The sequence below is a fragment of the Roseivirga sp. genome (genome assembly GCF_034669765.1).
Lineage (GTDB): Bacteria > Bacteroidota > Bacteroidia > Cytophagales > Cyclobacteriaceae > Roseivirga.
The window spans coordinates 1-230686 of sequence record NZ_JAXMOQ010000005.1 but is presented as its reverse complement, the minus strand read 5'-3'; the positions used below and the strand labels follow the sequence as shown (position 1 = coordinate 230686).

Here is a 230686-nt window from a genome sequence, read left to right as displayed (position 1 = left end):
CGGGCGGTATTAGAGGAAATAAGAATCATGCGGGCACTTTTCACCCGAGAAGTTTCAATATGGGGATTTCTAGAGAAGTGTTTGAAAAAACAAAAGGTTACAAGATCACTCGAATGGGGGAAGATATTGAGTTCAGTATTCGAGTAATTGAAGCTGGCTTTAAAACAGGATTAATACCCGATGCATTTGTTTACCATAAACGGAGAACTAGCTTCTCTCACTTTTACAAGCAACTCCACTTTTTTGGGAGAGCGCGAATTAACGTGAACCGTTTTTTTCCTGGCGAACTAAAAGCGATTCATGCTTTACCTGCTGTATTTGTGGTTGGCTTGTTCGTATGGCTTACCACAATTTTCTATTCCACCATTCTATTTGCACTTGGAGGAGCGCTGCTCACATTATTTACATTCGCAATCTTCGTTCATTCTTCCATCCTAAATAAAAGTATGGATGTAGGGATACTGAGCATTTCAGCTGCTTTTACCCAGCTCACGGGTTATGGAATGGGCATGATCTCTGAAGTTTTGAAGCCTAGAGGCAATCAACCTTTTTCGCAGAAGTAAATAATTTCATTGGCCGGAAGTGCATATTTTCGCACTGTTTCCGCTGGTAATTCCATTACATAACGATCTTCTGTTACTTTAAAACCAGCCTTTTCCAATCGTTTACCATAATCTAAACCAAACAAACGCACGTGGTCATTCTGCCAATAAACACGCTCTCTTTCTTTAGGGTCGGTAATGGTCGGGTCTTCTAGGGTTTCGGCTCTGCTATAATCTTGTGGAGATTGAATAATGGCCCAGCCACCAGGCTTTAATACCCTATGAATTTCACTCATGGCCCTGATGTCATCATCTACATGTTCCATTACATGATTACAAAAAACGACATCAAATGTATTGTCTTCGAAGGGAATGTCATGAACATCCATTTTGACATCGGCCAATGGTGATTCCAAATCGGCTGATGTGTAATCAATATTGGGCATGGCCTTGAACTTGTCTATAAAACATAGTTCTGGGGCAATGTGTAAAAGTTTATGAGGGGAGGTGAAAAAAGTTGTCTTCTCTTTCATGTACAACCACATCAAACGATGTCTTTCCAATGAGAGAGAATCGGGGCAAAGTGCATTTTCTCTAGGGTTCAATCTTCCATAAGGGAGGAATTTACGGTAGCTGATCTCGCAAATAGGACAGGTTACATTCTTGCCTCGCATAAAGAGGCTGACAACCTTAAGGAGATGGTGACTAAATAGTTGAAGGTATTTTCTAGGTACCTTCCTGATAACAAAACTGATGAACCTTTTCATTCTTAGGATTTGCGCAAAGATAGAAGATAAGATTAAAACCCACCCTTGCCATTGAAAGGAACATGATGTTGTCTGAACAGAATATCTACCGTTTTTATAAATGAGCGATAGTTCAGTTAAACTAAACGTGTGTAAGGATCATCTAAGACCAGAAGAAGGAATTCGAGAAACCGCATGGGTTTCACTGTTTAAAAATGATCGTAATTCAGTGATTTTTAAACATTTCGGGTCTTTTTGGCTTTTACGTTAGTGGCTGCATATTTCTATATATGGAATTGCAGAGACAGTTATTAGCCCTAGTTTTGCACATATTTTAAAACAATTATAAAAAGAGTCATGAGAAAAAAACTCATTATTATCGGTTTGGTTGTAGTTACAGCTATCGTTGTTGCCCTCACCGTATTTAAAACGGACGCCATTGAGGACACTGCGGCATTATTTGCTACAGCTGAAAAAGGAGAATTTACAGTAGAGGTGACCACAACGGGTGAACTTTCTGCAGAAAAGTCTACAAAAATCATGGGGCCAACTGCCGCCAGAGATTACAATATTCGAAACATGACCATTATTAAGTTAGTGGAAGAAGGTACTATAGTAAAACAAGGTGATTACGTTGCAGATTTAGATAAGGCTGAGCTTTTTGAAAAAATTCAATCTGAAAAGGAACAGCTTGATGGTCAAATAGCAGAATATGAGAACGCTAAGATTGACACGGCTTTAACATTGGGTGGAGAGAGAGATAAGCTATTAAATCTTGACTATTCAATCGAAGAGAAGCAACTACAAATCGAGCAATCGCAGTATGAGCCACCAGCAACGGTGAAGAAATATCAAAATGAGTTAGACAAGCTTCTCAGAGACAAAGAGCGTGCTGTGGATAACTACCGTCTTAAGGTTTCTCAAGCGAAGGCCAATATGATCGAAGAAACAGCTGATCTGAATAGAAGAAAAAACAGATACAACAGTGGTTTAGAATTGTTAGAAAGCTTTACTATTTATGCTCCGCAAGATGGTATGGTAATTTATACAAAAGGGTTTGGAGGAGAGCGTATTGTTGAAGGATCGTCACTTAGTGGTTGGAGTCCTGAAGTAGCGGAATTGCCAGACTTGTCATCTATGATCTCTACTACTTTTATCAATGAAGTAGATATCAGAAAAGTTAAAATTGGGCAGCCTGTTCAGATTGGTTTGGATGCATTTCCTGATAAAAGACTTTCTGGGAAAGTAACTAGAGTAGCTCGCGTTGGACAGCAAAACCCAAATTCAGATGCGAAAGTATTTGAGGTGATTGTAAGAGTAAATGAAAGCGACAGTGAATTGAGACCGTCAATGACCACCAGTAATGTAATTGTTACTCAGAAGTTAGTAGATGTAGTGCACGTTCCTTTAGAATGTTTACATGTGTACAATGATTCTATCAACTATGTAATCAAGAAAAATGGCTCACTACAAGAAGTAAAAGTAGGGATGACCAACAGTAATGAAGCCGTTATTGAAATGGGTGTTGAAGAAGGAGATGTTTTGTACCTAAGTAAGCCTGATGCAGCTGATGGAAAAGAGCCTGTTTTGATTCCTGAGTTGAATGGAACTAGAATGCAAAAATACGAGGTGAACCCTAATGAAAACACTTTAGAAGACAATAGTAAGTGGGTAATGCCTGATGGCACACCAATGAGTCCTGAAGTAATTCAGAGATTGAAAGACCAAGGAATTACAGATCCATCTGAAATGACAAGAGGTGGTAGATCAGGTCAGCGACCAGCTGGAGGAGCTACTGGCGGTGCTGCTAGAGGCGGACGTTCAGGTCAACCAAATCAGTAAATTCAATTATGAATAAGCAGAGTTTATTATCTAATTTCTATATCGCACTGGAAGCAGTGCTTGCCAATCAGTTGCGCTCTTTGCTTACTGCTTTGGGAATCATTTTCGGGGTGGCAGCGGTAATCGCTATGCTTGCCATTGGTAATGGTGCTCAAAAGGAGATCTTAGAGCAGATTGAGTTGGTTGGGGTGAATAACATTATTATTCAACCGGTAGTAGAGCAAACGGAGCAACGAATAGGAGATTCTGACGAGAATGACAAAAAGAAGTTCTCTCCAGGTTTGAAGTTGCTTGATGTTGAAAGTATTCGTAATAGTGTGCCAGGAGTGGCAAGGTTGAGTCCTGAAATTCTATTGGAGACTTACATCATTAAGAATGGAATCAGAAGATCTTCAAAGTTAGTAGGTGTTGAGCCTAGCTATTTTCAAGTGGCCAATTTCGAATTGGATGGAGGCGAGGTCTTTAATGAAACTCAATTGAGAGTCGGAGCACCTGTCTGTATTATTGGAAAAGGGATTCAAAGTAAATTCTTTCCTCAAGAGAACCCTATTGGTCAAAAGATTAAGGTGGGCTCTCAGTGGTTGGAGGTAATTGGTGTATTGAAAGAAAGGTTTATTTCTGAAAAAGCCATAACCAACTTAGGTATTCGTGATTACAACATGGATGTATATACGCCAATCCAAACAGTTTTGGTAAGGTACATTAACCGTGATTTAGTAACAGGTTCTGGCCTAAAAAAGAGTTTTGGAGGCATGAGTATGATGAGTTTTGGAAGAGGAGGGAGTATTTCTATATCAAGCTCTTCATCTGACACTGAAGATCCAGCACCTTCAAACTATCATCAAATTGACCGTTTGGTGGTTCAGGTGAGCGAATCTGCTAAATTGAGTTCTACTGCCGAAGTGCTTTCTAGAATGTTAGAAAGAAGGCATTATGGAGTGATTGATTATGAAATCACGATTCCAGAATTACTATTGAAACAACAACAACGTACGCAAAATATTTTTAATATCGTGTTAGCCGCCATTGCCGCCATCTCACTTTTAGTAGGAGGTATTGGAATTATGAATATCATGTTGGCTTCGGTAATGGAAAGAATCAAAGAAATTGGTTTGAGACTTTCAATTGGTGCAAAATCTACTGATATTGTATCACAATTTTTATTTGAAGCTGTGTTAATTTCAGTAACGGGTGGTATTATTGGTGTGATTTTAGGTATTGCATTAGCTTTTGCTGTCTCTTCTTTAGCAGACTTCCCAACAGAGATTAGCTTTGCTTCAATCGCAATATCATTTGGTGTGGCTGCTACTGTAGGTCTTATTTTTGGGATTACTCCCGCTAGAAGGGCTGCAAGTCAAGATCCTATTACATCATTAAGACACGAATAAGATTCAAAAACATTATGAAAAAGGTCATTTTATTATCATTACTACTTATTGGTCTGGCTCAAGTATCCTTTTCCCAAGAAAAAAGAGTGTTAACTCTGGAAGAGGTGATTCAGTTGGCCAAACAAAACTCTAGAAGCGCGAAAACGGCTGAAACCCGAAGAACTTTGGGCTATTGGAGTTACGATGTATATAAGTCTCAATTGAAACCACAGTTGAGGTTACAGGGTACTTTGCCAAACTATACGAATCGTTCAACACCAGTAACTCAGAATGATGGCTCGGTTGCCTTTCGTACAGTTAATCAGAATAATTCAAATTTGAGTTTAGGCTTAGAGCAGGTGTTGCCATGGACAAATACTACGGTTTCATTTAATACTAACCTTGCGCGATTTGATGATTACGATGGAGATAGGAGATACTATCAAGGTGATCCTTTTGGTGTTTCTATTTCGCAGCCACTTTTTGCAGTGAATCCTTTTAAATGGGATAAGAAAACAGAACCATTGGCATACGAACAATCAAAAAGATCTTATGTGCAATCAATGGAGCAGACCTCTAAAACCGCAGCGAACTTATTTTTCAGGCTCTTAGTACAACAAAAAAACTTACAGATAGCAGAGCAAAATGCACAAGCGAATGATACTGTATTTAAGGTTGAGCAAGGGAGGTACAATATTGGGACCTCAACTGAAGACCAATTGCTGCAAACCGAGCTTGAGCTATTGACATCTCAAAGTGATGCCCAGCAGGCCCAATTGGATGTACAATCACTTTCTTTAGAGTTGAGAAACTATATTGGTCTGACTGAAAACGTTGACTTAGAGCTTATAGCTCCAATGGATGTGGCTGTTTTTGATATTGACTATGAAACTGCTTTACAATATGCTAAAGACAACAGGGCTGAATACTTAGATTTTCAATTGCAAAGACTGAATGCCGAAAGAACAGTGGCTGATGCCAGGGCAAGACGATTCAATGTTTCTGTATCAGCGTCTTATGGCTTTAACAGTGCGCAAACGAATGACTTAAGTGGAGTTTATGAATCAAATAATACTGCTGCGGGTTCTCAATTCAGATTGAATTTTAACGTGCCAATCCTTGATGGTGGAAGGAATAAAGCACGTGTGAATGTGGCCATGGAGCAGCAGAAATTAACTGAATTTACTGTGGATCAAAGTATGATCACGTTCGAGCAGGAGATTTCTAATGCGGTAAGAAACTTTAAGCAAATTATTGAGCAAATCACCTTGGCAAAGAAGAGTGAGGAAATTGCATTAAAGCGTTTTGAAATCACCAATGGAAGGTACTTGGCAGGTAAAGTAGATATTCTTACTTTGGCCAATGCTAGAACAAGTAAGGATGGAGCAATTAGAAGTTATGTTTTAGCTTTGCAGCAGTATTGGGATGCATACTATGAGTTAAGAACATTAACCTTGTATGACTTCAAAAATGATGTACTTTTATATAATGAACTTTTGGAATACAATCCAAAAACGGATTCAGTAATAGAGAAAGCTAAGAACTAAAAAAAAAAGCCCCGTAAGGGGCTTTTTACTTATAGACCAGTATAATTAAATGGACTGATTTGCATCAGTTCATTTTTTATTTCTGCTGAAATCTCCAGGGTTTGAATAAACTCCTTCATCACTTCAGCAGTGATTTTTTGATTCGTTCTCGTTAACCCTTTTAATGCTTCATAAGGTTTTGGATAACCTTCTCTACGAAGTATGGTTTGAATAGCCTCAGCCACTACGGCCCAGTTGTCTTCTAAGTCCGCATCAATCGCACTTTGGTTCAACTCCAGTTTCTTAATGCCTTTTTCAAGTGATTTTAAAGCGATTAGCGTATGCCCTAATGGCACTCCGATGTTACGTAATACCGTAGAGTCAGTTAAGTCCCTCTGTAGTCTTGAAATCGGTAGTTTAGCAGAAAGGTGCTCAAAGATCGCATTGGCGATTCCCAAGTTTCCTTCGGCATTCTCAAAGTCAATTGGATTCACCTTGTGTGGCATGGCCGAAGAGCCCACTTCACCTGCTTTAATTCTTTGTTTGAAGTAGTTCATGGACACATACTGCCAAACGTCACGAGAGAAATCGATGAGGATGGTATTGATCCTTTTCAAGTTATCGAAAATGGCAGCAATGTGGTCATAATGCTCAATTTGCGTGGTTGGGTGGCTACGTTGTAAGCCAAGCGATTCTTTTACAAACTCATTCCCAAAATCAATCCAGTCAATTGCGGGGTAGGCCACATGATGTGCATTAAAATTACCCGTAGCACCACCAAACTTAGCGGCAAATGGGATATCGCCTAACAGAATCATTTGTTCTTCAATCCTACTGCTGAACACTTGCATTTCTTTACCCAATCTGGTTGGAGAAGCTGGCTGGCCATGTGTTTTAGCCAGCATAGAAATGTTTTTCCACGCCTCGGCCATTTCATTAATCGTGTTCTTCACCTCCAAGATTGAAGGCTCAATCACCTCGTGCATTGCCCTTTTCAATGACAAAGGAATGGCAGTGTTGTTAATGTCCTGAGAGGTTAAACCGAAATGAATGAACTCTATATGGTCAGTAAGACCTAATGCAGTGAATTTATCTTTCAGGAAGTACTCCACCGCCTTTACATCATGGTTGGTTGTTTTTTCAATTTCCTTGATGCTAAGCGCATCCGCCTCAGTGAAATTGGTGTAGATGGCCCTCAGTGAATCAAATATTTTGTGATCGACACCAGATAATTGAGGAAGAGGAATTTCGCACAAAGCAATAAAATACTCCACTTCTACTTCAACGCGGTATTTAATCAAGGCAAATTCAGAAAAATATTCTGTCAGTGCATTAGTAACCCTTCTGTAGCGTCCGTCAATTGGTGAAATTGCTGTGAGTGTATTCAAATCCATGTTTTCGGTTTAAAAAGAAAGGGCAAAGATACAAAAATGTACGGGCTTGAGCCTTCATTTTTGTAACTCTTCCCTCATTTCTGTATCTAATTTGGCAGAACAATTCATAGTTCAACAGATGATGATTACTTTTGCATTCTTTTAAACTACTTTCTACGCATTGGTGTTGTTACACTGACAATTTCTATAAACAGAATTTAAAGCATGGCATTCGGATTATTCAAAAAAAAGCAGACAGAGAAAAGTGAAATCCCTTCGGTGAAAGCCGGACATTTGAACGTAACAGTAAAGGAAGTAGTAAACGAAACGGCTGATGCCATTAGCATTTATTTTGAACAACCTGATTCTGGAACTATTCAGTATAAAGCAGGTCAGTTTTTTACGCTTATTGCTAACATTAATGGAAAGCAAGAGCGCAGAGCATATTCGCTTTGTACTTCCCCCTTTGTTGATCAATACCCTGCCGTAACAGTTAAAAGAGTAGAAGGCGGTTTAATGTCAAATCACCTCGGTGATAATTTGAAAGCCGGAGATGTAATGGAGGTGTTGGAACCGATCGGTAATTTCGTCACTACTTTTGATTCAAACAACGAAAGACACATTGTGCTTTTTGGTGGAGGAAGTGGAATTACGCCATTGATGTCAATTGCCAAGTCAGCATTAAGCCAAGAGCCTAAATCTATGGTTTCCCTTATTTATGCCAACAGAGATACTGATTCCATTATCTTCAAATCAGCTTTAGAAAAATTAGAGTTAGACAATTCTGATCGATTTAAAGTGATTCATGTATTAGGTGAAGCGCCTTCAGAATGGAAAGGATTTACAGGCTTCCTTACTCAGGAAATAATAAAGCAAACGCTTGAAAGCTTACCTCAAATGGCTTCTGATCAAACGGAGTTCTTTATGTGCGGTCCAGGTCCAATGATGGATATTGTAGAGGCATCATTATCGAACCTGAATATTCCAAAAGCTCAGGTGCATAAGGAAAGTTTCACCTCGGATGCAGGTAAGAAGAAGGAGAAAGCTGCCGTAAGTAATGAAATAATAGCACGAGAAGTCACCGTAATCTATGACGGTGAGGAATTCAAATACACTGTTGAGCCTGGGGAAACCATTTTAGAAAAAGGCTTGGAAGAAGATATTGATTTGCCTTTCTCTTGCCAGAGTGGGCTATGTACCGCTTGTCGTGGGAAATGTGTTTCTGGAAAGGTGAAAATGGACGAAGATGAAGGCCTTTCTGAAGCGGAATTGAATGAGGGTTATGTACTTCCTTGTGTGAGCCATCCGCTTACTGAGGATGTAGTCATCGAGATTGGCTAAGAAAAAATCTCATTTTTTCAGAACTTTTGGTAGAGATGTAGGTCTTATATAATGTAGCTTTAGATTGATTGTCTAATCTGCATTTCCGACATTCATAAAAACTAATATTGTAGCCTAGCTACTATGATATGAGCATTTCTACGAAGCAGACTATATCTCAAACTTCATTTCTGGAGAACTACTTGAAAGTTAGGGCTTTGACTAATGAACTTTGCGAGCCCCTACAGCCAGAAGATTTTGTAGTTCAGCCAGTGGTCGATGTAAGTCCACCAAAATGGCATTTGGCACACACCACATGGTTTTTCGAAAACTTTATACTCAAGCCTAATATGGCCGACTATCAAGTATTCGATAAGGATTACCATTTCCTGTTTAACAGCTATTATGAAACTGAAGGTGATCGCTGGATTCGCTCTGAGAGAGGTGTTTTGTCGCGTCCTTGGGTTAAAGAGATTATGGCTTATCGTGCTTATGTAGATGAGCACATGAAGCAGTACCTCGCTGACGGACAGGTGATTTCAGATCATATATTGGAAGTGCTTACCATGGGGCTCAATCACGAGCAACAACATCAGGAACTACTTGTCTACGACCTTAAGCATATCCTCGGAATCAATCCGCTTTTCCCCGCCTATAAATCTTTTCAGTCTCAAGAAATTCAGCCTAATCTTGAAGAGAAATTTCTCGAAGTAGAAGAAGGAGTTTATACCATTGGTTACCAAGGAAAGGATTTCTCTTTTGATAATGAGAAAGGCGTTCACAAGGTTTTTCTACATCGCTACCGAATTCAAGACCGATTGATTACCAATGGTGAGTTTATGGAGTTTATTGAAGCTGGTGGTTATCGAGACTTCAACCATTGGCTAATGGAAGGTTTTGAATGGGTGAAGAAGGAGAACATACGAGCTCCTTTTTACTGGCTAAAGCAAGATGGTGCTTGGAAACATTATACGCTTGCAGGCTTGGAAGATATCAACCCAAATGATCCCGTAAGCCACGTGAGCTTTTATGAGGCAGATGCCTTTGCCAAATGGAAAGGCAAGCGTTTGCCCACTGAATTTGAATGGGAAGTAGCCTGCAAAATGCACGAGCCTGAAATTCCTGAGACAGCCAATTTTGTGGATGAACGAAATTTTAGACCCATGCCAAGGCAGGGAAGGAACACCCAATTTTACGGAGATGTCTGGGAGTGGACAAATAGTGCTTATTTAGCTTATCCCTTTTATGAAAAGCCAGAAGGCGCACTAGGAGAGTACAATGGTAAATTTATGATCAATACCATGGTGCTCAAGGGTGGTTCTTATGCCACCAGCCGCAATCATATACGCCCCACTTACCGAAACTTTTTTCACCCACATTTACGTTGGCAGTTCACGGGAATCCGACTAGCAGAAAATTTTTAACCAATGAGCGAGACAACCGCTATACTTTCAACTTTTGCAAAAGATATTCATTCAGGGCTTAGCTCAAATCCTAAATGCCTTTCGTCTAAATATTTTTATGATGAAACGGGCGATCAGCTTTTTCAAACCATTATGGGCTTGGAGGAGTATTACCTTACTCGTAGTGAATTCGAAATTTTTGATCAACAGAAGAAAGAAATTCTTAAGAGCTTTTTAGGAGAAGATACAAGCTTTAACCTTGTTGAATTAGGTGCTGGAGATGGTACTAAAACCAAAGTGTTGCTAAAGTATTTTGTAAGCCAAGGAGTTGACTTTTCATATTCACCAATCGATATTTCGCAGCATGTATTAGATGTACTTTCTGAAGATTTAGGGGAGTCAATCCCAAAGCTACAGGTGAATGCAATTCAAGGTGATTATTTTGATGCATTGGCCAAACTCAATGAAAACCATTTTCAGAAAGAAGTAGTCTTATTCCTTGGTTCAAATATTGGTAATTTCTCGAACGGGTCTGCACCAAAGTTTCTAACAAGGCTGGGAGATAATTTGAGTACCGGAGATCTTCTCTTTATCGGTTTTGATTTAATGAAAGACCCAAATGTGATCTTGAGTGCCTATAATGATAAGTTGGGAGTGACTAAAGAGTTCAATATTAACTTGCTCAGAAGAATCAATAAGGAGCTTGGTGCTAATTTTGATTTAGAAGGCTATGAGCATTTCCCAACCTACAACCCGATTACAGGTGAAACCAAAAGCCATTTGGTAAGCAATAAGGCACAAGAGGTTTTTATCAAAGCCACAGGTGAAACCTACTCATTTGATGCTTGGGAGGCCATTCATACAGAAGTTTCTCAAAAATATTCTCTTAAAATGATCCATCAATTTGCCGAGCAAGCAGGTTTTAAAGTGATCAAGAATTTCACAGACAAGAATAATTTTTATGTAGACGCGCTTTGGGAGAAAATCTAAAGGGGTTTAAACTGCTCAAAAGCCTGATTGCAGTTATGGCAGAAATGCAGTGATCGGCAAAGGGCTGGGCCAAAAGGCGTTTTCATTTCTGTATTTGTACTGTCGCAGTTAGGGCATTTTGAATGCTCCAATAAATCAATATCAACAATAAGATTATGTTTCGGTGGCGGGGCCAGACCAAACTTCTTTAGTGCAGCCCTGCCTTTATCGGAAATCATATTAGAATTCCATTGAGTTTTGAAAGAAAGGTGAACATCGAAATCGTCAATTCCATTTTTTTGAAGCGTTTCTTCAACGTCCCTTTTCATGTAATCCATTGCAGGGCAACCCGAAAAGGTAGGGGTCATGTTTACTTTAACCTTCCCAGAATCTTCAATTTCAATTCCGGTAATTACCCCCAAATCGTTTAACGAAAGCACAGGGATTTCAGGGTCCATGACTTCATCGAGCCATGACCTAATTTCTTCCACTGATATGTCTTTCGTTTTACTCATTTTATTTCCACAACCCTCTTTACAGGTTTAAGTTTTTCCCAAATGACAAATGACAAATGACAAATGACAAATGACAAATGACAAATGACAAATGACAAATGACCTCTTTACCAGTCAGCGGTAGGGTCTAAATTAAACACTTCCGACATTTCATCTAGTAAAGGCTGAAGGTTGTCAGTGTGCTGCCCGTAGCGACCACCATAAATAGGTTGGATGCCTTTCAAATCTGGCATTTTTAGACTCGTTTCTTTTAGAATGGCCGTGATTTGTTCGATCCACTCTTCTTTAATTGCTGCCTCGCCACTGAAGATATCCTCCTTGATTAATTCAGCTTCGAACTTAGAAGGCTCGAAAATACCCAAGGCATAAGGCATGGCTTCCTCTAGCGAATTCTGGAGTCTAGAGACGCTTTCTTCGGTAGCAGAACCCAATTGTTTCATCCAAATTTTAGCATGCATGGTGTGATACTTGATTTCACCTTTTATCTTTTTGGCCAATAGTGCCAAAGGCTCATAAGATGAATTTGCCAAATGTGTAAACCTGATTTGTTCCGCCATATCGAACAAGAAATGCCTGATTAAGCTGAAATCATATTCACCGTTCGGTAATTCCACTAACTGACAATTATGGAACTGGTCTGCATTTCGCATAAAAGCCACCATATCTGGTTCAGATTCGCCAAGCTCATGGAGCAGCTTGTATATCTGCCAACTTTGGCCCACTTTGTCTTGTGCCATTGATGAAAAGGCTATGTCTTCTTCTAGTAACGGCCCAAAACCCGTCCATTCTGAGTTACGATGGCCTAAAATTAGCTGATCATCAGCCATTTTATAAAGTAAATCTTTGAGTGCTTCGGTGTTCATATTTAGGCTTGTTGTTCCTTAAATGCTTTAATCTTATCGCCCGCTTTATAGTCAATAGCGTCTCGATATTTTTTTTCTTTCAATGTGTCCCAAATGTCCCGGTCGTCTTCATCAGAAGCTAAAATATGTTCTGACTTCACAATCCAAACATTGAATACAGGCTTATCTGATTGGAAATCTGCTTTTGCTTTTGCCAGCGCATCTTCATAATCTTTGGCCATTACACTGCCTTCGTATTTGTGGTGCTTGCCTCTCTTTGCTAAATGGAAAACCTCGAAGCTGTCGCGATCTACTCCACTGGGTTTCACGCATACCAAATTGTATACATCTTCACCATTATCGGTATAATCCGAAACCTTTATGTTTTCGGTTTTCACCACACACAAAGCGTTGCAAAACATACCTCTACGGCTGTATTGTTCTTTGGCAAAAAGGAAAGCCATTTCTTCATTGGGGGCGTGAATGGACCCTGCGTGTTCAAAAGGTTTTCCTTCTTTTGTTTCTATAAATGCCTCGTAGGTTTCGAATTGATCAAGTTCACTTTTTTCAATGATTTCTTGATCAGTCGATTCGCTAATGCCCAATCGTGTTACCCGTGGGTCTAAAGATTTTAAGTTCATGCTAATGGTTTACGCAAGTGGGGCTACATATTTTGCTTTTGGCGCTAATAAGGCTTGTCGAACCCATGCGCCTCTTTCTTCGGCTACACGCCTAACAGCCAAGCGCTCTTTGTTACAAGGCCCATCTCCATTGATTACTCTTTTGAATTCTTCCCAATCTGGTTCCGTGAATTGCCACTCACCTGTTTCTGGGTCTTTTCTTAATTTTTCGTCAGGAAGGGTTAAACCTAGCTCCCAAATTTTTGGCACATACATGTCCAAGAATTGCTGGCGACATTCATCGTTAGACGACATCTTCACTTTCCAACGCATCAAAATTTCGGAGTGAACAGAAATCTTATCAGAAGGACCAAAGAAGTGCATCATTGGCGTCCACCATCTGTTGAACGCTTCTTGCATCATTTCGCGCTGCACTTTTGTGCCCGTGGCCAAATGAATTACACAGTGGTGACCGTATTTTAAATGGAAAGATTCTTCGGCACAAATTCTTTCTAAGGCGCGGCAATAAGGGCCGTAACTTCCTTTAGAATTGGCAATTTGATTTACGATTGCTCCGGCATCAACCAGCCATGAGATAAAGCATGAATCGGCCCATGTAAAGGCAGGGTAGTTAAATATGTTCGAGTACTTCGATTTGCCATTGATCAAATCAGTGATCATCTCTTCTCTCGGTTTACCCAAAGTTTCGGCAGCGGAGTAAAGCAACTGGGCGTGCCCAACTTCATCCTGCACCTTCGCCATAAGGGCAAGTTTTCTTTTAAAACCAGGGGCACGGGTAATCCAAGTACCTTCTGGTAAAGCCCCGATAATTTCCGAATGGGCATGTTGCTCAATCATTCGGGTCAGTTGCTTTCTATACAATTGAGGCATCCAATCTGAAGGCTCAATTTTCTCGCCTCTGTCGATTCTTGCTTCAAATTCTGCCAGTTTTATTGGATCCTCGTCAGTGAGGGCCGTAGCTTTCATGGCTTCGAATGAGTTTCCACCTCCGTACATATTAATTATTATTTAGTCCGTTCAACAATAGGCCCGATAGTCTTTTCCCAACTTCTTCTGGACTCAAACTACCATCAGGCTTATACCAATTGTGAGTCCAGTTTAACGAAGAAAGAATGGTCAGCATCATGAATTTATCATCTACTAGCTTAAATTCGCCAGTGGCCATTCCATCCTTTAATATCTTTTTGAATCTCCCTTCATAGTCATCGCGCATGGCTAAAAACTCACTTAGGAAGGGTTCACTCAAATGCCTCCATTCATTAAAGAAAACCGCAGAGGCATTCGTGTCTTTCGTAATTACTTTTATATGAGCGATCATGGCTTTTTCCATTTTCGCAGCATTGCCACCAGTTTCTTGGTCTACTTCCTGCCATGCACTATAGAATTCTTCCGCCATGCGAAAGCAAATACGCTGCAGAATTTCTTCTTTTGACTTGATATGTGAATAAAGACTTGCGGCTTCAATTCCCAAATCTTGCGCTAAATTGCGCATTGAAGTTGCAGCATAGCCCCTAGTCTGAAAAAGAGTGGTTGCTTTTTCTTCTATTTGTTGCTTTCTGCTTTTCTTTACGACAGTTTTCATTTGCTGCGAATATAAACATACTAACGTTCGTTAGCAAGAGATTGTTATTACCCACAATTTACACAAACCATGCAATTGAACGACCCTAATTTTGATAAAAGTGCATTCATCAAAAAGCTTGAGACCACTATCTATTTAATGTTTGTGTTACCTCTTGCTTTTTTTGGTTATGCCTTTTTGGAACGTGAAGCGAGCGGAGAACTACGATCTGTATTTTATGAGAACCCGGATATCATGTTTCATGCTGTAATGGCTGCTGGTATTGGTTACGTATTGATGAGAACCTTGACGACTTGGAAAAAGGATGCGCTTAAAGTTTTAAAGCAAATACCAGAGTTGGATATGAAGTTAATAAAGCTGCGGAAATCTATTCTTTATAGAAATCTAATGTGGTCTTTTGGTGCTATTATTGGCGCTTTTGGTTTGTACGAGAAAGGGGATATGGTTTATGCACTTGTGTTCAGTTTGTTCTTGGTTTTAATCACCGCTAATCGTCCGAGCCCAAAATATTTCGCAAACTTCTTTGGCTTGAAGGGAGAAGAGAAAAAGTGGATGGAAGGGTGAGCTGAGAGAGCGTCTATTGCATGTGCATGGAAAAATTACAGGCAAAAAAAGGCCGAATAGATTGCTCCATTCGGCCTGATGTTCATTAAGATTTTCTTTTAGAAAGTTACGCCAATTGTAATTGGGTTGAGTTCTGGGCCTTTTCCGTTTTCGAAAAGTTCGTTAAAATCATAAGTCATAAACATATCGAAACCGTTGATGCCTACTTGAAGCCTAGCGCCATACCTAAAGTCATTTACAAAGAAACCACCTTTGCTTTTTATTTTATCTCGGTCGCCATTGGTGCGGTCTATGTATTTGGCTTTGTTGCCTAATCGCAGGCCAGCATAGGGGCCAACTCCAATTCTGAAGCCTGTTCTGTGGCTAAACGAAACACGCACATCGTCTTCCTCATACTTTCTTACAATTCTCTTCCCTCGGCTAAAGTCGAACATAGGCACCGCTTTTACATTGAGGTATGATACTTTGAGTTTGCTTTTTAGGGCGCTTCCAATATTGGTTTCTTCTACAAAGTTGAGCTGACCACCGTTCGGGTCTAAACGCGTTGCTGAGTTTTCGAACTTGTAATTATACCAGCTAAAACCTCCGCCCCAATCTAAGTATAATGGGCCACTTACATAGGTAGTGTGGTTCCAGTTTAGGCCTATATAAACAGAACCTAAGGGCTTTACTTGATAAAGATCGCTGGAAGATGGGAAGCTTCCGTTGTTCAAATAGTTGTTGAAGCCAATTTCGAAATCAAGACTTTTTAATGTGCCGTGATCGTGTTGTTCAATGTATTCGAAATTTCTAGGTCTATTGCGTCTCGATCTCCAATCTGAATCCCAATCATCTTCAATTTCAAGGTTGATTCCTAAGAAACCCATGCGTAAGTAAAAGTCATTGTCGTTGATGAAGATACTGTTCGAGTTCTTTTTTGGGATACTAACTACTGTATCTAAGCGTTCGAGATCATCGTGTCTACCCCACATCCATTGGGCGCTGAGGCTCTGATTTACCAAAAGGAATCCTATGGCAATCAATAATATGTTGAATTGCTTTTTCATTTTTGTTGTATTTTATTCTGAGTTGTTGTTTTAAAAAATCACCCCAAAAGTTACAGGGTTAAGCCTTGGTGCGTTTGCTTCTTCTTCAAATAGTTCTGAGATGTCATAGTTGAAAAATAGATCAAAGGAACTCCATCCCATTTGGGCACGCAAACCATATTTGAATGGATTAATGTAAAGGCTGTCTTTGAATTTATCTTTCTGACCATCGCCATTCAAATCGTCATACTTGTATTTGGTGTGGCTACTGATTCTGTAGCCAGCATATACTCCGGCACCTATTCTGAATGAGTTGTATTTACCGAATGAGAAGGTTGGAACAAGGTGAACATTTAGGTGCATCATATTAATTTTACTTTTCTTACCTACTCGATCCATCCGTTCAACAAAATCAACTGATTTGTTGGCGCGATCAACTATCATTTCAACTCTCGTGTTTTCAAAGCTTAAATCTTGAATACTAGCACCAATGCCCCAATCTAGATAAAGTGGGCCTAGAATTCTTGTTGCATGATCAAAGTTAAGTGCAGCATACCACGAAGTGAGCGGGTTAAGTGTGAAAAGCGCGTCACTGCTTGGTAAGTCTCCGTCTTGTAAATAGTTGTTTAAACCAACGTAGATGTTCACAAAACTCTGAGTTCCTTTTCTTGGATAATATCTGTCGGAATCATACCTCCCGTTATTTTCCTCTAATGAGTTGTTTAAAACCTTTGGATTGTACTTGGCTTCAGGAACAGATTTAGAAAAATCCCATTCTGAGTTTTCCGTACCTCCTAGGTTGAAAGTTGAGGTTTTCGGCCCAACTTTCAAGTCTTGATTCAGGTACGCTTCGTTTTGAGCTTTGGCTAGGCTGCTGCTCAATACGACCAATAAGAGCATACCTATGACTTTTGTTGTAGTAATTGTTTTCATATTTCGAGTTGTTATTTTTCTTGTTTGTTATCTGGAGATTTTGTGTCGCCTTCACCTTCAGGGTCTACTCCATATTTGAGCTCATTGGCTACAAATTCATTCTTTGTGGTTCTCAAATCAGATAAGGTTTCTTTGGTTTTGCTCACGCCTTTGGCAATGCTGATCAATCCATCCATCATGCTGAATTTCTTCTTGCGTTGCATGTCAATCTCAAAGGATTCATCAGTGTAATCTTTTAATGTTAGTGGCATTAATTTTAAGTAATTGAAATCAACTGAAGTATTGACGGACAGGGTTTGAGTAATATCAATTTTATCTATGTTGATGATCACATGCGATTGATCAACCGATTCAATAATATCAATAGTTGGTTTAGTATCGACCTGTGCGGTAAGCTTTGTTGGTGCAGTGATTTGCTGCGGCTGAATGATTTGAATACTTGGGTCAGTCTCTTTTTCATGAGATTGATCTTCAGTATTTTCTTTCTCTTTTTCAGAAGGGTCAATGCTTTTTTGGTCAGGTGTTTTTACACCTTCATTCTCCACTTCTTTCTTGGCTTGAAGTTGTTCAATGTCGGCACCTGATTTATCAGCTTGATTGATATATAAAACACCAGCAGTAAGTATGATTACAACACTTGCTGCTATACTTAACCAGAAGAAAGCACCTTTTTTCTTTTTGGCAAGATTGCCTTCTATTTGACTCCAAGCATTTGCTGGGGGTGCTATTTTATGGCTGCCTAGTTTTTCTCTAAAGAGATCATCTATTGGGTTACCCTTCATTGCTCATTAATTTAACTTCCATACTATCTTCTGCTTGAGCTAACATCTTTTGAAGATGTGCTCTTGCTCTGCTCAATTGGGATTTCGAGGTGTTCTCGCTGATGCCCAACTTCTCTGCTATTTCCTTGTGAGAAAAGCCTTCAATGGCGTAAAGGTTGAAAACGGTTTTGTAGCCGGTGGGCAGTAAGTCGATCATTTTGTGCAAATCTTCCACTTCTAGGTGGTTGTGTAATTGCTGGTAATCGGGTTCTCTTTCTGCTTTTTCAATCTCTACTTCCAAAAACATGCTTTTGTTTCTTCGAATGTAGGTCAGCGATTCGTTGACCATTATTCTTCGAATCCAGCCTTCGAAACTTCCTTCGCCAGTAAACTGGTCGATTTTTCGAAAAACTTTAGTGAAACCACAAACCAAAACGTCCTCTGCTTCTTGTAGCTCGATCACATACCGTCTGCAAACAGAGTACATCAACGGAGCGTACTTTTCGTACAGTTCGCATTGCGCCTTTCTGTCGCCCTTACGGCAAGCTTCTACAAGCTTTTCTTCAGATTTTGACTTTTTGATTTGAAGCATTTTTTGGTTGATTCACAAGGTAGATGTATGAATGTTAAATTTGGTTGCATGGCCCTGATAAAAAATTCTACTTAGAGGGCTTTTCTTACTTTATTGAAGCGTAAAGTTCTTGATTTATAAAGAATTAACCCAACACGCTTTCGGTGTGTTGGGTTAAAATTGTATGGTTTGAAATGAATTTAAAATTTAGTGACTGTTGCTGATCTGCCTTTGTCTCGAATGTTTAACTGTCCTTTTCCTTTGTAGCTGATTGAGGAAAAACCTTCGGCTGTAACGTTCAAGTCTTGATTTACATTAATCCGAACTCGACTCTCATTGTCGGTTTCTATTTCTGCTATTTCTACATTGGCGTCATAACCATAGAGTCTGGCGTCTTTTTGTAAAAGGGCTTCTAGTTTATTTATGTTGTTAGACAAATTTACCCTCGCTTCATCGGTAAGAAAAAGCTCCAATTCATCAAATTGGCTATTTAGGTTCACAATGGCATTATCGAAAACCCTGATGTTAATGAGCTCTGTACGGAAGTCTTCAATGTTTAAATCTACATTATTAGAAACCCGAATTCTATCCAATTCAGGAACAGTAATGGTGATTTCCATATTTGAAGTTTCTTCTTCGTCCAATTTGAAGTCTACCCTAGATAAACTCAGTTCGTTGTTAAAAATACGTAAATCAGGAGTGCTGAATTTTGTCTTGCTTGACACTTCCATTTCATACTTATCTCCCTTCACTAAATTTACTTTAAAGCTGCTGCTTAGTTTCAAGCTTGAGAAATCATCAAGGTCGAATTTCTGTGTATTCGATTGAGCACTACCGTTACTCAGCGCTTCTTCTGATTCGCAGGTTAGGCATACTAAATCACCATCCTGAAAAACCCAAGTGTTATTATAGGCTTGTCTCCAGCTGTAGCCATACCTGAAGTATTGCAGAATCGAACGCATTCCTTCACTTATTTTGAATGGTCTACCTTCAGGAATAAAGAATGTAATATCTGCTTCCTGGGCTCTGAACTCTACCTTTTCAGGGAAGGTCATTTCCGAATCAAAAGTGATTGTATTGCCTTCAACTTTGTATCCGTAACTAAGCTCTTGAGCTCTTTTTTCAGCATCATCCAAACTTCTGCCTCTTGCCCTAAAACGCTTTTCTACCCTAAACTGATCAGAATCACTCATTCGAATGTCTAGGTCAGTAAAGTCAGAAGTGTAAGTATCATTGTAAGAATAGTAAGAATTATTATCCCATCTGTAGCCCCTTCTCGTGAAATGGCCATATCGAACTTCATTCATGCTAAGTGTTACCGTGTCGGCCGCTATTTCAAAATCTTCAGCAACTCTATAAATACCTTCATCTCTGAAGTCGCGCACTACATTCGGTAGCGTGGCAAAGGTGCCTAGAATGGCGATGAACCAAATTCCCAAAATACTCCAACCCACTGCTGGGCTCATGACTCTTCGCTTTGCTATAATTGTTATGCCAGCGATAAACAAATAGAGCATTGGAATAAATGCGGTGACGAATAAGAATATTAACCCCATTTCGGGAACCGTATTTCTAAACATTTCTATTGGGAAATAGGCCAAATCACTATCCCAAAAAAACCAGTCTCCATTGTAAAGCCCCATAAATACGCCTGTGGCTACTAATAGTGAAATCATTACAGATAATGCTGTGGTTGAGATTATTGCGCCTGTGATAATACGTATTACGGCAACTAGGAAAAGCATAAGTGGAGCGAAAGCACGTCCCAGCCCAACGAATATTTTACCGATTAACCGGAAAGGAAAAAGTAAAACTTTGGTAAATGTACCTTCCCCTTTTGGTTCAAAGTCTGTTGTTTTGCTCTTCTTATAGTTGGTGTCTATGTTCGACAAAGTAACTGGCTCACCTTTCATTTGCATTTTGTCGGTAAGTGAGTTTGCCTCTGGCGTTATAATCCATAAAATAATATAGAGTATCAAGCCTGTTCCAAAACCAAAAAGCAAGACTAGAAATATGATTCTAACAACCATGGTGTCAATATTAAGGTAGTTGGCCAAACCAGACGAAACCCCCCCAATTACTTTTTGATCAGGGTCGCGATAGAGTTTTTTCAAATTCTTGTTTTCGACTAAGTTGGTACTCCCAGGAGTAACGGCCCACATGATGAAGTAAGCAATGAAAACAATGCCACTCAATGGCCCTGCGAATACTAAACCAAAGGTGACTGCAAGTATTCCAACCCTCATCCATAAGGGATCGAAATTATAATAATGAGCAATTCCAGAAGCTACACCGCCTAAAATTTTGCGTTGCAAATCACGATAAAGCCTCTCCGTTTTTTCATAACCGGAAGTACTTCTACCTGATGAAGCGCTTTGACGATCTTCTTTGGTTTTCTTTTTCTTTTCTTCTTTTTTAGGAGCAGGCTCAAAATCATCCTCTTCCTCAATGGCCTCGAAATCTGAGATGTTTCCCATTGTTTTGATCAATGCGTTTACATCTTCAGCAGAAACAACTTGGTTGCCGTCCTGAAGCTTCTCTAGAAATATTTCAGCTACTCGGCCTTCTATGTCGGCTATGATTTCTTCACTGTCTTCGTAAGAAGAGAAATATTTATTGATGGAATCGAGGTAGTGTTTGAGGCTTTCGTAACCATCTTCCTCAATATGAAATATGATGCCACCTATATTTATGCTTATGTTCTTTTTCATGACGGCAGTATTATGAGTTGTTTTTTGTTATGATTTGAGATGCTGATTCGACCAATTGAAGCCAAGTACTACTTAAGCTATTTTTAAATTCTTTGCCCTCTTCGGTAATGGTGTAATATTTTCGGGGTGGGCCAGAGCTGGATTCTACCCATTTGTACTCCAGTAATCCCGCTTTTCTAAGGCGGGTGAGTAGTGGGTATAGTGTGCCTTCAACTACTATGATTTTCGCTGAAGTGAGTTCTTCGAGCATATCAGAAGCGTAAACTTCTCCTCTCGAAATAATATGCAGAATACAGAATTCGAGAATTCCTTTTCGCATTTGGACCTGAGTGTTTTCTAAATTCATCTCTTAACCTTTAAGATGTTCGACCTTTTCATATACAAACATACGTAAAAAGGTACTATGTGTTACATAGTACTATATAAAAAATATTTCCTCGTTTAATAAATTGTTAAAAACAGCTGTTTTGAGGTAGTCTGAATGTTTTTTGCTTACTTTGTGAAAGGGCATTAAAATATTTATGATACAGTTGAGTTCTATGTGTAACCTCAACTCCTATTATTAAATATGTTGAATTTTGATCATTGGAGGGATACGATTTACTCGTGAGAAGAAACCTTAAAAAGCTACAATGGGGGATGCTGTTAATTCCTCTATTTTTATATTCACCTAGACTACAAAGTCAAAATACGCCTAAATACAGCAATGAATTTTTGGCTATTGGCGTTGGTGCGCGAGCTTTGGCAATGTCCAATGCTATGACTTCCGTGGCGGATGATGCAACAGCGGCTTATTGGAATCCTGCTGCCCTTACCGATATTGAATACGCTCATCAGTTTACAGCACAACACGCAGCTTATTTTGCTGGAACAGCCAATTACGACTACATTTCTTACGCTGGAGCTATAGACTCCTATAGCCATTTTGCCTTGTCTATTATTCGGTTGGGAATTGATGACATTCCTGATACACGTTTTTTGTTCGATGACAACGGAAGGCTCAATTATGACAATATTGACTTTTTCAGTGCTCAGGATTACGCTTTTATTTTATCCTATGCCAGTTCTGTGGGGTTGATTTTTGGAAATGAATTTGGTCGAGGTTTGACTTTTGGGGTGAACTTTAAAGTAATTCGTAGAAAAGTTGGTGATTTTGCAGACGCTTGGGGTTTCGGGATTGATGCCGCCATGAAATACCGTCATTACGATTGGGACTTTGGGATAATGATCAGGGATGTGTCTACAACTTTTAATTCTTGGACAATTAACCAAGCTAACCTAGCAGCTATTTTCTCTCAAACGAATAATGATTTACCTGGAAACTCTCTAGAAATCACACTGCCTAAGCTTATTGCGGGTGCCTCACGAACTTTTCGTATTAATGAAAAAATAGGTGTACTAACTTCAGCCGATTTGGTGTTTAGTTTTGATGGTCGTAGAAATACTTTGGTCAAAACTGGTTTTGCCTCTTTCGAACCTCAACTTGGTTTTGAATTGGATTATGAAGATAGGTTTTTTGTGAGAATGGGTATTGGAAACTTCCAGAGAATAAAGGAATTCACGCGAGTGGATGGAGGTTCAGGACAAACCTATTGGGCTTTTCAGCCTAATATGGGACTGGGAATTAAACTCGATGATTTGGTGATTGATTATGCATTAACCGATATTGGAAATGTGGCTGAGTCACCATATTCTCATGTGTTTAGCCTGAAATACTCATTAGATGCCTTATCTGGCATGTATGCTAAGGATAAAAGAAAGGAGAGAGATGGGGAGGGTAAGTAAAGTCGCGTTTCTCTTCATTGCTAGTTTGATGATCATTTCTCAGGTGAGCTATGCTCAGTTGATTGGTAACGAGTGGATTAACTATGACCAATCTTATTTCAAAATAAAAACAGGTTCGGACGATATTTATAGGTTAACGTACGAGTCGCTTTTGAAATCAGGGTATAACTTTTCAGAAGCAGGTACGAATAATTTTAAACTATTCCACAGAGGTAAAGAAGTAGCAATTTCTGTGAATGATGGGGGAGATAGTGTGTTTGGTGCTGGCGACTTTATCGAGTTTTTCGGCAAGAAAAATGATGGTACTCAAGACACCGAACTTTTTAATTTTCCCGCCAATCAAATTCATAAATTTTATAACCTATTTTCAGATACAACCGCTTTTTTCCTTACCTCGTCTTCGGGCGCTGCGGGTAAAAGGATGGAGGTTTTGAATGAATCTAATGCTGGGCTTTCTCGAGTGCCCTCTCATTCAAATGAAGTCCTTCAGGTGTATACCTCTCAGTTTTCCTTTGGGCAATATTATCAAATAGGTAATCCAAGCGGTGAGGTGAAACTATCTCACTATGATCGAGGGCAAATGTTTGTTAGCGATACAATCATGAGAAATGAGTTTACTCTAAGAAGTGGGAAAACTTTTAGAGACTTCGTTATCAATAATGTGACTTTGGGTGTGAGTAGTCAGGGCACTCCGAGATTAACGGTACAAATTGTTGGCTTTAACAATCGGCTGCACAACACCTCAATCCATATTGGACCAGATACAGAACACTTAAGGACGATTTCACAAGATATACACCTGAATTATAGCAATTTTGGGACAGACACTAAGCAGATTGAATGGACAGATATTTCGTCAACAGGTCGGCTCGTTGTTAGGGTGGAGGCTGTAGGTTTTCCTGAAATACCCGATGATAGAGTAGCGGTTGGCTATATAAAACTTTCCTTTCCACAAGAGGTGGATGCCCAAGCACGTGATAAGCTCACTTTCAATTTGCCTGCAAAAGCAGGAAATAGCCTTTTGGAGGTGGAAAATGTAGTGGGTGAATCAGACTTATATGACATTACTGACTACCTGAATATTAGAAAGATAACCACTACTTTAACGGGTAGCAATTTGAGCGGTGTAGTCAGGTCTAATAATGAAATAAGGAAAATTTTTATGAAGAGGAGAAGTGCCTTCGTGACTCCAAAAATAGAAAAGGTGACCTTTAATTATGATGACGTTACCGATAATAATTATCTCATCATTTCACATCCGGAACTTAGGAAACCAGTGGCAGGACGCTATGATGACCCAGTTCAGGCTTACATAGATTATAGAAGCTCAATCGAAGGGGGGAATTTCAATGTGCTGTATGCCGATGTAACCAAACTTTATGATGAATTCAGTTATGGCGAGTACACTCCATTGGCCATTCGCAGGTTTGTACGTCATGTATATAACAATAGCAACCCTGAGTATTTGTTCATCATAGGTAGAGGTAGAAGGGTAGATAATCAGGTGCAAAGGTTACCTAATCCATTGGCCGTTTCTAGAAGGGATTTAGTGCCAACAATGGGGGCGCCAGGATCGGATATTCTGTATACTCAGGCTTTAGATGGTGTAGCCAATATTCCTACTATTCCAGTTGGAAGGTTATCTGTAAATATTTCTACCAGCGTAGCCAACTATTTGGATAAGGTCAAAGAAAAGGAAGCGACTATAAAAGATTCTCCATGGACCAAAAATATTGTTCATTTAAGTGGAGGGTTAACAAGTGACGAGTTAGTTCGATTTAAAGAATTTATCAAAGGCTTTGGTGATCAGGTAAGTGCCGATTATTTGGGTGCGAGCGTTAATAATGTTTCTAAAAACACGAATAACGCAGTTCAGAAATTCAATATTTCAGAGGAGGTAAATAAAGGTGTAGGGTTAATTACTTTTTTTGGGCATTCCTCTTCGAGTTTTACGGATATTGATATTGGAACGGTTTCCGACCCAAGTAATGGATATAATAATCAGGGTCGTTACACCGCATTTATAGTGAACGGGTGTCGCGGTGGAGAAATATTCGACCGAAGTTCTTTTGGAGAAGACTGGTTAGCTGCCGAAGGAAAAGGAGCTGTCAACTTCATTGCCCATACCGATGTAGGTATTCCCAATTCATTGCGAGATTATACGACTGAATTTTATAATCTATTGGCAGATACCTTATGGATGACCCAATCCATAGGTAATCTTCAGAAAGAAACCATTAAAAATTATTTGGCGAATAATTTTCAATTAGATCAAACTGATATTGCGGCAGTAGAACAGATTCTTTTACAAGGAGACCCCGCTATCCCTTTGTTTGGTCATGATAAGGTAGATTATATAATAAGAACTGAGGATATCTTTTTAAGATCCAAAGATGGAAGAGAGATCACTGCAGCTTCACCATTTTTCGAATTAGGCGTAATCGTCAACAATGGCGGTAGAACAAGTACCGATTCGCTGTCTGTTTCTGTAAATAGAAAACTCGATGACGGAACCGTGGTGAATTTGCCTTCTGTAAAAGTGAAGCCAGTTCGTTATCAAGACACTGTTTTCTATGAAATCGCAAATCAGGGATTAGATTTCTTTGGGGAAAATCGGTTCGAAGTAATTTTAGATGCCGAAGGCAGTGTGACCGAAGGTAGCGAGCTGAATAATAGTGCTGAAGCTTCATTTTTCTTTCCAGCAAAAGGAACATTTAATACCGCCCCTTTTAACTTCCAAACGATTAATACCACTTCGGTGGATTTGGTGGTACAATCTGCTGATCTTAAATTGAATGATAGGTCATATGTAGTGCAAATTGACACAGTCAATACCTTTGATAGCCCTTGGAGAAAGAATCAGATTTTGACAGGAAAAGGAATCAGCACTTGGAGTTTGGACTTAATAGCTCCAACCGTCAATGACTCTATTCAATACTATTGGAGAAGTGTTTTTCAAGATGAACAAATTATTGACCCTATTCCTTGGTCAAACTCTACCTTTACATATATAGAAAATAGTGATAGAGGTTGGGCGCAAACAGAATTTGATCAGCTAGAGAGTCTAAGGTTAAGTTCTGTGGCTAAAAGTGAGGATAATGAGGTTTGGGTGTTTGCTGGAACGAGTACCAGCATCGAAATTGAAACTTATGGTTCGGAGCACGCGAGTGGTCAGCGTGCTTCTGATGTAGTCGTAAATATAAATGGGCAAGCCATTATTCCCGCTAACCCGTGTAACCTAAGTACTTTCAATGCGATTGCTTTTAATAAAGACAGTGGTCAACCTTACTTTGTGCTTCAAACCGATGGCGTTTTTGACGAAAATGATCCGCTCAAGTGCGGCAGATCTCCAAGCTATATCAACTCATTTACCAATCAGGCATTGTCGGATGTGAATGTTTTGCCTGCGCAAAGTTTGATGCGCCAATATGTTGACGGTGTTGACGATCAGGACTTTGTGCTTTTCTTTTCCGTAGGTCAATTGACTTATAACACTTGGCGAACCGATGTACGTGACGATATGGAACGAGTAGGAGCAAGCCGGTTTACAATCAATGGATTGCAAACGGGGGAACCTTATATTATGTATGGTAGAAAAGGTCAAGTGGCAGGTCAGGCGCAAGAAGTGGTTGGCGAACCGATTGGGGCAGATGATAATGCTCGAAAAGCAAGAATTACTTTTGATGCTGCCATTGTAGCCAGTATTGATAGTGGAAGTGTTCAGTCACCAACAATTGGCCCAGCTACTGCTTGGGGTAGATTTACCAAGGATATTCAATTGGGCTCTACTGACGAAATAATATTCAATATAGTGGGGGTGGCACCAAATGGCACGGAAACTATACTGTTTCCAAATATTGCTTTTGACGATGCTGACTTAAGTGCTGTTGATCCCGTAAAGTATCCATACCTCAGGTTTTATGTAGTAATGAAAGATAAGGCGTTGGCCACTCCTCCACAGCTTAAAAGCTGGTCGATTTCATTTGCGGGTGTTCCGGAAGGTATAGTGTCATTACAGAATAATAAGAATACTAACATTGAACTGGACGAAGGAGAACCATTTAATGCCCTGTTTAGGTTCACTAATATTTCTGAATATGATTTTCAAGGGCCACTGGAAGTACGTTATATTTTGCGAAATCAAATTACGGGAGAAGAAGTAACTGCTACCATTGAGATCCCTGCTGTAGCCGCAGGCCAGTTTGTAGATTTCTCTTTGCCTGTTGACACCAAAGGAAAAGTGGGGCTGAATGACCTGCAAGTGTTTGTCAACAATGGAGGAGAACTAGAGCAGTACTTTAATAATAATGTAATAAGGCTCGAAAGTTTTTTCAATGTGCTAAGAGACGAGACCAACCCCGCCATTGATGTTACTTTTGATGGGGTCAATATTTTAGATGGAGATATTGTTTCACCAAGGCCCTTGGTGGCCTTAGAATTAAGAGATAATAACCAGTTCCTATTAAAAACCGACACCCTTGGAGTTGAAATTAAGTTGGGTTCCGCTTGTGACGGATGCCAACTAAACCGAATCAACTTTTCAGACCCGAATGTGACCTTTACCCCGGCTAGCGAAAACTCTAATTATAGAGTCCAGTTTCAACCAGCAGGACTTGAGGATGGTGTTTACTCATTGCAAGTAGAAGCGACCGATGCTTCAGGAAACCAATCAGGAATTGGGCCTTATACTATTACTTTCGAAGTAATCAATGAGGCTACCGTTACCAATTTCTATCCATATCCAAATCCTTTTTCAAGTAGTACAAGGTTTGTGTTTACACTGACAGGATCAGAAATTCCTGATCAGGTAACCATTCAGATTTTTACGGTTTCAGGGAAAGTGGTGAGAGAAATTACCCAAGATGAACTCGGGCCAATCCGCATTGGAAATAATATTACCGATTACGCATGGGATGGCAAAGATGAGTTTGGCGATCAGCTTGCCAATGGTACTTATTTGTATCGTGTAAAGCTTAAAGCCAATGGTCAAGATTTGGGTGCTCGCGTTACCAAAGGCGACAGAGGCTTTAATAAACTGGGTTTTGGTAAGTTGGTTATTTTGAGATAAAAGCCTGTTGATAAACATAAACTTCCTGAATGTTCGATAGCAGAGAATATCCTAAACCTTTAGAAGAAACTACCTTCGAACGATGGCTTGAAGAAGGCCGCGAAAGTAAAATGCGCTATGAATATATGCTAGTGGTTTGGGACGATCTGGAAAGTGATTATCATCCCGAATATGTCGAAACTAGAACGTTAATTAACAAACACCCTTTTTGGGGAAACGCTACTGGGCACAGTACAACTGTTGCAGTTTACGACTTATACTCTGAGGCACGGATTACAGTGCAGTAATCCATGAATAAACTTGAAACCTGGACAAGAGGGTTCTACATACGATAGCTCAAAGCACCAGAAGGGCATTTAGCGATTTGGTCTTTTAAGGCTTGTGTCGAAGCATTTTCAGCTTTGATCCACGGTTTTTCTTTGGGGTTATAAACTTCCGGTAATGCTTTTACACATTCGCCAGCATGAATACATTTTTGTGGTTTCCAAACCACGGTGAGCTCACCGTTTGAATATTCCTTTACAATCTCATTTTCCATAGTTCAAGATAAAATATTTTCTGAAAAAATGGGAATGTTTTGAAATTCTGGACGGATTAGTTAATCCCAAATACCATTGCACTCAGTAAGAATTATGGGCTGATCGTCTGTAATCAAAATGGTGTGTTCGTGTTGGGTAATGTAGCCTCCTTTATTGCCTATCAATGTCCAACCATCTCCTAGCTCCACTGCTTGGGTTGAGTGGGTTGAAATAAAGGTTTCAATGGCCACGGTGGTGTTTTTCTTGAATCTTTGATGATTGCTTTTTACTCTGTAATTCAAAATACTATCAGGCGACTCATGTAGACTTCTACCTACCCCATGACCGGCTAAGTTTTTAATTACCCTAAACCCTGATTTCTTTGCTTCGGTCTCGATGATCTGACCAATGTCTGCTATTTTCACTCCCCCTTTAATGCTGTGAATGGCTTTGTGGAGAATGCTTTTAGAAGCATCCACTAAAGGCTGATGATTATGAATGTCTTTCCCTAAAACAAAAGAGCCTCCATTGTCTGACCAAAACCCATTGAGTTCGGCAGAAACATCAATATTAATGAGGTCACCTTCTTTTAAGATTTTTGTTTCGGAAGGAATTCCGTGCGCACCTTCTTCATTGATACTAATGCATGAATAGCCCGGAAAACCATAAGTTTCAAAGGGGGCTGACTTGGCACCATGGCTTGTTAAAATCTGTCCTCCGTAATCGTCTAATTCTTTGGTGGACATGCCAATTTGGGCATATTCGCGCATTAGCTTTAATGTAGTGCCGACTACTTCGCTAATTTTTTTCATTCCAATTAATTCAGACTCTTTTGAAATAGACATATTTATTTAAACCGTTTTAGGTAAGAAGACTAGCCGCAATTTACGGAGAATTCAAGAGTAGGCTAGCGGATTGTGATCAATAAAAAAACCTCCCGTAAATCGAGAGGTTTTGTACCCAGGGCCGGAATCGAACCGGCACGATCGTGAAATCATTGGTGTTTGAGACCAACGCGTCTACCAGTTCCGCCACCTGGGCAGGTGTTGTAATTGGGGATGCAAAAATGAGTAAAGATTTTTTATGAAACAATAGCTTCAGCCAGTAAATTTCACTCTACTTGAATAAAACCTTTGAGCGAAAAAGCAACGGGTTTATCGACAAATTTAGCCTTGGTGGCTTTCCATACTTCGCCAAATAATTCCGAATGGCGGTAGCGGTTCAGTGCTTCTTCGTTTTCCCAGTGACTATAAGTAGCGAAAACGCACTCATCATTATAATCTCGCATCAATTCTAGGTATTGGCAACCTTCAAAGTGACGAATGCGGTCTTTGGTTTCGTTAAATAGTTCGATAAAGGCCTCTACTTCTTCGGCCTTAAAAGTCATTCTTACAATTCTTGTTAACATTATTCTTCAAATTGAATGAGAATAGGGCTGTCGTAGCTCAAGCCCAAAAGCGTAGAGGCATTTCCCTGATTGATTCCTATTTCCAGCACATTCAAACTATTGAATACGAAAAACACATCTCCTTGCTCTACATCATAGTAATTCGAATGGATACTAGGGGCCGATTCTCTGCCAAACACCAATTTATAATTTCTGTTCTTACTCAGAATATCGAAATCCACTTTACTGATATTGGTGATTAAGTTGCCATAATGATCCACTCGAATAACATGACCAGAAATTTCTTTTTTGGTAGCGCGAGGCTTTCTTAACATTAGTTGCGTGTATTCTGTAACTGCCTCACCCAAAGCTGAAACATCTTCATTAGCGGCCAAGCGCAAAACAAAATCTGCCAAAATTCCCCGCTGAGGAAAAGTAGAATTATCGTCAGCGGGTAACTTTACAATGCTTTCTGGAGTTTTATCACTGATCAAACTTAATATTCCGTTATCAGGGGCAACAAAAAAATGATCTTCAATTTTAGCCGCTAAATAAGAATCTTGATTAGCTTGTGCTACGTTAGTGCTTAGCAGGTGTAGGGTGCCTTTGGGGAAATCCCTGAATACGGAACTTACCACAAATGCCATATGGGCAATATCGAAAGGTTCGATATCGTGACTAATGTCGATAAGTTTTAAAGTACTGTCCTTAGAAATCAAAGAGGCCTTTAACGCGGCCACGTAATGGTCGGTGTGTCCAAAATCAGAAGTTAAAGTGACAATGGCCATAAAAGACTATTCGGTTAAAATTTCTAAGTTTGTGAATAGCAAAAGTATCGAAAATTTTGAGGCTTAATAAATCAAATAAAACATAGTTAAGCGTTTGGTAGAAAAATTAATTATACTCGAAAACATAGCCATGGTCGATTTTTTGGGCATGGCAAATGAGAACATCAAAGAAGTAGCCTCTGCTTTTCCTAAAAGCAAGATTGTATCGAGAGGTAACGAGATTCTCATTCAAGGAAATGCCTCAGAGATTATCCAGATTAATGATATTCTGAACTCTTTGGTGCAGCATTACCATAAGTTTGGCAAGGTGACACAAGACAATGTGAAATCTTATATCAAGAGTGAAGCGGAATATGTCAATGGGCAAAGCGATGAAGGTGTTTTGGTGTATGGCAACAGAGGCAATACGATAAAGCCGAAAACGGCAAATCAACGAGCATTGGTGAAAGCCGTTGAAGAAAATGATATAGTTTTTGCTGTAGGGCCAGCTGGAACGGGTAAAACCTACATTTCAGTAGCCATGGCCGTACAAGCCTTAAAAAATAAAGAAGTAAAGAAAATAATCATTACGCGTCCGGCTGTTGAGGCAGGAGAGAATTTAGGTTTCCTTCCGGGAGATCTTAAAGAGAAGATTGACCCTTATTTAAGGCCGATTTATGATGCACTAGATGAAATGATTCCTTCGGAAAAGCTGAAATTTTATCAGGAGAATAGAGTTATAGAAATAGCGCCATTGGCCTATATGAGAGGCAGAACGCTTAACCATGCGTTTATTCTTTTGGATGAAGCCCAGAATACCACGGCCATGCAAATGAAAATGTTCCTGACGCGTATGGGGCCTAGCTCTAAGGTAATTGTTACAGGAGATATATCTCAGATTGATTTGCCGCGAAACCAAAAATCAGGTTTGGCTGAGTCGCTCAGGATTTTGAGTGGCGTTAAAGGAATTGCAAGAGTAGATTTAGATGCCAAGGATGTGGTACGCCACAGATTGGTGAAAGAAATAATTTCGGCTTACGATAAACACCAAGAAGAAAATGATAAGAGTAAAAAAAGTGGAGAATCAGGAAGAGCTTAATCAAGCTTTTGCCATCCGTGAAAAAGTATTTATTGAAGAGCAGCTTTGCGACCGTGAGGAGGAATTCGATGAATTCGATGCGGAGTCCACTCACTTTATCGCTTATTATCAGGGTGAACCAGCTGGAACTTCTCGGTACCGAACCACAAAAAAAGGCGTGAAGCTAGAGCGTTTTGCTGTGTATGAAGAATACAGGGGGAAAGGTGTAGGTAAGCATTTGGTTCAGGTGGTTTTGGCCGATGTTCAAAGTCATGTGGCCAAACCTGGTACTTTAATTTACCTGCATGCCCAACTCACCGCAATGCCATTATATACTAAATATGGCTTTAAAAAAGTAGGTGAAAAATTCGTAGAAGCGGCCATTGAGCACTTCGAAATGCGAAAAACAGTTTAGTGTTTTGTTTCCCCAGTATTAAGAAAATGTAATGCTAGCCTGCGGGCTGGTTAGGGTATTGTTACCCTTTTTGCAGATGTTAAAATCTAACATTTTCCTGTGAATGGTAGCCATAGTTTTGTGCAAAAAACAACACTATGAGACTAAAATTCTACCAAATCAAAATCAATAGTAGGCAACTGGGGATGACCCTGCTATTGTTGACCTGTATGGTCTTCCAATCCCTAGCACAAGCAACAGATGCTACAATTCAAGGGGTAATCACCGCAACAGACGGTAGCACTTTACCAGGCGCAACCATCCTTGTAAAAAACACGGCTACTGGTTTCCAAACAGGGACAGTAACCAATTCAAATGGAGAATATCGCTTTATTCAAGTACCATTAGGTGGCCCTTACGAGATCACCGCTTCTTTCGTGGGCTACGGTTCCAAAAAGAAAGAAGGTTTTATGGTAAACCAAGGTGACCAGTTAAAACTCAATTTTGAATTATCTGAGGCGGTTACGGAAATGGAAACCATTGTAGTCACTGGAGATCAAATCCGTTCTTCAATTGACAGACAAGGTGAGGCCACTATAGTAAGTACTCAGCAAATTCAAAACTTGCCTTCTGAAGGAAGAAACTTTACTCGTTTGGTGAGTTTGTCTCCATTGCAAGGCGGAGGGAGCTTGAATTTGGGTGGGCAAAGGAGAACTTCAACCGGAGTTACTATTGATGGTTTGAACGCTAGAAATACATTGACCGCTGGTGAAATCGGACAAGGTCCATATACCATTTCACAGGAAGCGATTAGAACTTTCGAAATTTCAACAAATGATTACGATGTAACGCAAGGCCGTCAAGGCGGTGGTGCTATTAAGGCAGTGACCAAGTCTGGAACTAATGATTTGCAAGGAAGCGCTTTTGTTTACCATAGAAACGACAAGCTTCAAAATGACCTTGACATTAGAGAAAATGAAAGAACTGCTGACTTTAACAACACACAATATGGTGTGAGTTTAGGTGGGCCAATCATTAAAGATAAAGTTCACTTTTTTGCAGTGTTCGAAAGACAAGAGGCAACTGATCCACTTTTCATTGCTGACATTCAAACCGCTGATGATGAAAATAGATCAGGGTTAACCAAAGCTAATTTGGATAGATACCTGCAAATTGCAAGAGCAAAATATGGTTTGAGTGCAGATCAGCAAGTAGGTCAATTTGAGCGTTCGTCTGAGGCAAGTACCTTCTTTGCAAGAGTTGACTGGCAGTTGAATGACATTCACAGATTGACCATCAAAAATAACTACAACAAATACACAAACCCATTCAGTACTAGCGATAACTCTAGCTTTGAATTGGCAGAAAGTTATTCTGACTTCAACTCTCAAGAAAACACTTTGGGAATTTCATTGCGATCGGCTTTCAATGCCAATTTTACGAATGAATTCAAACTCCAATATCAGCATGCTGAAAGAGCTTACAACCCAAGCTCACAATTGCCTTCTTCAAACATTCCTAGAGCAATTGTAAACGTTCAGTCTACACTTCCAAATGGTTCTTCGGCCAGTAGAACTGTTCAGTTGGGTGGTCAGCGTTATTCTCCTGAAACCAACTTGGAGAACATGATCCAGTTCACTAATACGGCTTATTTATCAAGAGGAAATGTGAATTTCACTTTCGGAACAGATAACATGATTACCTATTTGGAGACCCTACTTTCAAATGAGCAAAATGGTCGTTTCTTCTTCGATTCACTTGATGATTTCGAAAACCTAATGCCTAGCCGTTATGCTAGAGAAGTGCCATTGCAAGGCTTGCCAATTGTTAAGCAAACTGTTTTGGACTTATCTCTTTTCGCCCAGGCAGAGTTTACATTACACCCAGATTTTGAAGTGATTGCTGGTGTAAGGTGGGATGGAACAATCTTTACTGAAGCAGCTGAGTTTAACCAAACGGTATTCAATGAATTGGGAATTAGAACGGATAACCGTCCTCAAGATTTGGATAACATTCAGCCAAGGTTACAAGGGATATGGAATATTGGAGGGAAAGATTCAGACATCATCAAATTAGGTGGTGGTATCTTCAACTCTCAGCCGCATTACTATGCTCAGGTAAACAATATCCAAAACTCTGGAACTTTGCTAGGTGCTATTGATGTAACTGGTGCCGATGTTCCAACTCCTGATTTTAATGCATACAGAAACGACCCAAGCACAGTTCCGGGCGTACCAGCTGGTCAAATTCCTTTCAGTACAATTAACGCAGTAGGGGATAATTTTGAAGTGCCAACTACGGCTAAATTCAATATTGATTACACCCACTACTTTGGTGATAAGTATTCAGTTTCTGTAAACTATTTGGCGAGTAAAACCACCAATAACTACGTTTATCAGGAAGCAAACTTGGTAAAAGATCCATTCTTTGTAACCAATGAAGGTAGAGAAGTATTTGTACCAGCAAACACTATCACAGCAGGCGGTATTACCGATTGGACCAACAGTAGAATTTCGAGCCAAGTAGGTAGAGCTTTGGTGTTAGAATCTGACGGAGAAGTAAAGCAGCATGCGATTATCATTTCTGGTTCTGCGCAAGTAGGAAAAGACGGTTACTTTAATATTTCATACACAAGAAATAGCTCAAAAGATAACTCTTCTTACAACTGCTGTGTAGCCAATACTTCTACTTTCTTGCCTGTTACGGGTGATCCAAGAGATTTGAATTACGGTTATTCTGACAACAACTTCCGTTCGAAATTTGTAATAAACACCGCTTCGCCTTCTTTCCACGGTTTTGTATTAGGAGCTACGGTTACAGGTTCAGGAGGGAGCCCTTTCAACTTTGTAGTGGATAATAACAACAGAAGTGCCAACGGTGATTTCAACTTGTCAAACGATCAGGCTTACATCTTCGATCCGAACGATGCGAACACTCCTCAAGCGATTAAGGATGGTTACAATGATATTTTGAATAACCCAGAGGTGTCTCAGAATTTCAAAGATTATCTAAAAGATAACTTCGGTCGTTTTGCAGAAAGAAACGCAGGTGTGAACGGTTTCTATGCCAACATCGACCTTCGTTTATTGAAGAAGATTAAGCTAACAAATGGTCATGGTTTAGAGCTTTCTGCCGACCTATTCAACTTTGCCAACTTCTTAAATAGCTCAAAAGGTAATAGCCATGAATACAGCAGAAATTTAGAGTTAATGAGAATCACAGGCTTTGATCAAGTAGCTAAGTCTTATGATTATTCAGTGCAAACTGGAGCTGGTAACGAACCAATTAACGGAACACCATGGAGAGTTCAGGTTGGTTTACGCTACACTTTCGGTCAATAATAGTTTTTCAAGATAGATAGATTAGAGTGCTAGGAGTGGGGGCGAAAGCACCTGCTCCTTATTTTTAAATAGACATAACATGAAAAAATATACAGCAATAATTTTAGTGATGTTTTTGGGCTTGGGCCTAAATGCTCAGCAGTCAGAACATGTGGTTTTGATCTCAATTGATGGTTTCCGTCCAGATTTTTACATGGAGGCCAAATGGCCTGCGCCAAACATGAAATGGATGGCCGAAAACGGAACAAAAGCAGAAGGAGTTCGTGGAGTATACCCTTCGGTAACTTATCCATCGCACACTACCTTGATTACAGGTGCTAAGCCTGCTCGTCATGGCATTTATTACAATTCTCCATTCGAAGAAAAAGGGCAGACGGGTGCTTGGTATTGGTACGAAAACGAGATTAAAGTACCAACCCTTTGGGATGCAGTTCGAGCGAAAGGAATGAAATCAGCCGCTTTTATTTGGCCCGTTTCCGTAGATGCGCCTATCGATTATAATATTCCTGAGTATTGGTATTTGAAAGAAGGAACTGATCGTATCGAGCCAATGCGTGATAAGGACATTCCGAATGGATTTTTCGAAGAGCTTGAAAGAGAGGTTTTAGGAAAAATGAACAACAACACTTTTAATGGTGAGTTTTTCAACAGAGAAGATAGAACAGGCGAAATGGCCGCTTATGTGTTAGAAAAGCACAAACCTAATTTCATTGCATTACACTTAATCGGTACAGATCATTTTCAGCACCAAGGAGGTAGAGATGGTGAAATGGTGCCTTTTGCTGTAGCTGCAGCCGACAGAGCGATCGGCAAAATAAAGGAAGCTGCTGAAAGAGCTGGAATTCTGGATAAAACCACTTTTATCATTTCAGGAGATCATGGTTTTGTGGATGTACATTCACTTTTGAGCCCGAATGTTTGGTTGGCAAATGCAGGCTTAATGTCTACTGCTCAAGATCGTGGAAATTGGAAAGCTGCTTTTCACACTTCTGGCGCAGCTGCTTTTTTAATGTTGAAAGACCCTAAGGATACCAAAACTTTGAATCAGGTAAAGCAGATTTTAAATGACCTTCCTGAGAAAACTAAAAAGCTTTTTAGAGTAGTATCGAAAGAAGAATTGGCTCAAGTAGGTGCCGATCCAAATGCATTTTTGGCCATCGCACCGATACCAGGTGTGGCAATGTCTGGTTCAGCTTCTGGTAATGATTTGAAAAGAGGCTCAGGAGGAACACACGGATATTTTCCTGATTTCAAACAAATTGAAACTGGTTTTGTGGCTTGGGGAGCTGGTGTTACTAAAGGTAAGCTTGTTCACAAAATGGGCTTGGAAGATGTAGCTCCTGTAATTGCAGCTTTACTAGGTTTGGATTTTACGGCACCTGATGGAGTCTTGTTTCCAGGTATTATAGAGAAAAAATAAGTATTATTTATGGTTGGTTTGCTTTGCGAACTGGAAATGTTGCAGAAAAAAAGGGATCGTATTGATCCCTTTTTTGTGGTTAAAAAGTGGTGGTGATTTATCTGACTTATGCTGTTCTTTGTCGTCTTGCTGGAGTTATTTTCTTAATCACTTGACTCACGGTTTGGCGTGTCATGCCTGTTAGGTCACCGATCTCCTGTTTGGTAAGCAATGAGAATAGGTGATGTTTGCGGTTTTCTGAATCCACAATTTCTCGGTCAAAGTCATTGTAAATTACTTGCAGGCGTTCTATGCTGTTTGCCGATCTTATACTGAATAAGCGAGCTTCAGCAATGCTCCATCGCCTTACTGCATTTTTGTTGAACCACTCTGAAACGGCAGAGTCTTCGACAATGATTTTTTTAAAGAAATCGAGAGGGTACACACGTAAATGGCAAGGAATAATGGTTTTGGCGAATTCGAAAAACTGCCCATTTAAGTATTTTAAGTTACCAAAGGTATCTGGAGCACTAAGAATGTCGTAGGTGATGTCTTGCCCTTGACTTCCATAACTGCCCAATTTTACGGCACCAGATACAATTTCATAAATAGAATTGGTCTGCTGGCCAGGTTGGTAAATCTGTTGATCCTTAGCAACATAGATTTCTTTTATCAGTCGATCTAATGGGTAAGCATTAGACGAACGAAGAAGTTCGATCAGGTTCATTGTTTAGGCTGTTGAGTTGGGCCAAATTTAGAAACTGGAAAAGAACAGAAGTGAATTTTAGTATTATGCTTTCTTTACTTTGGACAACTGGCTTCAGTATTTTTAGTATTCTCTTCATTATAATAAAGCAAATAATTATTTTGATTGTGTGAATTTTAGTGCATTTCCATTTATTCGATTCTCTGCTGCATTTATCCTTGGGGTGGTTGTTTATCATTACTGTCATGAGTGGATTGATATTAACTTTTGGTTACCTAGTACACTTTTTGTCCTCTATGTTTTTCTAGCCATTCGTAACTCTTTGCGCTTCCAATATTTGCTCTCTGTTTTGGCCTTGACTATTCTTTTTTGTTGTGGTTTCCTTAGGTTGAAGGAGCATAGGATTGATAATTCACCCGATCATTTACTGTACATCAACCAACAAATTGAAACTTACCGAGCGGTGATATATGAAGAGCCAGCCATGAAGGCCAATTCGATCAATGTTCGACTTCAAGTTACTGATGTGCTTGCTGAGCAATGGCAAGCAGCCTCGGGTTATGTCAATGCTTATGTCAGTAAAGAAGCTGGCGCAAAGCTTCAGTATGGTGATGTTTTATTGGTCAAAGGTGCGCCAAACCTGACCGAAGCACCTGCCAATCCGGGCGAATTCCACTTCAAGAATTATTTGGTCTATAATAATATCTTCCATCAGCAATTTATCGGAGAGGATTTTCAATTGCTTGGATCTGATCTACCTTGGTGGAAATGGCCTATAGCCGCTTCTATCCGCATCAGAAACCAGTGTGCCGAATTGCTAAAAGCCAGAATTTCAGATCCAGATGCCAGGGGTGTTTTGTTGGCCATTACTTTAGGGGTGAAAGATGAATTAGATACCGAACTTCAAACATCATTTTCGGCAGCAGGCGCCATGCACGTGTTGGCCGTTTCTGGTTTGCACGTGGGGATTATCTACGGAATTATCGTCCTGGTTTTTAAACGAATAAAACTCAATACTTGGAAAAGACGCTGGTGGATGGCGGTCATCAGTATTGCGCTTCTATGGTGTTATGCCTTCATTACGGGGCTCTCACCTTCTGTACTTCGGGCCGTGACGATGTTTTCGTTTGTGGCCATTGCCAAAGCCAAAAACACCAATAGTAGTATTTATAATACGCTGGCCGCTTCAGCTTTTGTGCTACTTTGTTGGAATCCCTACCTCATTATGAGTGTAGGTTTTCAATTGTCATATTTGGCAGTTTTTGGTATTGTTTACCTTCAACCTAAATTTTACGGCTTATTCGATATTCATAACCTTTGGTTGGACAAGGTTTGGGCAATAAGCTGTGTTTCTCTAGCGGCTCAAATTGCGACCGCACCTTTGAGTATGCTTTACTTTCATCAGTTTCCGAGCTATTTTCTGTTTTCCAACTTGTTCGTAATTCCAGCCGCTTTTGCCATGCTTGTTATGGGTTTGTCGGTCTTAGCCCTAGGCGCAATTCCATACATGGGTGAAGCTGTAGGCTGGCTCACCGAAACCTTTGTTCGAATGGTAAATGCGCTGGTGCATTGGGTAAGATGGCTTCCGGGTAGCACTATGGATGGCATTCATCTAACCACGGGCGAAACATGGTTGATTTATGGTGTTATTCTAATGCTCATCATTTTAATGGCCGAAAGACAATTTAAATATATGATCTGGTCGGTTGCATTTTGTGCATTGTTCGCATTAAGTCAGATCAATCATTGGAAGAGTTATGAAAATGCAGAGTTCAGTGTGTTGAATGTATCGGGGGAATCCGTATTGGATTTTAGGGTGGGAAATAAAAGCAAGCTGGTGGCCGATACTTCATTCTCTCTAAATTTAGATCGAATTCAATTCCATTTAGAACCCAAAAGGCAATTGGCAGGCAGCAGCCTACTTCCGTCCGAAGATCAGTTAGAATTGGTGATTGAAGATTTGAATGGGCATCAGTTGATTGTTTTTGAAGGCCAGCGAATTTTTAAACTTAATCAAAAAATCAAGGTTGAATTTGAAAGACCTGTGGAGGTGGATTACCTCATTCTTTCTAATGAAAGTGTTTACGACTTAGCTGATTTAGATGGCAAATTTGAGTTTCAAGAATTGATCATAGATAAATCAAATCGGAAGTTCTTGTCCGACAAGCTGACAAATCAGGCAGAAACGCTAAATTTGAAAGTGCACTCCATCTATCGCGATGGCTATTATTCAAGAATATGGAAGAAATGACTTTAGTGAAATACGAAGTGGCCAACCGGATTGCTACTATTACCCTCAACCGACCAGAAAAAAGAAATGCCCTAAATGCGGAAATGGTAACCCAACTTAAACAGGCATTTACTCAGGCAAAACAGGATGAGAGGGCAAAAGTGATTGTGTTACAGGCCGCTGGCGATTCCTTTTGCGCTGGTGCTGATTTGGCTTATTTACAACAACTTCAGAATAATACTTTCGAAGAAAATTTAGCCGATTCAAATCATTTGAAAGAGCTTTTTTTGCAAATCTATCAGCATCCTAAAGTGGTGATTGCTAAAATTCAAGGCCATGCCATTGCGGGTGGTTGCGGTTTGGCTACAGTTTGTGATTTCTCATTCACCGTTCCCGAAGCCAAATTTGGTTATACCGAAGTCCGTATTGGTTTCATTCCGGCCATTGTTAAGGTTTTCTTGCTACGAAAAATAGGCGAAGGAAAAGCGAAGTCACTTTTGCTTACCGGTGAATTAATTCCAGCTGAACTGGCCGAATCTATGGGACTCGTAAACACGGTAGTAGCGCCTGAGAATTTGGATATGGAAGTAGCCAATTTTGCGCAAATGTTAGTAGAGAAAAATTCAGGTCAATCCATGGCTTATACCAAACAAATGATTGCGGCCGTGCAAAGCATGGATGTGGAAGAAGGCTTAAACTACGCTGCCGAAATGAACGCGAAAGCCCGTGCCTCGGAAGATTGCCAAAAGGGGATTGCCGCTTTTCTGAATAAGGAAAAGATTGTTTGGTGAGTTTTTGGCGATCTCTGGAAATCAATTGAGTACAGAATCATAACCGTTGAGTGTAACCATAAAACAGTTGGTGTTGTCCAACTTTTAGAAGCATAGGTTATTGCTTACATTTCTATTGGTTTAAACTCAAAAGGTCATGTTAAAAAATTATGCAAAGGTTGCCATGAGAAATCTCATGCACCACAAAGGTTACTCATTCATCAATATTTTCGGTTTATCAGTTGGCATTACTGCTGCCATTCTCATTTTGCTTTATGCCCAAGGCGAATTGAGTTATGATAAAATGCATATGCAAGCCGATCAAACTTATTTGCTCTATAAACAGCGCATTACCCCCACTGGAACACAAGATACTTATGACACTTGGGTGCCTACTTTGGATGCCCTCAAAGATGAATATCCAGAAGTTATTGGAGGTGTTAGAGTGGCTGAAAACTCTCTTTGGCTACAAGTAGGGAAAAAGCGTTTCAACGAACCCGCAATTTTAACCGATGACACTTTTCTTTCCATTTTCAATTTTGAACTCAAGGCTGGAAATAGAGATAAAGTATTTGAAAATTTAAACTCTATTGTGATTTCAGATGAAGTGGGTCAGCGGCTTTTTCCTAATGAAAATCCAATGGGCAAAACGGTTTCAATTGCCAGTTTAGGACAGGATTATATCGTTTCAGGGGTATTAGAAAAGCCACCTTACAATAGCAGACTACAACCCAACGTGTTACTTCCAATCCAAAGCGACCCTGAATATGAAGGTGTGGCGGGGAATTGGGGCTCCTCATTTTTAGAAACCTACCTTTTGCTACAAAAAGACACTGATATTCAAAGTTTGGAACAACGCTTTGAGCCTTTCATTGCCAAAATATGGGACGAACAAACTGCCGAAACTACTGACTTCAAACTGGTCAACCTTTTGGATTTATATGATCAACTTAATGGTAACCGTAGGTATGCTTATATTTTGTTGGTAGTCGCTTTGGTGATCGTGGTGATCGCCTCCATTAACTTTATGAATTTGGCCACTGCCCGTTCGATGGATAGGGCCAGAGAAGCTGGTGTAAGAAAGGTGCTCGGAGCTTTAAGGCGAGAAATGGTCATGCAGTACATGGTCGAATCTTTAAGCATTTCATTTCTTTCTCTAATTATTGGTTTGGGTTTAGCACTTCTGCTGTTCCCTCAATTCAATAGCATTTATAATGTGGAGTTAAGCCTCGGTTTTGCTAAGAATACTGAACTCCTTTTGGGGCTGGTTGGCTTAGGTTTATTTATCGGGATTGCTTCCGGGCTTTACCCTGCTTTGTACATTTCTTCTCTCAAAAGTGTAGATTCTTTAAAAGGGAAAGTGCTCAAATCGAGTAAAATGAGCCAAGCCGTTCGGAACACCTTGGTGGTGCTACAGTTCATGTTTTCGATTTTATTAATCGTAGGTACTTTGGTGTTAAATAAGCAAGTCAAGTTCATGAAAAACCAAGACATGGCCTTTGATAAAGTCGATTTGCTGGTACTGCCCATCAACCAAAGAGACTTTCCTGGTGAGGAAGAAGGTCAAAATGGATTGGCTTCCATGCGGAATAACTTAAGTCAGAATTCAGCCATTGTTTCGTTAAGCGCTTCTGCTTCTGTGCCGGGTAATTTTCCAGGCCGTTTCACTTTTGTGGTACCCGATGGCTTTACGCCAGAGCAGCGTTTACGCATGCGCTATACTTATGTAGACCATGATTTCTTCCCGAATATGAAGATGGAATTTACGGAAGGGAGAAATTTTTTAACCAATAGCGAAGACGATCAATCGAATGCTGCCATTGTAAATCAGTCTGCTTTTGATGCTTTTGGTTGGGAAGAAATTGATGGGAAATACTTGAATTTCGGAAGCAGGAAGATGAAGGTGATTGGTGTGGTGAAGGATTATAACTTTCAATCATTGGCCAATGAAGTGGCTCCGGTCATTCATTTTTATCGTAAACCAGAAAATGCAATTCACGGTTTTACGGTGGCTAGAGTTCAGTCGGGCAGGGCGCAAGATGCGCTGAAGTTAGCAGAAGCCGAATGGGCAAGGGTATTGCCTTCTGTTCCTTTCAACTACTATTTTCTAGATGATCAATTTGCACAGCTTTATGAAAATGAAGATCGATTAACTGACGCGATCGGTGCCTTTTCTATCGTTGCGATTATCATTGCATCGTTGGGCATGTTGGGCCTTTCTTCACTAATCACCACTCAGCGTACCAAGGAAATTGGTATTCGAAAAGTATTGGGCGCTTCGGTAGCAAGTATTGTAAAAGAGCTCACAAGGAGTTTCGCTTTATTAGTACTCATTTCCTTTGTGGTTTCAGTTCCTTTGGCTTTTTGGGTACTGGAAGGTTGGTTAAGTGATTTTGCTTACCGAACCGACATTGGTGTTTTGGTTTTCGCACTGGCACTTTTATGTACATTTTTGGTAGCCATACTAACCATTGGTATTCAAACCGTCAATGCAGCTACCAAAAACCCAGTGACTGCTTTACGTTCCGAATAAGCAGCCATAAGCTTAATGTTTAGCCCTTAAAATGCTTTTTTCGAAGTTTTGATGAACTCCAATGTAAAACTGCTGTTCTTTGCAGTTGACAGTTTGAATTAATCTTTATCTTCACTCTTAATGAATCAAGGGCTAAACATTTTAAAGAAATACTGGGGCTACAATGCCTTTAGGCCTTTGCAGGAAGACATTATTAATGCTTCGCTGGAAGGCAATGATGTGCTTGCATTGCTACCAACGGGTGGTGGAAAATCCATTTGCTTTCAGATTCCAGCACTGGTAAATGATGGGCTTTGTGTGGTGATATCGCCTCTCATCGCTCTGATGAAAGATCAAGTGTATCAGTTGAAAAAGCGTGGTATTTCTGCCGAATCGCTTCATGCAGGAATGTCGAAACGAGAGATCGATTTTGCGCTAGACAACTGCGTGAATTCGGATATCAAGTTCCTCTATGTTTCGCCTGAAAGGTTAAGGATGGAGCTTTTTCAAGCACGGATCAAGATTGTTCGTGATACACGCGGTGTTAATTTAATCGCTGTAGACGAAGCACATTGTATTTCACAATGGGGTTATGATTTCCGACCTGCCTATTTAGAAATAGCCGCCATAAGAGAGTTGTTGCCAGAAACACCTATTATGGCCCTGACAGCAACCGCCACGGAAAAAGTGAAAGTGGATATTCAAGAAAAACTTGAATTCCGAAACAAAAAGGTATTCACCAAGAGTTTTGCGAGGGCAAACCTTTCTTATTCAGTTCGGTTTGAAGAGCACAAGGAAAGAAAGCTATTAGAAGTACTGAATCGAGTGCGGGGATCTGCGGTGGTGTATGTAAGCACCCGAAGGCACGCCAAAGAATTGGCTTTAATGCTTCAAAGAAGCCACATCAGTGCAGATTTTTACCATGCGGGTTTGACGCATGAGGAAAGAAGTTTAAAACAAGAAAACTGGATACATAATCGTACACAAGTCATTGTTTCCACCAATGCATTTGGAATGGGAATTGATAAACCCGATGTGAGGCTTGTGGTACATATGGATTTACCCGGAAATCTTGAGGCGTATTACCAGGAAGCAGGCAGGGCAGGACGTGATGAGAAAAAGGCCTTTGCGGTAATTATTTGTCACCAAAAAGACATAGAAGAGTTACGAAAGAAGACCAAAAATTCGTTGCCCGAAGTGAAATTGATTAGGGAAGTGTATCAAATGCTAGGTAACTATTACCAGTTGGCCAATGGTAGCCATCCGCAAGAAAGTTTTGATTTCGATTTCCAAACCTTTTCTAAGAACTTCGATCGACACCCGATGGAAATTTTTAATGGGATTAAAGTATTAGAATCTCAAGGAGTGATTCTTTTAAGCGAATCCTTTTATCAGCCTTCGCGATTAATGTTTGGGTTGAACCAAAAGCTCATGTATGAGTTTCAGATTGCAAATGCTCAGTTTGATCCATTGATCAAGGCAATTCTTAGGCTTTATGGTGGAGATGTTTACAATAACCTGATCATTATTCAAGAGAATAATTTGGCGGCAAACTTGGGGCTTACCGTGGATGCTTGTAGAAAAATGTTAAAGCACCTGCACGAACGGGAAGTGCTGGAGTATATTCCTCAGAAGGATCAACCCCAGCTATCGTTTTTGATGCCGAAATATCCAGCCGATAAATTACCGATAGATAACCACCAGATTGAAAGCAGACGCAAGTTGATTACGGCCAAAATGGAATCGGTCATTGCTTACTTACACAATGAAGAGCGCTGTCGAACGCAACAGTTGCTTGAGTATTTTGGGGAGATAAATTATGATCCGTGTTTGGTCTGCGACAATTGCGTTCAGAATAAGAGGAAGGCTCAAGAACTAAAGTTGAGAGCGAAATATGAAACACAAATATTCTCCTTATTAGGCCAGTCGACCGACTTCGATGTCAATGGTTTGGTGAATGCCATTGCGCCAGAAAACAAAAACGTGTTGACAACCCTTGTAGCTGAACTGGTTGATCATGGTGTGTTGAAATTTGATGAATTTGGTAAGCTGGAAAAAGGGAAGAAGGATAATCCGTAAAAGCACTAAAGTAAATTATGAGTTTTTTTGACGATATATATAACAAGATATTTAAAGGAAAGGACGAAGGTCCAGCTGAGCTAATCCATGAAACATTGGAAAGAACCAGTCGAGAATCTGAGAGCTTTCAATCCTGGTTGGATAGCAGTAAAAGGGCTGAATTAATGACTGAAATCTATAATGCCTACCATCTGAAAAAGAAAGGTATTGTAACCAAACTCAATGTTCACTTGCTGGAAACCAAGTATTCTAATGGTTTTGCGGTTACTTATGACAATGATATGTCAAGTGATGAGTTTAGAAATCTGTTCGATTATTTGAAAGAGAAAACCCTTGATTTCGAATATAGGCTGGCGCAAAACGACCGTAGAATCATTGATCGAGCATCTTTTGAGGAGGTGATTGAGAAATGGTACTTGAAACCTCAGGGTTTAGAATTGGAAGAAAAAAAAACCAACCAACTTTACGGCAATATTCTGATTGAATACGTTATGATCGATCGAAAGCCCAGTTATATAAAATTGATGGCCAATATCTATCAAGACCGTTTATATTCCGAGGCCTTGCCTTTCGAGGAGTTTATTGAAAAATTGTTTGACCGAAACCTATAATTAAGAATTATGAAATCTGTATTGATTACTCTAACATTGATTTTTGGAACCTTCTTTACACCTTCAGAAGAACCAGATCAAATTTTCAACACCAAACTTAAGATCACAATCTTAGATGAACTTGGTAACATAGTGGAAGGAGCTAAAGTGACAATCTATAAGTCTGAAGCAGATTATAATGCTGAAATAAATGCAGTTCAAGAAGCCCAGCTAACCAATAATAAGGGCCAAGTAACTTTCAAAAAACTGGATGCCATTCCTTACTATGTAATAGCGAGAAAGGGAGACATGGATAATTCTGGCGGAGGCGAAGTGGTGAGTAAGCTGGAGAAAAAGAAGTTGAATAAAGCCAATGTTGTAATTTCGGATGGAGTATAATTTTAGAGAAAAACTCCTGGCAGAAATTAAGGAATACCAATCTGAATACAAAGAAGAGCAGGCTTTCAAACCTAGGTTTGAAAGCCTGCTTAGAAATTATAAAAATTGCTTTGAAAGGTCTTTGTTAATGGGGCATATAACGGCCTCCGCTTGGATTTTAAACTATAAAAGAGATTCCTTATTGTTGCTGCATCACGCCAAGCTAAACAAATGGCTTCAGCCAGGAGGACATGCCGATGGTGATGAAGACGTGAGGGCTGTAGCAGTAAAAGAAGCCGAAGAAGAGACTGGAATTTTGGGTTTCGTCTTTGCCTCAACTAAGATTTTTGACTTGGACATCCACACCATTCCAGAAAGGAAGGAAGTGCCTGAACATGAACATTATGATGTTCGTTTTTTACTTGTTGCTCCAGAAAGAGCGGTTCCACAATTGAATCACGAATCAAATGATCTCAAGTGGGTTCATTTCAGTAATCTGAAGGAAAAGATAAGTCATGAAGGTTCCTTACTCCGTATGTACGCCAAAACAAAGCAATTTATTTAGCTGAAAGTATTGCTCAGGTGCAATAAAATTGCTTTAGTACCCTATATTTATCTTTGATGAAGTTTAACCAAAAAATCACTTTATTTCTGAGTCTTTTAGTGCTCTGGTCCTTTGTGGCCTTGGCATTTTTATATAGTCCTAAGTCGACAGATAAAGAGACAGTCGTTGAGCCTCCTACTGCTAGGGCAGAGTTCTTTTCTAGAGAAAATGTACAGCAGAGAAGTGAATATATTCATCAAATGTTGGCCAACCCCTTAACGGATGAAATTCCAGTTAATATTCGTGAAATGGAAAGCGAGTTCGTTCAAGAATTGAAACTTAAAGCCAACCAGAACCGATTGAAAATGAGTGCCGCTGGGGCCAACTCACAAAAAGCCCCCAGTTTACTGACATGGAATTCTTTAGGCCCAAACAATGTAGGTGGAAGAACAAGGGCGGTGGCCATAGATGTCACTAATGAAAATATAATTCTTGCAGCTGGCGTGTCTGGAGGTGTTTGGCGTTCTACGAACGGGGGGCAAAGCTGGACAAAAACTACGAAGCCCGTAGAGCTTCATAGTGTAACTTGTATCGTTCAGGATACACGCCCAGGAAAAGGGAATGTTTGGTATTATGGTACTGGCGAACTGGTCGGGAATTCAACGCGTTCACCAGGAGCTCCATTTCGAGGAGATGGGATTTATAAATCTACCGATGGGGGACTCACTTGGCAACCTTTACCTTCAACCCAAGTAAATAATCCTGAAAAATTTAACTCGCCTTTTATGTACGTTTGGGACATCACCTTGAACCCAAATAGTGACAATGATGAAATTATTGCGGCCATTTATGGTGGGGTAGTACGCTCAGCTGATGGCGGCCAAACTTGGGCGACCGTTCTTGGCAACTCCTTATACGAAGTGGGTAATAATGTTGACTTGAATAATGTTCCAGCTATATTCTATACCGAAGTGTATAGAGCAAATAATGGTGTTTTCTATGCTACACTGAGTCGCTCTACTAATACGGCTAATGCTTTTTCTCAACTTGCCGGAATCTACAAGTCTGACGATGGTTTGAATTGGACAAGGTTTATCGTTCACACGGGGTTACCGTATAGACGAACCGAAGTGGGGGCTTCATTGAGCAATCCAAATATTGTTTATTTTCTTTCTGATACCGGTCAGGGACATAAGTTGATTAAATATAACAACGCTACAAGTGCCATTGAGGACAGGTCGGTTAATTTACCCGATGGAACGAATGAAGAAATTGAATCATTTGACTCCCAAAGCTCATACGATTTGTTTGTACGAGTTCACCCAGCTGATGAAAATACTGTTTTTGTTGGAGGAACCAATATATACAGATCGACAGATGGCTTTGCTACTAAAGGAAATGTGAAATGGATAGGAGGCTATAACCCAGAAGTAGAAGGAAATAGCAGTTACCCTAATCATCATCCTGATCAACATGACTTGATCTTTTTGCCATCAAACCCTAATGTGATGATCTCGGCCAACGATGGAGGGATTTTTAAGACCTCTAATAACTTGGCCAGTCCTGTGGTTTATGAACCTCTGAATAATGGCTATATCACGACCCAATACTATACAATAAACATGAGTCAGTCACCAGCAGATAACTTTGCTTTTGGTGGCTTACAAGACAACGGTAGTATTCTATCAACAATTGGCTCTAATAATAATGGTGTGAGTTTGATTGGTGGAGATGGTGGCTTTGCCGCTTCCACAAGATTTGGGATTAACTATTACACCTCCTTTCAAAATGGGCAGGTGTACCGACTTACATTAAATAGAAACTTCACACTTTCTTCTTTTGCTCGTGTAGACCCTTCAGGTGCTGGAGCAGACCCTTCTCAACCTATTCTTTTTATCAACCCCTATGTGTTGGACCATAATAATGGGAATAGGATGTTCTTTGCTGGAGGAGATTTTTTATGGAGAAATAGAAATTTGAGCCAAATTCCTTCGGGCGAACAAACGAAAACAGATGTAAATTGGGAAAAACTGGAAAGAACTGAAATTGCTTCGGGATCTATTTCTGCCCTCGAAACCTCATCCGACCAAGAGAATATTCTTTATTATGGAACCTCAGTAGGTCAGGTGTTTAGAATGGATTTCGCACATTCCGATGACTATACTGTAACCGAAATCACTTCTGATGTTTTCCCTTTTGGGGCTTATGTAAATTCCATTGCAGTTAACCCTACCAATGTTGATGAAATTATGGTTGTCTTCTCTAACTATCAAGTGAAAAGTGTTTTCAGATCTGTTGATGGTGGAACAACATTTGAAGGAATATCGGGGAATTTAGAGGAGGGATCCTCAGGCTTCGGAGGGGGGCCATCAGTGCGCTGGGCTGAAATTGTACCTAAGACGGATGGGTTTACAGAGTATTATTTAGCCACCAGTGTTGGCCTTTTTAGTGCAGCTGCCATTAATGGTGAAAGCACTATTTGGCTGCAAGAAGGTGGACAGTCTATTGGCAACGTTCCAGTAAACATGCTTGATTATCGTAGGTCAGATGGGAAAATAGTAGTGGCAACTCATGGGAATGGGTTATATGAGAGTCAAATTACGGGTGTAGTTCCAGAGCCTGTTACACAAAGAGGTACTGGTTTAGTGGTAGAGAATGCCTTTCCTAATCCATTTACAGACAATATAGCCATCAATTATACATTGCCCGAAACCGATGTGGTTAGAGCTAGAGTGTATAACTCTGATGGTAAATTAGTGAAAACAATTGCCTTGGGGCTGGGTTTTCAGGGCGAAAACGAAATTTTTTGGGATGGAACGGATGTTAAAAATAGCCCTATACCGCCAGGAATCTATATTGTTAGAATCGAATACCGAGGCGAAATTAAAGTTCAAAAGATAATTTATACTAGGGAGTAATTTCTTTTAGAAACAATTGTGGCTCGTATCTTTGCAGCCTAAATCACAGATATGAAATCTATACTTAAGGGAGTTCTTTGTTTGTCTTTTTTATTAGTGTTATCCTCTTGCGGAAAAAGCGAAGAGCAGCTGGTTGAAGAAGGAAGAAATCTAATGGGGCAAGAATCTTATGCCGAAGCCATCAAGTCATTTAACAAAGCACTTGATAAAAACAGCAATAATTATATAGCATTAAATGCTAAAGGAGTAGCCCTGCTAAGGATTGGTCAGTTAGATGAATCAGTTACTACCTTTAATCAAGCTATAAGAATAGATAGCACTGATTACAGAGCTTACTATAATAGGTCAAATACAAGGCGCTTACTTTCTGATGACCAAGGAGCAATGCTCGATTTGGACAAAGCAATTTTACTTCAGCCAAATGTCGCTGACTTATACCTAAACCGAGGCGCCATATTGTTTAAATACGGAGAATTTGACAGAGCCCTTTTCGATTTTGAATTCGCCTTAAGGTTCGAAGCAGATAACCCACTGATTTATTTGAATAAAGGAAAGGCTGAATTAAGAATTAACAATTCAGACGATGCAATTTTTGACTTCAAAAAAGCAATCGAAATGAACCCACAATATGGTGAAGCTTATTATTGGCTAGGCCTTGCCGAATTAGCCCTTGAGAATAGAACAGATGGTTGTAGTTATTTATCGACTGCTGAATCCTTAAATTTTGAAGGAGCATCAGAAGCCATCAGCCAAAACTGTATGCAATAGTGGCAACCATTGGGGTCGATATTGATGTTGCAAAGGCCATTCTAGAACAAGGAGGCCTAGTGGCAATTCCCACTGAAACCGTTTATGGTTTGGCTGGGAATGCCTTTGATATAGATGCCGTTGCAAAAATTTTTAAGACCAAAGATAGACCCACTTTCGATCCACTGATTGTTCATGTGGACAGTTTTGAAAGATTGAGCGAGTTCACTGAAGAACTGCCTGATAAAGCTGTTCAGTTGACCAAAGTCTTTTGGCCTGGGCCATTGACAATTCTGTTGAAAAGGAAAGCGGTAATTTCTGATTTGGTAACCGCTGGACTTGAAACAGTCGCGGTTCGTATGCCTCGTCATGAGCTCACTAGAGAATTATTGAAAAGCCTTAATTTCCCTTTGGCAGCTCCTAGCGCAAACCCCTTTGGCTATATCAGCCCTACTACTGCCCAGCATGTGCAACAGCAACTGGGAGATAAAATTGAGTATATTTTAGACGGAGGTGATTGCAGGGTAGGCGTGGAATCTACCATTGTTAGTTTTGAAGATGAAGTACCGAAAGTACTTCGCTTGGGCGGTATTTCAGTTGAAGAAATTGAACAAGTGATCGGTAAGGTGGAAGTAAATTCACATTCTTCTTCTCAACCTCAGGCGCCAGGAATGCTGAAAAGCCATTATGCTCCTAAAAAGAAAATAATATCAATAGAAGATTTTGATGAAGGAATGAACGATCTATCGGCTTGTGGGTTCTTAAGGTTCAATAAACCAGATCATCGTTTCTTACTTGAGAATCAAATAATATTGTCTGAAAGTGAAAACTTGAATGAGGCGGCTAAGAACTTATTCGGAAGCTTACGTGCATTGGACCAAAACCCAAATATCAATATTATTGTGGTAAGTTTTGTTCCCGAATTAGGACTGGGAAGAGCCATTAATGACCGATTGAGAAGGGCAACAGCAAAATAAACAAGCATAGAAAATATGAAGAACATTACCGACTTTGATTTTAAAGGAAAACGAGCACTTATTCGAGTTGACTTTAACGTTCCCCTGAACGATAAATTCGAAATCACAGACGATACCCGTATCAGGGCGGCCATTCCAACCATACAGTATGTATTGGACAATGGAGGTGCAGTCGTTTTAATGTCACATTTGGGTAGACCTAAAACAGGGCCTGAAGACAGATTTTCATTACAGCACTTGGTGCCTCATTTAAGCGAAGTATTTGACAGAAAGGTCTTGTTTGGTGATGATTGCATTGGAGAACATGCCAAATCACTATCTGCCAATTTAAAGAGTGGTGAGATTCTTTTACTTGAAAACTTAAGGTTCTACCCAGAGGAAACTAAAGGTGATGCGGACTTCGCTAAAATATTGGCTGAACATGGAGATGTGTATATTAATGACGCATTCGGAACAGCTCACAGAGCGCATGCTTCGACTTCTATTATTGCTCAATTCTTTAATGAAAAGGGCTGTGGGTATGTAATGCAAGCAGAGCTTGAGAATGCACAGAAAGTATTAGATAAATCAGAAAAGCCATACACTGCCATCATGGGCGGAGCAAAAATTTCTGATAAAATCATGATCATTGAAAAGCTGTTAGAAAAGGTAGATCACCTTATTATTGGTGGTGGAATGTCTTACACATTTTTCAAGGCAATGGGTGGGAATATCGGTAACTCTTTGGTAGAGGAAGATAAGTTACCACTTGCTTTAGAGCTGATTCAAAAGGCAAAATCACTGGGGGTTGATCTTATGTTACCTATTGATTCTGTAATTGCTGATGCTTTTAACAACGATGCCAACACCGATATTTGTATGAACAATTCCATTCCTTCTGGTTGGATGGGCTTAGATATAGGGCCGCAAGCGGCTGAAGTTTTCTCTCGTACAGTAAAAGATTCTAAAACCATACTTTGGAATGGGCCAATGGGTGTTTTTGAAATGGAGAATTTTGCCAACGGTACCAAAGCGGTGGCCGAGGCTATTGTTGAAGCAACTAAGAATGGGGCTTTTTCATTGATTGGTGGTGGCGACTCTGCAGCAGCGGTAAACCTCTTAGGTTATGGAGACGATGTCTCTTATGTTTCTACTGGTGGAGGAGCTTTATTGGAATACATGGAAGGCAAAGAACTTCCAGGTGTTGTGGCATTGGGCTAGTCTATCACCACATTGAATTAAATGAAAGGAGCCGTTTTAGAATTTCTAAAACGGCTCTTTTATTATCGTTAATACCGAGATATATATATATATATATATATTACTGTTTCACCAAGTTGAAAACATAAGTACCATTGGTGCTGGCTGTTCCTGCGGCTACTCCTCCGCTGGCTACAAAATTAACAGTTAAAGTAAACGTACCAGCAGTGGCATTAAATGAAGATATAGCAAATGTGTTACTAGAGTTTCCATCAATTAAAATTTGATTGATGTTAGTGCCATTGAATGCCCATAATCCTGTTGCCTTGAAAACAGGGTCTCCATCGGTAGTAGAATAAGTTTTGCTTGACGCTGTTCCTCTTAAGGTTAGGGAGAAGTCATCAAAGCCAGTGGCCGCTGCTCCATTAAATGTGATGGAACTAGCCACATAAGTAACACCAGTTGTACCTACCAAGTCTAAAAGTCTTTGTTCCTCAGCAGTAAGTGCTGGAGTGTCGTCTCCGCCTCCACCACTTCCTCCACCACATGAAGATAGGGTAATTGCGCAGATTGCGATCATTAGAAATGAGAGGTGTTTGATTCTGATCATAGTTCTTTGATTGTAAAACCAATAATAATTATAAAATAGGTGAATTCAATTCTTTCTCAAGTTTATTTAAAATCAGGAATGCTAACGACTTTGTCACAGAAATCATATTCGTATTTCTGGTTTGAGCTGATAATAACCAGTTTTTTGTCCAAAGCTTTTTTTACATGGGTCAAATACCAAGCAATACCTTGCGCATCTAAATTAGAGGTGGGCTCATCTAAAAAGCAGATCGGACTTTGTGAATAAAATGCCAATCCAAGTTTCAACCTTTGTTTCATGCCAGATGAAAAGTTTTGAAGCTGCTTATCTCTGTCTTTTTCTAAATAGACATGTTGAATAAAATCATCTATTGAAACACCCTCTGATAATTGTTTAAACTGGAAGTGAAATTTCAAAAACTCATCTAGAGTAAATTCTTCGATCAACTCTAAATAGGGAGTAACAATGTCTAAATGTTTATAGAAGTCTTCTTCCAGTATGGTTTCATCTCTTTTAAAATAGGAAATAATGCCTTCAGTGGGTAAGAATACGCCAGTAAGAATTTGAAGTAAGGTTGATTTTCCGCTACCGTTTGGACCGGTAATGGCATAAGAAAACTGAGAATCGAATTCCATATCCAGCTTCCTGAATATCCATTCCCTCGCATATTTTTTCCCTAGGTTTTCAACCTCAATCCTCATTTTATCTGGCCGTATAGCCTTTCATAATTCCTCGATCTGAATTTCTAAAGAAATTGATAATCTCATCTCTTTCTCTTGAAGGTGGCATTTCAAGTTCCAAAAGGTCTAATGCTTTAGAGTTGTTCAGCCCTTTAAGGAAAATGTAACGATACAATTCTTGAATTTCGGCTATTTTTTCGTTGGCAAAACCCCTTCTTCTCAGGCCAACAGAATTGATACCCGCATAGCTAAGCGGCTCACGTCCTGCTTTTGTGTACGGAGGGACATCTTTTCTAACTAAAGAACCACCTGAAACCATTGTGTGTGCTCCAATTTTCACAAACTGATGTACGGCAGCGGCACCTCCAATAATAGCCCAGTCTTCAATAGTCACGTGACCAGCGAGTTGAACAGCATTAACAAGAATGCAATTATCACCAATATGGCAATCGTGGGCTACATGGGTGTAAGCCATCACTAAGCAATCTTTACCTATCGATGTTTTATTGGTGGCGTGCGTGCCTCTGTTCAGTGTAACACACTCTCTAATGACCGTGTTATCACCTATTTCAAGGGTGGTTTCTTCTCCCCCAAACTTTAAGTCTTGAGGAACTGCTGAAATAACGGCTCCAGGAAAAATCTTGACATTCTTGCCAATTCTTGCCCCTTCCATAATGGTGACATTGGGGCCTATCCAACTGCCTTCACCAATGGTTACATTTTTACTTATGGTCACAAAAGGCTCGATCACCACATTTCGAGCAATTTTGGCTTCTGGGTGAATATATGCTAAAGGCTGGTTCATTGATTCTTAACAATTCTAGCGGTCATAGCGGCTTCGCAAACCAAGGTGTTACCTACGTAAGCTGTACCGTTCATTTGAGCAATCCCTCTTTTGATAGGGGCCGTTAGCTCACATTTAAATTTAAGTGTATCTCCTGGGACTACCATCTTTCTGAATTTACATTTGTCGATTCCAAGGAAGTAAGGAGTGTAATTTTCTGGATCGGGTACCGTGTTGAGTACCAAAATCCCACCGATTTGCGCCATGGCTTCAATTTGCAATACACCAGGCATTACAGGGTTACCAGGGAAATGCCCCAAGAAGAAATGTTCATTCATGGTTACGTTTTTAATTCCTGCCACCATCGTATCATCCAAATGAATGATTTTATCAATCAAAAGGAATGGGTAACGGTGCGGTAGAATCTGCATGATCTGGTTAATATCCATTACCGGATCTACTTTAGGGTCGTATTGTGGAGCTGAATTTTTCGCTAATTGCATCTCTTTTTTCACTTTCTTAGCAAAAGCTACATTAGCTGCATGACCTGGCCTGGCAGCTAAAATTTGAGCTTTCAATGGCCTTCCAATTAAGGCTAAATCACCCACAACATCTAATAGTTTATGTCTGGCAGGTTCGTTCTTATGTCTAAGCTCAACATTGTTTAGAATACCTTCTTGTCTAACTTCAACTTTTGGTTTGTTAAAAAGCGCAGCCAAATAATCAAGTTCATCTTCTTTAACAACACGGTCTACCACCACAATGGCATTATTCAAATCGCCACCTTTGATAAGGTTGTTTTTGTGGAGCATTTCTAACTCATGTAGAAAGCAGAATGTTCTACTTGAAGAGATTTCTTTTTTGAAATCACTGATGTGGTTTAGTGACGCGTGTTGACTGCCCAATACGGGAGAATTGTAATCCACCATTACTGTTACACGGAAATCATCTAGCGGTAATGCTGCAATTTCTACATCTCTATCTGGGTCTTTATAACGAATGCTTTCTGTTACTTCATAGAAGTTTCTGAGGGCATTTTGTTCTTCAAAGCCTACCGTTTCAAGCGCATCGATAAACATTCTAGAACTACCATCCATGATTGGAGGTTCAGGGCCGTCCAACTGAATAAGCACATTGTCTATTTCTAGACCAACCAATGCAGCCAATGTGTGTTCAACCGTATTTATTCTAGCGCCATTATGTTCAATGGTAGTTCCTCTTGAAAGGTCAACGACATAGTCTACATCTGCATCAACAATTGGACGAGTTTCTAGGTCTATCCTTTGAAACTTGATTCCGTGATTTGCAGGGGCGGGGTTAAAGGTCATGTTTGAAATCACCCCAGTATGTAAACCTACGCCTGATACCGTTACCGGTTCTTTGATCGTATGCTGCTTGTTCTTCATTTTCTCCTCAAAAATTCGACAAATTTAACCCTTTTTTTCGAGTTGGCTGACTCTTCTTAATAACTCTGGAAGTTTTCTTAAAGCGATACTTGCCTTAAGGAATTCTCGATGGTCCATAATCGGAGTTCCAGTATAAATTCCTTGATTTTCAATAGATTTCGGAACACCAGATTGTGGTCCAATAATTACTTTGTCGGCAATTGTTAAATGGCCTGTAATACCTGCTTGTCCTCCAATCATTACGTTTTCACCAATTTTTGCACTGCCTGAAATTCCAGCTTGGGATGCTATGGCGGTATTCTTTCCTATTTCTACGTTGTGTGCAATTTGCACCAGATTGTCTATTTTGGCTCCTTCTTTAATAATAGTAGAACCCATCGTTGCACAATCTACAACGGTATTTGCACCAATATCTACATGATCGTGAATGACCACATTTCCAGTCTGAGGGATGGCTTTGAATGTACCATCTGGTTGTGGTGCATAACCAAAACCTTCACTGCCAATCACTACGCCAGAATGTATTTTACAGTGGTTGCCAATTTTACAATCAGCATATACCTTTACTCCAGCATATAAAATGGTGTTTTCTCCAATCGTTACGTTGTCGCCAATCACACAATTAGGATATATTTTTGAGCCCTTTCCGATTTTTACATTTTCACCCAAATAAGAGAAAGCTCCAAGGTATACATCGTCTTGAATTTCGCTTGATATGCTTTGAAAAGAGGGTTGTTCGATTCCTGATTTCTGTATTTGGGTCAGCTTCTGGTATTCTTCCAATAGTTTAGAAAAACTTGAATATGGATCGGTAACTCGTATCAGTGCTGGGCTGATTTCTTGCTTTAACTCTAAATCTTCTTTTACGATTATTGCACTTGCCTTGGTCGTATAGATGTAATCTGTATACTTTGGGTTGGCAAGAAAAGCAATACTTCCAGCGGTAGCTTCTTCAATTTTCTCTAGTCGACTGACCATCAGACTTCCGTCTCCATCTACCTTTCCTTCAAGAAGTTGCGCAACTTGCTGTACTGATATTTCCATTCATAAAATTTTGAGTGTCACAAAGATATGTCTTTTGGCCAGCATCGATAATATTTACGTACGATTTTACTCATGGCTTTGATGTTTGGTAAATCAGCTGCTTCAGTTACCCCTCGTACTTGACCTGATTTGGAAAGAATTAGGATTTCTTTGTCGGAGGCCATATAAGCGCTATTCGACAATTGGCCATGAGAGAAATAATACTTGACATCTTTGGCGTCTAGCTGATAAGCTTCAGCAATTTTAGCTTCGTCTGCTTTAATTTCTTCTTTTGTAGGCGGCTCATTCGAAATAACAATCCGGAAGAGGCTTCTATCGAGCAGCATCCTACATAGTTTTGATAGTATGGGGTCTTCATGATTTACCCAGACTTTAATGGCTCCCCAAACATCATAATCGTCCAGTTGCAGAAAAGCTTCCAAAATGGCTGGTTCGTTGGCAAAACGATCAATCCCAACTTGTTCTTTCAGAAAAACGCCTAAGGCTGGTGTGTAGAAGAGTTGCTTTTCCTTTTTTGCTAATTTTCTTGCTCGTTTAATGATCGCAATGAGCATTTTTTCAGCACTTACACTGGTCTTATGCAAATAAACTTGCCAATACATTAGCCTTCTAGCACTCAAGAAATTCTCTATACTATAAATTCCTTTTTCTTCTACCACGAGTCTGCCTTCATGCACATCGAGCATCTTGATAATTCTGTCTGCTCCAATAGTTCCTTCTGAAACGCCTGTAAAGAAACTGTCTCTCTTGAGGTAATCTAGCCTGTCGATGTCGAGCTGACTAGAAACCAATTCGGAAAGAAATTTCTTAGGGTAGGTGCCATTGAAGATTTCAAGCGCGAGATCTAGCTGACCATTGAATTCTTTATTCAATTTAGAAATGATCATTTTAGAGATTTGCTCATGAGGCACACCTTCTAGTAGACTAAACTCCAAGGCATGAGAAAAAGGGCCATGGCCTATGTCGTGCAGGAGAATGGCAATTAGTGCACCTTCAAATTCTTCATCGGAAATCTCGACTCCTTTGTTTCTAAGGTTTTCTAAAGTGGCACCCATCAGGTGTTTAGCGCCTAAAGCATGATGGAATCGGGTATGGTGGGCACCTGGGTAAATCAGATCTGTTAGGCCGAGTTGTTTGATTCGTCTAAGCCGCTGAAAATAGGGGTGATCGATGATGTCGAAAATCAGCTCACTTCTAATTGTGATAAATCCGTAAACCGGATCATTGATTATCTTTTTTTTGTTCAATGTTTGTGCGTTAATTCCTTTAAATTCGGGCTTGTTGCTAAAGCTAAGCTATGCAAAGATATAATATTTTATGGGCAGACGATGAGATAGACCTGCTTAAACCACACATCTTGTTCCTTACAGATAGAGGTTACGACATCACTCCAGTGGCGAGTGGTGCAGATGCCATTGATGCAGTTGAAAATCAGCAGTTTGATGTAGTTTTTTTAGATGAAAACATGCCAGGAATGACGGGGCTTGAAACCCTCAAATACATCAAGAGTAAGCGACCTTCTTTGCCTGTGGTAATGATTACCAAAAGCGAAGAGGAGAGCATTATGGAAGAAGCCATAGGTTCTCATATTGCCGATTATTTGATCAAGCCGTTGAATCCAAGCCAGATTTTACTTTCTGTGAAAAAGATTCTTGACAATAAAAGGTTGGTAACCGAGCGCACTAATATTGAATATCAGCAGGAATTCAGAAACATCAGTATGGCCTATAATGAATATATGGACCATAAGGAGTGGGTGGAAATTCATAAAAAACTGGTGTATTGGGAGCTGGAAATTGATAAAACAGAAAATAAAAGCATGGCCGAAATTCTAGACATGCAGAAGATTGAAGCCAATAGCAACTTTGCTCAGTTTGTAATCGACAATTATGAGGATTGGTTGAATGATCCGAATATCGATCGTCCGCTGCTTTCAAATAACTTGCTCAAAACGAAGGTATTTCCTGAAGTAAAGGATAAGCCTTTGTTTCTAATTGTGATAGACAATCTTCGGTATGACCAGTGGAAAACCATTGAAGGCGAGTTGACGGACTACTTTAATATACTAGAAGAATCTGCTTACTATTCAATTTTACCAACTACTACCGCCTATGCTAGAAATTCGATTTTTTCAGGACAAATGCCGCTGGAGATGTCCAAAAAAGAGAGCGACTTATGGGTCAGCGATAATGATGAGGATGACGAAGGAAAGAACAATAATGAAGAGGAGTTCTTAAAGCGACAAATTCAAAGACTAAGACTCAATATCAAAACGAGTTACAATAAAATCATTCACGCTTCCCAAGGGAAACAACTGAACGATCAATTTAATAACCTGCTTCAGAACGATTTGAATGTGGTGGTCTACAATTTTGTAGATATGCTATCTCATGCCCGAACGGATATGCGCATGATCCGCGAATTGGCAGCTGATGAGTCTGCCTATCGGTCATTGACCAAATCATGGTTCCAGCATTCTCCCTTGTTCGATCTCCTGAAAATGATTAGCGATAAAGGGTTGAGGGTAATGATTACCACCGACCACGGCACATACCGTGTGAAAAAGGCTTTTAAAATTGCTGGTGATAAAACTGTGAATACCAACTTAAGGTATAAGCACGGGAAAAATTTAGGCTATAAAGACCATCAGGCCATTTATACAGTGCGTGATCCGGAGAAAATACACTTACCACGTCCGAATGTTTCTACTTCTTACGCTTTTGCTACGGAAGACCTGTTTTTCGCTTACCCGAATAACTATAACCATTACGTAAAGTACTATAAAGACACGTTTCAACATGGGGGCATTTCCATGGACGAAATGATAATTCCTTTTATTTCGCTAAATTCGAAGAGGGCATAATGACTACTGAATTGCGCATGGAATCAAAAGGGCTAAACGATTTGGAAATCGTTGCCCAACAAATCACCGCCTTTGGTAGGGGGCACAAGATTTGGTTGCTTATGGGGCAAATGGGAGCGGGTAAAACCACGCTGTCAAAAGCAATTTGTAGTGACTTAGGAGTGATTGATTTAGTGCAGAGCCCAACCTTTTCCTTGGTGAATGAGTATCTGACTGATAAAGGAAGCACCATTTACCATTTTGATTTTTATAGAATTGAAGACATTGAAGAACTCGCTAATATTGGAATTGAAGAATACTTCGATTCCGGAAATTTGTGTTTGATTGAATGGCCTGAAAAAATAAGTGAATTGATTCCCGATGAATATATGAAGATATTTATTGAGGTTTTTGACGATAAATCGAGAGTAATTAAACTGACTAAACATGACTGAGGGTAAGAAATCGGGGTTTGCTGCATTGGCCAAAGAGAGTAGTCTTTACCCCCAGGAAAAGTTGATGAAAGTGAAGTCTGGGAGTAAGTCACTTAATATCTCTATTCCCAGCGAAGTTTCTTATCAGGAAAGCCGAATTGCCCTTACGCCAGCGGCCACGGGTATTTTGGTGAATAACGGTCAAGAGGTTTTGGTGGAACAAGGTGCAGGAAAAAAGACCTTTTTTTTAGATAACGACTTTAGCGAACAAGGCTCAAAAATAGTGTACTCTAGCAAGGAAGCTTTTGAAGCCAATATTATTGTAAAAGTTGAGCCACCTACTTTAAAGGAAATCGCTTTGATGAAACCCGGTTCAACCATTTTTTCTGCCTTGCAGCTGGGAAGTTCTTCAGTAGAGTACTTTGAAGCGCTGAACAGAAAGAAAATTACGGCCATTGGTTTCGAAATGTTGGAAGACAAAGTAGGCGGACTTCCAATTGTTAATGCGATGAGTGAATTAGCAGGCAGTATGGCTATCCCTATTGCGTCTGAATTAATGAGCACTGTAAGTGGTGGTAAAGGCGTTGTTTTGGGAGGGATTACTGGTGTTCCGCCCAGCAGAGTTATTATTCTTGGAGCAGGCACTGTTGGTGAATATTCAGCCCGAGCGGCCCTGGGTTTAGGGGCCGAGGTTCGTATTTTTGATAATGAACTCTATAAGCTCCGTAGAATAAAGCATAAACTCGGTAGTCAAGTATTTACCTCTACCATCGATTCAGCAACATTGGCGCAATCTTTAAAATCAGCAGATGTAGTAATTGGGGCGCTACGTGCAGAAAAAGGTAGGGCTCGCTGCGTAGTGACAGAAGAAATGGTGGCCCAAATGAAATCTGGTGCTGTAATCATCGATGTGTCTATTGACCAAGGTGGTTGCATAGAAACCTCTGAATGCACAAGTCATGATAAACCTACCTTCACGAAATATGATGTGATTCATTACTGTGTTCCAAATATCGCTTCAAGAGCAGCGCGTTCAGCCACCACGGCTTTGAGTAATATTCTAACCCCCGTGTTATTGAAAATTGCCGAAGTAGGCGGGGTAGATGATATGATGTACCAATATGGATGGTTCAATAAGGGTGTTTATGCCTATAAAGGTAGCACCACTAATTTGGGGATTGCCAGAAGGTTCAATCTTCCTTTTAAAGATTTGAGTCTCTTGCTCGCAGCTCGTTTTTAGTTTGATTCTAGAATAGCTTTACTCATTATTGAAAAAATGTCTTGGGAGGTTTGTCCAAAGTCGTTCCTCTCTATTATTTTATTAAAACCATCAATCCCTAGTGTGCTTTTTATGGAGTCATTTGTGAATTTCTGATAAGCCATACTCCAATTTCTAAAAGACAAGGTACTGATTTCCTGTATGTGGAGTGTAACTACACTACGGTGTCGCTGGTCTCTTCGAATACTCTTGTATAGTTCGCTTACTTGATCGAAGTCGCCTTCTAGTACTTGTAAAAACTGATTGTTATGAAAAAGTAAACAGCCTGTGATGTGGTGCTTAGCATTGAACTCACGTGATATTTTGAGAATACTTTCTATTTCGTAATCTTCAATATTGAGCACGGCTTTGCTGTGGTAAATCAGTTCTAAAAGCATTTGAGTCTCGGTTTGATAAGAAAGTTAATAATACTTTTGAAGTTTCTTAGTGATATTTGAATAGGTTCGTGGAGAAAGAATTTAGCTGTCTTGATTTGTAAGCAAGGTTTTCTTGAACCAATTTGCGTAAATGTTGGAAACTAAAGCCAAACTTTATAATTCGTGTTTGAAACTCGTTGACGAGCGCGTCACTCATATAGAAGATGCCATGCGTAATGCACAGGCTTCGGCCAACGAAGAAACCAAGAGCAGTGCTGGCGATAAGTATGAAACAGGTCGTGCTATGATGCACTTGGAAAAGGAAAAATTAGCAACCCAGCTTTCTGAAGTTTCTAAAATGAAAATGGGCTTATCTCAAATCAATATTGAAAAGAAGAATTCACAAGTAGCGCTTGGCGCTTTGGCCATTACCGCAAGTGCTAAATATTTCATTTCAGTGTCTTTGGGGCAAATTAAGGTGGAAGGGGAAGCCTATTTCGCAATTTCTCCAGCTTCACCAATTGGTAGGGCCATGTTAGGAAAAAATAGAGGAGATTCATTTGAGTTCGGGGGAAAACATATCAATCTCATTGATGTATTGTGAAAATTAGGATTAAGCCTTCTTCAAAAACATTGTTTTTAAAACAATTTGGCTTTTACCCACTCGGCATTCCACTTCATCAGGGCTACCTGTTAGTCGAATGCCTTTGATTAAATTACCTCTTTTCAAGGTATTGTTCATTCCTTTTACCTTTAAATCTTTGGTTACGTGAACTGAATCACCGTCTTCAAGAATGTTGCCGTTGCTGTCTTTCGTTTCCATGTGTTATTGAATAAGTCGCAAAGATAATGTTTTTAATGAGTAGCGCTTTTTCAATTTCTTAAACTCTACTTTTCTTTGAGTTTAGCTTCAAACAAGAGCCATGCGTCTGGATCAAGAATTATTCTGACAGGTTTGCTATCTAACTTGGGTGTCCATTTTTGATTTTTTGAGTTGACGAGTATGGTCTTTCGTTCCGTTTTTCCATCTGCATAAACCAACTCAATTTCTAAATCGAAAGTAAAGTTCTCTTTTTGGGTTTGATTGAGTTCCAGATTCAATTGGCCTTTGGAATAACTCCATGTGACATCAATTTCTGGTTGTCCGGCCTGATATACCCATTGTTGGAAAAAGACATCGAAGTCTTTGCCAGACACAGATTCAAATACATCTTTCAAGTCGTCTGATAAGGCATTGGAGAGGGTGTATTTGTTGTAGTATTGGCGAGTTGCTTCCCAGAATATTTCATCACCCACTTCTTTTCTAAGCATATGCAACACCCAACCACCTTTCTGATAAGTGTTGGCATTTAGAATCTTCATATAATTTTCTACAGAAGTATCTACAATGGGCACGCGGTTCTTTTTGCTGAAGGCGATTACCTGATCTCGGTTTCCTAAAACGGTTTCCCAGGCTTTGGCTCTGCCGTATTTTTGTTCCATATATACAATGGTAAAATAGGTGGCAAAACCTTCGCTTAGCCAGGCGTGGTGCCAGTTGCCTTCCGAGGCGGAGTTACCAAACCATTGGTGTGCAATTTCATGTGCGAGTAAACCTTCTACATTGCGAGTACCCGTAACAGAGTTTTCCGAGTAGAAAATATTACCCGCATTCTCCATGCCTCCAAACTGGGTTTTAGACTGAACGTTGGCCAATTTGGCAAAGGGGTAATCACCCACATGGTTGATAAACCAATCCAAAATTGGGGCCGCTGGAGCATAATCGTAAAAGCCTTTTTCTCTGTCTTGAGGGTAAATCCAACTAGATACGGTGGCGCCATAAACATTGGCTACGTTCTGAATGGCAAAACGCGCCACTCCAATCACCATTACTTTGGTCGGAAGCTCAACTTCTGTTTTCCAGCGCGTAAGCGTGGTTTTATCATTAATATTGGTGCTTTCCACCAAAAGCCCATTGCCCACTACTTGATAGTGGCTCGGTGCGGTTACTACCCATTCCACAGTGGCTTTGTCCGAAGGATGGTCTACGATGGGTAACCAATGTTGACCACGGTCGGGATAATTATCTCCGAAGAAAGTACGGTCGCCATATTTGTTTTTTGAAATGATAAGACCAGTCTCCGGGATTCCTTCATAAGCAATTGTGAAAGTTTGGCTTTGCCCCGCTTTGCCTGCATAATTGATGTTCAATTTATTTCCAGAATGCTCAAAGGGTACTTTTTTGTCGTTGGCCATTAAGGCAATTACGGTCATGCCTTTGCCGCTTGGTTTTGTTTTAACCAGGTCTAAATCAAACTGTTGAAGATCTTTCTTGAACTTCACTGTCACCAAAGCAACTCCATTGATTTTATCAGATTCATCCGTCAATTGAATTTCAAACCTGTAATGCTGGATGTCGATGGAATTGAAACGCTCATAATGTTTTTGCGCAAAGGCAAGGTTGCCAAAAAGTACAAAGACCAATAAAAAAAGGAACTTTTTCATAGTGTCAAATTTGATTGAATCTAGTGAAAAGAGCGTTGAAGTAAAACTAGAAGGGAAAATACTTACTCACTAGGGTTAATTATTACAATATGATTACTTATAAAACAGGGGCGCTAGCTTTCCTGCTTTTCTACTGTATTGTTGGTGATTCTTTCCACAATTTCATCTAATTGCTGTGCCGATTGTGAGAGAAATTCCAAGTACTCATCCTTTCTTTCTTGATCAGCTTCCTTGTCCGACTTTAACAGATCTAGAAAAATTAAAATATTGGCCAATGGCCGCCTTGTTTCATGCGACTGCTCCCATGCAATCTGTTTTAGCTTTCTGTTCTGTTCGGCCAAACGCTCATTTTGTGCTTTGATTTTCTTCTCTGCTTCTTTGCGTCTGTCGATATTGGTGGAACTAAACGTAACTCCAATAAGCTCATCACTTTTTCCGTAGGCAGGTAAATAACTGACTTCAAACCACTGAGTGGTTTTATTAAAATTGGTTTCTATTTGATGAGATGCGCTTTGGCCTGAAAGCGCCATGGTTGCATTTTTTTTAAATACCTCCTTTTCTATATCAATGAGGTATTCCCAAATTTCATTACCTTCTTTTAACTCTTTATGGAGAAGTAATTTGCTATTCTTCTGGGCTTTTTTGTTAAAGGAAAGGATCTGGAAATCAGTGCCGATAAGGATGTGGCTATTATTTGTACTGTCCATAATCGCCCTCAATTTATTTTCTGAAGTGGAAAGTCGCTCAACTGTTTTCGAGAATTTTTTTTCAATGGGGAGATAAATATAGATGACTTCTAGGGAAAGGATAATGATGGACAAAACGGCCAAGATGATTTCTACAAGTACAATAAACCTAAGTTTTCTGTCAGATGATAACTCTAGGCTCTTTACTGCTAAATCCATTCTATTGAGAAATGTTTCTTGGTTTTTATCGATGGTATTAATGTCTATATCGCTGGGGTAAGAGGCTTTATCAAGCAGGATTGAAATGTACTCTACATTCTCATTGAGCTGGGCTAAAAGGTTTCTGGCCACCTCATCATCTACCGCATTAATTTCGATTGCTGCATCACCATTTAACAATGCATAATGAATTTGACGCCATTCGTCATTGTATTTTTTTACTTGATCAAGAGTACTTTGTCCTTCTTTAAATTGATGGAACTCTATACTGACCTTTTGACTCAACATCCTTTGACGTCCTGAAAGGTTGATGATTCGAGAGTCTTGGTTCTTTTTATGTAACCAGTATTGAATGAAACTTTGATTTACTGCAATGACAGCAACTGCCAATAGAATTCCGAAGATGTATTTTTTTCTTTGCATTTAAATTTATGAATACCCCAATTAGGATAACAGGAGGTAGCTGCGTTGGGCGGTTCGTATTAATGAACCCATAAAAATATTCAAATCCAGTCAATAAGTTACTATTGAAAATAAATTAGTATAATAATGTTACATGGTTAGATAGGTCTTGTACAAAATAGCCCCAAAGTAAAGAGGGGCTAAGTTAAGTTTGTCGGTGGGGTATAGAAAACCAATGACTGGTGAATAGATCAGACGCCAAATTGTGTCAAATGATGGTCTAAATGTTTATAAAACATATTGTTCCATTCGCTGATGCTTAGGCGTCCAAAAGAGAGTGATTCCTTATTGTCGAAATGAGTTTCTCCAAGTTCTTGTGTCTTTGTGAGGTAGTCAATCAGCCTTCTTTTCTCTGTTTCGAAGTCTTTGTCTGTCGTCATTAAAAAAGCGGGGGCGGTTCTTAAATTCTTCTTGTAAGGTTTTTCGCCAGTTACCATTCCCTTTACAAAAAGCTTCAACATTAACTTCATAAGGCCTTTAGGCTTTTCATGTGTGCCATCATAAACCATTTCGTAGGTAACACTACAATGTGCTAGCATTTGCCCCACATTCATTTTACCCCAAAGCGGTTGGCTATCCAGTGTCAGTTTATTGATTCGGTCAATGACCTCTTGAGTTACCTCTGGCTTAAAAATATTCTTCATGGTTGTCTATATAAAAATTGAAATCTAATACATGCCTACTTTGCCGTTCATTGATTTGAAAATGGCAGGGGAGTTAAATCCTACACCATCTTTAAAAACAATTTCCATTTTTCGGATATTACTTATGTCTGCTTCTAAGTCACCATTGATGATGACGATGTCTGCTTGTTTTCCTACCTCTAATGAACCCACTTTATCAGCACGTTCTAAGAATTTGGCGCCATCCAAAGTCGATATTTTTATAGCTTCCGTCAGAGAAAAACCCGCCTCAATAAAAAGCTCGATCATGCGCTGATTGGCGTAACCAGCAATGGTTCTACCGGCTCCAGTAGGATCGGTTCCTGCCAAAAGTTTTCCGCCCATTTCATAAAACATTTTCTCCCAAGCCATTTGCTTTTGAAAATCAAGAACGGCCGTTTCATCTCTTCCTTGCTGACGCTTATGGCTAGTCTCTAGGCTTTCACGAATTTCAGGACTCATGGCTTCTAAACCACCACCTAAAACTACTTCTCTATCGGTATAAGGTTCAAAAACGGTAAGTGTAGATGTTACGGCCACATCTTTCTCGATCAGAAATTCCATTAGCTCTTTCATCTCCGGAGCGTCTACTGGCAAGGCGCGTAAAGCTTGGCCGCGTTTAAAAGCAGGGCAGAAGTCATCTACTTTGTCGCCCACAAAATCGGAGCTTTGGAAGAAACCATGCTCAAGGTTGTCGATGCCAATTTCTGCTGCTTCGCGGTAAGTGACAGAGCAGATATGGCCCGTTACTTTTTTGCCTTTGGCGTGGGCAGCGTTCACTACGCTTTTGAGGTCTTCTTTGGTAATGTTCTGGTAAACCTTAAAGGAGTTGATGCCTCGGTCTGACCAATAGTTCACCATTTCAGCAGCTTCGTCTGAACTTTCAATCACACCCACTTCAGGTACTGATGTGCCTTCTCTTTCAATAAATGGACTTGTTAAGTCCATTTTCGGCCCTAACATTCTGCCTTGTTCAATCCATTTTCTAATGTTTAAATCGGTCTGTGGCTCAATGCTTCCTGCCGTGCGAATGGTAGTTACTCCTCCGGCCAAATACAGACGCGGAAACGTAAACGTCATTTGCGAAACGCTAAAAATTCCATCGAAAGGTTTCGGGTAAAAAATGTGTTCGTGCAACATGACCATTCCGGGCATTATCGTTTTGCCAGTGCAGTCAATCATCTTCGCGCCAGCAGGAACGGTTACTTCACCCGTATTTCCCATGGCGGTGATAATTCCATTTTGGAAAATCAAAGTTTGATTCGTTTTGATGTCTGCTCCAGTGCCGTCAATGGTTTTAGCATGGGTAAGGGCAACAATATCTTCCTGCACAGCCACATAAGGGCGAACGGCCCTTGAGAATTCTTGGGCAAATGATAATTTTATAGCAAGAAAGAAAAGCGTGGAGGCAAGGAGGTTTCTTAAGTTCATAGTCGCTGGTTAATATTTGAAAGTTAAAGAATTATGCTTTCTAAATTAAGCTCGAACGTTGCATATATTAGGCAAGCAGAATAAATTGTAAGATGGAAAGTTTGGTAAATTTCTTTGATAATATCCCCACAGAGTTTCGGGCGGGGATTTTAATTGGTGGAGTGGTGGTTTTTTGGATTGTCGAAGGCACGCTTCCGCTCTTTGCTTTCCAGTATAAAAAAGTGCGACACGCAGGGCTCAACCTATTTTTCACCTTAACCACAGCCATTATTGGTTTTGGTTTGGCGGGGGTACTTTTAGCCGCTTCAGATCTGGTCGCCAATAATCAATTTGGACTTCTTTATATTATAGATCTACCACTTTGGGGGCAATTGATTGTGGGGGTATTGCTGCTCGATTTTATTGGCGCTTACCTGGTGCATTATACCGAACATAAGGTAAAATGGATGTGGAAATTTCATTTGGTACATCATAGCGATACCACAGTGGATGTGACTACGGGTTTGCGCCATCATCCAGGAGAAACCATTTTCAGAATTGTATTTACTATTCTTGCCGTAATTATTGTGGGTGCGCCCATGTGGCTTATTATGGTATACCAAAGTCTTTCAGTGCTTTTTGCTCATATCACGCACGCAAATATCAGCATACCAAAATCAGTAGATAGAGCGCTTTCTTGGCTATTTGTTACGCCATTAATGCATAAGGTACATCATCATTATACGCAACCCTTAACGGATACCAATTATGGAAATATCTTTTCAATTTGGGATCGAATTTTTGGCACTTTTGCTCAAGTGGAAGACACTAAATCATTGGTGTATGGCATCGACACCCACATGGATCCCAAAGAAAATGACAATATGGTGAATCTGCTCAAAATTCCTTTTCAGCCTTATCGGGTTCCTGAAGAAGCACAAGCTCAAAACCTTGTTCCGAAGAAATAGATGAAGCTTTCACTAGAACAAAAAACAATTCCTTATTTAACCACTCAGTTTGCACAGGCTGGCAAGGTGGTTTTTATTTCCATTCGACCAGAAAGAGGAGAACTGCCTCAAGCTGTGCAAGAAGTTAATGCTATTGAAGGAATAGGTTTAGCAGGAGATCATTATGCCTCGAAAGGAGGGAAGCGGCAAGTGACGCTGATTCAAGCTGAACATATTAAGGCTGTGGCTTCTATGATTGGCCAAACTGAAATTGATCCTTTATTATTGAGAAGGAATATTGTTGTGGAGGGGATTAATCTTCAATCCTTAAAAGGGAAGAAGTTCCGAATTGGTAATGCGGTATTGGAACACACAGGCGATTGTCACCCTTGTTCCAGAATGGAAGAAAACTTGGGGAATGGCGGCTATAACGCCATGCGAGGGCACGGAGGAATAACCGCCAGAATCTTAATCAGTGGTCTGATTTCTTTGGGTGATGCGCTTAGTCCAATGGAGCAGCCTCAGGAATCTCCCTCACCAACTCCACATTCTGCGACTGATCAGGCCCTCCAGCCATAATTAAGGTGCCTCTTGTGCCATCATTGGCTTCAATCACAAAAATTTCTTCCTCATCACCTGGGTTGGTCATGCCATCAAAACGATAAGTATTAACAATTTTGAGTTGGTAAGGGGTATATTCTTTCTTGCTGGCTGTCGCCACAATATTTTTCTCATTGGCAACAAATTGCTCCTTAAAGCCTTTTTCACTCAATTCTGCCAATACCTGCGAAAGTGTTCTATCGTTAGTTTCCATAATTCATTTTTTAAATTTGTTCTTACATAACCTTTTAAGGGGCGTAGGGTTTTAAAGAATAGAGATAAGTGCGGTTTTGAAACTTTCTAGCAACATTCTTTTGTTGAAGATGTTTAGAAGCTGTAGAAAAGACCGTACTTTCGCAGACTAAACAGGAAGGCAAACGGCCTTTCTTTATTATATGGGGCCGACTGGAATTGACAGTAGGTGTAATTCAAGTGTAAGCATGCAGGGAGTTGTGAGTATTTCCCTTAAATAAAACTTTCACATTTATAATTGGCGAAAGACAATTTGCCCTTGCTGCCTAATTAAGAATTAGTAGCAATGTGTCTCTCTCACCCTCTGTTCTGCCGGGTGGGAAATCGAGGCATCACACGCAGAACTGGCCGTTTCTAGGTGTCGTGATAGAAGCGGTAAGATCAATTGCGAATAAGGTGTAGATTAGGTTGGTTGCTGACCTTGCTACACTCGAAAAATAATCAGCGAATAAGCATGTAGAAGGCGCTTCGTGTTCCTTATCTGGACGAGGGTTCGAACCCCTCCGGCTCCACCTTCGCCCGCTGAAGCCTTGTGCGTAAGCGGGCTTTTTTTTATCCACCGAAGCCTTGGCGTAGGTGGATTACCTCAGTACTTGCGGGCGTAGGTGGAGAAACTCCACCACTGAGTCCACCGTAGCTTTAGCGAAGGTGGACTGTTGATTATAGCTCTTGCTTGGCGTAGGTGGGCTGTTCTTCGTCCACCATAGCTCTTTAGAGTGAAGGTGGGCTCCTTCCAATATCTAAATTCACTTTTTCAGTGTAAATAATCTACGAAATTTTTATCTTGAACGATAAGAATTTCATTTATGCACACCGTTTACATCCTCAAGTGTTCTGATGGGTCACATTATGTAGGCTGTACTGGTAACCTTGAAGAAAGATTAAAAAGGCACAATAATGGAGAAGTGAGTTACACGAAATCAAGATTACCTTTTGAGGTGGTGCTCACCATCAATTTTCCTGAGAAATATAAGGCCTTTGCTTTCGAGAAGTATTTGAAGTCTGGCAGCGGCAGAGCTTTTATGTACAAAAGGTTTATTGGAAATAATGTTCAAAGCCTCTCCCCAAATGAATAATTAATCGCCTTCAGCCTGTCTTGATAAAAAGCATAGTAGCGGCTTTTGTTTTTGTCCAAAAGAAAACTACAATCTACTACTTAATAGTGCGATATAATACACTATTCAGTAGTAAAGCATAGTGTGAGATGTGATTGTCATGCGATAAGTGCATTTTAATGCACTATTGAATAATGAGGATTTAGCCATTGCCGATTACTTTAAACCTGGTTTATGCAATAGAGATCGTTATGAGGGCGTAAATCGCAAAGAATCAGGAAGTTTGGCTTTGAAAGCATAGCATCGCTATGGTGAAAAGACAAATGAAGGGTAGCGACTGATTCAAAGTGAGTTACGTCCGTAATAGATAGTCTATTGCATTATCCGGGTTAAACCAATTCCTCTTCAGTATCTTTGCCTTATGCGTTGCTCCTCAGGTAAAATTCAATACGATTCTCAGCACTTGGCCGAAGATGCCCTGATCGATCAGCATATTTATAAGGGCTTTGCGGAGCATCAAGGGCCACAGAATGTGTATGAATGTCGTGACTGCGGTTACTGGCATATGACCTCCAAAAATGCGGAACGCTTACCTCGCCTTCAAGAAATGATCGACTCTGGCGAACTCAAAAGAAAGCAGAACGCTAGCCAGTGGGAGCGGAGGTTCTAATTCCTTTCTTCAATTTTGGATTTTACAAGGCTGAAAATTGTTGCACAAATTTGGAGAGTTATCTCTGTTCTTCTCACTTAACCTTCCTAATTTCGTTGCATGGAAATGTCTCAAAAACCCCTTGCCGAACGCATTCGTCCCCAAACCTTAGATGATCTGATTGGTCAAGAACATTTGGTTGGGAAAAACGGGGTTTTGCGTAGGGCCATTGAGTCGGGCGGAATTCCATCCATGATTCTTTGGGGGCCTCCGGGCGTGGGTAAAACCACCATTGCCAATATTATTGCGAATACCGTAAGGGCCCCGTTTATATCCCTGAGTGCGATAAGTGCAGGTGTAAAAGAAATAAGAGAGGTAATTCAACGAGCAAAATTTCAATCGAATACCATTCTTTTTATTGATGAAATTCATCGTTTTAATAAGTCGCAGCAAGATGCCCTTTTGGGTGCAGTGGAAAAGGGAGATGTTACCTTAATCGGTGCTACCACAGAAAACCCTTCTTTCGAAGTCAATTCGGCACTTTTGTCGCGATCGCAGGTGTACACGCTCAAAGGTCTTTCTACAGAAGACTTACTTCGTTTGGTGGAAAGTGCCATTCTGAAGGATAAAATTTTAAGTCAGAAAACCATCCATTTAAAGGAAACCCAAGCGCTGTTTAGTATTTCGGGGGGAGATGCCAGAAAGCTGCTGAATTTACTCGATTTGGTGGTGGAGAACCTTGGTGGCCAAGAAGTAGAAATCACGGACGATAAAGTGATTGACATTGCGCAACAGCGGGTGGCCATTTATGATAAGTCGGGCGAACAGCATTACGATATCATTTCCGCTTTCATCAAATCTATTCGCGGCAGCGACCCCAATGCAGCGGTGTATTATTTAGCAAGAATGATTGAGGGAGGTGAAGACATCAAGTTCATTGCCCGCAGGTTGGTCATATTGGCTTCCGAAGATATTGGGAACGCAAACCCCACTGCTTTGGTCATAGCTACTACAGCATTTCAGGCCGTGAGTATGATCGGTTATCCTGAAGGAAGAATCGTTTTGTCGCAGTGCGTTACTTATTTGGCGGCTTCCGCTAAAAGTAATGCCGCCTACATGGCCATTAACCAAGCCCAGGCTTTGGTGCGTCAAACAGGCGATTTACAAGTGCCATTGCCCATCCGGAATGCGCCAACTAAATTGATGAAGGAAGAGGGTTATGGCAAAGGCTACAAATACTCGCATGACTTCCCCGGTAACTTTGTCAACCAAGAATTTTTACCTGCGGAAATCAAAGGAACCAAACTCTACGATCCGGGTAAAAACCCACGCGAAGAAGAAATGCGCAAGCGTCTGCAAGCCATGTGGAAAGAAAAGTATGGGTATTAAAATAGTATTGAGAACCTAGATATCAGACCTAAGTATCCTCCATTTATGAACATTAACTTTGGGGGGTATTCAGAGTATTAAGAAGAACCTAATCCTTGATTAGCGAGTGCTGAACCACATAATTAGCGGTTTCCTTTGCCCAAACTTGATAGGTCAGTTTGGAAGGGTGAACACCATCACTAAAGAAATCTGAGCTGTTCGTAGAAGGATCTATTTTATCGATCCAATTTTCAAAACTGATTTTTTGGGCATCGTAAAAAACATTTTCATGTTTGGCGATGGTTTGCTCAAGCCTTTCTCCCAGCATTTCAACCAAGTTTCCCATAGAAAACTTAATCAGGCTGGTAAAAGCAGGGAAGAGCTTAATCGGGGGCATGTTGGTGAAAAGAATCGGAGTGTTTCCAAACTTTTTCCTCAAAGCGATAATCAAAGCATCAATATCTTTCCCCCATTGTTTGGGGCTGTTGAAAGTAAATGAATCGTTTGCGCCAAGCCCTATCACCAAAAGATCGGCTTCAGGTTCTTTGATGCGAGGGATCAGCTTTTTGGTTACATGTTTGGCGGTATAACCGCTTTTTGCATAGACTTTCCAGCTGATATTTGTGCCGAGTTTGTCAGCTAGGCTATTGGCCAAAGTTCCTGTAAAACCTTCCTGATGTGTGGACACGCCAACACCGGCAATGGTGCTTTCGCCTAGGGTGATAATCTTAAGTGCTTTGGAAGATGGGAAAGATGATGTAGTCCCTTCGGTACCTTTGGCTTCGGGCAAAGAAGGTACGCTGGCGCGAATTCTTTTGCCTTGAAAGTACATAATTGGTAACAGAGGAATGGTAATCATTGCACCAAAAATGTACTTGCTGTTCATGTTTTACCCTCTACATTCTGAAATGGCCTTCTCTAAAATACCGAGTACTTTGTCTTTATTCATGCCAATCATAGAGGCAGGAAAACCCACTTCGAGATTAGAAATGCTCAGACTTTCTTCGGCTTCAGAATAATCGAAGTCGAGTGATATTCCGTTTTTAGACAGGTAACCACTGATGCCTTGAAGCTCAATGCCCTGACTTTTCAACTTAGCCCTTAGGCACTCGAATGCAGCGGAATTTACTTGATCAAATTTCTTCATCTTCTTCGTCTTCATCTTCTGCTGTGCCTTGAACTTCAGCAATAGGCTTAAAACCTTCTGGTACTTTCTGTTCTGCCGAATGATGGAAAATTTCTAAAACTGGCGATTCCTTCACTTCAGGAATAGTGAAAGTAACCAACATATTATTTAAGCTTTCGCGAATACGTTCGTAAGCCTGCTTTACATCGCTGGCGGTCACCATCATGAGGTTTGCAATCTTCTTTTCCTTACCAGAATCTGCATCGGCTGCCATGTATACCACTTTGCAATTAAAGAAAGTGTCGGCATCTGGGTATTCAAAAACATCGGTAACTCTGCTTTTTGCAATACCAGTTACTTGAAATTCACCCATTACACGCTGGCCAATCTCTTCGTAGATTTTGGCTTCGGCTTCGGTAAAAGAAAGGGCATCGGCCAAATACGTTTCGCTCACACTTTTGGTGCGACCTTGTTCGTCTTCCTTCATATATTTCACCTTACAGGTAAACCAAGTTTTCATAGTTCCATTCTTTAAATGAGGGGTCAAAAATACAATTGATATTGATGAAAACAGTAGAGATTTGAAATTTCTATCGAAGAAACTTACCTGAGGTTTACCGTTGATTTATAAGTTTTATATCAGCTATCTTCTCGAAGTCGGATATTTTGTTAAAAATTTCGGTACTTCACGCCAATATGAGTTTAGTATTCCCTTACCCCAGTCAAATTGTTGTCACTTGTTTTCCAAGACAAAGTCCTTGGCTTGCTCAAGAAATTGAAGCCTTAGGCTTTAAAGTGGAAAGTCAGGGCCTTACGGAAGTAGAAGTCAACGGCTTTATGGACGATTGTTTAAAGCTCAATATGTTTTTGCGAACTGCGGGACGGGTGCTTTTTCAAATTAAAAGATTCAGGGCCGTCAATGCGGATGAATTGTATAAAGAGTTATCCAAGATTCCGTGGGAAGACTATTTCGATATAGATGATTATTTTTCGATCACCTCTTACGTGCGTAACGATACCATTACCGATGATCGTTTTGCCAACCTAAGAGCAAAGGATGCAATTGCCGACCGATTCGTAAAGAAAACAGGCAAACGCCCCGATTCAGGTTCAGATAGAGATGGCACTGTCATTCATTTATACTGGAGGGACGAAAAAGTACGAGTTTACTTTGATACTTCTGGCGAAACCATTGCGAAACATGGCTACAGAAAAATACCAGGTAAAGCCCCAATGATTGAATCTTTGGCGGCCTCGGCCATCATTGCCAGTAATTGGAACAAAAAAAGCACATTCGTAAATCCAATGTGCGGAAGTGGTACGTTGGCCATTGAAGCAGCCTTGATAGCGACCAACACTGCTCCAGGTTTGTTTCGTGAAAACTTCGGTTTTATGCACATTAATGGATATAGTGAAGAATCATGGCAAGGCTATATACGCCTAGCACAGCTGCAGCGAAAAAGCAAGCTCGATTTTAGAATTATCGCATCGGACATCAACGGTGGAGCGATTACTTCTGCAAAAATGAATGCTAGAACCGCAGGTGTTTATCACTTGATCGATTTCCAGGTTTGTGATTTTAGAGAAACGGAAATTCCTGAGGAAACTGGTGTGGTCATGTTCAATCCAGAATACGGTGAACGACTAGGGGCCGATAAAGACTTGGAAGAAATCTATTCTGCTATTGGCGATTTTTTTAAACAGCAGTGCAAAGGATATATGGGCTATGTGTTTACTGGGAATTTGGACTTGGCCAAAACAATTGGTTTACGTGCCAAAAGAAGGGTTGAATTTTATAACGCGAAAATCGATTCTCGCTTGTTGGAGTATGAGTTATATTCAGGAACCCGTAGAGAGAAGTAATTGAAAATATTAAAGAAAATATGGTCCAGTTTTCCTGTGCAACTCCTTGTTGTACATGTCAAATACAACCAATTTTTATTGGTGTACTGGTTTATTTTGTTTTCGGTAGTAGGAGGAAGTTTTGGGGAGAATTTAGGGATCCCGTACTTGTTTTTAGACCCTGTTTATTTGGATGAAGTTTCTATTTGGGGCTTTATCATCATGGGGATTGCCGTAGCCGGTTTTGGCATGGCCTTTAATATTACCAGCTATATTCTAGATGGCTTTAGGTTTCCTTTTTTGGGCACTTTGCCCAAGCCATTGGCCCATTTTTGCATCAATAACTCGTTAATTCCTTTTAGCTTTTTGGTGTTCTATGTGATCAAAATCATTCAATTTCAACAAGACGCAGGAGAAGGAGCTAGCCAAGAAACTGCTATTAAGGTAGCAGGAGTGTTGTTGGGCTGTATTGCCTTCTTATTCTTTTTGTTTGCCTATTTCTTTAAAACCAATAGAGATATTTTTAAAGTGTTGGGCATTAACCAACAGCTCAAACTAAAACGCACCAACAGCCAAAAGCTAAAGGCTTTTAGAAAACTTCAGTCTTTAAAAAGGAGTAGGGTGAAGGTGGATTATTACTTGAGTCTTACTTTCAAAGTTTACTCTACCAGACGTTTCGAAGAGTACTATGACCGAATGGCGATTTTGAGGGTTTTTCTTCAGAATCAGCGAAACGCGATTATTATCGAGTCATTGGTGCTCGTGATTATTTTTAGCTTAGGGCTTTTTCAAGACGTAGCCATCTTTCAAATTCCTGCAGCTGCCTCTGGTACTTTATTACTCACCATGATTGTAATGCTGACAGGTGCTTTAAGCTTCTGGTTTAGGTCATGGATTATCAGTGGAATAGTGGGCGTGTTCATTCTACTGAATATGGTTTTTGCTACAGATTTTCTTACTTATCAATATCCAGCTTATGGACTGAATTACGAAAGTACTCCGGCTGAATATAAGTTAGAAAACCTTCAAGAATATACCTCAGAAGAAAATGTGGAGGCCTCTAAAGAATATATGCTAGCGGTGCTTGAAAACTGGAAGGCGAAGTTCATGGAAGATAAGCCCAAAATGGTTTTGATTACCGTAAGTGGCGGGGGGCAACGTTCTGCGTTATGGACGACCAATGTCATGCAGAAGGCAGATTCTGTTTTTAAAGGTGATTTAATGAACAGCACCTTTATGATTACAGGCGCATCTGGAGGCTTATTTGGAGCAGCTTTTTATCGTGAGTTGGCTTGGAAGAATTTAGAACCACAAGCCCATGAGCATTTAGCTGATATTAGTAAGGACGTACTCAATCCAGTTATTTTCACCCTGCTTGTAAACGATCTGTTTGTGAAATTTAGGAGCTTTGAATATGGTGGGTTTAGGTATAAAAAAGAAAGAGGCTATGAGTTTGAACAAAGGCTAAAGTCTAACCTTCATGGCTTATTGGATAACCCTATTTCGACCTATAGGGCGCCAGAGTTCAATGCGGAAATCCCACTATTAATTGTGGGTTCAACCATTACCAACGATGGAAGAAAACTCTATATTTCTCCTCATCCTACAGCCTTTTTTAATACCGGTGCAGACAGAGACCATTCAAAAATTCAAGGAGTAGATTTTAATTTGCTTTTAGCACAGCATCAGCCTGATAGCTTAAGGTTCTTAACGGCCTTACGAATGAGTGCTACTTTTCCGTATTTCTCACCTTCCATTTCATTACCTACTAAACCTAGAATGAGTATTGCTGATGCAGGAATTTCAGACAATTATGGAATTTCAGATGCCACCACATTTCTACATGTTTTTAAAGACTGGATCAAGGAGAATACTTCGGAAGTGGTGATGATTACCATTCGGGATTCGAGCAAAGAGCCACCAGTGGAGGCTGATCATTCTAAGAACTTAATTCAGAAGTTTATTTCACCTATTCAAGGTGCGGTTAAAAGCTGGGACCAAATTCAGACGATTAAAAACGAGCAGCGCTATGATATGATTTCATCTGATTATGGAAGCCATTTAAGGCGCGTTGAATTTGAATATCAAAATCAGAAATCGAACCGAGCTTCTTTGAGTTGGCGATTAACAGACCGTGAAATTCAGAATATTCTCGATGGCATTAAAGACGACATCAACCAAAAGGCATTGAAGGAATTAGGGAAGTAAGGCTATTTGGTAAGTTGATAATCCTTGACCAAAATATTTGCGGATAGGTTTAATCTACTCGTAAGGTTGCGAATCATTTCAACCGTTAACTTCCTTTTCTTATTCAGAATTTCTGAGACACGATTTTTTCCACCAATCTCAGAGATCAGGTCTTTTTGTTTGAGTTGCATTTCCTCCATTCTTATCTTAATGGCCTCAATAGGGTCTGGCGTTTCGATAGGATAATGCTTTTGTTCATAATCATCGATGAGTAAAACAAGCAAATCTGCTTCGTCACTTTCTGCACTGCCTATTGGAGCGTCAAAAATTGCTTCCAATTGGTTTAAGGCTTTCTGATACTGCTCCTCGGTTTTTATAATTCCTGTCATAACTTAAATCGTATTGGCATCTATTTTATCGTATTCAGAATGCGTTCCTATAAAACGAATGAATGCCCATTCTTTCTCAAAGTTGAATTTCACCACTAACCGAAAAGCATTTCCTTTAATATTAAAAACCACTCTGCTTTCCTTCAGAATACTAGCATTGGCATAAGTAGATTTTATGTCACTTGGAGATTTCCATTGACTGCTCATGGCTGTGTCATACCAAGTTTTGAGGTATTGTTCTGCCTCATTATGCTTTTCCCAGAACGATCTAAGGGTGCTTTTAGCTATAATTCGTTTCATGAATACATTCAAAGATATGCAATAGTTCCATATATGGGAACTTTTAGATTGAGTTTTTTATTTATACCGTTGGTTTTTCTGACCGCTACTTCCTCCTAACAACTGTTAGGAAACTCACTGCTTTTGCTTAAATTCGCAATCCAATAGCTTAGAACACCATTTTATGCAAGAAGTAGCACCATACAAACCCAAAAATAAAGTAAGATTAGTCACAGCCGCCTCGCTTTTCGATGGTCACGATGCTGCCATAAACATTATGCGGAGAATCATCCAGGCTACTGGCTGTGAAGTGATTCATTTGGGACATGATAGAAGTGTAGAAGAAGTGGTGAATACCGCCATTCAAGAAGATGCGCAAGCCATTGCAATGACCTCTTACCAAGGTGGACACGTGGAGTATTTCAAATACATGCGTGACTTGCTGATGGAAAAAGGCGCTGGTCACATCAAGATTTTTGGAGGTGGGGGCGGTGTAATTCTGCCAGAAGAAATTAAAGAATTAATGGATTATGGCATTACCCGAATTTATGCACCAGATGATGGGCGTAAAATGGGTTTGCAAGGCATGATCAACGACATGGTGCAGCAGTGCGATTTTCCTACGGGAGAAAACTTGACTGATGAAATAGATCACATTGTTGAGAAAAACACAAAGGCGATTGCGCGATTGATTTCTGCTGCGGAAAACTTCCCTGAAGAGTCAAAAGGTGAAATGGACAAGGTGCATGCCATGGCCGATAAGGTAGAGACTCCAATTCTTGGAATTACTGGAACTGGTGGCTCTGGAAAATCATCATTGGTGGATGAGTTGGTGCGCAGGTTCTTGATGGACTTTGAAGATAAAACTATCGCCATTGTATCGGTTGACCCTTCGAAAAGAAAAACGGGTGGAGCACTTTTGGGAGATAGAATTCGAATGAATTCGATTAACAATTCTCGCGTTTACATGCGCTCATTGGCTACTCGTCAATCGAATTTGGCGCTTTCAAAGCACGTTCGCGAAGCGGTTCAAATCTTAAAAGCCGCTCAATATGACCTCATTATTTTAGAAACTTCTGGTATTGGTCAATCCGATACTGAAATATTAGACCACTCAGATGTATCGCTTTATGTGATGACGCCAGAGTATGGTGCGGCAACACAATTAGAGAAAATCGACATGCTCGATTTTGCCGATGTAATTGCCCTCAATAAATTCGATAAGCGCGGAGCACTAGATGCGCTGCGTGATGTTAAAAAACAATTCCAACGTAACCACGGATTATGGTCGGCCAAGGTAGATGACATGCCTGTGCATGGAACCATCGCCTCACAGTTCAACGATCCAGGAATGAACTCACTTTACCGTGTAATTATGGATAAAGTGGTAGAGAAAACGGGTGCTAAATTGGAATCCGTTTTTGAGATTACCAATGAGATGTCTGAGAAGATCTTCGTGATTCCTCCAAGCAGAACTCGTTACCTTTCTGAGATTTCTGAATCAAATCGTTCATACGATGACTGGGCTTTAAATCAAGCCGATGTAGCGGATAAACTTTACGGTTTACACACCTCAATGGCTACGCTCAAGAATTCAACGATTGCCGATCGTGACCGATTGATTAAAGGTTTACAGGAAACCTACGAGCAAGTAAAGCTTGATTTGGATCCAAGAAACTGGATCTTAATTGAAGAGTGGGAAGCCAAAAAGAAAACCTATACTGATCCAGTTTACTCTTTCAAGGTTCGTGATAAAGAGATAAAAATACAGACACATACTGAGTCGCTTTCTCACACGCAAGTGCCGAAAGTATCTTTACCAAAATTCAGAAGTTGGGGCGATATTTTAAGATGGTCATTGCAAGAAAATGTGCCAGGTGAATTCCCTTATACTGCTGGAATCTATCCTTTTAAAAGAGAGGGCGAAGACCCAACCCGTATGTTTGCAGGTGAAGGCGGGCCAGAAAGAACCAACAGACGTTTCCATTATGTGAGCTTAGGAATGCCAGCCGCTCGTCTGTCTACGGCTTTCGATTCGGTAACACTTTACGGAAACGACCCGGGTTACAGACCCGATATTCATGGTAAAATTGGTAACTCTGGCGTAAGTATTTGCTGTCTAGACGATGCGAAGAAATTATATTCTGGCTTCAATTTGTCATCGCCAACTACTTCGGTTTCAATGACCATCAACGGCCCTGCGCCAATGTTGCTTGGTTTCTTTATGAATGCCGCCATCGATCAGCAGTGTGAAGTGTACATCAAAGAGAATGGCTTAGAAGCTGAAATTGAAGAGAAAATCAAAGCGATTTACAAGAAGAAAGGTGTAACGCGTCCACAATACCAAGGTGAGCTTCCAGAAGGAAATGACGGCTTGGGACTGATGCTTCTGGGTGTTACCGGTGATCAGGTTTTACCAGCGGATGTCTACCAAGAAATTAAGGCTAGGACGCTTTCAGTAGTGCGTGGCACGGTTCAGGCCGATATTCTAAAAGAAGACCAAGCACAAAACACTTGTATTTTCTCTACTGAATTTGCCCTTCGCTTGATGGGTGATGTGCAGCAATATTTCATCGACAAGAATGTCAGGAACTTCTATTCTGTATCTATTTCAGGTTATCATATTGCCGAGGCAGGCGCCAACCCAATTTCACAATTGGCCTTTACTTTGGCGAATGGCTTTACTTACGTAGAATACTACTTAAGCCGAGGAATGGACATTGATAAGTTCGGGCCGAACCTTTCTTTCTTTTTCTCGAATGGGATTGATCCTGAATATGCGGTGATTGGCCGTGTAGCCAGAAGAATTTGGGCGAAGGCCATGAAGCAGAAGTATGGAGCAAATGCCAGAGCGCAAATGCTGAAATACCATATTCAAACTTCGGGTCGTTCGTTGCACGCGCAAGAGATTGACTTCAACGATATCAGAACTACGTTACAAGCTTTGTATGCTATTTACGACAACTGTAACTCTTTGCATACCAATGCTTATGACGAGGCCATTACTACTCCAACAGAAGAGTCGGTACGTAGGGCCATGGCCATTCAGTTGATCATCAATAAAGAATTAGGTTTAGCGACTAACGAAAATCCGCTGCAAGGTTCCTTCATTATTGAAGAACTGACCGAGTTGGTGGAAGAAGCTGTATTGCTTGAATTCGATAGAATTACGGAACGTGGTGGAGTGCTTGGTGCCATGGAAACCATGTATCAACGAAGTAAAATTCAAGAAGAATCACTTTACTATGAGACCTTGAAGCATACGGGTGAATTTCCGATTATTGGAGTAAATACCTTCTTAAGCTCAAAAGGCTCACCAACTGTTTTACCGAAAGAGGTGATACGTGCAACCCCTGAAGAGAAAGAATACCAGATTAAAATGCTGGAACAACTTCAAAAAGGAAATGCAGAGAAAGCTGAAGAGTTGATCAAGAAAATTCAGGCTGCTGCGGTTCAGAATCAGAATATTTTCGAAGAATTGATGGAAGCCAGCAAGTATTGTTCACTCGGTCAAATCACTTCTGCATTGTTCGAAGTAGGCGGGCAGTACCGAAGGAATATGTAATTTTGGTCGTATTATTAGACACCTGTCAGGTTTTTAAAACCCGACAGGTGTCTATTTATTTAATATGTGAATATTGAAAAAGCTCATCGGTCTCTTTTTTGTTGTTGTTGGGCTTCAAACTTCCCAGGTGGGCCATTTGGCTGCACAAAATCCTTCGAATGAACAGTCCATTTACCTTCAACTCAATAAATCGGTTTTCGAATTGGGGGAAGACCTGTGGTTCAGTGCCACGGTTTTAAATTCGCAAAGCCTACTACCTTCTAGTCGCGACACTTCCTTATTTGTAGAGCTGAGAAGTAAGGCCGAAAACGAAATTGTTTTCAAGGAGATATTTGAAATCAGCAATGGTTTTTCAGAAGGTCATATTTTCCTTGCCGACACGCTGAAACAAGGAGAGTATAGCCTTTTTGCCTTTACTAGGAACTCCTTTTCTGATGAGGTGAAAAAGACCAAAAGCATACTACTTAAATCAAGAATAACGCCTTCCATATTGGTAGATGTGAATTTTGATAATGCATTAACGGCCGAGCTAAATACATTGTCACCAAAAATCAAGGTGGTGAGGAAATCTGGCGAATTGGTAGCGAAGGCCAAAATTAATGCCGAAATATGGAGTGAAAACAAACGCCTAGCTCGAGTTAAAACCACTACTGATAGTTTGGGGGTTGCTATACCAAGCTTCAATAAACTAAAGACATTCGAAAACCTAATTTTAAAGATTGATGTGGATTCCAATTTGGGCGAGGAACAATTTGAACTTCCTGTGGCCCTGCCTACAAATACACAACGGATCCAATTCAATCTAATGCCAGAAGGAGGGAGTCTTGTTCAAGGAATTTCTACTCAAATTGCCTTTAAGGCGGTTCAAAAGAACGGAACGCCCATAGAGATTGATTCTGCCGTTGTCATTGATGAAAAGGGAAAGGTGATTACTTCTTTTAAATCTCGCCATAATGGAATGGGGAGTTTTTACGTTCTACCGCTGCCCTCAAAGCAATACTCAGTTTCCATCATTTCTCCCAAAATCGACTCTCTTTATAGTTTTCCTAAAGTATTTGATGCCGGATTCGTATTGAACCTGTCCAAACAAACGGAAGATGATCTTCTTTTTGCAGTTAAGAAAAGCGAGGGCTTTGAAGGAGACTCACTGACATTCGCTATAGAACAACGAGGGATACTCTATTATGAATCGAAGATGATTATTTCGGGTGAGGGGATGCCTTTAAAAGTACCGACTGCGTCCTTACCTAGGGGGATTATCAAAGTGAGCCTTTCCAATAGCAGTGGGCAAAAGCTGGCGGAGCGGTTGGTTTTCGTGAACAATCAAAAAAGACTGAACATCGTCTACGAACTGAATAAGACCAATTATACTACAAAGGAAAGGATTGATCTTAAACTAAAAGTGACTGATGGTCAGGGAGATCCTGTTCAAACGGTAATTGGGATGTCGGTGGTGGATGAGGTTTTTAAATCCGTTTTTGATGAAGATAATATCGTTTCCCATTTCTTTTTATCGAATGAAATCAAAGGTCGGGTTCATCATCCGAAAAGCTATTTTTCTGGTGAATCAAAAACTGATAGAGATAACTTGGATCTATTAATGCTCACGCAAGGCTGGCGTTCTTATAGATGGCCGAGAATCCTGGTAGAAAGTTTAACCGATTCAGACTTAAAAGTGTCGGTGAAAATTAACCCAAACTCGGTTTCTAAAAAAGTACTCAAAGCGCTCGATCAACAAAAGATACAAGTGGTTTCTATGTTTGGCGCTTCAGTTTTGAGTACCGACAAAAATGGAGAATTGCTAATAACGGACAATATGTTGTATTGGTCCAGAGGAGGGAAGATGTTCTTTAAGACGGATGAGGTTGAAGGAGCACTTTTGAATTTCCATACACCCTTTGATGCCACCGTTAAATGGAGTTGGGATAAGCTTGACCAACAAAAGAGAATCTTTGCCTCAACGAAAAACTGGAATATTCTTCCTCAAGTAGAGAATGATGTAAGAAGGTTAGACGATTTTGTAGTCGAATCACATCAAGACGAATATGGTGTTGCTCATGGGAATGCTCGGAATATTATTGAAGGCAGGAACACAGACTATGTTTGCACATTCGACATTCTCAACTGCCGTAACCATTCGTTTGGTAGAGAGCCGAGGGACGGTGAAAGACTCTATATAAACGGGGTTCTCAAAACCTATAGAGCACCTAAAGAAGCCAACACTACCACTTATTTTAATGGTTATTACGAAGTGCCCGAAGTCTACGAACCCGATTATGATAAAGTACCAGAAGACAGGGTTTTTACCGATTTCCGAAATTCATTGATTTGGAGGCCGAGTATTCTGACCAATGAAAATGGCGAAGCCGAGGTCTCATTTTTTACTTCAGATATTCGATCTATTTTTAATGTTCATATAGACGCTTATGGCGACAATGGTCAAATGGGAGCGCTCAAGTTCGATATTAAAGTGTTGAAGTGAGCATGCAAAACTGTCGCAGGCTCTCCGATTTATCTGCCTTTGGCAGAACCTGTAACTTACTATGATCAGTAGGACTCCGTCAGTAATCTGAGTGCTACAGATTTATCGAATTGAATGAGCACAGCATAGATTTATTTCTATGGTTATGTTTTTGACAGGTGAATGTTTATTTTTCTAGCCATGTCAAGCCTCCGAATCAGACCACGGTTTAAAACCACAGTAAAAGGAACTACCAATGATTGCGTCAATGAGATCAAAGAAGCCATTGATCAAAATCAAGAATTCATAGGGCTTGTCTCTGAGCAATATTGTGTGATAAAGATTTGCCTTGAAGAAAGGCACTATTGGTCACCACAGCTTACGCTCACGTTTGAAGTGCAGGCAGAGGGAGGTCTTGAAATTCGAGGACTATACGGGCCAAAGCCAAGCGTTTGGGCTGTTTTCTTTATGTCCTATGCTGCGCTTGGTGTACTTTCTTTATTCGTTGGGGTCTTTGGGCTATCTCAGCTTATGCTTGAAAAGGAAGCACCTATTTTATGGGCTATTCCGATTATGGCTGCCATTGGAATAGGCTTATATCTAGTGGCCCAAGCGGGCCAAAAGGTAGGTGCCGAGCAGATGTTTCGGATTCATCATTTTTATGAGCAAGTCATAAAACACAGAGTAACTTTGGAATAAAGAAACTTCTGTCGCAGGTTCTCCGATTTATCTGCCTTTGGCAGAACCTGTGACTCGCTATGATCAGTAGGACTCTGTCCGTTTAATATTAAAGTAGAATCTAAATATACTGGACCTTAATAGGCGATGTTCCTTCCACCATTTGATTGATTTTAGGCTGAATGAACCAAACACCAACCGGGTAAAACCAGATCATAAAAAACTCTCCTGCAAAATCACTGAAGCTGACTTCTCTTTGCAATTCAATAGTTTTATAAGTTTTCGCTACAAAGTATAGTGAGTAGAAAATGCCAAAAATGGAAAGGAAATGAAGTGGTAGCAAGACCGCAAGTAAGCCAAAAGGAAAGATGGAGTAAAAGTCAGTGTTGGCCTCAAGATCAGTGAATCCAAAGAAGGCCATAAAAACCAACAGGGAAAGAATATAGATGAAAGGAATGAAGAAAAACACCTTGAATTTCTTAACCTTCATTTTAACGGTAGCAGGAACTTTTGACTGTAAACCGATAGCAATGGACCAGAACCAACCAAAGAGCATACACATCACTAGAAATACAACACCAGGAAGTATAACCATAAAACTTTTCAACGTAGTATCATCTAAGTCATTCGTTGTAGTAGCATAACTAAATAAGAGGGCGAACATGATTATGTAGCCTGAGATCGGAAGCCCAATAAGGATTGAGAATAATTGCCAATGCTTTGCTTTGAGAAAAAGGTTAGTCATTTTCTTGAAGTTTAGTGCTTTAATTAAAACAATATAGTTAATATTATAATTAAAATAAACATATTGTAGAAATGTGTGATTACACAAATTGTCGCAGGTTCTCCGATTTATCTGCCTTTGCTACTGTCGCAGGTTCTCCGAACCTGTGACTTACTATGAGCTTTAGGACTCTGTCCGCATAACACCAGCAAAAAACGATAAGTATGCCAAGCCTTAATTAGTATATTTAATTATGAGTACGGCCTATCGGTTTTCTGAAAATGACATCCCTCACTTCGTAACTATGACTGTTGTGGAATGGGTAGACTTATTCAATCGCCAGCGCTACAAGGATATTATAGTCGAAAACCTGAATTTTTGCATCAAGAATAAAGGTTTGATTGTCCATGCATATGTCATTATGTCGAACCATGTTCACTTGATTGTTAGAACAGGAAATGGCGAGAACCTTTCTTCAGTAATAAGAGACTTTAAGAGATATTCTGCCAAAGTGATTTATGAGATGTTGAAGCAAGATCAGCGGGAAAGCAGAAAAGACTGGCTGCTATGGATCATAGAAAGTCAGGGAGAAATGAGTAGTTCGAACACTCATTCCAAAATTTGGAGGCATGAGAACCATCCAATTCCGTTGGATAGAAATAACATGTTTGAAGAAAGGCTAAATTATATTCACCTCAATCCAATTAGAGCGGGAATCTGCTTCACACCAGAAGACTATGTTTATTCGAGTGCGGGAGCTTATGCTGGAGAAATAGGTTTGGCGAATGTAGAGTTAGTTTGACCGGGACAGAGTCCCTTTTTAATAAGTCGTCACTGGTCCTGCCAAAGGCAGATAAATCGGAGAACCTGCGATAGGAGCGTTACCGCCAAAGACTTTTGCTTTTAATCAGTGAGTCAAGTTTTATATCATCTCCAGTTTGACCTTTCAAAATGTTGTAGACATTATTCAAGTTTACAGAGTCATTCCAGTATTGATAGTATAGGTACTTTAAATAGAGGCTTTGGTCATGCTCAAATTCAGTTTCTAATACTTCCCCATAAGTACTGTCGGAAACCCCTAAAGCAAGATTCAGCTTCATTAAACTTAGCCCATTTCCAACCCAATGGGTTTCAGGTATTTCATAGAGGTAATATAGCGCGCTTAATGTGTCTCTTTTTCTAAGTTCATCGTTTGAACTCCTCATGGCCAAATTTGCCATCCTTCTTTCTTCTGAAAACATATCGTATCGAGAATTGAGATTGATAATGTTTTTAACAGTCTGACTGTACCATATGCCACTTTTAAGATCAAAAAGATCGCATAAGTAAGGCTTGTCATTAATTATCTCAACTTGGTATTTGATGAAGTTATAGCTGTCATCAAAAATGGAAAGGAAGGTAATTTCAGAGTGAACGTCAAAATGTTCAATCTTAGAAACATATATCTTACCGTTCTTTAAATTCACATGATTCACCAGTGAAATATTGTTGAATTTGATCTCGTCCTTTATCTCCTTGTCAAAAATATAATTGAATACATTTCTCTGAACATTGTTGAGGTTTTTCACTCTTTTTGCAAAAGCCTCGTTACTCCATGAGCTTCTGATTAGTACGTGATCATAATCGTTAATACTCTTAGTCAACTGTTGAGCATATTGCTCTATAGTCTTTTTATTTTCAAGCGTCAACTCAGTGTGACTTGCTGGCTTATTCGTTGAGCAGCCAATTAATAATAAAATGGTAACTAAATAGAGACCTCTGAACATTAATATTCTCATTTCTGAATTTCAATTTGAGAAATGGTTTTTATAAATGATACGATTTGATACGAAAATATACGGTTATGATACGATTTTCTGTTGTCTTGAATCTCAACTGTCGCAGGTTCTCCGATTTATCTGCCTTTGGCAGGACCTGTGACTTACTATGATTTCTAGGACTCTGTCCGTATTACACTGTAAAAGCTATGCTCAGAACCGTGCTTTTTAAACCACACCTATAAGGTTTCCAAAACCTTGTAGGTCTCATTAACCCTCCAGCTTCTTCAATACTTCTTCGCGGTAGGCTTGGCCAATGGGGATTTTGTGTAGAGCAAGCTGAATCTGATTTCCTTCTAAGTATTCAATTTTACTTTTGGCAATGATGAATGACTTATGCGTGCGCATAAAGGCGGAAGCAGGTAATTCTTCCATAAGCTTTTTTAAGGTGGTGGTGACAATCAGCACTTTGTCTTGCAAATGCGCTTTCACATAATCACCAAGGGCTTCGAAAAAGAGAATTTCTGAGAAATCAACCTTGTAGACTTTTCGGTCGGCTTTGAGTAAGATGTACTTTTCGTCTTTTTCAGTTTGGTTGATGCTTTTCTCTTTTACCTTGTTCACTGCTTTTACAAAGCGTTCGAAAGAGAAGGGTTTTAGTAAATAATCTGTGGCGTCAAGTTCGAAGCCTTCTACCGCAAACTCAGGATAGGCCGTAGTAAATACCACCATCGGTTTCTGGTTCAGCGACTTGTAAAAGTTGATGCCTGATAACTTGGGCATGTTTACATCCAGAAAAATCAGATCAACACTTGACTTGCCGAGTGCGTTCATGGCCTCAAAAGCATCTTTACAGATGGCGGTGATTTCTAAATCAGGATGATCTGTGCAATAAGCTTTCAGTACATCACGTGAAAGCGGCTCATCGTCTACTATCAGGCATTTAATCATAGCTTAATTGTTAAATGGACAGAGAATTTATCTTGCTCATCTTCTACTTTAAACTCGTGCTTTTTCGGGTAAATCAAAGCCAAGCGAGAAGAAACATTCTGCAAACCAATTCCGCCATATTGCCCTGCTTCCATATCGTCAATTTCGCCTTTATTGTTCACAATACTAAAATCGATTTGGCCATTGCTGCACTTTAAATGCATATGTACAAAAGCCGAATCGGAAACGCCTTTTACGCCATGTTTAAAACTGTTTTCAATCAGCGGAAAGAACAAAAGCGGTGCAATCATGATTCCCGATAGGTCACCTTCTATTTTGAAATCCACCTCGGTACTGGCATCGGAGCGAAGGCGCTGCAAATCAAGGTAACCCTGAATAATTTCTACTTCCTTTTCTAGACTCACGCGTTTGTCGCCCACCTCATAAATCATGTAGCGCAAAAGGTTTGAGAGTTCCAGAACTGAAGCCGCAGTTTTATCACTTTTCACCAAAGCCATGGCGTAAATGCTATTCAGGCTATTGAAGAGAAAGTGTGGATTGATCTGCATTTTCAACGATTTCAATTCCAGTTCTACCTTCTCTTTTTCTACTTGTTGTAAAGTGTACCAGGATTTGGACAGTTTGAGCAAAGTGGTGAACACAAGGTAAATGACAAAAATATTCACCAAAACCTGCCATTCGGTAAAGGAAACCATGTAATACTCGGTGGGCAGAAGGGGCAATAGGAACTCAAAAGTGAGTTCATGTAATAGATATGCGGCAAAAATATTCGCAACGACTAAGACCGTGTATGGAATATACTTCCCTTTCTGCAAGAACTTTGGCACTAGGAACCTCAGGTTTACATAGACCAAGAAGAAAAGCGGGATATGAAAGAGAAGTGCATAGAAATAATCGATAAAGGCGAAGATGCTAGCAATGGAAAAGTAAGAACCAATCGCATAAATGGACAGCACCCAAAAGACGGTGTGCTGTAACCATTTTAGCCGTATAAGTTTGTTTAGCGCTTTCATTGGATTATGCGGGTATAGCTCTCAGAATCATCAAATACACTTTCGTCTTCCGAATATTTGGCTAGAAATTTCTGAAGTTCTTTGGGCTGGGCCGTTATCAAAATAGTGCCATCTACATTTTCATGTCGTAAACGAATCAGGTTGCTTTTGAATAATTTATTGAGCTTGTTTAAATCAAATTGAGTAAGGTCGAGTTTGTTGCCGTTCAGCTTTAATTTCATAAAGGTGTGAACTGGAAACATGTTTTCTCCAAAGGCAGCATCAGAATACTCAGGAAGTGGGTATAAATCCAAAAACATATCATGCCCTATTTGGACTAAGTGCGCCTGATATACTAGTCGTTCATCATCATCGACTACAACCATTTTATAGCTTTCGTTACGTACAATTTGATAACTACCATCATATGAGGCTGTATTTTTCGCTTGTTTCGGAGAACCTTCTAAAAGCTTATTCGAGTCGCCTAGTTTTGCTTTCCCAAAAGTTTGAATCTTGGTCTTTCTTCCAGTCGAATCACCTCGTCCAAACATTAATTCTGTTTCCTTCTTTATTTTAGGGCTCATGATCCCTTGCATTATCGCATCATAATGCCGCTGAATAGAATCACGGTCTGTTACAAGTTCACCATTGACTCTCATCTCAATTGGCCCGTTTACTTTTATCTTCCACCCGTCTCCAAAAATGGAATCGGTGTAGACAGAAGCTTCTTCGTATTCATCATTGACTTCGATATCCTCTTCTTCATTTTGTTGAATTCGCTCGAAGAGGATATAATCATCTGGATCTTCTCCTGTTTTCCATTTTCCTATTAGCTCAGGTAAGTAAACTAATGACTCCTCTGTATAAATCGGGAACAATGAATAAACGCAAGAGCTTAAAAAGAAGCACAGCAGCAGGAGTGTGGCGAATACTTTGGTTTTCTTTTTCATGTATAAGATATTTTGAGTTTTTGATTGATTCAAAAATGGTATTTGAACCAAACCCGGCCAAAAAATATCGGTGAACACGTAATTTCTCGGGATGAAACCCGAAAAATTTAGCCCTCATCAAGAATGGCATCCACTACTTCCGTAAAAGTATGGGCCACCACTTCGGCCAATTCACTTTTTTCTACCATGGCCATCAACTGAATTCTTCTGATGCCCAATTTCTTTGCTGGAATTAAATCACGTTCTTTATCGCCCACCATCCACGATTGCGCAGGATCTACATCGAATTTGGCCATTCCCTTTTCTAGCATAAGCGAGTCTGGTTTGCGCATTAAAGATTTACTCACGCTATCCACCAAGGGCGCATAGTAAAATTGATCTATTATGCCTCCACAAGCTTCTTGAAGCAAATCATGGCAGTCGTCTACCAGTTTATCATCATAGTATTTTCTAGCAATTCCACTTTGATTGGTGACCACAACTAGTTTATAGCCAGCATCTTTCAGTCGTTTTAAGCCATTCGGAACATCTTCTGGAATTATAAATTCTTCGATTTTCAGAATGTGTCGACCTAACTCTTTATTTAACACGCCATCCCTATCCATGAAAATACATTTACTCATTTTATTCACTTGCTTTTCTTTTGTGATTAACATTTAATTAACTTCCCCGTTCTTAACTTTACGGGCCTCAACTCCCAGACGGATAAAACTAATGAATTTAACTGCTATGGAGGAATTATTCTTTCAGAGTAGGTTTTTTGAATCATGTAATGAAAGATAGCCTAGTCATCATTCCTACTTACAACGAAAAAGAGAACATCTCGGAAATCATCCATGCTGTTCTTTCCCAACCTACTGGTTTTGAGTTGCTTATTGTGGATGATAATTCACCAGATGGCACGGCAGATATCGTTAAAAGCTTAATGCTTGAATTTCCTGAGCGCTTGCATATTGAAGAAAGGGCTGGGAAATTAGGTTTGGGCACCGCTTATATTCATGGTTTTCGTTGGGCTTTGGCCCGTCATTATGAGTTTATTTTTGAAATGGATGCTGATTTTTCGCATCCCCCAGAAGATTTAAATAACCTCTATAATGCTTGTAAAACCGATAGGCACGATGTTGCCATTGGGTCGCGCTATGTAACGGGTGTGAATGTAGTGAACTGGCCCATGAGCCGGGTAATGCTTTCTTTTTTCGCCAGTTATTACGTCCGCACAGTAACTGGAATGCCTTTTAGAGATACCACTGCAGGTTTTAAATGCTACAGACGTTCGGTACTAGAAACCATAGACTTAGATAAAGTCCGCTTTATGGGCTATGCGTTTCAAATTGAAATGAAATTCTTGGCATGGAAATACGGCTTTAACATTACGGAAGTGCCTATCATTTTCACCGACCGCACCAAAGGCAAGTCTAAAATGACGAGTGGCATTATTAAAGAGGCCGTTTTAGGCGTAATGCAAATCAAGGTTGGAAGTCTTTTCAGAACTTATAGAAGAGAAACTGAGGCGGATTTGGAACAGTCGCTTAGCTACGTAGAAAAGGAAGCTTAAACTTCTTAAAAATTCACTCAATCAAACCTTATGGCCGTTACTGGTTTTATTCTGGCAATAATGGCCGTAGGAATAATCAGTACTAAGGACACCAAGATCAATGTCAGCAAATTGAGGCCGATGGTCACCGACCAGTCCCAATCAATAGGTACATACTCCATATAGTAATTGGCGGCATCTAGGGGGATGATATGAAAGAAATCTTGAAGGAAAGCAAAACCGATGGCCAACGCATTCCCAACCAACAAACCTTTGAGTACCAATCTGAAACCATTGTAGGAGAATATTTTTCTGATCAGGCTATTTGAAGCCCCCAATGCCTTGAAAGTACCAATCATTTGGGTACGTTCCATAATCAGAATAAACAAAACGGAGACCATGTTAAACGAGGCCACCAATAGAATAAGCCAGATGAAAATACTCACGTTTTTACTGAGCAAATTGAGCCAGTCAAAAATCTGCACGAATTTATCGTCCGCTCTTTCTGTATAATGCTCTATGCTTAATTTGCCAGTGATGGTATCATCCGCAGCGGCAATATCATCTATGTTTTTGAGGTAAACTTCATAGCCTCCCACCTGATCATCCTTCCAGCCATTTAGACTTCTAACCACATTGATGTCTCCAATCATCATTTGGTCGTCAAAAGTATCGAGGCCAGTGCTATAAATTCCTTTTACGGTTACCCTGCGGGTTTTAGGTGGGTCCATAATAAAGTAGTTGATCACTTTGTCGCCAATCTTCAATCCCAAGTTTTTGGCCATTTTGGAACTTACCATCACATCGGTGGAAGTGCTATCATTAAAACTGATGAACTCCCCTTCCACCATGTATTTATCAAACAATGCTTTGTTAAAGCTCGGTGCTACTCCCTTAAAGAGTACCCCGTACACTTCACCATCTTTCGAAATTAGGCCCGGTTTGTGGGCGTATTCCTGCACATGAAGAACATATGGGTCTGTTGCGACTGCCTCCAAACGATTGGGATCCACAACAATCGGTTCTTCCTCATATGAATTGTTTAGTGAGAATTTTTTGATTTGAATGTGACCGGAAAAGCTGAAAATCTTGTCTTTGATGTTTTCTTGAAAACCACCAAGCACGAAAAAAGCAATCATCATAATGGCCAAACCCAGGGCAACGCTGGCAATGGCAATCTTATGGATCACGGCCGAGAAGCTGTTATCGCCCGGATCGCTGATTCTTTTTGCTATGAAATAAGGGAGGTTCAAGAATATGGTTAATTTTGATGCTACCGTTAAATTTCAAAGATAACGAACCGAATGAATAGACTGCTATCCGCCCTTTTTATTTTAATGACATGTTTTGGCTGTCAATCGCAAACCGAGCAAAAGGAAACCCTCCAAGTAGGAGCCGAAAGAATGCAAGAATACCTCCCATTGCTGGAAGGTAAACGAGTGGCTTTGGTGGTCAATCAAACTTCTATGGTGGACCAAACGCATTTGGTAGATACGCTGCATAACTTGGGCGTTGACATTAAAAAAGTGATGGCACCTGAGCACGGTTTTAGGGGCGAAGCGCCAGATGGTGAAAAAGTCAACGATTCCAAAGACGAAAAAACAGGAATTCCAATCGTTTCTATTTACGGCAGCAATAAAAAGCCAACGCCAGAAATGTTGGAAGATGTGGATGTGCTTATTTTCGATATTCAAGATGTGGGGGTTCGCTTTTACACCTTCATCAGCACCATGCATTATATTATGGAAGCCGCAGCTGAAAATAATAAAGAGGTCATTGTGTTCGATAGGCCGAACCCGAACGGCATGTACATTGACGGCCCCGTAAAAGAGGATAGCGTCAATGGTTTTATTGCCATGCATCCAATTCCGGTCGTTCATGGCCTCACGGTGGGCGAACTGGCGCAAATGATTAATGGAGAAGGATGGTTAGAAAATGGGGTGAAAGCTGATTTGACCGTCATTAAAATGAAAGGCTGGGACCATAATGCTACTTATTTATTGCCTGTAAAACCTTCGCCCAATTTACCCACCGATAATGCTATTGCGCTTTATCCTTCCCTCGGTTTTTTTGAGGGCACGGTAGTGAGCGTAGGTCGTGGTACCGATTTTCCTTTCGAAGTGATTGGCCACCCTGATTTTAGTTTAGGTTCGTATACTTTCACTCCGCAACCCAATGAAGGCTCTAAATATCCGCCACTGGAAGGCAAAGAATGCTTTGGGCAAAGCTTTTCGGGTGTAGACCAACCGCATGAGTTAACCCTGCGCTATCTGATTACTTATTACCAAGCCTTAAAAGACAAAACGGAATTCTTCAAAGATTACCTTACTCTTTTGGCTGGAACTACCGAACTGCGAAAACAGATTGTAGCCGGAATGACCGAGGAAGAAATTAAAGCGACCTGGCAAGAAGATTTGAACGCTTACAAGGCGAAAAGAAAACAATATTTGCTCTATACCGATTTTGAATAAATGCAGGAATTAAGAATTATATATATGGGCACGCCTGAGTTTGCGGTGCCTAGCTTACAAATTTTGGTAGAGAATGGCGTCAATGTGGTGGCCGTGGTGACCGCGCCTGACCGTCCGAAGGGCAGGGGGCAAAAATTAACCACTACGCCTGTGAAGGATTATGCCGTTTCGCAGGGTATTCCCGTGTTGCAGCCTACCAATTTAAAGTCACCAGAATTTTTAGAAGAACTGAAAAGCTACAATGCCAACCTGCAAATTGTGGTGGCTTTTAGAATGCTGCCCGTAGCCGTTTGGGACATGCCCGAAATTGGTACTTTCAACCTACATGGTTCATTGCTACCGCAATACCGAGGCGCTGCTCCCATCAACTGGGCAATTATCAATGGTGAAAAGGAAACGGGTGTGACCACCTTCTTCCTGAAACATGAGATTGATACGGGGAATGTTATTTTTCAGGAAAAAGAACCCATTGGCGAAGAAGACAATGTAGGCGATGTATATGAAAGATTAATGCAGCGTGGTGCCAAATTGGTACTCAAAACGGTTCGTGCCATTGAAGCAGGTGATTATCCGCAACTGCCACAAGACGAGTCGGTGGAGATTAAGCATGCGCCTAAAATATTTAAAGAAACCTGCGAGATCGACTGGAAGAAACCGACCGAAGAAGTCTATAATTTCATTCGAGGTTTATCGCCTTATCCTGCGGCATGGACATGCATCAACGATAAGAATTTCAAAATCTTCGCCACCAAGAAAATGGACTCAGGTAAAAAAACTGAGCCAGGCGAATACAAAACCGACAACAAAACTTTCCTTCATATTCAAACAGGAACGGGCGCCTTGGCCATTACCGAATTGCAAATGGAAGGAAAGAAACGAATGGATATCGAGTCGTTTTTAAGAGGAACACAATTATGATCAGGACCATTGTAGTAGCGATTTCAGAAAACTATGCCATTGGCAAAGACAACGATTTGCTTTGGCGATTACCCGATGATTTCAAATTCTTCAAGACGGTGACCTCCGGAAATCACATTCTGATGGGGCGAAAGACTTATGAGTCGCTTGGCAAGCCCTTGCCCAACCGTACTTCAGTAGTGATCACCCGCAATAAGGATTTTGAAATGCCCGAAGGCCATGTGGTAACACATAGTTTAGAAGAGGCGTTGGCCCATTGCGAAAAACAAGGATTGAGCGAATGCATGATTATTGGCGGAGGAAAAATTTATACCGAAGCCATCGAGAAGGGATTGGTCGATAGAATGCTGATTACTGAGGTAGAAGCGGTAATCGAAGGAGCAGATACTTTCTTCCCTAAATTCGATAAAAGTGAATGGAAGGAAGAAGGAAGAGAACATCATGAAGCGGATGAAAAGCACAAATATGCTTTCGACTTTGTAACTTATGTTCGGAAGTAGGGCTTTTTCAAAGTACTGCTTTCTAGAAGTTCTTCAGAGCTACTTTTATAGGTTTCGATGGATTATAGGATAAGGGTTGTTTTGTAGATTTCTATCCTGAGCACAGCGAAGGAACTATAATTAAGATCTAGACCCCTTCGTAATCTCAGGGAAAAAAGCCCCGAAGCTTTGGGGATGGATACTTTGAACTTTTGGAAAGTTGATCGTTGCTTCTAAAATGAATAATGTATGTCTTTAACAAACAAAACCATCTGGATCACAGGCGCCTCTTCAGGAATTGGAGAAGCTTTGGCCATGCAACTTTCTGCGGAAGGGGCTCAACTCATTCTCTCTGCCCGTAGACAGGCGGAATTAGAAAGGGTGAAATCCAATTGTTCCAATCAAGGCAACATAAAAATCCTCACCCTCGATTTAGCCGAAGCCGATAGCTTGGCCACCAAGACCAATCAAGCCATTGCACTTTTCGGTCAGGTGGATATTCTAATCAATAATGGAGGCATCAGTCAGCGCTCTTTGGTGAAGGACACTAAACTTGAGGTTGACCGAAATTTGATGGAAGTCAACTACTTCGGGAATATTGCTCTGGCCAAAAACCTGCTTCCGCATATGCTCAATAAGGGCAGTGGTCATTTTGTGGTGGTGACGAGCTTGACTGGAATTTTCGGAACGCCTTATCGTTCTGGCTATGCAGCCACTAAACATGCGCTCCATGGTTTTTACGATAGTCTTCGTGCCGAACTGGAAGATGATGGAATAAAGGTGACGATAGCCGCACCCGGATTCGTGAAAACCAATGTGTCGGTAAATGCCTTGGTGGGTGATGGCTCAAAAGCCAATGTGATGGACGATGCTCAAGCCAAAGGAATTTCTGCTGAAGATTGCGCCAAAGCCATCATTAAGGCGATCAAAAAAGAAAAGCGTGAAATTTACATTGGCAAAGAATCTTACGGAGCCTATGCCAAAAGATTTGTTCCTGGTTTATTCGCCAGAATGATTAAAAAGGCGAAAGTGAGGTAGCTTTCAATTAAAAAAGAAGTCGCTCTGATTGTTCAAAAGCGACTTCTCTTAAAATCTTACATATCAGCAATTTCCCTTACTTCGATATTGCCATCTTTTGCATTTAATATGGGGCAACCTTTCGACAGCTCAATTGCTTGGTTCATATCAGTAGCGTTTACCATCAAGTAACCGCCAACAATTTCAGCACCTTCGGCAAAAGGGCCATCGGTAATTAACTGTCCACCTTTTGATACTTGCATGCCTTCCGCTTTCAGCGGTAATCCATCAATTAGTTGACCTTTTTCGGCCAACCCTTGCATCCATTCACCCCATTTGGCCATTTCAGCTTGCACTTCTTCTGGAGACATTTCGGCCATTCTTGCATCGCCACCTCTAAACAGGTATAAAAACTTTTTCATCGTGTTAAAAAATTATGGTTTAAAAATCGAGTTCTCATTTGAGATTCACCCTATTGACGAAAGCCATGTTGAGCAGGGGACAATTTCGCTAAATTAATTTTGACTTTCTTTTTTCATGACTGATTTCAGGATGAGAATGGCCTTGGTTTGTTCTTCAAAATTTAAAGAAGCAAAGCCCAAACGGATACCATTATGGCCTGAACCGTTGATGTCGTAATTTTGCCAGTCGGGAATTACCAATTCATTTTCCAAACAAGTTTTAGCAATCGCTCCCCAGTTCAAATCTTTACGAAGTTTAACCCAAAAGGCCATTCCGCCTTCGGGAACCTGAAAACTGATAAACTCTGAAAGATGATCAGTGAGTAATTGATTGAAATGATCTCTGCGCTCGTGATAAAGTTTGAGTGCCTTTCTACTGTGTCGCTGAAGGTCACCTTGCTCAATCATTTGCCCAATTGCTTTTTCCAATATGGTATCTCCTTGGCGATCTATAGTTCGTCTTAAATGTGCGGCTGCGGCTATAAAATCGCTTGGTCCCACCATATAACCCACACGAATGGCTGGCGCAATAATTTTACAAATCGCCCCCATGTAAATCACATGATTTCCTGCATCGGCACTGGCCAAAGGTAAGAGCGGAGCACGCTGGTAATGGAAGTCGTAGTCATAATCATCTTCCAAAATGGCAAAGCCATATTGATGTGCCAGCTCGATTAAGTGCAGCCTTCTTTCGGGGCTAAGCGTTACCGTAGTGGGGTGATGATGATGGGAAGTAACATATACCGATTTGATTTTATGCTTTTCGCAGAAGGCTTGAATGTCATTGGTGTTCAAACCGTTTTCATCCATGCGTACGCGAAGCAGTGAAGCGCCAGCATCGGTCAAGGTAAGGCTTGCGGCAATGTAATTGGTTTCACCCACAATGCTAAAGCCTCCTTTTTGGTGAATTAATTGCGAAGCCAAGTACATTCCCATTTGGCTTCCTCTTGTGATCAGGATATTCTCTTTTGAGCAGGCAATCCCTCGGGTTTCTTGGAGGTAATTGGCTAAAATTTCCCGAAGAGAATCGTCTCCGAAAAACGAGCCATAACTCAAATATTTGGCGTTATAACTGCGCGAGATAATGCTACGGTAATGACGCAAAATTTCAACTATGGGCGCAATTCGAACATCTGGAATTCCCTCATCAATCGTTAGCATTGAAGGTAGTTGGGCATAAGGTCGTTGAAGGTGCTTTCTTGCTTCAAAAGAAAAGCCAGCCGCTGATTCTGGCCCCTTCTCAACTCCTTTTCCTCGTGGCTTTATTTCTGGTAGTTTGTCACTTACAAAAGTACCTTTGGCGGGAATGGTGGTAATCCAGCCTTGCCCCATCAATTCGTCATAGGCGGCAATCACGGTTTTTCTATGCAAACCAATTTGAATAGAAAGACTTCGGGTACCCGGTAGTTTTGCACCACTTTGGATCACTCCCGATTTGATCATGCCAATGATAGCGTTGTGCAACTGAAGATAGATAGGCGTTTCAGCGCTGCGATCGATGTGGATTAAATTCTTAAATGAAATCATAGTGGACTACTGAGTAGCGCTAAAGTGGATTGCACTAATAGTCCGATCAATTTAGATATTTGGAGCATATAACAACAACATTATGGCTGAATTTTCTAAATCTACTTACAACAAAGTAACCCGAGGAAGCAAGAGAGCACACTACGATAAGGCTTTGGTCTACGAAATTCTCGATTCACATTTTCTATGTCATGTGCCCTATGTGCATGAAAATGCTGCCATTGTAATTCCAACAGCTTATGGCCGAAAAGGAGATCGACTGTTGATTCATGGTTCAATGAAGAACAGAATGATGCTTTCGCTTTTGGAGCAAGAGAAAGTGAGTTTGTCAGTCACTCATTTGGATGGGCTTGTGCTGGCGCGTTCGGTATTTCATCATTCGGTGAATTATAGGTCGGTGGTAGTTTTTGGTTCGCCTGTATTGATTGAAGATCCTGCTGAGAAAATGGAGGCATTAGAGATTATCACTGAAAACATTATCGCTGGTCGCTGGGCAGAAGCTCGCGAACCCAATGAAAAGGAATTGAACAGTACCCTGGTCATCGGGATTGACATCACAGAAGCTTCTGCAAAAGTACGTGACGAAGGGGCGGTTGACGAAGCTTTTGATCATGATTTGGACGTTTGGGCAGGAGTGTTGGAAATTGAAACCCATCCTGGCAGAGCGGTAAAGAATGAAGACTGCAAAGCAGGTTTAGATACTCCAGTTTCGGTATTGAATTTTAAGTTTCAGAATAAAGGGGTGAAGCGTTAAATTTCCTCTCTCATCAGAAAGTCATATGATCGAAATTGTTCCATACGAATCAAAGTATCAGGCTGGTATTGACCTTATGATGCAAGAAATTGCAGAAGAGTTTACCGAGCCTATTATGGGTGGACAAAAAAGCAATTCGGTTGCTTTTCCAGATAAGTATTGGGTGGCCGTCTACGAAGGTCAAGTTATTGGGACTATCGCCTTGATGATCATTAAACATGAGTATGGAATTTTGAAGAAGATGATGCTCAAAAATGAATTTAGGGGCACGGTTCACAATGTTGCAAAACTGCTACTTCAAACTGCCATCGATGAATCCGAGAAAAATCAGCTTGAGTGTATCTATTTAGGTACGATGGCTCAATTTAAAGCCGCGCAAAGCTTCTATCAAAAACATGGATTTCAGCAAATTGATGAAAAGAAACTTCCAACGGACTTTTTGAGAAACCCAATCGATACACTGTTTTATAGACTGAGTTTGAAGGGGATATCAAAAGGATAAGGAAAGCCAAGAGGAATCTACCAACTCTTCAATTCGTCCATTCTCTAGATACTAAATACTATATACTAACTACTCCCACACTGCCATTCAAAAAATAGCCATTTCAGAGCTGCTTAATAATGAATAGGTTAGGGTATTAATCGGAAGCCTGACCATGAAAAAACTCTCTCTATTACTCCTTACTGTCTTTCTCTTTTCTTGTTCCACTTCAGAGAAAACGAAGCTCGATATACTGATTGATCACGCCAATGTGGTGGATGTAAAAACGGGGCAATTGATTTCTGATCAGCAGATTGGGATTAGAAATGACAGTATCATTTTTGTTCGCGAAGCTGGAACCCAAAATGATTACACAGCCGCAAAAACAATTGACGCTACAGGCAAATTTGTTATTCCTGGGCTATGGGACATGCATGTGCATTTTAGAGGCGGGGAAGAATTGATCCAAGAGAATAAGAATCTGCTTCCTTTATTTATTGCCAATGGTGTTACGGGTGTTCGCGAAGCTGGAGGTGATATGACTGCTGAGATTTTTAAGTGGAGAGAAGAAATTAAGTCAGGTACACTTAATGGTCCAGTGATTTTTACTTCGGGGCCAAAGCTAGATGGCCCACGCGGAACATGGGCAGGTTCAATTCCTGTAACGACTAAGGAAGAGGTAATTCAAGGCGTGGATTCACTCGAAAACATGGGCGTGGACTTTATTAAGATTTATGATAGTACCATTTCTAAAGAAGCTTACATCTGGATTATTGAAGAAGCCAAAAAACGAGGAATCACCACTTCGGGGCATATGCCTTTTACCGTAATGTTGGAAGATGCGGTAAATGCGGGATTGGGTTCTGTAGAGCACCTTTATTATATCCTCAAAGGGGCTTCGACCCAAGAAAAGGAAATAACACAAGACGTAATTGATGGTAAGGCAGGCTTCTGGGGTTCTATGGATAAACTGATTGCCACTTTTGATGAGGCTCAGGCCAATACCGTTTTTGACATGCTGAAATCCCACAATACTTATGTGGTACCCACAAAACATATTGGGAATACGCTTTCCTACTTAGATAGGGATAATCATGAAAATGACGAGTACCTTAACTATGTAGGAGACGGAATTATCAAAACTTATCAAGGCAGAATTAGAAGTGCGATGCGGGCGAATGAAAAAGCCGTTGCAGAAAGACATGAGCTGAACAGTACTTTTGAAAAGCTGATTCCTAAAATGCAGGCCGCTGGTGTTTCGCTGTTAGCGGGTTCCGATTCTGGGGCGTCTAACTCCTATGTATACCAAGGGCTTTCGCTTCACCAAGAATTAGCGGCTTTGGTGGCGGCTGGTTTAACGCCTGCCGAAGCACTTCGTACTGCGACTATCAATGGGGCAAAATTTCTAAAGGTTGAAAATTTTTATGGATCGGTGGAGGCTGGTAAATCTTCCGATTTACTCATTCTTAATGCCAATCCTTTGGAAGATATCGCCAATACTCAAGCCATTAACACGTTAGTTTTAGGTACGAAGACTTTCTCTGCACAGGATTTAAAGGGTATGTTGGAGCAATTGAGGAAGTAATTGATCTATTCAATAATTTCAAAAATACATCTGAAACCAAGCCAAGCCTGAGGGGCAGTGTATTCTGACGTTTTCGTGAAGTCTGCTTCAGTGCTTTTGTTGTTCCAGCTTCCACCCATGGCTACTCCTTTTTCAGAAGTCATTTCTGCTACATTATCATGTAAACCGAACAGGCCCAATTTTTCATCCATGGTTGAGAAAACATCGTGAACGGTGGTGCTACTATTCAGGAAGTCATTTTTATCGATTTTAAATTCTTTTTTGTAGGCATCGGTGATTTTGCTCACTTGTTTGAGCAGTCCTTTATCTTGGTTCATAAACCTCATCCTAGACCATTCGTTAGGCGTAGGTAATCTAAATTCAAACTTTTTAGGGAAGGCCTCTCTGTCTTTTTCCTTCATGCCGTCAAGCTCTTTTTTGAAAGCTTTAGTACGCCATTTTGTAAACATAACCGCCTGATCATAACTAATACCTACCATAGGTGCTAAAGCAAAAGTGGTGGTTCCAAAGAATAACTGCGAAATCTCTGAGGCTGTTTTGTCAGGGTATAGTTCTTCCCAAATTTCCCAGTTGGGCATGTTGGAAGCATATTCTGCTGACCCTTCTCCGTTTTGAGCTTTTAGGTCTAATAAAAAGGTTTTATACATCTGCCCAGAGACTTCTGACATGTCCATGCACAAACGAGCATTCAAGGCCAATGTGTTAGAAGCACATAGGTAACCTCGGTCTTGATCACAGGTAATGCAGGCTGGTTCTGAGGTGGTGGGTTTAAAACCAAAAAAGAGAAATATAAGTGGGAAAAGAACTTTCATAGGATATCTTTAGAAGATAAATTTACGAAGAAATTATTTTAGTAGATCAATATTAATTGGCAATTTTAGGCTCAAAAAGTGCACAAACTGCCCCAGCAGGATCTTCGATAAAACAGTAACGCCCCATACTGCCGGCACTCTTAATGTTGGTAACCAACTTGCCCCCATTTGCGGTACATTCTGATCTGCTTTTATCTAAATCTCTTACATTGATGTACATCATCCATTGAGATGGAATATCGCTGTTACCACCGCGCTTATGACATACACCAGCTTTAGGCTCACCATCAACCGTCATGTTATAGTCATCATAATCACCCATTGAAACGGGCTCTGCCTTCCATTCCGTTACTTTGGTGTAGAAGTCTTTTACCGCTGTGGCATTTGGTACGGTTAAATCAAACCAGCCAATGGTTCCGTAGATTGGTTTTTTGTTATCGCTCATTCTTTTTTTCTTAAAGCTGTCTATTTGTTTGACTTTGAAGGTCGTACTAAAGTACCAAAATCTATTTCCAACGCATTCTTTCTCTCAATGAAGTAATATGTGCAATGTGGTGATCGCCATGCCAAGCATACATGGCCGCTACTTTTCTAAGTACATATACCTTGTTTCCTTCAGGGTGAATGTAGCTTCGATTGAAGTCTTCTTCCGACATACTTTTGAGTAAAAATACCCAACGCTCGTGTAGGTTCGCTGTCAGGTTTAAAGAAACTTCCAAGGGCATGTGATTCTGATAAGGTAACTCCGCCCAAGCTTGTTCATCATAGGCTTTTATGCGCGGAGAATCTTCTGTCAAAGCCCAGTTGAATCGGATAAAAGCATTCATATGACTGTCGGCCATGTGGTGAATAACTTGCCTTACTGTCCAGCCTTCGGGGCGATAAGGGGTGTTGAGTTGCGCTTCTGTTAAACCTTCAACTGCTTTTTTGAGTTTTTCAGGAGTATCCTTAATTCTTTGAATGTATCCGTGAACATCAGAAGACGTAATATTGGCGGGAGGATCAAATTTTCCAATTGGATAACGTAAGTCAGCGGTCATATTTCTATTTTTGAAGTTTAGATCAGGCTGATTCGAGAGATGAACAGCACTCTTTAAAATTGCTCAATTAGAAATTTAAAACCTTAAAATATGTTGAAAATATATCATAACCCCAGTTGTCAAAAAAGTCGGCAAACGCTTCAATTAATTAAAGAAAGCGGTGAAATGCTTACCATAGTGGAGTATTTGAAAGAAATTCCTTCGGAAGATCAATTACGAGAAATTCTTAAAAAATTAGGAATGGAGGCTGAAGCAATTGTACGTAAATCAGAGGCTATTTATAAAGATAAGTTCAAGGGTAAAACCTTAACTGAAGACGAATGGATTGCTGCGATGGTGGAATACCCAAAGCTTATCGAAAGACCAATTGTGGTGAAAGGAGATAAAGCCGTTTTAGGTCGCCCACCAGAGAATGTGAAAGCCCTACTTTAGACTTAGTGCAAAAGTAAAACGGGAACCAAGTTGTGAATTCACCCTGGTTCCCGTTTTTATTTTTTTACTTTGAAGTTTAAGTGCTTCTCCGCACGTAAACACCTTTCTAGTAGCCCAAAATCTTCAGCATACTTTCTTCGATCTGCTCTGCAGCAAATACACGGCTTCTGATCTTTCCATTTTCATCATGGTCAATCAATACGTGTTTTGGAGCAGGAATTAAGCAATGCTGAATACCGCCATAGCCGCCCAATGATTCTTGGTAAGCTCCCGTATGGAAGAAACCAACATATAGATTTTCATCTTCTTCAATCAGTGGCATAAACACTTCTGAAGTATGTGCTTCAGAGTTATAGTAATCCATACTATCACAAGTAAGACCGCCCATATTTACCTTATGGAAAGGGTGGTCCCATTTATTGATGGCCAGCAAAATGTACTTTTGGCTTAAGCCCCAAGCATCAGGTAAATGAGTAATGAAAGAACCATCAATCATGTACCAAAGCTCTTTGTCGTTTTGTAATTTCTGATCTAGGATAGAGTAGATAAATGCACCACTTTCACCTACGGTGAAACTTCCAAATTCAGTAACAATATTTGGAACAGGCACGTTGCTCTTATTACAAATCCACTTAATATTTTCTATAATTTGATCTACCATATATTGGTAGTCGTATTCGAATGTAAGGGAAGTTTTAATCGGGAAACCACCGCCAATATCAATCGTGTCTAACGATGGACAAATCTTTTTAAGTTCACAATACTTGTACATAAAGCGGCTCAATTCACTCCAGTAGTAAGCAGTGTCTTTAATGCCTGTATTGATAAAGAAGTGAAGCATTTTTAATGTAGCGCGGCTACCTTCAATGTGCTCTTTGTAATAATCGGTAATGTCGCCATAGCGAATTCCCAATCGCGAGGTATAGAATTCAAAGTTAGGTTCTTCATCTGCCGCTACACGAAGCGCTACCTGAAAATCCTCTTTGATTAAATCCTTGTATACATCCAGCTCATTCATGTTGTCCAACACTGGCATACAATTGGTAAACCCGTCATTGATCAACTCAGAAATATACTGTGTATAAAGTGGCCGCTTAAAACCGTTGCATATAATTAGAATGTCTTTGTCAATTTTCCCTTTCGCATGAAGACTCCTTATGATCGGGATATCGAAAGCTGAAGAAGTTTCTAATTGGCAGCCATTTTTGATCGTTTCGTCCAACACGAAGCTAAAATGAGATGACTTGGTGCAGTAGCAATAAGTATAATCTCCTTGGTATTTATGCTTCTTTATTGAATTTTCGAACCATTTTCTGGCTTTTTGAATATTTTCCGAAATCTTGGGGAGATAAGTAAGCCTCAGGGGCGTTCCGTGTTCTTTTATAATGTCCTTCAATGGAACATCATGAAACTCTAAGTACTTGCCATTTACCTTAAACTCTTCTGTTGGAAAATCAAAGGTCTGGTCAATAAGGTCGAAATAACTTTTCATCTACCGCTTTTACTAAATTCGAAAGCTGCAATATTAGATATTTCTAAACTTTTAAAAGAAAGCTTGCCAATCAAATGTTAATTCGTAAACCAAAAAAAAATGAGATACTGGTTATGGAAGGTCTTGTGTAATTGAAAAATGCTGTTGTTTTCAGCCTTAATGAATTGATAATAAGTTGCTTATAAGGCTATTTTGCTTTCCATACTTCTTTTTCGGAGTTAGTAATACAAACGGAGTTTACAGGCCTGGCAGAGAATGGTATTTCAATATGAAATAGTCAACGATTTTTAGCAAATTGCAGACCGTTCCATGACCAATTTGAGTCTAATTAGAACCGTTAAAAATTAAATGAATATGTCTCAGAAACCGATATCCGACTTTATTGAAAAGCATTATCTCCATTTTAACGCAGCCAGCCTAGTTGATGCCGCCAAAGGCTACAACACTCATTTAGCCGAGGGCGGAAAAATGATGGTGACACTTGCAGGCGCTATGAGTACTGCTGAATTAGGGAAATCGTTTGCTGAAATGATTCGTCAAGACAAGGTGGCCATCATTTCGTGTACTGGCGCCAATCTGGAAGAGGATATTATGAACCTTGTAGCGCACTCGCATTACAAAAGGGTTCCCAATTATAGAGATTTAACCCCACAAGATGAGTGGGATTTATTAGAACAAGGCTTGAACCGTGTTACTGATACATGTATCCCTGAAGAAGAAGCATTTAGGCGTTTGCAGTCTAAAATCTTTAAACAATGGAAAGGTGCCGAAGAAGCTGGAGAAAGGTTTTTGCCACATGAGTACATGTATAAAATGTTGCTTTCTGGTGACTTAGAGCAGTTTTACGAAATTGATCCAGCCAACAGCTGGATGTTAGCCGCAGCTCAAAAGAACATCCCAATAATTGTTCCGGGCTGGGAAGATTCTACCATGGGAAATATTTTTGCTTCCTACTGCATAAAAGGTGAATTGAAGCCTTCAACCATGAAATCAGGGATCGAATACATGACATTCTTGGCCGATTGGTACGTGAAGAATTCAGAGGGAAAAGGAGTGGGCTTCTTCCAAATTGGTGGAGGTATTGCAGGCGACTTTCCTATTTGTGTGGTGCCGATGCTTTACCAAGACATGGAAATGGATAAAATTCCTTTCTGGAGTTATTTCTGCCAAATTTCCGACTCTACTACAAGTTATGGGTCTTATTCTGGAGCAGTTCCGAACGAAAAAATTACATGGGGTAAGTTAGACATGGATACACCTAAGTTTATTATTGAATCAGACGCTACAATTGTAGCGCCTCTGGTTTTTGCTTACGTATTAGGTTGGTAATTAAAGTATTTAAAGCATGAGAAAGATTCGCTTAGTTGAGGTAAGATCAGAGTTGGCGGCTGGTACGCGAGGAGCGAGTTTGGGGATTGATGCCATGAAAGTGGCTAGCTTAGGTCAGCATTCCGACTTCTTTTTACGTTTTCAGCCCATCAGGGTAAAAAATGAAAACGACCTCTTGTTTCAAGAGCCAAAGTTCAAAAATGCCAAATATGGAGAAGGCGTTTATACGGTACTCAAAAGAGTGTGTGATGCTGTAAGTGATCTTCGTGCTGAAGGTCTCTTCCCAATTGTATTGGCAGGTGATCATTCTACGGCAGCAGGTACTATTGCAGGGATTAAAAAGGCCGACCCTGATAAACGATTAGGGGCCATTTGGATTGACGCTCATGCTGACTTTCATTCGCCTTATACTACACCTTCTGGCAATATGCACGGCATGCCTTTGGCAATGGCCACAGCAACCGACAATATTGAATGCGAGCAGAACGATATTGAAGAAGAAACAGAAGCCCTTTGGGAGCGCATCAAGTCTATTGGTATGCGCGGTCCAAAAATGAAGCCTGAAGACATCGTTTTTATTGGTGTACGTGATACAGAACCAGAGGAAGACTACCTGATTAAAAAGCACGGCATTAAGAATTTTACTACTGCTGAAGTTACCGAAAAGGGTGTTCAGCAAGTTTCTAAAGAAGCGATGGAAATATTGAAAGATTGCGATCAGATCTATATCTCCTTTGACGTGGACAGTTTAGATACTTCAGTTTCAGTTGGCACTGGTACACCCGTTCCGGAAGGGCTTACAAAGGAGCAAGCATTAGAGTTAAACATCGAATTAATCAAAGATAAGCGTGTTTGTTGTTGGGAAATCGTAGAGGTTAACCCAACTTTGGACACTGAAAACAGAATGGCTAATAATGCCTTCGAAATTCTCGAAGCCACAGCTGCGTCATTGATCCAGAATTTCTAGGAATGGAATTGAAAATTAAAGAAGGAATCTCGGCTGCCTTTGCAGCATTATACAATCATACAATTTCTGCTGAAGAGATTGCTTTACAACCCACAAGAAAAGACTTTGCTGGAACTTACACCTTGGTCACTTTTCCTTTTGGAAGAATTTCTAAGCTAAATCCAGAGCAAACAGGGCAAGCCATTGGCGAATACTTGAAGGCTAATGTCTCTAATGTCGTGGCCGATTATAATGTGGTGAAGGGTTTTTTAAACTTGGAACTTTCAGAAGGATCGCAAGTCGATTTGTTTGCCAAAATTTTCGATGGAGCCAATGTATGGGCCTCTCCTGTTTTCAATATTGAAGACAAAAATAGAACTGTGGTGGTGGAATATTCATCACCCAACACAAATAAACCACTTCACTTAGGCCACCTGAGAAATAACTTTTTGGGTAATTCAGTTGCTAGAATCTTAAAGGCGAATGGCAACAAAGTAGTGAAAGTGCAGATCATTAACGATCGTGGTATTCACATTTGTAAGTCAATGGTTGCTTGGCTGAAGTTTGGCGAAGGCGAGACACCAGAAACTGCGGGCATCAAAGGTGACCACTTGGTGGGAAAATATTATGTGGCTTTTGATAAAGCTTATAAAGAAGAGATTGCAACCCTTGTTGCCGATGGAATAGACAAAGAAGCCGCTGAAAAGCAGGCTCCTATTTTTGTTGAGGCACAAGAAATGCTTTTAAAGTGGGAAGCCAAGGAACCTGAAGTTTATGCCCTTTGGGAAAAAATGAACGGTTGGGTATACGCTGGTTTTGAAGATACTTACCAACGCATGGGCGTTGACTTTGATAAGCTTTATTACGAAAGTGAAACTTATCTCATTGGCCGCGACCGTGTAATGGAAGGCCTTGAAAAAGGAGTTTTCTATAAGAAGGAGGATGGTTCTATTTGGGTAGACTTAACCGATGAAGGTTTAGATCAAAAACTATTATTGAGAAGTGATGGTACTTCAGTATATATGACGCAAGATATTGGCACCGCCATTATGCGTTATGAAGACTATCCTGAACTTTCTCAACTTATTTATACCGTTGGAAACGAGCAGGAATACCATTTTAAGGTACTTTTCCTTATCCTGAAAAAATTGGGTTACAAATGGGCAGAGGCTTGTTATCATTTGTCTTATGGCATGGTAGACCTTCCTTCAGGAAAAATGAAATCGAGAGAAGGAACGGTAGTAGATGCCGATGATTTGATTCAGCAAATGGCCGACACTGCCAAAAGTAGAACTGAGGAGCTGGGCAAGATTGAAGGCTTTACCGAAGAACAAGCAGGTAAGCTTTATGAAACATTAGGTTTGGGTGCCATTAAGTACTTTTTGCTCAAGGTTGACCCGAGAAAACGCATGCTTTTCAACCCAGAAGAGTCGATTGAATTTCAAGGGAATACAGGGCCTTTTATTCAATATACTTACGCTAGAATTAGTGCCATTGTACGCAAGGCAGTGCAGCTTGATATTGATATTGCTGCCATTGATTATAGCCAAATCACTGATTTACACGACACTGAGAAAGATTTGATTTACGCCATCAGTCAATATTCAGAGAAACTGGATTTGGCAGCAAATGAGTATTCTCCGGCCGTAATAGCCCAATACGTTTACGACATCGCCAAAGAATACAATCGCTTTTATGCCGAAGTATCAATCTTTAGTGAAGTTGACTTGGAAAAGCGTAAATTCCGTGTCGGGCTTTCGGCTTTGGCCGCTCAAACAATTAAGGTAAACATGAGCTTACTGGGGATAAACGTTCCAAATCGCATGTAATATGTATTTCTTTTTAAGCCTATTTTTATTGCTCAATATCTTCAATCCAAAACCAAAAGAGATGAGTTTCTACGACTTTAAAATGAAGACCATTGAAGGAAAAGAAATTTCCTTGAGCGAGTTTAAAGGTAAAAAGGTGTTGGTGGTAAATGTAGCTTCTGAATGCGGTTTTACTCCGCAATACGAAGACCTTCAGAATTTACACGAGGCTTACGGGGACAAAATAGTGGTTTTGGGTTTTCCTGCCAATAATTTTGGTGGACAAGAACCTGGTTCTAACCTAGCGATTCAACAATTTTGCACCGCTAAATTTGGAGTTACTTTCCAAATGTTCGAAAAAATTTCAGTACTCGGAAAGGACAGAGCATTGCTTTACGAATGGTTAGAAAAAGAATCGGGCAAAGCACCCAACTGGAATTTCTGTAAATACTTGATTGATGAAAACGGGAAAGTAGTCGCATTCTTTCCATCATCAGTAACCCCACTGGACGAGGCCATTACTGGAACTTTATAATTAAAAATGAAGCATTGGGTTAAAGCTTTTAGGCTACGTACGCTTCCCTTGGCCTTGGCCAGTATAGGAATGGGCGCTTTTTTAGCGGCTTCTGCTGGTCAATTTAGCGCGGGAGTTTTTGCGCTTTGTGCCTTAACCACCATTCTACTTCAAGTACTTTCAAATTTAGCCAACGACTATGGCGATTCAGTTCATGGAGCTGACGGACATAAGAGAACAGGGCCATCAAGAGCCGTTCAATCAGGAGTAATTTCTTTGAAGGCCATGCGCAATGCTATCATACTCTTTTCTGCGTTGTCACTTCTTTCTGGAATTGGCTTGATTTATTTGGCCTTTGGCTGGTCGCCAGAGGTATTTGGCTTCTTTTTGGGCTTGGGAGTTTTGGCCATTCTTGCTGCCATTACCTACACTGCTGGCTATAAGCCTTATGGCTATATGGGCTTGGGCGACATCAGCGTGTTAATCTTTTTTGGGCTTGTTGGTGTAATGGGGTCGGCCTATTTATATGAACAAGAATTGAAATGGGAATATTTACTACCCGCTATTTCTACTGGGCTGTTCTCAGTAGGGGTACTGAATGTAAACAACATCCGTGATATTGAATCTGACAAGGAGGCTGGTAAAATTTCTGTCCCAGTTCGTTTGGGGAGAAAAAAAGCGATAATCTATCATTGGTTCTTACTGGGGACTGGCTTCATTTTGGGGCTTGTCTATGTTTTAATTAATTACACGAGCTATTGGCAATTGATCATTATATTGGCTTTGCCAGGTTTAATTAAGAATGCCAAAGCAGTGAAGCAACACACCAAATCTTCAAAATTAGACCCTTTTCTAAAGCAAATGGCCCTTACTACTTTGCTCTATGTAGTGCTATTTGGAGTCGGGCAATTGGCTGGTTAGAATGTTAGGAATGATGCTTGTTTATCCTTAAATACTTCTATACCTTTAGGTATAATCGAAATTTCTTATGTCCATAAAAAATACGAAAATCCAACTCCAATGTATTGCATGTCAGTCTAGAGGTGATTCTCATTTTTCGAGCCTGGAGGAAACGGAGTTGGAGATTTTAAGTGAACACAAGTCATGTGTTACTTATAAAAAAAATCAGACCCTTTTTTACGAAGGAACACGCCCAATGGGGATTTTCTGCATTAATAGTGGTAAGGTCAAGGTATTTAAAATGGGGTCTAACGGAAAGGAGCAGATCCTTTTCATTGCCCAGAAGGGTGATTTTCTAGGTTATAGATCATTGCTAAGTGAAGAATTCTACGGAGCCTCCGCAACCGTCTTGGAGCCAGCAGCCATCTGTTTCATTCCAAAAAGTGATTTTTTAAAAGTGCTAAATTCTAATCCTGAATTTTTCGGTAAACTCATGAAAGCCGTTTGCCATGATTTAGGTATCATGGAAACTAAACTTGCTCAATTATCACAAAAGTCTGTGAGAGAAAGACTGGCTGCCACTATTCTTATGCTTAAGGAAACTTACGGTATGGAGGGGGAAGGTAGCGATGTAATCGATATTGTATTGAGTCGAGAGGACTTGGCTAATATTGTAGGAACAGCCACTGAAACCGTTATTCGATTGCTTTCCGAATTCAAATCAGATAAGATGATTGCTTTGGAAGGAAAGAAAATTAAGGTGCTTGACGCTGATAAATTGCTCCACGAGGCCGATTTCTATGGCTAGAAAACATGACTTTTGTCATGGTTTTCTCTGATGCGTATCAACACTATCTCAGCTCCTTAAATCTACCTTTGTTTCAGTGGTAATCTGAATTAAAGGATGTGAAACAGAAGATTTTAATCGGGGCGGGAATTCAAAGTGATCTAGAAGCGCTTTATCAAAGGATAGATGCTTTTCTGAATCCGATGAATGAGTATTTCTTCACTTTTTTATGTGTAGATGGGGGCACAGAAAATGAGCTAATAGAGGCAGCCACTTACTCAAGTCGTTCTACAGATTCTCTGAATCTATTGAAAAAATTAGAATTTGAATTAGAAGTGGAGGGATTGAAGGTTTCTTCAAATGTAAATGCGGAAGTATTTAAATCTGAACTGACCGAATCAAGCCTTGCGGGCCTTTCTGGCGTTGCGGATTTGTTCATCGTAGACTCTTCTATTTTCCGGAATGACAATGGCTGGGTTGAATTAACGGGACTGATTCACAGAGTAAACTGTCCTGTTTTAGTACTGCCCAAGAATGCCAAAGTAGATCGTTTAATCATGGTACACGAACCTGAGCATCATTCACTGCATATCGTAAAAGATTTCCTTAAAATTTTCAAACCAGATTTGGCGGAACTTCCACTTTCAGTATTATTTAACTTCCCTGAAGACGAAGAACAGACCGAGAACGAAAAATTCTTTGTCGATTACCTGAAAATGGCCTTTCCAAATATTGGAATGCAGCTTATGGTAGAGGATACTATTAATGAGTTTTTTAATGAACTTAATTCAGATAATGACAAGGCAATGATTTTGACCGGCACTGATTTGGGAGAAGAAATATTAGCTTGTCCTAAAACAATTGCAGATTGTAGAGCAAAAAGTTCGCCTTTGTTCATCTATAAGAAGTGAATTTCGTAAGCACTATAGTGAAAAATGAAACACATTGTTATCACTGTGGAGAAGATTGCCTTGAAGGTAAATTGACCTTTGAAGAACATAGCTTTTGTTGTAATGGATGTAAAACAGTTTATGAAATCCTAAGCAGTAATGATCTCTGTGATTATTACTCCATGGAAAACACACCTGGATTTACCGTAAGAGACAAGGCTGAACATTCTCTTTTTGATTTTTTGGATAATGAGTCGATTAAAAGAGAAGTGCTTGATTTTGAAGGGGAAGGATTTCAGCGGGTTACCTTGCACATCCCGAATGTTCATTGCAGTTCATGCATATGGTTATTAGAAAATCTGGATCGTCTGAAACCAGCAGTCCTCGATTCGGTTATTAACTTCTCTTCAAAAAAACTTACGGTTAATTATAAGTCAGACGAAATGAGTTTGCGCCAGCTGGCCGAAATGCTCGATTCGATTGGCTATGGACCACAGATTAACCTCAAGGATTCAGACGAATCTAAAAAACCACAGAAGACTTTCGATAAGCAATTACTGATCAAAATTGGAATTGCGGGTTTTTGTTTTGGAAATGTCATGTTGCTCAGCTTCCCCGATTACCTGGGTATCGCTGGGGTTGAAGAAGAATATCGAAGTTTTTTCAGGTATTTAAGCTTGGCGCTTTCCTTACCAGTCGTTTTTTATGCTGGGGGTGAATATTTCACTTCTGCCTTGAAAAGCGCAAAACAAAAATTCGCTAATATTGATGTGCCGATTGCCATAGGTTTATTGGCTCTTTTTGTTCGAAGTAGCTACGAAGTAATTGCCGATGTCGGCCCGGGTTATTTCGATTCGTTGGTCGGCTTGGTGTTTTTCCTATTGATAGGGAAATGGTTTCAAGGTAAAACTTACGAATCCCTTTCCTTCGATCGTGATTATCAATCCTACTTTCCCTTAGCGGTTCAAAAGAGAATCAATGATGCTTTTGAACCAGTGCCTGTAAAGGAATTGAAGAAAGGGGATGAAGTGTTACTCCGAAATGGTGAGGTGCTCCCTGCCGATGCCATTTTAATTGACGATTACGCTTCAATCGATTACAGTTTTGTAACGGGTGAGTCTGTTCCTGTTACTCGCAAGAAGGGTGATTATGTGTATGCTGGAGGAAGGCAAGTAGGGAAGCAGGTCCGTTTTGTTATTCAGAAAGAAGTTTCTCAGAGTTACCTTACCCAATTGTGGAACAATGATGCTTTTGGCGAGAAGGAAGTCCATACCAAGCTAATTGATAAAGTGAGTCGCTACTTTACAGTATTAGTGCTTTTAGTAGCCGTTTCTTCAGCCATTTTTTGGCAAATAACTGACCCAAGCCAAACTTGGTTGGTGTTTACGGCTGTCCTTATTATTGCTTGCCCTTGTGCTTTGGCTCTTTCCACACCATTTACCATGGGAAGTATTATGCGTGTTTTTGGCAGAAATCATTTCTACCTGAAAAATGCAGATGTCATTGAAAAAATAAACGCCACGAATACAATCGTATTCGATAAAACAGGAACCATTACCGAAACGCAAGGTGAAGCATTGAAATTCTGTGGCTCTGAGCTTTCGGAAGCCGAAAAGGCGTTAATCCATACCGCAGTGGCGAGTAGTACACACCCGTTGAGCAGATGGATAAAGCAGTTTACTGAAGCGAAAGGCTTTGATTACAACATAGAGTCTTTTGAAGAAATAGAAGGTAAGGGCTTTGTTGTAATCGTTAGCGGTTTGACCATAAAAGTAGGTGCTGCAAAATTTTTAGGGGTAGAAAAAAATCAAGAGAATAATGCCACTCAGGTGCATGTTAGCATTGGTGACGATTACAAAGGCTACTTCAGCTTTGAGGCTACTTATAGAAAAGGCTTAAATGCTTTGCTGGATGCATTGAAAAGCAAATTCAAGTTTCAGGTGCTTTCTGGCGATAATGACAAAGAAGCCGAACGCCTTAAGTCGATGTTTCCGGTAGGTTCAACCTTACGTTTTAACCAAAGCCCAGAGGATAAACTGAAGGCCATTAAAGAAATTCAAGCAAATGACAATGCCGTAATCATGTTAGGCGATGGCCTTAACGATGCTGGTGCTTTACAGCAGAGCAAGGTGGGCATTGCCATTACCGAAGATGTGTCGCTCTTTTCACCTGCCAGCGATGCTATTTTAAAAGCATCAAATTTAATGGACCTAGATAAGTTCATTAAACTAGCGCATGCGGGTAGAAAAGTGGTTGTGGCTAGTTTTATACTGTCATTACTCTATAACTGTGTAGGGATTAGTTTGGCTGTGGCTGGAGAGTTAACGCCTCTCGTTGCTGCCATTCTTATGCCTTTAAGTAGTATTTCCGTGGTGGTTTTTACCACTACATCTATTAATCTGATTTCGAAAAAAATTAAACTCAAATAAATATGTCGGTCATTCTCGTACTCATCTTGGTCAGTTTGGTTGTCGCTATTGCGTTTTTAATTGCTTTTTTCTGGGCAGTTAAATCTGGGCAATTCGATGACACTTACTCACCTTCTGTGAGAATGTTATTTGAAGACCGCGTCAAAAAAGAAAAGGAGGCAAACGATGATTGATTTAGTGAAGAAATATGATGTGCCAGTTCCACGATACACCAGCTACCCAACAATGCCAGCGTGGGATGTAAATACCTTTCAACTTGATGATTATAAAGGAAGACTTAAGGCTTCTTTTCAACAAACAAAGGAAGAGGGGATCAGCCTGTATTTGCATTTGCCTTATTGTGAATCACTCTGTACTTACTGTGGTTGTAACACACGTATTACTATCAATCATAAGGTGGAATTACCTTATATCGAATCTTTACTCAAAGAGTGGAGGTTATATTTAGACCTGTTTGGTAAGAAGCCATTGGTACGAGAAATTCATTTAGGTGGAGGAACACCAACGTTTTTCTCTCCTGAGAACTTGAGGTATTTAATGGAGTCAGTTTTAGATACGATAGATGTACATCCCGATTACCAATTCAGTTTTGAAGGCCATCCAAACAATACGACTTACGAACATTTGGTAGCGCTATATGATGTAGGATTTACCCGCGTGAGTTATGGTGTGCAGGATGTAGATTTTAAAGTGCAAAAGGCCATTAATCGACTTCAGCCTTTAGAAAATATCGAAAAGGTAACTAAAGCAGCCAGAGAAATCGGTTACACATCAGTGAATTTCGACCTGATTTATGGCTTGCCTTTTCAGACCATTTATGGCATAAAACAGACTATGGATGTGGTCAAACGCTTTAAACCCGATCGCATTGCTTTTTACAGCTATGCACATGTGCCTTGGGTAAAACCTGGTCAAAGGGCCTATTCTGAAGAGCATATTCCTGAGGGTGAAGAAAAACACAAACTGAATATGTTGGGTCAAGCCTTGTTGTTAGATATGGGCTACGAATCTATTGGAATGGATCATTTTGCTTTGCCTGAAGATCCGCTTTGCCAAGCCAGAAGTAAAGGAAGGTTACACCGTAATTTTATGGGTTACACCGAATCTAGAACCAATTTTATGATTGGTTTGGGAGTGTCTTCCATTTCGGATATTGGGGTAGCGTATGCACAAAATGTTAAGTCTGTTGAAGGTTATCGAGCAAAAGTAGAAGCTGGAGAATTTCCAATATTCAAAGGCCATTTGATGACCGTTCCTGAAATAGAGGCCAAAAAAATGATTCTTGATATTGCCTGCAGTGCCCGGATTCAAATGCGTGATGTGCTTGAACTTAATCCTGAAAAGTATATCGCTTTCCACCAAATGGTTGAGGAGGGGTTAGTAGAGAAGTTCTGCCTTAACTATCAAGTAACCAGTAAAGGTATGATGTTCCTCAGAAATATCTGTGCCCTTTTCGATGCCTATTACGAACCAGAAAACGGAAGAAATTTGTTTAGTAGAGCGGTGTGATTGCCACACTTTACTAGGCTTACCGTGCGTATTTATTTTCATTTATAATTATAAATAGAGCCTGTTCGGAGCTTGCTCCTTTTGCAAAAGGGGGGGGGGTGGGGATTGGTTTGAGCAACATTTAGACTGTGCAATTGCCATTATTGTTAGAGGATATGATGAAGGTTTCTTATTAGATTTATGGATAAATCGATTGAAGACCCATGATTGAAAGTAACTCTACTCAAACATTTTTGCTCAAACATTTACTGATTATCATAGGTGTTTTTGTTTTAGTTTTTGGTAGCGTGATTTTCTTCTTCCCGCAAGAAAAAGTTATAAGCGAAACAGAATATCAACTAACTGACGCACTGGATAGCCTTCTCCTTTGTGCTATTGGAGTTGTATTAATCTTAGTGAATCTGCTTTATTACAAGATGTTCAGAAATGTCTCGTTATCTCTGACTCAAATTATTATTCAAGACGAAGAAGGTCGCTCATATAAATGGACGGAAGTAGAGACGCTAAATAGAATTCGGTTTTTCACACCACCAGTTTATAAAGTCAAATTAAAATTAACTGGAGAGAAAATATTCTTTGTATCAGAATCCTCGCAGGGGAAGTACGCAAAAATCGACTCGCCATTTTTCTCCATTATTATTGATTCCAGTGAAATGGGAAAGGAAATAAAGAGAACTAAATCGAAATATCAGATCTAGCCCTAATAACTCATTCCCAATAACCAATAACCAACTCCTATACTTCTAGATTCTTATGCTTACTCTTTCCCATCCAACCCAAATGGGTATGGTCAAAGCTGTCGAAGTATTTTAATCCATAGCCTATCATTCTATCGAAGCAAGAATGGGCCATAAAGATCAGTCCAATAAGAATGAGTAATTCATTAGAGAGCAGGTAGCCAAGAATCATTAATAGTGAAATTAAGCCTTTATGATGGGCAGCATTGTAAGCAATCGTTGCTACTTTTTTATTTACAATAATGGCCAAAAAGGCCAAGTCAGGTGCGAAAAATAAGCTGGCGAAAAGTACCCACCCCCCTTCATAAAACTCAAAATAGACGAGGGAAACGATCAATAAAAGGCCGATTTCTTCGAGCTTAAGTGCGGTTCTCATATTCGTGGTTTTCATAATGTCGGATAAGGTACAAAGAGTTTTATATACTTGAAATGGTCACTTCATTCAAACAAACGACTGTAAATCATAATGTTAAATTCTGAGTTGGTAGTATTGATTTGAGCCACGATTAACGTCCAAATTCAAAAACCTGATTTATATCATCTTTTTGGCTAATACCTGTCAGGTTGGAAATTTTTTGTTAAAATTACCTTGCAGAGACTTAGGAATAACCACGCCTTTTAAATTATGGAACTACAGCAATTTAAGTACGACAATAAAATTGTCAAATACTTCGTCATCGCTACAGTCACTTTTGGACTGATAGGTATGTTGGTGGGTATTTTAATGGCCACCCAGCTTTTTTTACCCGAAGCTAATTTAGGTCTTCAATTCACCACTTTCGGCCGTATTCGTCCGCTACACACCAATGCAGTAATTTTTGCATTTGTGGGTAATGCGATGTTTGCCGGGGTGTACTATTCTATGCAGCGCTTATTGAAAACGCGCATGTTTAGTGATCGACTAAGTTGGATTCACTTCTGGGGATGGCAACTCATTATTTTGGCGGCTGTAATCACACTGCCTTTGGGACTGAGTACTTCTAAAGAGTATGCTGAGCTTGAGTGGCCTATCGATATTGCTATTACGGTCATCTGGGTAGTGTTTGGGATTAACATGATTGGTACGATTCTGAAAAGAAGAGAACGCCACATGTATGTAGCTATATGGTTTTACATTGCCACATTTGTTACGGTAGCGGTATTGCACTTAGTGAACTCATTTGAGATTCCAGTAACTATGTTTAAAAGTTACTCATGGTATGCAGGTGTACAGGATGCTTTAGTGCAATGGTGGTATGGACACAATGCAGTGGCATTCTTCCTCACCACTCCTTTCTTGGGAATTATGTATTATTTCCTGCCGAAGGCAGCCAACAGACCTGTTTACTCTTATAAGCTTTCGATTATTCACTTCTGGTCGCTCATATTTATTTATATCTGGGCGGGTCCTCACCACCTGTTGTATACTTCTTTACCTAACTGGGCGCAGTCTTTAGGAACTGTATTTTCAATTATGTTGATCGCTCCTTCTTGGGGCGGTATGCTCAACGGACTTTTAACATTAAGAGGGGCTTGGGACAGGGTTCGTGAAGACCCAGTTTTGAAATTTATGGTGGTAGCAGTTACTGCCTACGGTATGGCCACGCTAGAGGGTCCATTGCTTTCGATTAAAAACGTAAACGCTATTGCCCACTTTACCGACTGGATTATTGCTCACGTTCACGTGGGTGGTTTAGGTTGGAATGGATTCTTGATCTTCGGTATGTTGTACTGGATGATCCCAAGAATGTGGGGCACAAAACTATACTCTACAAAATTGGCCAACACCCACTTCTGGATTGGGACACTAGGGATTATCGTCTATGCATTACCGCTTTACACTGCTGGTGTGGTGCAAAGCTTAATGTGGAAAAGCTTTAATGCTGAAGGCTTTTTAGAATACCCTAACTTCTTAGAAACGGTAACTCAAATTGTACCAATGTACATGATGAGGGCCGTTGGTGGAGTACTGTACTTAACAGGGGCTATTATGATGGCTTACAACTTGGTGAAAACTGCCAAACAGGGAAGCTTTATAGCAGAGGAAGCTGCAGAGGCTCCTGCTTTAGAGAAAAAGAAAATTGTGGGTGGTCACTGGCATGCTGTATTGGAAAGAAAGCCAGTAATTTTCACCGCTCTTACTTTAGTGGCCATTGTCATTGGTGGGGTGGTAGAAATGGTACCTACTTTCTTAATCAAGTCTAATATTCCGACTATTGAAAGTGTAAAACCATACACTCCACTCGAACTTCACGGAAGAGATTTATACATCAAAGAAGGCTGTAATAACTGTCATACGCAAATGGTGAGGCCGTTTAGGTCAGAAACGGAGCGTTATGGGGAATATTCTAAAGCAGGCGAGTTTGTATATGATCACCCATTCCTTTGGGGGTCTAAGCGTACGGGGCCAGACTTGCATAGGGTAGGAGGTAAATACAACAATGTATGGCACTTCAACCACATGCTCGATCCTACTTCAACTTCGCCAGGTTCTATTATGCCACCTTATGCTTGGTTGTTCACCCAGTCCATTGATTTAGACGAAACCGCAGGCAAAATCAAGGCACTCAGAACAGTGGGAGTTCCTTATGCGGAAGGCTATGAGGCAACTGCCAATGATGATTTGATGAAGCAGGCCAGGGAAATAACTGCTGATTTGGCGGCCAGCGATATTGAAATTTCTGAGCAGGCTGAAATTGTTGCCCTGATTGCTTACCTACAAAGACTGGGTACAGATATTAAAGTGAAATCTAACGATCAAAACCCTTAAGCCATGTTCAAACACTATTTTGAAAAGATTCATAATGTAGAGGTTTGGCCGATCATTTCGCTTACCATCTTCTTTGTATTCTTTGTTGGCCTAATGGTTTATGTATGGCGAATGAAGAAAGACTATGTGGAGGAAATGAGTGACATTCCTCTTGCTGATGACGCAACAACTATCTCACCTGATTTTAAAAATGAAAACCACTAAGCTCATGGAAAGGATAAAATCAATAATTAAAAACCTGAGTTCAAAATACCTGTTGCTGCCACTATTATTGTTTAGCGCACCATTGGCGGCTCAAACTGAGAATTCTTCTGGAGTTTCTCCAACTACGGCCTTTTATGTGGTGGTTGTTTTACTGATTGTCGTTGCGATTTTAGTAATGCTTTTAGCGGTGAGTTTACTGTCGTTGCTTAAAGCGATTGTTAACAAGGGTATGTCGCCAGAAAAGAAAGCAAGTTTAGAAAAAGAACCAAGCTGGTTTGCTAAAACTTGGATGAAATGGAATGATCTTAAGCCATTGGAGGAAGAGCAAGATATTTTGCTTGACCATGATTATGATGGGATTAAGGAACTAGATAATCACTTGCCTCCTTGGTGGAAAGCACTTTTCTACTTGTCAGTAGTTTATGCTGTAATTTATCTTTTGGTTTTCCATGTGTTTAAAACTTCACCTTTACAAGAAGAGGAGTATGAAATTGCAATGGCTTTAGCAGAAGCTACGAAAAGCCAAAAAGAGGAAACTCTTGTTATTGACTTTGATGAAAGCAATGTTCCTTTTGCTGATGACGCTGAGGCACTAGCCGATGGTAAGAAATTCTTCGAAGCACAGTGCGGTATGTGTCATAAGGCTGATGGTGGCGGTTTGGCTGGGCCTAACCTGACAGATGACTACTGGAGACATGGTGGAAGCATGACTAATATTTATAATACCATTAAAAATGGTGTGCCGAATACTGCTATGATTGCATGGGAGAGTAAGTTAAACCCAATCCGCTTACAAAATGTGGCTTCTTATGTGAAGAGTTTAAGAGGAACCAATCCTCCTGGCGCTTTACCTCCAGATGGTGAATTGTATGTAGAAGAATCGAATAGCAAAGAACAGTAGAGAGGGTGGCGTTGATTTATTAAAGAGGGTTGAAATGAAAGAGCTGTACGAATATGACGAAGAATACCGCGACAGTATAGCCACGGTAGATGAGCATGGGAAAAGAATTTGGGTTTATCCAAAAAAACCGAAAGGCAAGTTTTTCAATGCCCGTAAGATTGTTTCGGTAATCTTACTTACCATCCTTTTTGCAGGACCTTTCATTAAAATCAACGGTCAGCCCTTTTTAATGATGAATATTTTCGAACGAAAGTTCGTGATATTGGGGACAGTCTTCTGGCCTCAAGATTTCTTTATTTTCGCCCTAGGGCTAATTACTTTCTTCGTTTTCATCATTCTGTTCACCGTAGTTTTTGGCCGAGTGTGGTGCGGCTGGGCTTGTCCTCAAACGCTTTTTATGGAAATGGTTTTCCGTAGAATTGAATATTGGATTGAAGGTGATGCCAACCAGCAAAGGAAACTGGCTAAAATGCCTTGGAACGGAGAGAAAATCAGGAAACGACTATTGAAGCATAGCATTTTTGTAGTCATAGCTGTATTGATAGGGCATACCGTCATGGCATACTTAATTGGTATAGAGAAGGTGCAGGAAATTGTAAGTCAATCACCCACCGAAAATCTGGCTGGATTTTTTGGTTTGATTGCCTTTAGCGCAGTTTTTTATGGTGTATTTGCTTACCTGAGAGAACAAGCTTGCATTGCCATTTGTCCTTACGGAAGACTTCAGGGAGTGCTTTTAGTGCGCGATTCCATGGCAGTAATGTATGATTGGATCAGAGGCGAACCTAGAGGTAAAATGAAAAAGGCCGAAGTTCAAGCCGATAAAGGTGATTGTATTGATTGCAAGCTTTGTGTGCATGTTTGCCCAACAGGAATCGATATCAGAAATGGTACTCAGCTTGAATGCGTGAACTGCACCGCTTGTATTGATGCCTGCGATGATGTAATGACGAAAATTGATAAACCAACGGGTTTAATTCGTATTGCATCGCACAGTTCCATTGCAGATGGAAAGAAAAAGATTTTCACGCCAAGAGTGGCGGGTTATACAGGCGTTTTGGTAATACTTATCTCTTTATTAACCATTTTTGTTTCCAGCAGATCAGATATTCAAGCCACCATTTTAAGGACACCGGGGATGCTTTACCAGAAGGTAGAGAATGATCAGATTCAGAATGTTTATAACATCCAGCTGATCAATAAAACGGTAGATGATATGAATGTCAGCCTTCAGTTAATTGATCACGAAAGTGGGATTTTAGAAGTAGTAGGAGGCAACGAAATCAAACTTTTGAGTTCTGGAAAGGCGGATGCTGTGTTTACTGTGCGATTGCCCGAGTCAGAAATGGAAGGCAATAAGAATAGTATTACTGTAGGTATTTTTCATGGTGATGTTTTGATAGATAAAATGAAGACCAATTTCTTGGGGCCAATAAAGTTTAAATAATGAATTGGGGGGCAAAAATAGTAATCAGTTTTGTGTGTTTCGTTGGGCTACTGGTGACCATGGTTTACGTAAGCGTTAGCACCGATTTCTATTTGGTGGCTGATAATTACTATGAACAAGAACTAGATTATGAAAGCCAAATTCAGCGCATGAAAAATGTAAATAGTTTGGCTGAAAAACCTGATTTTAAATTGGTTAGAATTGAAAGTAAGGCTGAGCTAAGGTTTCCACTTTCAGTCATGAAGGCTATGGAAGAAGGAAAAATTTCTTTTTTCCGTTCGGCAAATGCTCGTATGGACAAAGAATTTGATTTGGTCTTTGATGAAACTGGATTGCAGATTTTCGATACGAAAAAACTTGCCTCTGGTGCATGGAAGGTGAAAATTGAATGGAAATCGAAAGGAACGGAATATTATCAAGAGTTTAATATCGTAATCTAATGTTGCTTTTAGGGACAGCGCTGGCATTTGGCTTTTTTGGTAGCCTGCACTGTTTAGGCATGTGCGCACCCATCGCTTGGGCAGTTCCTCAAAACGAAAAAAAGAAAAGGGTTTGGGTAGCCAACCGCTTGGCCTATAACACTGGCCGAATGATTACCTACAGTTTTTTAGGAGCAATTGCTGGCCTATTTGGCGAAATGCTTTCTATGGCCGGAGTGCAACAAGGCTTATCTGTTTTGGCTGGCGCAACAATTATCATCGGAGCCTTACTTCTGAACGGAAAACTATCAAGCAATATTAAAATCAAGCCCCTTCAAAATCTTTTTTTAAGCATTAAGGGGCGAATAGGTGGTTTACTCAAAACCAATAATTTCAAGTCAAACCTGAGTTTAGGTTTATTGAATGGTCTTTTGCCTTGCGGTTTGGTGTACATGGCTTTAGTAGCGGCCATTTCGATGGGTACTTTTTATGGAGGAGCTGCCTATATGGCGCTTTTCGGTTTAGGTACTTTCCCCATGATGCTCGGTGCGGCTTATCTGGGCTTTTCGTTCAAGAGTAATTTCACGGCAACATGGCTCAAGTTTGTGCCGAAGTTGCTGGTGCTGGTGGGCTTAATTCTAATTCTTCGCGGACTGAACTTGGGTATCCCTTACGTAAGCCCAAAGCTGAATAGCGACATGCCAGGAATGGTTTGTGACTAAGATCAATTCATGTACTTTCTGATAATATTAAGCAGACTGTCTTTAGGTACGTTTCGGCCAATGTTCTGCTTCATTACTTCAATCATTTCTTGAGTCATTGTTGGGCGAAATCCCATTCGAAAGGCAAGCCTATGAATTAAGTCAATTTCGCTTTGGTCTACATCTTGATCGAACTTCATTAAGAACAGTAAGTCGTAAAGAATTTCCATTCGAGCATGTTCCGTTTTAGGAATAACCAGTGTAAGGTCTTGAGGATTTTTGTCAATCTGTTGAACATCTTCAGGAGTCATTTCTAACCGTTCAGCTACCATGTTGATGTACAAAGCTTCAAGCGGACTGTCTTCATTATCCGCTTCTGCTAGCATCAAAAGCATAAACAGGTGGCTCTTTCTTTTATGTAGTTCCCGATCTTCAGTGTTCATCCTTTGTTTTTTTCTGGAAGATAAAGAATGGTGCCCTGAACCGAAACTGATTATTATGGAAAAGAGCTTAGAAGTTAAATTTTCAAATCACCAAATCAACTCATTTTCAAATTAGCTACTCACTTCTGAGCGATTCCGTAGGATTGGCCTGTGCTACACGCCAAGTTTGAGCAATGACGACAAACACGACTAAACTCCCCAGTAGTAGAATACCCTGCGCCAAGACTAATCCATGGAAGCTTGTTTCGACTACTGTCATACTCCAAAAACTTTCGTTCAAGAATAAATAAGCCAAAGGCGCTCCTATGAATGCCGAAATGGTCAAAGTGATTAGTGTACCTTTGAGTAACATTAGAATAATGTTTTTGACGCGTGCGCCTAATACTTTTCTAATCCCAATTTCCTTAGTTCTTGTCTCTGCATTGTAGAGCGCTATGCCCAGCTGACCTAAGAGTGAGATGGCAATAATAATGACTGATAGGAACTTGAACCCTTTAACAATCTGACTTATACCGTTGTAACTTTCTTCAATTGAATCATTTAAGAAAATAGGAGTAAAAGCCTGGTTTCTGTCCACTTCTTTAGTGGCTTTTTCAAGCTGATTTAATGTAACTGCCATATTTTGACTTTCTATTTTGATGGCGAGTGATCTTCTATATAAGTCTATTTTTTCATGTGCAACGATGATTGGTTTTACTTCAGGAGCATCGAGACGATCGAAGAGGTAGTCTTCCATAATGCCAATGATTTGATATCGGGCAATATTATTTTGGATAGAAAGCGTATAGCCTAGGGCACTGTCTAATGGTATTCTAAGGTCTGATAATAGCTTTCGGTTTACCCAAACCTCAGTAAGTGTTGAGTCAGACGATAATCTTTCAAAGTTATTTCCAGCAAACAGTTTAGGTTTAAAAACTTTGTTGAAATCAGAGTCCACTATAGAAAAATTAATGAATACACTGTCAGCGCTGTTCGGTCGTTTTATTGTGGTCATTCCCATTGTACGGACTCCTGGTAAAGATGAAACAGCTGAAACTCCGACTACCCCCGGGACTTGCTCAAATCGGGTTTTCAATAACTGCCTATTTTTAAAAGCTACCTCTAGGTTTACCACTCCATCTTGCTCAAAATTCCAATTATTGTTTAAGATTGAGCTGTATAAATCTGAACCTGCTGTAACTACCATAATACAGAACATTGAAATAGTCAGTTGTATTACTACTAGTCCTTTTCTTATATTCATCAATGACATAACTTTACTCTTGATATTACTCCGGAATGCACTGAGGGGGGATATTCGAGAAAAATAGAGTGCGGGAAAAAGTCCAGCTATTAGACCTACAATAACTGAAAAACCAAGAAAAACGAGTAGTAGTGGAGTCGTTGTGTTTGGGTTAAACAAGGCATCACCAGTATCCATTAATGCCACAAATTCAGGTACAAAAAATTGGTAGAGTAAATAACCCACCAAGGTTGCAGCTATTGAAAAAACAATAGTCTCTACTAAAATCTGACCAATGATTTGAGACTTTGTACTTCCAGCTACTTTTCTAATGCCAATTTCTTTGGTACGTTGGATAGCTCTGGCAATTGATAGGTTGGTATAGTTGAAGCTTGCCAATAAAAGTAGAATTGTAATCAGCGAGATAAGAATATACAAGAATTCTTTTGGTGCATTGAACCCAATTGGATTATAGATTTCATCTGTAAACATGATCTCGTTTATCTGTTGACTTTGATAGTTGAGTGTATATTCTTTTTCTTTCATTAAGAGGTTGACATCTTTAGCAACCACCCCCAGTTTAGCGTCCAGCTGTTCCTGACTGACAGTAGCGAATGTTCTTAAATACACGTAGTCTTGACTAGAAAAATCCCAGCTTTCAAATTGATCATAATCTTTAGGGTTGGCATAAATAGGTTTTTGGATTCTGAGCTTAATGATATCAAAATCTAGATGTGAGATTCCTTTCGGGCTTTCTATCACCGCGCTAATTACAGCACCAGATCCAAAAGATTTGCCCATTGGGTTTTCATTTGGGAAATAGCGCTTCGCCAGTTCATCTGTAATGATATAACCAGACCTGTCTTTCAGCGCTGCTTTTGGGTCTCCCGCAATAGTTTTGAATTGAAAAACTTCAAAGAAATTCTCATCTACTGATAGCTGATTGAGGGATACCGAATTCCCATTTATTACTTCATTAAAAGAATAGTATGGCCGGATTTGAGTCAATACCTCTATTTCAGGCAAGTCTTCTCGCAACTTATCCCCTAAGAGTGGAGATGCTGAAGCCTTGAGATATTTCACTCCATTTGTTCGATCGATCTTACTAATGACTCTGTACAACCTCTCGGTATGCGGATGTTGTTTATCAACAGAAAGGCCAGTGTAGATAATATTTAGGGCGAACATACTTACCGTGATGGCAGCAGCTAGCCCAAAAATATTGATGGCACTAAATACCTTATTGCGCCATAAGTTGCGGAAGGCCAACTTTAAATGGATTTGAAATAATGAGGTTCTGAACATGTTGACCATGATTTTAGGTTTTCTAATCACAGAAGGCCTAATCATCTTAAGCACTTCGTTTCGGTAAATGGCTTTGGCCTTTTTCTCTCCTAAGGTTTTTAAGTTGAAGTTGAATTCTTCTTCTAAATCGCCTTGAAGCTCTTGATAAAGAGTGGGCTTACAGAAGGCTTTAAAGAGCCGGGTATATAATTTTGGAGGAGTGATACGCATGTCTATAAAGGTTTATTGTAGACGAAAAGCTGGCACCTGACTCCATAACTGATCACGAACTTCTTTGGCTTCTTGCAAAGCAGCTAAGCCCTTATGGGTTACCTCATAGTAACGTTTTGGTCTGCCGCCTCTGTCTTCGTTGCCTTGGCCTTGTTTCGAAGTCAAAAGCCCTTTTTCTTCCAAGCGAGAGAGGGCAGTGTGTAGAGCGCCCCTGCTAATATTTCTTTTTCCTTGCTCGTTGATTTCGCGCTTGATACTTACCCCGTAAGCGTCATCTTTTAAAACCAAAATGGTGAGTAGAGCTATTTCTTCAAATTCACCCAGATTTGTTCCTTTCATAGCATGTTCTAAAATGTAGACTAATGTATGAAATAAATTCGAGTTCTAAAATGAAGACTTGATTTTTTGATTTGAAGATGAGGAGATTTGAGAATTTGGTGATTTCTATAAATACGTAAATTTCTCTCAGGAATTCTTTATTAGCTGTGTTTTATGCACATTATAGTGGTGGTCTTTTCTCTTTCGTAAAAATAATTCAGTTGCTACAACACAAAAATAAGAGGCTAATTGTATTCCAATTCCAATTCCAATAACAAGATGAACTAGCGATTGAAATGCGTGTTTTGAGACGATTCTTTCCCCACTGTAGTCCAACGATTTAGATTATATTTTTTCAAACTTTAGAAAGACCCAAACTCTTCTAAGCGTAGTTGCTGTAATAATTATTTTTCAATTTGTTTCAGTGCTGTTTCATTTTTTACAAAAAATCTTACATATATCAACACTAAAACAGGAACTATAACCAAGCCACTAACAAAGTTCAATAGCGAAGTCCAATCGGTTAATTCATTTCCGCCTTGTGTGATGAGAACTAATTCGCCCAAGGGGCCTTTTGAGAATATCGTATTATAAATAAAATTCCATCCCAAATGAAGTCCGAATGGAAGCATTATGGATTTGGTTTTTGAAAAGGCAGAAGCCCAAGCATATCCCATTATTCCAGTTCCGATAAAAACTAAAATCATTGCCATTGCGTTTCCTAAAACTCCGTAAGAGAACCAGTGATATATTCCGAACGCAATGGCAGAAATCAAAACACCCTTCTTTGAACCAATTTTTTGGATTAGAATATATAACAATGCTCCACGAAAAATTAGTTCTTCTGTCAGTACTGATTTGACATCCCACCAAAATGCTTTTAGAATAATTCCACCAGTAATATTTTCATTCAAAATCCAAACCGATGATTTTAAGTATGACTCTAAATATTGAACAAGAACACAAAGTACCCCTGTAATTATAAATCCTATTAAGAATTGTTTTAACCTTTTAACAATTGGAAGAAATCCTAATGCTAAAATATTCTTCTTCTCAATTAAATATAGAAGTAACCAAGAAATGGTAATTGCGACTAATATCCCTATCATTTGCCTGTTTGGTTTTAAATTATGCCTAACGGCCTTGTATATGAAAAGTAGTCGGGTTTAACGTACTAACTTTTCCGCTTATTACTGGCCTTTATTTTATGTTTATACTTTCGTTTTAGCCTTAAGCTTTCAGTTAATTTTTGATGTAGCACTTTCTCCTAGTATCCATTTTCTGTTCGTTTTCGGAAGATAAAAGGAAGCAGCCTTGTCGTGAATTTTATGCTTTGGGAAAAGGTATCGGTCTCAAATCCTCTCATTTTCAAATTATCTACTCACTTCTTAAAGATTCAGTGGGGTTTGCAGAAGCTACTTTCCAAGTTTGAGAAACCACAACTCCCACTACCAATAAGGTCAGTGCCAAAACCCCTTTAAGTAATAGCCAAGGTGTTATTTCAAGGGGAGTTCTTACATCGGCTGCCACGGCATATTTGAAAACTACATAGGCAATGGGTGTTGCAATGAAGGCTGCTATGATGATAGTGATGGTTGTGCTTTTAAGAATAAGGCCAATGATGCGACCCATGGCAGCGCCCATAACTTTTCGGATTCCGATTTCTTTCATTCTCGATTGTGCGTTGAAAAGCGCCATACCCAATTGTCCGAGCATTGAGATGAGAATGATGCAACCACCGATAAATGTGATGATTCGGATTGCATTCAATAGATTCTCAAACGTTGAATCAATTTGAGAATTTAGGAAAGTAGCTTGAAAACTTCCATCGATGAAGATGGCCTCCCATTCCGTTTGAATTTGATTGAGCGTATAGGTAAGGTCATTCCCTTCTAACTTTAGAACAAGGCGAGCATATTGCATCTGCTGACTGGAGTTAATCAATAGGAGGGATTCATCCTGTTTTATCAGTGGGTTTGCGCTAATGGTTTGGTCTAAAACGCCTATGATTTGATAGTTGTGAGCGGAGCTGCTGAGCAATGTGCCTAATGCTTCATTTTCGGAAACCCCCATTTTTTCAAGAAGTGCGCTGCTTACCACAATCTCTTGGTAGTCTTGCTGGCCAAGTTGAGGAGAGAAAAAACTTCCTGATTTCAATTTGGGTTGAAACACTTTGTCAAAATCGGCATCAACTTGAATGAATCTTGTGGCAAGACTATCTGCCATACCCTTCTTGTAAAGGTTGAGGTATACAGGGAAGTCAACAACAGGCAATGATGACACGACAGTACTACTAGAAACACCAGATATTTTCTCGAAACCCTGCCTCAATAAGTCTACCGTTTCAGGCGTGCTACTTACTACTAGTAGTTGATCGCTTTCAATGCCCATTGGAGAGTTTCGGAGCGATTGGTTTTGGTCTATAATCAACGAAAGCAGAACAATCATAAACATTGATACAGTGAGTTGGAAGCCCACTAGTAGCTTTCTGATTCCCTGTAAGGAGATTTTCCCCTTTGATAACTGCTTATTGAAAAGTGCCAAAGGCGATATTTTGGCGAAAAATAGGGCAGGAAATATGCCAGCAGTAAGGCTTGTAAGTATAGAGAAGCCAATAAAGAGGAATATGATATTGAAGTCAGTTATTTCTAAAAACGGAAAAGGAATAACATCGCTTATTCTGTTGGAGTAATATACATATATGCTTAGGCCTACTAAAAAACCGACACTAGAGAAAAGAAAAGTTTCGATCAGAAATTGACCTATGATTTGTCTTCTGGTGCTACCAGCTACTTTTCGAATCCCTACTTCTCTGGTTCTTTGTAGCGCCCTGGCCATGGAGAGGTTGGTGTAGTTAAAGCAGGCCATGGCAATGAGTACCAGAGTGAGTGAAACGAACATGATAAGCCCTTCGCGGCCAACGGAGCTGCCTATTTCATTGAAAACGCCATCTTTAAACATTATTCCATCAATGGATTGTAAAAAGAAGGAGTGCTCTCGCTGAACGTCATCTAATTCATCATTGGTACGTGTTGGGATACTCTCCAATCGGGATTCTAGAGTCTTCGGTGCTACATTCTCTGCAATTCGACCATACAGATAATTTCTGCTTTTGTAATCCCCATTTTTCAAATCAGGACTGAAAGAGTCTATGTTGCCAATCACTTCGAAGGGGATGTGCGACTTGTTTTTAGGAGAGGCAACGACCGCCCTAACTACTTGCCCTTGGTTAGTGATTTGACCTATTGGGTTTTGTCCGTCAAACAGTTTTTGAGCGGCTTCATCGGTAATGATAATTGAGTTTCTGTCTTTGAAAATATCCGCTGGGTTTCCCTTGATCGAAGGGAAATTAAATATCTTAAAGAAGTTTTCATCTACATAAACACCATTGAGGTTGATGGCTGAACCGCCTATTTGAAAGCTAGCGGCTAAGGTTCGGTTGACGTGAGTAAGTAATTCAAAGCCCGGAACGTTATCCGTTATTTGCTCCTTCAACTCAAAGGGGCTTGAGGCGAATTTTTTTATTTCACCATTCTCAGTCTCCATGGTAGCCACCCTATAAATCCCGTTTGGGTCATTATGTTGCCTGTCGAGCGAGTAGCCGCTATAAATGATATTGATTAGAAATAGGGAGATAGAAATGGCTGCAGCAAACCCTAATGTGGTGACCAGACTGAATACCCTGTTCTTTCTGAAGCTTCTTACCGAAAGCACCCAATGAATTTTAAAAAGGGAGAGATTGTAAAATCGGCTGTTACTCTTTATGCTTTTAACCACAGAAGGACGTAGCATCTTAATTACTTCTTTGCGGTAAATAGACTTCGCTTCTCTTAAACCCTTGGTTTCTATATTGGAATAGAAGACTTCTTCTAAGTCGCCTTGCAGTTCTTCATGAAGACTCTCCTTACAGAAGAATCTCAGAACTCGTGTCCAAAATCGAGGTGTTTTTTGGTTCATGGCTTATCCTTGAATTTTCTGTAAAGCGATTTTGGGTACACTGTTCCAAAGGTCATCGCGAACGGCCTTGGCTTCGTTGAGTGAGCTTTTACCCAAGTTGGTAACTTGGTAAAAGCGCTTTCTTCTGCCACCACGCTCGGCAGTTGCTCCTCCAAACTCGGAATTGATAAATCCTTTTTCATCTAATCGGGTGAGGGCAGTATGCAATGCTCCTCGACTTACTTCGCGCCCTGTTCGCTTTTCGATTTCCTCTTGAATGCTTACTCCATAGGCATTTTCATCCAAAACTAGAATGGTTAAAAGAACGATTTCTTGAAATTCTCCGAGGTAAGTTCCTTTCATGATTTCTTATTAGATACTTAAATGAAGACCAAATCTAAGTATTAATTTCTTAAATGAAGAGGAAATAGAAATAAATTTGAAGATTGAAGAATTTGGTGATTTGAAAAATTTGTCTTCAAATCACCTTATTTCTAAACCAGAATCACTCGTTTCTAAGTGTTTCTGCCGGGTTTGCTTTTGCTGCCTTCCAGGTTTGAGAGCCTATAGTAATGAACCCGATTGTGAAGATAATTAGTACACCTCCCAATAACTCCAATGCTCCAATGTTAGCCCTGTTTACTGCGTCTTGCAAAATCACACTGTCAAAGAAATAATAAGCAAGGGGAACAGCAATGGCAGCGGAGATTACTAATAGCCACATAAAACCTTTAGCTAAAAGGGTAACTAAACTACCCTCTGTAGCGCCAAGTACTTTTCTTATGCTGATTTCTTTAACTCGGGTTTCTGCTGTGTAAACGGCCATACCCAAAAGTCCAAGTGAAGCAATTGTCATGGTTAAGAAGGCTAAGAATCCAACAAGAGTAAACATAACAGAATAATCAGCATACGCCTCTTGAAGTCTATCGTCATAGAATGTAGCTTTGAATTCATGCACTGGATCGAAGTCAATCCAAGCTGATTCTAGCTTTTTCATTGTGCCAATTAAATCAGTTGAGGCTATTTTTAAATTGATATTGTATAATTCTATAGGGTCATATCTGAACCCAAAACATTCAATGCCATCGCTAATTTTGGCGTAGTGAAAATCCTCAATCACACCAATAATCCTGAGTTTTTTGTCGTCTACATTCAAGTACTTACCAATAGCCTCATCGGGGGTTCCAACATTGAACCTCTTAATTGTAGCTTCATTAACAATGATTTCACCTTCTTCCTTTTGTAGTGGCCTAGCCTCAAAGTTGTTGCCCGCTAACAGTTTATGTTTCATCATCGGGATATAATTTTCGTCAATACTGGCATACCATAATGAAGTAGAATCCATTGGGTCTTCGTATTTAATGTCTGACCCCCAGCGGCTTCCAACACTCAACATGTGTGATGATTCTGAAATTTCAGAGACTTCAGGAATGGCCTCGTATAAACTTTTAACCTGATCCACATCATTACCCTGAAGTTCGATGTTCAGTACGTTTTCAGTTTTATACCCTAAGTCAAACGCTAGCGCATATTTATACTGTTTAAAGGCAATGCTAGCAGAAATTATAAAGACGAGAGATAGCGTGAATTGAATGACGAGAAGTACTTTTCTCAAATTGATTTTTGAAAAGAGCTTCGTGTTACTTACCCCTTTCATTACTTGAGCCGCTTTTAATTTAGATAGGAGGATAGCTGGAAACAATCCGGCTAGAAGTCCCACGAGTAAGGCAAACAGAAAGAAGTAAATAAAAAGTTTTGGCTCTATATCTAAATGAAGCGTTTGTTGTATTTCGGGAGCGAGATTTAAAAAATAGGGTTTTAGAACTAGTAAAAGGCCATAAGCAAGAACTAAGGAGAAAATTGAAATAATACAGGCTTCTATGATAAACTGAGAGAAGATTTGACCTTTAGTAGCGCCCACTACTTTTCTTACACCTACCTCTTTTGCTCTTCTCAGTGAGCGAGCTATAGAAAGGTTAGTATAATTGAATCCTGCTGAAAGAATCACAACAAATACCAAAAGTGCAAATACCCATAGCCCTTCCCCGCCAATACTGTCGCCAATTTGGTTGCTCAAATCGGGGCCTGTCATAATATTTAATATCGGCTGAAGAGCAAATTGTATGTTGATTCTATCAAACTTCTGGTTTTCCTCCTCGCTTATTTTTGCTAATCGCTCGTTCACCTGCTTAACTGTGGTACCTTCCGCTAATTTCATATAGCAGTAGTTCATCCACATGTTAGTCCAACCCATTATGTTGCTGTTTTCTCTTTGACTTTCTTCACTTTCATGGGTTGCGAAAGAAGCCAATGATTGAAACTTTAGATGCGAGTTGAATGGAGGTTTCTCAACAATGGCGGTTACCTTAAAATCCTTGTCTTTTATCTTTATGATCTGATTTAATGGGTCAACCCCTGCGTCAAAGATTTTCGCAGCTGTCTCATCAGTAAGTACTACTGAATATGGCTCTATAAGAGCTGTTGATGGATTTCCTTGTAAAACCTTAAAAGAAAACACATCAAAGAAATCATCTGAAGCATAGATGCCTGAGATTGGAATGATCTTATCCCCCAATGTAGCATCACCAACAAAATTCCTTCTCATAATAACGGAGGCTTCAATTCCGGGGACTTCCTCCTGTAATCTTTTACCTGCAATAATCGAGGTAGAGGCGAAGTAATTTGGGTCTTCGTCTAAGGATTGATAAATGTTGTTTATTCGGTAAATTCGATCGGCATCTTTATGGAAGCGATCGTAGCTTCTTACTTCCATAAAAAGGGTAATCATAAGCAGGCAAACGGACATTCCGACCGCTAAGCCGAAGACGTTTATTGCGGAGAAAAGCTTGTTCCTGGCAATACTCCTTACTGAGGTTTTGAAATAATTTTTGAACATGATAAATGACGTTATGTTGTTGACTATTTTGAATTTCTTGATGGTGTAAGGGCGAAAAAATTTGAGCACATCTAGCCAGTAAATTTGCCTCGCCTTTCTTTTCCCTTTGCTAATCGTGTTGCGTTCAAAGTGCTCATACAAATCCCCTTGTAGATCTTCTAGAATTTCGGAACGGCAATACCATTCCAGAAACCTATCGGCCCAACGAGGAGGTTGATGTGCACTTTTGTTACTCATATCATTTTTAAATTGAATTCAGGAATTAGGTTCCAAAGCTCATCACGCTGCGATTTGACCTTTTGCAGTGTGGCTTTTCCGGCATGGGTTACTTCAAAAAATCTTTTTCTTCTTCCACCTCTGACTTTGGTGGCTTCACCCAGTTGTGAGTTGACAAAGCCTTTTTCTTCCAGACGATTAAGCACTGAATGCACTACGCCCAGTTTTACCTTTCTATCAGTAATGCGTTCAATTTCATCACATATGGCTACGCTATAGGCTTCTGTCATTAAAGTTGCAATGGTCAATAAAACCACTTCTTCAAACTCACCCAGATTTGTTCCTTTCATAGGTTCTAATTATTTATTCCTTAAATGTATGAAAAATGAATAAACCTCAAATTATTTTTTATACAAATAGTGAATATATAGACCGACACTTCATTAGGATACATAGGTAGGGGTTTAGCTTTAAACCTTAAAGCATTGGGTAATCACTTGTTAATTTGGTGTATCGAACTGAAGAATACACGAGTTGAGCTTTATATTGATGGAGTCATGCTGGTGCCAACTAAAATTTGATTTATACGTATAGAAAAAATAAGTTTGTCGTATAAAATAATTGTTATGGATGCTAAAGTGACTTTAAGTTTTGATCAAGAGGTGATTAATTCGGCAAAAGCTTTTGCTGAAAAGAACAATATTAGTCTTTCACGGCTAACTGAGTTTCTATATCGCCAGATCACCTCGAATGAGTACAAATCGATTGAAAACCTACCCATTGCAGACTGGGTGGACGCGGTAGCTGAAGGGCAGGCCGAATACCACACTAAACCCAGAAAGATATCAAAGGCCGATTATCATGAGCGCAAATAATGGTTACGGCATTTGTTGACGCCAACGTATTGGTTTCGGTCCTTAATAAGGAGTACCCGCTTTTTACGCATTCATCAAGGGTGCTTTCTCTTGCTGATAAAAATGGGTTTCAGTTATTTACTTCTCCTTTGTGTTTGGCCATTGGGTTCTATTTTGCCTCTAAGAAATGTGGGGAAGTTGAAGCTAAGCGAAAAATTCAATTGTTGTATAATCATCTGTCAATCGCGCAAATTGACGAAAATGCAGTAAAAAGTGCTTTGAATAATCCCAAGGTCAATGATATAGAAGGTGGTTTTCAATATTACGCAGCCGTTGAGGCGGGGTGTAACTGTTTAATTACAGAAAACTTGTCGGACTATTATTTTTCTGAAATGCCAGTTTTTTCCTCAGAGCAGTTTCTGAAGGCACATGTTTTTAAGTCTTAGACAATAAAAAAGGCAACCATAAGGCTGCCTTTTAGTATGTTTTCAATTTATTATGATGACTAAATTGTCATAATCTCTTGCTCTTTCTGTGCAAACAGGTCGTCAATTTTTTTATTAAATGTGTTCGTAAGGTCTTGCACTTTGTCTTCAGCACTCTTTACCAAGTCTTCTGCTAAACCGTCTTTTTGAAGCTTTTTTAATTCGTCATTAGTGTCTTTTCGGGCACTTCGAATGCTTATTTTACCGTCTTCGGTAACCGCTTTAGACTGTCTAACTAATTCACGTCTTCTTTCTTCGGTAAGTTGTGGAATATTGATAATGATTTGTTCTCCGTCATTCTGTGGGTTCAAACCTAAATCACTGTTCATGATGGCTCTTTCAATGGGAGTAGTCATTGACTTTTCCCAAGGTTTAACAAAAAGTGTTCTTGCATCTGGGCTATTCACCGCAGCCACTTGATTAAGCGGGGTTAGCGTTCCGTAATAATCAACTTTAACAACATCGAGCATGCTTGGCATTGCCTTGCCTGCTCTAATTTTCGCTAGTTCTTGTTTTGTGTGGACGATGGCCTTCTCCATCATCTCCTTGGCGGTATCCAAGTATAATTCCAGTTCTTCCATGATTATAAATTAGCTTATCAATGTTCCTACGTTCTCTTTACCTTTCACAATATCTAAAAGGTTGCCGGAAGTATTCATATCAAAAACAATAATTGGTACATTATTCTCTTGACAAAGCGTAAAGGCCGTTGTATCCATAACACTGTATCCGCCTCGAATGGCCTCGTCAAAAGACAAGTTAGGTATTTTGGTTGCTGTAGAGTCTTTTTCTGGGTCGGCAGTGTAAACGCCATCTACACGGGTTCCTTTCAAGACTACATCCGCTTCAATTTCAATGGCTCTTAAACTTGCTGTGGAATCTGTTGTAAAATATGGGTTACCTATTCCGGCTCCAAAAATAACGATTCTTCCTTTTTCTAAATGTCGAACAGCCCTTCTTCTAATAAAAGGTTCGCAAACTGCTTCCATTTTAATACCTGACATTAATCGAGTGTATAGGCCATGGTTCTCTAAAGTACTTTGAATGGCCATTGCATTAATCACTGTGGCTAGCATTCCCATATAGTCACCTTGAACTCTGTCGATACCTGATGCTTCGGCTTGAACTCCTCTATATATGTTTCCGCCTCCAATAACAATCGCCACTTCTACTCCGCTTTCGTGGATTTCTTTTATTTCTTTAGCGTATTGGTTTATTCGCACAGGGTCAATACCATATTGTTGATTACCCATTAAGGCTTCTCCGCTAAGTTTTAGAAGAATTCTTTTATACTTCATTCGTGTGATTATGTTAAAATTTTATCAAAATTTGATTTTTTTCTACACTGTTGCCTTTTTCGACTTCGATAGACTGAATAGTACCTGCGCCTGGAGATTTTAAAACGTTTTCCATTTTCATAGCCTCTAAGATCATCAATTGATCTCCTTTTTTTACTTCATGTCCTACTTCAACTAAAATATCATGAATTAACCCAGGCATAGGGGCTTTCACCTCTTTTAGAGTGGTACTGTTTAAGTTGCTAATTCCCATTTTTTGAAGAAGCTGATCCATTTTATCTTTAACAGAAACATTGTAGATCTGGTTGTTGATTTTTATTTCAACAAGCTTACTTTCTTTATCGAAGCCAATAACCTCGGCATTGAAAGACTTTCCATCTTTTATAATTTGAAATTTATCCTTTGAATTTTTCGAGATATTCCAATGAAAATCAGAACCGTTTAGAAGTATGTTATCGTCTTTGAATTCGACTTCTGACTCGTGGTTTTCCTTAAGACTTACTTTGTACATCAGGTTAAATTAAGAGTAGGACTCACTTTTGGGTATTCTTAAACTAATGAGTTCCTAAATATATTGTTTTAAACCCTGCAAATATAGAGAAGTATTTTGATTAGGGATAGGCAATATGGTACTACATGGAAAATGATTATTAAGAAAAAAAACAATTGTATTAACCGTTATTTTCGGGCTTTAAAGGCATGTTTTCAAACTTGAATAAAAACTCTTGATCTTTTTTTGGGATATGTTTGAATAATATAAAAAAGGGTCTAATTTTGCATTCCCTTTCGCCAAAAGGATTATTTAAGACGTTCTTTTAGGTGATTGGAATACTAGTTGGGGGGATACCAAAGCGGCCAACTGGGACGGACTGTAAATCCGTTGACTTATGTCTTCGAAGGTTCGAATCCTTCTCCCCCCACAATAATTGAAATGTCGATTTCAGAACCCCAGATTACACGTCAGTGGTTTTGGGTTTTAATTTTGGTGTTTTTGGAAAAGCGGGTGTAGCTCAGTTGGTAGAGCGACAGCCTTCCAAGCTGTAGGTCGCAGGTTCGAACCCAGTCACCCGCTCAAAACTTTGAGTTATAAAGTGCGAAGTTTAATGTTTGTTGAACTAGAAACTTCAAACCTTAAACTTAGTAAAGCCGATGTAGCTCAGGGGTAGAGTACTTCCTTGGTAAGGAAGGGGTCACGAGTTCAAATCTCGTCATTGGCTCAATGGTAGTTGAAAATTTCAATTACTTAGGTAAGGAATTAAATTTATTGAATTTAAATATTAACTAATTTTCAAGTTATGGCTAAAGCAAACTTTGACCGTTCTAAGCCGCACGTTAATATTGGTACTATCGGTCACGTTGACCACGGTAAGACCACATTAACTGCCGCTATCACTAAAGTTTTGGCAGACTCGGGTCTTGCTGAAAACAGAGACTTCTCTTCTATTGATAATGCTCCAGAAGAGAAAGAAAGAGGTATTACTATTAACACTTCTCATGTTGAGTATCAAACTGTTAATCGTCACTATGCACACGTTGACTGTCCTGGTCACGCGGATTATGTGAAGAATATGGTAACTGGTGCTGCTCAAATGGACGGTGCAATTCTTGTTGTAGCTGCGACTGATGGTCCAATGCCACAAACAAGAGAGCATATCCTTTTGGCTCGTCAGGTAGGTGTACCTTCTCTAGTAGTTTTCATGAACAAGGTTGACCTTGTTGACGATGAAGAACTTCTTGAGTTAGTAGAAATGGAAATTAGAGAACTTCTTTCTTTCTACGATTATCCAGGTGATGACATTCCAGTAATCCAAGGTTCTGCTTTGGGTGGGTTGAATGGCGAGCCTGCTTGGGTAGAAAAAATCAATGAGCTTATGACTGCTGTGGATGAGTATATCCCACTTCCTGAGCGTGCTGTTGATAAAGACTTCTTAATGCCTGTTGAGGATGTATTCTCGATCACTGGTCGTGGTACTGTTGCTACTGGTAGAATTGAAAGAGGTGTTACTAACACTGGTGATGCTGTTGATATCATCGGTATGGGTGCTGAAGGTCTTAAGTCTACAATTACTGGAGTAGAGATGTTCCGTAAGATTTTGGACAGAGGTGAAGCTGGTGATAACGTTGGTCTTCTTTTGAGAGGGATTGAAAAATCTCAAATCAAAAGAGGTATGATTATCTGTAAGCCAGGTTCTGTTAAGCCTCACTCTCACTTCAAAGCTGAGGTGTATGTGCTTTCAAAAGAAGAAGGTGGACGTCACACTCCATTCTTTAATAAATATCGTCCTCAGTTCTACTTAAGAACTACTGACGTAACTGGAGAAATTATGCTTCCTGCAGATATCGAAATGGTAATGCCAGGTGATAACGTAACTATCGAAGTTAATTTGATCAACGCAGTAGCGCTTGAGAAAGGTTTGAGATTTGCGATCAGAGAAGGTGGTAGAACTGTAGGTGCCGGTCAGGTAACTGAAATTCTAGACTAAACTTTCCAAGCTTATTAAATATTTCAAACGCGTTTTCGAATTATCGGAAACGCGTTTGTTTCATATAGTATTTTTATCTACATTTGCAGCCCGTTTTGGAGCTGGATTGTGAGGATGAGGATCTCAATTTCTTTGAAAAACTAAGTTTACAGTTTAATTAAAGGGGTTGATTTAGACTGAATGAGTATACACGGGTGTAGCTCAGCTGGTAGAGCAGTGGTCTCCAAAACCAAAGGTCGTGAGTTCGATTCTTACCACCCGTGCAAATAAGTAATGTAAAGCCGATGAGTAAACTGAAAACATTTATCGCTGAATCTTATGTTGAAATGAGACATAAGGTGAGCTGGCCTAAATACTCTGAACTACAGAGTAGTTCTGTATTGGTGTTGGTCGCTTCTTTAATCTTTGCTCTCTTTATTGGGATCATCGATTTGGGTTTTACTAACATCATGGATTGGTTTTACACAATAGGAAGATAATGGATAGAATGGCAGAGCTGAAGTGGTATATGGTTCGGGCCGTGTCTGGTCAAGAAAGGAAGTCAAAAGAGTATTTGGAGAATGAAGTGGACAGGGAGCAATTCCAAGACCACATTCCTCAAGTATTAATTCCTTCGGAAAAAGTGTATGAAATGCGTAACGGTAAGAAACGTTCACGTGATAAAAACATGTTTCCTGGCTATATCATGGTTCAAGCTGATCTTACTAACGGTGAGGTCATTCACATGATTAAAAATATTCCTGGTATCATTGGGTTCTTAGGTCAAAAGGGGGGGGATGCTTCCAACACTCCTCCTGTTCCGTTACGACAGATTGAAGTCGACCGTATTTTAGGTAAGGTTGAGGAAATCGATGAATTTGACGAACACATTGATACACCATATATAGTTGGAGAGTCCATTAAAGTAATGGATGGACCTTTCAGTGGGTTTACAGGTACAATTGAGGAGGTTTTTGAGGAGAGAAGAAAACTTAATGTTATGGTTAAGATTTTCGGCCGAAATACCCCTGTTGAATTAAGTTACATGCAAGTCGAAAAACAAGATTAAAGATGGCTAAGGAAATATCTGGTTATCTGAAGTTGCAAGTTAAGGGAGGTCAAGCAAACCCTTCCCCTCCGGTTGGTCCTGCTTTAGGTTCGAAAGGACTTAACATCATGGAGTTTTGCAAGCAATTCAACGGACGTTCTCAGGACAAAATGGGACAGGTTTTACCTGTATTAATTACCATTTATTCTGATAAGTCTTTTGACTTTGTGATCAAAACACCACCAGCACCGGTAATGTTAATGGAAGCATCGAAAATCAAAAAGGGTTCTAATGAATCAAACCGTATTAAAGTCGGTTCGGTAACTTGGGCTCAAGTGAAAGAGATTGCAGAAGTTAAGATGACGGATTTGAATGCTTTTACACAGGAATCTGCCATGAAGATGGTAGCAGGTACTGCAAGAAGCATGGGCATTAGAGTGACCGGTAAAGCACCTTGGGAAAACTAAAGATTTGTTGAAATGGCAAAGTTGACAAAAAAGCAGAAAGAAGCTTTAAGTAAATACGATCCACAAAAAGATTATTCTTTGACGGACGCATCATCAATTGTAAAGGAAATTTCCAATGCAAAATTTGATGCTTCGGTTGATATCGATATTCGTTTAGGAGTGGATCCGCGCAAGGCAGACCAGATGGTTAGAGGAGTGGTAGCACTTCCTCATGGCACAGGAAAAGAAGTGAAAGTATTGGTGTTGTGTTCTCCTGACAAAGAGCAGGAAGCAAGAGACGCTGGTGCAGATCACGTAGGTCTAGATGACTATATAGCTAAGATTGAAGGTGGGTGGACTGACATTGATGTCATTATCACTATGCCAACAGTTATGGCGAAAGTTGGTCGTTTAGGACGAGTTCTTGGGCCAAGAGGTTTGATGCCAAACCCAAAATCTGGTACAGTTACTTTGGATGTTGGAAAAGCAGTTGAAGAAGTTAAGGGAGGTAAAATCGATTTCAAAGTCGATAAGTTTGGTATTATTCATACAAGCGTAGGAAAAGTATCTTTCTCAGCAGAGAAGATTTTGGAAAATGCTAATGAGGTAATCCAAACCATCTCAAGATTGAAACCTGCATCGGCAAAAGGTACTTATTTTAGAAGTATCAATTTGTCTTCGACTCAAAGTCCAGGAATTAAAATTGATAAAAACTCCATTTCCGGATTATAATCATGACGAAAGAAGAAAAAGGCGTAGTAATTGAAGAATTGTTTCAGAAATTTTCTGAAAACAATAATTTCTACATAACTGATGCTTCCGGAATGTCGGTTGCACAAACCACGGCACTTAGAAGACTATGCTTTGAAAAAGGTATAGAGTACAAAGTGTTTAAAAATACTTTGATCCAAAAAGCTTTGTTAAAAATGGATGCAGATTATGCTCCATTTGATGAGAAAGTTTTGACAGGTTTTTCAGGAATTATGTTCTCAGGTGAGGACGCAAATTCTCCTGCAAAACTGATCAAAGAATTTAGAAAAAAATCAGGTATTAAATCTCCAATGTTGAAAGGTGCTTCCATCGATACCGATCTTTTCATTGGAGAGGAGAATTTAGATATGTTAAGCAGTCTTAAGTCTAAGGCTGAACTTATCGGAGAGGTGATAGGATTGTTACAATCACCAGCTAAAAATGTTATTTCAGGCCTTAAGGGTGCTGGTGGCAAATTGGCAGGAATTCTTCAGACACTATCTGAGCGTGAAAATTAGTAATTAATCAAGATTTAGAATTAAATAAACAAAATCAAAAATGGCAGATTTAAAAGATTTCGCAGAGCAGTTGGTAAACTTAACTGTAAAGGAAGTTAACGAATTAGCTGATATCCTTAAAAACGAATACGGTATTGAGCCTGCTGCTGCAGCGGTAGCAGTTGCTGCTGGTCCTGCTGGTGGTGATGGCGAAGGTGCTGCTGAAGAAAAATCAGCTTTTGACGTAGTGTTGACTGCTGCTGGTTCTTCGAAGCTAGCCGTTGTTAAACTAGTTAAAGAATTGACTGGTTTGGGATTGAAAGAAGCTAAAGAAATCGTAGACAGCGCTCCTAAAGCAATTAAGGAAGGCGTAGCTAAAGATGAAGCAGAAGCACTAAAAAAGCAGCTTGAAGAAGCTGGTGCTGAAGTAGAGCTTAAGTAATTTGACTGGCCATAGTTAACTATGGCAAAGGAACAGGCCCTGGTCCCTTCCCGAATTTTCGGGATCGGTATCATGGGTCTTTTCCTGTTTGTATACAGTAAAGAGTTTTGATCTCTACAAGCCTTTGTACGCTTCGAGTGCAAAAATTATTCTTGGTTTAAACTAAAATATTACGGCCTTGGCTAACGCAATTCAAACAGAAAGAATAAGTTTTTCTTCAATTAAATCAGTTCTTGATTATCCTGATTTTCTTGACATACAAGTGAAGTCTTTCGAAGATTTTTTTCAGCTTGAAACTCCTGCTGAAAAAAGGACTCAAGATGGCCTTTTCAAAGTATTTTCAGAAAATTTCCCTATTTCTGATTCACGAGATAACTTTGTATTAGAGTTCATTGATTACTTGGTTGACCCTCCAAAATACTCTGTTGAAGAGTGTATTGATAGAGGACTTACCTATTCCGTTCCATTAAAAGCAAAACTTCGTCTAACATGTAATGATGCAGATCACGAGGATTTTGAAACCATCGAGCAAGAAGTATTCTTAGGAAATATTCCTTACATGACCATTAAAGGGTCGTTCGTGGTAAATGGTGCCGAAAGAGTAATTGTTTCTCAATTACATAGATCTCCTGGTGTGTTCTTTGCACAAAGCAAGCATACTAATGGTACCGCATTATATTCTGCCAGAATTATTCCTTTCAAAGGATCTTGGATTGAATTTGCAACAGACGTCAACAGCGTAATGTACGCTTACATTGACCGTAAAAAGAAATTCCCTGTAACCACGCTTTTAAGAGCAATCGGTTACGGTACAGATAAAGATATTCTTGACCTATTCGGTTTGTCTGAAGAGGTTAAAGCCAATAAAGCCCAGCTTAAGAAGGGTGTAGGCAGAAAGCTTGCCGCCAGAGTTCTTAAAACTTGGATTGAAGACTTCGTGGATGAGGATACTGGAGAAGTAGTATCTATCGATAGAAACGAAGTGTTGTTGGAGCGTGACTCTGTTTTGAGCGAGGATGATGTAGAAATGATCCTTGAATCAGGTGTTGATTCAATTATCCTTCACCGTGAGGATATCAACATTGCAGATTACACCATTATATATAATACGCTTTCAAAAGATAACTCTAACTCTGAAAAAGAGGCTGTAGAGCAAATCTACCGTCAGTTGAGAAATACTGAGGCGCCAGATGAGCAAACTGCAAGAGATATTATTCAAAGCCTTTTCTTCTCAGATAAGAGGTACGATCTCGGAGAAGTAGGTAGATATAGAATTAACAAGAAACTCGGTTTAGATATCTCTTTTGATAAGAGAGTGTTAACTACTCAGGATATTATTTCTATCGTGAAATATTTAATTGGGTTGATTAACTCTAAAGCTGTAGTGGATGATATTGACCATTTATCGAACAGAAGGGTTAGAACAGTAGGAGAGCAATTATATGCTCAGTTTGGTGTTGGTTTGGCCAGAATGGCTAGAACGATCAAAGAAAGAATGAACGTTCGTGATAATGAGGACTTCAAACCTGTAGACCTTATTAATGCAAGAACGCTTTCTTCTGTGATCAATTCGTTCTTCGGAACGAATCAGCTTTCTCAGTTTATGGATCAAACGAATCCATTGGCCGAGATTACTCACAAAAGGAGATTATCAGCCTTAGGGCCAGGTGGTCTTTCAAGAGAAAGAGCAGGTTTTGAGGTACGAGATGTTCACTATACGCACTACGGACGTCTTTGTACGATTGAAACTCCAGAGGGACCAAATATTGGTTTGATTTCATCTCTATGTGTTCATGCTAAGATTAACAGCATGGGATTCATTGAGACTCCTTATAGAAAAGTAAAAGAAAGTAAAGTGAACATGTCTGAGGACGTAGTTTACCTTACTGCCGAAGAAGAAGATACCCACAACATTGCACAGGCGAATGCGCCTTTGGATGACAAAGGGATTTTCGTGAACGATAAAGTAAAAGCTAGGTTTGAAGGAGACTTCCCTGTGGTAGAGCCGAAAGAGCTTACTTACATGGATGTTGCCCCTAACCAGATTGTATCTGTTGCGGCTTCATTAATTCCTTTCTTGGAACATGATGATGCGAACAGGGCATTGATGGGATCAAACATGCAACGTCAGGCAGTGCCTTTATTGAAGCCAGAAGCTCCTATTGTTGGAACTGGTTTGGAAGGTAGAGCTGCTAGAGATTCTAGAATGCTGGTTATTGCAGAAGGAACAGGCGTTGTACATTATGTTGATGCTGATAAAATTATCATCAAGTACGAACAAAGTCCTGAAGACGAGTTGGTGAACTTTTACAATGAGTACAAAACGTACAAATTGATCAAGTTTAGAAGAACTAACCAAGACACTTCTATTAACCTTACTCCAATCGTGTTGAAAGGTGATAAAGTTGTTAAAGGTCAAATGCTTTGCGAAGGATATTCTACACAAAATGGAGAGTTGGCCTTAGGTAAAAACCTGAGAGTAGCTTACATGCCTTGGCAAGGATATAACTTTGAGGATGCAATTGTAATTTCTGAGAGAGTGGTAAGAGATGACGTGTTCACCTCAATTCACATCGATGAATACGAACTTGAAGTAAGAGATACAAAAAGAGGTGAAGAAGAATTGACTTCTGAGATTCCAAACGTAAGTGAGGAAGCAGTGAAAAACCTTGATGAGAATGGTATCATCAGAGTAGGAGCTGAAATCAAAGAAGGCGATATTCTAATTGGTAAGATTACCCCTAAAGGTGAAACGGATCCAACTCCAGAAGAGAAGCTTTTAAGAGCCATCTTCGGAGATAAAGCGGGTGACGTAAAAGATGCATCATTGAAAGCATCTCCTTCACTTCAAGGTGTGGTAATTGACACTAAGTTGTTTACAAGACCTAAGAAAGATAAAGACCTTAGAGAAAAGTCGAAGAAAGAAGTTTTGACATTGAAAGCTCAGTACAGCAAAGATTTGACTGTTGTGAGAAATGAAATGATTGACAAAATCTTCTCTTTACTACAAGGAAAAACTTCTCAAGGAGTAAAACATAAGTTTGGTGATGAAGTCATTTCGAAAGGAGTGAAATTCAACAAAACCAACATTACTGAAAACATATTCCCAGAGAAGAATATATACAGAGACGAAAGTAACTACAACGTTCAGGAAGAGGTTAACTTAATTTCTGACTTGAACCTTGATAACTGGACTACTGACGATAAGACCAATAAAATTATCGTTCGTATGGTTAAAAATTACCAGCTGAAGAGAAACGAAATTGCGGGCGAATTCAAGCGTAAGCGTTTCACAATCGAAGTAGGTGATGAATTACCAACAGGTATCGTACAATTGGCCAAAGTTTACATTGCTAAGAAGCGTAAGCTTAAAGTAGGTGATAAAATGGCGGGTCGTCACGGTAACAAGGGTGTTGTAGCCAGAATTGTTAGAGAAGAGGATATGCCATTCCTAGAGGATGGAACTCCAATGGATATCGTATTGAATCCACTTGGTGTACCTTCAAGGATGAACATTGGTCAGATATACGAAACTGTATTGGCATGGGCTGGATTAGAATTGGGTAGAAAATATGCTACTCCAATTTTTGATGGAGCTACAATGGAAGAAGTTCAAGCAGAATTAGCTGAGGCTGGATTGCCAGATGCTGGTCGTGCTTATCTATACGATGGTTTGTCTGGTGTAAAATTTGACCAACCTGTTACAGTAGGTATTGCTTACATGCTGAAACTAGGTCACTTGGTTGACGATAAAATGCACGCGCGTTCTATCGGACCTTACTCTCTCATTACTCAACAACCATTGGGTGGTAAAGCCCAATTTGGTGGTCAGCGTTTTGGTGAGATGGAGGTTTGGGCTCTTGAGGCCTTTGGCGCATCTCATGTGTTACAAGAAATTCTAACCGTAAAATCCGATGACGTGATTGGTAGAGCGAAAGCCTACGAAGCCATCGTGAAAGGCGAGAACATTCCTAAACCAAATATTCCTGAATCATTCAATGTATTGGTTCACGAACTAAGAGGTTTGGCACTTGAAATTACACTTGACTAATTCTTAAACGGGCTTCGGCCTATAAATTAGAATACAAAAGCTATGGCATTTAAAAAGAATAGAAAACTTAACAATGACTTTAATAAAGTCACTATAAGCTTGGCTTCTCCGGAATCAATCCTTGAGAGTTCTCATGGTGAGGTTACACAACCGGAAACGATAAACTATAGAACATACAAACCAGAAATGGGCGGTTTATTCTGTGAAAGAATATTCGGACCTGTAAAGGATTGGGAATGTCATTGTGGGAAATATAAAAGGATCAGATATAAAGGTATTATCTGCGATAGATGTGGGGTTGAAGTTACCGAGAAAAAGGTAAGAAGAGAGCGCATGGGTCATATCGAATTGGTAGTACCTGTTGCACATATTTGGTACTTCAAATCGTTACCTAACAAAATTGGTTACCTTCTTGGCCTTCCTACTAAAAAGCTTGATCAGATTATTTACTACGAACGTTATGTAGTAATCCAAGCGGGAATGAAAGAAGAGGATGGAATCGCTTACATGGATTTCTTGACAGAAGATGAGTACCTAGATATTCTAGATAAACTTCCAAGAGAAAACCAGATGTTGGATGATGAAGATCCGCAGAAATTCATCGCTAAGATGGGTGCTGATGCATTAGAAATGCTTTTGGCAAGAATTGATCTTGACGAACTTTCTTATGCACTGCGTCACCAAGCTGCAACAGATACTTCTCAACAAAGAAAAGCGGAAGCTTTAAAAAGGTTGAAAGTTGTTGAAGCATTCCGTGATGCAAGAACAAGAATCGAAAACCGTCCTCAGTGGATGATCATTAAAATGGTGCCTGTAATTCCACCAGAATTACGTCCATTGGTGCCGTTAGATGGAGGTCGTTTCGCAACTTCAGATTTAAATGATCTTTACAGAAGGGTTATTATTAGAAATAACCGTCTTAAGAGATTAATTGATATTAAAGCACCAGAAGTAATCCTTCGTAACGAAAAAAGGATGCTTCAGGAAGCAGTAGATTCTCTTTTCGATAACTCGAGAAAAGTAAATGCTGTGCGTTCAGATGGTAACAGAGCTTTGAAATCTTTGAGTGATATGCTTAAAGGTAAGCAAGGACGTTTCCGTCAGAACTTGCTAGGAAAAAGGGTAGATTACTCAGGTCGTTCTGTAATTGTAGTAGGGCCAGAGTTGAAACTTCACGAATGTGGTTTGCCAAAGAATATGGCTGCCGAGCTTTTCAAACCATTCATTATCAGAAAACTGATTGAGAGAGGTATTGTTAAGACAGTGAAGTCTGCCAAGAAAATAGTGGATCGTAAAGATCCTGTGGTTTGGGATATCCTTGAAAATGTATTGAAAGGACACCCTGTATTGCTTAACCGTGCTCCTACATTGCACAGGTTGGGTATTCAGGCTTTCCAACCAAAATTGATTGAAGGAAAAGCAATTCAATTGCACCCATTAGTATGTACAGCATTTAACGCTGATTTTGATGGTGACCAAATGGCTGTTCACGTACCACTAGGGCACGAGGCAGTTTTGGAAGCCTCAACGCTAATGCTTTCTTCTCACAACATTCTTAACCCAGCCAACGGAGCCCCGGTAACTGTACCTTCTCAAGACATGGTTTTGGGTCTGTATTATGTTACCAAAGGCAGAAGGTCTACTGAAGATTTCAAAGTAGATGGTGAAGGAATGCGTTTCTATAGTTCCGAAGAGGTGATTATAGCAATGAATGAAGGTAAAGTGTCTAAGCACGCTTACATTCATGTGAAGACCAAAGTAAGAGAAGGAGAAGTCTTAGTTGATAAGGTGATCGAAACTGTTGCTGGTCGTATTCTATTTAACCAAGCTGTACCTACTGAAGTGGGTTATGTAAATGAGTTATTGACGAAGAAGAAACTTCAAAAGATTATTGCTAGTGTATTCGCTATTTCTGGTGTAGCCAGAACGGCCCAATTCCTTGATGATATCAAAGAACTTGGTTTTCAAATGGCATACAAAGGTGGTCTTTCAATGGGATTGAATGATATTCACATCCCAGAACATAAAGAAGAATTAGTATTAGGAGCTAAGGATGAAGTGGAAGCTGTATGGCAAAACTACCTTATGGGTCTAATTACTGATAACGAGCGTTATAACCAAGTTATCGATATCTGGACAAGGGTTAACACTAAGTTGACCAATGACTTGATGAACGAGATGGAAGAGGATAATCAAGGCTTCAACTCTATCTATATGATGATGCACTCAGGAGCCAGGGGTTCAAGAGAGCAAATTCGTCAGCTAGGTGGAATGAGAGGTTTGATGGCAAAACCACAAAAGAACCTTGCCGGTTCTGTAGGTGCCATTATTGAAAACCCAATTCTATCTAACTTTAAGGAAGGACTAGATGTACTTGAGTACTTTATTTCTACCCACGGTGCTCGTAAAGGTTTGGCCGATACTGCCCTTAAAACTGCCGATGCTGGTTATTTAACTAGGCGTTTGGTGGATGTAGCGCAAGATGCTGTTGTTAACGAAGAAGATTGTGGAACCTTAAGAGGTTTAACAGTATCTGCTTTGAAAGACAACGAAGATGTGGTTGAATCTTTATCTGAAAGAATTTTAGGTAGAGTTTCTGTTCACGATATTTTTGATCCAATCTCTGAGGAATTAATAATCTCAGCTGGACAAGAATTTACTGAAGAAGTAACAGCTCGTATTGACGAAACTGCTATTGATGAAGTTGAAATCAGATCTGTGTTGACTTGCGAAACCAAGCGCGGAATTTGTGCAAAATGTTATGGTAGAAACTTATCTACTTCTAACATGGTACAAAAAGGCGAGGCTGTTGGTGTAATTGCCGCACAGTCAATTGGTGAGCCAGGAACTCAGCTTACATTGAGAACATTCCACGTTGGGGGTACCGCTTCTAACATTGCAGTTGATGCAACAGTTAAAGCCAAGTTTGATGGTGTAATTAAGTTCGAAGAACTTAGATCACTTCCAACTACCGACAACGATGGTAACAAAATAGAAATGGTAATGGGACGTACTGGTGAAATCCAGATCGTTGACCCAAAAACTAATAAAGTGGTGATTTCTAACCATGTTCCTTACGGAGCAACTCTTGATGTTAAAGAAGGAGATGTGGTTGAAAAAGGTCAGCAACTTTGTAAGTGGGATCCATATAATGCTGTAATTCTTTCAGAGTTTGATGGTAAAGTTGAATTCGATGCCATTGAAGAAGGTATTACGTTTAAAGAAGAGTTTGATGAGCAAACAGGACACAGGGAGAAAGTTATCACTGATACCAGAGATAAAACTAAAAACCCTGCGGTTGTTGTAAACTCTAAAAACGATACTAAAGCCTATAACATTCCAGTGGGAGCTCACTTGGCAGTAGATGCTGGTGATAAAGTTAAAGTGGGTCAGCCACTTGCTAAAATCCCTAGAACGATGGGTAAATCCCGAGATATTACTGGGGGTCTACCAAGAGTGACGGAATTGTTTGAAGCTAGAAACCCATCTAACCCAGCAGTAGTGTCAGAAATTGACGGTGTTGTTACTTACGGTGGAATTAAGAGAGGTAACCGAGAAATCTTCATCGAGTCTAAAGATGGTGTGAAGAAGAAATACATGGTACCATTGTCTAAGCACATTCTTGTACAAGACAATGACTTTGTAAGAGCAGGTTATTCTTTATCAGATGGTGCAATTACTCCAAATGACATCCTGAATATCCAAGGCCCAACTGCGGTTCAGGAATATTTAGTGAATGAAATTCAGGAAGTATACCGACTACAAGGTGTGAAGATCAATGATAAGCACATCGAAGTAATCGTGAAGCAAATGATGCAGAAGGTTGAGATCATGGATGCTGGTGACACTAGCTTCCTTCCAGGTCAGGTGGTTGATAAATTCCTCTTCAGAGAAGAGAATGATGCAATGCTAGACATGAAGGTAGTAGCTGAATCAGGTGATTCTTCAAATCTAAAACCAGGTCAGATTGTAACTCCTCGTCAATTAAGAGATGAAAACTCTTCTTTGAGAAGAAAGGATATGAAAATTGTTGAAGTAAGGGATGCACAACCTGCAGTTTCACAACCGAAACTTCAAGGTATCACTCAAGCTTCATTAGGAACAGAAAGTTTCATTTCTGCAGCATCATTCCAAGAGACTACTAAAGTGCTAAGTGAAGCCTCAATTAGAGGTAAAGCAGATCATTTGAAAGGCTTGAAGGAAAACGTAATCGTGGGTCATTTGATCCCAGCGGGTACAGGTTTGAGAGAATACGAAGACCTTATCGTTGGAAACAAAGAAGCTTATGAAAGATTGCAGGCAGCGAAAGCAGCTTACAATAGATCAGAATCAGAAGAACAAGAGGTAGAGTACTAAGCCATGGCTGACGATAAAGATCAAAAGAATCAGAACCAAATCAATATTGAACTTTCCGAAGAAGTTGCGGAAGGCCAGTATGTGAACTTGGCGATGATCGCACATTCGAACAGCGAATTTGTAATTGATTTTATCAAGATGATGCCAGGTGTACCAAAGGCGAAAGTTAAATCGAGAATTATCATTACACCGGAACATGCCAAAAGGCTGTTGATGGCACTAAAGGATAACATCGATAAATTCGAAAGTCATTTTGGTACCATTACCCAATCCGAAGAAGCTCCAAAATTTCCGATGAATTTTGGTGGAACAATAGGAGAGGCCTAATGTGTATATACTTGTAAATATTTGATAAAAGCCCCTTTCGAGAGATTGGGGCTTTTTAGGTAAAAAAAGACCGTTGAAAATGGTTAATTGGAATGAGCTTTCTTAGTCATTCCATTATGGGAGTTACAAAGAGTACTTTAGGCTGGATCTTAGGGCGTTGCATGTTCGATTTTATTTAATCTGATGTGTTTGTTCTGAGAACTTCTTTTGTTACCTTTGCAGTCCTAAATTTGTACATAGGGAAATAAAATCTAAAAAATAATTGTAAATGCCTACTATACAACAACTAGTAAGAAAGGGCAGAAAGAAATTGACTTCTAAGTCAAAATCTCCTGCACTGGATAGCTGCCCGCAAAGAAGAGGGGTTTGTACAAGGGTTTACACTACCACGCCTAAGAAGCCAAACTCAGCTATGAGAAAAGTAGCAAGAGTAAGGTTGACTAACGGTAAGGAGGTAAACGCATACATCCCAGGTGAAGGTCACAATCTTCAAGAACACTCAATCGTCTTGATTAGAGGAGGAAGAGTAAAAGATCTTCCAGGTGTAAGATACCACATCATTAGAGGTGCATTAGATACCGCAGGTGTGAGTGGTCGTACTCAACGTAGATCAAAATATGGCGCAAAACGCCCTAAAGCAGCTAAAAAATAGAATTTTTATAAAATGAGAAAAGCTAAACCAAAGAAGAGATATATTCTTCCTGACCCTAAGTTCCATGATACTTTGGTAACAAAGTTTGTGAACTACTTAATGGTAGACGGGAAGAAGAGTATTGCCTACAACATTTTCTATGATGCGATCGAGATCGTTGAGAAGAAAGGTGGTGAGAATGGTCTTGAGACTTGGAAGAAAGCATTGAGTAACATCATGCCTTCAGTCGAAGTAAAAAGCCGTAGAGTAGGTGGAGCAACATTTCAGGTACCAACTGAAGTGAGGCCGGCTAGAAAAACTTCACTGGGGATCAAGTGGATGATTTCTTTTTCTAGAAAAAGAGGTGAGAAGACAATGAGGGACCGTTTGGCGGCCGAAATTCTTGCTGCATCAAAAGGAGAAGGAGCTGCCGTTAAGAAGAAAGACGACACTCACCGAATGGCTGATGCAAACAAGGCATTCTCTCACTTTAGATTTTAATTCCTAGAATAAAATGGCAAGAGATTTAAGATTAACAAGAAATATCGGTATCGCTGCGCACATTGATGCGGGTAAAACAACGACTACCGAAAGAGTTTTGTACTACACGGGTGTTTCTCACAAAATTGGTGAGGTTCACGATGGTGCAGCTACAATGGACTGGATGGAGCAAGAGCAAGAAAGAGGGATTACAATTACCTCAGCAGCAACTACTGTATTCTGGCCATACAAAGACGAACAATACCACATCAACATTATTGATACTCCAGGTCACGTAGATTTTACCGTAGAGGTAAACCGTTCCTTAAGAGTTCTTGATGGTTTGGTATTCCTTTTTTCTGCTGTTGATGGTGTTGAGCCTCAATCAGAAACTAACTGGAGACTAGCGGATAACTATAAAGTTTCTCGTTTAGGTTTCGTAAATAAAATGGATAGGTCTGGTGCTGACTTCTTGAACGTGTGTAAGCAGGTGAAGGAAATGTTAGGTACTAAGGCTGTACCTCTGCAATTGCCTATCGGAGCAGAGGATACCTTTAGAGGTGTTGTTGATTTGGTAGAGAATAAAGCGATCGTTTGGAATGAGGATGATATGGGGATGACCTATAACGAAATCGAAATTCCAGCGGATATGCTTGATGAAGTAGCTGAATACAGAGAGTATTTATTAGAGGCGGTTGCTGAATATGACGAAACACTTTTAGAAAAGTATTTCGAAGATCCAGAGTCGATCTCTAAAGATGAAATTATCAAAGCTTTGAGAGCTGCGACTATCGATTTAGCTTTTGTTCCAATGTTGTGTGGTTCTGCCTTTAAAAATAAAGGTGTTCAGTCAATGTTGAACTACGTGATGGAGTTACTTCCTTCACCTCTCGATAGAGAGAGTGTAGAAGGAATTGATCCAGATACAGAGGAGCCTACTTTCAGAAAGCCATCTTCAACAGAGCCTTTTACTGCTTTGGCATTTAAGATTGCTACTGATCCATTTGTAGGTCGTTTGTGCTTCGTTAGATCATATGCAGGTACACTTGATTCAGGTTCTTATGTATTCAATACAAGAACAGGAAAGAAAGAACGTATCTCTAGAATCTTCCAAATGCATGCGAACAAGCAAAATGCTATTGATCAGCTTCAAGCAGGTGATATCGCTGCGGTTGTAGGTTTTAAGGATATTAAAACTGGAGATACGCTTTGTGACGAGAAACATAAGATTGTTCTTGAATCAATGGATTTCCCTGAGCCAGTAATTGGTTATGCTATTGAGCCAAAAACTCAAGCAGATGTAGACAAACTAGGTATGGCAATTGCCAAACTAGTGGAAGAAGATCCAACATTGACAGTAAACACTGACGAAGAAACTGGTCAAACGATTCTAAGAGGGATGGGTGAGCTTCACCTAGACATCATCATGGACCGTATGAGAAGAGAGTTCAAAGTGGAAGTGAATCAAGGAGCCCCTCAGGTGGCTTACAAAGAAGCACTTACCAAGTCGGTTATACACAAAGAAGTTTACAAGAAGCAGTCTGGTGGTAGAGGTAAATTTGCCGATATCTCTTTCGAAATTGGTCCGAAGGACGAGGATTTCGTTGGAAAAGGGTTGCAGTTTGAAAACAAAATTGTGGGTGGTATTATTCCTAAGGAATTTATTCCCGCTATCGAAAAGGGTTTTTCTTCAGCAATGAAGAATGGACCTTTGGCAGGATACCCTGTTGAGGAAATGAAAGTTAGATTGTTCCACGGATCATTCCACGATGTGGATTCAGATGCACTTTCTTTTGAACTTGCTGCCAGAATGGGCTTTAAAGCTGCTGGTAAACAAGCAGGTCCAAAAATATTGGAGCCAATCATGTCAGTAGATGTAGTTACACCTGATGAGTATACTGGTTCTATTACTGGTGACTTGAACAGAAGAAGAGGTATGATGAAAGGAATGGATACGAAGGGTACTTCTACTGTTGTAAAAGCCAACGTTCCACTTTCTGAACTTTTCGGTTATGTTACTGATTTGAGAACAATGTCTTCTGGTCGTGCTACGGCTGCTCTGACATTCTCACATTATGACATCGTGCCTAATGGCATTGCAGAAGAAGTGATCAAAAAATCCAAAGGAGAATAATCTGTAAATTTTAGAATAATGACACAGAAGATAAGAATCAAATTAAAGTCATACGATCACAACTTGGTGGATAAGTCATCAGAGAAAATCGTAAGAGCTGTAAAAACAACTGGCGCTATTGTTAGTGGACCAATTCCGTTACCAACAGTAAAAGAGAAATTTACAGTATTGAAATCTCCACACGTAAACAAAAAAGCGCGTGAGCAATTTCAACTTTGTACTTACAAGCGATTGGTAGATATTTATTCTAGCAGTGCTAAGACAGTAGACGCCCTTATGAAGCTTGAGCTTCCTAGTGGTGTTGATGTTGAGATCAAAGTATAAGTACTAATACAAAATAGATTTTAAAGACTTGCAGCAATGCAGGTCTTTTTTTGTTTCAGGTATTACTACTTGCCTGGTTTCACGATGAGCCTAATACTAATGAGAAGGCAACTCTTGTATTATAGGTACTTCTGCTCTTATGAAACAGACTTGTTAATATATATTTTGTATTATATGATAAGTTTATTAACTTATGAATGTGTAAAAAACAATATTATGAAAGTAAGTAAATTAATTAAGATCTGTGTAAGTATTTCATTAAGCGTAATCTTGCTTTTTGGCTTTTCTACTACTCTTGATGCCCGAAACGTTAATCAGAGCTGTGCGGCAGGTGGTGAAATGTATGTTTGTGGAAGTGCTCAAATTTTGCAGGCTACTAGTGATTTTGATACGAATTGTGAGGGTTGGGATTACACGCCATGTACCATATTAAGAGTGATTATTGATGTGTGCTCTCCTGATATGCGTGAGGCACAAATTTTTGAAGAAGGAGGGTCAAATTGTCCACTAAACAATTTATAGGTGGTTTTGAAAGAAACTAAATTCAATTTGATAATCGTTTTTCTTGTGGCTTCTTCTTCGTTATTCTCTTGTAGTCGTGTTAAAGAGGATAATGAAGAGATGACATATTCATTTGAAATTGAGAAGGATAATGTTTTCATTGATATTCCGTCCACTACATCCCCTAATTTGACTTATCCGGTTCTCTGGGACTCTTTAGGTGATGAATACTTTGCAGCCTATAATTTCCAGGTTCATGGGCTTGATATTTTTAATTTATCCCAAAGGAGATATGTTAAACAGGTTAAGTTTAGTACAGAAGGGCCAGACTTTGTCTCTTCAGTACAGGCCATCTCAATTTGGTCGGAAGGAATATTTTTGGTTGTAAATGACGCATATATTACGCTTGTAAACTTTGCTGGTAGGGTCATTGATCGACTAAGTATAAATGCGGAGAGTTCTGACTTTACAGGCTTTGATTTTTCTTCTGGAAGACTTTTAGTAAATAGACACAGTGGTCTACAGTTTAGCGGTCGGCAAAAGACTATTCTTATGGAAGCCTATCGATTTGCTGGAGATAGCAATTTAGGGCAAGGTTTTGTGCTTGTTGAGTTAGATATCGAGAATAGGACTATTGGAGTTGTGGATATACCTTATGAATCTAGTTTATTGAATGTAGAAGAGAGTTATGGTGAGTTAAACGGATTAAATTTTTTAAAACTCGAGAATAAGCTGGTTTTAAACCATAAATTTTCGTCTGAAGTATTTATATGGAAAGGAGGTAAGCTTCAATCTAGAAATGTACTATCTTCTTTTACTGTTAATGAGATACAACCTTTCTCTCGTGCTAACGGGGTAACTCGAGAGTCAAGACAAGAATATGAATTAAAGTCTTCAAAGTTTTTCCCTTTAGTTTTCGATCCCAATAGAGATCTTTATTATAGGCTGCATAGATCTCAACTTGAAAACATCAATGACCAAGCGGATTTTTATATCACCGTTATGGATGTTGATTTTCAAAAAATAGGTGAATTACTTTTCCCCGAAGGTTATTACATTTTTCCAATTGTTTCACGAGAAGGGTTATTGTTCTTGGCTTTTAACAAGCATGATGACCGAGTTGAATTGTTGAATATCAATGTTCAATTGAATTAGCCCAAAGTGAGAGTAAGTATTAAACTTGTGTTTTTCAATATAGCCATGCTTGTACTGGCATTGTCTTGTGAAAGTAGTAGTCAGTCTATTGGACTAGGCGTTTATCATTTTCAGCCATCTACTAATTCCATGCTGCAAATTTTTGATTCGCCAGAAAGTGCTCAGCCTCAATTGACTTTCGCAGTGCTTTTTAAAAATGACAGTATGCTCTTTTCTGTAGCAGATAGGGAGGTTGATGATAAAATAGACTTGCAGCCACTTTATTATAACTCTAAATTGGCTACTTTGAGTTTGCAGGTGATTTCGAATCAAGGTAATTGGCATAAGGTGGTTTTGAACAATTCGATACCGACCTATGGCTGGATCGAGCTAGACGCTTCAGAAATTGAAAGTTGGGAAACGTTTTTAAAGACAATTCACCACATAACTCCAAAGGGGAGTCTATTGCTCAAATCTATGCATTCCAAAAAATCTGTTGCATATAACTCATATTTTCATTGCTTACGTGTTAAGGGAGTTTACTTAAATTGGATAGAGGTAGCCCATACACCTGAATTTTGTCCAGATAAAAAAAGGCTCTTTTTAGAAGGGCCTGGTGGTTTTTTGAAATGGAAAGATGGACAGAAATTGATGATTGAGTTTCGAATGTGAGATGAAATTTTATTATTCAAAAAACTCCTCCTTTTTTTTGAATCTACTATTGTCCTGAGAAATTAATTCTCTATCTTTGCAATCCGTTTCACGGGAGCCTCGGATTTATGGGGTTCAAAATGAATTAAAAAGATGTCTGGAATAATCGGAAAAAAAATCGGAATGACTAGCATTTACAGTGCCGATGGACGTAGTGTCGCATGCACAGTGATAGAGGCTGGTCCTTGCGTAATAACGCAAGTAAAAAATGAGGGAACAGACGGGTATACAGCTGTACAGCTTGCTTTTGGAGAGCGTAAGGAGAAAAACACTCCTAAAGCTTTGAAGGGTCACTTCGCTAAGGCGAATACTACTCCAAAGAAAGCTGTTGTTGAGTTCCGAAATTTTCGCGAAGAATTTGAAGGTCAAGTAGCATTAGGTAATGAAATCGTTGTAGGCGATGTCTTCAAGGAAGGCGATTTTGTTGATGCTGTGGGTACTTCAAAAGGTAAAGGTTTTCAAGGTGTTGTAAAAAGACACGGATTTGGTGGGGTTGGACAAGCAACACACGGTCAGCACAACAGATTGAGAGCACCTGGTTCCGTTGGTGGAGCTTCTTACCCTGCAAGAGTATTTAAAGGTACTCGTATGGCTGGAAGAACTGGTGGAGATAGAGTGACAGTAATCAACCTGCGCGTAATGAAAGTGGTGCCAGAAAAGAACCTGATTGTAATCAGTGGATCTATTCCTGGTGCGAAAAATTCAACCGTAATCCTAGAGAAATAAGAAGATGGAGATTGCAGTACTAAAAAATAGTGGCGAAGACACTGGGAGAAAAGTAACGCTTTCAGGCGACATCTTCGGTATTGAACCGAATGATCACGCGATTTACTTAGACGTAAAGCAGTACTTGGCTAACCAAAGACAAGGAACGCACAAGTCGAAGCAGAGAGCTGAGATTGCTGGTTCTACCAGAAAAATTAAAAAGCAAAAAGGTACAGGTACAGCGAGAGCTGGTAGTATTAAATCACCAGTCTTTAGAGGTGGTGGTAGAGTATTCGGTCCTGAGCCAAGAGATTATCACTTCAAGTTGAATAAAAAACTTAAAGTTTTAGCTCGTAAATCAGCTTTAGCATACAAGGCAAAAGATAACAATCTTTTGATTTTGGAAGACTTTACTTTCGATGCTCCTAAAACTAAAGAGTACAAAAAGATGATTGACGGTTTGTCATTATCTGGTAAGAAAACTCTTATCGTTGTAGGTGAACACGATACTAATGTTCTTTTGTCTGGAAGAAATATCCAGAATACTAAAGTGATCACAGCAAACGCATTGAATACTTATGATGTGCTGAATGCTGAAAGCTTGCTTTTGAGTGAAAGCTCAGTTGAAATTATTGAAAACTTATTGAAGTAACAGAAAATGAGTGTTCTTAAAAAACCTTTAGTTACCGAAAAAGTATCAGCCTTGAACGAAAAGGGTAAGTACGGATTTGTTGTAGACTACAAAGCCAACAAAATAGAAATCAAAGTGGCTGTTGAACAGATGTACGGTGTAACCGTGGAAGATGTTAACACCATGAGATATAGTGGTAAGACCAAATCTAGAATGACAAAATCTAGAGTAGTACAAGGTCAAACCAATGCATTCAAGAAAGCAATTGTAACAGTTGCTGAGGGTGATGTTATTGATTTTTATAGCGGCATTTAAATAGAGAATAATGGGCGTTAGAAAACTAAGACCAATGACTCCGGGAACCAGGCATAGAATGGCTCCTGACTTTGCAGAAGTAACTGTTAAGAAAAGTGCTCCTGAGAAATCGTTAACCGTGCCTTCTAAAAGGTCTGGTGGACGTAACAATACTGGAAAAATGACTATGCGCTACATGGGTGGTGGTCACAAACAAAAACTCAGAATTGTTGATTTCAAGAGAGAGAAATTTGATGTGCCGGCTACGGTAAAATCAATTGAATACGATCCAACGCGTTCAGCAAGAATTGCCTTGTTGTTTTATGCAGATGGAGAGAAAAGATATATCATTGCTCCTAAAGGATTAGAAGTAGGACAAGTTGTAGTGTCTGGCGAGGGTGTTGCACCTGAGGTAGGTAATGCAATGCCTCTTTCTAAAGTTCCAATGGGTACAATCATCCACAATATTGAATTGAAACCTGGAAAAGGAGCTTCAATGTCGAGAAGTGCTGGAGCATATGCTCAGATTGTAGCTCGTGAAGGTAAGTATGCAACCCTTAAATTGCCTTCTGGTGAAATGAGAAACGTTCTTACTACTTGTATGGCCACCATTGGTGCCGTAGGAAACGCAGAGCATATGAACGTTGTACTTGGTAAAGCAGGTAGAAACAGATGGTTAGGAAGAAGACCAAGAGTAAGAGGTGTGGTAATGAACCCAGTCGATCACCCAATGGGTGGTGGTGAAGGTAAATCTTCAGGTGGGCATCCTAGATCAAGAAAAGGATTGCCTTCTAAAGGTTTGAAAACCAGAACACCTAAGAAATACTCGAATCGTTTGATCATTGGTAAAAAGAAGAAGTAAAACATGGCACGTTCGTTAAAAAAAGGACCATATATCGATTTTCGTTTAGCCAATAAAGTAGAGGCTATGGAAGAGTCTGGTAAGAAGTCTGTAATTAAGACTTGGTCCAGAAGATCAATGATAGCCCCAGATTTTATTGGGCACACATTCGCTGTTCATAATGGAAATAAGTTTATCCCTGTTTTCGTGACAGAAAACATGGTAGGACATAAAATGGGTGAATTTTCACCAACTAGAAATTTCCGTGGTCACATTGCTAAAAAAGATAAAGGTAGAAGATAATGGAAGCTGTAGCTAAGTTAAATAATGTACCTACATCTGCTCGTAAAATGAGAATGGTAGCTGATTTAATCAGAGGCCAGCGTGTAGACAGAGCTTTGAACCTTTTGAAGTTTGAGCCTAAAGAAGGTGCAGCACGTCTTGAGAAACTATTGAGATCAGCTGTATCTAACTGGATTGCTAAAAACGAAGACGAAAGATTAGAAGATGCAGATCTTATGATTAAAGAAATTCGTGTGGATGGTGGAAGAATCTTAAAAAGATTAAGACCAGCTCCACAAGGAAGAGCACATAGAATAAGAAAAAGATCTAACCACGTAACACTAATTGTAGATTCTAAAAAAGCATCTACTAAGGTTACCGCTGGTAAGGAGGAAGAAGTCACTAACGAAACTGCTAATTAAGAACAGATGGGACAAAAAGTAAATCCTATAGGTCTAAGATTGGGTATCATCAAAGGTTGGGATTCCAACTGGTACGGAGGTAAAGACTTTTCGAGTAAATTGGTTGAAGACCAAGAAATCAGAAAGTACGTAAACGCTCGTATCCCAAAAGGTGGTATTTCTAAGATTATTATCGAAAGAACACTTAAACGTATCACCATTACAGTACACACTGCTAGACCAGGAGTTGTAATTGGAAAAGGTGGACAAGAGGTGGACCGTATCAAGGAAGAACTGAAGAAACTTACGAATAAGGATGTTCAGATCAATATCTTCGAGATCAAAAGACCAGAATTGGATGCCAAACTAGTAGGAGAATCAATTGCTCAGCAATTAGCGGCAAGGATTTCTTACAGAAGAGCGATGAAACAAGCAATTGCTTCAGCGGTTAGAGTTGGTGCACAAGGAATTAAGATTAAATGTTCAGGACGTTTAGGCGGAGCTGAGATGGCAAGAACTGAGATGTATAAAGAGGGAAGAATTCCTTTGCATACACTTAGAGCCGACATAGATTACGCAATTTCTGAAGCTGATACAGTTTACGGAAAAATCGGAATCAAAGTATGGGTATTCAAAGGTGAGGTTTTCGGTAAAAGAGATCTATCTCCAAATATAGGAGGAGGAAATCAATCAGAAAGAGGAGCTGGAGGTGCACCTGGTAACAGAAGAAGACCTTCTGGAAACAATAGAGGAGGAGCCCCAGCCGGTAGAAGACGTTAATCACATCACCTGTTAAAAGATTACAACGATGTTACAACCAAAGAGAACCAAATTTAGAAAAATGCAAAAAGGCCGTGTGAAGGGACTTGCGGGTCGCGGTCACAGTCTGGCTTTTGGAACATTTGGTATAAAATCATTAGAAGCTGGATGGATCACAGCGCGTCAGATAGAAGCTGCACGTATTGCCATGACCAGAGCTATGAAAAGGGAAGGTCAAGTTTGGATTAGAATTTTTCCAGACAAACCAATCACGAGTAAGCCTGCTGAGGTAAGGATGGGTAAGGGTAAGGGAGCGCCTTCATATTGGGTTGCTTGCGTTAGACCTGGTACTATTCTTTTCGAATCTGGTGGAGTAAGCCAGGAACTGGCAAAAGAATCGTTGAGATTGGCAGCCCAAAAGCTACCTATGTCGACAAAGTTTGTTGTACGTAGAGATTACGTTGGATAGTTATGAAAAATCAAGAGATCAAAGCACTTACTGTTGAGGAATTGACGGAAAGAATTAAGGCCGAGACAGATAACATTGGCAAATTGAAATTTGCCCAAGCCATCTCTCCAATAGAAAACCCGATGAAAATCAAGGATTCTAGAAAGTTGATAGCTAGACTAAAAACTGAGTTGAGAGCTAAAGAACTCGCAAATTAAGATACGCATGGAGACCAGAAATCTTAGAAAAGAAAGAATCGGGATTGTAACAAGCAACAAAATGGAAAAAACCATTACTGTGGCTGTGTTACGTAAAGAAAAGCACCCGATCTACGGTAAGTTTGTTAAGAAAACTACCAAATTTTCTGCTCATGACGAAACTAATGATTGTGGTATCGGTGATACTGTTAAAATCATGGAAACTCGTCCGCTGAGTAAGAATAAGCGTTGGAGATTAGTAGAAATTATTGAAAGAGCTAAGTAACCATGATCAGGCAAGAATCAAGATTGAACGTTGCAGATAACAGTGGAGCAAAAGAAGTTCTATGTATCCGTGTATTAGGCGGTACTAAAAAGAAATTCGCTACTGTTGGCGATAAAATTGTGGTCTCTGTGAAAGCTGCCCACTCTTCAAGCAATTTGAAAAAAGGTACTGTTACAAAGGCAGTAATCGTTAGAACCAAGAAGGCCGTAAGAAGGAAAGATGGTTCTTATATCAGATTTGAAGATAACGCTGCTGTATTACTGAACCAGAACGATGAACCAAGAGGTACTCGTATGTTTGGCCCGGTGGCTAGAGAGTTGCGTGAAAAACAATTCATGAAAATTGTTTCATTGGCACCAGAAGTATTATAAGCAATGGAAAGAAAGAAAAACAAGCAGCAAAAACTGCATTTGAGAAAAGGGGATACTGTTAAGGTACTTTCTGGGAACTCAAAAGGTAAAGAAGGACAAGTCCTCGAGGTTTTCATCGCAAAACAAAGAGCAATTGTTGAAGGCGTTAACATTGTGTCAAAACACACTAAGCCTTCCGCTACTAACCCTAACGGTGGTATCGAGAAAACAGAAGCTCCTATTCACGTATCAAACCTTATGGTTAAGGATCCTGCATCAGGAGAATTTGCTAGAACAGGAAAGAAAGTGAATAGCGAAGGGAAATTAGAAAGGTATTTTAAGACTAAGTCAAATTAATTAGAATGGCTAATCCTAGATTAAAAGATACTTATATCAATGATATAACTCCTGCAATGGTGAAGAGGTTTGAATACACTTCAGTAATGCAGGTGCCTAAGATCACTAAAATAGTGATTAACAAAGGTATAGGTGCTGCAGTGGCAGACAAAAAATTAGTTGACGTAGGAGTAGAAGAACTTACTACCATTACTGGTCAGAAAGCTGTTGCTACAATTGCTAAGAATTCAATTTCAAACTTTAAGTTAAGAGAGGGAATGCCTATTGGTGCCCGCGTAACTTTGAGAGGAGAGAGAATGTATGAATTCCTTGACAGACTTGTTACTATTGCTTTGCCTCGTGTAAGGGATTTTAAAGGAGTGAAAGACAAAGGATTTGATGGACGAGGTAATTATACCCTCGGTGTCAAAGAACAAATCATTTTCCCTGAAATTTCCATTGACAAAGTGAATAAAATCACTGGTATGGATATCACTATTGTTACCACCGCAAATTCTGATGAAGAAGCATTCGAGTTGTTGAAAGCATTTGGTATGCCTTTCGCAGCTGGTAAAAAATAATACTATGGCTAGAGAATCGATAAAAGCTAGAGAAAGAAAAAGAGAACGTCTTGTTGCTAAATTCGCTCAGAAAAGAGCTGATTTAAAAGCGGCTGGTGACTGGGAGGGTTTAGATAAACTACCTAGAAACTCATCGCCTGTAAGATTGCACAACAGATGTAAACTAACTGGTCGTCCTAAAGGATATATGAGGAAATTTGGTATTTCTCGTGTGACCTTCAGAGAAATGGCTTCTGCAGGTAAAATCCCTGGAGTAACAAAATCAAGCTGGTAAGCTTTTTTTATTTCGCTAATACAATATTTTCAATACCTTTGCAGGCCGATTCAGGTCGGGAGGTATTAATTTTAAATAGAATGCCAATTCTGGGTGATATCGCCAGGTTGGAGACGGAGTTTTGAAAAATCGAGCCGTCATAAACAAATAACAATGACTGATCCAATAGCAGATTATTTAACACGCTTGCGAAATGCCATTAAGGCTAAGCATAGAGTTGTAGACATTCCTGCTTCTAACTTAAAGAAGCAGCTCACGAGTGTATTGCACGAGAAAGGATATATCTTGAACTACAAGTTCGAGGCAGAAGGTCCACAGGGCAATATCAAAATCGCTCTTAAATACAATAAAGTTTCTAAGAAGCCGGCCATCGAAAAATTACTCAGAGTGAGTAAGCCAGGCTTAAGAAAATATGTTGGTGCGGAGGAATTACCTAGAGTTCTAAACGGCTTGGGTATAGCTATCATCTCTACATCAAAGGGAATTATGACCGATAAAGAAGCGAGAAATCTTCATATCGGTGGTGAAGTTTTATGTCACGTATACTAAGATAAGAAGAGATGTCAAGAATTGGTAAGAAACCGATTGATCTACCTCAAGGAGTATCTGTAGACGTAGCTGCGAATAACGTGGTTACTGTTAAAGGACCTAAAGGAGAGCTGAAACAGGCAGTAAACCCTGATATAAAAATAACCGTTGATGGTGCTGTTCTTACGGTTGAAAGACCGACTGAGCAAAAAAGGCATAAATCATTACACGGTTTGTACCGCTCATTGATCAGCAACATGGTTGTTGGTGTAAATGAAGGTTACAAGAGAGATTTAGAATTGGTAGGTGTAGGTTACAAAGCAACGGTTAGTGATAACGTGTTGGAATTGAGCCTTGGTTACTCACATAATATCTTTGTTGCTGTTCCTACTGAGATTAAAGCTAGCGCTGAAATGTTAAAAGGAAAGAACCCTACAGTTTCTCTAGAAGGAATTGATAAAGAATTGATTGGACAAGTGGCTGCTAAGATTAAGTCGTTAAGAAAATCAGAGCCTTATAAAGGTAAAGGTATCAAGTTCGTTGGTGAGGTAATCAGAAGAAAAGCTGGTAAAACTGCTTCTAAATAAGAGTAATCATGGCTGTTAGTAAAAGTAGACTAAGAATAAAGAGAGGAATTAGAAATAAGATTTCTGGAACTTCCGAAAGACCGAGAATTTCAGTTTTCAAAAGTAATTCACGTATATCTGCCCAAATTATTGATGATTCAAACGGGCATACGCTAGTATCGGCTTCTTCTATTGAGTTTGATAGTAAGAAGAAAAATACCAACATAGAGTTATCTAAAGAAGTTGGTAAAAAATTGGCTGAAAAGGCAATGGCAGAAGGTATTACCAGTGTGGTTTTTGACCGTAATGGTTATGTATACCATGGTAAAGTACAAGCATTGGCTGAAGGAGCTAGAGAAGGCGGTCTTAAATTTTAATCAGGATGTCACAGAAAAATATAAAATCAGTAAAAGCAAGTGAGATCGACCTTAAAGAAAAGGTAGTTGCGATCAAGCGTGTGGCTAAGGTAGTTAAAGGTGGTAGAAGATTTAGTTTCTCTGCAATCGTAGTAGTGGGTGACGGAAATGGTGTTGTTGGATACGGTTTAGGAAAGGCCAATGAGGTTACTGACGCAATAACTAAGGGTATTGATGATGCAAAGAAGAACTTGGTAAAAGTTCCTTTGTTGAAAGGTACTGTACCTCACGAATCAATCGGTAAATTTGGTGGAGGCTTTGTATTAGTGAAGCCGGCTGCTGAAGGTACAGGTGTGATTGCAGGTGGTGCGATGCGTGCAGTATTTGAAAGTGCAGGTTACCATAATGTTTTGGCTAAGTCTAAAGGTTCTTCTAACCCTCACAACGTTGTAAAAGCGACATTCGATGCTCTTTTGAGTATGAGAGATGCTTATACTGTTGCTGAGCAAAGAGGTGTTACAATGTCTAAAGTTTTTAACGGATAATAGGAATGGCAAAAGTTCAAATTACACAGGTTAAGAGCACGATCGACAGACCTGAGAGACAAAAAAGAACAATCCAGGCTTTAGGCCTTGGTAAAATCAACAGAACAGTGGAAGTAGAATTAACTGCATCTATTGCTGGTATGATTAATAAGGTAAATCATTTAGTATCTGTAAAGGAACTGTAAGATGGATTTGAATAGTTTAAAACCTGCAGAAGGTTCTACAAAAAATAGAAAGAGGATAGCTAGAGGAACAGGTTCTGGTCGTGGTGGTACTGCTACACGTGGTCACAACGGAGCAAAATCTAGATCTGGTTATAAAAGCAAAGGCGGTTTTGAAGGTGGTCAAATGCCACTACAAAGACGTGTGCCTAAGTTTGGCTTTACTAGTCCTAACAGAGTTGAGTACAAGGCATTAAACCTTGATTCACTTCAGGAATTAGCAACCAAATTGAATGCCGACACCATTGACTTCAATACTTTGATGGAAAATGGTTTTGCTCAGAAAAATGATCTAGTTAAGATTTTAGGTAGAGGTGAATTAACCTCTAAAGTGAATGTATCGGCCCATAAATTTTCTAGTTCTGCTCAAGCAGCAATCGAAAAATTAGGCGGAACCGTTACAAAGCTTTAATAACATGAAGAAGTTTTTTACTACCATACGAAATATTTATTCCATTGAGGAATTGAGAAATAGGATCCTAGCTACGCTGGGGTTCTTGATCGTTTTCAGACTTGGATCTTTTGTTGTTTTACCTGGTGTAGACGTAGCTAAATTAACCGATGACGCTGGAGGGATATTTGGTATCCTGAATTCATTGTTAGGAGGGTCATTTAGTAGAGCATCTATATTTGGTTTAGGTATCATGCCTTATATATCAGCGTCAATTGTAATCCAATTGATGACTGTGGCTGTACCAAGCTTCCAGAAGATGCAGAAGGAAGGAGAATCTGGTAGAAAGAAACTTACTCAGATCACTAGAGTATTAACTATTCTAGTAACTCTCGCACAAAGCTTTGGATACATCAAGGCTACCATTATTTCTCAGGATGCTGTTTTACCTAGCATTGACCCTTCACTTTTCATGATCAGTTCAATGATCTTGTTGACTGCTGGTACAATGTTCTGTATGTGGTTGGGAGAAAAAATTACTGATAAAGGAATTGGTAATGGTATTTCTATGCTAATTATGATCGGTATTATATCGAGTTTGCCTGGAGCGGCTTGGATGGAATTCGTGACTACAAATGGTATTGGAAGAGCATTATTCTCTGTGATCGAAGTGATTGTCTTGTTCTTTGTTGTGATTGTTACTGTGGCTTTGGTTCAGGCAACCAGAAGAATTCCTGTTCAATACGCAAAGCAAGTAGTTGGTGGTAAAGTATACGGTGGTCAACGTCAGTTTATACCTTTAAAGGTAAATGCTTCTGGAGTTATGCCGATCATCTTTGCTCAGGCCTTAATGATTCTACCAAGCTTATTGGCGGGTATTTGGGCAGACAGCAGTGATATAGCCAACTCCATTGGAGCAGCATTTAGTAGCCCATACTCATGGCAATACAATTTAACGTTTGCCTTGTTAATTATAGCGTTCACATTCTTTTACACTGCCATTACGGTTAATCCTTCAAATATGGCGGACGACCTTAAAAGAAGTGGAGGTTTCATACCAGGTATAAAACCAGGTAGACCAACATCTGACTTTATTGGAGATGTATTAGATAGAATTACACTTCCAGGATCAATATTCTTGGCGATCATCGCAATCCTTCCAACCTTCGCATATAATGCAGGTGTAGGACAGCAATTCGCTTACTTCTATGGAGGTACTTCACTATTGATTATGGTGGGTGTGATTTTGGATACTTTACAACAAATAGAAAGCTATTTGTTGATGCGACACTACGAAGGAATGATGAAGTCAGGCAAGATGCGTGGCCGATCTCAGAACGTAGCTGTAGCATAATATGATTAATTACAAAACTGAAGAGGAAATTCAGATTATTCGAGAGAGTGCCGATATTCTTGGCAGGGCTCACGGAGAAGTAGCTAAAAGAGTTAAGGTAGGTGTTAAAACCGCTGACCTTGATAAGATTGCAGAAGAATACATTCGCGATCATGATGCAAATGCATCGTTCAAAGGCTACAATGGATTTCCTTCTACCCTGTGTATTTCAGTGAACGAAAATGTAGTTCACGGTTTTCCAGGAGAATACGAATTAAAAGACGGTGATATAATCTCTATAGATTGTGGAGTCTTCTACAAAGGTTTTCATAGCGATTCCGCTTATACTTACCCCGTAGGAGAAGTTCCCCCAGAGACATTAGCACTGCTTAGAGCAACGAAAGAGTCGTTGTATATAGGTATTGAACAGGCCAAGTATGGCAATCGGTTAGGCGATGTAAGTGCATCTATCCAGAAATACGTTGAAGACAAGGGCTATACAGTAGTGAGAGAACTTGTTGGACATGGTTTAGGAAGGAACTTACACGAAGCACCTGAGGTCCCTAACTACGGTAAACGTGGTAGGGGAGTTAAACTACAGGAGGGTTTGGTAATAGCCATTGAGCCGATGGTCAATTTAGGGACAAGGAATATAGTTCAGGAAGATGATGGTTGGACCATCAGAACCAGAGATAGAAAACCTTCAGCTCATTTTGAACATACTGTGGCAGTTTTCAAGGATAGAACAGAAGTGTTAACAACACATAAGTATATAGAAGAAGTTTTTAAATTTTAGTATGGCAAAACAAGGATCTATTGAACAGGATGGTACTATTCTAGAAGCATTGCCAAATGCAATGTTTAGAGTAGAACTTGATAATGGACACACCGTTACTGCTCATATTTCTGGTAAAATGCGAATGCACTATATCAGAATATTACCAGGTGACAAGGTGAAAATGGAGATGTCGCCATACGATTTAAGCAAAGCAAGAATTACTTACAGATATAAATAAGAAATCATGAAAGTGAAAGCATCTATCAAGAAGCGAAGTGCTGATTGTAAGCTGATCCGTAGGAATGGAAAGTTATACGTGATAAACAAAAAGAATCCTAGATTCAAACAAAGACAAGGGTAATTATGGCTAGAATTTCAGGAGTAGATATTCCGGACCACAAAAGGTCAGAGATAGGTTTAACCTACATTTACGGAATTGGTCGTAGCTCGGCTGTTTACATTTTAGGTAAAGCCGGAATCGATGTGAGCAAGAAAATTGGTGATTTGGATGACGAAGAGCAAAAAGCAATTCGTACTATCGTCAGTGAAGAGTTCAAAGTAGAAGGAGTTTTAAAATCAGAGGTTCAATTGAGCATTAAGCGTCTGATGGACATTGGTTGTTACCGTGGTATGAGACATAGAAAGGGGCTTCCTGTTCGTGGTCAGCACACTAAAAACAACTCACGTACCCGAAAAGGTAAGAGAAAGACTGTTGCGAACAAGAAAAAAGCAACCAAGTAATTTGAATTAACGGCCGTCAGGTCTGAAAATATTTGAAGAATGGCTCAGAAGAGAAAAGATAAAGCTAAAAAGCGAGTAGTTCAGGTTGAAGCTATTGGACAAGCCCATATTAAGGCTTCTTTCAATAACATCATCATATCAATCACTAACCAACAAGGTCAAGTGATTTCTTGGGCGTCTGCTGGAAAAATGGGTTTTAAGGGTTCTAAAAAGAATACTCCTTACGCAGCTCAAATGGCAGCCCAAAATTGTGCTCAAACCGCCTACGATTTGGGGTTGAGAAAAGTTGAGGTATTTGTTAAGGGACCAGGCTCTGGAAGAGAGTCTGCTATCAGAACACTCCAGAATACTGGTATCGAAGTAACAATGATTAAAGATGTTACTCCACTGCCACATAACGGATGTCGTCCTCCGAAACGTAGAAGAGTTTAATCCAGAAATTAGAAAGTAATGGCAAGATATACAGGTCCTAAGGCCAAAATTGCGAGAAGATTTAACGATCCTATCTTTGGTCATAGCAAAGCATTGCAAAAGAAAGCATACCCTCCTGGACAACACGGAAGAGGTAGAAGGAAAAAGCAGTCTGAATATGCAATCCAGTTAATGGAGAAGCAAAAAGCGAAATACACTTACGGTGTATTAGAGCGTCAGTTTGCTAACACGTTCGATCGTGCATCAAGAAAATCAGGTATTACAGGTGAAATCCTTCTTCAAATGTTGGAGGCAAGACTTGATAATACTGTATATAGAATGGGTATTGCTCCAACAAGAAGAGGAGCAAGACAACTAGTATCTCACAAACACATTACTGTGAATGGAGAATTAGTAAACATCCCATCTTATGTGGTACAACCAGGTGATGTAGTAGGAGTAAGAGAGAAATCTAAATCCGTAGAGGCCATCACTGATAGTTTAGCTAACAATTCAGCACAAAAATATCCATGGATTGAGTGGAATAAAGCTGAAATGAACGGTAAGATGATTGCTTTGCCTATGAGGGACGAAATTCCTGAAAAAATCAATGAGCAGCTTATTGTTGAGCTTTACTCTAAATAATCTATTTAAGAACTTAAACGATCTAATCATATGTCAATACTCGCATTTCAAATCCCTGAAAAGGTGGTGATGGAGAAGGCGGACGACTTTCACGGTCTGTTCACTTTTAAACCGCTCGAAAAAGGATACGGGGTTACAATCGGTAATGCATTAAGAAGAATTCTTCTTTCTTCATTAGAAGGTTACGCTATCACAGGTATTAAAATTCCTGGTGTTTTGCATGAATTCTCAACGATTGAGGGTGTTGTGGAAGACGTAGCGGAAATCATTCTAAACCTAAAGAAGGTTCGTTTTAAGAAAATCTCCGATACTGTTGATAACAAAGTAACTGTAATCATTGAAGGTCAAGATAAGTTTGCTGCTGGTGATATTGGAAAATTCACTGGTGCTTTCGAAATCCTTAACCCTGATGAAGTTGTGTGTCACCTTGATAGTTCGGTAAAGTTCGAAATTGAGCTTTCTATCGATAAAGGTAGAGGTTACGTTCCTGCCGAAGAGAACAGACCTTCTGAGCAATTATTCGGATACATTCCAATTGACGCTATTTACACGCCAATCAAAAATGTTAAATTCAGTGTAGAAAACACAAGGGTTGAACAAAAAACTGACTACGAAATGTTGGTTTTGGATATTCAAACTGATGGTTCTATCCACCCTGAAAACGCTTTGAAAGGTGCTGCCCATATCTTAATTCAACACTTCATGCTATTCTCTGATCAGAACATGATCTTAGAAACTGGGTCTTTGGATGAGCCAGAGCAAGTAGATGAAGAAATGCTTCACATGCGCAAGCTGTTGAAAACTCAGCTGAACGATTTAGATCTTTCAGTAAGAGCTTACAACTGTCTTAAAGCAGCTGATGTAAGAACATTAGGCGACTTAGCAAGACTCGAAATTTCTGACATGATGAAATTCAGAAACTTTGGTAAGAAGTCTTTGGCTGAATTGGAGCAATTGATAGCTGATAAGAACCTTACTTTCGGTATGGACTTATCAAAATATAAACTTGACGAGGAATAAAGTAAGATGAGACACGGGAAGAAATTTAATCACCTGAGTAGAAAGGCACCGCATAGAAAAGCAATGCTTTCTAACATGGCTTCTTCTTTGATCGCGCACAAGAGAATTTCAACTACTGTAGCGAAGGCAAAGGAACTTAGGAAATATGTTGAGCCTCTTATTACAAAAGCTAAGACAGATACAACTCACTCAAGAAGGGTAGTATTCTCTTATCTTCAAAATAAAGAGACGGTAACTGCCCTTTTTAGCGAAATCGCTGAAAAGGTAGCAAACAGACCTGGAGGATATACTAGGATTATCAAAACTGGAAACAGATTAGGCGATAATGCAGATATGTGTATCATTGAATTAGTAGATTACAACGAATTACTCCTTAAAGAAGCAGCTCCTGCTAAGAAAAGCAGCAGAAGAAGCCGAGGTGGTAAGAAAGCTGATGATACTACTGAATCAACTCCTGTAGCAAAAGCACCTAAAGCAAAGAAGGAAGAAACTGTTGAAGCACCAGCTGCTACAACTGAGGAGACTCCGGAAGCAAAGGCTGAAGAAGCAAAAGAAGATGATAAGAAAGACGGGGAATAATTCTACTTTCTTAAAAATATAGAATAAGGGATTGAGCAAATTTGTTCAATCCCTTTTTTATTTACTTTTGTACCGAATTAAAGATTTGAATTGCGCACCAATCTATAAATATGTCTACATCGAATAATATCAACAGTAAAAAGAAAGCTATTCTTCTTTTAGCAGATGGAAGCCGCTATGAGGGTACTGCCATTGGTAAAATAGGTATTGCCGGAGGTGAAATTTGCTTTAACACAGGAATGACGGGTTATCAAGAAATTTACACCGACCCATCTTATTATGGTCAAATTGTAGTGAATACTGCTTCTCACATCGGGAACTATGGGGTAGAGGATGACGAACAGGAGTCGGATTCACCGAAAATCAGAGGTTTGGTTGTAAATACTTTTTCTAAGGATTTCAGTCGTAAAACAGCCGATGGCTCGCTCCAAGATTATTTAGAAAAGAATAACATTGTCGGGATTTCCGATGTTGATACACGCCTTTTGGTGCGCTACATCAGAGATAAAGGAGCCATGAACGCAATCGTATGTTCAGAAGACCTTTCTGATGATGAATTAAATGCTAAGCTGGCTGACATTCCATCGATGGATGGTTTAGAGTTGTCTTCATTTGTAAGCACAAAAGAACCTTACTTTGTTGGAGATGAAAATGCAACGACTAAAATAGCCGTATTGGATATTGGAGTTAAAACCAGTATTCTAAAGCATTTGGCTAGTAGAGGTGCTTACCTAAAAGTGTTTAACGCCAAGACTACCTTTGAAGAAATGAGCAAATGGAATCCTGATGGTTACTTTTTGTCCAATGGCCCTGGTGATCCATCCGCGATGTCTTATGCTGTAGAAACAGCTCAGAAAATAATGGCTGAAGACAAACCACTTTTTGGAATTTGTCTTGGGCATCAAGTGATAGCCCTTGCTTGTGGTGCAAGTACATTCAAAATGCACAATGGGCACAGAGGGCTAAATCACCCAGTTAAAAACCTAATTTCCGGCAAGAGTGAAATTACTTCTCAGAACCATGGTTTTGCAGTAGACTTAACTGCGCTCGAAGCGGCTGGAAGTATGGAACTGACGCATATCAACCTGAATGATAATACAGTGGCAGGCTTGCAGGTAAAAGGAAAGAAAACATTCTGCGTTCAATACCATCCAGAGTCTTCACCTGGGCCACATGATTCACGCTATTTATTCGATCAATTTATTAACCTTATCAAATCATAATACCAATGAGTTTAATTGAAAGTATTTATGCAAGACAAATCCTTGACTCAAGAGGAAATCCTACCATCGAAGTAGATGTATTTACAGAAAACGGTGTTTTAGGCCGTGCTGCAGTGCCGTCAGGTGCTTCAACTGGTGCGCATGAAGCCGTTGAGTTAAGAGATGGAGATAAGGACGTCTACCTTGGCAAAGGCGTTTTAAAAGCCATTGAGAATGTAAACGTTACCATTGCCGCTGAACTGATTGGGTTTTCTGTATTCGAGCAAAATTTGCTTGATAAGATTATGATCGAAGTAGATGGCACTGAGAACAAAAGCAACCTAGGAGCAAATGCTATTTTGGGTGTTTCTTTAGCGATAGCTAGAGCCGCTGCGGCAGAGCTTGGCCTTCCCCTTTATCGTTACGTGGGTGGTGTTAATGCAAATACGCTTCCTGTTCCAATGATGAATATCATCAACGGAGGTTCTCATGCAGACAACTCAATCGACTTTCAGGAGTTTATGATTATGCCGATAGGTGCAGTGAGCTTCACTGAGGCAATTCAAATGGGCGCTGAAGTGTTCCATCATTTAAAGAAGGTACTCTCTTCTCGTGGTCTTTCAACTAACGTAGGCGATGAAGGTGGTTTTGCACCGAACTTGGCATCTGATGATGAAGCGCTTGAGGTGATTTCTGAAGCAGTGAATAATGCAGGTTATACTGTGGGCGAAGACTTCGTTTACGCGCTTGATGTCGCTTCTTCCGAATTCTACTTGAAGGACGAAAAAGTATATCACTTCAAAGATTCAACAGGGAAGAAAATGACGCCAGTTGAAATGGCGGATTATCTTGCTTCGCTTTGTGAAAAGTACCCGATCATGTCGATTGAAGACGGAATGTTTGAAGACGATTGGGAAGGCTGGAAAGCCCTAACAGATAAGATTGGTGATAAAGTACAGTTAGTAGGTGATGATTTGTTCGTGACTAATGTGAAGCGTTTACAGAAAGGAATTGATGGAGGTATAGCCAACTCAATCTTGATTAAAGTAAACCAAATCGGAACTTTGACCGAAACTATTGAGGCGGTAAGCTTGGCCAATAGAAATGGCTATACCGCTGTGATGTCACACAGATCTGGCGAAACTGAAGACAATACGATTGCTGATTTAGCAGTAGCATTGAACACTGGTCAGATTAAAACTGGATCAGCTTCGCGCTCAGATAGAATGTCGAAATACAACCAATTACTTAGAATTGAAGAAGAATTGGGAGAAGTGGCCAAATATCCAGGAAAGAATTTCAGAAAGGCTTACTAAGCTCAGTACAAAATACGATCAAAGACTTCGCTCCTTTAAGGGGTGAAGTCTTTTTGTTTTAAGGCACTCTAAAAGAGTAACGAAGAATTGATTTTAAAAATAGAATGAAGAGTAAATGGTCATACTTTTGATTTTATGCTAAAAAATCAGTTACTTTTGTACTATGAAGGCTTTTACCAAAGTTCCTCGTTTCGCAAAGAGCTTCTATTTTCTCTTCGGAACATTTTTCGTTATCTGGATGCTGTTTGTAGACTCCAATGATATTGTGACTCAGATAAGACTTAAGTCAAAGCTGAATAACCTTGAAAACCAGAAGGAGTATTACATAGAGAAAAAAGTGGAGGTACTTAAGAACAAAGAGGAGTTGACTACGAATCAAGAGCTACTTGAAAAATTCGCAAGAGAAAAGTACTTAATGAAGAAACCATCTGAGGATCTTTTCGTCATCGTAACGGAAGACTAATTCAAAAAAAAAAAATATTGAATACCAAGTCCTCTTTTTGAGGACTTTTTCGTTATCAGGACTATGAGAAAATTATTAACCCTTGTTGCCTTCTTTTTTATAAGCTTTTCATCGCTGCAAGCCCAGATTTACTACGAGGAAGAACCTCAAGAAGAAGATTCTGTGAGTTTTATGGATAGGGTTTATTTTGGAGGGAATTTTTCATTCAACCTAGGTACCGACTTTACTTATATTGATGTTTCTCCACTTGCGGGCTATATGATCACTCCTGATTTCTCCGCTGGTTTGGGTGCCACTTACCTCTATCTTTCACGTAAGTACATTGTTTTGCCTTCACGTAATACATTTAAGGTAAGCAGCAGCGTATATGGTGGGCGTACTTTCTTAAGGCATAATATTTTCGAGACCTATTTTGCCCATCTGGAATTTGAGGCCTTAAATGTGGAATTTGCGGCTGACCCTTACAGTGAAACTACGAACCGTGAATGGGTACCGGGGCTCTTTATTGGTGGTGGTGCCTTTCAGCCCATTTTTAAGAAGGGAGGAATAAACATCACTGTCTTATATAACCTTCTTCATGATGATCTTAGATCGCCTTATGGAAGTGCGCTAGTAATAAGAGGAGGAATTACTTTTTAAAAAGCGATTCCGAATTTTTCACCAATTTCTTTCAGGTCCTCAACCACAGGTTGAAGTAAATGAATGCCCTCTTTCATTCTTATTTTCTCCATTTCACGTTCAGGGTCACCCGGGATGATCACAGGTTGTTCAGGGTCAACAGGCGTTGAATTTCTAAAACGCTGAATCCAATTGTCCATGTGTTCTTTAAACTCCGTTGCTGGGCGGAAAGCATCTACACGCATAGCGCCAAAGAAATGACCTAAGCCTTCGCCTACCGGATCGCTCACTGGATCCATAAAGCTTACAAACGGAGGTGCCCAAGGCCCATAATTGGCGCCAGAAAGCACAGCAGAGAAAATATCTACCACAGACCCCATGATGTAACCTTTGTGACTTCCATGTAATCTACTTCCACCTAATGGACGTAAAGCGCCACCTTCTTTTACACCAAATGCATTCGTGGTATCTAAACCATCCTTGTCTTGCACCCAGCCTTTAGGCACGGATTCTCCTTTTCTTTGAAGAATCTCCAGCTTTCCGTTGGCAGCTGTGGTGGTGGCAAAGTCACCTACGAAAGGTGGCTCACTGCCCGCTGGAATTGCAATGGCAATTGGATTGGTTCCTAAAAGTCTTTCTTTAGAAAAAGTAGGGGAAACCAACGGGCTAGCATTGGTCATTGAAATACCAATCATATCATTTTGTGCCGCCAATAATGAATGGAAGCCAGCAATACCGAAATGGTTAGAGTTTTTCACCGAAACCCAACCCGTACCAACATTTTTGGCCTTTTCTATCGCTACTCTCATCGCAAAAGGAGCAACGACTAATCCCAAACCAGCATCTCCATCTACAACTGCCGTGCTTGGTGTTTCATATGTCACTTTGATGTTTGGGGTAGCATTAATTCTTCCCTTTTCCCAAAGTCTAACATAGCCCTTAAGCCGAGCTACACCATGCGAATCTATACCTCTCAAATCTGCCGAAAGAAGTGTTTCGCAAGCTTGAGTGGCATCTGCTTCTGGACAGCCCATTTTAATGAAAACAGAATGAGAAAACTGGTATAGGTCTTGGTAAGAATAATTCGACATGGGTGTAGTTTTTAATTCGAAGTGCTTTTCTCCGATATCTTGATATGCGAAAACGATGTATACAAAAGCCCTTCTTTCAATGCATAAGCACAGGCCGTAATGTTTTCGGTCGTCATATGTTTTAAAACAAACTGAATCAAGCAACTGGCTACAACAATCATATCTACGCGCATGGTAACCATACCAGGGATATGCATTCGCTCCTTCTTGTTTTTTGTAATCAGCTCTTCGTAAATACTGTTGTTAGCTTCAATAGGGAATTGGAAAATCAAGCTATCAGGAGCTCTTTCAATCCCATTTTCTTTCATGTAAACCTCAGAAAGCGTATCGAAAGTGCCAGAGCAACCTATTAAACCCTGAGGCTTGAACTCCTCAATGGCAGTTACCAAGCTAGAAAGCTCTGTTTCGAGCCAAGTATTCATTGCTTCAATGCTTGCTTGAGGCATAGGGTCTTCCTTATGGAATTTATCCAAAAGCCTTTGGGCACCAATTTCGAAGCTTTGCTTCCAGAATATTTCTTTGTTGTTCCCTATGATAAACTCTACGCTTCCACCACCAATGTCCATTACTAATTGTGGCGATGCTGTAAGATGTGAAGTGGATTTCACGCCATAGAAAATGAGTTCAGCTTCACGATCACCTGAAATGATTTGGATGTCTATAGAAGTTTTTTCTTTGATTTCGTCCAGCAATTGTTGGCCATTTTTTGCAGATCGAATGGCGCTTGTCGCAACTCCAGTTACTTTTTTGACCTCGAATTGATCAATAATGGTTTTGAAAACTTGAAGAGTGTGAAGGGCTCTTTTCTTGGCATCAGCGGAAATTCTACCTTTACTAATGCCGTTTTTACCAATCTTCACAGCTATTTTCTCACGGTATAGTGTTCTGATTTCGCGCTTACTCACTTCCACTATAAACAAGTGGAAGGTATTAGTGCCCAAATCAATAACTGCTATTTTCTCTTTCATGCCCCTCTGCAAAGATGGGCGAATATAAGGCATTCTATTAAAATATGGTTGTTCATCGAAAGGTAATAGATGCCGATTATGTTCTTTTTTTGTATTGACCTGTATATCTTTGACGAGGATATAAACCCACACCTATGGCTAAGAATACCCCGATTAAAAAGCACAAAACCAAAGCAGAAAAAATTGAATGGCTAGAGCAAAAGAATGCAGAAGCTTTATTGGGAGGAGGTCAGAAACGGATTGACAGTCAACATAAGAGAGGTAAGCTTACCGCTAGAGAGCGTCTGGAGCTATTATTAGACGAAGGAAGTTTTGAAGAAATTGGCAAATTTGTAGAGCACCGGGCTACGGATTTTGGTCTGGAGAATGAAATCTATTTAGGCGATGGCGTAGTGACGGGTTACGGAACGGTACATGGCCGCTTGGTATATGTGTACTCGCAAGATTTTACCGTGTTCGGTGGATCACTTTCTGAAACCCATGCTGAAAAAATAGTTAAAGTCATGGATTTGGCCATGAAGAACGGTGCGCCTGTAATTGGCCTTAACGATTCTGGTGGGGCTCGAATCCAAGAAGGAGTAGTGTCGCTTGGCGGTTATGCCGATATCTTCTACCGTAACACAATGGCTTCGGGAGTAGTACCTCAAATCTCTGCCATTATGGGGCCATGCGCGGGGGGCGCAGTGTATTCACCGGCCATTACCGATTTTATCTTCATGGTAGAAAATACTTCTTACATGTTTGTTACTGGGCCTAATGTGGTGAAAACCGTAACGCAGGAAGAAGTGACTTCTGAAGAATTAGGAGGTGCTAGTACACACAGCACCAAAAGTGGGGTGACACATTTCGCTTCGGCCAACGAGGCAGAGTGCATTAATGAAATCAAACAACTGCTGTCGTACATTCCGCAAAACTGCGAAGACACGGCTCCAGTGTATGAATATGATTTAGAAGAGGATGCGGTAAGAACCGTATTGAATAACATTATTCCAGAAAACCCAAACCAACCCTACGACATGCGTGAGGTGATTGATGGTTTGGTAGACGAGGATTCTTTCTTCGAAGTACATAAAAACTTTGCTGAAAACATTGTGGTGGGCTTTGCCCGAATTGGTGGAAGAAGCATAGGAATTGTAGGAAACCAACCCGCTTCTATGGCTGGGGTTTTGGATATCGATGCCAGTGTAAAGGGTGCACGTTTTGTGCGCTTCTGCGACTGTTTCAATGTGCCTTTGTTGGTGTTGGAAGATGTGCCAGGTTTCTTGCCAGGTACAGACCAAGAGTGGAATGCTATTATTACCAATGGAGCGAAATTACTTTATGCTTTCTCTGAAGCTACAGTGCCAAGAATCACGGTAATCACGAGAAAGGCGTATGGTGGGGCATATGATGTAATGAACTCCAAACACATTGGAGCGGACATGAATTACGCTTGGCCTTCAGCAGAAATTGCGGTAATGGGAGCGAAGGGTGCTGCGGAAATCATTTTCAAAAGAGAAATTGCCGCTGCCGATGATCCTGAAGCCAAGCTTGAAGAGAAAGTAGAGGAATACACTGAGAAGTTTGCCAACCCTTATCGTGCTGCACGAAGAGGTTATGTGGATGAAGTAATCTTGCCTCAGGATACCCGTAAGAAACTTATCAGGGCCTTTACGATGTTGGAGAACAAAGTGGCTACTTTGCCTAAAAAGAAACACGGGAACATTCCTTTGTAACAAGGGTTTTATCCGTACCGAATTAAATTATAGAACTGGCTTTTGGCCAGTTTTTTAGCATTTAGAATACCGAAAATTATGAATAAGAAGAGTCAAGAATTCCTTACCAAATATTTGAATAACGCTTCACCAACAGGTTTCGAAGCTTCTGGTCAACAAATTTGGTTAGACTATATCAAGCCATATACAGATAGTCATTTCACCGATAAGTACGGAACTGCAGTAGGGGTAATCAATCCTGAAGCAAAGTTTAAAGTAGTGATCGAAGCACATGCCGATGAGATCAGCTGGTTCGTCAACTACATTGACGATAACGGCTACATTTATGTAGTTCGAAATGGTGGTTCTGATCACCAAATAGCGCCTTCAAAAAGGGTGAACATTCACACTGAAAAAGGAATTGTAAAAGGTGTTTTCGGATGGCCAGCCATTCACGTGCGCGATAAAGCTTCTGAAAAATCACCTTCACTGAGAAATATCTTCATCGATGTGGGAGCAGAGTCGAAGCAGGAAGTGCTTGATATGGGCGTTCATGTGGGAACCGTAATTACTTTTGACGATGAGGTTTTTAAACTGAATAAAAAGTTTTGGTGTGGTCGTGCACTCGATAACCGTATTGGTGGTTTCATGATTGCCGAAGTGGCCAGAAGACTTCACGAAGAAGGCAAGAAACTTCCATTTGGTCTTTATGTGGTCAATTCGGTACAAGAAGAAATTGGTTTGCGTGGTGCAGAGATGATTGCCGCTAGAATCAAACCTGATGTGGCCATCATTACAGATGTATGTCACGATACTGCTTCGCCAATGTATGAAAAGCAATTACAAGGTGATCAGAAATGTGGTTTAGGTCCTGTGTTGGCTTATGGTCCTGCGGTGCATAACAACGTATTGAAAATGCTGATTGATGTAGCGGAGAAGAATAAGATCGACTTCCAGCGTCATGCAAGTTCAAGATCAACAGGAACTGATACCGATGCTTTTGCTTATTCAAACGAAGGTGTGCCTTCTGCCTTGATTTCTTTGGCTTTGAAGTACATGCACACTACAGTAGAAACTGCACATGAAAACGATATAGAAAAGGTAATTGAACTGATGTATCAGTTTATCCTTCATTTGCCAGCCGATCATGATTTCAGCTATTTAAAATAATTGGTTTGGAAGGGACTGTAAGACTGGTGTTGGATCAAATGGGGCGGAAGGTAGAAGTGCCTAGTTCGCCTCAGCGCATTGTTTCTTTAGTGCCTTCACAAACAGAATTATTATATGATTTAGGACTTGGTGATCGCGTTGTCGGGGTCACCAAGTTTTGTATTCACCCAAGTGAATGGCATCAGTCCAAAACCTTTGTGGGTGGTACCAAGCAGTTTAAGTTCGATGTGATTGATACGCTCAAACCTGATCTAATCATTGGAAACAAGGAAGAGAACTACATTGAAGGTATAGAGGAACTGGCCAAGAAATACCCAGTTTGGATGAGTGATATCACTGGATTGGATCAGGCTTTCGATATGATTTTGGCCATCGGTAATTTGGTGGACGAAAGGGCTAAATCCATCTCTATTGTTGAAAAGGTGAAGGAGGGTTTTGCTTCGCTTCCCTATAAGTCGAGAAAAAAAGCGCTGTATCTTATTTGGAAAAAACCCTATATGGCAGCAGGCAGAGCAACCTTTATTGACGAAATGATGGATTTTTCTGGCTTTGAAAATGTGCTTTCAGAAACACGTTATCCCGAACTTAGCCTCGAGACGATTCATGAATTAGCGCCTGAAGCTATTCTTCTTTCATCGGAACCATACCCTTTTAAGGAAAAGCACATTAACGAGCTAAAGGCAGTGCTTCCCAATTGTGATGTTCAGCTTGTAGATGGTGAAATGTTCAGTTGGTACGGAAGCAGGTTAATGCAAGCCCCTTCTTATTTCGCAAACCTGAAATAAAAAGAGGAAGCGCTATAAAATTTTTTGGCACAAGTTAAATTCTTGCCTGATAAGTATACAGTTGATAATACCTGCCTTCTTTAACAATCAATTCATCGTGTGTGCCTCTTTCGGCAATTTCACCATTTTCAATCACGAGAATTTGGTCTGCTTTGCGAATGGTAGTTAAGCGGTGGGCAATCACGAAAGTAGTTCTGCCTTTCATTAAGGTCGATAAACTTTCCTGAATGAAGGATTCACTTTCCGTATCCAGATTGGAAGTAGCCTCGTCAAGAATAAGAATTTTAGGATCAGCCAAAACCGCCCTTGCAATGGCAATTCTTTGTCGTTGACCACCAGAGAGTTTCACCCCTCTTTCACCAATGATTGTTTCCAACCCTTTTTCAAAGCGATCAGTAAATTCATTGACATAGGCGGCTTTAACTGCATTCTGTAAGTTTTCTTCAGAAGAATCTGGTCTTGGGAAAAGGATGTTTTCGCGGATAGTCCCTTCAAAAAGAAAATCATCTTGAAGTACAACACCCAATTTTCTTCGGTAGCTTTTCAATAAAATAGTGGAAAGGTCGATGCCATCAATCGTGATTTTTCCTTCACGTGGATTAAGGAATGAAGCGGCTAAACCTGCAATGGTAGATTTACCTGAGCCAGAGGTTCCGACCAAAGCGGTTACACTTCCAGAAGGTGCATCGAAACTGATGTTTTTCAGAACATCTGTGTCCTCTTCGTAAGCGAATGATACATTCTCGAATTTAATATTGGCGTCCGTTTCTTTAAGCTTAACTGTGCGGTTTTCATCATCGTCTTCCGCCTTCATCAACATAATCTCTTCCGTACGATCTAGTCCAGCAAAAGCTTCTGTAATCTGGCTACCAATGTTCGACATTTGAACAATTGGCGCAATCAATAAGGCGAGCAAGCCAATAAATGCAAAGAGTTCACCCGTGGTCATGGTGCCTTGAATAATATAGTAGCCTCCAATCCCTAGAATACCAGTACTGGCAACACCCGCCAAAAGGAAAGTGGCAGAACTGGTGACTACGGCAGTTGCTGTAAGCGTCTGTTTTACATTTTCATACAGTGATTTCACACCGTTTTCAAAGCTTTCTGTTTCTTGTAATTCGGCTCCAAAGCCTTTAATTACTCGCACGCCACTTAAAGTTTCCGTTAATCGACCTGTCACTTCAGCATTGAGTTGGCCTCTTTTTCTGAAGATTGGCCTTAAGTATGCAAAGGCTTTCATGGCCACTAAACCAAAAATGATCACAGGAACGACCACAAATGCAGTGAGTTTGGCGTTCATGCCCAAGAGTATTACGAGTACGGCAACTGCAGTAATACTACCACCAATAAGCTGTACAAAACCAGTTCCTACTAAGTTTCTTACACCTTCCACATCGTTCATAATTCTTGAAACCAATGCACCTGATTTGGTGCTATCGAAGAAATTAAGAGGGAGCGATAAAATTTTCTTTTGCACCTGAACACGAAGTTCTGCAATGAGTTTTTGTGCTTGAACACTCAGAATACGTGTAAGGGCAAATGAAGTAATGGCTTGGGTAATAATTGCGGCAATAGTGACGAGAATGACGGTCTTCAACATCTGCATGTCTTTGTTGACCACAACATCATCAATAAGGTATTGCGTTGCTTTAGGAAGCACTAAGCTGGCGGCACTTCTCAGTAAAATTAAGACCAATCCAAAAAGTAAAAGCCCTCTTTTGGGCCAAATGATTCTTTTAAAAACTTCACCTACGGTGATATTGTCGAGTTTTTTCTTCTTTGCCATGATAACCGCTGAAATATAGTAAGACCAACCGCCTTGAAAGCCAGTTAGTTCATTTGGTGAAAAGTAATTTGTATGACATTCTTATTGACCTGTTGCCAATGCAATGTCTTTCCAAAAACCAGGATATGATTTATTGACCACGCTTGGGTCTTTAATGATGATCTCTTGCAAAGTACAAAGTGGAGCGAAAGCCATGGCCATACGGTGGTCGTCATAGGTCTCGATCTCTACTGGTGTGTCGCTCAACTCAAATTTAGATCGAATTTCAAATACCTCTGGCGCTACTTCTTTTAGCTTCACATGGAATTTTTTCAACTCCTTTTTCAAGGCTTTAACCCTGTTGGTTTCTTTGATCACAAGGCTTTCTAAACCTGTCATGGTGCATTGTATTTTCTTTGCTGCACAAACCACAGCAATGGTTTGGGCCAAATCTGGGCAATCACTAAAATCAAAATTCACTTCGTTGGAATGAGGGGTTTTCTGAAGTACCACACCATCGGCTTCAAAAGTGCTCATCACGCCAAGCTGATTCATCATATGAACAATGGCAATATCACCCTGAAGTGACTTTTGTCTGAGCCCTTTTAATTTGATTTTGGCATTATCTGCTAAAGCCACAAAGCTATACCAATAGCTCGCACCCGACCAATCGGACTCTACTACATATGGATAATCTTTGTATTGTTGAGGCTTAATTTCGATGGTTTGGTTGGTCCAGTTGGAGTGAATTCCAAAAAGCCTCATCATGTCCAAAGTCATTTGGATATAAGGACGAGAGCCGATTTTTCCTTTTAATTCTAAGTTAAGGCCTTGTGGCAAACAAGGGGCAATCATTAATACAGCCGATATAAACTGACTGCTGACATCGCCTTGCATTTTAATACTGTTGGTCTTTTGATCAATAATGGGTTTTACCTTGAGTGGAGGGAAGCCTTCTTCTCCCAAATATTTTACTTTGGCCCCAATGCTTTTAAGTGCATCACCCAAAATCTTGATCGGGCGTTGTTGCATTCTTGCGGTGCCTGTAAGAATTCTCGGAGTTTCTCCCACTGCTGAAAGTGCTGTGAGAAAACGCATGGTGGTTCCAGCGTCTAAAACATCTAAAGTTTCTTCTGAACTGGCCAATAAACGAATCATCGTTTGAGTATCTCTGGCCTCTGATAGATTCTGAATTTCAGAAGGGTTTCCAGAAAGCGCGTTAATGATTAAAGCCCTGTTGCTCTCACTTTTAGAAGCAGGAAGTGGGATTTCTACCGCTTTAAGTTTAGGTGAGTGTTTAAGATGAATGGTCTCCAAGGTTATTGTTTCAGTTTGGTGAAATAGAACAGCGAATCAATGACGTCTTTTTCGTCTACAGCGATATCGTAGGTGGCCTTTCCGATGTCCATCAGTAGGGAATGGTTGAGAAGGTTGTTAAGATTTTTTTTGTCTTGGTACATCAGTTTTATGATTCCAGAAAAATCCTCTTTTGCGATGTTAATTTCAGGATAAATTTCGAGAATGGTGTTAGAAATCTGCATTAGATTTTCGTCAGAAAAACCCAGTAGTTTTTTTGACAAGTAGGCTTCACAGATCATTCCAATGGCGATTGCTTCTCCGTGTAAAAGCTTTTTGTCAGTATTTAAATAGAAGCTTTCAATGGCGTGCCCTATCGTATGTCCAAAGTTTAAAATCTTCCTAAGCCCAGCTTCTTTTGGGTCCGCTTTTACTACTTGGTTTTTGATTTCTACCGAATGAGCAATCACCGCTTCCCAGTTTTCAATGTTCAAACCATGAGCAGTGGTTTGCTCAAAATAATCGGCATCGGCAATGAGCCCGTGTTTAATTACTTCTGCAAAACCCGATCTTAATTCTCTTGGCGCTAAGGTTTTCAGAAACACTGGGTCAATCAAAACACTTTCTGGCTCTTGGAAGAAACCCAAATGGTTTTTGAAACCCATAAAATCGATCCCCAATTTTCCGCCTACATTGGCATCTACTGCAGCCAATAGGGTAGTGGGGATGTTCATAAACCTGATACCGCGTTTGTAAGTCACCGCACAGAAACCACCCATGTCGCCAATGACGCCACCTCCCAAATTGATCAGTAATGCTTTTCTGTCAAAGTTGTGTGTGGTGAATTGCTCCCAAATATGTTCACAGGTGCGAAGATTTTTGTTCTCCTCGCCAGAAGTGATTTGTATAAGCAAATGTGCTGGCAAAAAGGCCTGTACCAAAGGATAACAATTCGCATGCGTATTCTCATCGACTAAAACCGCTAATTGTGTAAAGTCAGTTTCCTTTAATACCGCCTTGAGGCTGGTTTCTATGTGGTCAATTACAATGTGGCTCATGCGTTTGTCAATGGACGGGTTTCTTTCAGTTGTGCTTCTTGCTTTTTCACTGATTCCTCGTGAATAGCAAATAAAAGGCTTTTCATGAACTTCTCTGTCATGTTTTTACGCAAGCCGTCTTGAATTCTGCTTTCCATCACTTCTTCCCAACGGCTGGGCTGGTAAACTGCCAAATTATGTTCGCGTTTATAGTCGCCCACTTGCTCAATGACCCTGAACCTTTCTGCGAAAAGCTCCAGTAGTTGCGTGTCAAGCAAATCGATTTTTTGTCTGAACTGCTCTAATTCGTTGAGCATTTCGGGGTGCTCGTCTACGTTTTCTCTGAAGATCAGGCTTTCGTAAATAATTTTCAGTGTCTGAGGTGTGATTTGCTGTTTGGCATCGCTCCAAGCGTTGTCTGGGTCGTGGTGGGTTTCAATCATCAAACCATCCAAACCAAAGTTAATGGCCCTTTGACTTACTGCTCCAATGATTTCACGAGCTCCGGCAATGTGGCTTGGGTCACAAATAACAGAAAGTCCGGGTATCATACGCTTTAAGTGAATAGGCAGTGACCATTCAGGCTTGTTACGGTATCTTTTTTCGTACGGATCGGAAAAGCCACGATGAATGCCTGCTACTTTTTTAATACCCACTTTGTTCAACCTTTCAAAAGCGCCCAACCAAAGTTGGAGATCTGGATTGATTGGGTTTTTTACCATTACGGGAATGTCGGTGCCTCTTAAGGCTTCACAAATCTCTTGTACCGAAAATGGGTTTACTGTGGTTCGAGCGCCAATCCAAAGCACGTCAACGCCAGCTTTTAAAGCGGCTTCTACATGTTCTGTTTTTGCTACTTCAACAGTAACAGGTACATTCAGAATGTCTTTGGCGATTTGTAGCCACTCCAAAGCTTCCACGCCAACGCCTTCAAAAGAGCCAGGTCTAGTTCTAGGTTTCCATACACCCGCCCTAAATAACTCAACAGGACTTCCCTTTAAACCTTTTGCAATGGTTTCGATTTGCTGCGGACTTTCTGCGCTGCAAGGGCCGGCAATGAGCACATGCTCTGATAATCCTAGCCCCCAATCTTTAATGTCGATGATGTTCATAATTACGTTTGGTCAAAAAAAAAGCCCGACTCTTTCGAACCGGGCTTATAAAATATTTTTACAATTTCATTTATATGATAGCGCAGGCTCGATCTCGTTGAGTTCTAAAGTAAAAAAAGTAATAGAATGATGTCCTTGCTGCTAACATGCGATAAACTTAGTTATCTCTTTTTTAAAGAAAAATATAAAGTGAAATTATTTTTTTAAGCGTTTTCCACCAAAGCGAAAGTTGTGCTGTTGGTTGATTGATCTTCGATATTCTCAGACAACAGTATAAGATCATTGGCTTCTATCGCATCCTTACTAGCAATTACTCCCGAATTTTTCTCTCGGTTATTTTTCAATTCATGAATAGCACTAACGGTGCTCGTACTTGAAATGAAAGTAATATGACTGTATTTAGTAAAGAACTTTTGTGTCTCTTTAATGGCCATTGGGTGAGAGTAGATCTTTTTTATGCCCTCAATATTAGTAGCCTTAAAGCTCCCTAGGCAAAGATGGATTGGCATTTCGAATTGCTCCAAAATACGATGTCCAGAGTTTTTGATTCGCTCTAGGTTATCTCCAACCAAACCAGAGGTGTTATTTCTGATGGCGATCAGTGCTTTTTTAATGCGCTTTTCTTTGAGCGCCTTAAAAATATCATCGAAGGAGTGGAAAAGCATATGGCTAACATTAGGCAAAAACTTTTGCCTGGCCATATCATGATAAGTGTTTTCAGGGCCGAGTAGTCCTAGTTCAGTCATTAGGTTGTTTGTCTTGTTCTTTATTAAATACGGATGTCTGTATCCTTACGGATTGCTGATGAATATGTCGGTAAAGTTCGCGAATAAATTCGGGGTCTAAGTTTAAAGATTTCGCCCATTCTGGTCGGGAGTGCAAAATTTCTTTCCATCGACTAATCTGAAAAATAGCCACATTATTGTCTTTCTTAAATTCACCAATCTTTTCCACTAGACTGAGTCGCGTGGCAATGGCTTCCAGTATTTCCCTGTCTGCTTGGTCTATTTGCTCACGTATGATGTCTAACTGATTATTAAAGTCTTCGTCTTTGGACGTATGATTCCTTAAAATCAAATTCTCCAATAGAAGGTTAAAGGCATCGGGTGTTAATTGTTGGGCGCTGTCACTTAAGGCATTGTCTGGGTCAATGTGTGTTTCAATCATCAAACCATCGAAATCGAGGTCCAAAGCGCGTTGCGACAATTCAGCAATTAAACTTCTTTTTCCACCGATATGGCTAGGGTCGCAGAGTAAAGGCAAGTCAGGGAATTCACTTTTCAATTCCATTGGAATTTGCCAAAGCGGGGTATTGCGATACTTACTTTGCTGAAAAGTTTGAAAGCCACGGTGAATAGCCCCAAGGTTTTTAACATCACATGCTAACAGCCTTTCCAAAGCCCCTTTCCAAAGCGATAAATCTGGATTGATCGGGTTCTTTACAAAAACGGGAAGGTCTACGCCCCTAAGTGCTTCGGCAATTTCTTGCACATTGAAAGGGTTGACGGTGGTGCGTGCGCCAATCCACAATAAGCCAGCACCATTTTTTAAAGCAATGTCTACGTGTTCAGTGGAGGCGACTTCGGTAGCAAATTTAAAACCGAATTCCTTTTGGACTTCCTTCACCCATTCAAAAGCGACCTTGCCCATGCCTTCGAAAGAACCGGGCCGAGTTCTAGGTTTCCAGATTCCACCTCTTATATAATCAACTTTAGAAAGGTCTAAGCCTTTCAGCGTTTCTGAAAATTGACTTTGGCTTTCAATGCTACAAGGCCCTGCAATAATGATGGGCTTTTTATCGCTATCTAACCGTCTGTGTAAAGGGGGATTAGTCATGTATATTTCGTTTGCAACTCATTGGTAACAAAGGTAGGACACTATTGGTTTGTTACTATATTTGCGGACTTTGAATATCGCCATGGAACTAAAAAAGTTTGTTGATTTTGACAACCTTACGAATGCCTTTGCGGCTCGGACTGACGAAGCACTAAAGCAAGCGCATTTTATATTTTCTACAATGCAATCTCCTCGATTGGTAAAAGTAGGAATGGCCCTTACCGAGTGGGCATTAAACTGGGGTTTACCTGTCAAGGGAATCATTAAAAAAACCATTTTCAACCTGTTTTGTGGAGGTGAAACGCTAGACGGATGTCAGCGAGCGACCAACGAATTGGCAGCTTTCGGCATTGGTGCCATCTTCGATTATTCTGTTGAAGGAGAAAAGACAGAAGAAGGATTTGATGGAAGTGCACAAGAAATAATGAGAACCATAGACCGAGCGAGCCAATATGAGTTCATTCGGTTTTCTGCTTTTAAGATTACAGGCTTGGCGCATTTTGATTTGCTAACCAAAATTCATTCAGGCGAACAGCTGACGGAAAAGGAAGCGGCAGCTTATGAAAGGGTGAAGGACAGAGTAGATATGATTTGTGCAGAAGCCAAGCGAAAAGACGTTTCTGTTTTGATTGATGCCGAGGAAACCTGGATTCAAAAACCCGTAACGGATATTACAAGGGCCATGATGGCCAAATACAATACAGAAAAGGCGCTGATATTCTACACTTTTCAGATGTACACCCACAGTATGTTGGGGCACTTGAAGGAGTTCCATGCGGATGCAAAGGAAAACGGATATAGACTCGGAGCAAAGCTTGTGCGTGGTGCTTATATGGAAAAAGAAGCTGCCAGAGCGGAAGAGATGGGCTATGAAAACCCTATTCAACCCAACAAAGAAGCGACCGATAGAGACTTTGATGCAGCCACCGAGTATTGTATTCAATACATTAAAGACATTGGCTTATTTGCTGGTTCACATAACGAGAAAAGTAATTACTTGGTCACGCTTTACCTTGAAAAGTATGGTTTGCCAAGAGACGATAGAAGAGTATACTTTGGTCAGTTGTATGGAATGAGCGATCATATTTCGTTCAACCTTGCTGCCGCTGGGTATAATGTAATTAAGTATGTGCCTTATGGGCCAATCAAGGCCACCATTCCTTATTTGATGAGAAGAGCAAACGAAAATACTTCTGTAAAAGGACAAAGTAGCCGTGAATTGACTTTGATTAAAAAAGAGTTGAAGCGAAGAAAAGGAGGCAGAAAAGAATTTGCCCATCAGGACAAGTTCTAAAAACGGAAGCCAAAAGGAAAGCAAAAAGCCTGACTTAGTTGAACTAGGTCAGGCTTTTTTAATGCGTGTTGTTTCAATCTTAATTATTACTTCTTCTAACGCCTTTTACTGTAATCACTGGCTTTTCAACAATTAGGTCATCAGGAATTTCTAATATTTCTATGCCTTCTTTAGTAAAAGTGCTTTTGACAGACGGGTGGTCTTTAAGGCTTTGCCATTCGTTTTCAGTTGGTAGTTTGAATTCACTTTTAACACTTCTGACTTCAAATACTTGTTCTGGTTCTATTGTTACATCAAGGTTAATTTCTTGCCCTTCAAAAATACGTGCTGAATCAAGGTGTGGCTGATAACTAGAATCGATTTGAACATCCAGATCGATTACAACTTCTTCGATTTCATCTACCAATACGGGTTCGACAACATCCGTACAAGCGTAGGCAATAAATAAGAGGCCTAAAATAGGCAGGGCGAGTAATGGTTTTAATTTGTTCATGACATTTGAGTTTAGTTTTTGAATCATTTTTAATCTTTTCTGAATAGGGTGTTCGTTAAAACTTGAAATCAAGCTGCTGTTCACTTTGGCCAAGGCGAATTGCAATAATGACCTTTCGTAATGCTTTGGATGGGTACGCTTCAATACTGAATGATCGGCTATATATTCATGCTGAAGGCGGATGGATTTAGCGTAGAAGTAACTAAAAGGATTGAACCAATAAACACATTTGAGTACTTCAAAAATGAGTAAGTCCAACGAATGTCTTCCTTCAATATGAGCAAGTTCATGGGTAATGATTTGCTGCTTTAAGCTTTCATTTTTGTTCAGTTCCTTGCCCACAAAAATGGTGTTGAAGAAGCTATAAGCGTCATTTCCTTCGGTTTCAATTACTTCAATTTTATTGTTCTGGAACGAAGGCCATTTGCCCACTTTTCGCTTCACGATAAATAATTTGAAGACGAGGATGCAGATGGAGACGATCAAACCAATCAGGTATATGGCTTCAATGGAAATCAAGGGGTTTCCTTGAGTAGCGATTTCTGATACCCCAATCTGAGTAGTAGAGGAGGCTTTAGCCGCTAAAGCTTTTACTGAAGTGAAAGCAAATTGGCTTTCGAAATTCAATAAAGGAATGAGCATTGAAGCCAACACCGTAAACACCAAATAAAATCTGTTGACGGAAAGTAACTTTTCCCCCCGCAGAAAAAGCCAATAGAAGCCATAAAAGCTTGCCAGGCAAATCGAGGACTCTATTAAATAGCTATTCATGGTCTTTTAGTTTTTGCATCAAATCTTCCACTTGTTCAGGGCTTAGCTTTTTCTCCTGCATCATAAATGAAAACAGCTTTTCGGCCGAGCCTTCAAAATAATTGCTCAAAAGTCCGTTCATCGACTTTTTGGTATAGGCTTTCTTTTTCACCGTGGCGGAATAAGAAAACGTATTTCCTACTTTCTCTCTGTTTACAAAACCTTTGGTTTCCAAAATTTTCAAGAAAGTACCCACCGTATTATAGGCTGGTTTTGGCTCAGGCATTTGGTCTACAATGTCTTTGATGAACATGTTGTCATGCTCCCAAACGATCTGCATTATTTGCTCTTCAGCTTTTGTTAAGTCTTTCATAACTCCTAATTCTTTCGGAAAAGTCTTAAAGTTTTCGGACAACTCCTAATTATTTAGGAGTAATTTTTTTCAATAGTGAATAGAGACCGCTTTTAATTGTTTAATAAATGTCGGTGAATGACTAAATTGCGCCTCGAAAAAAATAAAGCAATGCAGATTTTAAGCGAACAGGAAATTGTCAGAAGACAAGAGCGGGAGGAACTTCAAAAGCTCGGTATCAATCCATATCCTTCAGAAACCTATGAGGTAACTCACTATTCTAAGGGAATTAAGGAAGGTTTTGATAAGAATCCTGAAGGCTATAAGGAAGTGACCATTGCCGGTAGAATGATGAGCCGTAGAATTATGGGCTCCGCATCTTTTGCCGAAATTCAAGATACACAAGGCCGTATTCAGGTCTATGTAAGAAGAGATGATATTTGCGAAGGCGAAGACAAAACCCTTTACAATACCGTTTTCAAAAAGATTTTAAGCATTGGCGACATTGTTGGAATCAAAGGCTATGTGTTTAAAACACAGGTAGGTGAAATTTCTGTGCACGTGACAGAAATGACTGTGCTTACTAAATCCTTAAAGCCACTTCCATTACCAAAAACCGATGCAGAAGGCAAAGTACACGATGCCTTTACCGATCCAGAGCAGCGTTATAGACAGCGTTATGTGGATTTGGTGGTGAACCCTCATGTAAGAGAGGCTTTCATTAAAAGAACGCACATGGTAAACTCAATGCGCCAGTTCTTGGCCGACAGAGGTTACTTAGAAGTGGAGACGCCAATCCTTCAGCCTTTGTATGGTGGGGCAGCAGCAAGGCCTTTCAAAACACATCACAATACTTTGGACATGACGCTTTACATGCGAATTGCCAATGAATTGTACCTCAAAAGATTAATTGTAGGTGGCTTCGATGGCGTTTTCGAATTCTCTAAAGATTTCAGAAACGAAGGAATGTCACGTTTCCATAATCCAGAATTCACCCAAGTAGAGCTTTATGTGGCTTATAAGGATTACAATTGGATGATGGATTTAGTGGAGGAAATGGTAGAGAAAGTAGCCATTGACTTACACGGAACGACCAAAGTTCAGGTGGGTGAAAACGTAATCGATTTCCAACGTCCTTGGAAGCGTTACACCATGTTCGAAGCCATTGAGCACTTTACAGGAATTGACATTTCTGAAATGGATGAGGCTGAATTGAGAGAGACGGCCAAGAAACTTAAAGTGCCGAATGATGAGTCGATGGGTAAAGGAAAACTCATTGATGAAATTTTTGGTGAGCACTGTGAAGGCAAGCTGATTCAGCCTACTTACATCACGGATTATCCGGTGGAAATGTCGCCATTGGCGAAAAAGCACCGTACTAAAGAAGGTTTGGTGGAGCGTTTCGAAGCTATTTGTAACGGAAAAGAAATCTGTAATGCATTCTCTGAATTGAACGATCCAATTGATCAAAGAGAGCGTTTTGAAGAGCAGCTTGAGCTGGGCAAAAGAGGGGATGATGAAGCCATGACCTTGGATGAAGATTTCCTTCGTGCCTTGGAATACGGCATGCCGCCAACCGCTGGTTTGGGCATTGGTATCGATCGATTGTCGATGATTATGACCAACTCAAAATCGATTCAGGATGTGTTGTTCTTCCCTCAAATGAAACCAGAGAAGAAAGCCAAAATGGCTACGGATGAAGAGTTTGTAAAAGAAGGCGTTCGATTAGAACTGGTTCAAATTCTTCGTAAACTGAACATCAATACCATTGCGCAACTCAAAGAACAAACGGCTTCTAAACTGCTCAACGATATGGGGGGTATGAGAAAGAAGCTCAAACTTCAAGAGGTTGCAGCCGCTAGCTTAGAAGAAATAGAAGGCTGGTTAAAGTAATATTTAACCCAATCTAAAAATACAGAAAGCCATTTTGCGAAAGCAGAATGGCTTTTTTTGATGTGTTTATGGGTTAGGGTTGTTGTTTAAAGGTTGTAACAACAAACGTTATGAGCCGCTATTTAACTTTTCAAGATCTTGCTTCCCAATAATGGTCATTATTTCAACGGTGCCGTTAGCAACTCTAAAATAAATACTGTCCGAACCTGAAACACATCTGCGGTATCCAGTTTTTATAAAATCCACCGATTCGAAAGAGAATGGCCTTTCTGCGATATTTTCAAAAGCCGTAAAGAAATCATTAAAATATTTGTCCGCTTGCTGCACTCCAAACTTACTCACTCCAAAATGATGGATTCTAATTAAATCTTCTTTGGCGGTGTTGCTCAGTTTGAATTTAGCCATTCAGAAGTGACTTTGATTGAGCTAAGATTTGCTCTTTAGAATCTGAAGTAAAACCACTTTTCTCAGCTTTCTCAATTTTCGATTTTATCCAATCAATTTGAGTTTGTTGCTTGCGCGCTTGGCGAATTAAGTCATTCACCAGCTCACTTTTGCTTGAATATTCGTTGCTATCAACTTGGGCTTTTAGCCATTCATCGTTTGGCTTTGTGAATGAAATACTCTGTCTAGACATTTGGTAGTTTTGGTGTAAAATTACACCAATATCTAATCAACTTCAAATTGTTATATAATTTTTGGTGGCTTAACAGTGGTTGGTGCTCGTTTAAACTCTTAGAAAACTGAACATTAATGCCATTGGGCCACTCAAAGAACAAACGGCTTCAAAACTGCTCAACGATATGGGGGGTATGAGAAAGAAGCTCAAGCTTCAAGACTTGCAGCAGCTAGCCTAGAAGAAATTGAGGGCTGGTTGAAATAACATTTAACCCAATCTAAAAATATAGAAAGCCATTTTGCGAAAGCAGAATGGCTTTTTTTGATGTTGATATGTGTTTAAGGTTGTTGGTTTGGCAGACTTACAAGTAACCACAACCCTGTGATAACCCACTGAACCAACTAAGTGTTATACACAGTTTTTAAACCAATTATTGTCCAATAATTTTTTCTCCGATTTCAAATGAAATTTCCATGTTAGTACCTTTAGGGAGATTGTGTTTGTGAGTAAACTTGTTTAAATCATGAAAAACTAAATTGAGAAATGTACTGTCAGTATTATCCATTTTGATTTTGTAAGTAGTTTTTCCGTCCCTTTGAAAATCAGAATCGGGTAAAATTTCATATTTCATGAAGCACATCATTAGAACTAAAAAGAATCCTTCATTTCCCTGTTTAGGTAAAAAATATGATAGCCCTATAGTGTCATTAAAAATTTTTCGCACCCATTTTTTTACTTCTGGTATTTCAGGTAATTCACGTTTATCAAAATCATAACCAAGTATTAGAATCTCTACTTTACCTCTTAAGTTACTAACAAGGGTAGGGTTTATTTGAATTCGATTTAACCCTGCTATTAATGAATTATAATAATTGCTTTGAATATCTTCTTTCTCAATGAGAAAGATCAGCCTCTCAGACTCTTTAAGTCTTTCATTCTCTTCCCAAAAGTGATTGAGTTGAGAGACATAATCTTTAACTGGACTTACGTATTTAGTTAATATTTCTCTTGAGTCTTGTTCTAATTTTTGATTAAATGGGATTGTGATTTTCCAATTTTCACCTGCTTTTTCAGTTTGCATCGGGTCACAATAGCACCAATAGACTTCTTCTTTTATATCGTCAACTAAAAAGACCACCACGGGAATATCATGGTTTAGATAATAATTTAAATGACTCATGTCATCTCTATATACCCATCCTAAGTTGTTTTTTTCATTAAAGTATGAACCTCCTGTTTTTACTTGAGAGGCTATAGTTTTACCTGTGACTTGTCCAAATTCAGTTATTAAGTCTAAATAAGCATCAATACCAAAATCTGTCTCATTATGATTTGGTCGTACAATCCACCCTAATTTTTTTTGCACGATGTGTGTGAGAATTGTAAGGCCATTGTTTCCTTTCTGAGATGTTGATTTGTAATAAGGAAAGTCCATTTTCTATACTGATTAATTTAAAATTAGTCGATGGTTTTCAGTTGTTTAACAAAGGTTGGTTTTAGATTAAAACAAGTTTCGTGTCAGTTTCTATTTTGTGTTAGCTTTTGAAATCAATTTGGAAAGGTGTGAACTATTGCTTTTTTCTAAAACAATCAGTCCAGTTCTCCCCAATTGCGGCTAACGTTATATATCCACTACATTTTGGCGTCTATATCTCATGTAATTTATCAAAAACTTCTTTATAGTGACTAACTACTGGCGGCTTGTTGATGAAGAACACCAAGAAGGGCGGAAATGTTGTTTCGTTCTCATTCATTGATTACAGAACTTTATAAGATGCAGCAGCCTCTATCCATTCTCCTTTAGGGTTTTGCATGTTGAAATGAAAATCGGGCATCTGTTTACGTAGTTCTATATGTACGGGGCCATTTGTTGACCAATCTTGGTTTTCATATCGTGCGCTGATAATGATTATTTTAGTTGTTATCGAATCACCAACGATTTGTTCATCAAGTTCTACTACTGCTGATTTATCTCCACGCTCAGAGTCAATAAACATAAGAACTGTTCCTAGCTTAGAACTCACTTTTGGGTTTTGCAGATACTTAGGTTCTTAATCGTACCCGCCAAATAGTTTAATTCTATCTCCAATGGCTAATTCTTTTTGACTTTCCATAGGTTGGGTGTTGATCTCCGTTCGTTGTTGCCCTTTGAACTACAGCTAAATAGCAGAAAGCAGGACAGGATATGAATGAGCATCTTTTTCATTGTGGCTTTGTATTTCGTAGGTATAAAGTTCAACGTTAAATATCCGCCAAATTTATACCGTTCATATCCCACGTAATTTATAAAAACTTCCTTTTAGCGACTAACTAATTGGTGGCTTGTTGGTGAAGAACACGAACAAGGGCGGAAAGGCGGTTTGTCTTTTAGTCTAACCTCTATCATCTATCACCTAAGATATAACATATTAAAAAATCAATTATCGAAGAAGCTTCTTCTGCGGCTTAGTTTTAAATCTTTAAGGGCCGAAGCTTTGATTTGAATATCGATAGAGTAGGAGGTAAATCGGCCAAATGGAATCCAGTTGCCGCTTAATTCCCAGCAGCCGAGGTCGCGGTAAACACCCAAGGAGCTTTGTGTGAATTCTTTTAATTCTACATCGTAACCCGTATTGAAAGTGAGTTGCCACTTTTCAGAGATGGCCACCTGACCATTCATTCTGATAGACTGACGTGTGGTGGTGGTAAATTTATTGTTGAATAAGCTCTGACCAAAGGAGTAATTATAACTGAACCTAATATTCCATGGCACCGAAATATCAATGTAGGCATTGGGGTCGTCAAAATACTGAGGCACCCGCTGTTGATTCTTCATTTCTCCGTTGTTCAAAGTGCCATAGCCATCGTCAGGGCCGTTATCAAAACCACCATCAAGTCCACCTCCCTCAATAGTTGCTAGGCCGCCAGCTCCAGTGCTTCTCACCGATGAAGACGAATTGTTGCTCGATGTCTTGGAGTTGAGGTTTGTACTTAGGGAAAAACGTCCGCTCCTAATCTTTCCAATGCCCTTTCCTTGGGTCAGTGCAACTACGTCCAATCTTCTAACTATATCTCCTTCGCCATCATTGGTGGTCAGGTAAGTGTATGGGTCTATGGTCATAGCCGCGCTGAGGTCAATTTTTTTCTTGAACAGGCTAGTTCGAGCGCTAATGTTATAGTCCGAAAGGTTAAACGAATCTGCCAAGAAGTTATAGTTGGTAGAAAAAGATAAATTTTCAAAAATTGACACCTTTTCCGATTTGGCAGTGTCACTTCTTACCTTCATTTCTACTTTGTTATTTAAACTAAAGCCTATGGATGCTGATTCTCCTAAAGTTGGGCTTCCAAATGCAAAACCGTTGTATTTAGATAAAAAGCGATAAACTGGTTCCCCCGTTGAGGTGGTGTCTACTTGTATGTTTTTGTAATAACCATACTTTTCTTGACCAAAATCAGGGCTATAACTGAAACTGAGACTAGGATACATGATATGTCGTATCGATTCAATTTTACTGCTGGGTTTGAAGTTTTTGATGCCGTATAACTGAGTATTAACACTAACACTTGCACCATATGTAGTGGCCCTAGAAAAACCGTTTAACGTATCAATTCGGACCGCATTTTCATCTTCTAAATAAGTGTAATCCAACTCTTCTAAATACCATAGTTCTTGAAAACTGACAGAAGGAGAAACATTGAAATTTTCTAGTAGAGGGAATGAAGTAGAAATAGGAATTGAATGCCGTGCTCCGTTTTGAGCATTTGCAAATAACTCAGGAAGTTTGGCAAATGTAACGGCAATGGTGTCGGCCTCATTGGTGCTGTTAGAAATATCGAATCCAGCTGTATTTGGCCTCACCAAGTTGGTGATCTTATTTGATGTACTGAAGGCCCATGAGAAAGAAAGCCTTTTTAGTGCTTCTTGTTCGGCAAATGAAAATGGCATTACCCTGGTCATGCTCAATGAAAATTCGGGCAAGGATACATCAAGAATGTTCGTTTGAATGTTCTGCGAGTGGCGTGCGCTTAAACCATAACTGAATTTGTTGTTTGCGAAACTTCCCGCTAGAGATATGTTGGAACGGAATTCTGAACGGATATTATTCTGGAAATTCTCAGTATTGATGTTGTTGTTATTGTATGAACTCGTTCCTGCATTTACACTGGCAGAGAAACGTGTTTTACCCTTGGTCTCGGGTCTATGGGAAATGGAAACCCAAAAGTCATTTGAATTTAAAGGGTTTTCGTCTATTTCCGGGGTTTTGCTCTTACTGAACTTTAAGTCTACACTGCCGCTATATTTATAGCGCTTTTTATAAGTAGACCTCACATTTAATCCGAAGCTACCTTTGGAGTAATAGTCACCAGTTACAGCTGTTCTTATGTACTCGTTGTTGCCAAAGAAATAACCGCCTTCGCGCAAGAAAATTCCTCGCACCCTTTCTTCACCATACTTTGGGAAAAGAATCCCTGACTGCGCATCACTTTTAACATCTGGAAAAAAAGCAAAAGGCAAAGCGAAAATGGTGGGGATATCTCCAATATATAGTTGTGCAGGCCCAGTAATGATTTTATCCCCTGGAATCACCTTGATTTTGTCGGCCCTAATGTAGGTAGTGGCGAGAAGGTCGGCACAAGGAATAAATTTGCCACCCTTAATATATGCACTCCCGTCTTGGTTCTTTTTGATTTCTTCGCCCGAGACGTAGCCTTCATCTTGCTTGGTAACTACCCCGGTAATTTTTGCACGGTTAGTTGCGAAATTATAGCGAATGCCCCGAGTTTCATATACTCCACCCTTGTCTTGAAAAACAGGTAGGCCAATCCAGCTGCCTGTAGAGTCTTGTACTCCTTTAGCAATAAGCTCATTTTGATTTCGGTCAATAATAATTTGTGCAGCATCTAGTTTAATATCACCATACTCTATGTAAGCATTTCCATATAAGTACGTTACATTCGTAGCAGTTTTGGTAATGATCGAATCTTCTGCATAGTACAGAATTGTAGTTTCTATGCCGTTATTGTTGATTTTGAGGGTGTCTGTGCCAACTGGTCTGGTTGTTGTTGGGCTGGTGCCGAGTGGAGTGGGTTCGATTTTAACAGGATCATTCTTTAAACTTCCTTCTTGGGCCCTCAGGCCAAATGCCGTCAGTAGTAAAACTAATATGAAAGATATGTTTTTAACAGAGACCAAAGGATTTTTCGCTTTATGGAAAAAATTCAGATTTTTGTGTAAAGGTATTCTAATAACCATTTCTATGCGAACCAAAGTAAAAAATAATAGAGTTGCTTTCCTTGTTTTATCATTGGCTTTAATAGTTTTTGCTCCATATCAAGGGATGTCTCAAGCTGCTAAGCCTAAATTTAAAGTAGTGATTGATCCAGGGCATGGCGGAAAAGACTCTGGTACGCGAGGGAAAAATTTGCTCGAAAAAGATGTTGTACTGGCCGTTTCCATGAAAGTTGGTGCGTATTTAAATGAACTTTTAGACAACGTTGAGGTTATTTATACTAGAAAAACTGATGATTACAGCCATCCCAAAGTTCGTGCCATCATAGCCAATGATGCAGATGCTGATTTATTCGTTTCTATACACGCCAACGCAATGCCTGCAGGCAATGAGGGGGTTTATGGAACCGAAACGTACGTAATGGGAGTAAAAAACGAGGGTGGAAATTTTGAGGTAGCCAAAAGAGAAAACTCTGTAATCTTGTTAGAAGAAGACTATAAAGAGAAGTATCAAGGCTTTGATCCTACCTCCCCTGAAGTAAATATTGCTTTTTCTATTATGCAAGAAGCCTATCAAGAAAACAGTATTCTTTTAGCGCAAAATGTTGAAGATCAGTTTTCTAAAAGGGCAGGGAGGAAGAGTAGAGGGGTGAAACAATCAAGTTTATGGGTATTATGGAATACTTCTATGCCTAGTGTTTTGATAGAACTTGGTTATCTTACAAACCCAAAGGAGGAAAGGGAACTCGGTTCGGCCGAGGTTCAAGAATATTTAGCCTCAGCAATTTTTAGAGGAATCAGAGATTATATTGACTATTTGGAATCAACAAAATAGATAGTGGCAAAAGGAAGAGAATTTAAGGTCGGTTTATTTGCGGTGCTCATGTTGGGCTCACTCTATATAGGTTTCAACTATTTAAGGGGGCTAGATGTTTTTTCCCCGTTAAACACCTATTACGTTACGTATAGTAATATCAGTGGCCTAAGTAAGGGCGATAGAGTAATCCTTAACGGACTGAATGTTGGGACTGTACTTGAGCGCAAATTTAGCTCTGATACTTACAATGAAATATTGGTGACACTCGCCATAGATAATACCATTAAAATGAAGGAAGGCACGGTAGCTAGATTGGCTAAGCCTGATATTCTGGGCGCACTAGAAGTTCAGTTAATCTTAAACCCTAATGGGGAGAGGGTACTTCAGAGCGGTGATTTTTTGGGTGGTGAAATGGACAGAGGTATTGCCGAAATGATTACGGAAGAAGGCCTTTCTGCAGCCAATAGCCTTACCTCAGTAGTGAATAAAATCAATGATGTACTGGAACCATTTGCTTCAAGAGCCGACACCATTGCTTTGGCGATAGACAATTTTAAGTACTTTAGTGATAAGCTGGTATATATGACCGACTCGGTTAATGTTGCTATGGAGCAAATAAAGTTAAGAATAGACTATGTCACTGATTCCATGGTGGCGGCAATGGGAGGGGTAACGCCTTTACTTGCAGAGTATACGAAACTAGGTGAAAAAATGAATGCCATTGATATTGAATCTCGACTGATGCGAATGGATTCGGTCTTATTGGGAACTCAAGAGTTCATGAGCAAACTAAACTCTAATGAAGGTACGCTAGGGAAGCTGATGACCAATGACTCATTGTACAATGCACTGAATAGTTCTATGACTGATTTGGATAGTCTGTTCATAGACTTAAGAGAGAACCCTAAACGCTATGTTCATTTTTCAATCTTTGGAAGAAAGAACAGACCCCCAGCAGACAAGAAGAAGAAATAAAGTCCTGAGCGATTAACTTCTTTTTGATATCATCAATCTTGGGTTTACTTTAGATTAAAGGTAATAACACATACTCCCGGTCTTATCGGGCTAACACTTGCATATGGATATTGATTTCAATAAAAACGATGACACCATGCGCCAATTGGTGTATAGACTCGATGAAAAACTCAAGGCAGTAAAATTGGGTGGAGGCGAAGAAAAGATTGAATCTCAGCATAAGAAAGGCAAACTCACCGCACGCGAAAGAATTGAATACCTGATTGACGAAGGAAGTGACTTTTTAGAAGTAGCGGCCTTTGCTGGCGATGGCATGTATGCCGATGAAGGCGGTTGCCCTTCTGGAGGTGTTGTGACAGGAATAGGCCAAGTGAGCGGCCGTGATTGCATGATTGTGGCCAACGATGCGACAGTGAAAGCTGGCGCCTGGTTTCCTATTACCGCCAAGAAAAACCTTCGTGCCCAAGAAATAGCCATGGAAAATCGCTTGCCGGTGATCTATTTGGTAGACAGTGCTGGCGTGTTTCTTCCTATGCAGGACGAAATTTTCCCGGACAAAGAACACTTTGGAAGACAGTTCCGGAACAATGCTAAAATGTCTTCAATGGGCATTATTCAGGTAGCCGCCATTATGGGTAGCTGTGTTGCAGGCGGTGCTTATTTACCCATTATGAGTGATGAGGCTGCTATTGTAGACAAGACTGGATCCATATTCTTAGCCGGTTCTTATTTAGTGAAAGCCGCCATTGGCGAAAGCATAGACAATGAAACCTTAGGTGGGGCAACCACTCAATCTGAAATATCAGGCGTAACCGATAATAAATTCCCCAACGACCAAGCTTGCTTAGATTACATCCGCAGCGTCTTCGATAAAATTGGAGACTTCGAAAAGGCGGGTTTTGACAGAAAAGAGCCCAAGGCACCAAAAGAAAACCCAGAAGAAATTTATGGCATTATGCCAGACAGTAGGGTAAAGCCTTACGAAATCAAAGAGATCATCAAACGCATAGTAGATGACTCAGAGTTTGACGAATACAAAGAAGCTTATGGCAAATCTATTGTTTGCTGTTATGCCCGAATCGATGGTTGGGCTGTAGGAATAGTAGCAAATCAGCGATTGATCGTAAAGTCGAAAAAAGGGGAAATGCAGATGGGTGGAGTAATCTATTCCGATTCAGCCGATAAGTCTGCCCGATTTATTATGAACTGCAACCAGCGAAAAATCCCATTGGTCTTTTTACAAGACGTGAGTGGTTTTATGGTGGGTAGCCGAGCAGAACATGGTGGTATTATTAAAGATGGAGCCAAAATGGTAAATGCCATGGCCAATTCTGTGGTGCCAAAATTTACCATCTTAATTGGTAATTCTTACGGAGCAGGCAACTATGCCATGTGCGGAAAGGCCTATGACCCACGATTGATTTACGCTTGGCCAACGGCCCAAATGGCGGTAATGAGTGGGGCAGCAGCAGCCAAAACATTGCTTCAGATTAAAGTGGCCTCCTTGAAAAAGCAGGGGAAAATAATTGAACCCGAAGCGGAGAAAAAACTGTTAGAAGAAATCACAGACAGCTACAATGAGCAATTGAGCCCATATTATGCTGCTTCCAGAATTTGGGTAGATGGCATCATCGATCCTTTGGACACCAGAAAGGTGATTGCCAAGGGAATTCAAGCGGCCAATCATGCACCAATTCGTGAACAATTCAATGTAGGGATCATTCAAACCTGATAATGAACGAAACAGAAAACCTGAGTAATAAAGAATTAAAAGCACTGATTTCGTTGCTAGAAGATGATGACGCTGAAGTAGTTGATCATGTAGAAGGTAAGATCAAGTCGCTCGGTACGCACATTATCCCCTATTTGGAATTTGAATGGGAGGGGAGTTTTAATCCTACTGTGCAAAAGAGAATTGAAGAACTGGTGCATTCACTTCAGTTTCAGTTGTTGAGAGAAAAACTGGAGGCCTGGAAAGAAAAGGAGGGTGAAGACCTACTAGAAGGAATGTGGTTGGTGAATACCTATCAATACCCCGACTTAGAATATGCCGACCTCAAGAAGCAATTAGAACAAATTTATTACGAAGCATGGCTAGAGTTTAAAACAGAGGATCACCCTGTTGATCAGGTAAAGGTTTTGAATTCGGTCATTTTTAACAAACTCAAGTTTGGGGCGAATACTAAGAATTTTCATTCGCCCGGAAACTCAATGATGAGCGTGGTGCTTCAAACCAAAAAAGGAAATCCGGTTTCACTTTGTATCGTTTACGCTTTGGTTGCCCAAAAACTGAAGCTTCCGATATACGGAGTGAATTTACCGAACCTCTTTGTGCTTACTTATAAGCAAGGAGAAACCCAATTCTATGTCAATGCCTTTAACCGTGGGCTGATTTTCTCCAGAAAAGAAGTTGACGATTATGTGGCCAACTTAAAACTGACGCCTCAAGATCAATACTATGAGCCCTGCACGAATATCGATATGGTGGTGCGTGTATTGCGGAATCTTTCTATTGCTCATGAAAAACTGGGTAACACCGAAAAGCTGGAAGAAATAAAGTCTCTTATTGATATTCTAGCAGATAAGGCCATTGATTTAGAGTAATACATGGTTTTGTATTTCTTGTATTCATAATAATTCACAGGTCATACTATTTAATTACCAAAACCCTCGGATTTACAGGGTAGAGCCATTCTATTCCGCGTGAGGTGATTAGCGCATCGTCTTCTATCGGTACTCTCAATTTCTTCCCTCCCCATTCTGGTATTTTGGTATAGGCAAAAAACTCGATAGAGATAAGGTTTGAAGGCTTCAACTCATATTCTATTCTTACTGGATTCCAATAAGCGATAGATGGGCCTATCCCATGGCCCCAGTTACCAACTGAATGGGAACCAATAATCACATCAGTCATATCCAAATCGGTAAACTCATTAAAGCCTTTCATTTGATTAAAACCAGCTTTGGTCAAAGCTGCATATACAGTGGTCTCTGCTTGTTTAGCCGTTACGCCAGGCTTAATCGTTTTCTGGATAATCTCACGTACTTTGATACTTTGGTCGAAGGCGTTCAAAATACCAGCAGGCACCTTGGTTTCTCCTTCTTTCAAAACGTAGGCCATCCGCTTCATGTCTGTATACATGTTCATAAGGCCCACTCCCCAGTCAATCATAAGTACATCTCCTCTTTGAATAATTCGATCCGATGAGGTGGCTTCTACACCATTTGGCCCAGTGATATAAACGGATGGCATTCCAAAAGAAGAACCTAAATTATGTTTGAATTGCTGCTCCTTCATCCACCAAGCTACATCTTCCAAAGTGGTAACTCCCGGTGTGATTACTTCATTCGACAAGGCCCTTTCTGCAATGGTATAGGAGAGTTCTCCAGCTTCGCCATAAATGGCAATTTCACTCGCTACGCGTCTTGATCGGAAATCAGAAACCAGCTTTTCTGCTGACACAAAACGATCAGCGTATTTCTTTCCTAGAATTTCAGTCAACTCTAAATAGCCAGAATGGGTAAGTCCATCCGCACCACCGATGTTTTTGGAAATATTAAGGCCAATTCTTTTAGGGTCACGGGCAGAAACGAACTCTTTTAGTTCATCAACCGATCCAAAATAATCATAAGCACCCCCTTGTTTTAATAAGTAGCCATCAATTCCCAGTGATGCCCTTTCGATTCGGTCTCCACCGCGATCAGTGAAAATGTAATAGCCACCGAATGAACCAACATAGCCTTCGCCCATATCCGTATAAAGCGGGTCGAGGTTACCTTCACGGTTCATGATAATCCACATGTCGATATTGTTTTCTCGCATGGCCTCTGGCAAAACTAAGTCGAACTTATCGTTCCTGACTTGATTCAGTTTTCGCCACCTGCGCATGGCTTCTTGGCTATAAGTGAGACTGCAAACTAAAAGGAGAAGTGAGCTGAGTAGTGTTTTCATGGTTGATATGATTTGAACCTTCAAAATACTGATTAAATTCTAATCCAGCATTGTACGCTACAGATTCGAACCATCCCTCTGAGATTGCTCCTCTTGTCTACTAATTGACCCAAGTTTTAGATTGACAAGTGGTTAAGCCCTTTGCGATACAATTGTTAAATTGCTGTACCTAGTTTTTTCAACCTTAAAAAAACCTATTATGCATAAGTTCAGAGTGAAGGCAGTTTATATGCTGTCTATTGCCTGTTTGTTTTCACTATCAAACCTAAAGGCACAATCTTCCCCAGCAGATTTACAAAAAGCCGCCAACGGCCTTAAACTCCGAAGTGTCGGGCCTGCAGTGATGGGTGGGCGTATTTCTGACATCGCAGTAAACCCTAGTGATGGCAGTAACTGGTTTGTAACAGCGGGCTCCGGTGGGGTTTGGAGAACTAATAATAGAGGGATTACCTGGAAGCCAGTTTTTGATCGTCAAGCCTCCTATTCAATAGGCACAGTTACCATTGACCCCATCAATACGAATACGGTATGGGTTGGTACGGGTGAAAACGTAAGTGGACGCCATGTCGGCTGGGGCGATGGCGTTTATCGCAGCAGAGATTCGGGCGAAACATGGGAATCTATGGGGCTAAAGAAATCCGAGCACATCGGTAAAATTTTAGTCGACCCAAGGAATAGCGATGTGGTTTTTGTAGCTGCTGAAGGCCCATTATGGTCAGCAGGCGGTGAACGTGGTTTATACAAGTCGAAAGACGGTGGTAAAACATGGACGGCCACACTTCAAATAGATGAAAACACGGGGGTGACAGATGTAGAATTCGACCCTACCAACCCTGATGTACTTTATGCAGCGGCTTACCAACGCAGAAGAAAGACATGGTCGCTCCTCGCGGGCGGGCCACAATCAGGAATTTATAAGTCAACCGATAATGGTGATACTTGGAGAAAACTATCTACCGGGTTGCCAAAGGGAGACCTAGGTAAAATAGGCTTGGCAGTTACACCTGCTAACCCAAAATTGGTGTATGCCACAATTGAGGGAGATAATTCGAATAAAGGATTTTACAAATCAAGCGACAAAGGCGAAAGCTGGGCCAAGCAAAACAGTTATATATCAGGAGGAACTGGACCACATTATTATCAAGAAATTGAAGTGTCGCCAGTAGACGAGAATCTTATTTATCAGATGGATGTATTCTACCAAGTGTCACGTGATGGCGGAAAAAGCTTCGATAACTTGGGCACAGGACGCGAAAAGCACAGTGACAACCATGCTTTATGGATCGATCCTGCCGATGGCAATCATTTAATTTCAGGTAATGATGGTGGACTTTACGAGACTTTTGATGAAGGCACCACTTGGCGCTTTTTTCCTAATTTACCGATTGCCCAATTCTATAAAATAGACCTCGATAATGCCTTGCCGTTTTATAACATCGTGGCCGGAGCGCAGGATTTGGGTACACTTTTAGGCCCTTCTAGAACCACCAATACCGAAGGTGTTCGCAATCAAGATTGGTACGTTCCATTAGGAGCCGATGGTTACGATGCGATGTTCGATCCTGAAGATCCAAATACGGTGTATATGGAAATCCAAGGGGGAGAGCTGAACAGACTGGACCGAAAAACCGAAGAGGTCATTAGCATAAAGCCAACACCCGCTCCGGGCGAGGCGCCAGAAAGATTTAACTGGGACAGCCCAATTCAGGTGAGTGCTTACAATAGTAAAACCCTTTATTTTGGTTCTCAGCGGGTGTGGAAAAGTGAAGATAGAGGTGATTCTTGGAAAGCCATCAGCCCAGACCTTACCACGAATACGGTTCGATATGAATTAGAAATGATGGACAGGGTGCCAAGTGTAGATGCGCTTTATGATAATGGCGCTATGTCTCTATTCTCAACACTCACTTCCATTGCAGAATCTCCATTGAACAAAGGCTTGTTGTATACTGGCTCTGATGATGGGTTGATTCATGTAAGTGAAAACGATGGGCAGACATGGAAGAAGGTGGCGAGTTTGCCAAAAGTACCTGCCTTGTCTTTCATTAATGATATTGAAGCTTCTCGACATAATTCGAATATGGTTTTCGCCATTGCAGATGCGCACAAACAAGGCGACTATAGCACTTACCTATTCATGAGCAAAAACCGTGGAGGGTCATGGCAATCAATTGCTGGTGATATACCTGCCAATACTGTGGTATGGTCGATCAAGCAAGATTATGTAGATGAAAACTTGTTGATAATTGGTGCTGAAAATGGCATTTACTTTTCGCCAAACATGGGCGTTAATTGGATCAAATTGGGCTCGGGCGTGCCCACCATCGCTTTCCGTGACATTGAATTACATGAAAGAGACAATGACATTGTTGGGGCGACCTTCGGAAGGGGGATTTATGTGCTCGATGATTATACACCGCTAAGGTCGATGAATAAAGTACTTGCGGCTAAATCTAACGCACTCTTCCCTGTGCGTGATGCATGGTGGTATTTGCCAAATACGCCAATGCAGGCCAATGGAATGCCATCACAAGGCTCAACAAGCTTTAAAACTGAGAACCCTGCTTTCGGTGCTTTAATCACTTATTACCTAAACGAATTACCGCAAACGGCCAAAAGTAAAAGAACCGCTACGGAAAATGACTTGAAAGCCAAAGACGCGAATATTCCTTTCCCCGGATGGGATCAATTGGGGCTTGAAGGGCAAGAAAGTAGTGCCAGCGTTTTATTGCTCGTGCGCGATGCCAAAGGAGAGGCCGTTAGATGGTTAGAGGGCGCTTCTCAAAAAGGAGTACATCGTACTAATTGGGATTTAAGACTTCCTGCTTCTGATCCTATTAGCTTAAGCCGCCCGACTTTTCAGCCACCTTGGGCAGGTACACCACAAGGGCCAATGGTGGCTCCTGGTAAGTACAGCGTTGAACTTTATGTGTTGAACAATGGCCAATTGCAATCGCAAGGTGCTCTGCAAGAGTTTATGGTGAAGGCTGCACCAAATACAGCGCAGGGAGTGAATTATGAAGAAGTAGCCGCTTTCCAAAGAAAGGGCAATGAACTATCGAGACAAATGGGTAATGCGGGCAGAAGATTGAGCGAAGCCAGTGAGAAGTTAAGGTTTATGAAAGCAGCGCTGCTCAAAACCCCTGGTGCCTCGCCAGCATTATTTGAGCAGTGGGAAGCTCTGGGTAAAGACTTGGCCAATTTGCAGAAAGGCCTCAATGGAGATCGGACTCCTGCTGCTTTTAATGAAGCGACATCGCCATCCATAAGGTCGCGTTTAGGAACTGCCATGGGAGGAAGTGCTGGCACCACACAACTGCCAACTGCCACTCAAAAGAGAGACTTTGGTCTCGCTGAAACGGGTTTCAATCAGTTCAAAGGTCAAGTGGAGGCTTTCTATAAAACCTTAGAGGCATACGAAGTCGCGCTTGAAAAAGCAGGTGCGCCTTGGACACCGGGAAGAAAGAATTAAGAAGCAATCAATGAACTAAAGACGCGCGGGGAGAAATCATCGCGCGTTTTTTGCTTTAGCTTGTGATAATATTACTTAGCTATAGAGCTAAACCGAACCTGTTTATTTAAGGTGAATTATCGTTACCACGTCCCCCTTGGCCAAGGGGGTTGTGGATTGATTGCCTCGTCCTGAAATAGGTTGACAGGTTTAACATTTAATCCTGGCATAAGTTAACAACAGAATTCAAGGTTGTACCAAAGCGAGCGTTAAGTCATCCTGTAGGCCCCGAGATTTCGGGGTTTTTCAGTAGTGTAGATTTTTACTTAGGCGGACAGTATTTGTGGGTCAGGCTAAATCCCCCTAGCCCCCTTTTTCTAAGGGGGAAGAAGGCTACGGCTGAGCTGAGGTTGATGTTTTTGCTTTAGCTTGTGTTAATATTACTTAGCTATAGAGCTAAACCGAACCAGTTAGTTTGACAGGTGAGTTGTCGTTACCACGTCCCCCTTGGCCAAGGGGCTGGGGGATTGATTGTCTCGTCCTGAAATAGGTTGACAGGTTTAACATTTAATCCTGGTATAAGTTAACAAGATGATTCAAGGTTGCACCAAAACTAGCGCTAAGTCATCCCGTAGTAACCTTTTTAGTAGAGGAGATTTTATACTCAGGAGGACAGCATTTGTAGGTTATGATAATGTTGTTGGTAGGCTTATCCTTCTCACTATTTCTATTTAATAATTAGTGAGAAGGTAAGAAAAAAGCGCAAACCTAATGACTTGCGCTCACATTGCTACTTCTTAATATACGTGCCTTTGTAGTCGCCTTGCTCCAAAGTTAATTGCGTTCCATCTGATGAAAAAGTATGTGACCTAGACTCCACATAAAGCTGTTCAAAGACAAACCTATTATTTCCTTTATAAACCAATGGCTCTTTAAATTCATTTTTGATTACGAGCACTAAGACGTTTTTGTCTTGGATGAAAACCAACGAGTCATTGTCCTCTGGCGAAATGTAAATACCAGTGAACTTCTTCACTTCTTCCTCAGATGCCTCAATAGGCGCATCATTGAGGTATAATTTCAAAACCTCGACAAAAATTTCATTGATGTTATTGTCTTTTGTGGCGTTGGAAGCAATTGTGATCGCTAACTTTTCATTGGCGAAATAGATCGCTGTAGTTTTGTATCCATCTAAAGTGCCACGGTGACCAAAGCCCTGTCTGTCATTTATTTTATAGCGGGCCAAGCCCATTCCATATTCATCCTCGACTGTTTTCATTAACGCGAGGCTTTGAGCAGATACTATCTCTCCAGCAAAAAGTGCCTCCATAAACTTGTTGACTTCGCTAGGGCTTGAAACAATAGAACCCGCTCCTTTGGTAATTGACATATCCGTTTCTGGCAGTTTTACCCATTCTGTGTTGTAATCATAAGAATAAGCTTCATTGTTGGTCAAGCTTACGGCCTTGGCGGCATAGGTGTTTTTAAGGTTTAGAGGTGTCCAAATCTTTTCTTCCAAAAGCATTTCGTAAGAAGCCTTATAAACTTTCTCGAGAATTTGAGCGAGTAAGAAATAGTTGGAGTTGCTGTACTCACCTTTACTGTCGGGGGCAAAATCACTGCCTAAAGCAGAAATCAATGCAAGCATCTCTTCGGGTGATGTATACTGAGTATGGTAGTTAAAAAAAATTGGGTCACTTGTGAAATTAGGAATGCCGCTTCGGTGCTGTAATAGCTGAGCGACCGTAATGTCATTGGCATTTTCTACTGCTGGGAAATAACTTTCTATGGTCTGCTCTAGTGTGAGTTTATTTTCTTCAATGGCCTTGAAAATGAGTACCGAAGTATATGTTTTAGAGACAGAGCCAATGCGGTACTTGGTATTGACATCTGATTTCTTTTTTGTTTCGATGTCATCAAAGCCAATGGCCATGGTGTAGATGGCTTCCCCCTTATGCGATAAGGCAATGCTTCCCATAAACGCCCCACTTTTTTCATAGGCGTTAAAAAGGCTGTCAATACTGGCTTTGTAAGCGTTCGGGTCTTTGGGTGCTAATTGCGCAGTGTTTTTGTCTTGCGAACAAGAAAATAAGAGTGTTGTAATTGATAAGATGAGTAACAGTTGTTTCATTTTTTCCTTTGGTTTATCATTTTAATGTTTTCCGTATACGGACAACAAGGAACTAGGTTATGCAAAGTACTAGTTAATAAAAATATTAACCTGTTTTGGGGAAGGCTTTCATGTAGATAAGATGTGGTTTTTAATCAAGGAGGAGAGTCCTTGAAATCATTTTACTGCCGTACTTAAACTTGCGTTAAGTCATCCCGTAGGCCCCGAGATTTCGGGGTTTTTCTTAGAGCAGATAAGGGTGCGTTCTTAATAAACGGACAGCGTCCTTGAGTTCATATGATGTCGCAGGATATGCCTAAGGGCAGATAAATCGGAGAACCTGCGACAATGGAATCATTACTAATGATTCGGTGATTTTATGATGTCATGCCTAACTACCCCACAACCTCCCTATTCACCTTTTTATCAAGCTGAATAAAAAAGAGGACCAAGAGATTCACCACAAAACTGATCATCATCAGCTGCAAAAACTCGCTGTGCTCGTAAATCATGAAGGTCATAAGGGCATAAAAAATGGTCAGCCCAATAATGGACTCCTTCATGGAATTAGTGCTTTTGAAAACTTTTCTCGGAACCAAATGGCTCACCAAAGGAATTAGCACAAACCAAAAAACAACCATGCTGGCCATGTTCCATCCAATTAAAAGTGAGAATGGAATTAAGATAATAACCATAGCCAAAGGGATGGCGAGCGTGTTTTTGATATTCGTGTTGGATTGATTTTTCATAAGGCTTGGTCTTTACATTGGCAGATATGCGATTTCCTTAATGGAATGGCAAAAAGTGAATGTAGGGAATATTTTGCTATTATTTATAGCGATTACATGTTTGGTAAGGCTTTCAATAGGCCAAGCAGCAATTCAAGTCGGCTTCTTTTAACCATTGAACATTAAACACTGAACTAATACCACTTTCTATAATTTGGCCATTGGCCCGTTGTTGGGGATTAGGTTGGCCTACCACCAATTGGTCGGCAAAAATGAGTTGCGTTCGGCCATGGAGTTTATATAAAGCTTCTTTCGCACACCAAATTTGAGTCAGTTTGTCTACTTGGTTTTCAGCCCAAGGCTTTTCAGTAGGGTGGAGGAATTTATGAGAGATGCGGGTAATCTGATCACGGTCGTGTTCAATGTCAATTCCAATGGGGCCCGTTAAGCTGTAGGCCGCAGCGCCAAAATCCTTGGTGTGGGAAATTGAAATCCCAACACCTTCCAAGCTAATATGCGGTTTGCCAAAGGCATCTTTGTTCACCTCGTAGTCTTGATCGGGGAAAAGTATCTTCAAAGCCAAACGAGATGAAAGCCACTCTCTTCTTTTCATTTCTACTTTGAAAGTCGCTAATACTTCGCTTTCTGCCCGGCTAGGCTTGTAAAGCTGGGTAAGTTCGGCTTCCGATTCCTCAATTTTCCATATCGCGAAGCAAACTTCTTCTGTAATATTTGCTTTTAGAAATAAAGGCATGAATTATTAATTGCTTGAGCAGGTTGAATACTTAGTTTTGTATCAAAGCGAAAGATAATCCTTTTCAAAAGCTATGACACAAGTAAGCGTCAAAAAACTGAATACTGTAGGCGGACACCAAGACTGTGTCTACGTGCTGGAGCGTGGCCCCGAACCTCATCAGTTTTTCTCTGCTGGGGCCGATGGCGTGGTGGCACTTTGGGATTTAAACGACATGGAAACGGGCCGCATGATTGCCAAAGTACCCAGTTCGGTGTACGCCCTCTGCTATTATCCTGAAAGAAATGCGCTAATCGTTGGTCAGAACATGGATGGCTTGCACATTATTGATTGGGAGAACAAAAAGGAATTGGGCTCCATCAAACTTTCACCAGTGGCAATTTTCGATATCAAGGTAGTTAAGGATAGAATCATTGTAGCACAAGGTTCAGGCGAGGTCTATATTTTGGACATCAAGACTTTAGAAAAACTGCATGTGATTCGCGATTCAGAAATGAGTGCCCGAACCTTGTCTATCTCTCCGTTGAATGGTCACTTGGCAGTAGGCTATAGTGATAATTCGGTACGTATTTACAGACTCAAGGATTGGAGCTTAGTCCACGAGATTGAGGCCCATAATAATTCTGTTTTCTCCGTACGATACAGCCCTGATGGGCGTTTCTTAGTCAGTGGAAGTAGGGATGCGAAGTTGAAAATATGGGATGTTATTGACGGTTATACGCTTAAAGAGTCCGTTGCAGCCCATATGTATGCAATAAACCATATCGAATTTAGTCCTGATAGCAAACATTTTGTAACTTGTAGCATGGATAAGTCTATAAAGGTCTGGGATGCATCGACTTATCAACTCCTTAAAGTTATCGACAAGGCACGCCATGCTGGGCATGGTACTAGCGTGAATAAGTTGCTTTGGACAGCGCATAACGACCTATTAATTTCGGCCAGTGACGACCGAAGTATTTCCATCTGGGACATCAAATTTTAATTTTTCCGAGCAATGAACATTACACCCTTAGAAATTAGGCAAAAGGTTTTCGAAAAGAATTTTCGAGGTTACGATAAAGACGAAGTAACTGCTTTTATGACATCCCTGTCGGTTGAATGGGAGAAACTCCAAGACCAAACTAAGGAGCTGAAGTATAAACTAGAGTCTGCCGAAAAGGAAGTACAGAAACTTCGTGAAGTAGAAAACTCTCTCTTCAAAACCCTGAAGACAGCAGAAGATACGGGCGCAAATATGATTGAGCATGCTACCAAAACAGCTGACCTTCATATGAAAGAAACCGAAATGAAGGCCGATGCAATAATGAGCGAAGCCAAAAGTAGGGCCAAAAATATTATTGAAGATGCAGAAAACAGAGCGAGCGAAATTGTAGAAGACATGGAGGATGAAATCCGTCAGTTAGAGCAAGTATTCAAGAGCCTGAGCGCCAATAAGAGCTCAATGATGTCGGAGTTGAAAATGTTGACTTCTGATATTCTGGATAAGATTAAAAGACACGAAGAATTTCCCGCGGATATTAAACCCATTTTAAAGGAGGCGAAGAAATTTAGCCGAGAGGTGAATGAAACCAACGGGGAAGAAAAGGTAGTCCATGAAATGGATAAAAGTCCCGAAAAATTAGCGGCTGTACCTGAAGAAGAAATAGAAGAGGACTTGACTAATGTTTCTGATGAGCTTGAAGAGGAAGTCAATGAGTCAGCAGAGGGCTTTCTTGGCGCTAATGTTAAAAAAGACAATGAGCCTGAAGATGAAAATGTTGCTTCTGAAGATAAAAAAGGATCGTTTTTCGATAGAGTAGATTGATATGAATACCGATAAAGTAGCCTTAGAGGGCATGGAGTTCTATGCCTATCATGGTTTTTTTGAGGAAGAAAGAAAAATCGGAAACCGTTATTCAGTTGACATTGAAGTGACCACGAACTTTGATAAAGCCGCTCAGCAGGATGATTTATCTGGCACCGTAGACTACGTTCAGCTTTACGAGATTGTGAAAAACAGCATGGCCACCCCAGCCAAACTGCTTGAAAAACTAGGTCAAGAAATTATTGATGGTGTCTTCGAGCGCTTTGCTTCTGTTTCAGAAGTTAAAGTCAGTGTAGCCAAACACAACCCACCCTTTGGCGGTATCTGTGCCAAATCAAAAGTTACTTTGGAAAGAACCCGGAGCTATCCTTAGTCATTACTTAAGTTCATTTGTCACCGTTAATAACCTGTGCAATACAAGCTCTTCGTTTTCGTCATTCTGAAGAAGTTTAAAAGGCGATAGACTTTTAACGCCTGAAAGAATCTGTCGATTTATTGCAGCAATCACAACAGACTGACTCTTACGTTCTCGCTAAAAAGAGAGCCCTCAGAGTGAAGGTCATTTTTTTGTCATTACATTCTCTGGTGGTAAAACCTTTTCCTCCCCAACCCTCATCCAAATGACTACAATCAGCTAACTTTACCAGCCCAAATAAACAATACCCTTTTGACAGAAGCCCAAAAATCCATTCAACATCTAGTTCAATTATTGAAGGTTGAAAAAGAGGAAGATTACGCGCAATACGAGCGAAAAATGCTCAATACTTCCATCGAAGAACGTAGAAGACAAGGCGTAACCTGGTACCCTGTGCAATTGATGAATCGCTACATAGGTACAGGAGAACGCTATACTTTAGAACTTGATCGCACTACGCATTTAGATCAGAATCACTCTTTCCAGGTGGGTGCAGTAGTCAGTGTTTTTTCTGGACATGGAAATGAAGCCGAAGCCGTTTCAGGAGTCATCAGTTTTTTACGCAGAGAAAAAATGCGCGTGGCCCTGAATGTAAGCGATCTTCCTGATTGGCTTAAGGACGGTAAAATCGGAGTCAACTTATTGTTCGATGAAGGTTCGTATCGCGAAATGAACCGTGCTTTGGAGTTAGTGCTTAAAGCAGATAAAGGAAGAATAGCAGATTTAAGAGAGGTGATGTATGGCGCCAAACCTGCAGAGTTCAAAACGGGTTACGAATATCAGTCTGTAAACTTAAACGCTAAGCAGAACGAAGCACTCACCAATATTTTTCATGCGCGAGATGTGGCCATTATTCATGGCCCTCCCGGCACAGGGAAAACCACCACTTTGGTAAATGCCATTAAAGAAGTAGTCAAAACTGAAAAGCAAGTATTGGTTTGTGCACAGAGCAATGCAGCAGTCGATTTGATTGTTGAAAAACTCGATAGCCTTGGTTTGGATGTATTACGATTGGGCCACCCCGCCCGTTTAACACCAGAGGTAATTGAGAACAGCTTGGATGTGAAAATCTCCAAACACAGCTATTTCAAAGAACTCAGAGAGGTCAGAAAGAAATCGGGTGAATACCGAAAGTTGGGCACAAAGTATAAACGTCAGTTTGGACGAGAAGAAAAGCTTCAGCGTGATTTATTGCTGAAAGAATCGCGATTGCTTCGCCAAGATGCCGATAGAATTGAGTCACAAATTACGGAGGACCTGATGGGCAGGGCAGAAGTAGTGGCTTGTACTTTGGTCGGTTCCACTCACCCTTTGGTGCGCGATCGGGTTTTTAAATCCGTTTTTATTGATGAAGCCAGTCAAGCACTGGAGCCAGCCTGTTGGATTCCAATTCTGAAGTCGTATCGCGTAATTATGGCGGGCGATCATTTGCAATTGCCTCCCACAGTAAAATCACTTCAGGCAGGAAGGGATGGTTTGGAAGAAACCCTGTTCAAAAAGGCCATTGAGCTTACCAAGAGCGATGTAATGCTGGAAACCCAGTACAGAATGCATCCGCACATCATGAAATTCTCCAGCGACTATTTTTATGAAGGAAGGTTAGAAGTAGCCCCAGAAATTTTACTTCGTGATAAGGAATTGGAAGGAGCGAGGTTCGAATTTATCGATACCGCTGGCTGTGGCTTTTTGGAAAAAATAAAAAAGGAAACGCTCAGTACTTACAATGAAGAGGAGGCAAAACTCATTATTCAGCTTTTGAGTAAATCCATCACTGAAGGACAGCGTGTTGGAATTATTGCGCCATATAAAGCACAAATTGAATTGTTGCGCGACTTACTTCATGCTGAAGAATTACTCGATCCGTTCAAGGAGGATATTTCGGTCAATACGGTTGATGCTTTTCAAGGTCAAGAGCGTGATGTGATTTTCATCAGCTTGGTAAGGTCAAACGATAAAAGCGAAATCGGATTTTTGAAGGAATACCGTAGAATGAATGTGGCCATGACCCGAGCCAAATCTAAGTTGGTAGTTGTGGGTGACTCGGCAACTTTGGGTAAAGACACTTTTTATAATTCAGTGATTGATTATGTTCAAAGTATTGGCGGTTACAAAAGCGCCTTTGAGTTTATGTATGATTAGGTAGAAATAAGTGTTTTCTCATTTTTTTTTGAATGATTTTTCATTCCCGTGCAACCCCGCTTACCAAGAGGTAGTCTTTCGGAAAACTCAAAACCATATAAATAATGAAAACACTTAAAATCACTCTTTTGGCTTTCATAGCCTTAGTATTCACCACCACGGCTTATAGCCAAGAACGCATCACGAAAACTTTTTCTGGAATTGAAAATATCAATCTTTCGACCGCTTCCGGTAACGGAACGATCAAAAGAAGCAACAATAGCGAAGTTACTGTTACGGTGGAATACACTTTCGATGAAGATATTTACAAGCCTATCTTCGAACAAAACGGATCTACTTTAAGGGTTGAAGAAAAATTCGAAAGAAGCCGTTGGAACAGAGGATATGCCAGATGGACTTTGGAAGTTCCAAATGGGATTGACCTGAATTTCAAAACTGGCTCTGGAAACATAGAAGTTTCGGGCGTGAACATTAATGTGATTGCCAAGTCTGGTTCGGGCAATATATACATCAAAGATTTGGAGGGCACTGTAAGTTCAAATACTGGTTCTGGAAACCTTGAGTTTTCAAACATAAAAGGTACTCACAATGGAAACACTGGTTCTGGGAACATTAGAGTCGACAGGTCTGAAGGAGATTCTGATATGAACACAGGTTCAGGAAATGTTAGATTAAGAGATGTTACAGGTGCATTTAAAATGAGTTCAGGCAGTGGAAACGTGATTGTAGAAGGTGCCGCAATCAAAGGTAATTCTCGCTTTAGTACAGGTTCTGGTAATGTAGAAGTGGAGCTTTCATCGGCTTTGGATTATGATTTAAACCTTGGTACAGGATCAGGAAATGCTACTTTGGACTTCAATGGTAGCCAAATTTCAGGTGAATTTATTATGGAAGCTTCTTCTAAAAACAGCATCCAAGCCCCATTCAGCTTCGATAGAACTTCAGAAAAAGGAAGACGCTACGTGAAAGAAGCGAAAGTGGGGAACAAAAATATATTGGTAAAAATCAGCTCAGGCTCAGGCAGAGCAGTAGTCAGAGACTAATATCAGACCATTTTAACCAACAATCTGATTTTGGGGTTGTTGGTTAAAACTGGTTTTATCCGCCTTGGTTGGGCGATTTTCAAAAAAATTAAAGACCAAGTGTAACGCTCACTTACTTTTTAAGTCTTTAAACAAACATCATCTCAAAACAACGGTCAAAATGCTCAAAAACTTCATTTTGGTTACCCTGCGCAATTTGCGTAGGAATAGCCTCTACTCATTCATTAATATTTCTGGTCTTTCAATCGGGATTGCCTGTAGTATTCTCATTCTACTTTGGGTGAAAAATCAAACCTCGTTCGATAAGTTCATTCCAAAGTCAGATCGTCTGTACCAGGTTTGGGTCAATGCCGATTATAATGGTACGATTAACAGCTGGAATTCGGTGCCATTGCCTAGTTATGAGGCAATGAAAAATGCCGATGCGAATATTGTCAATTCGGCAGTTTCAGGCTGGGGTGGAAACAGACTGTTAACCGTAGGTGAAACTCGCCTTATGCAGGATGGATATTTTGCGAGCAATGAGTTTCTGGAAATGTTTGAATTCCCAATGGTGATAGGCGATCGAAGTGAGGTACTAGATGACCCCGCTTCTATTGTAATCTCAGAAAAATTATCAGACTTACTTTTTAAGGGCGCAGACCCGATTGGTGAATTGGTTCGACTGGACGATGCGAGTACACTAAAGGTAACGGGTGTTTTCAAGGATTTACCCCAAAATTCTTCCTTCCAATTCGATTACGTTATACCATGGAAGCACAGGGAGGCGATCGAAGAATGGGTAAGAGATAATAAAAATAACTGGGGGAATTATTCATTTCAGGTATTTGTAGAATTAACCGATCCGGCTTCTGAAGATAAAGTGGAGGCAAGCATTAAAGATATGCTCATAGAAAACGGGCAAGATGATATGCCACGTGCGTTCTTTCTTCACCCAATGTTGCGCTGGAGGTTACACACTAATTTTGAGAACGGGAAGGAATCTGGCGGAATGCACGAATACGTGACTTTGTTTACAGTGATTGCGATGTTCATCATCATTATTGCCTGCATTAATTTCATGAATTTGGCCACGGCCCGCTCCGAAAGAAGGGCGAAAGAAGTTGGGGTACGGAAAAGCTTGGGTTCAACTCGCTCACAATTGATTTTTCAGTTCTACGGAGAGTCACTCGTAATTTCATTGATCTCATTCGTTTTGGCGCTTTTCTTAATGCAGTTGGCCCTACCAGCCTATAATAACTTGGTCGACTTGAAACTCTCGATTGATTATACCTCTTCTGAGTTTTGGCTTTTTGCATTGGCCATTATTTTTCTTACTGGCGTTATTTCAGGAAGTTATCCTTCCTTGTATTTATCTTCTTTCAACCCAGTTAAAACCCTAAAGGGGAAGGTGAATATTGGGAAGAATGCCAATACACCGCGTAAGGTTTTGGTGATGCTTCAGTTTGGGTTTGCAGTAATTCTGGTCATTAGCACCATTGTAATTGTAAAGCAAATTGACTTGGCTAAGAATAGAGACTTGGGCTACAGTCAAGAAGGACTTATTACCATACCGTATACCGATGCACTGGCGGAAAATTATAATGTGCTGAAAAATGATTTATTGGCTTCTGGGGTTGTGGAATCGATCACCAGGTCGAACAGTGCTGTGACAAGTATTAACTCGAACAATTTTTTAAGTTGGCCAGGAAAACCAGAAAGTCAAAAGGTGCTTTTTGTAACCATTGCTACTGAGTATGACTATGCTAAAACTGTCGGTGCGGAAATGCTATATGGAAGAGATTTCTCCAAAGAATTTGCTTCAGACTCAAGTGCCATTGTAATCAATAAAGCAGCTCTTGATTTGATGGAACTGGAAGATCCCATTGGAACACAGCTTGATTTATGGGGTGGAAAAAGAACATTGATTGGGGTAATTGACAACATATTGATGGGGTCGCCCTATGATGAGGTGAGGCCATTGTTTATGGTTATGGATCCAGAATGGGTTAACGCCATCACTGTTCGGTTGAGTGCCACGAATGACTTGAGCGGAACGATGAACACGGTTCAGGAAATTTTTGAAAAGCATAATCCTGCCTACCCATTTGAATCGCGCTTTGTGGATGTGGATTTTGAAAGAAAGTACACAGAAATCAATCTGACAAGAGAACTTTCTATGCTTTTCGCTGGCCTTACAATTTTTATAACAGGGCTTGGTCTATTTGGCTTGGCTTCTTACACTGCTGAACAACGCATTAAAGAAATTGGAATCAGGAAAGTGTTGGGTGCATCGGTGAGTAACCTTGTTGGACTAATGTCTGTAGACTTTGCTAAACTCGTACTTATAGCATTTGTAGTGGCGGCTCCAGTTGCTTATTTCTTACTCGATAATTATTTGCAGCGCTACCCTATTCGTACCACAATTGACTGGTGGATTTTTGCCATTACTGGTGCAGTGGCATTAATTTTCGCTTTAGTAGTTGTCGTCAATCAAGCCAGAAGAGCAGCCTTGGCGAATCCAGTAAAGTCTCTGAGAAGCGAGTAAACGAATGAAATAATGAGGGAATGAAAGAAGGAAACAATGAATTAATGCTAGTATGAGAAAAGAAATGGAGGAATGGGTTAAGGTGTAAAACCGAATCTGCTCCTTCATTAACTCATTAATCCCTTCGTTCATTCATTCCTTAATCTCTGTACCCAATATTATCCACCGCAATTACGCCTTTGGGGGATTGATCGAAAACTAGCCTTAAGCCAGTCCATTCAAAATCAGTGAGGTTGGAGAAGTCTGAGAAAGGAATTTCGAAAGTTTCCATGGCCAGCTCCCAGTTGTTGCCAAAGTTGCCATTCATTGCCTGGAACTTCATATACTTGATCTTAATCTTGGGCGCTATTTTTTTATGTTCTGAAAGGGTAGTAGAAACCACATCTCCATTTTGACTGAAAAGTTCTATGGTGAAATTCAGTTCATCATTGTCTTCCATTTTAATTTCGCTGTCATCGGCCCTAGCAAATGAGAATAGCAACGTGGAAGTGGAATCAAGGGAAACAGGCTGATTGAAACTCAGTGTATAGCTTTTTTCAACAGATGAAGAGTCATTGTTCCAACCAATAATGGCGGCATTGGTACCCTGCAAACCATTGTCTCTCATTTTCAAATCTTGCTCGTACCAAACATCTAAGTTCTGTGCCGAAATAGTGGCTACATCATCTTTAGTGGTGGTGACTGTAATGTCCTCTTCATAATCTACCAAAATCTGGTTTTCAGAAGCCTGAAAATTATTGACATAGACTACATCGGGCAGCCAATCTTTGGCAGTGGCGCTATTATTAAATACAGGTGCGTATTCGGTTTTTTGGTTGAAAACATAATCTGTAAAGGCTCCAATATAGGTTTTAGCGATTTGACGTTGTTCTTCACCCGTCATCAGCGGTGCCGTATTCATAAACCAACTGGATGTTCCACCAAAATCATGTCTCCCCCAAGTTGAATTGAACTGGCCGTGGTTGGCCTGATTTGCATACAAACCTGCCTTTATGCGATGAACAGAGTCTGTATAGCTAATGCGTTGGTATTGACGAAGTCCAAAGAAACTGGCTTCATCTGCATCATAAGCTCCTTGAATGGAAAGGAAGTTGATGTTTTCTAAATCCAATCTTCGAAAGTAACGAGCATCGGTGGGCGCAATGGCAACAATGCCTTGGATTCCAAAATTGAAATCAAATTCAACCAAAGCGTTATCTGGAAAATGGCTTAGCTTGTTATAAGCTGCAGCAATCGAAACGGCTTCCCCGCCCCTCGAATGCCCCATGAGGATGATATTGTCCATGTCAATTCTTTCGAAAAAGTCAGAAGATTCGTCACCGTTCCAGTCTCTCCATTGACTCAAGTGCTTCAAAAGTAACCAAGCCCTGGCAGGCATTTCTTTTCCTCCAAAATCACCAGACCAAGTTCCATTGATGAAATTCTCATCTACCGAAACCGTTATAAATCCTTTGCTGGCCATTAGTTCACCCAAATAAGCATAACCAGGATCGGAGTAATCTTCCATCCCATGGTTTCCGTGAACTATTAAAACCAAGGGTAACTTCCCTTCTTTTTTCGGCATCCATGTGCGGCCATTGATGGGGAATTCCTTCATTCCAAAACCCCAATAACGCTCTCTCCATTTGGCTTTTTTGCCTGTCCACTCTGGGATAATGAGTGAAGCATCGACCGTTTTTGTTTTATATTTTACTTCTTCAGCATATTCAGGCCTGCGTTCGTCAGTTCCGTTTCCGTAAGTAAAATAATCGAAATCGTAATTTCCTTTTTCTCCTGGGTTGGTAATTCCCATTTCAGAAAGTAGAGGGACTTTGGTTTGCTCAAAGTCTATAGGGTGAGGGTTCGACCCTTCGTCCATCAATAAGTAGACAGGGTAAGCAATAATAACCAGTGCAATAATGACGAATAGGCTATAAAGTCCTTTGTTTTTAGTTCCTCGAATGAGGTTCATTAACGAACCTGCCAAAAGCACCATAGCGAAAATGGCAATGATCAATGAATTTTGCACCAAGGCTCCAGGCCAGCCAAAACGCATGTAATCGGCCAAGTGAAAAGTAAATAGGGTGGCCAAAACCAAAGAAACGGCAATGGTCGGAATTCCTTTTATCGCTAAATGTAATACCGAACCCGCCCATCGGAAAAGATAGAAAGCCAGCAAACCAACAATGATATAGACTGGAATTTGCAGGTAAGGCGAAATTCCATTTCTGAAAAATAGTCCTCCAATAATCATGAAAGACAATGAAAGCAGGAGTAATCCGTAAAAAGCGCCTCTAATAAAGAGTTGGGTTTGAGATAAGTTTGAGCCTTTTGGTAATTGATTTACTGACCGTAATCGATTGAAGAAGGATGCCATTCGCTAAATTTTAAAGTCTAAGATTGCTGGTTTCTGAAATAAGCGGATGAAAAAGTGCGCTTAAACGAACTCAGGACTTAATATAAGTGATTGACTTTAATGTGCTTAGCGAAAATCTGTAAACGGTATCGAAAGACGAGGTTTCTAATCGTTTGAAGTTAGTTTAATGTCATGACTTAGGTCTTGAAGTAGTTTGACCTTGCTTTCAAAAACTTCTGTCTTACTTAATAGTACATCGACTTCCATACTACAGGCAATTTCAAACGTCTGGTTGGTGATTTCTAAATCCAACTCTTTAACCAAGCGCTGCACCTCGTTCATTTCTTCATAAGGAAAATCAATGGTGAAGCTTTGGGTGATGGGTTTTTCGATGATTTCATTTAGGTCGAGCGCTTCGGCAGTAGCAATTTTATAAGCGCTAATTAAGCCACCAACTCCCAGTTTGGTGCCGCCAAAGTAGCGAACGACTACCACCAAGGTATCGGTAAGTTCCTTCGATTTTATTTGACCAAGAATAGGGTCGCCAGCCGAATGGTTGGGTTCACCATCGTCATTGGCGCGGTAATGTTCACCATTTACACCATATATATAAGCATAACAGTGGTGGCGTGCATCGTAATACTGTTTGCGGAGAGCTTCTAAGTTTTCCTTCACTTCTTCTTCGTTCCGAACAGGAAAGGCAAAAGCTAAGAACTTGCTGCCTTTTTCTTTATAAAGCGCTTCTGAAGTTTTCGAAATGGTTTTGTAATAGTCGGCACTCATGCCCAAAACTAGCAATAGATTTTTGGTCTGCTTTACAATGTGGCTAAAAAGAGGTTGTCAGCTTAAGAAAATTAGTTCAGGCTAAACTCGTCTCCGTCTAAATAGATACTCAAATTGATATCCTTTGTACCCAACTTAGTGCCTTGTAGTTGAGCGGCCTGGCCTTGCGCATCAAACACCAGTACTTGAGATAAACCAACTACCTTCACCTTATCTCCCGAAACCACAATGGCCGTAGATTCATCAATCCCAATGCATTTTAGGTTCGGATTTTCCATGGTCAGGCTGAGTAAACGATTAAAGCGACTACGTACGACAAAGTGCTGATCGATGATGGCATTTTTAATAAAGCCGAGCCCAACAGCCAAATCAGTATTTCCCTGCTCTATTACTTTGAATCCACTATCGTCAGGACGAAGAAGTTGTGTGCCCGTAATCATTTTTTCGCTCATTACAGCCGCTCCCGCACTGGTGCCAGCAATCATATTTCCCTTGTTAAAGCTTTCCCAAATGGCTTTTTCTATTTCGGTGCCCGCCACTACACCCATAAAACGGTTTTGACTTCCGCCAGGAATGTAGATCAGTTTTGCGTTCCGAACGGAATCTAGTTGCGCTTTGGTAGGTGCTTCACCTTCAATAAAGTTAATAGCGCCAACGGCTGAAATACCATTGTCTGTAAATTGCTTTTTGCCTGATTCAATAGCACGGTCGGGCAATGTGGTAGCCATGGGCAAAACCAAAGCATAACCGCCTTCTCTAATCCCAGATTCATCAATCATACTATTAATAAGGGAAGCTGGCCGAGAGCCACCTCCAATAATAAAGAGCTTTCCTCCCGAATATGTGGTTTCGGGTTTAGTCTTTGTGTCCGTTTGGGTACAAGAACCAAGAGAAATAATGAGTATACAAAAGAGTAATGCGGAGTAGATGTTTTTCATAGGGAGGTTTTTCTAACTGAAAGGTAGATTCAACCTAGCCGCATTACAATCAATCCTTTACCAACGGTTTGCTGCACTTATTTACCCAGCCAGCGTGTTAGGTTGCTGCTGTCTTTGGTTTCTTCTACTAGGTAAATGGGAAAATAATTTACGCCATTGGGGCTAAGTTCTGCCTTCAGCTTTCTTCCAAAACGATTAATCTCAATCTCTATATCGTTTTCGTTTTTGAATAAATCGGGGCTGTAGTTCAAAACTTCATCTTTCAAACTTAGTACCCGCTCTGCTGGAGAATTTGCCGCAATGGCATCGATGAAATACCGACCATCTTGTTCTACTAATTTCAATCCGTAGATTTTCTCCTCAAGCTTTTCAGAAGGCTTTAGATTGAAACTCAATCCAAACTGAGGAAACAATTTCCTCAATTCATTTTCGAGAGGAGAGGTGCCAGAAACGTAATTCTCAAAGTAACCCTGAAGAGAGGACCCGTATACTTCCTCACATGTATTTTGATAATCTTGGTAAGTGTATCCAACCTGGTTCTTCCCAAATTTTTGCCACATCAAACGCATTACATCATCTAAACTCCTTTGATGATCAGAACTCAATCGAATCTTCAAGTCGAGAATCAAAGCCAATAAAGCGCCTTCATTATATATAGATACTTTTCTTCCAGGTACGCCTTTCTCATACCCGTCTAGCCATAAGTCGAACGATGAGCTTGCTACGGACATGTTATTTCTGCCTTCATTGAGGTAATGTCTCTCCAGTAGTTTGTTAAGTTCTCCAAGGTATTCTTCAAGACTAAAAACGCCACTTCGCTTTAAAAATAGGTCACCATAGTAGGTAGTCACGCCTTCAGTGACAAAACCAGTTTCATGGTAATTCTCATGCTGAAAATCGTAAGGCGTCATTTCTTTAGGTCGAAGCCTAATCACATTCCAAGTATGGAAAAGTTCATGGCTGCTTACACCTAGAAACTCCTTATAAAGAGGTCGGTCTTTTAATTCTTCAGCAGGGCCAATCGTAATTACAGTAGAATTCCAGTGTTCAACTCCGTGGTAGTGCTTATATGGTAAACACTGATAAATGAAATGGTAATCTGGTGACGGAAATTCGCCCATTACTTTAATTTGAAGCTCGGTGAACTTGCGGAAGTCTCGAATCACTTCATCATCGATTCTTGGTAACTCTCCAATAATCCATAAATCGAACGTAGTCGTAGAAACCTTGTATTCAATTTTTCTAATTCTTTTGGCTGCCACCAGTGGGCTGTCCACTAAATGATAGAAACTGTCTGTCTCAAATTTATGAACCCCTGTTTGAGTCAAGCCCGTAGCAAATTGGTAATCTGAAGGGACTTGAATTTCTACTTTACACTTTTCATTCAATCGTCCTTCAGCGTAAATCAAGCAATTGATAAAGTTCAGGTAAAGCTGCTCATCGTCAAGCCATGAATTACCCGCATCCATCTGAAATGCATAATAGCTGTATTTCACTTCAATCGTTTTAGAAGAGCCTGCTGCAACATGCCATTGATCCTTTGTCACTTTCTCGCAGCTCAACTCAATACCATTTTCATCATATGCTTTTAGGTTAAGAATATGCTTCGCGAAGTTTTGAATCGTATAGCGCCCAGGTCGCCATGAGGGTAGGAATAGATTCAGTTCTTCGCTATTAACATCACTCAGGCTGAGTGTGATGTCAATGATATGCTTGTTAGGATTGGTGTAGGAGATTGAATATTGCATACGCTAAAGATAAAGTACCTATATATAATTTCAATTTGAACGCGGATTTACTTTATTAAAGCTGTGTGGATATCAACAGAATCGCTACTTTTGCCACCTGTGAAGCGAATTAGCGTTAATGTCAAACAATTTAAAACTGACGTTGGCAAATCAAAAAAAGCTACCTATCTTTGCATTCCTTTTTGGAACAGATCAAAAGAATTTAAAATATAATGAAAAGAACATTCCAACCTTCGCAGAGAAAAAGAAAGAACAAGCACGGCTTCAGAGCAAGAATGGAATCGGCTAATGGTAGACGCGTTTTAGCAAGTAGAAGAGCTAAGGGCAGACATAAGCTGACTGTTTCTGACGAGAAAAAAGGCAAGAAGTAATCTTCTCCTAGGTTGAGGTTTTGTTCATTTAGAACCTCTAAGTCATAGAAACTACCCAATTGACATACAATTTCCCGAAAGAGGAAAGATTGCATAGCAAAAAACTAATTCAGGAGCTTTTTGAAAAAGGCTCCTCTTTTTATTTGTACCCCTTTAAGGTAATGTACTTGCCTTATTCCCCTGAAAAACCTGTTGATCAATTTCTAGTTTCCGTAGCTAAACGGAGATTCAAGAATGCTGTTGACAGAAACTTGATCAAGCGTAGGGTAAAAGAAGCTTATCGTTTGAACAAACACCTTCTTTTACAGGCTGAAGATCAGTCAACTCCTGCCTTACTCATAGGTCTCGTCTATACTGGTAAAGAAATCCATGATACCAAAATGATCGATTTCAGAATGAAGAAATTGATCTCTCAGCTCACTAAAATCGACATTTAGTTCGATAAACTCCCCAGTGGTGTAGAGGTATATACACACTTAGTTCTTCCTGATCCATGAAAAATGGCAGTTCGGGTGTATTCATGAACTTTTATAGTCTTGGTACGTTATTTTCTATATAGATATCTGAAAATCAATTACACTTAACTTAAATTTTTAGATCATGAACAATACAGCAAAAATAATCACAGGAGTAGTAGCCGGAGCAGCAGCAGGACTTATAACAGGAGTTTTATTAGCACCAGACAGTGGTAAGAAAACCCGCAAAAAAATTGAAAAGGGAGCAAAGGAATTAGCATCAACAGCAAGCGATGCAATTTCTGAAAAAGTGGGTCAAGCAAAAGAAAAGTACAATGAGACTATGGAAGTAGCTAAAGGAAAATATAACACTTCTCTTGATACCGCTGCAGAAAAAACGAAAAATGGCGTGGATAAAGCAAACAAAGCACTTCACGCTTAATCGAATAGGATTTATATCCATCACATAAAACCTTAGCCATTCGCTAGGGTTTTTTTATGCATTCTAGTCACTAAACCATATATTGAGGCATTCAGCCGAATGAATAATTTGAGTAAACAAGAGTAGCATTCCTCCGTTGTAATGCAAATCAACAAACAATTGTATGGCAAAGGTCAAGTTTAAGAAACGATATCTGGCACTTTCAGTAGTGATAGCTTTCGGTCTATGGTCATTTACTGCACCTCAAAACGATAAGTATTTCGAGATTCTTAAAAACCTCGACATTTTCGCCACTATGTTTAAGGAGGTCAATGCCAAGTATGTGGATGACATCAACCCAAACACTTTCATGAGAAATGGAATTGATGGCATGTTGTCCAAGTTAGATCCCTACACAAATTACTATTCTGAAGACGAAATTGAAGATGTACGCACTGAGAACACTGGAGAATATGGTGGCATCGGTGCTCAGGTAGCTTTGCTGGATGGGAAAGTGATGATCGTTATGCCAGATAAAGGCTTTTCTGCTGATAAAGCTGGGCTAAAACGTGGTGATGAAATTATAACGATTGACGGTTTGGATGTGAAAGGTCAGTTCGATCGAGCCAGTGAATACATCAAAGGACAAGCTTCAAAGAAAGTAGCTATTGAAGTGCTTCGCGAAAATGTACGCAAACTTAGTTTCTCCGTAGCACTGGAGAAAATAGACTTACCAAATGTCCCTTATTTTGGAATGGTGAGTAGTGACGTGGGCCTAATAAAACAGACAGGTTTTACTCCAGATGCATCGAAAGAAGTGAAATCTGCTTTAAGGGAATTAAAGAAACTAGGAGCAATCAAAATCATCTTGGACTTGCGAGGAAACCCTGGAGGTTTGCTCAGTGAGGCGGTGAATATTTCTAACATATTCATTCCTAAAGGAGAATTGGTGGTAACCACAAAAGGAAAACTTGAAGAAACTAACGCTACCTATAAAACCCTGAATACGTCAACAGATGAGGAAATTCCCTTGGTAGTTTTAACTTCTAGTATGAGTGCTTCCGCCTCTGAAATTGTTGCTGGAGTAATGCAGGATTACGATAGGGGTGTGGTGATTGGTCAAAAATCTTACGGAAAGGGCCTTGTCCAGCAAACTTTACCGCTTTCATATAATTCTCAAATGAAAGTTACTATCGCTAAATACTACACACCAAGTGGCAGATGTATTCAGGCATTAGACTATACACATCGGAATGAAGATGGAAGTGTGGGTAAGGTGGCAGACTCTTTAAAAACCCTTTTCAGAACAAAAAACGGCAGGCCCATGTATGATGGTGGAGGGATTGATCCGGACTTTTTGGTAGATAGTAAGGGGTATGCTCCAGTCACTAAGGGAATTCTTTCAGAGAGTTTATTACTGAAATTTGGAAACACATATGCCGTAAAAATTGACTCCATAACCAGTATTAAAGATTTTCAAATTACAGATCAAATTTTTAATGACTTCAAAGCTTGGGCATCCAATCAAGATTTTGATTACTCTAGCCCTTTAGAAATTCAATTGAGAAAACTAAAGGAGGTAGCTGAAGAAACTGAAGGACTAAAAAATATAAGTGCCGAATTTTCAGCCTTAGAGGCAAAGCTGTCACATAGCAAAGCAAATGATGTTGAGCAGGCCAAAGAAGAAATCAAGGAATTGCTGAAAGAAGAATTTGTCATGAGAACTTATTTAGAAGAAGGTCGACTTCAGGCTTCATTCGAAAAGGACAAAGACCTAAGCAAAGCACTTGAGGTGCTCGCAAACAAAACCTTGTATGATAAAACCTTGGCAGGTAACTAAGCATAAATCAATATTCTCCTTAATTCTCATACTGAATGATTGAATTCATACTCCTGTTTATCATGGGGTTGCTAGGTGGATTTCTGGCTGGCCTCATCGGAGTGGGTGGTGGGGTATTGTATATTCTCATCTTGCCATATGTATTAATCAACATGGGGTATCCCGATGCGGAAATTGTTCAATTCACCATCGCCAATTCATTAGTAGGAACCATGTTTGCAGCACTTTCTGGAAATGTGGCCTTAATTATAAAAAAGGAGTTTTTTTGGAAAGAAGTATTAATCGTGGGATTCTTTGGAACAATCATTTCCCTTTTGGTTTTGCAATTTGTTGTTCAAACCGACTGGTATCAGCGCGATAAATTCAATGTTGTCATTATTCTACTCATGTCATTTATCGTTTTCCGAACGCTAAAAAGTAATAGAAAAGAAAGCTCATCCAATACGGAAAGAAGCCTAAGAAAACATGAACTTGGAATAGTTGGGTCTTTGGCTGGAAGTATATCCGCACTTTCTGGGCTTGGTGGAGGAGTAGTGATGATTCCTATTCTTAATTTACGCTTTAAGCAAAGTATGAGAAAAGCCAAGTCAATCTCTCTTGGTGTAATATTTATCACCTCTATGGTAATGACCATCTCAAATCTAATGGCCCAGCCAACCACAAATATTGAAGGGCAAATAGGGTATGTGGTTTGGCCTTTGGTGCTTGTTCTGTCTTTGGGTGTGGTGATCGGCTCTCCCTATGGAGTAAGAATTGCAAGAAAGCTTTCCAATCGAACCATCAGTTATATCTTTGTGTCGTTTTTGGGAGTAGTGATTATCGATAAGTTGATCCAACTTCTCTCTTGAAAAGCACTTAATAGTCACTTTATTTAAAAATCCGTGCCGAAAATATTAAGCATAGAAACATCTACAACCGTGTGTTCAGTAGCAATAACTGTTGATGGAAACACATTGGCGAGTCAGAAATTGTTTCTTGAAAAGTCCCATTCCACTTTGCTCACCGTGGTCATTGAACAAATAATTAAACAAGTTGGAATGGAAATGTCGGAGCTGGATGCGATAGCAGTGTCCAAAGGTCCAGGCTCGTATACGGGGTTAAGAATTGGAGTTTCAACGGCTAAGGGACTTTGTTACGCTTTAGATAAACCACTCATCGCAGTTAATACGTTGCTGGTAATGGCCAACGAAGTGAATCAGCAAAACCACAGTCAAGCTTTGCTATGCCCAATGATTGATGCACGTAGAATGGAAGTATACACGGCTTTGTATGACGGAGACCTTAATGAGTTGGAGAAGACTTCCGCGAAAATCTTAGAAGAAAATTCATTTAATGAAACGCTGAACGAGAATCAAGTGTTGTTCTTCGGAAATGGTGCCGAAAAGTTCATGGCTTTAAAAGCTGATGTGCCGAACGCCATTTTTATAGAAAACATAACACCCTCTGCATGGAGCGTGGGGTTGTTAGCACATCAAGCCTTTCTAAAAAATGAATTTGAAGATGTAGCCTACTTCGAACCGTTCTACTTAAAAGACTTTGTGGCGACCAAACCAAAAAAGGTTTTATAATGGAAGAAAAGGAAATCATTAACCGCGTTGCGAATAGTTCAATAGTCACCATCGACCTTGAAGATTATTATCATAAAGGGGAGAGAGTGAGGTATGACATTGCTCAGCACCTCTATCAAGGCTTGATTTTAAAGGAAAAGGATTTTCGAGCCTTTGTGAAAGAGCACGATTGGTCACTATATGAAGGTAAGAACATTGCTTTGTTTTGTTCTGAAGATGCAATCGTACCTACTTGGGCTTATATGCTACTAGCAACAAGATTTCAGCCTTATGTAAACAAGGTGGTTTTTGGAGGAATGGATGTGCTTGAATACGCACTTTTCAAAGAAGCACTATCGAAAATTGATTTGAATGAACTGAAAAATCACCCTGTTGTAATAAAAGGTTGTAGTGATTTACCTGTTCCTGAATCTGCTTTTGTAGAAATTGTAACCTTACTTCAGCCAGTAGTAAAGTCCCTCATGTACGGAGAAGCATGTAGTAGTGTTCCGTTATGGAAGGTATCGCGAGTTGTTAATAATTGAGATTAAGGGAGTTATAAAATACTTGAAAAAATAGTGAGTAATATTTAGGAAAGGGGCGAATAAG

General features: G+C 40.1%; 226 protein-coding genes, 5 tRNA genes and 1 other RNA gene (1 of these 232 cut by a window edge). 147 read left to right on the top strand and 85 right to left on the bottom strand.

Translation table 11 applies throughout. The features are described from left to right. Nucleotides 1-563: the 3' portion of a glycosyltransferase gene (locus VOI17_RS11870; RefSeq protein ID WP_323757439.1), read on the top strand. The gene continues 418 nt to the left of window position 1, outside the view; only the last 563 of its 981 coding nucleotides appear in the window; the start codon falls outside the window, past its left edge; its stop codon occupies nt 561-563. On the opposite strand, the gene VOI17_RS11865 is transcribed toward VOI17_RS11870, so the two are convergent. Beyond that, nucleotides 542-1309, bottom strand: a complete 768-nt coding sequence (locus tag VOI17_RS11865; RefSeq protein ID WP_068416028.1) for a class I SAM-dependent methyltransferase — start codon at nt 1307-1309, stop codon at nt 542-544. The two genes, VOI17_RS11870 and VOI17_RS11865, sit on opposite strands and share 22 nt — an antisense overlap. A 336-nt stretch (nt 1310-1645) precedes the next feature. On the opposite strand from VOI17_RS11865, the gene VOI17_RS11860 reads away from it, so the two are divergent. From VOI17_RS11860 to VOI17_RS11850, 3 genes are read left to right on the top strand one after another with little or no spacing between them, the layout of a single operon-like run. Continuing rightward, a complete protein-coding gene (locus VOI17_RS11860; protein ID WP_323757438.1) occupies nt 1646-3130 on the top strand; it encodes an efflux RND transporter periplasmic adaptor subunit in 1485 nt (494 codons plus the stop codon). A gap of 8 nt (nt 3131-3138) precedes the next feature. Then, nucleotides 3139-4518 carry an ABC transporter permease gene (locus VOI17_RS11855; RefSeq protein WP_323757437.1) on the top strand — a complete coding sequence of 460 codons (1380 nt, stop codon included), beginning with the start codon at nt 3139-3141 and terminating at the stop codon, nt 4516-4518. Between the two features lie 14 nt (nt 4519-4532). Next, nucleotides 4533-6044 (top strand): TolC family protein, encoded by a 1512-nt coding sequence (locus VOI17_RS11850; protein ID WP_323757436.1) that lies wholly within the window; start codon nt 4533-4535, stop codon nt 6042-6044. Between the two features lie 29 nt (nt 6045-6073). Here the strand turns inward: VOI17_RS11850 and purB are convergent, their stop codons facing one another. Beyond that, entirely contained in the window at nt 6074-7417 is a 1344-nt protein-coding gene (gene purB / locus VOI17_RS11845) for an adenylosuccinate lyase (RefSeq protein WP_323757435.1), read from the bottom strand. Nucleotides 7418-7621: 204 nt separating this feature from the next. Between purB and VOI17_RS11840 the strand changes: the two genes are divergently transcribed. The 3 genes from VOI17_RS11840 to egtD all read left to right on the top strand — a co-directional run bounded on the left by VOI17_RS11840 (nt 7622) and on the right by egtD (nt 11109). Next, entirely contained in the window at nt 7622-8737 is a 1116-nt protein-coding gene (locus VOI17_RS11840; protein WP_323757434.1) for a ferredoxin--NADP reductase, read from the top strand. Between the two features lie 128 nt (nt 8738-8865). Beyond that, on the top strand, nt 8866-10140 hold the full coding sequence (gene egtB, locus VOI17_RS11835; protein ID WP_323757433.1) for an ergothioneine biosynthesis protein EgtB: 1275 nt from the start codon (nt 8866-8868) through the stop codon (nt 10138-10140). 3 nt (nt 10141-10143) lie between these two features. Continuing rightward, the gene (egtD, locus tag VOI17_RS11830; RefSeq protein ID WP_323757432.1) at nt 10144-11109 is read left to right on the top strand and encodes an L-histidine N(alpha)-methyltransferase; all 966 of its coding nucleotides are present in this window, start codon (nt 10144-10146) and stop codon (nt 11107-11109) included. Here egtD and paaD read toward each other — a convergent pair. From paaD to VOI17_RS11805, 5 genes are all read right to left on the bottom strand, one after another. Further along, nucleotides 11106-11603, bottom strand: coding sequence for a 1,2-phenylacetyl-CoA epoxidase subunit PaaD (paaD, locus tag VOI17_RS11825; RefSeq protein WP_323757431.1), 498 nt, complete (start codon nt 11601-11603; stop codon nt 11106-11108). The genes egtD and paaD overlap by 4 nt on opposite strands. 107 nt (nt 11604-11710) lie before the next feature. Beyond that, entirely contained in the window at nt 11711-12466 is a 756-nt protein-coding gene (gene paaC, locus VOI17_RS11820; protein ID WP_323757430.1) for a 1,2-phenylacetyl-CoA epoxidase subunit PaaC, read from the bottom strand. A 2-nt stretch (nt 12467-12468) separates the two neighbouring features. After that, on the bottom strand, nt 12469-13086 hold the full coding sequence (locus VOI17_RS11815) for a phenylacetic acid degradation b (protein ID WP_323757429.1): 618 nt from the start codon (nt 13084-13086) through the stop codon (nt 12469-12471). Nucleotides 13087-13095: 9 nt separating this feature from the next. Beyond that, the gene (gene paaA / locus VOI17_RS11810) at nt 13096-14082 is read right to left on the bottom strand and encodes a 1,2-phenylacetyl-CoA epoxidase subunit PaaA (RefSeq protein WP_323757428.1); all 987 of its coding nucleotides are present in this window, start codon (nt 14080-14082) and stop codon (nt 13096-13098) included. Between the two features lies 1 nt (nt 14083). Beyond that, entirely contained in the window at nt 14084-14668 is a 585-nt protein-coding gene (locus VOI17_RS11805) for a TetR/AcrR family transcriptional regulator (protein WP_323757427.1), read from the bottom strand. 69 nt (nt 14669-14737) lie between these two features. Between VOI17_RS11805 and VOI17_RS11800 the strand changes: the two genes are divergently transcribed. Continuing rightward, the gene (locus VOI17_RS11800; RefSeq protein WP_323757426.1) at nt 14738-15232 is read left to right on the top strand and encodes a hypothetical protein; all 495 of its coding nucleotides are present in this window, start codon (nt 14738-14740) and stop codon (nt 15230-15232) included. Between the two features lie 98 nt (nt 15233-15330). On the opposite strand, the gene VOI17_RS11795 is transcribed toward VOI17_RS11800, so the two are convergent. From VOI17_RS11795 to VOI17_RS11770, 6 genes are all read right to left on the bottom strand, one after another. Further along, complete coding sequence (locus VOI17_RS11795; protein ID WP_323757425.1) at nt 15331-16278, bottom strand: hypothetical protein; 948 nt, start codon at nt 16276-16278, stop codon at nt 15331-15333. A 30-nt stretch (nt 16279-16308) separates the two neighbouring features. Further along, complete coding sequence (locus VOI17_RS11790; protein WP_323757424.1) at nt 16309-17190, bottom strand: outer membrane beta-barrel protein; 882 nt, start codon at nt 17188-17190, stop codon at nt 16309-16311. Between the two features lie 11 nt (nt 17191-17201). Beyond that, nucleotides 17202-17972 (bottom strand): hypothetical protein, encoded by a 771-nt coding sequence (locus VOI17_RS11785; protein ID WP_323757423.1) that lies wholly within the window; start codon nt 17970-17972, stop codon nt 17202-17204. Continuing rightward, nucleotides 17962-18543 (bottom strand): sigma-70 family RNA polymerase sigma factor, encoded by a 582-nt coding sequence (locus VOI17_RS11780; protein ID WP_323757422.1) that lies wholly within the window; start codon nt 18541-18543, stop codon nt 17962-17964. The genes VOI17_RS11785 and VOI17_RS11780 overlap by 11 nt, the downstream gene beginning before the upstream one ends. Nucleotides 18544-18722: 179 nt before the next feature. After that, complete coding sequence (locus VOI17_RS11775) at nt 18723-21233, bottom strand: PspC domain-containing protein (RefSeq protein WP_323757421.1); 2511 nt, start codon at nt 21231-21233, stop codon at nt 18723-18725. A gap of 10 nt (nt 21234-21243) precedes the next feature. After that, entirely contained in the window at nt 21244-21579 is a 336-nt protein-coding gene (locus VOI17_RS11770; protein ID WP_323757420.1) for a PadR family transcriptional regulator, read from the bottom strand. A gap of 239 nt (nt 21580-21818) precedes the next feature. Between VOI17_RS11770 and VOI17_RS11765 the strand changes: the two genes are divergently transcribed. Genes VOI17_RS11765 through VOI17_RS11755 form a run of 3 tightly spaced genes read left to right on the top strand, consistent with a single transcriptional unit; the run spans nt 21819 to nt 28373 of the window. Beyond that, the gene (locus VOI17_RS11765) at nt 21819-23018 is read left to right on the top strand and encodes a hypothetical protein (protein WP_323757419.1); all 1200 of its coding nucleotides are present in this window, start codon (nt 21819-21821) and stop codon (nt 23016-23018) included. After that, nucleotides 22975-28086: a C25 family cysteine peptidase gene (locus VOI17_RS11760; protein WP_323757418.1), complete on the top strand. Its 5112-nt coding sequence runs from the start codon at nt 22975-22977 to the stop codon at nt 28084-28086. The genes VOI17_RS11765 and VOI17_RS11760 overlap by 44 nt, the downstream gene beginning before the upstream one ends. Before the next feature lie 29 nt (nt 28087-28115). Further along, complete coding sequence (locus VOI17_RS11755; protein WP_323757417.1) at nt 28116-28373, top strand: hypothetical protein; 258 nt, start codon at nt 28116-28118, stop codon at nt 28371-28373. Nucleotides 28374-28408: 35 nt separating this feature from the next. On the opposite strand, the gene VOI17_RS11750 is transcribed toward VOI17_RS11755, so the two are convergent. The 5 genes from VOI17_RS11750 to VOI17_RS11730 all read right to left on the bottom strand — a co-directional run bounded on the left by VOI17_RS11750 (nt 28409) and on the right by VOI17_RS11730 (nt 30779). Continuing rightward, on the bottom strand, nt 28409-28624 hold the full coding sequence (locus tag VOI17_RS11750; RefSeq protein WP_323757416.1) for a (4Fe-4S)-binding protein: 216 nt from the start codon (nt 28622-28624) through the stop codon (nt 28409-28411). Nucleotides 28625-28684: 60 nt separating this feature from the next. After that, on the bottom strand, nt 28685-29449 hold the full coding sequence (gene map / locus VOI17_RS11745; RefSeq protein WP_323757415.1) for a type I methionyl aminopeptidase: 765 nt from the start codon (nt 29447-29449) through the stop codon (nt 28685-28687). A 112-nt stretch (nt 29450-29561) separates the two neighbouring features. After that, nucleotides 29562-29645, bottom strand: a tRNA-Leu gene (locus tag VOI17_RS11740). A gap of 70 nt (nt 29646-29715) precedes the next feature. Continuing rightward, the gene (locus VOI17_RS11735; RefSeq protein ID WP_323757414.1) at nt 29716-30012 is read right to left on the bottom strand and encodes an antibiotic biosynthesis monooxygenase family protein; all 297 of its coding nucleotides are present in this window, start codon (nt 30010-30012) and stop codon (nt 29716-29718) included. Then, nucleotides 30012-30779, bottom strand: a complete 768-nt coding sequence (locus VOI17_RS11730; protein ID WP_323757413.1) for an SAM-dependent chlorinase/fluorinase — start codon at nt 30777-30779, stop codon at nt 30012-30014. The genes VOI17_RS11735 and VOI17_RS11730 overlap by 1 nt, the downstream gene beginning before the upstream one ends. A 94-nt stretch (nt 30780-30873) precedes the next feature. On the opposite strand from VOI17_RS11730, the gene VOI17_RS11725 reads away from it, so the two are divergent. From VOI17_RS11725 to VOI17_RS11710, 4 genes are all read left to right on the top strand, one after another. Continuing rightward, nucleotides 30874-31857 (top strand): PhoH family protein, encoded by a 984-nt coding sequence (locus tag VOI17_RS11725; RefSeq protein ID WP_323757412.1) that lies wholly within the window; start codon nt 30874-30876, stop codon nt 31855-31857. Continuing rightward, the gene (locus VOI17_RS11720) at nt 31817-32251 is read left to right on the top strand and encodes a GNAT family N-acetyltransferase (protein ID WP_323757411.1); all 435 of its coding nucleotides are present in this window, start codon (nt 31817-31819) and stop codon (nt 32249-32251) included. The genes VOI17_RS11725 and VOI17_RS11720 overlap by 41 nt, the downstream gene beginning before the upstream one ends. 137 nt (nt 32252-32388) lie before the next feature. Further along, complete coding sequence (locus VOI17_RS11715; protein ID WP_323757410.1) at nt 32389-35571, top strand: carboxypeptidase regulatory-like domain-containing protein; 3183 nt, start codon at nt 32389-32391, stop codon at nt 35569-35571. Between the two features lie 79 nt (nt 35572-35650). Continuing rightward, on the top strand, nt 35651-36991 hold the full coding sequence (locus VOI17_RS11710) for an ectonucleotide pyrophosphatase/phosphodiesterase (protein WP_323757409.1): 1341 nt from the start codon (nt 35651-35653) through the stop codon (nt 36989-36991). A gap of 106 nt (nt 36992-37097) precedes the next feature. Here VOI17_RS11710 and VOI17_RS11705 read toward each other — a convergent pair whose 3' ends face one another. Continuing rightward, the gene (locus tag VOI17_RS11705; protein WP_323757408.1) at nt 37098-37697 is read right to left on the bottom strand and encodes a Crp/Fnr family transcriptional regulator; all 600 of its coding nucleotides are present in this window, start codon (nt 37695-37697) and stop codon (nt 37098-37100) included. A 148-nt stretch (nt 37698-37845) separates the two neighbouring features. Here VOI17_RS11705 and VOI17_RS11700 point away from each other — a divergent pair, with 148 nt between their 5' ends. From VOI17_RS11700 to VOI17_RS11650, 11 genes are all read left to right on the top strand, one after another. Next, nucleotides 37846-39927 (top strand): ComEC/Rec2 family competence protein, encoded by a 2082-nt coding sequence (locus VOI17_RS11700; protein ID WP_323757407.1) that lies wholly within the window; start codon nt 37846-37848, stop codon nt 39925-39927. Continuing rightward, the gene (locus VOI17_RS11695) at nt 39915-40697 is read left to right on the top strand and encodes an enoyl-CoA hydratase/isomerase family protein (RefSeq protein ID WP_416376052.1); all 783 of its coding nucleotides are present in this window, start codon (nt 39915-39917) and stop codon (nt 40695-40697) included. Before VOI17_RS11700 ends, VOI17_RS11695 begins: the two co-directional genes overlap by 13 nt. A 136-nt stretch (nt 40698-40833) precedes the next feature. Continuing rightward, nucleotides 40834-43209, top strand: a complete 2376-nt coding sequence (locus tag VOI17_RS11690; protein WP_323757406.1) for an ABC transporter permease — start codon at nt 40834-40836, stop codon at nt 43207-43209. Nucleotides 43210-43329: 120 nt separating this feature from the next. Next, nucleotides 43330-45267 carry an ATP-dependent DNA helicase RecQ gene (locus VOI17_RS11685; RefSeq protein WP_323757405.1) on the top strand — a complete coding sequence of 646 codons (1938 nt, stop codon included), beginning with the start codon at nt 43330-43332 and terminating at the stop codon, nt 45265-45267. A gap of 17 nt (nt 45268-45284) precedes the next feature. Then, a complete protein-coding gene (locus VOI17_RS11680) occupies nt 45285-45878 on the top strand; it encodes a hypothetical protein (RefSeq protein WP_323757404.1) in 594 nt (197 codons plus the stop codon). A 9-nt stretch (nt 45879-45887) separates the two neighbouring features. Further along, complete coding sequence (locus VOI17_RS11675) at nt 45888-46256, top strand: carboxypeptidase regulatory-like domain-containing protein (protein WP_323757403.1); 369 nt, start codon at nt 45888-45890, stop codon at nt 46254-46256. Further along, nucleotides 46246-46800 (top strand): NUDIX hydrolase, encoded by a 555-nt coding sequence (locus VOI17_RS11670; RefSeq protein ID WP_323757402.1) that lies wholly within the window; start codon nt 46246-46248, stop codon nt 46798-46800. The genes VOI17_RS11675 and VOI17_RS11670 overlap by 11 nt, the downstream gene beginning before the upstream one ends. Nucleotides 46801-46856: 56 nt before the next feature. Continuing rightward, a complete protein-coding gene (locus tag VOI17_RS11665; protein WP_323757401.1) occupies nt 46857-49697 on the top strand; it encodes a FlgD immunoglobulin-like domain containing protein in 2841 nt (946 codons plus the stop codon). A 51-nt stretch (nt 49698-49748) separates the two neighbouring features. Continuing rightward, nucleotides 49749-50465 carry a tetratricopeptide repeat protein gene (locus tag VOI17_RS11660; protein ID WP_323757400.1) on the top strand — a complete coding sequence of 239 codons (717 nt, stop codon included), beginning with the start codon at nt 49749-49751 and terminating at the stop codon, nt 50463-50465. Then, nucleotides 50465-51421: an L-threonylcarbamoyladenylate synthase gene (locus VOI17_RS11655; protein ID WP_323757399.1), complete on the top strand. Its 957-nt coding sequence runs from the start codon at nt 50465-50467 to the stop codon at nt 51419-51421. Before VOI17_RS11660 ends, VOI17_RS11655 begins: the two co-directional genes overlap by 1 nt. Nucleotides 51422-51436: 15 nt before the next feature. Next, nucleotides 51437-52621 (top strand): phosphoglycerate kinase, encoded by a 1185-nt coding sequence (locus tag VOI17_RS11650; RefSeq protein WP_323757398.1) that lies wholly within the window; start codon nt 51437-51439, stop codon nt 52619-52621. Nucleotides 52622-52721: 100 nt separating this feature from the next. On the opposite strand, the gene VOI17_RS11645 is transcribed toward VOI17_RS11650, so the two are convergent. The 6 genes from VOI17_RS11645 to VOI17_RS11620 all read right to left on the bottom strand — a co-directional run bounded on the left by VOI17_RS11645 (nt 52722) and on the right by VOI17_RS11620 (nt 58350). Further along, a complete protein-coding gene (locus tag VOI17_RS11645) occupies nt 52722-53210 on the bottom strand; it encodes a hypothetical protein (protein ID WP_323757397.1) in 489 nt (162 codons plus the stop codon). 62 nt (nt 53211-53272) lie between these two features. Beyond that, a complete protein-coding gene (locus VOI17_RS11640; protein ID WP_323757396.1) occupies nt 53273-53890 on the bottom strand; it encodes an ABC transporter ATP-binding protein in 618 nt (205 codons plus the stop codon). A gap of 1 nt (nt 53891) precedes the next feature. Continuing rightward, nucleotides 53892-54674 (bottom strand): acyl-ACP--UDP-N-acetylglucosamine O-acyltransferase, encoded by a 783-nt coding sequence (gene lpxA, locus VOI17_RS11635; RefSeq protein WP_323757395.1) that lies wholly within the window; start codon nt 54672-54674, stop codon nt 53892-53894. Continuing rightward, nucleotides 54671-56059 (bottom strand): bifunctional UDP-3-O-[3-hydroxymyristoyl] N-acetylglucosamine deacetylase/3-hydroxyacyl-ACP dehydratase, encoded by a 1389-nt coding sequence (locus VOI17_RS11630; RefSeq protein WP_323757394.1) that lies wholly within the window; start codon nt 56057-56059, stop codon nt 54671-54673. The genes lpxA and VOI17_RS11630 overlap by 4 nt, the downstream gene beginning before the upstream one ends. Nucleotides 56060-56083: 24 nt before the next feature. Beyond that, a complete protein-coding gene (gene lpxD / locus VOI17_RS11625) occupies nt 56084-57103 on the bottom strand; it encodes a UDP-3-O-(3-hydroxymyristoyl)glucosamine N-acyltransferase (protein WP_323757393.1) in 1020 nt (339 codons plus the stop codon). Nucleotides 57104-57120: 17 nt separating this feature from the next. Continuing rightward, the gene (locus tag VOI17_RS11620; RefSeq protein ID WP_323757392.1) at nt 57121-58350 is read right to left on the bottom strand and encodes an HD domain-containing protein; all 1230 of its coding nucleotides are present in this window, start codon (nt 58348-58350) and stop codon (nt 57121-57123) included. A 50-nt stretch (nt 58351-58400) separates the two neighbouring features. Here VOI17_RS11620 and VOI17_RS11615 point away from each other — a divergent pair, with 50 nt between their 5' ends. The 3 genes from VOI17_RS11615 to VOI17_RS11605 are packed head-to-tail and all read left to right on the top strand — an operon-like array spanning nt 58401 to nt 61619. After that, nucleotides 58401-59966: a PglZ domain-containing protein gene (locus VOI17_RS11615; RefSeq protein ID WP_323757391.1), complete on the top strand. Its 1566-nt coding sequence runs from the start codon at nt 58401-58403 to the stop codon at nt 59964-59966. Beyond that, nucleotides 59966-60400 carry a tRNA (adenosine(37)-N6)-threonylcarbamoyltransferase complex ATPase subunit type 1 TsaE gene (gene tsaE / locus VOI17_RS11610; protein WP_323757390.1) on the top strand — a complete coding sequence of 145 codons (435 nt, stop codon included), beginning with the start codon at nt 59966-59968 and terminating at the stop codon, nt 60398-60400. The genes VOI17_RS11615 and tsaE overlap by 1 nt, the downstream gene beginning before the upstream one ends. Next, nucleotides 60393-61619, top strand: coding sequence for an alanine dehydrogenase (locus tag VOI17_RS11605; RefSeq protein WP_323757389.1), 1227 nt, complete (start codon nt 60393-60395; stop codon nt 61617-61619). The genes tsaE and VOI17_RS11605 overlap by 8 nt, the downstream gene beginning before the upstream one ends. On the opposite strand, the gene VOI17_RS11600 is transcribed toward VOI17_RS11605, so the two are convergent. Beyond that, the gene (locus VOI17_RS11600; protein WP_323757388.1) at nt 61616-62035 is read right to left on the bottom strand and encodes a BLUF domain-containing protein; all 420 of its coding nucleotides are present in this window, start codon (nt 62033-62035) and stop codon (nt 61616-61618) included. The two genes, VOI17_RS11605 and VOI17_RS11600, sit on opposite strands and share 4 nt — an antisense overlap. A 130-nt stretch (nt 62036-62165) precedes the next feature. On the opposite strand from VOI17_RS11600, the gene VOI17_RS11595 reads away from it, so the two are divergent. After that, entirely contained in the window at nt 62166-62618 is a 453-nt protein-coding gene (locus VOI17_RS11595) for a 3-oxoacyl-ACP synthase (RefSeq protein WP_323757387.1), read from the top strand. 9 nt (nt 62619-62627) lie between these two features. On the opposite strand, the gene VOI17_RS11590 is transcribed toward VOI17_RS11595, so the two are convergent. From VOI17_RS11590 to VOI17_RS11570, 5 genes are all read right to left on the bottom strand, one after another. Beyond that, entirely contained in the window at nt 62628-62837 is a 210-nt protein-coding gene (locus VOI17_RS11590; protein WP_323757386.1) for an alkylphosphonate utilization protein, read from the bottom strand. A 65-nt stretch (nt 62838-62902) separates the two neighbouring features. Beyond that, nucleotides 62903-64498, bottom strand: coding sequence for a M1 family metallopeptidase (locus tag VOI17_RS11585; protein WP_323757385.1), 1596 nt, complete (start codon nt 64496-64498; stop codon nt 62903-62905). Nucleotides 64499-64611: 113 nt separating this feature from the next. Further along, a complete protein-coding gene (locus VOI17_RS11580) occupies nt 64612-65826 on the bottom strand; it encodes a type IV pili methyl-accepting chemotaxis transducer N-terminal domain-containing protein (protein WP_323757384.1) in 1215 nt (404 codons plus the stop codon). Nucleotides 65827-66056: 230 nt separating this feature from the next. Further along, nucleotides 66057-66509, bottom strand: a complete 453-nt coding sequence (locus tag VOI17_RS11575) for a DUF1569 domain-containing protein (protein ID WP_323757383.1) — start codon at nt 66507-66509, stop codon at nt 66057-66059. Nucleotides 66510-66533: 24 nt separating this feature from the next. Beyond that, the gene (locus VOI17_RS11570) at nt 66534-67958 is read right to left on the bottom strand and encodes an amidohydrolase family protein (protein WP_323757382.1); all 1425 of its coding nucleotides are present in this window, start codon (nt 67956-67958) and stop codon (nt 66534-66536) included. 92 nt (nt 67959-68050) lie between these two features. Between VOI17_RS11570 and VOI17_RS11565 the strand changes: the two genes are divergently transcribed. Together VOI17_RS11565 and VOI17_RS11560 are read left to right on the top strand one after the other, a co-directional pair. After that, nucleotides 68051-68905: a sterol desaturase family protein gene (locus VOI17_RS11565; RefSeq protein WP_323757381.1), complete on the top strand. Its 855-nt coding sequence runs from the start codon at nt 68051-68053 to the stop codon at nt 68903-68905. Then, the gene (locus tag VOI17_RS11560) at nt 68906-69463 is read left to right on the top strand and encodes an MOSC domain-containing protein (RefSeq protein WP_323757380.1); all 558 of its coding nucleotides are present in this window, start codon (nt 68906-68908) and stop codon (nt 69461-69463) included. Here the strand turns inward: VOI17_RS11560 and VOI17_RS11555 are convergent. Beyond that, complete coding sequence (locus VOI17_RS11555) at nt 69387-69698, bottom strand: hypothetical protein (protein ID WP_323757379.1); 312 nt, start codon at nt 69696-69698, stop codon at nt 69387-69389. The two genes, VOI17_RS11560 and VOI17_RS11555, sit on opposite strands and share 77 nt — an antisense overlap. Before the next feature lie 183 nt (nt 69699-69881). Between VOI17_RS11555 and ssrA the strand changes: the two genes are divergently transcribed. The 4 genes from ssrA to VOI17_RS11535 all read left to right on the top strand — a co-directional run bounded on the left by ssrA (nt 69882) and on the right by VOI17_RS11535 (nt 72829). Further along, nucleotides 69882-70251: a transfer-messenger RNA gene (ssrA, locus tag VOI17_RS11550) on the top strand. Between the two features lie 291 nt (nt 70252-70542). Then, nucleotides 70543-70812: a GIY-YIG nuclease family protein gene (locus VOI17_RS11545; protein ID WP_323757378.1), complete on the top strand. Its 270-nt coding sequence runs from the start codon at nt 70543-70545 to the stop codon at nt 70810-70812. Between the two features lie 400 nt (nt 70813-71212). Then, nucleotides 71213-71461, top strand: coding sequence for a hypothetical protein (locus VOI17_RS11540; RefSeq protein WP_323757377.1), 249 nt, complete (start codon nt 71213-71215; stop codon nt 71459-71461). Between the two features lie 105 nt (nt 71462-71566). Continuing rightward, nucleotides 71567-72829 carry a replication-associated recombination protein A gene (locus VOI17_RS11535; RefSeq protein WP_323757591.1) on the top strand — a complete coding sequence of 421 codons (1263 nt, stop codon included), beginning with the start codon at nt 71567-71569 and terminating at the stop codon, nt 72827-72829. Nucleotides 72830-72917: 88 nt separating this feature from the next. On the opposite strand, the gene VOI17_RS11530 is transcribed toward VOI17_RS11535, so the two are convergent. Genes VOI17_RS11530 through VOI17_RS11520 form a run of 3 tightly spaced genes read right to left on the bottom strand, consistent with a single transcriptional unit; the run spans nt 72918 to nt 74454 of the window. Continuing rightward, on the bottom strand, nt 72918-73694 hold the full coding sequence (locus tag VOI17_RS11530) for an SGNH/GDSL hydrolase family protein (protein WP_323757376.1): 777 nt from the start codon (nt 73692-73694) through the stop codon (nt 72918-72920). Nucleotides 73695-73697: 3 nt separating this feature from the next. After that, nucleotides 73698-73970, bottom strand: a complete 273-nt coding sequence (locus VOI17_RS11525) for a hypothetical protein (RefSeq protein ID WP_323757375.1) — start codon at nt 73968-73970, stop codon at nt 73698-73700. Further along, on the bottom strand, nt 73942-74454 hold the full coding sequence (locus VOI17_RS11520; protein ID WP_323757374.1) for a DUF4494 domain-containing protein: 513 nt from the start codon (nt 74452-74454) through the stop codon (nt 73942-73944). Before VOI17_RS11520 ends, VOI17_RS11525 begins: the two co-directional genes overlap by 29 nt. A gap of 146 nt (nt 74455-74600) precedes the next feature. Here VOI17_RS11520 and VOI17_RS11515 point away from each other — a divergent pair, with 146 nt between their 5' ends. Both VOI17_RS11515 and VOI17_RS11510 read left to right on the top strand, forming a co-directional pair. Continuing rightward, complete coding sequence (locus VOI17_RS11515) at nt 74601-75797, top strand: THUMP domain-containing class I SAM-dependent RNA methyltransferase (RefSeq protein WP_323757373.1); 1197 nt, start codon at nt 74601-74603, stop codon at nt 75795-75797. Next, entirely contained in the window at nt 75798-77984 is a 2187-nt protein-coding gene (locus VOI17_RS11510) for a patatin-like phospholipase family protein (RefSeq protein ID WP_323757372.1), read from the top strand. It abuts the gene before it with no gap. A 2-nt stretch (nt 77985-77986) separates the two neighbouring features. On the opposite strand, the gene VOI17_RS11505 is transcribed toward VOI17_RS11510, so the two are convergent. Together VOI17_RS11505 and VOI17_RS11500 are read right to left on the bottom strand one after the other, a co-directional pair. Further along, a complete protein-coding gene (locus VOI17_RS11505) occupies nt 77987-78352 on the bottom strand; it encodes a transcriptional regulator (protein WP_323757371.1) in 366 nt (121 codons plus the stop codon). Between the two features lie 3 nt (nt 78353-78355). After that, nucleotides 78356-78652 carry a type II toxin-antitoxin system HigB family toxin gene (locus VOI17_RS11500; protein WP_323757370.1) on the bottom strand — a complete coding sequence of 99 codons (297 nt, stop codon included), beginning with the start codon at nt 78650-78652 and terminating at the stop codon, nt 78356-78358. Between the two features lie 163 nt (nt 78653-78815). On the opposite strand from VOI17_RS11500, the gene VOI17_RS11495 reads away from it, so the two are divergent. The 3 genes from VOI17_RS11495 to VOI17_RS11485 all read left to right on the top strand — a co-directional run bounded on the left by VOI17_RS11495 (nt 78816) and on the right by VOI17_RS11485 (nt 85356). Then, nucleotides 78816-82196: a methylmalonyl-CoA mutase family protein gene (locus VOI17_RS11495; protein WP_323757369.1), complete on the top strand. Its 3381-nt coding sequence runs from the start codon at nt 78816-78818 to the stop codon at nt 82194-82196. A gap of 73 nt (nt 82197-82269) precedes the next feature. Next, nucleotides 82270-84678, top strand: a complete 2409-nt coding sequence (locus tag VOI17_RS11490) for a hypothetical protein (protein ID WP_323757368.1) — start codon at nt 82270-82272, stop codon at nt 84676-84678. A 180-nt stretch (nt 84679-84858) separates the two neighbouring features. Further along, nucleotides 84859-85356 (top strand): hypothetical protein, encoded by a 498-nt coding sequence (locus VOI17_RS11485; RefSeq protein WP_323757367.1) that lies wholly within the window; start codon nt 84859-84861, stop codon nt 85354-85356. A 100-nt stretch (nt 85357-85456) separates the two neighbouring features. Here the strand turns inward: VOI17_RS11485 and VOI17_RS11480 are convergent, their stop codons facing one another. Then, nucleotides 85457-86080: a hypothetical protein gene (locus VOI17_RS11480; RefSeq protein ID WP_323757366.1), complete on the bottom strand. Its 624-nt coding sequence runs from the start codon at nt 86078-86080 to the stop codon at nt 85457-85459. A gap of 232 nt (nt 86081-86312) precedes the next feature. On the opposite strand from VOI17_RS11480, the gene VOI17_RS11475 reads away from it, so the two are divergent. Then, a complete protein-coding gene (locus VOI17_RS11475) occupies nt 86313-86861 on the top strand; it encodes an REP-associated tyrosine transposase (RefSeq protein WP_323757365.1) in 549 nt (182 codons plus the stop codon). A gap of 79 nt (nt 86862-86940) precedes the next feature. Here the strand turns inward: VOI17_RS11475 and VOI17_RS11470 are convergent, their stop codons facing one another. The 5 genes from VOI17_RS11470 to VOI17_RS11450 all read right to left on the bottom strand — a co-directional run bounded on the left by VOI17_RS11470 (nt 86941) and on the right by VOI17_RS11450 (nt 91365). After that, nucleotides 86941-87837, bottom strand: coding sequence for a hypothetical protein (locus tag VOI17_RS11470; RefSeq protein ID WP_323757364.1), 897 nt, complete (start codon nt 87835-87837; stop codon nt 86941-86943). Nucleotides 87838-88086: 249 nt separating this feature from the next. Then, complete coding sequence (locus VOI17_RS11465; RefSeq protein WP_323757363.1) at nt 88087-88767, bottom strand: LytTR family DNA-binding domain-containing protein; 681 nt, start codon at nt 88765-88767, stop codon at nt 88087-88089. After that, nucleotides 88764-89780: a sensor histidine kinase gene (locus VOI17_RS11460; RefSeq protein ID WP_323757362.1), complete on the bottom strand. Its 1017-nt coding sequence runs from the start codon at nt 89778-89780 to the stop codon at nt 88764-88766. Before VOI17_RS11460 ends, VOI17_RS11465 begins: the two co-directional genes overlap by 4 nt. Beyond that, entirely contained in the window at nt 89777-90709 is a 933-nt protein-coding gene (locus VOI17_RS11455) for a hypothetical protein (protein ID WP_323757361.1), read from the bottom strand. The genes VOI17_RS11460 and VOI17_RS11455 overlap by 4 nt, the downstream gene beginning before the upstream one ends. Before the next feature lie 107 nt (nt 90710-90816). Then, the gene (locus VOI17_RS11450; protein ID WP_323757360.1) at nt 90817-91365 is read right to left on the bottom strand and encodes an HAD-IIIA family hydrolase; all 549 of its coding nucleotides are present in this window, start codon (nt 91363-91365) and stop codon (nt 90817-90819) included. A 116-nt stretch (nt 91366-91481) separates the two neighbouring features. Between VOI17_RS11450 and VOI17_RS11445 the strand changes: the two genes are divergently transcribed. Then, nucleotides 91482-92264 carry a polyprenol monophosphomannose synthase gene (locus VOI17_RS11445; RefSeq protein ID WP_323757359.1) on the top strand — a complete coding sequence of 261 codons (783 nt, stop codon included), beginning with the start codon at nt 91482-91484 and terminating at the stop codon, nt 92262-92264. Between the two features lie 17 nt (nt 92265-92281). Here the strand turns inward: VOI17_RS11445 and VOI17_RS11440 are convergent, their stop codons facing one another. Continuing rightward, nucleotides 92282-93496 carry an ABC transporter permease gene (locus VOI17_RS11440; protein WP_323757358.1) on the bottom strand — a complete coding sequence of 405 codons (1215 nt, stop codon included), beginning with the start codon at nt 93494-93496 and terminating at the stop codon, nt 92282-92284. A gap of 51 nt (nt 93497-93547) precedes the next feature. Here VOI17_RS11440 and VOI17_RS11435 point away from each other — a divergent pair, with 51 nt between their 5' ends. The 4 genes from VOI17_RS11435 (at nt 93548) to VOI17_RS11420 (ending at nt 97149) form a co-directional block, all read left to right on the top strand. After that, nucleotides 93548-94714 carry a DUF1343 domain-containing protein gene (locus VOI17_RS11435; protein WP_323757357.1) on the top strand — a complete coding sequence of 389 codons (1167 nt, stop codon included), beginning with the start codon at nt 93548-93550 and terminating at the stop codon, nt 94712-94714. Beyond that, entirely contained in the window at nt 94715-95632 is a 918-nt protein-coding gene (gene fmt, locus VOI17_RS11430; protein WP_323757356.1) for a methionyl-tRNA formyltransferase, read from the top strand. Then, the gene (locus tag VOI17_RS11425) at nt 95629-96132 is read left to right on the top strand and encodes a dihydrofolate reductase (protein WP_323757355.1); all 504 of its coding nucleotides are present in this window, start codon (nt 95629-95631) and stop codon (nt 96130-96132) included. Before fmt ends, VOI17_RS11425 begins: the two co-directional genes overlap by 4 nt. A 228-nt stretch (nt 96133-96360) precedes the next feature. Then, nucleotides 96361-97149 (top strand): SDR family oxidoreductase, encoded by a 789-nt coding sequence (locus VOI17_RS11420; RefSeq protein ID WP_323757354.1) that lies wholly within the window; start codon nt 96361-96363, stop codon nt 97147-97149. A 56-nt stretch (nt 97150-97205) separates the two neighbouring features. Here the strand turns inward: VOI17_RS11420 and VOI17_RS11415 are convergent, their stop codons facing one another. Both VOI17_RS11415 and VOI17_RS11410 read right to left on the bottom strand, forming a co-directional pair. After that, nucleotides 97206-97550 (bottom strand): YciI family protein, encoded by a 345-nt coding sequence (locus tag VOI17_RS11415; RefSeq protein WP_323757353.1) that lies wholly within the window; start codon nt 97548-97550, stop codon nt 97206-97208. Nucleotides 97551-97643: 93 nt separating this feature from the next. Further along, the gene (locus VOI17_RS11410) at nt 97644-99116 is read right to left on the bottom strand and encodes a PLP-dependent aminotransferase family protein (RefSeq protein ID WP_323757352.1); all 1473 of its coding nucleotides are present in this window, start codon (nt 99114-99116) and stop codon (nt 97644-97646) included. 82 nt (nt 99117-99198) lie between these two features. Between VOI17_RS11410 and VOI17_RS11405 the strand changes: the two genes are divergently transcribed. The 3 genes from VOI17_RS11405 (at nt 99199) to VOI17_RS11395 (ending at nt 101936) form a co-directional block, all read left to right on the top strand. After that, nucleotides 99199-99870: a pyridoxamine 5'-phosphate oxidase family protein gene (locus VOI17_RS11405; RefSeq protein WP_323757351.1), complete on the top strand. Its 672-nt coding sequence runs from the start codon at nt 99199-99201 to the stop codon at nt 99868-99870. 25 nt (nt 99871-99895) lie between these two features. Continuing rightward, entirely contained in the window at nt 99896-100372 is a 477-nt protein-coding gene (locus VOI17_RS11400; protein WP_323757350.1) for a GNAT family N-acetyltransferase, read from the top strand. 154 nt (nt 100373-100526) lie between these two features. Further along, on the top strand, nt 100527-101936 hold the full coding sequence (locus VOI17_RS11395) for an amidohydrolase family protein (protein WP_323757349.1): 1410 nt from the start codon (nt 100527-100529) through the stop codon (nt 101934-101936). A gap of 5 nt (nt 101937-101941) precedes the next feature. Here the strand turns inward: VOI17_RS11395 and VOI17_RS11390 are convergent, their stop codons facing one another. From VOI17_RS11390 to VOI17_RS11380, 3 genes are all read right to left on the bottom strand, one after another. After that, on the bottom strand, nt 101942-102748 hold the full coding sequence (locus VOI17_RS11390; RefSeq protein WP_323757348.1) for an SUMF1/EgtB/PvdO family nonheme iron enzyme: 807 nt from the start codon (nt 102746-102748) through the stop codon (nt 101942-101944). A gap of 52 nt (nt 102749-102800) precedes the next feature. Continuing rightward, entirely contained in the window at nt 102801-103193 is a 393-nt protein-coding gene (locus tag VOI17_RS11385; RefSeq protein WP_323757347.1) for a VOC family protein, read from the bottom strand. Nucleotides 103194-103254: 61 nt separating this feature from the next. Beyond that, a complete protein-coding gene (locus tag VOI17_RS11380) occupies nt 103255-103788 on the bottom strand; it encodes a YfiT family bacillithiol transferase (protein WP_323757346.1) in 534 nt (177 codons plus the stop codon). Nucleotides 103789-103878: 90 nt separating this feature from the next. Here VOI17_RS11380 and arsC point away from each other — a divergent pair, with 90 nt between their 5' ends. After that, on the top strand, nt 103879-104220 hold the full coding sequence (gene arsC, locus VOI17_RS11375; RefSeq protein ID WP_323757345.1) for an arsenate reductase (glutaredoxin): 342 nt from the start codon (nt 103879-103881) through the stop codon (nt 104218-104220). 106 nt (nt 104221-104326) lie between these two features. Here arsC and VOI17_RS11370 read toward each other — a convergent pair whose 3' ends face one another. Next, complete coding sequence (locus tag VOI17_RS11370; RefSeq protein ID WP_323757344.1) at nt 104327-105712, bottom strand: arginine decarboxylase; 1386 nt, start codon at nt 105710-105712, stop codon at nt 104327-104329. Between the two features lie 354 nt (nt 105713-106066). Between VOI17_RS11370 and VOI17_RS11365 the strand changes: the two genes are divergently transcribed. The 11 genes from VOI17_RS11365 to VOI17_RS11315 all read left to right on the top strand — a co-directional run bounded on the left by VOI17_RS11365 (nt 106067) and on the right by VOI17_RS11315 (nt 117522). Next, nucleotides 106067-107041, top strand: coding sequence for a deoxyhypusine synthase family protein (locus VOI17_RS11365; protein WP_323757343.1), 975 nt, complete (start codon nt 106067-106069; stop codon nt 107039-107041). A gap of 16 nt (nt 107042-107057) precedes the next feature. Continuing rightward, nucleotides 107058-108008: an arginase gene (gene rocF, locus VOI17_RS11360; protein ID WP_323757342.1), complete on the top strand. Its 951-nt coding sequence runs from the start codon at nt 107058-107060 to the stop codon at nt 108006-108008. Nucleotides 108009-108010: 2 nt separating this feature from the next. After that, on the top strand, nt 108011-109816 hold the full coding sequence (gene argS / locus VOI17_RS11355) for an arginine--tRNA ligase (protein ID WP_323757341.1): 1806 nt from the start codon (nt 108011-108013) through the stop codon (nt 109814-109816). Nucleotide 109817: 1 nt separating this feature from the next. Next, the gene (locus VOI17_RS11350) at nt 109818-110330 is read left to right on the top strand and encodes a glutathione peroxidase (RefSeq protein ID WP_323757340.1); all 513 of its coding nucleotides are present in this window, start codon (nt 109818-109820) and stop codon (nt 110328-110330) included. A gap of 6 nt (nt 110331-110336) precedes the next feature. After that, on the top strand, nt 110337-111230 hold the full coding sequence (locus VOI17_RS11345) for a 1,4-dihydroxy-2-naphthoate polyprenyltransferase (protein ID WP_323757339.1): 894 nt from the start codon (nt 110337-110339) through the stop codon (nt 111228-111230). 67 nt (nt 111231-111297) lie between these two features. After that, nucleotides 111298-112017: a Crp/Fnr family transcriptional regulator gene (locus tag VOI17_RS11340; RefSeq protein WP_323757338.1), complete on the top strand. Its 720-nt coding sequence runs from the start codon at nt 111298-111300 to the stop codon at nt 112015-112017. A gap of 98 nt (nt 112018-112115) precedes the next feature. Continuing rightward, nucleotides 112116-112907: a hypothetical protein gene (locus tag VOI17_RS11335; protein ID WP_323757337.1), complete on the top strand. Its 792-nt coding sequence runs from the start codon at nt 112116-112118 to the stop codon at nt 112905-112907. Then, a complete protein-coding gene (locus VOI17_RS11330; protein WP_323757336.1) occupies nt 112904-115315 on the top strand; it encodes a heavy metal translocating P-type ATPase in 2412 nt (803 codons plus the stop codon). The genes VOI17_RS11335 and VOI17_RS11330 overlap by 4 nt, the downstream gene beginning before the upstream one ends. A gap of 2 nt (nt 115316-115317) precedes the next feature. Further along, the gene (ccoS, locus tag VOI17_RS11325; protein ID WP_323757335.1) at nt 115318-115488 is read left to right on the top strand and encodes a cbb3-type cytochrome oxidase assembly protein CcoS; all 171 of its coding nucleotides are present in this window, start codon (nt 115318-115320) and stop codon (nt 115486-115488) included. Next, on the top strand, nt 115481-116824 hold the full coding sequence (hemN, locus tag VOI17_RS11320; protein ID WP_323757334.1) for an oxygen-independent coproporphyrinogen III oxidase: 1344 nt from the start codon (nt 115481-115483) through the stop codon (nt 116822-116824). The genes ccoS and hemN overlap by 8 nt, the downstream gene beginning before the upstream one ends. 203 nt (nt 116825-117027) lie before the next feature. Then, a complete protein-coding gene (locus tag VOI17_RS11315) occupies nt 117028-117522 on the top strand; it encodes a hypothetical protein (protein ID WP_323757333.1) in 495 nt (164 codons plus the stop codon). A gap of 37 nt (nt 117523-117559) precedes the next feature. Here the strand turns inward: VOI17_RS11315 and VOI17_RS11310 are convergent, their stop codons facing one another. Next, nucleotides 117560-117937, bottom strand: a complete 378-nt coding sequence (locus VOI17_RS11310) for a DUF4260 domain-containing protein (RefSeq protein WP_323757332.1) — start codon at nt 117935-117937, stop codon at nt 117560-117562. 249 nt (nt 117938-118186) lie between these two features. Here VOI17_RS11310 and ccoN point away from each other — a divergent pair, with 249 nt between their 5' ends. From ccoN to VOI17_RS11280, 6 genes are read left to right on the top strand one after another with little or no spacing between them, the layout of a single operon-like run. After that, nucleotides 118187-120310: a cytochrome-c oxidase, cbb3-type subunit I gene (ccoN, locus tag VOI17_RS11305; RefSeq protein WP_323757331.1), complete on the top strand. Its 2124-nt coding sequence runs from the start codon at nt 118187-118189 to the stop codon at nt 120308-120310. Nucleotides 120311-120313: 3 nt separating this feature from the next. Then, nucleotides 120314-120514, top strand: coding sequence for a cytochrome C oxidase Cbb3 (locus tag VOI17_RS11300; RefSeq protein ID WP_323757330.1), 201 nt, complete (start codon nt 120314-120316; stop codon nt 120512-120514). After that, nucleotides 120501-121415, top strand: coding sequence for a cbb3-type cytochrome c oxidase N-terminal domain-containing protein (locus VOI17_RS11295; protein ID WP_323757329.1), 915 nt, complete (start codon nt 120501-120503; stop codon nt 121413-121415). The genes VOI17_RS11300 and VOI17_RS11295 overlap by 14 nt, the downstream gene beginning before the upstream one ends. Before the next feature lie 34 nt (nt 121416-121449). Then, a complete protein-coding gene (ccoG, locus tag VOI17_RS11290; RefSeq protein WP_323757328.1) occupies nt 121450-122862 on the top strand; it encodes a cytochrome c oxidase accessory protein CcoG in 1413 nt (470 codons plus the stop codon). Beyond that, a complete protein-coding gene (locus VOI17_RS11285; RefSeq protein WP_323757327.1) occupies nt 122862-123302 on the top strand; it encodes a FixH family protein in 441 nt (146 codons plus the stop codon). The genes ccoG and VOI17_RS11285 overlap by 1 nt, the downstream gene beginning before the upstream one ends. Next, nucleotides 123302-124003 carry a sulfite exporter TauE/SafE family protein gene (locus VOI17_RS11280; protein WP_323757326.1) on the top strand — a complete coding sequence of 234 codons (702 nt, stop codon included), beginning with the start codon at nt 123302-123304 and terminating at the stop codon, nt 124001-124003. Before VOI17_RS11285 ends, VOI17_RS11280 begins: the two co-directional genes overlap by 1 nt. Nucleotides 124004-124005: 2 nt before the next feature. Here VOI17_RS11280 and VOI17_RS11275 read toward each other — a convergent pair whose 3' ends face one another. From VOI17_RS11275 to VOI17_RS11240, 8 genes are all read right to left on the bottom strand, one after another. Next, a complete protein-coding gene (locus VOI17_RS11275; RefSeq protein WP_323757325.1) occupies nt 124006-124425 on the bottom strand; it encodes a hypothetical protein in 420 nt (139 codons plus the stop codon). Between the two features lie 115 nt (nt 124426-124540). After that, entirely contained in the window at nt 124541-127162 is a 2622-nt protein-coding gene (locus VOI17_RS11270; RefSeq protein WP_323757324.1) for an FtsX-like permease family protein, read from the bottom strand. A gap of 12 nt (nt 127163-127174) precedes the next feature. Continuing rightward, complete coding sequence (locus tag VOI17_RS11265; RefSeq protein WP_323757323.1) at nt 127175-127501, bottom strand: PadR family transcriptional regulator; 327 nt, start codon at nt 127499-127501, stop codon at nt 127175-127177. A 383-nt stretch (nt 127502-127884) separates the two neighbouring features. Continuing rightward, nucleotides 127885-128589, bottom strand: coding sequence for a type II CAAX endopeptidase family protein (locus VOI17_RS11260; protein WP_323757322.1), 705 nt, complete (start codon nt 128587-128589; stop codon nt 127885-127887). Between the two features lie 268 nt (nt 128590-128857). Further along, nucleotides 128858-131437, bottom strand: a complete 2580-nt coding sequence (locus VOI17_RS11255; protein WP_323757321.1) for an FtsX-like permease family protein — start codon at nt 131435-131437, stop codon at nt 128858-128860. Nucleotides 131438-131440: 3 nt separating this feature from the next. Then, the gene (locus VOI17_RS11250) at nt 131441-131779 is read right to left on the bottom strand and encodes a PadR family transcriptional regulator (protein ID WP_323757320.1); all 339 of its coding nucleotides are present in this window, start codon (nt 131777-131779) and stop codon (nt 131441-131443) included. 142 nt (nt 131780-131921) lie between these two features. Beyond that, nucleotides 131922-134549 (bottom strand): ABC transporter permease, encoded by a 2628-nt coding sequence (locus tag VOI17_RS11245; RefSeq protein ID WP_323757319.1) that lies wholly within the window; start codon nt 134547-134549, stop codon nt 131922-131924. Further along, nucleotides 134546-134878, bottom strand: coding sequence for a PadR family transcriptional regulator (locus tag VOI17_RS11240; protein ID WP_323757318.1), 333 nt, complete (start codon nt 134876-134878; stop codon nt 134546-134548). Before VOI17_RS11240 ends, VOI17_RS11245 begins: the two co-directional genes overlap by 4 nt. 255 nt (nt 134879-135133) lie before the next feature. Here VOI17_RS11240 and VOI17_RS11235 point away from each other — a divergent pair, with 255 nt between their 5' ends. Further along, nucleotides 135134-135403, top strand: a complete 270-nt coding sequence (locus tag VOI17_RS11235) for a DUF6364 family protein (RefSeq protein ID WP_323757317.1) — start codon at nt 135134-135136, stop codon at nt 135401-135403. Beyond that, nucleotides 135403-135828, top strand: coding sequence for a PIN domain-containing protein (locus VOI17_RS11230; protein ID WP_323757316.1), 426 nt, complete (start codon nt 135403-135405; stop codon nt 135826-135828). Before VOI17_RS11235 ends, VOI17_RS11230 begins: the two co-directional genes overlap by 1 nt. 59 nt (nt 135829-135887) lie before the next feature. Here VOI17_RS11230 and frr read toward each other — a convergent pair whose 3' ends face one another. From frr to VOI17_RS11215, 3 genes are read right to left on the bottom strand one after another with little or no spacing between them, the layout of a single operon-like run. Continuing rightward, the gene (gene frr, locus VOI17_RS11225; RefSeq protein WP_323757315.1) at nt 135888-136448 is read right to left on the bottom strand and encodes a ribosome recycling factor; all 561 of its coding nucleotides are present in this window, start codon (nt 136446-136448) and stop codon (nt 135888-135890) included. Nucleotides 136449-136457: 9 nt separating this feature from the next. Beyond that, nucleotides 136458-137165 carry a UMP kinase gene (gene pyrH, locus VOI17_RS11220; RefSeq protein ID WP_323757314.1) on the bottom strand — a complete coding sequence of 236 codons (708 nt, stop codon included), beginning with the start codon at nt 137163-137165 and terminating at the stop codon, nt 136458-136460. Nucleotides 137166-137178: 13 nt separating this feature from the next. Then, nucleotides 137179-137676 carry an acetyl-CoA carboxylase biotin carboxyl carrier protein subunit gene (locus VOI17_RS11215; RefSeq protein ID WP_323757313.1) on the bottom strand — a complete coding sequence of 166 codons (498 nt, stop codon included), beginning with the start codon at nt 137674-137676 and terminating at the stop codon, nt 137179-137181. A 326-nt stretch (nt 137677-138002) separates the two neighbouring features. On the opposite strand from VOI17_RS11215, the gene VOI17_RS11210 reads away from it, so the two are divergent. The 54 genes from VOI17_RS11210 (at nt 138003) to VOI17_RS10945 (ending at nt 175578) form a co-directional block, all read left to right on the top strand. Beyond that, nucleotides 138003-138085: transfer RNA gene (locus tag VOI17_RS11210), tRNA-Tyr, on the top strand. A gap of 79 nt (nt 138086-138164) precedes the next feature. Next, a tRNA-Gly gene (locus tag VOI17_RS11205) sits at nt 138165-138237 on the top strand. 73 nt (nt 138238-138310) lie between these two features. Continuing rightward, nucleotides 138311-138382: transfer RNA gene (locus VOI17_RS11200), tRNA-Thr, on the top strand. Nucleotides 138383-138460: 78 nt separating this feature from the next. After that, nucleotides 138461-139648, top strand: a complete 1188-nt coding sequence (tuf, locus tag VOI17_RS11195; protein ID WP_323757312.1) for an elongation factor Tu — start codon at nt 138461-138463, stop codon at nt 139646-139648. Nucleotides 139649-139838: 190 nt separating this feature from the next. Next, nucleotides 139839-139911: transfer RNA gene (locus VOI17_RS11190), tRNA-Trp, on the top strand. A 21-nt stretch (nt 139912-139932) separates the two neighbouring features. Then, nucleotides 139933-140127, top strand: coding sequence for a preprotein translocase subunit SecE (gene secE, locus VOI17_RS11185; RefSeq protein WP_323757311.1), 195 nt, complete (start codon nt 139933-139935; stop codon nt 140125-140127). A gap of 8 nt (nt 140128-140135) precedes the next feature. Beyond that, entirely contained in the window at nt 140136-140696 is a 561-nt protein-coding gene (gene nusG / locus VOI17_RS11180) for a transcription termination/antitermination protein NusG (RefSeq protein ID WP_068415685.1), read from the top strand. Nucleotides 140697-140698: 2 nt separating this feature from the next. Next, nucleotides 140699-141142 carry a 50S ribosomal protein L11 gene (gene rplK, locus VOI17_RS11175; RefSeq protein WP_323757310.1) on the top strand — a complete coding sequence of 148 codons (444 nt, stop codon included), beginning with the start codon at nt 140699-140701 and terminating at the stop codon, nt 141140-141142. Nucleotides 141143-141154: 12 nt separating this feature from the next. Continuing rightward, the gene (gene rplA / locus VOI17_RS11170) at nt 141155-141853 is read left to right on the top strand and encodes a 50S ribosomal protein L1 (protein WP_068415679.1); all 699 of its coding nucleotides are present in this window, start codon (nt 141155-141157) and stop codon (nt 141851-141853) included. A 2-nt stretch (nt 141854-141855) separates the two neighbouring features. Beyond that, nucleotides 141856-142389, top strand: a complete 534-nt coding sequence (rplJ, locus tag VOI17_RS11165) for a 50S ribosomal protein L10 (protein ID WP_323757309.1) — start codon at nt 141856-141858, stop codon at nt 142387-142389. Nucleotides 142390-142429: 40 nt separating this feature from the next. Continuing rightward, nucleotides 142430-142810, top strand: coding sequence for a 50S ribosomal protein L7/L12 (gene rplL / locus VOI17_RS11160; protein WP_068415671.1), 381 nt, complete (start codon nt 142430-142432; stop codon nt 142808-142810). A 178-nt stretch (nt 142811-142988) separates the two neighbouring features. Next, nucleotides 142989-146861 carry a DNA-directed RNA polymerase subunit beta gene (rpoB, locus tag VOI17_RS11155; RefSeq protein ID WP_068415668.1) on the top strand — a complete coding sequence of 1291 codons (3873 nt, stop codon included), beginning with the start codon at nt 142989-142991 and terminating at the stop codon, nt 146859-146861. Nucleotides 146862-146903: 42 nt separating this feature from the next. Further along, nucleotides 146904-151217, top strand: coding sequence for a DNA-directed RNA polymerase subunit beta' (gene rpoC / locus VOI17_RS11150; RefSeq protein ID WP_323757308.1), 4314 nt, complete (start codon nt 146904-146906; stop codon nt 151215-151217). A 3-nt stretch (nt 151218-151220) separates the two neighbouring features. Continuing rightward, nucleotides 151221-151544 carry a DUF3467 domain-containing protein gene (locus tag VOI17_RS11145; RefSeq protein WP_323757307.1) on the top strand — a complete coding sequence of 108 codons (324 nt, stop codon included), beginning with the start codon at nt 151221-151223 and terminating at the stop codon, nt 151542-151544. A 268-nt stretch (nt 151545-151812) separates the two neighbouring features. Next, nucleotides 151813-152196, top strand: coding sequence for a 30S ribosomal protein S12 (gene rpsL / locus VOI17_RS11140; protein ID WP_068415662.1), 384 nt, complete (start codon nt 151813-151815; stop codon nt 152194-152196). Nucleotides 152197-152208: 12 nt separating this feature from the next. Next, entirely contained in the window at nt 152209-152676 is a 468-nt protein-coding gene (rpsG, locus tag VOI17_RS11135) for a 30S ribosomal protein S7 (RefSeq protein ID WP_323757306.1), read from the top strand. Nucleotides 152677-152689: 13 nt separating this feature from the next. Continuing rightward, a complete protein-coding gene (gene fusA / locus VOI17_RS11130; RefSeq protein WP_323757305.1) occupies nt 152690-154789 on the top strand; it encodes an elongation factor G in 2100 nt (699 codons plus the stop codon). 18 nt (nt 154790-154807) lie between these two features. Continuing rightward, nucleotides 154808-155113, top strand: coding sequence for a 30S ribosomal protein S10 (rpsJ, locus tag VOI17_RS11125; protein ID WP_053222934.1), 306 nt, complete (start codon nt 154808-154810; stop codon nt 155111-155113). Nucleotides 155114-155329: 216 nt separating this feature from the next. Then, nucleotides 155330-155635 (top strand): hypothetical protein, encoded by a 306-nt coding sequence (locus VOI17_RS11120; RefSeq protein WP_323757304.1) that lies wholly within the window; start codon nt 155330-155332, stop codon nt 155633-155635. Beyond that, a complete protein-coding gene (locus VOI17_RS11115; RefSeq protein ID WP_323757303.1) occupies nt 155636-156769 on the top strand; it encodes a DUF4221 family protein in 1134 nt (377 codons plus the stop codon). 6 nt (nt 156770-156775) lie between these two features. Next, nucleotides 156776-157420, top strand: a complete 645-nt coding sequence (locus tag VOI17_RS11110; protein WP_323757302.1) for a hypothetical protein — start codon at nt 156776-156778, stop codon at nt 157418-157420. A gap of 132 nt (nt 157421-157552) precedes the next feature. Next, entirely contained in the window at nt 157553-158185 is a 633-nt protein-coding gene (gene rplC / locus VOI17_RS11105) for a 50S ribosomal protein L3 (protein ID WP_068415653.1), read from the top strand. Between the two features lie 4 nt (nt 158186-158189). Continuing rightward, nucleotides 158190-158816 (top strand): 50S ribosomal protein L4, encoded by a 627-nt coding sequence (gene rplD, locus VOI17_RS11100; RefSeq protein ID WP_323757301.1) that lies wholly within the window; start codon nt 158190-158192, stop codon nt 158814-158816. Between the two features lie 6 nt (nt 158817-158822). Then, complete coding sequence (gene rplW / locus VOI17_RS11095; protein WP_068415647.1) at nt 158823-159110, top strand: 50S ribosomal protein L23; 288 nt, start codon at nt 158823-158825, stop codon at nt 159108-159110. A 10-nt stretch (nt 159111-159120) separates the two neighbouring features. Beyond that, on the top strand, nt 159121-159951 hold the full coding sequence (rplB, locus tag VOI17_RS11090) for a 50S ribosomal protein L2 (protein ID WP_323757300.1): 831 nt from the start codon (nt 159121-159123) through the stop codon (nt 159949-159951). Nucleotides 159952-159954: 3 nt separating this feature from the next. Then, nucleotides 159955-160233 carry a 30S ribosomal protein S19 gene (gene rpsS / locus VOI17_RS11085; RefSeq protein WP_068415642.1) on the top strand — a complete coding sequence of 93 codons (279 nt, stop codon included), beginning with the start codon at nt 159955-159957 and terminating at the stop codon, nt 160231-160233. Next, nucleotides 160233-160634 (top strand): 50S ribosomal protein L22, encoded by a 402-nt coding sequence (rplV, locus tag VOI17_RS11080; protein ID WP_068415639.1) that lies wholly within the window; start codon nt 160233-160235, stop codon nt 160632-160634. The genes rpsS and rplV overlap by 1 nt, the downstream gene beginning before the upstream one ends. 6 nt (nt 160635-160640) lie before the next feature. Then, nucleotides 160641-161393 carry a 30S ribosomal protein S3 gene (gene rpsC / locus VOI17_RS11075; RefSeq protein WP_068415636.1) on the top strand — a complete coding sequence of 251 codons (753 nt, stop codon included), beginning with the start codon at nt 160641-160643 and terminating at the stop codon, nt 161391-161393. Nucleotides 161394-161421: 28 nt separating this feature from the next. After that, nucleotides 161422-161841 (top strand): 50S ribosomal protein L16, encoded by a 420-nt coding sequence (gene rplP / locus VOI17_RS11070; protein ID WP_068415633.1) that lies wholly within the window; start codon nt 161422-161424, stop codon nt 161839-161841. A gap of 2 nt (nt 161842-161843) precedes the next feature. Beyond that, nucleotides 161844-162038, top strand: coding sequence for a 50S ribosomal protein L29 (gene rpmC, locus VOI17_RS11065; RefSeq protein ID WP_068415630.1), 195 nt, complete (start codon nt 161844-161846; stop codon nt 162036-162038). Nucleotides 162039-162045: 7 nt separating this feature from the next. Continuing rightward, nucleotides 162046-162303 carry a 30S ribosomal protein S17 gene (rpsQ, locus tag VOI17_RS11060; RefSeq protein WP_053222924.1) on the top strand — a complete coding sequence of 86 codons (258 nt, stop codon included), beginning with the start codon at nt 162046-162048 and terminating at the stop codon, nt 162301-162303. Nucleotides 162304-162305: 2 nt separating this feature from the next. After that, on the top strand, nt 162306-162674 hold the full coding sequence (gene rplN, locus VOI17_RS11055) for a 50S ribosomal protein L14 (protein WP_053222923.1): 369 nt from the start codon (nt 162306-162308) through the stop codon (nt 162672-162674). Between the two features lie 3 nt (nt 162675-162677). Next, a complete protein-coding gene (gene rplX, locus VOI17_RS11050) occupies nt 162678-163010 on the top strand; it encodes a 50S ribosomal protein L24 (RefSeq protein ID WP_068415627.1) in 333 nt (110 codons plus the stop codon). A 5-nt stretch (nt 163011-163015) separates the two neighbouring features. Beyond that, a complete protein-coding gene (rplE, locus tag VOI17_RS11045; RefSeq protein WP_323757299.1) occupies nt 163016-163570 on the top strand; it encodes a 50S ribosomal protein L5 in 555 nt (184 codons plus the stop codon). 4 nt (nt 163571-163574) lie between these two features. Beyond that, nucleotides 163575-163844 carry a 30S ribosomal protein S14 gene (rpsN, locus tag VOI17_RS11040; protein ID WP_068415622.1) on the top strand — a complete coding sequence of 90 codons (270 nt, stop codon included), beginning with the start codon at nt 163575-163577 and terminating at the stop codon, nt 163842-163844. Between the two features lie 153 nt (nt 163845-163997). After that, a complete protein-coding gene (gene rpsH / locus VOI17_RS11035; protein WP_068415617.1) occupies nt 163998-164393 on the top strand; it encodes a 30S ribosomal protein S8 in 396 nt (131 codons plus the stop codon). An 11-nt stretch (nt 164394-164404) separates the two neighbouring features. Beyond that, on the top strand, nt 164405-164959 hold the full coding sequence (rplF, locus tag VOI17_RS11030) for a 50S ribosomal protein L6 (protein ID WP_323757298.1): 555 nt from the start codon (nt 164405-164407) through the stop codon (nt 164957-164959). A gap of 8 nt (nt 164960-164967) precedes the next feature. Further along, a complete protein-coding gene (gene rplR, locus VOI17_RS11025) occupies nt 164968-165315 on the top strand; it encodes a 50S ribosomal protein L18 (RefSeq protein WP_323757297.1) in 348 nt (115 codons plus the stop codon). A 5-nt stretch (nt 165316-165320) separates the two neighbouring features. Continuing rightward, complete coding sequence (rpsE, locus tag VOI17_RS11020) at nt 165321-165839, top strand: 30S ribosomal protein S5 (protein ID WP_068415613.1); 519 nt, start codon at nt 165321-165323, stop codon at nt 165837-165839. Nucleotides 165840-165844: 5 nt separating this feature from the next. Beyond that, entirely contained in the window at nt 165845-166024 is a 180-nt protein-coding gene (gene rpmD, locus VOI17_RS11015; protein WP_053222915.1) for a 50S ribosomal protein L30, read from the top strand. 1 nt (nt 166025) lies between these two features. Beyond that, nucleotides 166026-166472: a 50S ribosomal protein L15 gene (gene rplO, locus VOI17_RS11010; RefSeq protein WP_323757296.1), complete on the top strand. Its 447-nt coding sequence runs from the start codon at nt 166026-166028 to the stop codon at nt 166470-166472. Between the two features lie 4 nt (nt 166473-166476). Further along, nucleotides 166477-167805, top strand: coding sequence for a preprotein translocase subunit SecY (gene secY, locus VOI17_RS11005; protein WP_323757295.1), 1329 nt, complete (start codon nt 166477-166479; stop codon nt 167803-167805). A 1-nt stretch (nt 167806) separates the two neighbouring features. Further along, on the top strand, nt 167807-168580 hold the full coding sequence (gene map / locus VOI17_RS11000) for a type I methionyl aminopeptidase (RefSeq protein ID WP_323757294.1): 774 nt from the start codon (nt 167807-167809) through the stop codon (nt 168578-168580). Nucleotide 168581: 1 nt separating this feature from the next. Continuing rightward, nucleotides 168582-168800, top strand: a complete 219-nt coding sequence (infA, locus tag VOI17_RS10995) for a translation initiation factor IF-1 (RefSeq protein ID WP_053222911.1) — start codon at nt 168582-168584, stop codon at nt 168798-168800. Between the two features lie 6 nt (nt 168801-168806). Continuing rightward, on the top strand, nt 168807-168923 hold the full coding sequence (gene ykgO / locus VOI17_RS10990; protein WP_082338105.1) for a type B 50S ribosomal protein L36: 117 nt from the start codon (nt 168807-168809) through the stop codon (nt 168921-168923). Between the two features lie 2 nt (nt 168924-168925). Next, nucleotides 168926-169303 carry a 30S ribosomal protein S13 gene (rpsM, locus tag VOI17_RS10985; RefSeq protein ID WP_068415597.1) on the top strand — a complete coding sequence of 126 codons (378 nt, stop codon included), beginning with the start codon at nt 168926-168928 and terminating at the stop codon, nt 169301-169303. Between the two features lie 39 nt (nt 169304-169342). Next, nucleotides 169343-169735, top strand: a complete 393-nt coding sequence (gene rpsK / locus VOI17_RS10980; protein WP_068415594.1) for a 30S ribosomal protein S11 — start codon at nt 169343-169345, stop codon at nt 169733-169735. Nucleotides 169736-169753: 18 nt separating this feature from the next. Then, on the top strand, nt 169754-170359 hold the full coding sequence (gene rpsD, locus VOI17_RS10975) for a 30S ribosomal protein S4 (protein WP_323757293.1): 606 nt from the start codon (nt 169754-169756) through the stop codon (nt 170357-170359). Nucleotides 170360-170389: 30 nt separating this feature from the next. Then, nucleotides 170390-171379: a DNA-directed RNA polymerase subunit alpha gene (locus tag VOI17_RS10970; protein ID WP_068415589.1), complete on the top strand. Its 990-nt coding sequence runs from the start codon at nt 170390-170392 to the stop codon at nt 171377-171379. A gap of 6 nt (nt 171380-171385) precedes the next feature. Continuing rightward, complete coding sequence (gene rplQ, locus VOI17_RS10965) at nt 171386-171958, top strand: 50S ribosomal protein L17 (protein ID WP_323757292.1); 573 nt, start codon at nt 171386-171388, stop codon at nt 171956-171958. Nucleotides 171959-172068: 110 nt separating this feature from the next. Beyond that, nucleotides 172069-173181, top strand: coding sequence for a glutamine-hydrolyzing carbamoyl-phosphate synthase small subunit (gene carA, locus VOI17_RS10960; RefSeq protein WP_323757291.1), 1113 nt, complete (start codon nt 172069-172071; stop codon nt 173179-173181). Nucleotides 173182-173186: 5 nt separating this feature from the next. Beyond that, nucleotides 173187-174476, top strand: a complete 1290-nt coding sequence (gene eno / locus VOI17_RS10955; RefSeq protein WP_323757290.1) for a phosphopyruvate hydratase — start codon at nt 173187-173189, stop codon at nt 174474-174476. A 163-nt stretch (nt 174477-174639) separates the two neighbouring features. After that, on the top strand, nt 174640-174939 hold the full coding sequence (locus VOI17_RS10950; protein ID WP_323757289.1) for a septum formation initiator family protein: 300 nt from the start codon (nt 174640-174642) through the stop codon (nt 174937-174939). A gap of 63 nt (nt 174940-175002) precedes the next feature. Further along, entirely contained in the window at nt 175003-175578 is a 576-nt protein-coding gene (locus tag VOI17_RS10945; RefSeq protein WP_323757288.1) for a hypothetical protein, read from the top strand. Here VOI17_RS10945 and VOI17_RS10940 read toward each other — a convergent pair. Together VOI17_RS10940 and VOI17_RS10935 are read right to left on the bottom strand one after the other, a co-directional pair. Beyond that, nucleotides 175575-176648, bottom strand: a complete 1074-nt coding sequence (locus tag VOI17_RS10940; RefSeq protein ID WP_323757287.1) for an Ldh family oxidoreductase — start codon at nt 176646-176648, stop codon at nt 175575-175577. The genes VOI17_RS10945 and VOI17_RS10940 overlap by 4 nt on opposite strands. Nucleotides 176649-176659: 11 nt before the next feature. Beyond that, nucleotides 176660-177616 (bottom strand): exopolyphosphatase, encoded by a 957-nt coding sequence (locus VOI17_RS10935; RefSeq protein ID WP_323757286.1) that lies wholly within the window; start codon nt 177614-177616, stop codon nt 176660-176662. A gap of 134 nt (nt 177617-177750) precedes the next feature. On the opposite strand from VOI17_RS10935, the gene VOI17_RS10930 reads away from it, so the two are divergent. From VOI17_RS10930 to VOI17_RS10920, 3 genes are all read left to right on the top strand, one after another. Further along, nucleotides 177751-179331, top strand: a complete 1581-nt coding sequence (locus VOI17_RS10930) for an acyl-CoA carboxylase subunit beta (RefSeq protein ID WP_323757285.1) — start codon at nt 177751-177753, stop codon at nt 179329-179331. Between the two features lie 78 nt (nt 179332-179409). Further along, nucleotides 179410-180480 carry a M42 family metallopeptidase gene (locus tag VOI17_RS10925; RefSeq protein WP_323757284.1) on the top strand — a complete coding sequence of 357 codons (1071 nt, stop codon included), beginning with the start codon at nt 179410-179412 and terminating at the stop codon, nt 180478-180480. A gap of 5 nt (nt 180481-180485) precedes the next feature. Beyond that, nucleotides 180486-181265, top strand: a complete 780-nt coding sequence (locus VOI17_RS10920; RefSeq protein ID WP_323757283.1) for a helical backbone metal receptor — start codon at nt 180486-180488, stop codon at nt 181263-181265. A gap of 34 nt (nt 181266-181299) precedes the next feature. Here the strand turns inward: VOI17_RS10920 and VOI17_RS10915 are convergent, their stop codons facing one another. From VOI17_RS10915 to VOI17_RS10890, 6 genes are all read right to left on the bottom strand, one after another. Then, on the bottom strand, nt 181300-183051 hold the full coding sequence (locus tag VOI17_RS10915) for an ABC transporter ATP-binding protein (protein ID WP_323757282.1): 1752 nt from the start codon (nt 183049-183051) through the stop codon (nt 181300-181302). A gap of 81 nt (nt 183052-183132) precedes the next feature. Then, nucleotides 183133-184347 carry a 3-phosphoshikimate 1-carboxyvinyltransferase gene (locus tag VOI17_RS10910; protein WP_323757281.1) on the bottom strand — a complete coding sequence of 405 codons (1215 nt, stop codon included), beginning with the start codon at nt 184345-184347 and terminating at the stop codon, nt 183133-183135. 2 nt (nt 184348-184349) lie between these two features. Continuing rightward, nucleotides 184350-185384: a 3-dehydroquinate synthase gene (gene aroB / locus VOI17_RS10905; protein WP_323757280.1), complete on the bottom strand. Its 1035-nt coding sequence runs from the start codon at nt 185382-185384 to the stop codon at nt 184350-184352. Continuing rightward, nucleotides 185381-186478 (bottom strand): chorismate mutase, encoded by a 1098-nt coding sequence (locus VOI17_RS10900; protein WP_416376054.1) that lies wholly within the window; start codon nt 186476-186478, stop codon nt 185381-185383. The genes aroB and VOI17_RS10900 overlap by 4 nt, the downstream gene beginning before the upstream one ends. Nucleotides 186479-186678: 200 nt before the next feature. Next, a complete protein-coding gene (locus tag VOI17_RS10895; protein ID WP_323757278.1) occupies nt 186679-187221 on the bottom strand; it encodes a prephenate dehydratase in 543 nt (180 codons plus the stop codon). Further along, nucleotides 187214-188311, bottom strand: coding sequence for a bifunctional 3-deoxy-7-phosphoheptulonate synthase/chorismate mutase type II (locus VOI17_RS10890; RefSeq protein WP_323757277.1), 1098 nt, complete (start codon nt 188309-188311; stop codon nt 187214-187216). The genes VOI17_RS10895 and VOI17_RS10890 overlap by 8 nt, the downstream gene beginning before the upstream one ends. Before the next feature lie 82 nt (nt 188312-188393). On the opposite strand from VOI17_RS10890, the gene VOI17_RS10885 reads away from it, so the two are divergent. Continuing rightward, nucleotides 188394-189605, top strand: a complete 1212-nt coding sequence (locus VOI17_RS10885) for a proline dehydrogenase family protein (RefSeq protein WP_323757276.1) — start codon at nt 188394-188396, stop codon at nt 189603-189605. Nucleotides 189606-189684: 79 nt separating this feature from the next. Here the strand turns inward: VOI17_RS10885 and VOI17_RS10880 are convergent, their stop codons facing one another. Both VOI17_RS10880 and VOI17_RS10875 read right to left on the bottom strand, forming a co-directional pair. Then, on the bottom strand, nt 189685-190869 hold the full coding sequence (locus VOI17_RS10880; RefSeq protein WP_323757275.1) for a M56 family metallopeptidase: 1185 nt from the start codon (nt 190867-190869) through the stop codon (nt 189685-189687). Then, complete coding sequence (locus tag VOI17_RS10875) at nt 190862-191221, bottom strand: BlaI/MecI/CopY family transcriptional regulator (RefSeq protein WP_323757274.1); 360 nt, start codon at nt 191219-191221, stop codon at nt 190862-190864. The genes VOI17_RS10880 and VOI17_RS10875 overlap by 8 nt, the downstream gene beginning before the upstream one ends. A gap of 150 nt (nt 191222-191371) precedes the next feature. Between VOI17_RS10875 and lysS the strand changes: the two genes are divergently transcribed. Beyond that, nucleotides 191372-193093, top strand: coding sequence for a lysine--tRNA ligase (gene lysS, locus VOI17_RS10870; RefSeq protein WP_323757273.1), 1722 nt, complete (start codon nt 191372-191374; stop codon nt 193091-193093). 108 nt (nt 193094-193201) lie between these two features. Here lysS and VOI17_RS10865 read toward each other — a convergent pair whose 3' ends face one another. From VOI17_RS10865 to VOI17_RS10845, 5 genes are all read right to left on the bottom strand, one after another. Continuing rightward, a complete protein-coding gene (locus tag VOI17_RS10865; protein ID WP_323757272.1) occupies nt 193202-193498 on the bottom strand; it encodes a type II toxin-antitoxin system RelE/ParE family toxin in 297 nt (98 codons plus the stop codon). Continuing rightward, nucleotides 193491-193730, bottom strand: a complete 240-nt coding sequence (locus VOI17_RS10860) for a ribbon-helix-helix domain-containing protein (protein ID WP_323757271.1) — start codon at nt 193728-193730, stop codon at nt 193491-193493. The genes VOI17_RS10865 and VOI17_RS10860 overlap by 8 nt, the downstream gene beginning before the upstream one ends. A 412-nt stretch (nt 193731-194142) precedes the next feature. After that, a complete protein-coding gene (locus VOI17_RS10855; RefSeq protein WP_323757270.1) occupies nt 194143-195147 on the bottom strand; it encodes a DUF4365 domain-containing protein in 1005 nt (334 codons plus the stop codon). 322 nt (nt 195148-195469) lie between these two features. After that, nucleotides 195470-195736, bottom strand: coding sequence for a hypothetical protein (locus tag VOI17_RS10850; protein ID WP_323757269.1), 267 nt, complete (start codon nt 195734-195736; stop codon nt 195470-195472). A 392-nt stretch (nt 195737-196128) separates the two neighbouring features. Next, nucleotides 196129-198885: a putative LPS assembly protein LptD gene (locus tag VOI17_RS10845; protein WP_323757268.1), complete on the bottom strand. Its 2757-nt coding sequence runs from the start codon at nt 198883-198885 to the stop codon at nt 196129-196131. Between the two features lie 64 nt (nt 198886-198949). On the opposite strand from VOI17_RS10845, the gene VOI17_RS10840 reads away from it, so the two are divergent. The 4 genes from VOI17_RS10840 (at nt 198950) to VOI17_RS10825 (ending at nt 203317) form a co-directional block, all read left to right on the top strand. Continuing rightward, nucleotides 198950-199756 carry an N-acetylmuramoyl-L-alanine amidase gene (locus VOI17_RS10840; RefSeq protein ID WP_323757267.1) on the top strand — a complete coding sequence of 269 codons (807 nt, stop codon included), beginning with the start codon at nt 198950-198952 and terminating at the stop codon, nt 199754-199756. A gap of 3 nt (nt 199757-199759) precedes the next feature. Further along, nucleotides 199760-200713: an MlaD family protein gene (locus VOI17_RS10835; RefSeq protein ID WP_323757266.1), complete on the top strand. Its 954-nt coding sequence runs from the start codon at nt 199760-199762 to the stop codon at nt 200711-200713. A 103-nt stretch (nt 200714-200816) separates the two neighbouring features. Then, nucleotides 200817-202445, top strand: a complete 1629-nt coding sequence (locus VOI17_RS10830) for an acyl-CoA carboxylase subunit beta (RefSeq protein ID WP_323757265.1) — start codon at nt 200817-200819, stop codon at nt 202443-202445. A 2-nt stretch (nt 202446-202447) separates the two neighbouring features. Next, entirely contained in the window at nt 202448-203317 is an 870-nt protein-coding gene (locus VOI17_RS10825; protein WP_323757264.1) for a transglutaminase-like domain-containing protein, read from the top strand. A 46-nt stretch (nt 203318-203363) separates the two neighbouring features. Here the strand turns inward: VOI17_RS10825 and VOI17_RS10820 are convergent, their stop codons facing one another. Continuing rightward, nucleotides 203364-204665 carry a M24 family metallopeptidase gene (locus VOI17_RS10820; RefSeq protein ID WP_323757263.1) on the bottom strand — a complete coding sequence of 434 codons (1302 nt, stop codon included), beginning with the start codon at nt 204663-204665 and terminating at the stop codon, nt 203364-203366. A 199-nt stretch (nt 204666-204864) separates the two neighbouring features. On the opposite strand from VOI17_RS10820, the gene VOI17_RS10815 reads away from it, so the two are divergent. After that, nucleotides 204865-208137, top strand: coding sequence for a VPS10 domain-containing protein (locus VOI17_RS10815; protein WP_323757262.1), 3273 nt, complete (start codon nt 204865-204867; stop codon nt 208135-208137). Between the two features lie 769 nt (nt 208138-208906). Here VOI17_RS10815 and VOI17_RS10810 read toward each other — a convergent pair. The 3 genes from VOI17_RS10810 to VOI17_RS10800 all read right to left on the bottom strand — a co-directional run bounded on the left by VOI17_RS10810 (nt 208907) and on the right by VOI17_RS10800 (nt 211708). Next, complete coding sequence (locus tag VOI17_RS10810; protein ID WP_323757261.1) at nt 208907-210247, bottom strand: serine hydrolase domain-containing protein; 1341 nt, start codon at nt 210245-210247, stop codon at nt 208907-208909. Between the two features lie 374 nt (nt 210248-210621). Next, nucleotides 210622-210975, bottom strand: coding sequence for a hypothetical protein (locus tag VOI17_RS10805; RefSeq protein ID WP_323757260.1), 354 nt, complete (start codon nt 210973-210975; stop codon nt 210622-210624). A gap of 112 nt (nt 210976-211087) precedes the next feature. Then, nucleotides 211088-211708, bottom strand: coding sequence for a 4'-phosphopantetheinyl transferase family protein (locus VOI17_RS10800; protein WP_323757259.1), 621 nt, complete (start codon nt 211706-211708; stop codon nt 211088-211090). A gap of 73 nt (nt 211709-211781) precedes the next feature. On the opposite strand from VOI17_RS10800, the gene VOI17_RS10795 reads away from it, so the two are divergent. The 6 genes from VOI17_RS10795 (at nt 211782) to VOI17_RS10770 (ending at nt 219639) form a co-directional block, all read left to right on the top strand. Continuing rightward, the gene (locus VOI17_RS10795; RefSeq protein WP_323757258.1) at nt 211782-212693 is read left to right on the top strand and encodes a WD40 repeat domain-containing protein; all 912 of its coding nucleotides are present in this window, start codon (nt 211782-211784) and stop codon (nt 212691-212693) included. A gap of 12 nt (nt 212694-212705) precedes the next feature. Beyond that, nucleotides 212706-213515 (top strand): DivIVA domain-containing protein, encoded by an 810-nt coding sequence (locus VOI17_RS10790; protein WP_323757257.1) that lies wholly within the window; start codon nt 212706-212708, stop codon nt 213513-213515. A gap of 1 nt (nt 213516) precedes the next feature. Next, nucleotides 213517-213888, top strand: a complete 372-nt coding sequence (gene folB, locus VOI17_RS10785) for a dihydroneopterin aldolase (RefSeq protein WP_323757256.1) — start codon at nt 213517-213519, stop codon at nt 213886-213888. A 294-nt stretch (nt 213889-214182) separates the two neighbouring features. Then, entirely contained in the window at nt 214183-216069 is a 1887-nt protein-coding gene (locus VOI17_RS10780) for an AAA domain-containing protein (protein WP_323757255.1), read from the top strand. Nucleotides 216070-216173: 104 nt separating this feature from the next. Beyond that, nucleotides 216174-217112, top strand: a complete 939-nt coding sequence (locus VOI17_RS10775; RefSeq protein ID WP_323757254.1) for a DUF4097 family beta strand repeat-containing protein — start codon at nt 216174-216176, stop codon at nt 217110-217112. A 160-nt stretch (nt 217113-217272) separates the two neighbouring features. Continuing rightward, nucleotides 217273-219639 carry an ABC transporter permease gene (locus tag VOI17_RS10770; protein WP_323757253.1) on the top strand — a complete coding sequence of 789 codons (2367 nt, stop codon included), beginning with the start codon at nt 217273-217275 and terminating at the stop codon, nt 219637-219639. A gap of 139 nt (nt 219640-219778) precedes the next feature. Here the strand turns inward: VOI17_RS10770 and VOI17_RS10765 are convergent, their stop codons facing one another. From VOI17_RS10765 to VOI17_RS10750, 4 genes are all read right to left on the bottom strand, one after another. Next, the gene (locus VOI17_RS10765) at nt 219779-221995 is read right to left on the bottom strand and encodes a hypothetical protein (protein ID WP_323757252.1); all 2217 of its coding nucleotides are present in this window, start codon (nt 221993-221995) and stop codon (nt 219779-219781) included. Between the two features lie 144 nt (nt 221996-222139). After that, nucleotides 222140-222757 (bottom strand): YigZ family protein, encoded by a 618-nt coding sequence (locus VOI17_RS10760; RefSeq protein ID WP_323757251.1) that lies wholly within the window; start codon nt 222755-222757, stop codon nt 222140-222142. 71 nt (nt 222758-222828) lie between these two features. After that, the gene (locus VOI17_RS10755; RefSeq protein ID WP_323757250.1) at nt 222829-223695 is read right to left on the bottom strand and encodes a cyanophycinase; all 867 of its coding nucleotides are present in this window, start codon (nt 223693-223695) and stop codon (nt 222829-222831) included. Nucleotides 223696-223772: 77 nt separating this feature from the next. After that, entirely contained in the window at nt 223773-225443 is a 1671-nt protein-coding gene (locus VOI17_RS10750) for a M61 family peptidase (RefSeq protein WP_323757249.1), read from the bottom strand. 212 nt (nt 225444-225655) lie between these two features. Here VOI17_RS10750 and rpmH point away from each other — a divergent pair, with 212 nt between their 5' ends. The 7 genes from rpmH (at nt 225656) to VOI17_RS10715 (ending at nt 230622) form a co-directional block, all read left to right on the top strand. Then, on the top strand, nt 225656-225814 hold the full coding sequence (gene rpmH / locus VOI17_RS10745) for a 50S ribosomal protein L34 (RefSeq protein WP_084362843.1): 159 nt from the start codon (nt 225656-225658) through the stop codon (nt 225812-225814). A gap of 59 nt (nt 225815-225873) precedes the next feature. Further along, nucleotides 225874-226251: a ribonuclease P protein component gene (rnpA, locus tag VOI17_RS10740; RefSeq protein ID WP_323757248.1), complete on the top strand. Its 378-nt coding sequence runs from the start codon at nt 225874-225876 to the stop codon at nt 226249-226251. A gap of 163 nt (nt 226252-226414) precedes the next feature. Then, entirely contained in the window at nt 226415-226711 is a 297-nt protein-coding gene (locus tag VOI17_RS10735; RefSeq protein WP_323757247.1) for a YtxH domain-containing protein, read from the top strand. Between the two features lie 163 nt (nt 226712-226874). Continuing rightward, on the top strand, nt 226875-228530 hold the full coding sequence (locus VOI17_RS10730) for a S41 family peptidase (RefSeq protein ID WP_323757246.1): 1656 nt from the start codon (nt 226875-226877) through the stop codon (nt 228528-228530). A 35-nt stretch (nt 228531-228565) separates the two neighbouring features. Continuing rightward, nucleotides 228566-229378, top strand: coding sequence for a sulfite exporter TauE/SafE family protein (locus VOI17_RS10725; RefSeq protein ID WP_323757245.1), 813 nt, complete (start codon nt 228566-228568; stop codon nt 229376-229378). A gap of 33 nt (nt 229379-229411) precedes the next feature. Continuing rightward, complete coding sequence (gene tsaB, locus VOI17_RS10720) at nt 229412-230098, top strand: tRNA (adenosine(37)-N6)-threonylcarbamoyltransferase complex dimerization subunit type 1 TsaB (RefSeq protein ID WP_323757244.1); 687 nt, start codon at nt 229412-229414, stop codon at nt 230096-230098. Further along, on the top strand, nt 230098-230622 hold the full coding sequence (locus VOI17_RS10715; protein ID WP_323757243.1) for a DUF2480 family protein: 525 nt from the start codon (nt 230098-230100) through the stop codon (nt 230620-230622). Before tsaB ends, VOI17_RS10715 begins: the two co-directional genes overlap by 1 nt. Nucleotides 230623-230686: the final 64 nt, after the last annotated feature.

Bases quoted from the DNA above. Each gene is read 5' to 3' on its own strand.
- VOI17_RS10825 (WP_323757264.1), top strand. From the start codon at position 202,448: ATGAACGAAACAGAAAACCTGAGTAATAAAGAATTAAAAGCACTGATT.
- paaC (WP_323757430.1), bottom strand. From the start codon at position 12,466: ATGAACACCGAAGCACTCAAAGATTTACTTTATAAAATGGCTGATGAT.
- VOI17_RS10735 (WP_323757247.1), top strand. From the start codon at position 226,415: ATGAACAATACAGCAAAAATAATCACAGGAGTAGTAGCCGGAGCAGCA.
- VOI17_RS11840 (WP_323757434.1), top strand. From the start codon at position 7,622: ATGGCATTCGGATTATTCAAAAAAAAGCAGACAGAGAAAAGTGAAATC.
- VOI17_RS10820 (WP_323757263.1), bottom strand. From the start codon at position 204,665: ATGAAAACACTACTCAGCTCACTTCTCCTTTTAGTTTGCAGTCTCACT.
- VOI17_RS11605 (WP_323757389.1), top strand. From the start codon at position 60,393: ATGACTGAGGGTAAGAAATCGGGGTTTGCTGCATTGGCCAAAGAGAGT.
- VOI17_RS10935 (WP_323757286.1), bottom strand. From the start codon at position 177,616: ATGAAAGAGAAAATAGCAGTTATTGATTTGGGCACTAATACCTTCCAC.
- VOI17_RS11695 (WP_416376052.1), top strand. From the start codon at position 39,915: ATGGAAGAAATGACTTTAGTGAAATACGAAGTGGCCAACCGGATTGCT.
- VOI17_RS11340 (WP_323757338.1), top strand. From the start codon at position 111,298: ATGTCCATAAAAAATACGAAAATCCAACTCCAATGTATTGCATGTCAG.
- VOI17_RS10875 (WP_323757274.1), bottom strand. From the start codon at position 191,221: ATGAAAGACTTAACAAAAGCTGAAGAGCAAATAATGCAGATCGTTTGG.
- VOI17_RS11630 (WP_323757394.1), bottom strand. From the start codon at position 56,059: ATGAAGAACAAGCAGCATACGATCAAAGAACCGGTAACGGTATCAGGC.
- VOI17_RS10730 (WP_323757246.1), top strand. From the start codon at position 226,875: ATGGCAAAGGTCAAGTTTAAGAAACGATATCTGGCACTTTCAGTAGTG.
- VOI17_RS10830 (WP_323757265.1), top strand. From the start codon at position 200,817: ATGGATATTGATTTCAATAAAAACGATGACACCATGCGCCAATTGGTG.
- nusG (WP_068415685.1), top strand. From the start codon at position 140,136: ATGGCAGAGCTGAAGTGGTATATGGTTCGGGCCGTGTCTGGTCAAGAA.
- VOI17_RS10755 (WP_323757250.1), bottom strand. From the start codon at position 223,695: ATGAAAAACATCTACTCCGCATTACTCTTTTGTATACTCATTATTTCT.
- VOI17_RS11370 (WP_323757344.1), bottom strand. From the start codon at position 105,712: ATGAAAAGTTATTTCGACCTTATTGACCAGACCTTTGATTTTCCAACA.
- rpsS (WP_068415642.1), top strand. From the start codon at position 159,955: ATGGCACGTTCGTTAAAAAAAGGACCATATATCGATTTTCGTTTAGCC.
- rplA (WP_068415679.1), top strand. From the start codon at position 141,155: ATGGCAAAGTTGACAAAAAAGCAGAAAGAAGCTTTAAGTAAATACGAT.
- ccoS (WP_323757335.1), top strand. From the start codon at position 115,318: ATGTCGGTCATTCTCGTACTCATCTTGGTCAGTTTGGTTGTCGCTATT.
- rpmC (WP_068415630.1), top strand. From the start codon at position 161,844: ATGAAAAATCAAGAGATCAAAGCACTTACTGTTGAGGAATTGACGGAA.
- VOI17_RS11120 (WP_323757304.1), top strand. From the start codon at position 155,330: ATGAAAGTAAGTAAATTAATTAAGATCTGTGTAAGTATTTCATTAAGC.
- VOI17_RS11710 (WP_323757409.1), top strand. From the start codon at position 35,651: ATGAAAAAATATACAGCAATAATTTTAGTGATGTTTTTGGGCTTGGGC.
- rplL (WP_068415671.1), top strand. From the start codon at position 142,430: ATGGCAGATTTAAAAGATTTCGCAGAGCAGTTGGTAAACTTAACTGTA.
- VOI17_RS11775 (WP_323757421.1), bottom strand. From the start codon at position 21,233: ATGAAAAAGAACATAAGCATAAATATAGGTGGCATCATATTTCATATT.
- tuf (WP_323757312.1), top strand. From the start codon at position 138,461: ATGGCTAAAGCAAACTTTGACCGTTCTAAGCCGCACGTTAATATTGGT.
- rplV (WP_068415639.1), top strand. From the start codon at position 160,233: ATGGAAGCTGTAGCTAAGTTAAATAATGTACCTACATCTGCTCGTAAA.
- VOI17_RS10880 (WP_323757275.1), bottom strand. From the start codon at position 190,869: ATGAATAGCTATTTAATAGAGTCCTCGATTTGCCTGGCAAGCTTTTAT.
- VOI17_RS10915 (WP_323757282.1), bottom strand. From the start codon at position 183,051: ATGGCAAAGAAGAAAAAACTCGACAATATCACCGTAGGTGAAGTTTTT.
- VOI17_RS11345 (WP_323757339.1), top strand. From the start codon at position 110,337: ATGAAGCATTGGGTTAAAGCTTTTAGGCTACGTACGCTTCCCTTGGCC.
- VOI17_RS11310 (WP_323757332.1), bottom strand. From the start codon at position 117,937: ATGAGAACCGCACTTAAGCTCGAAGAAATCGGCCTTTTATTGATCGTT.
- VOI17_RS11790 (WP_323757424.1), bottom strand. From the start codon at position 17,190: ATGAAAACAATTACTACAACAAAAGTCATAGGTATGCTCTTATTGGTC.
- rpsN (WP_068415622.1), top strand. From the start codon at position 163,575: ATGGCTAGAGAATCGATAAAAGCTAGAGAAAGAAAAAGAGAACGTCTT.
- VOI17_RS11465 (WP_323757363.1), bottom strand. From the start codon at position 88,767: ATGATTAAATGCCTGATAGTAGACGATGAGCCGCTTTCACGTGATGTA.
- VOI17_RS11570 (WP_323757382.1), bottom strand. From the start codon at position 67,958: ATGAACTTAAGAAACCTCCTTGCCTCCACGCTTTTCTTTCTTGCTATA.
- VOI17_RS10765 (WP_323757252.1), bottom strand. From the start codon at position 221,995: ATGGCATCCTTCTTCAATCGATTACGGTCAGTAAATCAATTACCAAAA.
- VOI17_RS10810 (WP_323757261.1), bottom strand. From the start codon at position 210,247: ATGAAACAACTGTTACTCATCTTATCAATTACAACACTCTTATTTTCT.
- VOI17_RS11425 (WP_323757355.1), top strand. From the start codon at position 95,629: ATGATCAGGACCATTGTAGTAGCGATTTCAGAAAACTATGCCATTGGC.
- carA (WP_323757291.1), top strand. From the start codon at position 172,069: ATGTCTACATCGAATAATATCAACAGTAAAAAGAAAGCTATTCTTCTT.
- VOI17_RS10945 (WP_323757288.1), top strand. From the start codon at position 175,003: ATGAGAAAATTATTAACCCTTGTTGCCTTCTTTTTTATAAGCTTTTCA.
- rplW (WP_068415647.1), top strand. From the start codon at position 158,823: ATGAGTGTTCTTAAAAAACCTTTAGTTACCGAAAAAGTATCAGCCTTG.
- rplC (WP_068415653.1), top strand. From the start codon at position 157,553: ATGTCTGGAATAATCGGAAAAAAAATCGGAATGACTAGCATTTACAGT.
- VOI17_RS11850 (WP_323757436.1), top strand. From the start codon at position 4,533: ATGAAAAAGGTCATTTTATTATCATTACTACTTATTGGTCTGGCTCAA.
- VOI17_RS11420 (WP_323757354.1), top strand. From the start codon at position 96,361: ATGTCTTTAACAAACAAAACCATCTGGATCACAGGCGCCTCTTCAGGA.
- VOI17_RS11475 (WP_323757365.1), top strand. From the start codon at position 86,313: ATGAGTACGGCCTATCGGTTTTCTGAAAATGACATCCCTCACTTCGTA.
- VOI17_RS11315 (WP_323757333.1), top strand. From the start codon at position 117,028: ATGATTGAAAGTAACTCTACTCAAACATTTTTGCTCAAACATTTACTG.
- VOI17_RS11450 (WP_323757360.1), bottom strand. From the start codon at position 91,365: ATGTTAATCACAAAAGAAAAGCAAGTGAATAAAATGAGTAAATGTATT.
- VOI17_RS11455 (WP_323757361.1), bottom strand. From the start codon at position 90,709: ATGAAAAAGAAAACCAAAGTATTCGCCACACTCCTGCTGCTGTGCTTC.
- arsC (WP_323757345.1), top strand. From the start codon at position 103,879: ATGTTGAAAATATATCATAACCCCAGTTGTCAAAAAAGTCGGCAAACG.
- VOI17_RS11285 (WP_323757327.1), top strand. From the start codon at position 122,862: ATGAATTGGGGGGCAAAAATAGTAATCAGTTTTGTGTGTTTCGTTGGG.
- VOI17_RS11770 (WP_323757420.1), bottom strand. From the start codon at position 21,579: ATGAATTTAGAAAACACTCAGGTCCAAATGCGAAAAGGAATTCTCGAA.
- VOI17_RS11580 (WP_323757384.1), bottom strand. From the start codon at position 65,826: ATGCAAAGAAAAAAATACATCTTCGGAATTCTATTGGCAGTTGCTGTC.
- VOI17_RS11525 (WP_323757375.1), bottom strand. From the start codon at position 73,970: ATGAAGACGAAGAAGATGAAGAAATTTGATCAAGTAAATTCCGCTGCA.
- rpmH (WP_084362843.1), top strand. From the start codon at position 225,656: ATGAAAAGAACATTCCAACCTTCGCAGAGAAAAAGAAAGAACAAGCAC.
- VOI17_RS10930 (WP_323757285.1), top strand. From the start codon at position 177,751: ATGGCTAAGAATACCCCGATTAAAAAGCACAAAACCAAAGCAGAAAAA.
- rplX (WP_068415627.1), top strand. From the start codon at position 162,678: ATGGAAAGAAAGAAAAACAAGCAGCAAAAACTGCATTTGAGAAAAGGG.
- rplE (WP_323757299.1), top strand. From the start codon at position 163,016: ATGGCTAATCCTAGATTAAAAGATACTTATATCAATGATATAACTCCT.
- VOI17_RS11665 (WP_323757401.1), top strand. From the start codon at position 46,857: ATGAAGTTTAACCAAAAAATCACTTTATTTCTGAGTCTTTTAGTGCTC.
- VOI17_RS11705 (WP_323757408.1), bottom strand. From the start codon at position 37,697: ATGAACCTGATCGAACTTCTTCGTTCGTCTAATGCTTACCCATTAGAT.
- VOI17_RS11405 (WP_323757351.1), top strand. From the start codon at position 99,199: ATGGCTGAATTTTCTAAATCTACTTACAACAAAGTAACCCGAGGAAGC.
- VOI17_RS11755 (WP_323757417.1), top strand. From the start codon at position 28,116: ATGTTCGATAGCAGAGAATATCCTAAACCTTTAGAAGAAACTACCTTC.
- VOI17_RS10815 (WP_323757262.1), top strand. From the start codon at position 204,865: ATGCATAAGTTCAGAGTGAAGGCAGTTTATATGCTGTCTATTGCCTGT.
- rpsH (WP_068415617.1), top strand. From the start codon at position 163,998: ATGACTGATCCAATAGCAGATTATTTAACACGCTTGCGAAATGCCATT.
- VOI17_RS11385 (WP_323757347.1), bottom strand. From the start codon at position 103,193: ATGAGCGATAACAAAAAACCAATCTACGGAACCATTGGCTGGTTTGAT.
- VOI17_RS11750 (WP_323757416.1), bottom strand. From the start codon at position 28,624: ATGGAAAATGAGATTGTAAAGGAATATTCAAACGGTGAGCTCACCGTG.
- VOI17_RS11680 (WP_323757404.1), top strand. From the start codon at position 45,285: ATGAGTTTTTTTGACGATATATATAACAAGATATTTAAAGGAAAGGAC.
- rpsE (WP_068415613.1), top strand. From the start codon at position 165,321: ATGTCACAGAAAAATATAAAATCAGTAAAAGCAAGTGAGATCGACCTT.
- VOI17_RS11390 (WP_323757348.1), bottom strand. From the start codon at position 102,748: ATGAAAGTTCTTTTCCCACTTATATTTCTCTTTTTTGGTTTTAAACCC.
- fmt (WP_323757356.1), top strand. From the start codon at position 94,715: ATGCAGGAATTAAGAATTATATATATGGGCACGCCTGAGTTTGCGGTG.
- rplQ (WP_323757292.1), top strand. From the start codon at position 171,386: ATGAGACACGGGAAGAAATTTAATCACCTGAGTAGAAAGGCACCGCAT.
- VOI17_RS11215 (WP_323757313.1), bottom strand. From the start codon at position 137,676: ATGTACAAAGTAAGTCTTAAGGAAAACCACGAGTCAGAAGTCGAATTC.
- VOI17_RS11595 (WP_323757387.1), top strand. From the start codon at position 62,166: ATGTTGGAAACTAAAGCCAAACTTTATAATTCGTGTTTGAAACTCGTT.
- VOI17_RS11855 (WP_323757437.1), top strand. From the start codon at position 3,139: ATGAATAAGCAGAGTTTATTATCTAATTTCTATATCGCACTGGAAGCA.
- VOI17_RS11660 (WP_323757400.1), top strand. From the start codon at position 49,749: ATGAAATCTATACTTAAGGGAGTTCTTTGTTTGTCTTTTTTATTAGTG.
- paaD (WP_323757431.1), bottom strand. From the start codon at position 11,603: ATGAGTAAAACGAAAGACATATCAGTGGAAGAAATTAGGTCATGGCTC.
- VOI17_RS11295 (WP_323757329.1), top strand. From the start codon at position 120,501: ATGAAAACCACTAAGCTCATGGAAAGGATAAAATCAATAATTAAAAAC.
- VOI17_RS10775 (WP_323757254.1), top strand. From the start codon at position 216,174: ATGAAAACACTTAAAATCACTCTTTTGGCTTTCATAGCCTTAGTATTC.
- VOI17_RS10800 (WP_323757259.1), bottom strand. From the start codon at position 211,708: ATGCCTTTATTTCTAAAAGCAAATATTACAGAAGAAGTTTGCTTCGCG.
- rplO (WP_323757296.1), top strand. From the start codon at position 166,026: ATGGATTTGAATAGTTTAAAACCTGCAGAAGGTTCTACAAAAAATAGA.
- tsaE (WP_323757390.1), top strand. From the start codon at position 59,966: ATGACTACTGAATTGCGCATGGAATCAAAAGGGCTAAACGATTTGGAA.
- VOI17_RS11395 (WP_323757349.1), top strand. From the start codon at position 100,527: ATGAAAAAACTCTCTCTATTACTCCTTACTGTCTTTCTCTTTTCTTGT.
- VOI17_RS11415 (WP_323757353.1), bottom strand. From the start codon at position 97,550: ATGAAAAAGTTTTTATACCTGTTTAGAGGTGGCGATGCAAGAATGGCC.
- VOI17_RS11780 (WP_323757422.1), bottom strand. From the start codon at position 18,543: ATGCTTCAAATCAAAAAGTCAAAATCTGAAGAAAAGCTTGTAGAAGCT.
- VOI17_RS11270 (WP_323757324.1), bottom strand. From the start codon at position 127,162: ATGCGTATCACTCCTCCAAAATTATATACCCGGCTCTTTAAAGCCTTC.
- VOI17_RS10770 (WP_323757253.1), top strand. From the start codon at position 217,273: ATGCTCAAAAACTTCATTTTGGTTACCCTGCGCAATTTGCGTAGGAAT.
- VOI17_RS11520 (WP_323757374.1), bottom strand. From the start codon at position 74,454: ATGAAAACTTGGTTTACCTGTAAGGTGAAATATATGAAGGAAGACGAA.
- fusA (WP_323757305.1), top strand. From the start codon at position 152,690: ATGGCAAGAGATTTAAGATTAACAAGAAATATCGGTATCGCTGCGCAC.
- VOI17_RS11540 (WP_323757377.1), top strand. From the start codon at position 71,213: ATGCGTTGCTCCTCAGGTAAAATTCAATACGATTCTCAGCACTTGGCC.
- VOI17_RS10795 (WP_323757258.1), top strand. From the start codon at position 211,782: ATGACACAAGTAAGCGTCAAAAAACTGAATACTGTAGGCGGACACCAA.
- rplJ (WP_323757309.1), top strand. From the start codon at position 141,856: ATGACGAAAGAAGAAAAAGGCGTAGTAATTGAAGAATTGTTTCAGAAA.
- VOI17_RS11650 (WP_323757398.1), top strand. From the start codon at position 51,437: ATGAAGAACATTACCGACTTTGATTTTAAAGGAAAACGAGCACTTATT.
- VOI17_RS11670 (WP_323757402.1), top strand. From the start codon at position 46,246: ATGGAGTATAATTTTAGAGAAAAACTCCTGGCAGAAATTAAGGAATAC.
- VOI17_RS11260 (WP_323757322.1), bottom strand. From the start codon at position 128,589: ATGATAGGGATATTAGTCGCAATTACCATTTCTTGGTTACTTCTATAT.
- VOI17_RS10805 (WP_323757260.1), bottom strand. From the start codon at position 210,975: ATGAAAAATCAATCCAACACGAATATCAAAAACACGCTCGCCATCCCT.
- VOI17_RS11760 (WP_323757418.1), top strand. From the start codon at position 22,975: ATGCTAAGGATAAAAGAAAGGAGAGAGATGGGGAGGGTAAGTAAAGTC.
- VOI17_RS11265 (WP_323757323.1), bottom strand. From the start codon at position 127,501: ATGAAAGGAACAAATCTGGGTGAATTTGAAGAAATAGCTCTACTCACC.
- rpsD (WP_323757293.1), top strand. From the start codon at position 169,754: ATGGCAAGATATACAGGTCCTAAGGCCAAAATTGCGAGAAGATTTAAC.
- VOI17_RS10715 (WP_323757243.1), top strand. From the start codon at position 230,098: ATGGAAGAAAAGGAAATCATTAACCGCGTTGCGAATAGTTCAATAGTC.
- egtB (WP_323757433.1), top strand. From the start codon at position 8,866: ATGAGCATTTCTACGAAGCAGACTATATCTCAAACTTCATTTCTGGAG.
- rplR (WP_323757297.1), top strand. From the start codon at position 164,968: ATGGCTGTTAGTAAAAGTAGACTAAGAATAAAGAGAGGAATTAGAAAT.
- argS (WP_323757341.1), top strand. From the start codon at position 108,011: ATGGAATTGAAAATTAAAGAAGGAATCTCGGCTGCCTTTGCAGCATTA.
- VOI17_RS11590 (WP_323757386.1), bottom strand. From the start codon at position 62,837: ATGGAAACGAAAGACAGCAACGGCAACATTCTTGAAGACGGTGATTCA.
- folB (WP_323757256.1), top strand. From the start codon at position 213,517: ATGAATACCGATAAAGTAGCCTTAGAGGGCATGGAGTTCTATGCCTAT.
- VOI17_RS11480 (WP_323757366.1), bottom strand. From the start codon at position 86,080: ATGACTAACCTTTTTCTCAAAGCAAAGCATTGGCAATTATTCTCAATC.
- VOI17_RS11300 (WP_323757330.1), top strand. From the start codon at position 120,314: ATGTTCAAACACTATTTTGAAAAGATTCATAATGTAGAGGTTTGGCCG.
- VOI17_RS11555 (WP_323757379.1), bottom strand. From the start codon at position 69,698: ATGGAAACTAACGATAGAACACTTTCGCAGGTATTGGCAGAATTGAGT.
- VOI17_RS11715 (WP_323757410.1), top strand. From the start codon at position 32,389: ATGAGACTAAAATTCTACCAAATCAAAATCAATAGTAGGCAACTGGGG.
- VOI17_RS10940 (WP_323757287.1), bottom strand. From the start codon at position 176,648: ATGTCGAATTATTCTTACCAAGACCTATACCAGTTTTCTCATTCTGTT.
- VOI17_RS11280 (WP_323757326.1), top strand. From the start codon at position 123,302: ATGTTGCTTTTAGGGACAGCGCTGGCATTTGGCTTTTTTGGTAGCCTG.
- VOI17_RS11495 (WP_323757369.1), top strand. From the start codon at position 78,816: ATGCAAGAAGTAGCACCATACAAACCCAAAAATAAAGTAAGATTAGTC.
- VOI17_RS10725 (WP_323757245.1), top strand. From the start codon at position 228,566: ATGATTGAATTCATACTCCTGTTTATCATGGGGTTGCTAGGTGGATTT.
- VOI17_RS10970 (WP_068415589.1), top strand. From the start codon at position 170,390: ATGTCAATACTCGCATTTCAAATCCCTGAAAAGGTGGTGATGGAGAAG.
- VOI17_RS11275 (WP_323757325.1), bottom strand. From the start codon at position 124,425: ATGAACACTGAAGATCGGGAACTACATAAAAGAAAGAGCCACCTGTTT.
- rplK (WP_323757310.1), top strand. From the start codon at position 140,699: ATGGCTAAGGAAATATCTGGTTATCTGAAGTTGCAAGTTAAGGGAGGT.
- VOI17_RS11350 (WP_323757340.1), top strand. From the start codon at position 109,818: ATGTATTTCTTTTTAAGCCTATTTTTATTGCTCAATATCTTCAATCCA.
- VOI17_RS11435 (WP_323757357.1), top strand. From the start codon at position 93,548: ATGAATAGACTGCTATCCGCCCTTTTTATTTTAATGACATGTTTTGGC.
- VOI17_RS11485 (WP_323757367.1), top strand. From the start codon at position 84,859: ATGTCAAGCCTCCGAATCAGACCACGGTTTAAAACCACAGTAAAAGGA.
- VOI17_RS11860 (WP_323757438.1), top strand. From the start codon at position 1,646: ATGAGAAAAAAACTCATTATTATCGGTTTGGTTGTAGTTACAGCTATC.
- VOI17_RS11685 (WP_323757405.1), top strand. From the start codon at position 43,330: ATGAATCAAGGGCTAAACATTTTAAAGAAATACTGGGGCTACAATGCC.
- VOI17_RS11805 (WP_323757427.1), bottom strand. From the start codon at position 14,668: ATGAAAACTGTCGTAAAGAAAAGCAGAAAGCAACAAATAGAAGAAAAA.
- egtD (WP_323757432.1), top strand. From the start codon at position 10,144: ATGAGCGAGACAACCGCTATACTTTCAACTTTTGCAAAAGATATTCAT.
- VOI17_RS11545 (WP_323757378.1), top strand. From the start codon at position 70,543: ATGCACACCGTTTACATCCTCAAGTGTTCTGATGGGTCACATTATGTA.
- VOI17_RS11410 (WP_323757352.1), bottom strand. From the start codon at position 99,116: ATGATTTCATTTAAGAATTTAATCCACATCGATCGCAGCGCTGAAACG.
- purB (WP_323757435.1), bottom strand. From the start codon at position 7,417: ATGGATTTGAATACACTCACAGCAATTTCACCAATTGACGGACGCTAC.
- VOI17_RS11815 (WP_323757429.1), bottom strand. From the start codon at position 13,086: ATGAACTTAAAATCTTTAGACCCACGGGTAACACGATTGGGCATTAGC.
- rpmD (WP_053222915.1), top strand. From the start codon at position 165,845: ATGGCAAAAGTTCAAATTACACAGGTTAAGAGCACGATCGACAGACCT.
- rpsJ (WP_053222934.1), top strand. From the start codon at position 154,808: ATGACACAGAAGATAAGAATCAAATTAAAGTCATACGATCACAACTTG.
- VOI17_RS11730 (WP_323757413.1), bottom strand. From the start codon at position 30,779: ATGGCCATTGTCACTTTAACTTCTGATTTTGGACACACCGACCATTAC.
- VOI17_RS11785 (WP_323757423.1), bottom strand. From the start codon at position 17,972: ATGAAGGGTAACCCAATAGATGATCTCTTTAGAGAAAAACTAGGCAGC.
- VOI17_RS10895 (WP_323757278.1), bottom strand. From the start codon at position 187,221: ATGACTGAACTAGGACTACTCGGCCCTGAAAACACTTATCATGATATG.
- VOI17_RS10760 (WP_323757251.1), bottom strand. From the start codon at position 222,757: ATGAGTGCCGACTATTACAAAACCATTTCGAAAACTTCAGAAGCGCTT.
- aroB (WP_323757280.1), bottom strand. From the start codon at position 185,384: ATGAGCCACATTGTAATTGACCACATAGAAACCAGCCTCAAGGCGGTA.
- VOI17_RS10885 (WP_323757276.1), top strand. From the start codon at position 188,394: ATGGAACTAAAAAAGTTTGTTGATTTTGACAACCTTACGAATGCCTTT.
- VOI17_RS11400 (WP_323757350.1), top strand. From the start codon at position 99,896: ATGATCGAAATTGTTCCATACGAATCAAAGTATCAGGCTGGTATTGAC.
- VOI17_RS11230 (WP_323757316.1), top strand. From the start codon at position 135,403: ATGGTTACGGCATTTGTTGACGCCAACGTATTGGTTTCGGTCCTTAAT.
- VOI17_RS11640 (WP_323757396.1), bottom strand. From the start codon at position 53,890: ATGAGGATTGAGGTTGAAAACCTAGGGAAAAAATATGCGAGGGAATGG.
- VOI17_RS11585 (WP_323757385.1), bottom strand. From the start codon at position 64,498: ATGAAAAAGTTCCTTTTTTTATTGGTCTTTGTACTTTTTGGCAACCTT.
- rpsK (WP_068415594.1), top strand. From the start codon at position 169,343: ATGGCTCAGAAGAGAAAAGATAAAGCTAAAAAGCGAGTAGTTCAGGTT.
- VOI17_RS11530 (WP_323757376.1), bottom strand. From the start codon at position 73,694: ATGAACAGCAAGTACATTTTTGGTGCAATGATTACCATTCCTCTGTTA.
- lpxD (WP_323757393.1), bottom strand. From the start codon at position 57,103: ATGGAAATATCAGTACAGCAAGTTGCGCAACTTCTTGAAGGAAAGGTA.
- VOI17_RS10750 (WP_323757249.1), bottom strand. From the start codon at position 225,443: ATGCAATATTCAATCTCCTACACCAATCCTAACAAGCATATCATTGAC.
- VOI17_RS11560 (WP_323757380.1), top strand. From the start codon at position 68,906: ATGAAGCTTTCACTAGAACAAAAAACAATTCCTTATTTAACCACTCAG.
- secY (WP_323757295.1), top strand. From the start codon at position 166,477: ATGAAGAAGTTTTTTACTACCATACGAAATATTTATTCCATTGAGGAA.
- rpsG (WP_323757306.1), top strand. From the start codon at position 152,209: ATGAGAAAAGCTAAACCAAAGAAGAGATATATTCTTCCTGACCCTAAG.
- VOI17_RS11445 (WP_323757359.1), top strand. From the start codon at position 91,482: ATGAAAGATAGCCTAGTCATCATTCCTACTTACAACGAAAAAGAGAAC.
- VOI17_RS11575 (WP_323757383.1), bottom strand. From the start codon at position 66,509: ATGAAGAATATTTTTAAGCCAGAGGTAACTCAAGAGGTCATTGACCGA.
- VOI17_RS11145 (WP_323757307.1), top strand. From the start codon at position 151,221: ATGGCTGACGATAAAGATCAAAAGAATCAGAACCAAATCAATATTGAA.
- VOI17_RS11720 (WP_323757411.1), top strand. From the start codon at position 31,817: ATGATAAGAGTAAAAAAAGTGGAGAATCAGGAAGAGCTTAATCAAGCT.
- VOI17_RS10860 (WP_323757271.1), bottom strand. From the start codon at position 193,730: ATGTCTAGACAGAGTATTTCATTCACAAAGCCAAACGATGAATGGCTA.
- VOI17_RS10925 (WP_323757284.1), top strand. From the start codon at position 179,410: ATGAATAAGAAGAGTCAAGAATTCCTTACCAAATATTTGAATAACGCT.
- rpoC (WP_323757308.1), top strand. From the start codon at position 146,904: ATGGCATTTAAAAAGAATAGAAAACTTAACAATGACTTTAATAAAGTC.
- VOI17_RS11645 (WP_323757397.1), bottom strand. From the start codon at position 53,210: ATGATCAGAATCAAACACCTCTCATTTCTAATGATCGCAATCTGCGCA.
- rplD (WP_323757301.1), top strand. From the start codon at position 158,190: ATGGAGATTGCAGTACTAAAAAATAGTGGCGAAGACACTGGGAGAAAA.
- VOI17_RS11600 (WP_323757388.1), bottom strand. From the start codon at position 62,035: ATGCTTTTAGAACTGATTTACCACAGCAAAGCCGTGCTCAATATTGAA.
- rplP (WP_068415633.1), top strand. From the start codon at position 161,422: ATGTTACAACCAAAGAGAACCAAATTTAGAAAAATGCAAAAAGGCCGT.
- VOI17_RS10855 (WP_323757270.1), bottom strand. From the start codon at position 195,147: ATGGACTTTCCTTATTACAAATCAACATCTCAGAAAGGAAACAATGGC.
- rocF (WP_323757342.1), top strand. From the start codon at position 107,058: ATGAGAAAGATTCGCTTAGTTGAGGTAAGATCAGAGTTGGCGGCTGGT.
- rplF (WP_323757298.1), top strand. From the start codon at position 164,405: ATGTCAAGAATTGGTAAGAAACCGATTGATCTACCTCAAGGAGTATCT.
- VOI17_RS11470 (WP_323757364.1), bottom strand. From the start codon at position 87,837: ATGAGAATATTAATGTTCAGAGGTCTCTATTTAGTTACCATTTTATTA.
- ykgO (WP_082338105.1), top strand. From the start codon at position 168,807: ATGAAAGTGAAAGCATCTATCAAGAAGCGAAGTGCTGATTGTAAGCTG.
- ccoN (WP_323757331.1), top strand. From the start codon at position 118,187: ATGGAACTACAGCAATTTAAGTACGACAATAAAATTGTCAAATACTTC.
- map (WP_323757415.1), bottom strand. From the start codon at position 29,449: ATGTCTATTTCAAAAGAGTCTGAATTAATTGGAATGAAAAAAATTAGC.
- VOI17_RS10840 (WP_323757267.1), top strand. From the start codon at position 198,950: ATGCGAACCAAAGTAAAAAATAATAGAGTTGCTTTCCTTGTTTTATCA.
- VOI17_RS11690 (WP_323757406.1), top strand. From the start codon at position 40,834: ATGTTAAAAAATTATGCAAAGGTTGCCATGAGAAATCTCATGCACCAC.
- VOI17_RS11535 (WP_323757591.1), top strand. From the start codon at position 71,567: ATGTCTCAAAAACCCCTTGCCGAACGCATTCGTCCCCAAACCTTAGAT.
- VOI17_RS11800 (WP_323757426.1), top strand. From the start codon at position 14,738: ATGCAATTGAACGACCCTAATTTTGATAAAAGTGCATTCATCAAAAAG.
- eno (WP_323757290.1), top strand. From the start codon at position 173,187: ATGAGTTTAATTGAAAGTATTTATGCAAGACAAATCCTTGACTCAAGA.
- VOI17_RS11565 (WP_323757381.1), top strand. From the start codon at position 68,051: ATGGAAAGTTTGGTAAATTTCTTTGATAATATCCCCACAGAGTTTCGG.
- rpsM (WP_068415597.1), top strand. From the start codon at position 168,926: ATGGCTAGAATTTCAGGAGTAGATATTCCGGACCACAAAAGGTCAGAG.
- VOI17_RS11380 (WP_323757346.1), bottom strand. From the start codon at position 103,788: ATGACCGCTGACTTACGTTATCCAATTGGAAAATTTGATCCTCCCGCC.
- hemN (WP_323757334.1), top strand. From the start codon at position 115,481: ATGATTGATTTAGTGAAGAAATATGATGTGCCAGTTCCACGATACACC.
- paaA (WP_323757428.1), bottom strand. From the start codon at position 14,082: ATGTACGGAGGTGGAAACTCATTCGAAGCCATGAAAGCTACGGCCCTC.
- VOI17_RS11255 (WP_323757321.1), bottom strand. From the start codon at position 131,437: ATGAACCAAAAAACACCTCGATTTTGGACACGAGTTCTGAGATTCTTC.
- frr (WP_323757315.1), bottom strand. From the start codon at position 136,448: ATGGAAGAACTGGAATTATACTTGGATACCGCCAAGGAGATGATGGAG.
- VOI17_RS11240 (WP_323757318.1), bottom strand. From the start codon at position 134,878: ATGAAAGGAACAAATCTGGGTGAGTTTGAAGAAGTGGTTTTATTGACC.
- VOI17_RS11365 (WP_323757343.1), top strand. From the start codon at position 106,067: ATGTCTCAGAAACCGATATCCGACTTTATTGAAAAGCATTATCTCCAT.
- rplN (WP_053222923.1), top strand. From the start codon at position 162,306: ATGATCAGGCAAGAATCAAGATTGAACGTTGCAGATAACAGTGGAGCA.
- VOI17_RS10865 (WP_323757272.1), bottom strand. From the start codon at position 193,498: ATGGCTAAATTCAAACTGAGCAACACCGCCAAAGAAGATTTAATTAGA.
- VOI17_RS11735 (WP_323757414.1), bottom strand. From the start codon at position 30,012: ATGTTAACAAGAATTGTAAGAATGACTTTTAAGGCCGAAGAAGTAGAG.
- VOI17_RS11795 (WP_323757425.1), bottom strand. From the start codon at position 16,278: ATGAAAAAGCAATTCAACATATTATTGATTGCCATAGGATTCCTTTTG.
- rpsL (WP_068415662.1), top strand. From the start codon at position 151,813: ATGCCTACTATACAACAACTAGTAAGAAAGGGCAGAAAGAAATTGACT.
- secE (WP_323757311.1), top strand. From the start codon at position 139,933: ATGAGTAAACTGAAAACATTTATCGCTGAATCTTATGTTGAAATGAGA.
- VOI17_RS10790 (WP_323757257.1), top strand. From the start codon at position 212,706: ATGAACATTACACCCTTAGAAATTAGGCAAAAGGTTTTCGAAAAGAAT.
- VOI17_RS11675 (WP_323757403.1), top strand. From the start codon at position 45,888: ATGAAATCTGTATTGATTACTCTAACATTGATTTTTGGAACCTTCTTT.
- rpsC (WP_068415636.1), top strand. From the start codon at position 160,641: ATGGGACAAAAAGTAAATCCTATAGGTCTAAGATTGGGTATCATCAAA.
- VOI17_RS10950 (WP_323757289.1), top strand. From the start codon at position 174,640: ATGAAGGCTTTTACCAAAGTTCCTCGTTTCGCAAAGAGCTTCTATTTT.
- VOI17_RS11505 (WP_323757371.1), bottom strand. From the start codon at position 78,352: ATGACAGGAATTATAAAAACCGAGGAGCAGTATCAGAAAGCCTTAAAC.
- VOI17_RS11615 (WP_323757391.1), top strand. From the start codon at position 58,401: ATGCAAAGATATAATATTTTATGGGCAGACGATGAGATAGACCTGCTT.
- VOI17_RS11865 (WP_068416028.1), bottom strand. From the start codon at position 1,309: ATGAAAAGGTTCATCAGTTTTGTTATCAGGAAGGTACCTAGAAAATAC.
- VOI17_RS11245 (WP_323757319.1), bottom strand. From the start codon at position 134,549: ATGAGTAACAAAAGTGCACATCAACCTCCTCGTTGGGCCGATAGGTTT.
- lpxA (WP_323757395.1), bottom strand. From the start codon at position 54,674: ATGAACCAGCCTTTAGCATATATTCACCCAGAAGCCAAAATTGCTCGA.
- rplB (WP_323757300.1), top strand. From the start codon at position 159,121: ATGGGCGTTAGAAAACTAAGACCAATGACTCCGGGAACCAGGCATAGA.
- rpsQ (WP_053222924.1), top strand. From the start codon at position 162,046: ATGGAGACCAGAAATCTTAGAAAAGAAAGAATCGGGATTGTAACAAGC.
- VOI17_RS11460 (WP_323757362.1), bottom strand. From the start codon at position 89,780: ATGAAAGCGCTAAACAAACTTATACGGCTAAAATGGTTACAGCACACC.
- VOI17_RS10890 (WP_323757277.1), bottom strand. From the start codon at position 188,311: ATGACTAATCCCCCTTTACACAGACGGTTAGATAGCGATAAAAAGCCC.
- map (WP_323757294.1), top strand. From the start codon at position 167,807: ATGATTAATTACAAAACTGAAGAGGAAATTCAGATTATTCGAGAGAGT.
- VOI17_RS11250 (WP_323757320.1), bottom strand. From the start codon at position 131,779: ATGAAAGGAACTTACCTCGGAGAATTTCAAGAAATCGTTCTTTTAACC.
- ccoG (WP_323757328.1), top strand. From the start codon at position 121,450: ATGAAAGAGCTGTACGAATATGACGAAGAATACCGCGACAGTATAGCC.
- infA (WP_053222911.1), top strand. From the start codon at position 168,582: ATGGCAAAACAAGGATCTATTGAACAGGATGGTACTATTCTAGAAGCA.
- lysS (WP_323757273.1), top strand. From the start codon at position 191,372: ATGCAGATTTTAAGCGAACAGGAAATTGTCAGAAGACAAGAGCGGGAG.
- pyrH (WP_323757314.1), bottom strand. From the start codon at position 137,165: ATGAAGTATAAAAGAATTCTTCTAAAACTTAGCGGAGAAGCCTTAATG.
- VOI17_RS11500 (WP_323757370.1), bottom strand. From the start codon at position 78,652: ATGAAACGAATTATAGCTAAAAGCACCCTTAGATCGTTCTGGGAAAAG.